The sequence below is a fragment of the Flavobacterium supellecticarium genome, from assembly GCF_004801375.1.
GTDB classification, from domain to species: Bacteria; Bacteroidota; Bacteroidia; order Flavobacteriales; family Flavobacteriaceae; genus Flavobacterium; species Flavobacterium supellecticarium.
The window spans coordinates 230,687-461,372 of sequence record NZ_SSNZ01000001.1 but is presented as its reverse complement, the minus strand read 5'-3'; the positions used below and the strand labels follow the sequence as shown (position 1 = coordinate 461,372).

Here is a 230,686-nt window from a genome sequence, read left to right as displayed (position 1 = left end):
CTCAGCTAATCCTGAGGGTTTTTCTTTTTACATTTACACCAACCTTAAAACAGAACCAATGAAACCTATCGAATTAGATCCGTCTGAGTACGCACCGTATTACCAAACCTATATAAATGCTCTTGATCCGGCTATTGATCTTATAGACGAACTGGAAATAAGCCTTTACAGTACGATTCGGTTTATCCAGGATATTCCTATGGATAAATTCGATTATCGCTATGAAGAAGGGAAGTGGACCATTAAGGAAATTATCCAGCACATTATTGATACGGAACGAATATTTGCTTACCGTGCTTTGCGTTTTTCCCGAAATGACAAAACGGAATTACCCGGATTTGACGAAAATAGTTTTGCCGATGTCGTAAATCCGGTGGCTAATAAACGTCATTTAAAGGATTTATTAACGGAATTGACTATCGTACGGCAAGCTACTATTACTTTATTTAAAAGTTATACTCCTGAAGATTTGTTAAAATCGGGGATCGCTTCTCAAAACCGGATGTCGGTTCGTGCCTTAGGATTCATGATCATCGGGCATCAAAACCATCATGTCCGGGTATATCAGGAACGCTATTTATCATAATAGAAAGAGCCACGCTAAGCGTGGCTCTTTTAGTATTTAGTTGTTGTTATACAATTGTTGTTGGAGGTAATAGGATGCTATCTGGTAGTAGGCGATCGTTTCCTGCGTTAATTCTTTGCGTTCTCCGCTAAGTGGTTGTTGTTCAAAAAATAACGGTAAGGCTTTGCTTCCTTTGGCTACCGGCTGTAATTCAAGGGAAAACTGTTTTACTTTTCGTACCGGTGATAATATGGTTAAAATATTGTCTTTTATAAAACCAAGATCCTGATACGTAGCAATCAAAGCACGTGGATGGTAGCCGCTTTGAAGTACATCCTGTCCAAAGAATTTACTTTTGTAATTAAAGTTAAGGATTCCCATTAAGGTTGGCATCAAGTCAATTTGAGACATTAATATGTTATTCTGACCCGGTGTGATAAAACCTGGTGCATAAATCATTGCCGGGATATGGTATTTATCAAGTGGAAGCTCTGTTTTTCCGGCACTCGAAGCACAATGATCGGCTACAATTACAAAAACAGTATTGTTAAACCAAGGTTGTTTTTGTGCCGCTTCAAAGAATTTACGAAGCGCATAATCGGTATATTTGACACCACCTTCCCGTTGTTTTGAATCGGAAGGAATATCAATTTTGTTGTCAGGATACGTAAAAGGTCTATGGTTACTCACCGTCATAATATGATTGAAAAACGGTTTACCTTCTTTGGCTTCGTCGTTCATAACCTTGATTGCTTTGGTAAACATATCTTCGTCGCAAACACCCCAAATGTTTTGGAAGGTAATTTCTTCAGGTGTAAATGTGGTTTTGTCGACAATATCATAATTGTTTCCGCCAAAAAAGTCCCGCATATTATCAAAATAGGCATCACCTCCATACATATATTTAACGTTATATCCTTTTTCTAAAAATATATGCCCGGTAGAGAATTTATTTTTATTGTCTTTACGTTTTACAACACTTTCACCGGCTGTAGGAGGTAAAGACAAGGTTACGGCTTCCAATCCGCGAACGGTACGGTTTCCGGTAGCGTATAAATTGGTAAAGAAAAGACTTTGCTCTGCCAGTGAATCCAGAAAAGGGGTAATATTTTGTTCGTTACCATAGGCTTTCATAAATTCAGCACTTAGGCTTTCTACAGTAATTAGCACAACATTTTTATGCGTTTCAGGTCCTTTACCGGTTATCTGTCTTTCCATCGTATTTCCGGCTAATTCCGGAATTTGTTTGCGCAGCAAGGCAAATGCCTCATCTTTGGGTACATTCGTATAAAATTTAAAGTAGTCCAGTTCACTGTTTTTAAACGCCAGGAAAAAACGATAGCTACCATTGGCTTCCAGTTCGTTGGCAAAAACATTCTGAGAATCTTCTAGTCGTGCCAATGCCGGTATTGCGGTAATTGAAAGGCCGAATAATACGGCATAACCAATAGTAATGACAATTTTTTCTTTAAAGGTTGGCAGATTGTCCAGATAGTTTCGGGATCTTTTTACCACAAACCAGGTAACCAGTACGGCAACAATTCCGATTCCCGTAAAAAGCGGAACTACCGGATAGGATTCCATAATGTTCCCGATAACGGTGTTGGTATAAACCAGATAATCAACAGCTATAAAATTATAGCGTACACCAAATTCGTTCCAAAAGAAAAACTCACTAACCGTATTCTGTAGAATACAAAGGACAAAAATGAATATCGTAATGGAATATAAGGCCAATCGGATTTTAGAGCGGTATTTGGGTAAAAATAATAGTGCTCCAAACAGTACTGTTTTTAACGCTACAAAACTGATTCCAATTTCGGGAAGCACGCCTCCGTATTCGTTTAAAATCGTATTTCCAAAGCTAACATAAGCCAGCAATGCGACTAATGCACCAAAAATCAGATAGCCCCAAGGCTTGTAAAATTTTGAGTTTGAGAGAAAAACTAGATAAAGCCATAATAGAGATCCTATGATCACAAAAACAAAGAAATCTGAAATAACTCCGATCCCAAATATCTTTACGATCTCAAAAAAGCTAAACTTTGCCTGTGTTATCGGGTGAAAAATCAAGACTATTCTTAAAATAATACTTGCTATAATGTAAAATAACAATAAATTGTAAAAAGGAGTTAGCTTTTTAAGATAGGAAATCATAATATAGTTTTTAGCAAAAATATAAAAAAAGCCGTACGATATTGAATTTTAAAAAAGTTGCACTTAAAATTCCATACTTTTGCACAATAATTCACTATCGGTAATTTTAATGAAATACATCCACTTTATTGTTAACCCTATTTCTGGAAAAGGAAAACACAAGATTGCGAAACAGGATTTGGAACAATTCTTCCCTGTGGAAGATTATAAATTAGTTGTTGAATATTCGGAATATAAAAAGCATGCCATAACGCTCACCCGTGATGCGGTGGCTAAAAAACCGGATATCATCGTGGCTTGTGGTGGCGATGGAACCATTCATGAAGTGGCTTCCGGATTGGTGAATACAGATATTATATTGGGTATTTTACCGGTAGGATCGGGGAATGGCCTTGCTTCTAATCTGAATATCGCGAAAGATTTTAAAAAGGCTGTCGATACGATAAAAAACGGACAACCGTCGGCTATTGATGTCGGAATGGTTAACGGACACTATTTCTTTAGTAATATGGGGATTGGTATCGATGCCAAGATTATCCAGAAATATGAGAGTATGCCTACGCGTAATTTGTCGTCTTATGTCAAGGCTTCACTATTGGCTGCGGCAAATTATAAGCCTCATACGGCCATTGTTGAGTGTAATGGTAAAACGTTCGAAACGAATCCGATGTTGTTTTTTATTTCCAATTCAAACGAAATGGGATACAATATGAGCTTAACGCCAAAAGCAAGTCTTCAGGATGGTTGGTTGGATTTGTTGATTGTTCCAAAACTGAATATTCTCGAGCAAATGTATTTTGGTGCGTTGGTGTTATTAAACAAAACCGAACGTTTTAAAAAAGCCAATCACCAGCTTATAAAAGAAGTCAATGTGGAAATTTCCAATCAGGATACAATAGCAATGCAATTGGATGGCGAGTATTACCAATTCAACGAAAATACGTTTAAAATCAGAATCTTACAAGAGTCGCTTCGCGTGATTGTATAGTTTTAAAAAATAGCGATTGAAAAAAAAATAAAACAAAAGTTTGTTTTTTTGTTTTATTTGTCAATACCTTTGTAAACCAAAAAAAGAGAAATGATTTGCAATCAATTACATCATCATCATTATTCCTCCGCTCAAGCGAAGTTATAATGGTATGTAGCTAACATATATTTTTTTAACCCGTTTGAGTACATCAAACGGGTTTTTCATTTTTACTCCTTCCTTGCTGTACTCAAACTTATTCCTGTTTTTTTATGAGTACATTAAAAATTGCCCTTCAAAAATCGGGCAGACTAAGCGAAGAGAGTCTTAGCTTACTAAAAAAATGTGGTCTTTCCATCGACAGTGGAAATGGTCAGCTAAAAGCAAGGGTCGCAAATTTCCCATTGGAGATTCTTTTTCTGCGAAATTCCGATATTCCACAATACCTTATGGATGGTGTGGCCGATCTTGCGATCATCGGACAAAATCTATTATTCGAAAAAGGATTTCCAATAGAAATAGTAATGCCTTTAGGGTTTTCGAAATGCCGGGTGGCTGTTGCGGTTCCGGAATCGTTTACTTTCAATTCCATTAACGATCTTAACGGATTACGGATTGCGACGTCTTATCCGGAAACAACCAGTCGTTATTTTAAAGCTCAAAATATCGCGATCGAATTGCACCAGATTTCTGGCTCAGTCGAAATAGCACCTAATATTGGTCTGGCGGATGCAATCGTTGATATTGTTTCTTCGGGGAATACACTGGCTAAAAACAATTTAAAAGAAGTAGCTATAATCCTCGAAAGCGAAGCTGTTTTGGCCGTTTCTCCTAAATTAAATCCGGATAATAAAGTCATTATGGATCGTTTTCTGTTTCGATTACAATCGGTTTTAAGAGCTTCTCAATCCAAATACCTGCTGATGAATGTTCCAAATGTTAAAATACAGGAAATAAGCGAGATTCTACCGGCTTTAAAAAGTGCCACGGTTGTTCCGCTAAGTCTCAAAGGGTGGAGTAGTGTTCAAACCGTTATTAGTGATACGGCATTTTGGGATGTTATTGATAAACTTAAAGCCAGTGGCGCTGAGGATATACTGGTTTGTCCAATCGAAAAAATTGCACTATGAAAATAATTAAAAATCCAACACGAAATACCTGGGGAGAACTAACTAAGCGCCCTATACAAAGTTATGAAGCAATCGAAGCTACTGTAAAACTGATTTTCAAGGAAGTTGCTGTAAAAGGGGATGCCGCTATATGTAAATATGCTGACATTTTTGATGGCGTCAGACTGGAAAATCTGAAAGTTACGGAAGCAGAAATACAGGAAGCTGTACAACAGGTTTCAACCGATCTGAAAGCAGCAATTCAGCTTGCAAAAAATAATATTGAACGCTTTCACCTAAGACAAAAAAGCATTCCGATCAGTCTCGAGACCATGCCCGGAGTGATGTGCTGGCTCGAAAAAAAACCAATTCAAAAAGTTGGTTTGTATATTCCGGGCGGAACAGCTCCGTTATTTTCTACTGTTTTGATGTTGGCTATTCCGGCGCAATTGGCCGGTTGCACTGAAATTGTGCTTTGTTCGCCACCCGATCTATCGGGGAAAATTAATCCGGCCATTTTATATGCAGCACATATTTGTGGAGTTACTACGATTATAAAATCCGGAGGGATTCCTGCAATTGCAGGAATGACATTCGGAACGGAAACAATTCCTAAAGTATATAAAATCGTTGGTCCCGGAAATCAGTTTGTAACGGGTGCCAAACAGTTCGCAACGCAATTCGGAACAGCTATAGATATGCCAGCCGGACCATCAGAATTACTCGTTTTTGCCGATACGACTGCAAATGCTTCTTTTGTTGCAGCCGATTTATTAAGTCAGGCGGAACATGGAAAAGACAGTCAGGTGGTTTTGGTTTCCACTAGTGTAAGCTTACTGCAAAAAGTTATCCGGGAAATACCCCGTCAGTTAGCGGGTTTACCCCGACAGGAAATTGTAAAAGAAGCATTACGTAAGGCGCGATTTATTTATATGGAAAGCGAAATCGAAGCACTCGATTTTATAAATGAATATGCTCCGGAGCATTTTATAATCTGTGCTAGCAATGAGGCTTTTTTTATAAGAGGAATTCAAAATGCAGGATCCGTTTTTGTAGGTAATTATTCTCCCGAAAGTGCGGGTGATTATGCTTCCGGAACCAATCATACGTTACCAACCAATGGTTTTGCCCGGAATTATAGCGGAATTACTTTGGATAGTTTTCAGAAAACGATCAGTTTTCAAAAGTTATCACCGGAAGGTATTTTGGCTATTGGTAAAAGTATTGAAGTTATGGCCGCCGCCGAAGGATTGGAAGCACACAAAAATGCCGTTACCATTCGTATAAAAGCATTGCAAAATGAAAAAAGTTGATTTGAATAGATTGGTTCGGAATTCGGTTCTGAAAATGAAACCCTATACGTCGGCACGCGATGAGTTTAATGATGATACGGAAGGGATGATTTTTCTTGATGCTAATGAGAATCCGTTCGGAAATGGTTTAAACCGTTATCCGGATTCGAAACAATGGGCTGTAAAAAAGAAGATCGGAAGTCTAAAAGGTATATCGGAAGATCGGATTACGTTAGGAAACGGAAGCGACGAGATATTGGATCTGATTTTTAGAGTTTTTTGTGATCCGGGAAAAGACAATAGCATTACGCTACCGCCAACGTATGGGATGTATTCGGTATTGGCCAGTTTAAACGGAATTGAAAACAGGGAAGTGCTGTTGAATAGCGATTTTCAGCCGGATGTTTCTCAAATCTTAAAGCAGATTGACGAGCATACAAAACTGATTTTTATTTGTTCGCCGAATAATCCAACCGGAAATCTGTTTTCGGAGGAAGGTATTCGATCACTTTTAAATCGTTTTAACGGAATTGTGGTATTGGACGAAGCCTATATCGATTTTACAACGCAGGAAAGCTGGATCAAAAAAGGAATCGCTTTTGAGAATCTGATCGTGATTCAAACGCTTTCAAAAGCCTATGGAATGGCGGGCGTCCGACTAGGGATGGCTTTTGCTTCACCCGAAATTACAATGCTTTTACATAAAATAAAACCGCCTTATAACATCAGTGCATTAGCACAGGAGAAAGTGGTGCTTTCAGATATGAATATAAAAAATAAAATAGTTATTATTCAAAAGGAAAAAGAAGTTTTAATTAAAGTTTTACTTCAAGTAAATTTCATAACAAAAATATATCCTTCTGATGCTAATTTTGTATTAATCCGTGTCGACGATGCCGACAAAAGATACCGCCAATTATTGGAAAATGGTATCGTAGTTCGGAATAGGAATCAGTATCCATTATGTGACAATTGCTTGCGGATTACAATTGGAACGCCCGACGAAAACAAGACATTACTTGAGGTTATCTCTAAAATTCAAAAAATGGAATTATGAAAAGAATACTTTTTATCGATCGCGACGGAACGTTGGTAAAAGAACCCAACGATTATAAGGTGGATGCCTTCGAAAAGCTGGAATTTTACCCGGAGGTGTTCCGTTATTTGGGAAAAATAGCCTCGGAACTCGATTTCGAATTGGTTATGGTTACTAACCAGGATGGATTAGGAACGGCCGATTATCCCGAATCGGTGTTCAATCCGATACAGGATTTTATACTTAAAAGTTTTAAAAACGAGGCGGTTGTTTTTGATGCAATTTATATCGACCGGAGTTATCCTGAGGCGAATAGTCCGAATCGAAAACCACGAACGGGTATGTTGCAAAAATATCTGAACAACCCGGAATACGATGTAAAGCATTCCTTTGTTATTGGCGACCGTTTTACCGATGTCGAATTGGCTAAAAATCTGGGTTGTAAAGCCGTTTTTATCAATGAAGACGAAAACCTGGGCGCTACGGAACTTTCGTTCGATAAAAACGAATTGTACGATACGATTGCTTTAAAAACCGTTGACTGGAAGGCGATTTATGATTTTTTAAAACTACCACAACGCAAGGCTCTAATAACCCGTAAAACGGAGGAAACCGAGGTGACGGTAAAATTAAACATCGACGGTTCGGGACAAAGTAGCATTACAACCGGAATCCCTTTTTTTGATCATATGTTGAATCAATTAGCGCGCCACGGTCAATTGGATTTGGAAATCAACGCTATTGGCGATTTGGAAGTGGACGAACACCACACGATCGAAGACACGGCAATTACACTCGGAATGGCTTTTGCAGCGGCGTTACCAAACAAACAAGGGATCGAACGCTATGGCTTTACACTTCCAATGGATGATTGTCTGGCGCAGGTGGCGATTGATTTTGGCGGTCGGAATTGGTTGGTATGGGAAGCCGATTTTAAACGGGAATATATAGGACAAATGCCTACGGAGATGTTTTTCCATTTTTTTAAATCGTTTACCGATGAAGCAAGAGTGAACCTAAACATTAAAGCCGACGGTAACAACGAACATCATAAAATCGAAGCTATTTTTAAGGCCTTTGCTAAAGCGATTAAAATGGCCTTAAAACGGGATGCTGATAAAATGATTTTGCCCTCAACAAAAGCGCTTTTATAAAATGGAAATAGCAATTATCGATTATGGCGCCGGAAATGTTCAAAGTGTTTTGTTTGCTTTGGAACGGTTGGGTTATACCGCTAGGGTTACAACCGATGCTAAGAAGATTCAATCGGCCGATAAAGTGATTTTTCCGGGTGTTGGCGAAGCGTCCAGTGCAATGGCGCGGTTAAAAGCCACTGAACTCGATCGGGTTATTCCGAAATTACAACAGCCGGTATTAGGGATTTGTTTGGGAATGCAGTTGTTGTGTAGGCATACGGAAGAGGGAAATACCAGCGGATTGGGGATTTTTGATGCGGATGTGGTTCGTTTTTCAAACCAGGTTAAAATCCCGCAGATCGGATGGAATACGATTACTAATCTTAAATCTGATCTGTTTCGCGGAATCACCGCTGAACCGTATTTGTATTTTGTGCATAGCTATTATGTTCCGTTAATCCCGGAATGCATTGCGACAACCGATTATCAGGCCACTTTTAGCTCGGCCATACAAAAAGAGAATTTTTACGGCGTTCAGTTTCACCCGGAAAAAAGCGGGGAAGTTGGCGCACAAATACTCACTAATTTTTTACGCTTATGAAAATGAGAATTATTCCGGCACTGGATATTATCGACGGAAAATGCGTCCGCTTGTTAAATGGTGATTATCAAAAAGTGACGGTTTATAGCGATGATCCGTTGGAAATGGCCAAACGATTTGAAGCACACGGTATGCAATACCTGCATTTGGTCGATCTGGATGGTGCGAAATCCAACCGAATTATCAATTATAAAATACTGGAAAAAATAGCCGTAAAAACCAATCTCATCATTGATTTTGGCGGCGGAATCAAATCGGACGAAGACTTACATATCGCTTTTAACAGCGGCGCTTCCCAAATTACCGGCGGTAGTATTGCGGTTAAAGACCCGGAGCGTTTTTCCAGATGGATAGGCAACTATGGAAGTGCCAAAATTATTTTGGGTGCCGATGTTAAAGATACTACTGTGGCTATTTCTGGTTGGTTGGAAGACAGCAATTTATCGATCGTTCCGTTTTTAGACGATTACATAAAAAAAGGGATTGAATATGTGATCTGTACCGATATAAAACGCGACGGAACCTTAGAAGGCCCGGCTGTCGGTTTATATTCCGAATTACTACAAACCTTTCCGCAGCTTAAACTGATCGCTTCGGGTGGTATTTCAGCTATTGAAGAACTGTTACAACTCGACGAATTGGGTTGTGATGCGGCTATTATTGGCAAGGCGATTTACGAAAACCAAATATCTTTAAAAGAATTAGAAAAATTAATCGTGTAAAAATGATCACAAAACGAATAATTCCCTGTCTGGATATTCAGAACGGACGAACCGTAAAAGGAGTGCAATTTCAAGGATTGACCGATGCCGGCGATCCGGTGGAACTGGCTTGTAAATATGCTCGCGATGGCGCAGATGAATTGGTTTTTCTGGATATTACAGCAACCGAAAACAAACGAAAAACCTTGTTTACAATGGTTCGTGATGTGGCGGCGGCGATTGATATTCCGTTTACAGTTGGCGGTGGCGTACGATCTGTTGCCGATGTAGAACAGCTTTTACAGTATGGCGCCGATAAGGTTGCGGTAAATTCGGCGGCATTGGAAAACCCGGAATTGATAAGGGATTTGGCCAAACGCTTTGGTTGTCAGTGTATCGTAGCGGCGATAGATGCCAAGCTTGTTGGCGATCGATGGAAAGTTTTCCAAATGGGAGGAAAGCTCGAAACGGAATGGGAACTCCTGGATTGGGCGAAGCAGGTCACCGATAACGGTGCCGGTGAAATGCTTTTTACTGCTATTGATCACGATGGACGAAAACAAGGTTTCGCGAATACGATGTTGGCGGAACTCAATAAATCGGTAAACGTTCCAATAATAGCATCAGGCGGTGCCGGAAAAATAGCCGATTTTGTAGCTGTTTTTAATCGTGGAAAAGCCGATGCAGCATTGGCGGCGAGTGTGTTTCATTACGACACTATTCCGATTCCGGTGCTAAAGCAAGTATTAAAACAACATGATATTCCAATACGAATTGTATAACATATGAAACCAGACTTTTCTAAATCGAAAAACGGCTTGCTTCCGGCCATTATCCAGGATGCAACGACTAAAACCGTCTTAATGCTAGGCTATATGAACGAAAGCACCTATACCGCTACGCTGGAAACCGGAAAAGTGACTTTTTTTAGCCGTAGTCGCCATACAATATGGGTAAAAGGAGAAAAAAGCGGAAACTTTTTAAATCTTGTAAGCCTTACAACCGATTGCGATAACGACACTCTTTTGGTTCGTGTACATCCGGAAGGTCCGGTTTGTCATACAGGAACCGATAGCTGTTGGGGCGAATCCAACCAATCGGATTACGGCTTTTTATCGGAATTGGAGCAAAGTATCCGGAATCGTAAAGCTGAACCACGGGACAATAGCTATATCAGTCAGTTATATTCAAAAGGGATTAATAAAATAGCGCAAAAAGTAGGAGAGGAAGCCGTTGAAATGGTTATTGAAGCCAAAGATTCGGATGCCGACTTGTTTTTAAACGAAAGTGCCGATCTACTTTTTCATTATCTGATTTTATTACAGGCCAAAGGATTTCAGTTACAGGATGTTGTCGAAATTCTTAAAAAAAGGAACACTAAATTGTAAACCGACAATCAAAAAAAGCGTACTTTTAAAAGAAAAAATGATCACGAAAGCGGAACTCGATATTCTTATAGCCTTACAAAAAAACAACAATCGGGAATGGTTTACCGAACATAAAAAAGAATTTCAACAACACGAAAAAAAGGCAAAAGCATTTTTTCAGGAGATCTATGACGAACTGGGAAAACAGGATAGCCTCGAAAAAATGCAGGTTTTCAGAATCTACCGCGACGTTCGTTTTTCGAAAGATAAATCGCCTTATAAAAATCATTTTAGCGTAGGCTTTACCCGTACCAAACCCTTGTTACGTGGCGGCTATTATCTGCATATCGAACCGGGCGCCAGTTTTGTAGGCGGTGGTTTTTGGGATCCGAATGCGGAAGACTTAAACCGAATCCGCAAGGAGTTTGAAATGGATGATGAAGAGATACGAAGTATTATTTCGGATCCGACTTTTAAAGCCTTTTTCGGAACTCTGGAAGGTGAGGAGCTTAAAACCGCGCCAAAAGGATTTGACAAAACACATCCAGCCATTGATCTGATCCGCAAAAAACAATACCTACTTTCCAGAAGTTTTACCGATAAAGAGGTAACAAGCCCCGACTTTAAAAAAGAAGTCCTAGCTAGCTTTCAGGCCATGCGTCCGTTTTTTGATTATATGAGCGAAGTCTTGTCCACCAACTTAAACGGTGAACCTTTGTATTAATCTGGTATGATTTCTGCATCGTATTGATCCGTATAAAAATATAGAATATGAAAAAAATAGGAATTCTAATGCTACTTGCTTTGGTATGCGCCTGTAACAGTACAAAAAACAAGGAAAACACGACAGCAAAGGAAACGGTTTCTGCCAATCCCGATCGGGTTTATTTTAAAGCCATCGGAACGGAACCTTTTTGGGGTGTGGAAATAAGCAACAATACGATTAAATATACCACACCGGAAGATCCCGAAGGAACCCTGTTTCCAGCGACAAAACCGGTTCGTGTAATGGACGCGAATATCAAAACCTACCAAAGCAAATCGAAAGCTGGCGAAATAAAAATTACGATTGCCTACGGAAAATGCTCCGACGGCATGTCGGATATGGATCACGATTATTCCGTAACGGTTGCTTTAAAAAAAGCTGGTGAAGCAGCATTTAAAGACCTTAGCGGTTGCGGCAATTATATTGTAGATTACCGATTACACGATATTTGGGTTTTGGAAGAAATGGAAGGTAAAAAAATAGAAGATTCCGATTTTAACAAACGGCCTTCTATGGAAATTAAAGCTAAGGAAGCGACCTTTGGCGGAGTTGCCGGATGTAATCGTATGTTTGGAAAATTATTTTCAGAACAGGAATTGTTACGCTTTACTAATGTCGGCCTCACCCGAATGGCTTGTGATAAAATGGCAAACGAAGCTAAATTTGTAAAAGCCCTCGAAAGTAGTACGGCTTACGAAATAAAAAATAACAGGTTATATCTGTCAAATCCCGATGGCTTAAAATTGGTATTTAAAAAAGTAGATTAATCGTAATTAATTATTAATAAATAAATTGAGTCTTTATTCTAAATTAACACTTTAAGATAAAGACTCTTTCTTTTTTAATAAAAGAGAATCGGGTTTAACGAATCCTTATGATTTTAATTTCTATTTTTGTGAAAACGCTCCCGTACTATGAAATTATTAATCGTTGAAGACGAGCCCAATCTGCTTTCGGCTTTACGGAAAGGACTTTCCGAAAAAAACCACGACGTAAGTGCAGCATTAGACGGAACAACAGCCCTGGAAATGATTCAGTATACCCAATTCGATGTAATCGTATTGGATGTGATGCTACCCGATATTAACGGAATTGAAATTTGCCGCCGTTTACGCGCTGCCGGAAATTTTGTTCCGATACTTATGCTTACAGCGCTTAGTAGTAGCGATAATATTGTTCACGGATTAAATGCCGGTGCCGACGATTATCTGACGAAACCATTTCAGTTTTCAGAACTCGAAGCCCGGTTGAATGCGTTGGCCCGAAGAGCTGGACAAGATCAGAAACCGGCTGAAAAAATAACTATCGACGATCTTGAGATTGATGTTCGTACCAAAATGGTAAAACGAAACGGGGAAACAATTGTGCTTACAGCAAAAGAGTTTAACCTCCTGTATTATCTGGCCAAAAATTCCGGGATAATCCTTTCCCGAGCTAAAATTCTCGATAATGTCTGGAATATCAATTTTGATATGAATACCAATGTGGTGGATGTTTATATCAATTATTTGCGAAAAAAGATTGATCATCCATACGAACACAAATTAATCCATACCATAAAAGGATTGGGGTATGTTATAAAGGAATAATATGCAGATCAAAAAGAAAATAACCGTTACCTATATTGCACTGTCCGGATTTAGCACTCTTTTGTTATGTACGGTTGTGTTTGTCCTGTTTCGTCAAAACAACCAGTATTATTTTAGAAAGCGACTGGAAGACCGGGCCAAAATTGTTGCATCCATCCATTATCAGCAGGATCCTGTAAAAGCAAAATACTATCAGGAGCTCAAAAACAATGGAATGGAAGAACTTAAAGAGGAAAGGGAATATGTCTTAAAAATAAACAGCGCCAGTTCGTTCGAATACAATACCGAATTGCATTTGCCACCGGAGTTTTATACCTCGGTTATGAAAAATCATTCCGGATGGATAGAAGAAGACGGTGTTTATTATTACGGTCAGGTTTTTAATGAAGCCGGCACCAATTATATGGTAATCATTTCTGCAAAAGATTTGCGCGGTAGCGATAGTACGCTTTTTATTACCCGTATTTTGTTGTTGTGTGGTTTGGGATTTATCATCCTGGCGTATTTTTTTGGCCGTTTTCTGGCTTTGCGGGTCATCAATCCGGTGTCGCGTATCACCAGTGAGGTAAAACGGATCAGCGCCTCTAATTTACATAACCGCTTACCGGAAGTAAACGATTCGGATGAAATTGCCGATCTGACGAAGACGTTTAACGATATGCTGGATCGTTTGGAAACCTCTTTCGAAATCCAGGCCAATTTTATCAATAATGCCTCGCACGAACTCAAAACACCAATTGCTACCATTATGGCCGAAGCCGAGGTAACACTGTTAAAAGACCGGGATACTGAGGAATACACTACAACTTTAAATAATATTCATAAACAGGCATCCCGTTTGAGTAACCTGACCGAGAGTTTGTTAAAACTAACGCAAACGGGATACGACGGTAAAAAACAGGTTCAGGATATTGTTCGTATTGATGATTTGCTATTGGATGTCAAAAGCGATCTCGACAAAATTTATCCAGGTAACCGCGTTAGTATCAATATGAGTGATATTCCGGAAGAAGATTCCTTATTGGTTTTACCCTGTAATAAACCGCTTTTAGAACTTGCTATTGGAAATATCATCACCAACGGTGTCAAATATTCCGATAATGAAGAGGTATTTGTGAATCTTACCGCTAATAAAGAACAATTAAAAATTGTAATCTCAGATATCGGAATCGGAATCCCACCGGAAGATATTCCGTATTTATACGAACCGTTTTTCCGCGGTAAAAAAGCATCCCGTTATGTGGGTTATGGGCTCGGACTTCCACTGGCTATGAAGATTATCCGTATGCATAACGGTGAATTATCCATACAATCGGAAGCCGATAAAGGTACTATAGTAACCATTATTTTTAAGCATTAAGCCAACATTAAAATTTCTAATGTCAATTTTTAGAATATTCTAATTTTAATTTAATTCCCTTCTCATCCCGGTGTAGTTGTTTTGCTGATATAAATCATAAACAATTACACCGATGCATAACATACTTATTCCAACCGCATTTGAAGCCGATACACTTTACGCAGTAAAAACGGCTGTAAAACACGCTGAAACTAAAAATTGTACTATCGTTTTAGTAACGATCAGCGATTTACCGGACACTTTGTTTTCGCCTTTGTCGGCACTTCGCAGTATGTCTCCCGAAATGACGGAAGCACAATATGCACTTGTAGACGAATGCCGTGCTATTGTTAAAGAAACGGCCAATTGTACATTAACCGTACGCCATCAGTTTGGTATTTCGGCTCCTTTATTAAAAAATCTGTTAAACCATCTTGAAATCGGATTGGTTATCCTATCACAACGCTACCGATCGGAAACGAATACATTCCAACGTCATTTTTTAAAATTACTGGGGAATTGTAAAAGTCCGATTTTACATCTGGGACAACATTCGGAAGAGCATCATTTTAATAACGCCTTGTATCTGGAACGTGCTGCCAATGGAATAGGAGTACAGGAATTACAACGAATTGTAAGCGAACGATTTACTTTTAAAATCGTAAGTCAGGCATCGGTATTTGAAGAACGTCCGGAAGAAATCACACCGTTTTTATCGGAAACCATCTCCAAAAACAATATCGATTTATTGGTAGAAACCCGAAAACCGGAAAAAACACGGTTGAAAAAGAATCTGGTGCCACCAATTCATCAAAATCTGGGCCTACCGATACTTTCCTTGCATGAGGAAACCGTCTGATTATTAATCTGAAAAAATAAAAAATATGCTACTAAAAAAAAGAATACCTCTTAAATATGTTTTGGGAAAAATTAAGCTGGAGTTAGCACTGATCTTACTTTATTGTATTGCTTTTGAAGTATTTCATCATACGTTCCTGGCTGTTCCTACCAAAATTCCAATTGCGATACCGTCTATTATCGGTACCATTATCTCGTTATTATTAGCCTTTAAATCGAATCAGGCATACGACAGATGGTGGGAAGCCCGAATTGTATGGGGCGCGATCGTAAACGATTCCCGTTCGTTACTGCGACAGGTAATCGGATTTTATAAAGATCCGGATTTTTCAACTCAGGCAAACGATTTTAAAGAGCGTTTTGCGAAAAGACAGGCCGCCTGGTGTTATAGTTTAAGCCAGTCTTTACGAGGAAAAGATCCTATAAAACTGATTCAGTCGTTGTTAACGGAAGAAGAGCTACGTTTTGTTAAAAAACACAAGCACGTACCGAACGCCATTTTGATGTTACACGTAAAAGAATTGCGTAAGGCAAACGAAGAAGGTAAAATTAATGTTTACCAACAAGTGGAAATTGACAATACCTTAACGCGTTTGTGTGATTCGATGGGGAAATGTGAGCGTATTAAAAATACGATTTTCCCAACGACCTATAGTTTATACATTCGTTTTACGCTATGTCTGTTTATAATCTTATTACCATTTGGGTTAACCGATTTTCTGGGATGGTTCCGTATACCATTAGTAGCTACCATTGGAGCGGCTTTCTTTTTAATCGAAAAGATGGCGATCCATTTACAGGATCCATTCGAAAACCGACCAACGGATACGCCAATGAATCTTATCTCCAGCAATATTGAAAAAAACCTCTTGCAGATGGTTTATGAGTACCGAAACGAATTCGAGTCAGAGGAGCCGAAATCCGTCGATATCTCGCAAATACAGCCGGTTAAGGATACTTACTTCGTGTTGTAATTTAAAAGGACAGTTTTTACTGTCCTTTTTTTATTCCATTAATTCAGGTATTTATATACCTAAATGTATCAATCCGGTTTGTCTTTTTTTCCTTTAAATCATCTTTAAAATTTAATCTAAACTATAAGAAAAATTTTATACTTTGGCGTTGGATAATAAAATTCATTTTTTGAATATAAAAGCTGTTAAAAAATTAAAAAATAGGAGTAACGTAACATTAACCACAGTAATAAAATAATATGGGCTATACATTTTTTTTTGATGATTATTTAGACGATTTATTATTAAAAGCAAAAAAAGAAAAGAAAATTAAAGATTTTAAAACATGGAATCACCTTCCTATGGAAATCGAATTAGAAAGCTTAAATAAATTAGATGCTGTTCATCAAGGAATCAAAGAGTACTACGAAAAAAGAAGTGATGGGTTTGAATTAGAATGGTGGTCTAATAAAGAAAAAAGTCTGGGAGGCAAGATGAATTTAGCAGAAACGGAATATTTATTCGCTGATATGAAAGCATATTATGATGAAGAAATATTGTCTGTACATGGAGAAGACCTTCAATATTTTCAACCTTTTGATTATTGCTCAAATGAAAGTCGGTGTGGTTTTATCATTAGACCGGATAGTATCGAAAAGTCTATGTATTATAAAAGCGTTGACGACTATGAATTAGATTATCTGGATTTAGATTATCATGGTTATACGCAAATGGCAATAGAAGCACGTGTGTTTTATGATTGGCAAGTCGTATTATTATACTATATGAATGGAGTAGGTATTGGTTCGGTAGAAACAGAAACCTTTAAAACTGAGATGCCAAAAATATTCCCGGATTGGACGTGGGAAAATTTCATTGCCAAGTTTGAGAGCTTGCGTCTTTCTAATAAAGAAAAGTAAAACTTTTCAAAAAACTAAAAAGGACCGTGTTATGACGGTCCTTATAATTTATTAATGTAAAGCAAAAAGCTTTCGTTTGTTTACGTTAATCCAGTTCCAATAATTGCACCTGACTTTTCAGGCGCTCGATCAGCACATTCATCATTCTTTTGTTTAAGTTCGAGGAGTTTTTAATGTATTCCTGGTATTCGTCCACTGTAAAAAGGCCGATGATCATTCCTTTTAATGAATTCCGGAATTTGATATCCCGTTGGATAACATTCTCGATATAGGCCATCTTTTTTTCGGGTGTGAGCGAAAAGAAAACATTTTTCTGTTTTACCGCATAATTCAGGAAAACCTGAATGAAAAGTTCGTTTTGCAGTCGTAAGATCGGACGCAGGATTTTGTTTTGAAAAATTTCTTCGGATGAAGATTGATCCGAGATCATTCCCAAGGCTTCGCCTCTGAGATCGATCAAAAAGGTATCGCGATTTTCCATTTTTTATTTTAAAAGATTACAATTAAGTGTATTTAACTGAAAAACAATATGTTATACCTAAAAAAGAAATTGTATGGTAACGATTTAGTAACGATTCTTATTTCACTATGTTTCAATATGATACCACATAACTCATAACAAATATACACATTATCTCGATGTGAGAATCTATTTTAAGATCATTTTTCAAATCATATTTAACTAAATATCTTAGATATTGTGACATCTATAAACTGCACGACTTTTGCTTTCTATTTAGATTTCTTAGGAGTAGTTGATGGTTTCGGTTTCGGCTTCGGTTTCGACTCAGGTTTCGGTTTCGACTCAGGTTTCGGTTTCGGCTCAGGTTTCGGCTTAGGCTCAGGTTTCGGTTTCGACTCAGGTTTCGGCTTAGGCTCAGGTTTCGGCTTCGGCTCAGGTTTCGGTTTCGACTCAGGTTTCGGTTTCGACTCAGGTTTCGGCTTCGGCTCAGGTTTCGGTTTCGACTCAGGTTTCGGTTTCGACTCAGGTTTCGGTTTCGACTCAGGTTTCGGTTTCGACTCAGGTTTCGGTTTCGACTCAGGTTTCGGTTTCGACTCAGGTTTCGGCTTAGGCTCAGGTTTCGGCTTAGGCGGCTGATTACTTCTGCCTTTTCCTGATTTTTCGCCTGTTGTCGAAGGCCATCCTCCGGCAGTACCCTGTCCTTTTTTTCCTGTTTTTTTTGTCATAATGTGCATTTTAAATGATTAATTGAGTTTTACTATTAAATTTTATAAGTAATGTTCAGTGCTTGTATTTAGGTGACGTTTTATTGAATGATTTCGTTAGTTTACAAAAGCTTATTAAAGAATTTTGGGGTTAAGTTTTCAATGTTTAAATAATACTTTTAATTTGTTTTTCACTCTTATAAACCTGACTCTAACATTCCCTTCTGAAAGCCCCATTTTCTTCGCTGTTTCTACGTGTGGAATACCTCGTAAATAGCAAATTAATAATGTTCTTTCAATAGGTTTTAACATTTTAAAGACCTTTATAAATCTTATTGACCTAATTTCCTTTTCATTATGTGGATCGTCAATACCTATCTCTGGGATAAGGACAGGAAAAATAAGCTTAGGCTTTTTTCTTTCTGTTTCTAGGCTTTTTATTGCAGTATTAATTGCAACACTGTACATCCATGTTGAAAATCGGCTTTCACCCCGGAAGCTCTTATACGACTTCCAAAGTTGGAAAATAATGTCTTGTTTAAGATCCTGTTGATCTTGCTTTGTTCTTGCATACGTTTTAATGACTTTAAACAATACGCCTTTGTGTTTTTCTAAATAACCCAGAAAAAGTCCTTCAATAGTCTTTTGCATAAGCCTACAGACATTTTGTGAATTTTATATATTCACATTAATATTCGATTGAAAGGATGGATTTACTGATGTTGTGAGATTGGTAGAAGGGAAGCATCAATCCCTGCGGATATTATATTAAATGCCAAATTACGAAACTCACTTTAATTAAAACCGAGTAGTTATACCTGTTTTTTTGGAATGGTCGTAAATTTTCGGGCGAAGTAATTGATCTGATGTTCTTTGGGATATAGTTTGCGTTGTGGCATATGCTAACCTCCGTTGATATTTTTGATATGGTTTACATTGGAATAATTCGTTGTTGATTAGTATTCGTCGAGACTTTAAAGGGATTTGAAGTAAGCTATGGGATTAAGCGGTTTTCTTTTGCTTCTTTTCTTTGGCGCGTCAAAAGAAAAGAAGTTCCCGACAATCTGGACAACTTTATCCGACTGCGGAAACCTTAAACAGGCTTGTGTTTTTATTGGACTCTTATCGGTTCGGTACGGAAGGAAGCAAGGTTAAGAAAAAATCCCCGATAGGGTGTCATTCCATTTCGGAACATATCCCACAATAAAGAGCCTGCCATATTAACAAGGGTTGAGTTAATGAATAAATCCTGTTTTTCGAGTGCTTCTGCTATGGAACAGCTTGGTATGTCTGTTTCATCCTGTGAATTTAAAATTTCTGCATATTCCTCCGTAACCATTGGAAGATATGATACAGGCTTATACAGTTTCGATTTCGGCTGTTCGATATAGCCCAATGTCGAAAGTATTACCTGTCCCGTTTTTAACGAATTTCCCAAATCCATCCAATATAAGGGCGTGTCCCGTTGGTTTCTTCCTGATGGTAGGTTCTTTAGAATATCTGCAATAACAAATCTTGCATCAGCCGAATCTACACAGGAAATATACAGGTTTGCCCTGCCATGATTAGGCATTGAACGGAGTTTGCCTTTTTCAAAGCGATACGTTATCGCTTTCCAGTCCGTTCCGAAAAATCGGTTTATTCGGTTAATGAGTACTACGGATTTATACAATCCCAGTTCCGATTCTGCGAATAGCTGTCGTCCCTGATTAGCTTCCGTTACTGTATCATCGTCAAAAATATTTAATTGGATGCCTGGGTGTCCTAAAGCTATAAGACTATGATTTATTCGGGCAAGTGCCGTAAGCATCGTATTCCCCGAACCTCCTGCGCCAATGAGATTGACTGTTATCGGGTTCATGGGGTTTAGGAGGTAATTATCCACGTAGTGCATTGCGGTTTGTGTTTTCATTTTATGATGCTTTTTAGGGTTAAACCATTTTTTAAAAGTGCCTTTTTGGGAAACTTTTTCTTTGTATTAACAAGGCTCTGCCAAATCTGAATGAGGTTTCCTTTGGCGGGTTTTGAGTTTAGGAAGTGGCTGAAATAGCTGTTAAAAAAATAGTTCTGCCAATTCTGCATGAAATCTTCCAACGTGTGTCCCAGTTTAATATCAATCTTTACGTTTCCCATGCAAACTTTTCCGCTATTGTCGATGTTTGGGAATGGTGCGTTATATAGTTCCGTAGTGATTTCTATATTTTCCTCAACAACAGCATATACGCTAAGAGTATCTTTTGAAGCCTTCCAAACCATTGCCGGAACAAAAAACTTTCCTTCGGTAATACCGAAATTTTTGGTGAAGAAAAGTTCGGTCTGCATTTCGGGAGTATGCCAAATTACGCGACTGTTATAGTCAGGATCAATATGTAGTACATTGGATGGCATTAAACCTTTTGGTCTTAGATAGTTTCTGTTCATCTGTTCGGATTTATCCAATGCCTTTGCGAGGTTTCCGCATTCCGAAGCTGTTAACGGATGTGCATTAACGGGGTAGCCGTTTTCATCCATATCAAAACTTTCTACATAGACAGCACTTGTTTTTCTTGGTATTCGATAAATTACGAAAGCCTTTACAGGTTTGTAAAGCGAGCCGAAATCATTAGTTATTGTTTTCATTGTTCATTTCAGTTAAAAGGGTGCATAAATCTTCTAAAAAAGGAAACATCAAGGCTTCAAACTGTAAATCAATCTGTTCGATTTCGTTCGTGTCAAAGTGTATGATATAACGGGGTTCTTCTTTCTCTGAGCAGTTACCCAATTCATCATTAATAGATTGCGACATATTGTCAAATAATAAACCTGTGTTATCGGAGATAAAGGAAACGTATTGCTGTCCCGTAATAATGTAATCGTCATCATCTTCCTCGAAAGTTGTAAAATGATCGAACAGTTTTCGCTTGGGATAATTTTGCATCATCTGATAAGCCCTTTCTGCCAATAAAAGGCATTCTCTGTCAAATTGTGAATGCGGGATAAATCTGTCTATGCGTTCACCAAAATTGTCTACATGATAGTAGCTGTAAATCTTTCTCAGCATAACATCTCCTATGTAAAAAGCAGTGTCAATTTCCTGATAGTTCTGTACTACTTCTTCCTCATCATCCCATCCATCCGCAAGCAAATCGACCTGAAATTCGTACCATCTGAAAAGCTCACTTTCTTCCTCCCGATAGTAAGGTATTCCTGCGATGTGGTATAAGTAGCTAAACACAGATAGCAGTAATTCTGCTGCCTTTTTATTCTTTCCGCTCCGTATTAGTCTGTAAACAGGTGCAACGGGTATATAATATAAACGGTATCCTGTACAATATCCAATATCAGCAGTAAGCCTTATTTTTCCATATTCAGATACAGTTATCATCAGGTCAACATCCAGTTGACCTTCTGCACGTTGAACTTTAGTAAAAGTATCCTCGTAAGCCATCAGGATATTATAAGGGTAAGGGAACTTATCCGTATCAATGGTTTGAAATCCATATGTTGATTTTAGAAATTCGAGAGAATCAAAGAAATCCTTTTCCGTAGATTCTTTAGGAGGTAGCTTTTTGCCTACCTCCAGTAAAGGCAAAAAGCGGTGTTTTAAAAAACCATTGGAAGTAACGGTAGCGGAGCCGATTTTGATTTTGTGTTCAGAATTTGGTCGGCATCTTTTATGCCGTCCATTGCATCCACGAACTTTGCTATATTTTGTTGAGTTTTCCATTGCTGATATTTTTTAGTTCCGAGTTTTGGTATTGCATTACGTATCGTTCTCATCCTTTTGTACCGATTTGAGTTAAGAATTTATACTGTATGGTATCGTTTTCGATTTTTGGACCTTCTATTGTAGCTGTTGTCAGGATAGGGTAGGTCTGCGCATAAAAATTCAATACATTTTCGGGTGTGAAATTAGGCGAGGGGTCGGAGAGTTTTATCTCCTGTGATTTATCTTTAAAGATAAATTGGCGTGGAAGTACTTTAGCTGATAACATGATTTTCGGTTTTTGGTGAATTAAATAAATCGGGAGCAAACTGAGCCGATAGGCTTGCTCTACGGTTGTTTATTTCTTCTCTATGCTCAGGGAACTTTTCTACTGATGGCACTTTCATCCACGCCGTTTTGTATTCTCCCTGTGCTTCCAGTTCGTCAACTTCTTTCATTGCCTTTTCGTAAGGGCTAACAATGTCGGTTTTCTCGGCTTTTGTATTCTTCTGTTCCGTACCGATTTTAATCTTATCCCTTTCCTTTACGTAGGCTTCCATATTAGTAAAAAGTTGTGCAGTGTCCTGTATAGGTTTTTGAATGGCTTGGAAAAAGCCGTTATCCAGTTCCTCTGCCGTACCTCTTAAAATTAAAGGAAGTATGTTTTTTTTGACGGTATCACCTGCCTTTTTATTGAAAAAAAGTACCGAAACAACAAGTCTGTTTTCTTTGTCGTGTGCTACTGTAATTGTCCAATCCCCCTCAATCTGAAGGGCGTTAATGGACTGAAAAAATGTATTGCTCATGGCGTTTACTATTTGTTTTTGTTATCAATATTTGTTTTAATTGCAACCAATTTTTCGTATAAATCCTGCCAGTACAATTGTGTAGTATCTACTTTTACGAAGTGTTCATTGTAATGGCTGTATTTTCTGTATGTATCGGCTTGTTTTATAGCTTTCTCTAGGTCAGTTATTTCTAACTCATTTCCTTCTCTGTCTTTAACTGTCATAATTTCTATGTTTTAATTGTTAAATACTTTTTCATTGTGGGTTAAAATGGTAAACCGTCATTACTGTCGATTTCTTCCTGTGGTAGGTTCGGTTGAGCTGATGGGGTTTCGTTTTGTGCTTTTTTAGGAAAAGCCAAAATTTTGAAGTCTGTTACATGAAAGGTCAGTGTTCCTTTTGCTTCACCGTTGTTTGATAGGTAGGTATTAATCCCTACACGTCCAGTTAGTTGCATCAAAGTGCCTTTCTGTAATTTCTTTGCCCTGTTAGGGTTAATCCAATACGAACAGGCGAAGTAGTTCGTAATTTCGACAGGTTCTGTACTGCCTTTAGCTTTGTAGCGATTGTTCTCTGCGATACTGAAGTTTGCTACCTGTTTGTTTGCGGAGGTGGTTTGTACCATTACGTCCGCTGTTAATCTGCCTGTAATTTCCATGATAAGAGATTTTAGTTTATTACTACTTTTTCTTTTCTCCCTTTTTCCATGTTTTTTTTTCCAAAAAAGCTTTTATTCAAAAGAAAAAAACGGAAAAAAAAGAAAGCAAGTGGACAGCGGCTAGGTTCGTTGACGGTGGGCTATAAGTCCAGAAGGGTGGCATTGTGAGCAATGCCATTATGCGCCCAACGTAACGAAAGCCGCTAACTTAGCTTGGCTTTTTAGTCCGTTTCGCATTGAATAAATGTCATTTGAAGAAACTGCTTCCGAGCTTTATTACAGTTTAGCGATGCTTAAATGGCTGCTATGGAGATGATTGGATTTACAAGAATATACTTGTATTCCTGTGTGTTCCAATTGAGCAAAAAGCAATGCGTAATTTTGATTAATCATTACGTAATTATACGTAACGACTTGATTTTCAATAGGGGGAAAAGCCCCATTTTTGTGTTTTGACTTGTTTTGTATGGTGAAATTGGTTTAAGTTTGGTACTCATTTTATTACAAATTATTCACCATGTCTTACTCATTTATGCGCCGGCTTATTAGCCTGGCTATGCTATTGGTTTGCCCGTTTTTCTGCTTTTCCCAGGATATACTTTGGGAAAAGTCGTACGGCGGTAAGCACGCCGAATTTTTAGCAGACGTACTGCCTACACCCGACTACGGGTTTTTATTGGCGGGAAGTTCCTTATCCGAGAAAAACGGTAACAAGGAAATGGCTTCGAGCGGTAATTTCGATTACTGGCTCTGGAAAATGGATGAACACGGTTCCGCCGAATGGCAAAAAAGCTATGGCGGCTCCGGTATGGATTTCTTGCAAAATGTACAACTTACGACCGATGGCGGTTTTATTTTGGCAGGTATTTCAAACTCACCAAAGAGTGATCAAAAAAAACATGATAATCGAGGTCAGGATGATCTTTGGATCATAAAACTGGATGCCAAAGGTAACGAGCAATGGCAAAGCACCATCGGTGGTAGCGGTCAGGAGCAGGTAGCCACGATACGCAGAACCAAAGACGGTGGCTATATTGTTGGCGGATCATCGGCATCGGGTAAATCGGAAGACAAGACCGAAGAAAACTTCGGGAATCTGGATTATTGGGTTATTAAGCTTGCTTCCGATGGAAAAATCGAATGGCAAAAAACCTATGGCGGAAGAAACCTTGATCAGCTAAAAACAGTCGAACAAACCCCGGATGGTGGCTATATCATCGGTGGTTATTCCAATTCCCCGGCTTCGGGCAATAAGCTGAACGATAACATCGGCGCAGGTGATTATTGGATCATCAAAACCGATAAGCAGGGAGCAATCGAATGGCAACGTACCATAGGTGCTGACGGTGACGATCATTTATCGGCACTGATCCAATGTAAAGCAGGTGGTTATCTTTTGGGCGGCAGTTCCAATTCCAATCCGTCACGTGATAAAAGTAAGGCTAACGGTAAAGGAACCGATTTTTGGGTTGTTCGCTTGGATCAGGACGGCCAGACCATCTGGCAGGAAACCTATAATTACGGGAAATTTGACGTACTAACTTCAATTATCGAAAATGACGACCATACCTTTTTGATCGGTGGCTATGCCCACAGTGAGGTTAACGAGGGTAACAAAGATAAAAAGGATATTAATGACTATATCGCCTTAAAGATCAATGACAAGGGAGAAGAACTTTGGAGTAAAACGGTTGGAAGCGACGGTGAAGACATTCTGAGCCGATTAGTAGAAACCCGTGATGGCGGCTACCTTTTAGCTGGAACTTCTAAAGGGAAACCGTCACGAGATAAAAACGGCGGAAATGGTGGTAGCGATTTTTGGGTAGTTAAATTAAAAGACCGCTATAAAAAAGAACTGGACAAGCCAGCTATTGAAGCCTTGCCAAACCCGGCGCAGCAATTTACCAACATTATTGTGGGCTACGATTTCCAAACCGGAATCGCTTCTGTATTCGATTTATCGGGAAGACAACTTCAACAATTTTCAATTGACGGTCGTACCGTACCGGTAGATTTAAGTTCGTATCCGGAAGGGATCTATATTGTGGAAATTCGTACCAACGTGCAATACGATTCGGTAAAAGTGATCAAGGGTATCCAACCTAAATAAAAAACAAACATGAAAAAAATAATACTCTCTTTACTGCTTTTAGGGCTTTATGCGACAACTATGGCTCAGGATGAAGGTAACGGAAAGATCGTTAAGCCCGATGTTACCGTTCCATCGCCACAAGCCTTTGCCTTAACCAAATTTGGTGACATTCCTGTCAATGAATTTTCGGGAATGGTCAATGCTACCATACCGATCTACACGGCAAAGGTCGGAAAACTGGAATTGCCTATAACCCTGAATTATTCCGCCGCGGGTGTTAAGGTCAATCAAACTGCTACTTGGACAGGAATCAACTGGATACTTAATGCAGGTGGGGTTATTTCCCGTACGATCAATGATGCGCCGGATGAATCCATATCGGCAGATAAACGTCTGACAGCAGACATGATCATTCCAAATCAGTTGGTCAATGGCTCTGCTCATAGTTATTTCCTGAACGGGGTATTTGTTGGCGCGCGTAAGCATTATGATTTTAAACCTGACTTATGGAATTTTTCATTCGGAAATTATTCCGGTACGTTTTATCTGGATGCAGACTTTATGCCTAAACTGTCAAAAGTGGACAGTCCGCTAAAAGTCGAAATTGTGGGTAGCGAATCCGATATGCGCCAACGCTTGCGTAATAGTCAGGAGTTCTGTATCACCACGCCTGACGGGATCAAATATTATTTCGGCGGAGAGGGCGCGTGCGAAAGTTCGTTTATGGGTTCACACCGAGATAACCCCTATGCCAATACCGGATTTTACCTGCACAAGATCCAGCACCCGGATTATGGTGTGATCTTATTTGAATACGATACCGATACGGTAACGCACTCGGTGTGGACAAGTCAGGAAGAAAGCGTAACGGTAAAAGTACTGGAAACACGCGAAGATGAATTGTGCAAACGTCCACCGACCAATGAAGGACAACACGCGATCAATAGCAGTGCGACAGTGACCCTAAACGGTAAATGGCTGAAACGGATCTATAGCCCGCACAGTTATCTACAAATCCTATTCAACCGCAGTAACGGTTCCGGTGGGAACTACAAATATGTACTGGATAATGTAGAAGTCAAGGAAGGTAGTACGATGGTGCGCAAGGCTGAATTTACTTACCTGTTTCCACAGACCAAAACGACTTCCGAACGGTTCTTTCTAACGAAAGTAGAATTTGATAAAGACCGTAATTACGGTAGTGGTCACGGACGTAAAAACGAGGAATATATACTGGAATATAATGATCCGCTCGGACTGCCTAACCGTAGAAGTGAAGCAAAGGATTTATTAGGATATTATAACGGTAAGACTGGCAATACGACCGCATTGCCGCAGAACGAAGATTTATTGTTCCATAACTATTACCCGAATCTGGCTGACCGTAGCCCAAGCGCGGCACACATGGCCAAAGGAAGTCTGGTCAAAATTACGTATCCGACCAAAGGATATACCATTTTTGAATACGAGACACCAAAGGCAAAAGCCTATGACAGACAGGGACGTTCCATGCTGATATGGCGTAACAGTCCCGGCAGGGTTCCTGCATCCAAAACCAATACAGCAATACCTTTAGGTGATTTTATTGCGAATCCTGACGGGACATTTGGAACCAGTTCGGCAGTTATTGATGAAGAAATCAAAGTACGGGTTGATCTGATGGCCGATGCCCAGATGGGACATACCGACAGGATTACATTTAGACTTGTAGATCAGACCACGGGGACAGTACAGTCCTTTCTGGTACAGATGCCGGACGGTAATCAGGAGATCGGAACGGGCGAGTTTAATTTTAGCCGTGAGTTTACCGTAAATGTGATCAAGGATCATATCTATACCGTGGAAATGTACAACAATTATTCGGCTCCGGTGATGTATGAAGCCAGCGCTTACTTTTTCCATACGCGTGGGTTTAAGACGGTGGATGAACAAGGTGGACTACGGGTAAAGCGTACCACGGATTTTACGGAGAATGACCAAACGGCATTTAGCAAACGCTTTTATTACACGCAGGCTAAGGACGTATATGTCGATCCGTTTTCACTTCTGACATTCAAAAAGAACGTTGATTATGTGACCGAGCTGTTTCTGACCAAATGCTGTAGTCCGGGCGGTGTTTTAGGTCCCGGATGGATGAGCCGTACCGGAGAGATCAAGTTACGTACCCTGTACTCGTCAAGTGTATTTACCAGTGCTTTTGACCAGAAATACGAGTATGTAACGGTAAGTTATGGTGGTGATAATTTTGAACTGGGCGGAAAACAGAAGCAGTTTGTAAACAAGTCTTCCTCTACCTATCAGGAAATCCACCCGTTTTATGTAAGTCCGTTCCAGAATGAACACGCAATGTACAGAGGGAATCTGCAATATATCTATGAAGGCACATTGCTTTCGGAAATGGAGATTATGAAACGTGGTAATACCCTGTATAAAGTAAGCGAACAGAAATATGAATACGATTATATTCCGTACGGAAACGGTATGACGGGAGTTATAGGCGGTTACGCGCATATGAACTGCGGTTATCCCACTGATGGTGCGGACAATCTGGACATCGCCAAGTTTGAGTTTATGTCCAAAAAGGTAAACCTTATTTCCAAAAGTCAAAAGGAGTTTATTGTACCGATGCCACTGACGATGGATGCTGCATTTGAAGCCAATTATAAACCAGTGACATCCGTAACAGAATACAGCTATGATGGATTACCGGGCTTACCTACAAAAGTAAAGACTACCGTAAGTGAAAACAATAATTTTACCGAGGTACGCAATACCTATGCAGATCAGGCCACAACCTTATCCGGGGTGACCGCAGATCAATTGAGCGCTTATACTAAACTGGTTGAGAAGAACAAAATCAATCATCCTATCGAGGTAAAAACCTATCGCACTGATAACAGCCTTCCGGTTCTGGTAACGACCAACCGAACACTGTATAAAAATTGGGGAACAACGCTTGATCTGATTTTGCCGGAGATGATCCAGCAGTCAAAAGGTAGCCGCCCACTGGAAGACCGTGTGCAGTTCAAAGCCTATGACAACCGCGGAAATCTGACCCTATTAACAATGGATAAAGGTGCAAGAATACGTTATGAATATGACGGGTATGATAACCTAAAAGCCAAGATCGAAAATTACAATGGATCGGATGCAGTACCCGATCAGGCACCGAATATCCCTGTTGATTTTGAGCCGGGTACACCTGCACCTTGTACATTGGGTGCTATTTATCCCGGAGCAACGGTAACGTGGTACTATTACGATACGTTTACGCGTTTACTGCGCCGTACGGTGGATGGAAACTGCCGCAGTACCTACTACGAATACGATGCGCTATTGCGATTAAAACGTATCAAAGACCACGATGGCAATATCATCGAAGAGTATGATACCAATTATAAACTTAACTAAGACAGGCTACACCATGAAAAAAATATTATTTCTCTTATTGTGCTGCCCGATTTTGATGGTGGCGCAGACCAATACGCAAAACTGGTCAAAGAAAACGACGTACCGTGCAGCTAACAGCGGTCGCCCCTTATCGACGGTCACCTATTATGACGGTCTGGGACGTCCGGTACAGCAGAACGTAAACAAGCAATCCGGCAACGGTAAAGACCTGATCACCCATATCGAATACGATCTGGGACGTCAGTTAAAAGAATACCTGCCGTATCCGGCTACAAGCAATGATATGAGCTTCCAGACGGGCGCACAGTCCGCTACGCTGAACTATCCGCAGTACAGCGGTCAGTATCCGTACAGCGAAAAGGTACTGGAAACCTCACCGTCGGCGCGCCTGTTAAAACTTGGCGCACCGGGAGCAGACTGGCAGGTTAACCCGAATGCTGAAATGGATCATACGATAAAAACAGCTTATGAGACGAACATTACCAATGAGGTCAAAAACTATTTTGCGGCAACCACTTGGGATGATGCGAGTGGTGTTTACAATATCCAGTTACAGGATAAAGGTTTTTACAGTGCGAACCAGTTGTACAAAACCATAACTAGAGACGAAAACTGGAAGTCGGGAACCAACAATACCAGTGAAGAATTTACGGATAAAGAAGGTCGAGTGGTATTAAAACGCACCTATAACAATGGGGCGCACGATACTTACTACGTATATGACATCTATGGAAACCAGACCTATGTGATTCCGCCTTTGGTAACGAATCCTGCTAGCCAGTTGGATGATCTATGCTATCAGTATAAATACGACCATCGTAACCGGATGGTGGAGAAAAAACTACCGGGTAAGCAATGGGAATCGATCATATACGATAAACTGGATCGTGTTGTGGCAACAGGGCTGACTTTATCCCCATTTGGTGGTACTGAAAAAGGATATTTGATCAGCAAGTACGATGGCCTTGACCGCGTGGTTTATACCGGATGGTTACAGAGTACAGCACCGAGAATCTCTTTGCAACAACAGTACAATGCGGAGACGACTAATTTTTCGGAAAAACGCTTACGTCCGGGGACTACCATAGATGTAGATAACGTAGCGATAGCCTATACCAATCTGGTAGTACCTACCAGTGGAATAAAATTATTAAGTGTAACCTACTATGATGATTATGGGTATCCGGGAGCTATTGTTCCGCCTGCTTCGATCGAGGGTCAGGATGTCGCAGTTTCCGTTGTCGGACAGGCTACGGGAAATTGGGTTCGCGTGCTGACTTCGGCTTCCGAGACATTGAACGAGCAAACCCAGACCTTTTATGACACTAAGTACCGTGTTATCCGTTCAACTACATTAAATCAGTTGGGTGGTTATACGCGAGTGGATAATAAGCTAGACTTTAACGGAAAAGTCGAGCAGACACAAACCTTCCATAAACTAAATTCTAGCAGTAATGAACTATCCGTTAAAGACAGTTATAGCTACACCGATCAGGATCGATTACTCTTGCATACTCACAGGATAAACGGAGGTGCTGAGCAACTGATCGCAAAGAACACCTATGATGATTTAGGGCGGTTGGTATCCAAGAATGTAGGCGGAACAGATGTTACAGGCGCGATCGGATTACAAAAAGTCGATTACCGTCACAATATCCGCGGATGGCTCACCGACATTAACAACGATGCACCGACTGGAAGCGCAGGTTTTACTTTGGGACAAGGTGATCTTTTTGGATTTAAGATCAATTACAATACGGTAACCGAGAGTGAAAACGGAATCATAAATACCGCACAAAGTAGTGTGAACGGGGACGTAAGACCCTTGTACAACGGGAATATTTCCGAAACGTTCTGGATTTCAGCGAGCGATAACCAATTAAGGAAATACGGCTATAAATACGATGCTTTAAACAGGCTCTTAAAGGCGTTCTATCAAAAACCGATTAGCAATGTGCCCGTACCAAAATCCTATGATGAGGAAATATTCTATGATAAAAACGGAAATATTACAGGTTTAAAAAGGAAAGGAAATCTTGACAGTCCGCTGTTTGCAATTGATATTGACGATCTGAGCTATGTTTACAATGGCAATCAGTTAATGCGGGTCAATGATGCTACCAACAATCCGGAGGGCTTTCAGGATAATCAATACGGAAGTACCGCTAACGATTATGCCTATGATACCTTCGGTAACCTTATTAAAGATGAGAATAAAGGTATTACCGCTGTTAACTACAATCACCTTAATTTACCATCCGAAATAGTTTTTAATGGCGGAGGAAAAATTAATTATATTTACAATGCCGAAGGAGTTAAGGTACAGAAAAGAGTAACCACACCAACAAGCAATGTTTTAACCGATTATCAGCAGGGTTTTCAATATGAAAACCAAACCCTGAAATTCTTTCCGCATTCAGAAGGGTATGTAAATGTAACTGGGACGTTCTTTAACTATGTATTTAATTACGTAGATCATATCGGTAATATCCGAAGTAGTTTTACATGGAATGATAAACAAGGTGCATTACAGATCGTTACGGAAAATCACTTTTATCCATTCGGTCTTCAGCATAAGGCATATAATAATCAATCCTATGTATTTGTTCCTGCTGAAAATGCTCCCGGTTACTATCGGTCAGAACTTGTACAGGAAGGAAGTCGAACACCTGTTAACCCTTACAAGTATAAGTACAATGGTAAAGAATTTCAGGATGAACTAGGGCTGAACTTCTACGATTATGGAGCAAGGAACTATGATGCCGCAATTGGCCGATGGATGAATATTGATCCGCTTGCTGAGAATTCCAGAAGGTGGACTCCGTATAATTATGCCTATAATAATCCTGTATATTTCATTGATCCCGATGGCATGCAAGCTATTGATAATGATGATTGGTATCAAAATCAGAGTAATAGTAATATTGAATGGTTTGACGGAAATGGCGCTAAAGAAGGATATGATTATTTAGGAACTCATACAGATGTAGCAACAGGAGATGGAAATCAGTATAAACTTAATAATGATGGATCCTTCAAAGATGTTGTCAATAATAAAAGTTACGCTAAAGGTGAAAGTTTAGCGATAGGACAAACGGGGTCAGACATTGTTTCTCATTTAAGTTTAAAGGAAAAGGCTCTAAAATTGGCATCAGATATTGTTGCACCAATTTTTGAAACTCCTCAAGATATAATTTTTCCTATGGTAAATCAAGCTAACATTATTTTGAATGAGGGTTTACATGAAGGAGGCGCAAGAAATAGGGATAATGTTTTGTTACCAAATACGTTTGAACTAAATAATTGGAAAATTGAGTCGGGAAGAAGTCATACGTCCACAGGTAGTATGAGTTTTAAGGAAGGGCAAGATGTTCTTAATAATACAGCAGCTCTAATAGCTCTACCAGTAAAAGCTGCTACTAATCCGCTAATTAACACCGCTGTTAAGACAGTAGTCAAGACCGCTATAAAAGAAGGAATGAAATCTTTAGAAAAATAAATAATAATTATGGAAATGATATTGGAAGTCGTAATTGTATTGCTTTTTAGGTATCCAGGCGCATTTATAAGATGGGTGTTTCTTCATAAGCGAAGAACATTTGATTCGTTGTTAAAAGAAGATCCTTATATAAATGCTACATTATCGATAGCAATATTAGGTGGAATTGCACTTTTGATTAGTTATATCCTTAAAAGGTAAATAGAATATGAATAAAATTATGACAATTTTAATTATTCTGGTGCTTTTTGGTTGTACTTCAAAAAGGATAGCCGATGATCACAGTTTGATTTTTAGAAATGATAGTGAAAGGATCTTATTAGTCTTTAAGAACGGTGATCCTTTTTTAAAAGTTGATAATCCTGTTTTGGTTAATGTTTTAACTGAAAACATTAATAAAGAATCTTTGGTTTTTTCTGCGCCGGGGATTAAATTAATTAAGACAGAATCAAATCCAGAGAATCAAATAACCCTTGAGCTAACACCCAAGAAGGAAGATGTGGTTAATAATAAAATTGCGCTAAGAGTTTCTTATAAAAATGCAGAAAAAACAATTTTTCATGTTTTCAATATTCCGATTAAATGAATAAATTAGAATTAAAGGAACTCTTGTTACAAAAAGTTGATGAACAGTTAAGAAACGAAAGTTTCAGGCTTAATAAAAGACTTAGTGAGTTTACGCGCCGTACTAAAGAAGGCTGGCATAAATTTCAATTGATTTTTTTAGATTTTGAGGACTATTGGGAAATCAAAATAGGTTTATTAATTAGAAAAAATGTAATTGAAAATATTTTTCATAAGGGTTCATATTTTGCTCCTGAGTATCATAAATCGACAGCGACGATAGGTATAGATTTGGAGAATTTAATGAATGATGAATACTATCGTTTTCTTCTTAAATCGGAGTCTGATTTGGACTTTGTTGTAAAAGCAGTAAATAAGGCTTTTTATGATATAGCTTTGAAGTTCTTTGAGGAATACGATTCAATAGAAGCAATAGATCGGGCTTTAAATATGGATGTTGGTCAAAGTATATTTTCAGGATATAAGTATGGCGGAAATACAGGAATAATAGCTGCTAAGCTAGTTGGAAATCCATCATATAATTCTTTGGTTGAAAAGTATCGAGTTTTCTATACAGATAATTTTGACGGATTTTATCTTGAAGAATTTAATAATATCGTCAATTCTTTAGTAAAATAGACAGTTTTAAATATCCTGGTGCTTGTTTGTAGTTTTTCATTTTGCATCAGTAACCGCCTAATTAATGGCTAAATAATGTAAACTCCATTTAATTTTTCCTTATGATATTGCAGTATAAATTTATGTACTGCAATATCTCCCTTTATTTTTCGAATTTCCTGTGTCATGGTTAAATTAACCATTGGCTCACTATTGTGTAAACTGAAAGAATTAATGTCTGTTAGCATTTGAGTTTCAGAATCCACATTTGTAAAAAATAAATTATGATGTCCAAGCAGATAAACTTTTTCCATACGGAATCAGATATTAAAGAGTTTTTAGATTTTTTTAGAAGTAATGTGTACAAACTATATCCTCATAAGGTAGATGACCTAAATAAACTAAGAGAAATCAATTTCCCCCACGATAGAAGGATAATAATATTTCGTGATTCGAAAAAATTAGAATACGAGTATATTGAGAAGCAGGGCTATTATCTTTTAAATCCTGAAAACTCAGAAGCAATTGATTTTTTAATCTCTGCGCAGCGTGAAGATGGAAAAAGCATCGAAGCAGGTCGGTTGTATTATACCGAGAAGATCTTTACCAGTCAAAGCCTACTTCACAAAAGCGATGATTTTGTGAAGGCTTCAAACCGTCTTTATACTTTGTTCAAACGACGATTTTTAAAGAAGACAAAATTTAGTAAGGGATGGTACTTGACCCAAAGCATAATTAATTCGTTCGAGCAAGGAGAAGCCGTATGGGAACGAAACAACAATGTAATTCGCTTTCATAGTAAAAATAGTATTTAAAAGCGATTGGTAGCCTAAACAAAAAATATTCAATATGAAGGAATTGATCTATCGATATTCGGAGAGACCGAATGATTTTTTTAAGAGAATCTATATAATGGTTTTATTTGCAAATATCATTTTCGTATTATTCAATATGATACTGCATTTATGTGGTGTCTACCCTGAGAATCTTGATGTAGATATTCATTTTGGTATAGCCGGACTAATTATTACTATTATTATGATGCCGATCTTAGCATTACTTATTTCTGTGATGATATGGCTATACTTCATGGTAGGGATATCGTGTTTAAAAATGATCAGATTTTTTCTATACACCTAATCTTAGTTTCAAGGTATTAGTTTAAATATTTACAATTCGACTATGGTTAAACAACTTAGCCATTAGAAATCTACAGCCTAATTTAACCGAAAAGATTATGTAGTTATTTTGGTACATCCACCTTTTGGTTGGGGTGGATGCTTTGTTTGCTTCCTGAAAGCAGATTTTTTATGGTTGAGAACAGGGCAATTTAGCCCTGTTCTTTTTTAAATATTAATTTTTATGAGTAGAAGAAAACTTATTGAAGCCTCTTGTACGATCCTGCTTATTATGATTTTATTTCTAGTGAGTTGTGCTTTGGTTATTAAAAGCTTACCAAAATTTCTGTTTTAGAAATTACTTCTTGATGATCAGATGAGCAAGAGACGGATCGTTGAGCATTCGATGTATTTCTGCATCAATAATATTCTGGACATCCTGTTTGATCTGCATATAATTACGCTGTATCATATCGGAATTGATCTTTCTGATAACCGGTATTTCTTCGTACGCTTTCTCCTCTCTCTGTATTGCATCAAAATCATTCTGTATTTGACAGTGAAAAGCTTTCAGTTCTATCTTCTGACTGGGTGTATCTGCTACCATTCCGACGAATTCACCGGAACTCAGCGCGGCAATTTTTGAAGCTGGTACAGCGTAGTCTAACTGTTTACTTTTGCTTATGGATGTATCGCCGCTGTTAATAGAAAGACTCTCTCGCTCCTGCATTATTTTTCCGATGCGCTCGGAAAGTTGTTTTGCGCTGTCACCCGTGACCTGACCTGAAATTATATTTCCAACTGTATTGGTTATCACATCAGCTTGTTCTCTGCCATAGTCCTTGCGTAACTGACTTGCATCCTGAATGCCCAGGCATACCGAGATTAAATTTGATCGACCAGTTACGATGGTTGGAATTATGTCTGTTGTGAGGGTAGGGAACTCGTCAAATACCAACATGCTTTTAAGTTTGTTCTTCTGGTTTACAACCTTTAGCATACGGTTAACGTAAAGTGACAACACGGCTCCATAAGTCTGTATCTTTTGTGGGTTGTTCCCCATGCAGATGACCTTTGGATTATCCGGATTGTTCAGGTCAATCGTGAAATCGTTGCCCGATAAAACATAATAAAGTTGTGGAGAAGCCAATCTTGCCAATGCGATTTTTGCACTCGCGATCTGTCCTTCCAACTGTTCCATGACATCATTGAGATAGGCGTTGACAAAAGGATTGATCAACACCTCGATTTCTTTTTCCGTTCGTAAGAGCGTAAATAGGTCGTCATATGGTAGTTGTATTAATTCGATCACGTGGGGAAGTGTGCAGAATAACCCGTCCTGATACCTTCGTAAAAACCAAATAATGGCCGTTACAAAGTTGATGGCACTTTCGACAAAAAATTCCCCGGTTTTTTTCTGCCACTCGCGATTTAATCCGAGCAATATTGTTCTTGCACTTTCAGTAGCATCCGTAATATCGGTCATCCCTAACGGATCGAAAACATTACCTCTATGCGAGCGAGACAGATCATCAAAATTGATGAAAATGCATTCCGATTTACTTTTGTACCTATGCTTATTTTTTAGCCAGTGATTGTAGGCGATGAGCGATAGATCAGGGAATTTAAAATCATAAACAAAAAGTGTATAAGGATCGGGCTTAGCTAAAGCTTGTGTGATAAAGTGTCGGATCACAAATGCCGATTTTCCGGCGCCAGGGGAGCCTGACACAATCGTCGCGCGGACAGGCGATATAATATTTATCCACGAATCCCTAAATTTGTTTTTGAGCCTGTACCGAGCAGGTAAATTAATCGATAGTTCGTTTTCGAGTAGGCGCTCTTCCTGTGGAAATGTCTCAGCCTCCGCATTGAAAATATCATTGTTATTAAAGCTACTTTTAATAATTCGCGAAAGTAAAGTACCTCCGGAAAGAATCAACAAGTAGCCTACTGCCGTTAACATTATATATACCACCGCTGTGGTAGTAATATCTGTGCCTATATAAAGTGAAAAGTAGCTAATAAAATAAATCAGCAGCCCACAAACTATATAGGTGAACGCTATTTTGTGATTTAACTTTTGGTCCTTTTTACCTCGCGCTCCGATCAAAGAAATAATTAAGAAACCTAAAGCGATAAACTTCGGTTTATGAAAATCAGTCAGCAATCCCGTTTTAATGATGTTGCTTAATATTTTATCGGAAAAGGGACTGACTAATTCCCATTTCTTGAACGCCGTGTAGCATGCGTAATAAACGTGTATTACTAATATTACTACACTAATTAACCGTGTCATATCCAGAATTTTCCTCAGCGCCTGTTCATTCTCTCCTGTCTGGTGTGCCATAGCTTTATGATTTTAAAAGTTATTGTTATTATCCCGTCTCCTGCGTTTTCTTCTTTTTTTCTTTCTCCTAAGTTGGTTTGGAATAAAGTCGGATGCATTTTCGATTTCAAATAAGGTGTCAATTAGTCCTTTGTCCTCGGTTATGGAAGTGTCGGATACAGCGTTTGTATCCGGTACTGGTTGCGTAAGTGGAGCTGCATTTCGATCCGTTGGGATTTCTGTTTCCGGCTCTTTTTTACAAATCTGTTCAGTGGCTCGGTTATCTTTTGCAGTACATCGTTCGAGAATAGCTTTTGCACTGTAATTTTTACCGAGGTCACTACCATTAAATACACATTTGGAAGTATGATCTACATAGGTGATACCGTAGAGTCTGCCATCTTCACTTGTTCTTTTGAGGACAGCGATTCCCTGTTTTGACATTAGTTTTATAAACTCATCAATCGAAACACCTGAGTTCGTCAAAATCTTATCCGTAGCGTTCTTTATCCTGCTCTTAAAAGGAGTTCGTTTTTTAGCATTCTCCTGAAATATTTCTTCCAGAAATTTCATGGTGGGTCTGTTATAAAAATCACTTGCTTTAATCGGTACTCCTGTCGGATTACCTGCCTGATCCAATATTCTATACACCATTCCATTTGCTTTAAAGACTCTTGAGTTTTCACTGCCTCTATCGGCTAAAACATTATATTGGTTGAGAACAGCATTAAGTTCTTTTAAGCTGGTAAAGTTGTAATTCGTAAGGATCTGATTTAGTACGTTAGCGATAGCTTTTTTTGACTGTATTTTTCCATAATTCACCTTGCCTAAAGGGATCGGTTCAAGTTTATTATTTTGGTTGTTATTTCTACCTTCAGCTATAACTAATCCATACTTTTCTTCTATAGCTTTACGAGCCGGTTCCGATTTGCGAATCCCTAAATGATGAAGGTCGATTCTCGAAGTGTTGTTCTGGATATTGGTGGTTATGATATGGATGTGTGGATGTCCTGCATCATAGTGTTGATAGACCAAATACGGTTGACTTCCAAAACCGATCCGTTCCATATACTCGTGAGCAATATCCGTCATTTTTTCTTTTGATAAGTTTGTTTCAGATGGGGCAAAATTTAATGAGATGTGTACGCTATTTCGTTTGCAATTTTCATTCAGTTCAGCCTGTTTCAACAAACGGTTAAGCTTCATGGGGAGCGTTAAATTCTCTAGGTCCACAGGGTAATTTCCTTCTCCGATACATTGTGCTACGCCATCCTTAACTTTGTTCTCATTGTAATTGAAAATGCGATGAATGGAATGACCTGTTTTGATTATTGCAACCATCTTTCCGCGTACTTTTGGATCAGGTTTTTTATCTCCTCGATCTTATTAAACAGTGTATGTTTTTCGATATCATGCTGTATGATCCAGGCTTTAAACTCTCCAATGGTTTTAAGCGTATGAAGTTTTTTTACAGCCTGATTGTAGTTGTTACCAATCCTGTTTAGTTCTATGCGTAACGGGATTAGTTCTGCCATTAGATCGTCATTGGATTTGTCTCGATAGGTTTTCACTATCGGTCTTTCGAGTAGTTTGTCGCGCACATATTGGCTTAGTTTTCGACTTGTCGAAGTGCCGAAATGTTTATTTACTGTACGGTATTCTTCCTCTGATAGCCGTACATGCAACCATTTTGTTTTTGCTTGATTTTCCATCTTCACCTATCATTTTTAATCGTTCAAGCTTCATTTTAACGTTATTTTGTCCTGATCTACGAGTTCCGAGTATAAGATCAAAAGAGGCGGTTGTGATACAACCGTTCATCTGGCCGTTTGCAGGAACGTTGCAAACTCCCTAAGAATGCATAAATTATTTGTAGCTTTTAAAAGCAGGGAAGTATCTAAAGGTGGTTATAGCTATTAAGGGCTTAAAAGTTGCTTTGGGGGTAGGGGAATTTAAAATGATTGGGGATGTGGCAATTATAAAAATTAGGTTGAAAATGTAGAAACAGCCGGTGCTGCAATTTCTGTTCAATTCTGATTTAAAATCTTGAGTATTGGGTAAGCTTAAAATCTTGCCTTTGCGAAGTGTTTTACTGAAATTCATAATCCATCTCATTTCGTTCAACAATAATTCAGAAAACAAATTTAATGAGGTTGGGGCATATTATACCAACCTCATTAAATTATGTGGAGGATACATCAAAGTACTATAGTAGAAAGTACTAAATGGATTTTCTACAATTACTATTTAGAAAGATATGCTACGCTAAGGCATAATTGGCAAATCATTTGGAATGGAATTATACTTTTTACTAAATATTTTATATTGTGATTCTGTTAGAAGTAGAGCAGATAAATCGTTTCCCCCATTAACCAAATAAAATCGTTCTTCAACTTTATTTTCTTTAAGAATTTGATTCAATGATTTAAAAAAGTTAGTGCTTGCAGCTTTCCAAAAACTTCCGTCATTTAGTTGCCATTCATTGTAAAGTTGTACTCTTAAATTGTTTATTTTGATTTCATATGTTTTTTCAATTTCTTCCGTTTTTTCGACCGATAAAGAAACATTTCTCTTCGCTAATATTTTCTTTAATTGCGGTACAAAAGAATCAAAATTAAACTCAGCAAGTTCTTCGGCGTCTATTCTTACGAACTTATTTGTGTTTTCGTCATATACATTTAGAGAGTCCATTTTTGTTGTATCGATTGTAGATTCTGTATGTTTAAAAAAGCCTACTTCAATTAGTTTTAGAACAAATTCATTATCTGTCATTTGTGGCTCTTTTACAACAGCAGTTTTAATCGTTTCACTTTCCTTCTTATTCTGACAGGACACTATAATAGTTAATAACAGTAACGGGAAAAGGCATTTCATAGATTTCGATTAAGGTTAAAATTATCTGAATATATTGGTTTCAATAATGAGACATAACGTTGATTTGTGATCAAATCAGAAGCTTCGTCTTTTAGTTCATTTTACTCTTTGACTGAATGTAAAATTCACTTAATTCTTTGCGCCATTCTGTTAGCGTTTGGATTATATCCATTAGCTTACCATTAGGGCTAAGAATCTGCACTGCGTGTGCTAGAGGCGAATTATCGATATTATTCAATTCCGTTATATTAAATGCTGCCAAAAGATTCGCTGTTGAACCATGAAGAGATTCATTTTGGTGCTTGTAGAAATTTGCTGTTGCAATTATTAAACTTATATGGCTTTGTGTCTGATTCTCTTTTAATGATAAATTATAGAAGTTTGAAAGCCTTTCCGTTTTATCCTTTATTTCATTTCCGTAAAAATCGCTTATTGTGTAATTAATATAATTTTGAAAAGCTATAAATGCCAGTCCATAAATAGCCTCACTTTCATCAATAAACCAACCTCCATCATACCAGGAATGCTCGTCCATCTTAGACTCTAAGTAGGTTATTGAATTTTCTAAGCCAGTTATTATAAGTTCCAACGTTTCAAGACGATAATCTGTTAAAGATTGCCAAGGTGTAAATTTACTTTCGGAAGTACTTTGCGATTCATTCATAGTATGATTTTTTGGTTATAAAGCTAAAATATGAATTTTGGTAATACTATTGCCTGTTTAGTTATTTGTTCGATACTTATATTAATTGCTGTAGCAAATAAAGATCTGCATAGATAGGCTTGGATAGATTTTAGAGTTTATAAGTGTTGTAGAGTTAAAAGTACCTCCCCATATTTTGATTAGGATAAATTCGTTTCGGCTCTATAACTTTGTATAAGTTTTTGAGCAGAACAGCTCATTAGAGAAAGTATAGTTTAGGAGGTTAAGATGGGGTTTGGTTATTTTCTTTATTTACTTTTTGGAATGCACTTCATTCCGGATCAACATCATCGTTTTCTTTTCACTTCTTTTATTTCCCAGTTACCACAACACGTTAATCAACCGAAAAGGTCTATTAACAAATTCATAAAAACAAATCGAATGAAAAAGTACATGATGTATTTTGTGCTGGCATTTATGCTGGTGGCAAACGTTGTTCGTGCGCAACGTTTTGAAAAGGGTGAAGTTGCAATCGAAGTCAGGGGAGGTCTGGCAAATGGGTATTTCTTTGGTAAGCAGCAGAACCCGACATTTTTTGGTGGAGTTGCTGCTAATATCTATACCGGAATTGACAGCAAATGGGTGGCGGGAGGCGAGTTCTACCACAAGAAGTATGATTATCAAGACGGTTCTATTAAGCTGGCGCAGTTTACAGGTGAGATCGGCCATTATTTCCCATTGGTTTACGACTGTAAGCAGGATCTTGTGATCTCCGCTGGTTTAAGCGGTATTGCCGGGTATGAACGGATCAATTGGGGAAGACATACTTTATATGACCAAGCTATTCTGTTGAACCAGGACCATTTTATTTTTGGAGGCGCAGCCACATTAGAAGTTGAGTTTTTCCTTTCAGACAAAGTAATCGTTTTCGCGACCGGGCGAGAGCGGATGTTGTTCAAAGCGCTTGATAAATTTAATGGTCAAGTAGGATTAGGTGTAAGGTTTTTGATTAATAGATAGGAGGGTTTGGGTATGAAAAATTTATTTTTAGGATTGGTGGTTTTGATCACGTTAACGATTACGGGATGCGACAAAAATGAGATGCGTATTTACAGACCGGAAGAACCCGTTGTTACCGGGTTCGACTTCAATCTTACGATGGAAGTGGGAACTTCTATTATCGCCAAGTACGGAACGCAGGATTTGAAGTTCCGTATCGTTCCTCTTGGACAGGAACCAAGTACAACGTATAAAGTTAGCTTTATTCAGTTTATGGGTACGGGAACCGTACAGGGTGAAAATGGGGATTTCTTAGGTCAGAATATTGATTATGTACTTAATGATAGAACTTTTAAATTAAAGTACACGTCCCACAGTGATACGGATCATTTTTTTGAGGTTACGGTCAAAGATAACTTCGGACATATCAAAAAGAAGATCGTAAAATTTATGCCGGAGAACGAAGTCGCTCAAGGTAAGTAAAGAAGGGTGCGTTTAGAATAATTATTGTTATAAAATGTCGTCAGTATCTGAGAAGATGCTGACGATTTTTTTAGATCAACAAAATGAATAAGAAAATCAGTCTAAGATTTTTTTTAAGTAAAATAGATCATTATAATTTATTCCAATTTCTATGTGATAATCGATGTATCGCTTTATTGTTGGATAATTAACTACCTCTGATATTTCAAGCTTCATTGATTGAATATCAGATTTGTCCAGTAATTTTTGTCGAACCAGACTACCTACAAAATCAAAATATCGAAGGGTTTTATCAAGCGCCCTTTCCAATGGAACTTCATCAATTGTTTTGTTATTTAATTTTTCTTCAAGAGCTTCAAAACCTCGTCTCTTGTCTACTGCGTATAAAACGTCACGTATTTCGTGATCGTTATATAACTTTTCAAAAATATTGAACATGAAAGAGCGACGTCTTTCTTTGTTAGATATGTAGAACAGATATAGAGCAAAACCTCCTGCAGCTAGTGCACAAACAAATTGTAATAAATCAAACCAATTTTCTAAGTTCATAAAAAGTAGGGTGTTAGGTTACTTACAAATATTGAAAGATTTAATACAATTGTTTAACGTAATACTACCTGTTTATCATATTTATATTGCAAAATTATATATGACTAGATCAGCAGGACCTCCCCATATTTTGAGTAGGTGTCCTACGCATTTTAGCCGTATTTTTGTATAAATGTTTAATGTATAAAAACCGAATGGATATGACGACGAATGATGTAGCGAAGGTGTTTGATACAATTTTAAGTATTCCAGGCATGGGGGAGGTCGTGAAGATCGATTTAAGGATTTCCCGAAAAAATGTATTATTACTGAATCAGGTTATTGAGTTGGGCTTAGAGGCGAAGGAGCAGGATAAAACAGGCTTGCTGAGTACTGTTCCGGAAGACGATTTAAAAGAGCTTAAATCATTATCGGTAGACTGCCTGACCAAAGCAGGACTGACCGACCTCAGTGAGAAGTTAAAGTCATTGGGCGCTAAATGAATCAAAGAAAGGTTGAATTTAACTTCAACCTTTTTTTTGTTCTGAAAATCAGGTGTTTTCACCAGGAACTCTATAAAAGTCGTCCGATCGGTTGGCATTTTTTTTACAATTATGATAATTAAAGGCACTTTGTAATTTCGTAAATTTGCTAGTCAAACAATCAATTAAAATGATAATTTTAAAAAGAACTAATTCAGAGAATAAAGAATTTCAAAGTTTAGTTTTAGAACTTGACAAAGACTTGGCTCTAAAAAATGGCGACACCAATGATTTCTTCGCACAGTATAATAAAATTGACCTCATTGAAAATGTAGTAATTGCATTTAATGACAACTTACCAAGTGGCTGTGGTGCTATGAAATCATACGACAAATCAACAATGGAAATCAAAAGAATGTATGTACCTATTGAAATGCGTGGTCAAGGGGTTGCTATTGCCATTTTAAATGATTTGGAAAAGTGGGCAAAAGAACTAGGCTATAAAAAATGTATTTTAGAAACAGGAGACAAAATGCTTGAAGCAATTGGACTATATAAAAAGAGTAATTACAAGATTATTCAAAATTATGGGCAATATGAAAATGTTGAAAGTAGTATCTGTTTTGAAAAAATATTATAAATGATATTGTTAAAAAGAAATACTGCCAATATAAACAGTTTAAGATATTAATTTGCGAAAGAGGTGAAAAACAACAATAGAAATAAAAAATCCAATGAAAATTAAAAACTTTGAGTTTAAAGCGAAAGTAGAGTCAATTGATAAATATGAAAATTTGCTTTTAAAACTGACCCCTGTAAGCTTTGGAACTGACCATCAAGTGGACACATATTTTAACACCTCCAATGGGCGCCTTAAGCTTAGAGAAATTAAAGGTAAAAATAGTAGCCTTATTGATTATAACAGAGAAAATTTTGCTGGAAGTAAAAAATCAGAAATTATTTTTTATGAGCATCAACAAGATGATTCACTAAAAAAAATCCTGATAAACCAATTTGGAGTGAAAGTAATAGTTGATAAAAAAAGGAAAATTTATGGCATTGGTAATGTAAGATTCCACTTCGACGAAGTCGACAATTTAGGAACTTTCCTAGAAGTTGAAGCAATAGACACAAGCGACAGTTTAAATATTGATGAATTAAAGAAACAATGTGACTTCTATTATGACTATTTCAAGATTGAACTTGACCAAGTTGAAGAATTGTCTTATAGTGATTTAATTCTAAAAAAACAGTAGCGATATTACATGATAGATAACATAAAAATAGTAGATGCCAAAATTTTATCAGACAATTGGTATGTACTTAAAAAAATAACTTACGAGTATACCAAGAAAGATGGCACAAAAGTGACGCAAAGCAGAGAAGCCTACGATAGGGGCAACGGTGCTACGATATTACTATACAGCAGAAATCAAAAAACAGTTATCCTGACAAGGCAGTTTCGTTTACCAACATTTGTAAATGGCAATGAGTCAGGAATGCTAATCGAATCTTGCGCAGGCTTATTGGATAAGGATAATGCCGAAGATTGTATTCGACGTGAAACGGAAGAAGAAACAGGTTATAGGGTTACTGATGTGCGAAAAATCTTTGAGGCTTATATGTCGCCTGGGTCTGTCACCGAAATCCTTTATTTCTTTGTCGCTGAATATTCAAAGGAGATGAAAATAACTGAGGGCGGTGGAGTTGAACAAGAGGAAGAGAACATAGAAGTACTTGAATTGAAAATTGATGAGGCAATGAAAATGATTGAATCAGGAGAGATTAAAGATGGTAAAACAATTATGCTTCTTCAATACATAAAGCTCAATAATATTTTATAATTATGATGATACTTATTGCAGGTCCTTATCGAGGAGGTACCAATGATGATCCCGAATTAATAAAAAAGAATCTGGACAAACTTGAATCCGTTGCCCTACCAATATTCCGTAAAGGACATATTCCTATAATTGGTGAATGGGTAGCACTACCATTGATGCACTTGGCAGGCTCAAAAGAAATTGGTGACAGTATTTGGGATGAAATACAGTATCCAACAGCGCATCGACTTCTTGAAAAGTGTGATGCAGTCCTCAGGCTTGAAGGTGTGTCAAAAGGAGCAGATAACGATGTTAAGATTGCGAAAGAGCGAGGTTTGAAAATTTACTATTGTTTGGAAGATATTCCAGATTTAGTAGAGAGATAAGATCTTCAATAATCAAAATCATTAAACCATGAATTTGTTCGGAATTCATAATGAGCCCTGTTGAAAAAAGGAATGTAATTAAAGTGAATTTGCTTCAATTTTTTGAATAGCTTTTATAAAATTATCTGAATCGTTACCTAAAGATAAGGATAGATCTGCACTCATTTTAGATGATTACGAGGAAAGAATTATTTACTGTATTCACTTGGATTTTTCGTATTCCCATCAATAAATATAAATACTTGTGCATGCTCCTCAGACCCCGTTTGCTCAAATCCATGTGTGATAGCTGATCGCAATATTACGTTACTTGCGAGAGGACCTGGCGGCATCACTTTTTCAGTTAAATCTAAAATACATACAATTGAAGCAGATTTTCCGTTTCCTGAAGCATAAGCCACAGCTTGAGATGAATACTTTTTGATTAAAGTTGCTCGATCTGAAATTGATGTTTCTACCTTTAGTTCTGCAATATGTCCTTTATAGGCAATCTCAACACGTCCACCAGCAACGTGTGACTCTTTAGTTATAGCACCTCCAATCAAAGGATTTGCCGTTAAGTGTTGAATGAGTTTATCCCTGAATTGATCTTCTTTCAATGCCGTTAAATGTTTGTACAGACCGCTTTGAAGACAATAACCTTGAAAATTTGTAATACCATTAAGTAGTGTAATAAAGTCATTTCTATCCTGCATTTCCATTTGTGCTAAGAGAGGATTCGTATAAATCTCAAAAACTTTTTTATCGATAGTTTCAAAGCCCGTTTTGAATAGGTTGTTATTTTGATCCAAAATTTTTGCATTCAATTCATCATAACCAATTATTACAGGTTGCAATTCTTCTTTTTCCGACCCCAATAAATAAGGAACGAGTTTAATTGACAAATTGTCTTCAAAATTGCTTTGACTGTATTTGAATAATAGCGTTCCTTCTACATTATAATCCAATTTTTCATCAAGTATGATGTCGTTGATATTTAGTTCAAATATATCGGATGATGTTGTTGCTGCTAAGAGCTTTAACGTTTTGACGTTTTCAGGGGATTTATTAAATCTTAAAATTCCTTTTATGACATATATTTCTTTTGCTTTTAAAACCTGTGGATTAGCCCATGCCGTATCATGTAAATAAAACTCTAGCGATACTACGATCGTTTCAGGCATTATTTCTACTTGATCATCGTTTTTATGGTAGTTTTTTGGAATATAACTATCAGAATGTAAGTATGCTATGGAAGGATGCTGCAATTCAAGAAATTTATCGATGATAATTTTTAAATCATCGAAATTAGTATAGTTTATTTTATTAAAAAGTGCTTGGAGGTCTTTTACTCCATCATTAAATAATTCCAGATGTGAAAATACATCAAATTCGAAAAGATTAATATTGACCCCAGCAGCAATTCTTTTTGCCTCTGCACCCGTTTTTCCATTTAATACCATTTGACACCACTCGCAAAGAAGGAAAACGGCGTCAACCAACACCTTCTCATTTCTAAAAATAGCTTCTTCTTTTTTGCCTCCTGAGGAAGCTATTAATTCAAGTAACAAATTATCTATTGCTTGTTTTTCACTCTGAATTTTTGGAATAAATCTAATATTAAAATCAGAAAATACTTCACTTATTTTCTGACGCAGCTGTTTCTGAACATCAATGATGTCCGCTTCAAATAATGCTCCCATCGCTTATATTTTAAGAAGAATTCGTTTAAAAATGATCTTTTCCAGCAAGTGCCAATTCTGACAAAAATTTATGGTCGTTAATAATACGAAATAAATAATCTTTAGAAGGTACCTTCTGAACATTTTCAATAATACAATTACATAGATTTAAAACCGCACTATGCAAGCAGAAATAGCCAAAAATGTTTAATACATTGATTACATCATAGTCATATAGATCTATTTCCTCCAAATGATTTTTTAAATACTCCATAATAGCTTCAGATTCTTTAGCTATATCGGAACGTTTTAAATAGTACATTTCACTGTAAAATTTTTTTCGAAAGGAATTTGATATTACCATTTCATGGCGACGTGGAGGATATTTATAGATAAAAGTCAAAGCAGATGCGAGCCATAAATCATTTAAATCATCATTATTCCTCCTTAAATCGTTAAGTAGCCTAATGGAATTTTCAGCCTTATAGAAATCTAAATCGCTACAATCTGGTAGCAAATAATTTGCTACGATGTTTTTTTCGTAAGGAATAAAGTTTTCACTATTAACTTTTCTATTTAAAAATATAGCCTGTTTTAAAATTTTTTGGCAAAATTCATTATTCTTATCCTTTTGTGAATAATGATTAGCAAGCATCATAATCACTTTTCTATATAACTTTTTATGCTCTTCAACTGGTAGCATATTAAGTAAAGGATATGTTAGATTGGACATAGAATGACTAATGCCAACGTACCTACTATCGTATTGGTCCAACAAATAATCAGTTACTTCTTTTGGAATTGAAGAAGGTTTTTTAACTAAAATTTGTCCATATGCATCAATAGCGAACTTCCTAATTACTATATCGTCGTCTTTTATCAATAGTAGCAATAAATCAAATATTGTTTGCGGTATAATAGCAAAATGATTTTTAAGAAGAACAGCTAATAGCTTTAGTGCTTCCATACGCACTGGTAATGCATTGATGTCCAGTAGCCAGTTGTAAGTATCAGGAAGAATTTGTACTAAGCTGATATTCGATTTTATGGAGGAGCGTATAACGGATATTAAATAAATTTTGACATCTACATCTTCTGTCTTTTTAGAGTCAAGATTTCGGATGATCGTTATAATTTCTGCAAAATTTGATGTTTCATCTACTGGAACTAGATTTACTAAAATATCTTTTACATTATTTAGCTTTGTAGAAATTTTAGTTTCTAAATCCATAATGTCATAGACATTCAGGCCAATAAGTGGATTAAAAGTAGTGGTGATCGAGTTTAGATTATTCTTATTCCAATTGAAAGTATTTTTTTCTTTAAGTGCAGCAATTAGAAAACCTAGGAAGACTTTGAATTTGTCACTAAACTTTGTGGGGTATGATCCGGTGAGGTTACGTAATATTGAGAACGGGTTTTCAAAATCATCTTTTATTTCGTTACTAGCTGCAAAGCCAATAATTTTATCAATCAATACACTGCTTTGGACCGGAAATGATTCGCGTAGATCGTCCGTTTCCAAAAAATTATCATAGAATTTTAGAATTTGCACTTTCGCACCTGTAGATAGTGTATTAAACTTGCTTGAAATAGTATTTAAAACCAAATCTATATCTGTGTAACAAAATCTAATTAGAGTTCTGCTAACGGTCCAATCTGAGCCGCCACGACTGTCCTCTTCCTCAACAATATTGTATGTAAGAATCATATTCTCCAGAAAAGGAATGGCAATCGTTTTGTCCAGAATATATAACTGATATAGAATTAAGCATGTATTTTTTCTTATACCAGCATCTTCGTCTTTTAACGAATTGCATACAACTGTTTTAAAGTTTTCTTGCTGACGGGAACTATAGTCTTGAAAATACTTAATTATAAATGGTGAAAAATTTTCGAAAGGATCGTCTTGGCGCGTAAAATTTTCCTTAAAATAGTTATTGATCAATAATGTCACAAACGCTAATTCTTCCTCCTGTTTAAGATTTAAATATTGTGCTAATCTGACAATTGTATTTAAGTTTTGACCTTTTGCAAAAGAGTCCAGGATTCGACTTTTAGTAAAATCGGATAGTTTTGTAGGATCAGCTAGTATAACATTTACGACTGAGTCTGCAATGTCATGTGAAATATCCTCCATATCGAAAAAAAGCACTAAATAATCCAATGAAAGTGAATTGAAAAATGCCGGTTTCAATCTACTTGATTCCTTGATACTTTGAGCAATTTTTAACTGGTTTTGATTGTCACTCAATTTATCCACCAACTTTAAGATTGAAATTTCAGTTGTCTTTGAGAATTTAAACCGGTTTGATATTTTTCCTTTAATTTTCGTTCTTACATTCTCAATTATCTTTTGTTCTTCTTCACGATCCTGATTTAACTTGTCGACATATTTCTTGTATTCTTCCAAGGTTCGACGCCCAAAATTTTTTGGAAAGGTTTCAGTATGAAATTGACAATCCTGACAATTAGCAATTATGAAATCATGTGCGACCCATTCTAAATTCATTGCACTACCACCGTCTGCTTGCGGGCAAGAAACGTGGTTCATTGTGGGCAAGCCCATCTGGCCGATTAAACCGCCGTATTCGGAAACTATTTTTATATGAGAACACCAATGCTTTATATCAGGAGCGATACTTTTACTTCTCCTAGCCATTTCAAGTGATTCATTTAACCTCGTTTCTCCATATAAAGAATTTGCCATTGGGTGTAAGAATTTAAAAAACCAATTAGATAAGCGTAAATTGCTTGATATCTTTGTTGTTGCTGTATCACTAAGATACTCTTAATATCAAACACAGTTACAGATAAAATACAATTTTTTTGAACATCCTTTTCAACTTTTTATGGCTTATTACTCAATTTAGATAAAGAAGAAATGATGAAACGAAAATCGACATCCAAAATGAGTTGGAGCGATATTGGTTTAAAGCTGACCTTTTATCGTCTGAAATTAATAGCTTTTATATAATACCCATTATTACTTTTTACTCAAAGCATATTTTTTGTCTGATTTTATTAAACAAAGTACTAAAGAAGTGATTTTTGCCTTATTTATTTTGTTATTTTTAGCGAAGTAATAATTATTGACCTAAAATTATAATGAATAAAATCGCATTATGTATTGGTGTGGATGTTGTGAAAGGACTTACACCTCTCAATAAAGCTGCTGATAGTGCAAGAAAGTTTTCTGAATGGGCAAAGAAGCAGGAATACGATACAGAGCTATTTATCGATAGTGAGGTGAAGAAGGTAAATCGAAGACAGATACTTGATCGTATGGCAAGTATACTCGATAGTCGGAAATACGAGCAACTCATTATATTCTTTTCAGGACATGGTGTTATGCGTAGTTTAAGAAATGAGGTGTGGCTATTAAGTGATGCTAATTATGATGGTTCGGAAATGGTTGATGTCAGAGGTACCATAGATATGGCTCGCGAAGCTGGGATACCCCATGTTCTTATTATATCCGACGCATGCCGAACATTTACTAAAGGATCGAGTTTTAACTATGGTCAAGGAGATATTTTTCCTATATCTAAGATGGGAAGCAATAGTAGTACCGTAGACGTACTTTATGCGTGCCGGCCGGGAAAACCTGCACTTGAAGTAAAGGAAGAAGAGTGGTACGGAGTGTTTGCTGAAACACTTTTAGACGTATTAGAAGGTAATCAGCCCAAAAGTATCAAAGAAAGTTCGGATGACCCTAAGTACTGGTTTATTTCTGCGTACGAATTAAAAGAAACACTGCCCGATTTGGTTCAAGCTAAGGTCATTGCTATAGGTTCAAAGTTAGATCAGAAACCGGATGTTACTGTGGAATATATAAATCCAAAACCTCCAATTTCTAAATTCAATAAAAAGCCGAATAATGGATTGAAATCAGGAGGAGGTGCACCTCCTCCTCCGCCTAATTTTAATGAGGTTACAGCACTTGAGCAGATGGAACCTGGGAAGATTTCCTTTGAGGGTCTTGTACTCTTACCTGTGGAAAAAGAAGAGACCCAGCAAGAGAAGATTGATAAAATCAGTGAACAAATTAGTAAAGGGGAACCTGTTGATCTAAACTTTAGTTATAATAGGGCGTTAGTCAAACCTTTTAAGCTTGCCGGTAATCGGCAAAACAATTCTATCAGCATAGACTTTCCTTTTCAGAAAAGTGATTATGGATTCACTGTTAAGGGAATTAAAGTAAAGGAAGTATGGGTAGAAGGGGGGAAATGTACGATAAAAGAGAGAATATTTAAAAATAAAATATTTGTAACCGATATCCTGATTCCATCAGATATTGAAAGCAGTAATGGATTATTAGTGCTTGAGAATGGTTGTTCATTGCCCTTAGCGATCTTAAAGGGGTATATTGGAGTTTTGGTTTTTAAGGATGAAAGGTTATTGACAATTAATTATAAACCAGTTCAAAGAAATGAGCATGCGTACCGTACTTATTTGGAAAATATAGATAAAATTGAGGAGGCTCGTAGTTTTGTAGCCTATGCTGCTAACGAAGGATTCGATTATTCTAAAGTCTTTAGCAATGTTTTCAATTCCAAGAATCAATTTGATTTTGATGACGCCGGTAGCTTTTTAAGAATCGGAAAATCCTTGGATCCATCTTTAGCCCTCTACGCTTCGTACGCTTTTAGACAAGAAGGCAAATTTGATAAGATTAAATCCGTACTTACTTATTTACGTTTTGACAATAGCACAATATTATTCGATGTAGCAATGTTGGGGAATGAATTGTATGAACATAATTTAGCATCGCAGTGCCCACTTATGTCCGCAGGTTGGTCATACCAACATTTATTTAAGGATCGTGTTGCATCTGAGTTTATAGATTCATCAAAGTATTTAGATACAGGATTATGGACCATGTTTAAGCCAGAAGGAACTGCTATATTAATGAAAATTATTAACCAACAGATATAATTATGAAGTTAGTATTATTACACGGACGAGCTCAACAAGGAAAAAATCCAAGCGAGCTGAAAAAAAAATGGATTGAAGCTTTACAAGTTGGACTAGCAAAATCAAACATCACTTGGCAACCAAATGATAGTGACGTTATTTTCCCTTATTATGGAGACCTATTAGAACAGCTTAAAAAAACTGAAGGAGAAAATGTAGAAAATGTAATTGAAAAAGGGGAGACCCAAGATGAAGATGACGAGATTTTATTAGAATTATTAGAAGAGATTGCCCAGAATGCTGGCGTTAAACCGAAAGATATTCAAGACGCTAATCAGGAATTAGTTGTAGAAAAGGGATTAGAAAATCATCCACTAATTTTAAAGCTTTTGCGGGCTATAGACAAAAAGTCCTTTTGGAGTGAAAAGGCGTTGGCTGCTTTTACACACGATGTATATTGCTACCTAAAGTATTATGGTGTTAGGAGTAAAATTGATAAGCTTGTTAAAGATGAAATCCCTACCGAAGATTGCGTTTGGGTAGGTCATTCATTAGGATCGGTTGTCAGTTACAATGTTCTTGGTCAACATACACCGAAAAATATAAAGAAGATTATCACTGTTGGTTCACCATTGGGTGTAAAATCTATAAAGAGACATTTAGATGCTCCGCTAAAAATGCCGGGGTCAGTTTTAAATGGTTGGTATAATGGTTACGATAAATTAGATATCGTATCATTGTATCCATTAGAGAAACCGCATTTTGAAATTAATCCTGCAATTGAGAACAATGGGAATATCGATAACTTTACAAGTAATAAGCATGGTATAGAGGGATACCTAAGTGATAAGGATGTTGCATTGAGTATTTACAATGCTCTTATGGATAATTGAAAATGAAATATTTATCCTGCATAACAAAAAGTAGTGATTGACGAGATGATTTGTCAAAATTTTAGTAAAAGTTCGTCCGGAAGTAGAAGAAAACAGCTTGCATCAGCAAGCTGTTTTTAATTTTCAGTAAGCCAGTTAATAACTTTTGTTAACTCTTCAAAAATTATAGTACGGAGGCACAGAAGAATCCTATGTTGCAAGAAATTATATAAATGCTGGTTTAATTTTGAGTATTGTTTCAGAATAAAGAGGAAGCATGACAGTTTAAAAAGTGTTTTTAAGTCATAGATATTCCGATATTTATATATTGTTTATATCAGCCGCCTTTAAGTATAATCACGTAATATTACGTGATGTAAATTACCCAGTTATGCTATTTTTGATGCATATAATTTTTATAATATGGACTTTTATACACAGGCACTTAAATTCGGAAAGGATTTAACGCAATATGCTAATCAAAAAAATATTGATGTGAGCAAATTAGCCATTTCTATCGGTTGTTCAAAAAGCACGCTTCTTAGATTGATGAACAGTGACACATTACCTACTTTGGAAATGATACAGCAAGTCGACATTTTGAAATTAGTAGGGTTTGAAGCTTACAAAAAAATGCCTAAAAGTAAAAGGTATATAGATGGAATTAAGTTTGGAGGGGCTGCTGCTGGAGTTTTTGGAGCTACATCTGTAATTAGTGGTTTAGGAACTACTGCCGGATTATCCGCAGCGGGAATTTCTTCAGGGCTAGCTGCTTTAGGAGGAGTTATCGGAGGGGGGATGGCTTTTGGTATAGCGGTGACAGCTGCAATACCTGTCGCTGCTGCTGCTACTTCTGTTGGTATTTATAAAGGGGTGAAGAAAGGTGTTTCCGTTTATAATGATTATCAAGGGAAATTGGATGATAAGTGGGAATGGAAAAAATAATGTTATTTCAAAATTAACAGGTATAATAATATGAAGATTTATATCGACGAAAGTGGAAATACAGGCCCAATTCAATTCAAAAATTCAACTAGCAATTTTGAAGATCAGCCTTTGTATGTTTTAGCTGGACTAATCTTAGGGCTAGACGCCAAGATAAAGCTTGAAGCATTTGTCAATGAATTAAGAGTTAAGTATAAAATTCAGGGAAATGAACTAAAGGCAAAAAGTCTATACGAAAGTAATTTTAAGTTTTGTGAAGATCTTATCATGTATTTAGTAAAGGAGAAAGTTCCGATTTTTATTGAATTAATGGATAAAATGTATTTTGTAAATCAACATTTAGTAGATTATGTTTTTGTTCCTCATTATTCGTACCCTGTGATCACTGACGAAATTATTTTTATGAAGAGGTTCATAGCATCTAATTTAGATAAGTATATAAACTCGGGCATTTATCAGAGTTTTCTTGATTCAATGACAAATTACAACAACGGTAGTTTAGAGATTTTTTATCAAAGGCTAACTGAGCATTTAGAAAATTCGAAAGGAGAGGTATTTCAATTACTATTAAAGAATGCAAGAGCTACCATCGATGAGTATTATGAATTGAAGCACACCGATGCCGAGAAAGCATTAAAATTTTACTTGCCCATTCCCGATCCCAATCCAAAGGGGCGATTACTCTTTTTGTTACCTAACTTTAATGCGTTTACAAATTTGTTGGCGCGGGCAGAGAAGTTTAATAGTACGGATGAAATTGATATTATCCATGATGAACAAAAGCAATTTGATGTAATATTTGAATCGGCTTTAAAGCAAATGAAGGAAGTTGAAGTTGATGGGTTAATCAAAGGAACACAAATTCAAAATTTGGTTAAGTTTAGAATTCAGACTTCCAAAAAATTAAATTTTGCAGATTCTAAAGAAGTAGTTTCTTTACAGGTAGCAGATCTAATTGCAGGAATAGTAATGAGATATTACTTAGATTTCGTTAACAGAAACGAAAGTAACGTGAAAAAATATCATCAAGTTATGAAAATGCTAGGAAGTACTGCTCAACATTCCGCAACTGGTATAAATTATGTCATACCTGACCAAATGCGCAAGCAGTTTATGCAATTCCTTTATAGCTAAAAAACACTGTCAATTAGAAATTTTTTATAGAAAGTCAACAGGTAGACTGGATAGTCTACCTGTTTTTTGATTACTATTTTTCTGCGTAAGTAATCTCAAAAGAAATTGTACCAGTGGCTACTGGTTTGCCACCATCGGATTTTACCGCTAATGCATTGTTGCAACCTGTGTACTTTGAGTACTCCGTTGTTGGAGGGGCAGGGTAGATAAAATCGATCGGAAGTCTGTTTGAAAAAGATACCGAGCAACTTGCACCAAAGAAGCCTAAGATTTGACTTCCTAATTCATCCAAGTAATCCTCTTGTTTACTTGTCAAAGTAAAGTTTGCTTTAATCCAGGCTTTGAAGTCGGCTTGTACTGCTGCTGCTTCAGCATCCAATGCTGTGTCCGATAATAGGTACAATTCGTCAACTTTGTCTTGGACTCCAGTAGGGGTCATTGGTTGTTTTGTCATAAAAACTTAATTAAATGTAAATAATTTATTGTATTTTAACTCCTTGTTAAAATTCTTTAATTAGATAAGCATGCCGTTACCGACCTACTTAAAGCGTAGTTCCCAACTCGCTATCTCATTTGTTGCCGCACTTTATATTACTTTTCATGGCAGATCTATCAATTTTGGAGAAGCGATTCTTTGCTGGGACTTCTATATTTCCTTAGTTCCGAGCGTTGCTGCTGCGTATGGAATGATTTGGCTGATTCAAACATTTATGATATGGCTCGATGGGATCGTATTATGGACTGATAAGTTTTTACAGCGGTTAGTATTACAGATTGTACTTGGAATTATCCTACCATCTCTTTTTGACCTTTTGCTGTTTTATATACTATTTACCAGTACTGGAAGGGATATAGTTGAAAGCGGTTTTTTGCTTGTGGATTATCCTATTGTAGTCGCATTTGTGATTTTAATGAATATGCTTTTGGTAGTTCTTTTTTACAGGCATTTACATAAACGCGCATTGGAATCGGGTGCATTAACGGTTCCTTTTGAATCTGATAACTTTGATTCCAATGAGGTTCCCGAAAATAAGGATGAACAGGTAGTGTTAGAAATTGAATATTATGGTCGTTCTTATCAATTAGATGTAGTTGAGGACATTATCATGTTTGCAACTGTTAATAAGCAGGTGCGTGTTTTTACTTTGACAAACAAGTCGTATCCGATAAATTTATCGCTTGCATCACTTCGTGAGAAATATACATCTTTAAAGTACTGTCAGATAAGTAGGGGAGTAATTATCAATATGTCATTTGTGACTGCGTACAAGATTGGAGAGAAAAGAGATACTCTGGAACTCGCTTTAGATGAAAATATGCTAAAATTGATTCCCAATTCTACTTACTTAATCGTTACCAAAGATAATATTACAACAATCGAATCTTTTTTCCGAAAATAGCTATGTTGTTTCGGGGGGTAAATTTGCGATTTGGGTAGTAAACATTTGCTTTTTTGGTAGTTAAAGTGTTTGTGTGTAGTATTTTACGATTTTCCGTATTGCGCTATATTGCAATTTGTACTAAGTTTACCATTATCAAAATCAGTTAACTGTTATGTTTTGAAAGTGAGTGTCTTACCACTTTGATTGATCATTAACTCTTTCCGTATGGAAAGTGAAGTAAGGGATCGATAATCTGAATTTATCAATCTCATATTAAGCCCGAATTGTATTTCCAAATTATTACCTACTATGTACGACGTAAGATCCCGTACTGTGTCGTTCAGTGAGCGATACGGTAAAACCATTGTCTTGATTATTTCCTTGCTCGCAATTTTCCTGTTCGTTTATACAGGGTATACGAAAGCGGTCGAATTTGATCGATTTCAAAGTGGTCTAGCCAGGCTTGCTATCTTGCGACCATACAGCACATTTTTAGCAGCATTCATTATTGTCAGCGAGTTTTTGATCGCTGTTATGTTAATGTTTCAAAGAACAATTCTGTGGGGGCTCTACGCTTTCACAGGAATTATCACCGGATTTACGGTATTTATACTGTACTTACTTATTTCCGGAAGTAAACTACCGTGCTATTGTGGCGGAGTGATCGAATCCCTCAATTGGGTGCAACATTCTTGGTTCAATCTTGCCTTTATAATTTTAGGTCTCATTGGGATATACTATGCCGGGGCTACAAAAAATCAGTAACCAATTCTAAATTTTAATACTATGAACAATTTTAAAAAAGTGGCTTTAGGACTAGCTATTTCTGGCCTTGCCGTAGGTTTTTCCGCTTTCAGAACCGCTGAACAGAAAAAAGAATCACTAGCTAATTTTTATTATGTTTTAACTTCTCCGGGTATCTACACCAAAGCTCCTGGATCCTCCATGCCTGACTTAGAGAGATGCGCCAATGAGGTACCACATCCTTGCGTGATTTCATTTGCATCTGACCAAGGAAGTAATCCATTAAATGCTAATAGTCTTCCGGCAACGCCAAACTATCAATCTTCAGAAAAGGGGCTTTGGCAATAACTAACGAATATTCTTTTAGGTTAGCACGGTAACTTAAAGTTACCGTGCTCAATCTTAAATATTATTTTTAATGATTTCATCAATTTTTTTGGCGGCTTCTTCTCCTGTTTCGAAAGGATTTGCGGTAAGTACATTTCCATTTTCATCTATAATTAAGATATTTGGATAACCGTAGTACTGGTAATGTTTTATAAATGGATCTTTCTCACCATTTCCTTTAGTCCAAACATGCAAAACTCCTTTTTCCCCATAAAGTCCCGATTCTATTCCTTTTTTGAATTTAACTTTATCGCGATCAACATTAACACTAAGAAAAGTGACTTTGTCAGAATTCTTATATTTTTTAACCACTGGAGCTAAATTGTGAGATAGAATTGCACAATTCGTACAGCCGTAGTACCAACTATCAATAATTAATAGCTTTCCTTTAAAATCGTCTAGCTTAATATTGTTTCCGTCAATTGTTTCAAATATAAAGGGATAAGCTGCGAAGCCAGACTTTCTTGAATTTACAAATTTTGCAATCGTGAATTTACTACGTTGATCGGTAAGAAATGTGAGCGCATTTTCAGCAAGAGGTAATGATTGATCATCTCGATCTTGCTGAATAAGTAAAGCGGTTATTAGTTTGTCTCTTAATAAACCGGTATAGTTTTTTTCAAAGGAATTATAAGTTGAATGGATTTTTACAGCATTTACAATTGAATTGTTTAAAATCAGTCTGTCGTAATAGAGTTGTGTATAGTATAGTAAATTCTGATATGCCGGACAATTTTTAAGAATTTTCTCGTTGCTTATCGTTGCAGTTTGCTGTTGGAGTATAATGGTTTGTAAATAATTTAGTATGAATTGTTTCTCTTTTTCGTTGGAAGATGGATAAATACTTCCTAAACTCGCAACATAAAGTTTGCTAAAGTTTGACAGTGTATTTACTCTAAGTATTTCAATAGTCATATCATCTGCGATCTTATTTAGTTTTTTAAGAGAATCGATGCAAAGATTTATCCCGTCTTGTATCTTCTTTAATTTCATAGAGGGATAATCTAATTTTCCGTATTTTACAGTATCCTTATGCGATATAAAATTCGCATCACTAGCTATTCTCGCCGCATAGCTTTGATAGTTAAGTTTTTCACTCCCTTTTCCACTAAACAAGACTTTATCATTTCCCTGTATATCCATAAAGATACTATCTCCCGGTTGCATAAGATATAGATCGAGGAGTTGAGAAGTTAAAAATACTGCGCGACAGCGGAAGTATCCATAAGGTTCATTCGCCACTAATCTTACTTCAAATTTACCATTATCTAGGTGGAACGGGTAAACGTCGCCTGCGTTAGAGGCAAGTAAATTATATTCATCATAGAACCAAAAGTCATCGGAGAAACTCCTTGGAGCTTCATTAGAAATGCGACCTTTTATAATGATGTTGGCATTTTGCCCGATGGCAAATTGAAATGCAATAATTTGAATTAGGAATATAATATAGTTTTTCATTATCGTATGTTTTGTTGTAATCCGGAAAAAAGAATTTCATCATCCGGTATTGGCATTGTATAACGTGGAGAGTTTGGTGCCAACGTATAAGTTTTATTATCAACGGTACGCGTTAGCGTAATATTTTCGCCCTCCTTATTTAATCTTCGGAGATCATGCCAGCGAAGTCCTCGCCATACTAGTTCTTTGCGACGCTCGTGTAGAACTTGGTTTAAAGCATTTTGCCAGTTGGTTGCGGTCTTTGGTATAAATGTCATTTCTGGAACTGTCATTTTCGAATCCCAACGGTTTGAAAGCAATATATTTAGTTTGTCCATTGCTTCTAGTGTTTTTTGTTTTCTTGCAAGACACTCCGCTTTTATCAAATACATTTCAGCTGTTGTCAGCCCTGTGAAGTGATAATTTCCAACCCCTTGATAGCCTATTTTTTTTCCATAGAAGCCATTTGCAAGTACTCTAAAGTAGAGTGGTTTTCGAGGGTCGTTAGGCTCATACATATTAATTAGAGTGGGTGAGACGAATGCTTTAGTTCCGGCAGTGTTGATCGTCGTTGTGGCATAGCTTCCGATCTGATTAGCATAGTAAATGATTTCCCCATTTTTGTTAGTGAATGGATTGTTGGCTGTTTTACTGAATGTTTTATAATCGAGTAATACGCTGTAATTATCTAAAGATTTGTCGGCGTAAAGTTCAGCTTGGTCGTAATTTCGATGGTTGTGATAGATTCTTGCAAGCATTGCATAAACTGCATTTCTCCAAGGTCTATTTAGGTTGTTATCCGGCCTTGTGGCAGGCAATAGATCAATACTGGTCATCAGATCATTTATGATCAGATCTACGCATTTCTGTAAAGTAGCGCGTTGTTCGGTATAATCAATATTACCGGAAAGACGAAGTGGAACACCAAGGTCAGTAGTTGCAGAGCTAACATCGTATGGAACGCAAAATGTATTAATTAAGTCATAGTAAGCAAAAGCCCTGTTTACCAATGCCCACCCTTTTGTAAACTTTCCTTCAGGCGTACTGGTTAGGTTATTCTTTTCCAATCCTTCTAAAACCACATTTGCATGAAATATTGCCGAGTACAACGTGTTCCAATCCGTTATGTTTTTATCTCCGTCATAAATGACATCGTTCCATATGTAAGCATTTCTTTCGGTTGCAGTTGCTGTTTGCCAGTTAGCATCGGTAACATACAGGTCATCCGCTCCGATCTGTGCTAGCCCACCAGTTAGATTAAATATGGTAGTATTTTCCAATAATTGCTGAAAAGCGGGAATTGTCGTAGGTTGTTCAATGTCAGCACTTGGTTTCTCATTTAGAAATTCTGTTTTACTACAGCCTACTAGTAAGAAAACTTGAAGTGTGAGAATGATATGTATAGGTACTAATTTTTTCATTTTTGTTGAATTAAATATTAAAAATCAGCTTTTAAACCCAGAGAAAAATTTTTGACAAGTGGGATGCCTGCCGGATAATCGGGGTCTAACTTGTGTTTATTTGCACGCCATATAAAGCCTAAATTATTTGCATAAGCATAGATATTCAATCGCTTTATTAACCCCGTAGTATTAGGAGGAAGATTATACCCCAATCGTATATCCTGTAAACGTATATTATCTGCTTTCTCTACTAAATTCGTTGAGTTTAGATATATACCGTCGCGAAAGAAATTCGATGGATAAATCAGATTTGGGACGCTAGTTTTTAATTCGTCTCCTTGTGATTGCCATCGCAAATCGTAATCGGTATTATTTTGGTATGTTGGGATACTTGAACTATAGATTGCACCATTATTCAATGAGTACCTACGAAAATAATAACCCAATTTGAAATTGATCATAAACGATAGGTCAAATTGTTTGTAGGAAATAGTGTTTCTTAAACTTCCGAAATGTGTTGGAACAGCGGAACCGTTATAGATTAATTCGTCTCTATTTGTTGAATTAGATATTAAACTGTAATTCTTGCTTACTTCGCCATTTAAGTATCCCTGTGGATCACCTTGATTATCCAAGCCTGCGTAATTAAAGCTGAAAATTGAGTAATAGGGATAGCCTTCTAGCGGGTTATTGTAATTGGCTGTGATCACGTCATAGTTAGAGCCATTGAAGGTCATGTATTTTGTAACCTTACTGGTTGTATAGTTATATAAAAGAGTGGTGTACCAAGATACAGCACCATTGAGGTTGATTGAGTTTAGTTGTAGATCGATTCCTTTGGTCATCGTATTCGCCGTATTTCCAGTGTATTGAGTGATTCCTGTTTGTGGTGCAATAGGACTGTTACCGATCAAATCAAGTCCTTCTTTCGCCCAGTAATCAAAACTACCACTGATCCTATTTTTGATTAAGCTAAAATCTAAACCCAGATTTATGTTTTTGATCTTTTCCCAACGTAGTGATGGATTTGGGGGATTTATTATACCACCATAAGGAACAGCATATTTGTTGTTTCCTATAAAACGTGAAGTTAAGAGTGCGGATAAACTATTATTGACATTTCCTGTGTAGCCGTAAGTTGCCCTGATCTTTAGAAGTGGCAGTTCGGGGATGTTATAGAAATCTTCTTTCGAGATTACCCAACCAAGTCCGGCACTCCATAACGGCACTCCTTTTTGATTGGTACTAACGCCAAATATATTTGACTCATCTTTTCGCGCACTAAAAGAAGCTAAATAACGATCGGAATAAGTGTAACCTATATTTGTATAATAGGAAACAAAATTGTTAGTGGTTTCACCGATCATGGAAAAGTTCGGTACCCGATCAGCACCACCTCCAAAAGAATAGGCGTAATCGACATTATAATTTACCTGATTATTAAGGTTTACTTTTGTGTTTTCATCAAATCCATAAAAGCGATCCGATGTTCTTTCCGACTTGGTTGATCGAATCTCTGTTCCCGCAATAGCATTAACCAAGTGGTTACCCCATTTTTGATCGAAATTAAGCTGAACTCGACCATTGTGTGATTTTAATCGGGAGTTGACATAATCCAATATTGCGCCCATTGGAACAGGATAGCTAAGTTGTTTCGTCGATGGATCTACCTGCGAATACGTATTGATCAAATCACGTGTGTAGTATGATTCCTGTTGATTTAACGTATTCTCGTTATAAATGCCGTTTTGAAAGCCATATAATCCAGAAAGCTTTAAGCCTTCGATAATTTTATAGGATGCGGACGCATTAATACGATAATCGGATAGTTTCATTTTACGCGCACCGTAGTTATTCTGAATTTCTTCCAATGGTTTATTACTCCAATCTAAGAAGCCTTTACCTGTCATATCGGTAATAAATGATTCTCTTAACTTGTAGTGTGAATTAATAGGGTTCCCATTTTCATCAGCTATTTGGCTGTAGGGCGTTGGAAGTATTACTGAGCGACCAACCGTATTATTATTTGATGTATAGGTGATATTGGAAAAAAGTTCCAATCGCTTGTTAAGCAAAAGCCAGGTATTGCTCATGTTTAAGGTAAAACGATCAATCTGATCGTTTACTTTTGAGCCCTTATTTTGATCGAATCCGGTTGAAAAGTAGTACTTGTTTGTTGATCCACCACCAGCAATACTCGCCTGATACTGTTGGTTGAACGCTTTTCTATATAGATATTTTGATAGCTGATCCCGGCTATCATAGGTTTTTAATTGGTTAATCCTTGCTAAAGAATCTGCTACTGAAATCGTACCATTTCTACGACCTAAAAAAATATCCACTGCCGGTGTTAGGTAATCGTAACCGTTATTGATCCGGGTGTCAAAAGCGCCCTTATTGAAAAGGAATTGTTCAACTTCCAAGTATTGCTCTGTACTTATCTGTGGGGAATAGTATAAATCCGGTTTAGAAGATACTGTCAGGTTGGACGTTAAAGAGACAGTCGGCTTACTGTCTAAAGCACCTTTCTTTGTTGTGATCACGATTACACCATTACCGCTACGGGAACCCCAAGCCGATGCTGCGGCCGCATCTTTTAGAACTGAAATTGTTTCAATGTCATTAGGATTGATATTTGTTAGATCACCTTCGTATGGAAAATTATCTACGATGATCAACGGTTCAGCATTAGCGAAAAGTGTACTACGGCCGCGCACGGTGATAGGGGAGTTTTTTGGTAAATCCGTAGGTCTGTTTTTATTGAAGATCATACCGCTAACTACGCCTTCAAGCCTGTCAAGGATATTGGGTGTTACAGATCTTTCGATTGTTTTTTGATCGACAAAAGCAAAGGAACCGGTTGCACGTTCCTTTGGGATATTTTGGTATCCCGTAGAAACGGTGACATCGACTACATCAAGCGTTGCAAACGTGCGAGATAGTACAATTGTTCCAATATCAGTGTTACTTTCGACTTCGCGCGATTCGAATCCCATGTAACCGATGATTAGCGTTGCTCTTTCTGGTGCATTGTTAATTAGAAATATTCCGGTTTCATTTGTCGAAGTTTGAATATCTTGATCTTTAACTTTGATGGATGCTCCGGCAAGGGGAGAACCTGTCTCGTCAACGACTCTGCCACGAACCGGATTTTGTTTTTCGCTCGGTTGAGAGTTGTTTTTCGATTTATCAATAGTGATAATCAATTTGCCATTTATGCGATAATCGAATGGCTGCTTTTGAAAGATTACGTTCAGAACTTCCTTTAACGGTTTATTTTTCGCTGTCGCCGTGACCGGAACCGAATTTGCCAAATGTCTGTCGTTGACTGAAAAGGAATAGCCAGTCTGCTTTTCAATTTCATTGATAGCCGTTTTGAATGGTGTTCTGTTGAATTTAAGAGTTACTTCCTGTGCTGATATTAGCTGGCTAATTGCACTGAATAGTATTATCAAAAGATAGGGTAACGGATTGATCCGTTTTTTAATTTTTTTCTGTGCGAAATGATACGACTTGCAGAAATCCTTTAGTGTCGTTTCCTCTGCACTTTTAATAATGGATGTATTCATTATATTTGTGTGTTGGTTAGTTTTTAGAAATTGTTCGAAATCAAATTTTATTTACCCAACAACCGCCCGTCCGATTCGCCAATTGGACGGGCATTTTTAAGTCAGCTGGGAACTAAACATAGAAACTACTTTGGTTGGATGATTACCTCCTTTCCCTTGATCTGGAAGTTTACTCCATATGTCTGACCGATACCATCTAATACAACGGAAAGGTTCTCTTTCCGACTGATACTGATGTATGCTCGCTCAGAATTACTAATATTTTTGTTCATTTTTATATCTATATCATACCATCTTTCTATCTCGGTAAGCACTTCTATTAATGATTTAGACGAACCGCCAAATCGTCCTTTTTTCCACATCGCAAAGTCGTGAAGATCGATGTTCTGCACGTTCAAACTGGTAGAAGTTGCGACTGCATTTTGACCAGGTGTTAGTGTTGCTGATTTTTTGGTAGTGGTATTCTCTACGTGTACTTTACCCGAAAATAGGGTAGTGGCTTCTTTTTCCGTGTAGGATTGTATGTTGAATACGGTTCCCAATACTTGGACATCCTGATTTTTTGTTTCTACATGGAAAGGTTTACTTTTGTCGTGAGCTACTTCAAAATAACCTTCACCATTTAATTTAACTCGTCTTTCTGAACCTGTAAATTTAACCGGGTATTCAAGCGATGACTCGGCATTTAGTGACACCTTTGTTCCGTCCGGTAGAACAATATCATATTGTCCAGCTCGTGGAGTTTTTAATATGGCTGTTTCAACGTTGACGGTAGTTGCCAACGTTGTGCCATCCCCATAGTTTAAGCTCGAATCACCAATTATGATTTCCTGTTTCTGTTCATCGAGATTTATTGTTTTTCCATTAGATAGAATTAAGGTCGCTTTGTTTCCTCCGGGAAGAATGTCTTCCTGGACTATATGCGTGTTGATTTCGTTGATAACGGGTGTCCTTTTGTATCGAATTAAGAACAAGGAGATTACCATAGTCAAGAGTATTGCCGCAGCTACCGATACGATATACTTGAAAGGGATCACTTTTCTCTTCCTACCAAATAATCTCTTTTCGATTTTGCTCTGGATAGTGCCAAGTGTTTCTATACGCTCAGGATCATCTGCAAGTTCGTTGCTCATCAGTTCGGCTGATCTGGATTTTATCAATTCGAGTAGTTCTGTTTCGCTACTCGTTCCGAAATATCGGAACAGCTCTTGTAGCTCGTCTACGGTGCATTGATTTTTTAGGAACCGGTCGTAAACTTCATGTATATCTTTAGGTATTTCCATTGTCCTTTTTATTCTAATATGCTTCTCGAGGAAAAACACACTAATGGAAAATGAAAAAAAATAAAATTTGTTGTTTTTCGACGATTTTTCGACGGTGGGTTTAAAAGAACTTAGTATCTTCAATATTCTAAATTATGTAGCTATGCCTGTATTAATTACGTATGATATTAAAGAGCCGGAATTCGGTTTAAAAAAAGATAAGGAGATAAAAAGAGAAATGCTTGCTCTGGGGTACATTGATCGAATGTTAGTCATGGATGACGGGATGCATTATTTGCCGAAATCGACTTTGGTCAAGAGAGATATAACTCCGCATATCGCCAGGCATGATCTTTTGAAAATCGCGCAAAAATGTGGTGCTACTGTTGAACGTTTATTTGCTACGGAGGTTAGTATGCCCGTGGCGATCACAGGCAAGCCTTTTGATGACGAACGTTAACCTCTCCCTATGAAAATTGATACAAATGAAATCCAATTGTTATCACAGGTTTATGTCCAGGATTTAGCAGAAAAGATTGCCTTCTGTACAGTGAGACCTTTTCAGGAACTATATTTTAATTCTTCGGATTTCAGAACTAAGGAAGTTCTGAAAGAACATATTGCTAAAATCAGCAAGACTAAAAATCCACTTATTTACATCATTGAAGTAAGATCCGAAGATAAATTGCCTTTGTTGATTCGGTCCTTTGAAGATTTTAGAGCGACAAATATAAAGCGGATTAAAAATAAGGATAGGGTAAACCATTCTCGATACAATATGAATTCGTCTACAGTATTGTATGTCGGGAGTTCGACGACCAAATTTGAAACTCGAATGAGACATCACTTTGGTGTCATGGCAAATAGAACATATAGTCTACACCTATGTAAATGGGACTGTGGCTTAGATTATGATCTCAAAATACAGACTTTTGAAGTTGTTTTGACTTCCGGTGAAATGCCAGACAGGTTTGTGGTAGAAGTAATCGAACAGCAGTTTTGGGATAAACTAAAACCGGTATTCGGTAAACGTAGCGGATTGTAAATTTGTATTAGAGTTATTTGGTTTTAATAACGGTTTCTTTAGGAATGAATCCAGCTTTTGATGAAGGGTGATCGTTTGCCCTAATAATCTTGTAAAAATTAGCGTATTCCTTTCCGATGATTATGTCCGTGTGTTCCGGAAGTGAATCTATAATCTTACTCTTCAAATCAGGATTTTTATAAATCTTTGTTTCGATTCAGGTTTGGGCGTTGGGAGCCAAGCGAGTTTTTTTAGGATTGTAATCCGATACTGCCAAGCTGTAAACAAGAAATGCAAACAGCAGTGTTCCAATTATTATAAAAATGGTTTGTTGTTTGTGTTTCATATCTCTGCTTTTTAGTTATTCGTATTCTATCTCGACCATATCTGGGCTTTTGACATAATCGAAGTGATCCTTGTGCAGATATAGGCTTAAAAAGTAGGTAAGGAATGCAAAAACGGCGGAAATCGTAACTCCATCTGGTTGTAGGTAGCTACTGATGTAATAGACGATCAATCCGTAAATTATCGAAAACAGAATGGTGATTATATAGCGCATGAATGCTACACTAAAGAATGTAAGTATAAAGACAATCTCAAAGAGTGGAAATGTAATCAGCAAGAATGTCCAGTGATGATCCATTATTTTCCATAAAAAAAATAGTCAATGCGAATGCAACAAGAGATGTCTCAAAATATATATCCGATTGGTACGTTTTACCAGCCTATAGACTTTGACCATAAGTTGTATTATTTAGGTTGATCTGGGGAGATTCACATCCTAAAAATACGAAAAAAAAAATTAATAAGTTAATTATGAAGGTGTTAATGTTGTATCGCGGGTTTAATTATTCCATAAAAGCACAGCGATAATGCGATTCTCTGATTATCCAGTTTTACCGTTATTTCGTTTCAACAACAGTTTCTTTAAGAATAAATCCTGCGTTTGAGTCAGGATGATCTTTTGCATTAATAATCTTGTAAAAGTTACCGTATTCCTTACCGATCAGAATATCTTTATTTTCGGGAAGTGAATCTATAACCTTACTCTTCAAATCAGGTTTTTTATAAATCTTTGTTCCGATCAAAGTCTGTGCATTGGGAGCAAGTCTAGCTTTTTTCGACTTGTAATCGGATGTGGCCAAGCCATAGACAATAAATGAAAACAGTAGGGTTCCTGCTATTAAAAAGAAAGTACGTAGTTTATTTTCCATAAGTCAATTTTAATTTATTCATATTCAATCTCAACCACATCCGAGTTTTTGATATAATCAAAATGGTCTTTATGCAAGTATAAGCTATAGAAATAGGCGAGAAATGAAAAGACGACGGAAACGGTAACTCCATCTTGTTGTAGCCACCTACCTATAAAATAAACAATCAATCCGTAAATGATCGAAAAGAGAATCGTGATCAGGTAACGCATAAATGCTACTCGAAAGAATGTAAGGATAAATACAATCTCAAAGATTGGAAATGTAAGTAGTAAAAATGTCCAATGATGATCCATTTTTTTCCACAAAAGAATAGTCAATACGAATGCAACAAGAGACGTCTCAAAATAAATAATCCGATTGGTACGTTTTACCAACTTATATATTCTGGCCATAAGCAATACTGTTTAGGTTAATTTGGGAGGATTCGTATTTTAAAAATACAAAAAATAATTTAAAATGCAGATTTATTGAAGTTGTATAATCTCATTTTGTAACAAAAATATCCAAAATTGTTTATTGTTTTACGCAAAATGTATGTTTTGGCTGATTTTTCCTATGTTTATAATCTTTCAAACCAAATTATACTTAATTATGCACTACCTAGAAATTCATACTGTTGATGTCGGGCAGGGTGATTGTCAATTTATCGCTATAAAGAATGCCGCAAACCATCAGATTGTACGGTTGATATTGATTGATGTTGGTAATGCAAGTACGATAGATGTTGTTTTTAATTATTGGGCATCTAATTTTTCTGGAAAGCAAGTTGATTTCTTGTTTATCTCACATTGGGATGCTGATCATTTTGGAGGTGGTGCAAAAGATTATTTTCCTCAAAGTCTTATAAAACTTGCTCTCAAAAGACTATTTGTTGCTCAATGCCCGCTATTTTCTCCTTTAGAAAGTCGTCCCCCTGTTGATACGAAAAATCCAAATGCATTTGTTTTTTGGAATATTAACGTAGGAAATTTATTTTATTTCGATAATAATATATATATCGATTGCTATGCAATTGATAGGGTTGTTATGCCATTTAATGGACAAATTACCATTGGCACAACACCAACGAATAAATCTAGTATTGCATTGTTGATTAGAGATACAGCAGCAAATTTTATTTACTATACTGGAGGGGATCTTAGCCATGTTGAAGAAAAAAAAATGGCTAATGATAAAAGTAAATTTAATTATATTAATTCTTTTAAGCTTAGTCATCATGGATCTGAAACTTCAACTCGGAAACCTTTTTTAGATAGTATAAAAAAGTATGTAGTTACGGGGGGTAAAGTTTGTGTTGAGACTTTCGCTATTTGCTCAAGTGGTTTCAGAAGTCAACATGGCCATCCAAATTTTGAAACTTTGAAAAGACTCAAAACCGCAGAGATAAAAACAATTTTAACAAACCAAAAAGAAGGATATGAACATATAGAAGGGTTTGCTTTCGCGGGTTTTGGATATGGTTATGGTTTTGGGAATATAAGGCAGTGTACACTGGGTCAGCGCTTAGTGTTTGGAGGATGGTTCTATGCAGATCAGATTAAAAATATTTTACCTGTACCTCAAGGTTTAACAGACGGATTTATGTTTTTTTCCTCGAGAGAGATAATATCTGTGGTTCCAATATACTTCGGAACCGCCTCTGTAGGATCTCCAATTGACAATTTTCTAGCTTACTTGCCTAAGAAAACTAAATATAACAAGCTAAGTGATGATGAATGTCAAATACCTGAACTTTTTGTACTAGTGCCAAAAGATACGGTACTGCGTGATGCATTATTAATAAATAAAAGTAATAAGCTTATTCTTGAAGGATCGTTTAATAATATTAAGCTTAATGGTGTTGTGAGTGCTGATGGCGTGGCTGATTTAATGAACACTGATTCGTCCGTAGAAATCGAAATTTTAAAACTTATAGAAGTTATTAATCCTGATGTGCTTAATCTAATTCCCAGCTTTATAATTGAATTGTTGGGAAAACTCTCAATACAGGAGTTTAAGATTACACACGATTTTAAACAAAGGACGCAAACCACTATCTCGGTTGGCACATCAATAGCAAAAGAAATTAGTATTACTGAGAAAATAAAATTTAACGATCCACGGATAGTATTCCAATCAATTTATGCTAAAGCAGGTTCTTTAATGCTTCTTTTCAAAGCGAGTATAATGTCGGAGATGTATATTCGAAAGAAATTATTTAATATCAAGATTGATTTTTCTAGTAATGCAATTTGGGAATTGGAAATCGTTCCTAAAGAGTTGTCACTGTTAGATATAGCCAGTATAATCCCGGGGTTTGATCCTGAAACGTTGAAGAGTTGGGCTAGTACGCTTGGTCTAGAAAATATTGAAATTAATAAAGCTTCAGTAGGAGTAAATTTCGGAAGCCAAAATGATAAATTGGATTCCCTTTCTTTAGGTTTGAACATTAAAATTTTTAGTGAGTACATACTTTCCTTGACTTTAACATATAGGTCGGGGCTAGGAATGACTGTATATGGAGGGATTTTAAAAAGTATAAATGTGTATGACTTTTTAGATAAACTTGGTTTGGAGAAAGAATACTATGGATTTCTTCCGGATGTAAAGATTGAAAAATTAGGATTCTCTGCTGTACCATCAAATAAAACATACTCTATAATTGCAGAAATAGATGCTGAATTCTCATATGATCTAGGGGAATTAAAATGTGCTATAGAATCTTTTACTTTTGAAATAGAAAAAAGCAGAGAGGGGACATTTGTCAAAGCTTCGTTGTATGGCAGTGTAACTAAATCAAATCTTACTGGGAATTCACAAGATGGTGATGAAGAAGTTAACATTCTTGTCACTGGTAGTTATAAAACAGGGAAAGGATTTGTATTTAGTGGTGAGATATGGAATCTTGATTCAAATAAATTTCTTAAACTTTTCGGAATAGAATTACCAAAAGAAATTGTTGCTCCCAAATTTGAACATATTAAAGTCAGTAATAAACCTTTTACTGTGTCATCTACCTTAGATACCGGGTTTACTGTTGAAGTACTAGATAAGTATTTAAGTTTTAGGATTAGCCAGTTTGAATATATCAAAGGTCGGGAGTGGAGTATTAGCGGTAGTATTGATTTCTTTGGTCTACTTACCAGTTTCCGACGTGATAGTAAAGAAATTAGGATTTCTATCAGCAAATTCTCCTTTTCCGATCTTATCCAGATATTCACCGAGAATTCAGACATCACTAAGCATTTTGATTTCGATCTGGAAAAAATGGAAATCATTATTGCGGACGGGAGTTTTAGTTTCATGGTTGGGATTACGAATATTGCTATTGGTGAGGCAATTAAAATTGAGCGCAATAAACTTGAATTCAGTATCAGGAATAAGGAAATCAGCTTTGGAATTGAGACTGGCAACTTACAAATTATAACAAATAACAGGACTTTCTCTACCAAAGGCGGACTAAAGGTCAGTACGAGAAAACTGTCTTTCTATGGTCAATCAAATGATTCATTTAAAGATGTCTTCGGTATTAAGGATTTTAACTTTGGACAGCTTTTTATAAGCATTAACCAGCAATTGCAGCCTCCGGCATTTGCTATAGGTTTTATGGGGAATCTGATGTTTAAGAAGGTATCGGGATCTATTGCTTTGTATATTAGCCCGAACATGCCCAGCGAACAGCTACTTGCAGTTACATTTAGTGGGTTGACGCTATATGATATTACAGAAGGAATAGTGGGCGAACTAAACCCTGGATTGGAAGACATCTTTAAATCGATTGGTATTATCCCAATAGAAATATTACCAGCGGTACTTCCTGAACCCGAAGAAGGAGAGGGAGTGACGGAAGAGGTATATCAATCTATTTTGAACATAGATCCTGACACTGCAAAGTCAGAACTGGTGCTCAAATCCTATAAGGACTATTCTTGGATACAAGATGGGACATATCTGGTAGAGAATGAAGACAAATTTAGGCAATACCAGATTTTTTCGTCTAATAATGACCAGAGATATGCATTATCGAAGTATGTGACATTTTATGGATGTTTAAGTCCATTGGGTGTTGAAATGAATGGAAGGCATTTTGATACCGGTTTTGCATTTTCGGGTAATATTAAGTTTCTTGGAGTCGAGCAATTGGTGAATTTTCACGCCAATCCTAAAGGGGGACTGTTTCTGTATTATGAAATGAAGCAATCCATTAAGATTGGTAATGTATTGAGCTTATCTCGCGTTGATGACAATAGTAAAGGGCCAATTCTTTCGTTATCAACTTACGAACATAACCGACATTTTGTATTGATAGCAAAATTAGATCTGTTTGATGGACTCATGCAATTTGGTGCAAGGATTATTTTTGCCAACAGTCAGTTCTCTTTTATGCTTTACAGTGAAGTTTTTGGCTTCAAATCCGCTATTATGGTAAATAGCAATTGGGAATCACTCGAAAAGGCCAGCTTCGAGATATATTATCAATTTGTAACAAGCGGATTCGGCGATATTACCCAGTACATAGCTAATAAGCTTTACGAAAAGGCTGAGGGAATTAATAGAGCAATAAAAGAAGCGAGGGGGAAATTAGAGGATGCGAGAAGGACTGTATTGGAATATCAGCGGAATATAGATAATGTTTCTCATTCCATCAAGGATAAAATTAGGGAACTAGAAGACCTAAAAAGAGTTGATTATCCATGGTATGAGTCTTACAGGTTTGTTGAACTGGGAATTCGAATAATGGCGGTTGGTGTTGAGATTGGGGTATTGGGGTCGTATAAAGCTGCTCAGATTTTACTTTTGGAAGCCGCATTAGCTGTACTTAAAATTGCGGATGATCTACTTGCAAAAACAGGAAAGTTAAGCAAAGAGGTAATCGAAGGAGTCGCAGATGTTATTGCTACAATTGGAAAAGGTATAGATTGGTTGATTTTAATACATAAACTTGAAGCATCATTGGCAATATCTGATAAGAAAAGATTATTCAATTTTGATTTTGAGTTTCGTCTTGCTGGAATAGAACGAAAAGTGGATTTCAAGCTAGAGCATGAAGGAAAGCTATCTGATATGTTGAAGCAGCAGATAGAGAATTTTTTCAACGATAAGAAGTTGATGTATGGTGACAATTCTAGTTTAGAAATGGAAGATGACATCACTGGAAATTTGGATGACATTTATGGTCAGATCTCTGAAGAAGAAATGAGGGAAATAAGGATTGCTAATTATGATGAACTGGAAAATGAGTTTAAGAAAGCTAGTGATAGGAACCAAAATTATAGAGATATTATTAAACATGAGGATTTATTGTCGTCTGTAAAGTATATATTCCAAGAGTTCGATGTAAACGAAGATAAAGACGAGGGTGATCAAACTTCGAAATACACGAACCAGATGGATCAAAGATCTATAAATTCGATATCGAACGATCTCGGCAAAGTATTGAAAAATCTAAAGAATGAAGAGTTTTTTGATAACGAGGTAAAGGATCAATCTACGAAGGCAATTGATAAACTTAATAAGCTATTGAAGAAAGAGGAAGATGGTAATAGAATCATGTCTAATGAAGAATCGTTGTCATTTAAAAGTATGTTTAAAGAATCAAAACTAAAGATTAGAAGGGTAAAGCAAGAAAAACTAATATCTAAACGAGAAAGGTCTAAGGAGTTAAAGAAAATTACTGCATTGATGGATTTTATGGAAAGTACAGCTCCTCGTGCAAAAGAAAAGGCTACTACTGAAACTACTACAAATGTATTTATGGATTCTATTCAGGAAGAAGATAGACCAAGTATACAGGTAATTAGGGAGATAATTGAGAAGTACAATAAAATAATTAATAGTGAAAAGGTTCACGATTATATGAAGATCAGTTGTTATGTCAACGTAGGTATTGGATACTCTCAATTAGGAGACAGAAGTAATTCGATTAATAATATGAAGGCTGGGCTTGATCTTGCTGCGTTTGTTTTAAGTAAAGAATCTTACGAATACTTAAAAATTAAGGAGCAAATTAAGAATACTTGGAATATAGATTTAGAGTAATGAGCTTAATGAACTACAATTTTTAATGAAAAAATTGTAGTTCATTAAAAATATGATATTTAATATAATTGTGAAGAATTAGAAACTTAAAAAAAAGAGAGATACTAATTGCAAAGAAGTACAGCAATAATTATTGCTATTCGTTCCTTTGATTTAAAGATATAGTCACGTACTATTCCGGTAGCTTGTACCAAGTGATTGCTTACGGTAGATACTGAAATGCCCATTATCTCGGCCACCTGCTGATAACTGTGGCCATCGATACGGCACAACTGAAATACCTGCCGACGTTGTGGTGATAATTGAGACATTGCTTTCTCAAGTAACTCCTGGCTTTCCTTGTAATAAATGCCTTCTTCGGTATGCGAATAGGATTCAACGAAAGTTAACACAACGTGTTCCTGTAGCTTTCTATCTCTTGCAATTTTCCTATAAAGCTGATAAACCTCGTTCTGTGCCACCTTATGTAGCCAGCTCTTTACAGATTGATCGGGATCAATATCTGATCTTTTATTCCATAGGATAATAAATGTGTCCTGTAAGAGTTCCTCAGTTAATTCCTGGGATTGAGTGAGTTTAAACAACATGTTGTAAATACGATTACTGTACTTGTTGTAAAGAGCAGTAAAGGCATTTTGATCTCCATTCTGCAACTTCGGTAGCAGATCCAGTTCTTCAATGGATTGGAGGCGTTTCATGTCAAAATTAGGCTTATAAATATCAAAGTTAGGATTTACATTTTTTAGAATGAAATTTTTTTAAAATAACAATTTGCTGTAAGGATAGAATTTCAGTATTTCTACTGAATACCAGTTTGTCAGTTTCCGTAATTTTATGCGTCAAAGTGAAATTAACTTTGTTGTAGTCGGAGGTGTTGAAAGTAATGCTTTCTTGGCTAAAGTTCATAAATTATTTCTAAAGTTTAAAATTCTAAAAAATGGATATTTCAATATTACATGTTTTCAAAAATACGAATAATGAAGAAGGAATACTTCTTGAAGTATTGGCAGATACGAATTTACATCGTTTCATTATTATGGACAATACTTATCAAAACGGTATAGTTTCGAACAAAGAGAGGCACGTCCACTGGTTCAGTAGCAAAGAAGTTTCTAAGGGAGACGTAGTAGTACTTGTTACAGGTAAGGGTAAAAATGAATCAATAATGAGTGAAGAAGGTGTGTTGGTACATTTCGTTTATTGGAATTTAGACCATGAAATTTGGAATAATGATGGTGATCGCGCTGTGCTTGTTCAGGTTGATGATTTCGACTCAAAATTGGTGAGTGAGTTAAAGTAATACTGTCTTTCAATTGTACCGATTTCGATAAATTGGTCGAAACGATAATAATCAATAGGGATTTGACATTTATGTAGGACGGAAAGAATATTTTGGCATTCAGTGCAAAGGAAAAGATGAATAAACAGATAAGCCGTTTTCAGAAGAAAAAATGAAAAAGAAAACGGATCACAGCAAAGAATATAGCAATTGTTAACAAAGCATTTGGGTCACGCATTGGGACGTGAAAAGGTAAAGATTATTTTTGTTATTAAAATTAAAACTTTGTGAACTTAAATAGATCCGAAAGCAAAAAAGGTGTTATGGGATACTTTAAACTTTACAACTAACAAATCGACTTAAAAAAATGGGAAATAGAAAAAACAGAGTTCTGTTGATTTCTTCGATTACATACGTTTTAATCGGACTATTGGTTTTATTGATAAAAGAAGACCTTTACCATCTCTTTTCTTTTGAACCAAGTATTCTCTTGGTATCTGCCATTACTCTAATGCTTGGTGGAATTTCTATATTCCTTATGCTTTATGTTAGAGGAGCAATTTTTCCAAGCTCCATTATTACTGATGAAAAGTATGAGTACGTAAGTGATAAATCTTCAATTGACGAAAAATTTGAATTACTTAAGACCGAACTTTACTCCAAGGTGGCAGACTTCAAAAATATAGATGAAGTTAAAAAGGAAATTCGAACTTCGATTAATCAGCAAGTATCCAAACTTTCAGAAGAAAAAATAGTGCAACAAATTAGTAGTAAGTTTTCCAACGAACTTTATACGAAGTCGAAGTTAGACCTGATTGAAAATGAACTTGCAAGTATAAAGTTTAGAATTGAAAGAGAAACTGCGAGATTGGCAAGATATGGGTATATCAACTTAATGATTGGTTTCATAACTACTTTTTTGGCTATATTTTTTCTTGGATATTCATTATTGGGAGTTCAAACACAGAATACCACACCGGCAGAATATATCTATCATTTTATGCCTAGACTTTCTTTAAGTGTTTTAATAGAATTATTTTCTTTCTTTTTTTTAAGGTTATATAAAAACAATCTTGAAGACATAAAATATTTTAACAATGAAAGGACGAATATTGAAATGAAGATTGTTGCTATAAAAACTAGTTTATTATATGATGATAGAGAAATGGTAAAGAGCTTAATGTTAGAACTTGCAATGACTGAAAGAAATTTTGTTTTGAAAAAAGGAGAGAGTACTGTCGAAATTGAGAAAAATAGGGCAGATACTAGTAGTAATGATAAGTTGTTAGGAGGAATAATCAAGATACTTGACCGAAAATAATTCTAACAACATTTGAGGTTAATGATATGTTTGAATTGACTCAGACGGAAATTTCCGTATTTTTAGAATTTAATATTAAAATCACGCCAGAACTTCAAGAGACAATATTTTAGCAATATTCATTCACAGCAATCATGGATTATATTTTTCTAGACACCAGTGTTTTCATTAAGGAAAATTCTCTTCATGGAAAGAAAATAAATTCTTTGTTTAACCTAAGCAAAAAAAGTATTTGATATTTTACTTTCTGAAATTCGTGCAAATTAAAAGATCATACAATTATATAAAAAGCATTTATAATGTTCAAGAGAAAAGATTTAGGTAAAGATTTGTCTGTATTTAAAAAAGTGGAATTACTAATGTCAAATATTTGCGCGTTAACCGAAGAAGAATTTCTTTACGAATATGACAAATCCATATCCGAAGTTCTTGGTAAAAGTCAGGATTTTAACTCTCAGCTAAAAAGCTGGCTTAAACTTGATGACTGGCATAAACAGTTTGATGGGATTCACCCTAGTAATTCAACAAATATTGAAATTAGTGGATATTCTAATTATAAGGAACTACTCGAAGAAGCTCATATGTATGCTGATATTGTAGCAAAAAGAGCGTACGAAAATAAACAAGGTCGTCTTCATAGAAGTTCCTCTAGAATTTCCATATTGTTGAGTATTACCGCAGCTGAAGATTTTGCCAATCTTCAATGTTCAAAAGTTCTTGGATGGTCTAAAAAGAAGGTAAGTTCAAAATCACTCATCGATAAATGGAAAGATTTAATTCCTGGATTTGAAACTGAATTTTCAGAATTTAAAAGACATTTAAAAATACGAAATGAATCTATCATTCACTTTAAAAATTCTGAAACACTGGATTTAAAGCATATTATTAATCTTAATCATAAAAACGCCAAGGAATTGGTTGAATTAGTCATTTCAATGATATTGAAATCTAAAAAAAGTATGAGAGATGGATTTGACGTGGTTGATCCAAACAACTACTACAATCATTTTATGCAATATTTAGAAAATGCTGTTGGAATAGCTAAAGAAATTAACAATCGGAAAAATTTAAATGAACACTAACAACAATGAAATTACCTAAACGAGTTCCACAACATATTTCAGAAACAGCTTCTTTTAAGTTATTTTCTTCTAAAATCCCTGACAATTGGATAATTCGAGATATTACAGAGAGAGACTACGGAATTGATTGTTACTTAGAGCTTGTAAATGAAGACAATGAACTAACAGGAGAACTTGCTTTAATTCAACTAAAATCAAGACAATCTATTCCTTGGACAGCCGATGATTATTATACCTTGACGGGAGTTGATATTGCGACTTCTAATTACTGGTATAAATTTGCTGTTCCTGTTTTTATTTTCCTTGCTGATATTGACAATAAGGAACTATACTTTATTTCTGTTGACTACCATATCAAAAGAAACTTTAGTGTTTTTGTAGAACAAAGAACATTCAATTATAAATTCAAAAAAACTAATAGGTTTGAGGGAAAGGACGGCGTGTTTTCTTTTAAATTCATTTTTTACTATGAATATTATAGACAGCAGTTTGAAAATGAGTTGCTATTTTTTCTTTCAAACCTTCAACATTTTCACGACTTCCAGAATGAACATTACAATCAAGATTTTCATTTAGGAATAGAAGATGAAGACTTAATTTATTTTGAGGCTATGCACAGAAATTTTAAATTTCTGTGCACTTATCTGAATATTGATAATCCTATTCCAAAATTGAGTGAACTGAAAAGAAGAAGCCGAGAGAAGTTCAAAGAAGGGTATCATTATGATCTTTACGAACACGACTTAACAGAATGGGTTGGTGAATTTCAAAAGTTAACTTCGGAAATAACAAAGAAGCTAAAGCAATTTTTACAGGGAGAATTACATTATTGGTTGATCGTCAATCCCACAGTATTTAATTATGTAAGCAACATAAGAGAAGATTGACGATTTTCTGAATGGCAAACTGAACACTCGCTAAGTTGCAAAACACTAATGATAATATAATCAAATATAAATATGATATGGAAGATCGCTTTGGACAGCATGGATGGAAAGAATTTAATAGAAATAGAAAAGATATCTTATCTGAGTTAGATAAAATTCTTGAACAAACCGAAAACCGACCTATTCAAGTTGCTCATGGCCTAGGAGTGGAAGCTTATCTTAGAAAATGGTTATCTGAATTTTTACCCAAAAAATATGGAGTAACATCTGGTTATATCATTCCCAATTTATATGGTAATAACTTTAAATTATATCACTATGATATAATTATTTACAATCAGCTTGAAGCTCCAATTTTATGGACAGAAGGGAATTTTGATCAAAGTGAGCAAGGTAAATACAGAGCTATTCCTGCAAAACACGTTGTCGCTGTCTACGAGGTTAAATCAAGATTGACCAAATCGAATATTACTGACGCCTTGAATAAACTAAATCAAACATCTGATTTTAGTTCACAACTTAATCCTTTTTACAGTAGCGGGATAATTTTTATAGACTTAAAGGAAAATGACAACAATAATGAATCAATAATTAAAGAGTTAATAAAAGGCAAGGACATTTTAGGGTTTAGTGGAGGTCTAATACTACGGTATGAAGGAGATCCTACCGCTACGGGGCTAATTAGATTATTTGACATACAACCCGAAAACAATTTTGATATCAACCTTTACAAGCCAATTGCTAAACCAATAGATTCTTTGAATATTTATCTAACTGAAGAGGGAGCTCTTACAATAGCAGAAAAAGGTGCAGGAGTGAAATTAGTGGCAACATCAACTAATAACTTGTCTTTTTCCAAAACTTATGGCATTTATTTCAATGAAGGGACAAAATCAATTCATATTAAATGGTCAAGAAATAATTTTTCAGATTTCTGCATAGAGTTAATAAGTTCACTAGAAGGATTAGTATATAATGACAAAAACAGACCTTCTTTTGGACAAGTATTTGATAATTTAGAAATGAAAAAAGCACCCAGACAGAGCAAAGTGAAGGAAGAAGGAAAACCATTTTTAGTTTTAACACTATATGAAGGTGGAGAACTCGGCAATAAATTGACAATAGATAATGACACGTTAACTTTCGTGGTTTCTATCGAGAACCAGGGAGCTCTGCCTGTAACACTTTCAGATGATTTATTTAAAAGTAAATTTGAGCTACCTGCTGGAGAAACAGCTATTAAAACAGTATCATTAGAATTGCAAACTGATAAAACTGATAAAACGTTTGCTGATCTAATCAAGCAAGACGGAGTAGAACATCTTTACAGAGTAGTATATTATGCTGATGAAATAAAAAAAGACTTTTTATCAATTGAAGCGAATATTAGAATTTATAAAAATGAAGTAACGATTTCTGACTTGTAAAATAAACGTTATCAGGATTTTGTGTAATGCTATAAAACCTTTAAAATGAACTTATCCTTTGATATTAACACAAATCCAACTGTAGATAATCTCAATGAGATAAAAAGTTGGCTATTAGAAGAACATAAAATTAGTAATGAAGGATTTTATTGTAATTGGAATTTAATTGAAAAGAGTTATGAAAATGAAGAGTTATTAATATTTCAAAATGATGATTTAATTATTGGCTTTATTACATGGAGAAATTGTGGAATTTATGCGTCACTTGATATTATGGAGATAAAACCCAATTATAGAAGAAAGGGGTTTGGAAAATTATTTTATGAGAGCGTAGCTGACTACTATCAGAGTATTGGTTTAATAGCTATAAAGCTATTTTGCGCTCCGATTACTTCCGAAAAGTTTTGGAAAAAAATAGGCTTTATTAAATTCCCAAACCGAGGGTATTCAGAACCTGACTTGACCTACTTTATCTCCTTAATAGATATTAATACACCAGGCGAAAATGATTATGGAAATAAACTTGAATTATGGAATTTGGAACCATATAAAATAAAAAATCAAAAGCCTAAGTGGATTTGGAAAATTGAAAATGAGAATTTAGAATTTCTGAAACCAATTCTTCATCCTTGCAATGGAAATTGGAATTTACGATTGACAATGAATAATGTAATAATAAAAGAAAGTAAGGTGAAATATTTTTCTGATGCAAACAATGAAATTGAATACGGTCCTTTTCTTTACATTACAAAATTAAACTAAGTTATCACGTATAATACTAGTTTTGTGCCATAGCTCGCTTTATCCTCCTGAAAATATAAGCCAATCTTTACGATTTAGTAACACATATTTCTTTATTTAGCAGCTTGTGTTCGAATCTGCGTGGCGTTAGCTTTTAGCTTAGGACAATAGTGCCACAAAAAACTTTTAAAAACAGATCTCCATAATGAAAAAAATATTTTTTGCATCAATGATGCTCTTGACAGTAATCTCAGTTTCTGCTCAAAGTGGGGCTGACACAGCAACTCAAAATATCTCGACGGATAGCAATGTTGAGTATAGGCTGTTCTCCACAAAAAATATGAATATTTTTATTAAACTGAATACGAAAAATGGTCAGATGTGGCTCGTGCAATGGTCTACTAAAGGTAATGAGTCAGAAGTTGCGTTATCCTTGGTGTCACGCGTTCCAAAAGAAGAGGAGAAGAATGGGAGATTTTTTCTCTATCCAACAACAAATATATATAATTTCATTCTGCTGGACCAAATTGACGGACGTGTATGGCAAGTTCAATGGTCAGTGGAACCTAAAGACAGAATGGTAGTACCCATATTATAAAGGAAATTTGAATACTGTTCCTTTTATTAAATTTAAGATAATGTGAATTACGTTTGTAAATCGTCAATTATCTTTTTCAGCTCTTTAAGATATTTACCGTAGACTATACGGCAATACAAATTTATAAGGATTAAAAATAAGACTGTGGTAAATGTTAGTATTAAGATTATTGTTACTAGCTTGTCAAGCGATATTATAAATTGAAAAAGCTTTTGATCATAATACTTGTCCAGAAACGTTATTAAGAGTGCTAAAAGGGCGTATGGAACAATAAAAAAGCTGAATGATTTATATCTTTCTATAAATATCTGCAATGCTATATAAACTTCCGATAATGTTTGACTGGATGAGAGATGTAAAACATTCAGACTTCTGTAGAAATTTCTAAAAGAAAAAAGATAGTAGCATGCAGATGCGAATATCATGGCATAAATAATAAAATATATATTCTTCAATACAGCCGAAAATGAAAACAGTAACGGGAAAAATGCTAAAAAAATAACACCCAATATCTGCGCAATTATCTCGCGGTACAAAGTCTTTTGTAACCTTCTCAATGGGTGATTTGATGATTTGGAGAATTGTATTTCTATTTCATCCTGTTCCGACTTCCAGTTATTTTTAAAATCGTCAAAATTCATAACCTTGCTTTTTAATGATTTCCTTAGTTTTTTCTTTAATCCTGTTTAGTTTTACTCTAGCGTTCACTTCACTTATACCAAGCTGTTCTCCTATCTCTTTATGAGGAAGTCCTTCTAAATGATAAAAGATTAATGCCTTTTCGACTGGTGTAAGTTTGTAAATTGCATCATAGAATATTTTAGTCTGTAATTCTTTAATATCGGTATCGTTTTCTTCAACAATTTCGGGTAATTTTTCGTAGAAGTGAATGATTGATTCCTTTTTTTGCTGCTGAAGATATGTTAGTGCTGTATTTACAGCTACTCTATACATCCAAGTGGAAAAGGAACTTTCCCCCCGAAAAGATGGAAAAGACTTCCATAGCTGATAAATGATCTCCTGTTTTAAATCTTTTCTGTCTTCTTCATAATCAAAATAAATACGACTCACGCGGATGATAATTCCGGAATGTCGTTTTAAACGTTGTAGAAAAGCATCTTCGTCTGATTTCTTAAAAAACACGTTAGTTTTCTAATTGGATTTTGAACTAAAAACTATAACTCAATAATGCAAATAAAAAATGGGAATCCAATGGTTATTTATAAAAAATAGCAGAGTCAGGAAATATCTCATCCAAATATGTTGGTTTCAGGTTTGGTATGTGAAATTTTGTTTTCTTGCATTTATAGCAGTCATTTAACTTGGAGACAGATTAGATAAAATTTTTGATTTTCTGCATAAAAATATTTTTTTTTTGTAACGAAACTCAATATTTCCGTACCTACTTAGGAATTATGTAAATAAATTATTGTTAACGGTTTGTCTAATTAATCTACCTGTGAATTATGCAAAATAGTTATCCATTAGAGTCTATTGATTTATTGGCAACGATAACATTAAATCCGAATGTCGAGGATTTGCGTACTTTTAGTCTTGAACAGTATGAGGATATTGTGAAGTATCTCCGAGAGGAGCGTTCTCGACTTCAATCGGTGATAAAAAGACAGGTATTTGCTACGAATAGTACGAAGGAGGTAGAAGCAATAATACGGAAGTATTATTCAGCAACAATTAACATTATTGATACGGTATTTGCTAATAAATCTAAGTTACCAGACGGGAATCCTGAATTACATAAAATTTATGAAGATTTGCTCCATGTTCTCGGCGATCTTCTGGCATTTATTGAAAACCGGTTTGCTAAGTTTTTAAGCCAAGAAGAAAAAGTCGCACTAACATATCTATTTATTTCTAAGCAGCGGTTAAAGCAAAAATTAGAACATTTTCAGATGCGTATTGATTTTAATCAGCTTCCTTACAAGGCTCCATACCAACTGTTGATTAAGCGTCTAAACCGTTTTACTCGCCTGAAGGAGTTTGATTTCGAAATAACATTTAGAACTTTGTTTTATAAGCGTGAACTTGTTAAAGGCTTAGAATCTATGGAGATCGATAATAACCAGCTTTCAGAGGTGATTTTTACCCAGATTGACAAACTGCTTATTTACCTGAATTATAATAGTAAATCCTATATTGACGAACTGACCCTGAGATTGTATGATCAGATCAGTTCTTTCGAAAGTTCAAAGAAGAAGGTAGAACGACTTTGCTACTTTAGAAAAACGTTCCGACAACTGCATAGAAAGCCAGGCTTTATTTTAAACCCGAATTACCATGATCTTGACGTGGTAATTGAAAAATGGTTTGAAGAGGAAATTAGCTATTGGGAGAAGCAAATCTCCTTTGGGATGGATTTAGAGGATACATTAGACGCTGCAAAGAAAAAGGATTCGGAGTCAATGCAAAAAATTTTATGCAGTCTATCCGCAGATCAGGTTGCTTTAATTCTTCGGGGTGCTGATGAAGCGCGAATATTTGTTGCAAATTCCATAACGGAAGTTTTTCGAACGGTAGTACCTTACCTTTCGACACCACATAGAAAGGATCTATCCTATGAATCCATGCGAACGAAATCCTATGTTGCGGAAGACCGCGATAAGCAGTTAGCCATCGAAGCACTACATAAAATTGCTAAACGAATAGAAAGTTATTGATCGTAAAGAAAATTTAGCAACAGTAATTTAGCCAGTCAGAATACACAAATTCTGACTTTTTTATTTCTAAAATTCTTCATTTATCGTTGTTAACCACTGATTTTTCATAGGGTAGCAAAGGTAGCAGTATAGGTAGCAGGTAAATTCGTACTTGTTGTGCCTTGATCATCTTTGCAACTTTGCTTCAGCTTAAAAGGAAAACCCGGTAGGAGATCTGGGTTAAATGTTGAACTAAAAACAATGATGTTATGCTTAATCAATTTACTTGGATCGACTATTTTATCGGAATCTGTGTTGCCATGGTAATTTACTACCTCTGGTTGGCGATAAAATATTTTAGAAACGACATTACCCATGTCATTCTGTCAAAATCAGATGAACGCTTTGGTTCTGATCTATTTGAAGATGAGTACCAGGATGTGACAGAGGTAAAGTCAACTTCGGCTATGCAGGAAGGAACTGCTATTCTGAATACACTGGACAATGACTTTGAGGAGATCGAATTTCTCATCCAGAAACTTAAAAAGGTTATTGCTGATACGTCAAAGTCTAAGCCAGTAAAGGCTGAATTCAAAGAATATCTACGATTGGTCTTAAAAGAGTACCCTTCAGTCAAGGATTCCGCTTTACGCGAGTCTGTGAATGAATTGATTGTCGCGGAGACTGAAAAATATGGAATCGTCATACTGAGCAGGGAAGAGGTTGATGTGCTGTGGTAGAACGTGAGGTTGACGGTTCCTAACGAAGTTGGCTGTCCTATTCGTCTCGGTGCGGTATGGTAAGTGTGATGGATTTGCGGGTAGTGTAATAGCGCAGCCACTTCGTTTTTCTTATGTAAAAATTAAACTTCGAGTGAAATGGAAAAGTGTGAATGGATAACGAAGAATAAAATTCGTTCAGGGTTGGTATTAGCCCTACTCATTGTGAGCGTATCGTCAGTATATGCTCAGGACGGAATCGCCGGAATAAATGCTGCCAATCAGCAGGTGCGGAGCTACTTTGCCGCCGGCACGAACTTAATGTATGCAGTTGGCGCCTTGTTAGGGCTTATCGGTGCTGTCAAGGTGTACCAGAAATGGAATTCAGGTGATCAGGATACGGGCAAAGTTGCTGCTGCATGGTTTGGAAGTTGTGTTTTTTTAGTCGTGGTAGCGACTGTCATCCAAAGTTTTTTTGGGGTTTAATCAAGATCATATGTTTACCATTCTTAAAGAAAAATTGTGGGCATATATCATTGAACACAATCCGGAACTTATGTTCGACTTGCAAGAGAACTATTCCGTTGGTTCTTATCTGGATGAACAGATCAAATCGGTTATGCCGCTGGTAGATGAACTTTTAGAAGGCGGGCAACCGGATTACATCGTGCAAGAACGATGTATGGCAGAGCTTACTGCTGCGTTGAAGCCATCGAAGTTTTTGTATATCAAAAGCGTCATCGAGGAGGAATTTCCAGATGATTTTGATCGTCTGAAGGAAGAAGGAACATTGACCTATGAGGTTATCAATCTTCTGCAAATCTGTACGGAAACATTCAATCAATTTGATTTTTCGGTAGAAACAGAAGACAACAGGCATCTACGGTATGCCATTATAGCGGAAGTTCATAATTATCTTTTGTAGAAGTTGTTTGGTTAAGTGAGAGCGGTAAAGTGCGGGGGAAATGGCTTACAATGTTGGACAAAAATTAGCAGATAATATCAATGCTATACGGATAGCTTTATCTTGGGATGGCGCTACGTCTTTGTCCGATGGTGAGCTGCAATTACTTCGGAAGTATGCTGGATTCGGTGGGATTAAGGTCATACTGTATCCGCCAACAAATGTTGAAGAATGGCGGAGTCTCGGTGCAACGGATAGTGATCTTAAACACTTTGACAGTATTTGCGACTTACATCAGTTGTTATTAAATAGTTTGGATAGTCTAGTTTATAAACAGACTGTAAGTTCGTTAAAGGAAAGCACATTGACAGCTTTCTATACACCCGAAGTCGTACCCCGTACTTTATTTGAAATTCTAAAGAATTATGATGTCCCTATCCAGCGGTTATATGAACCGTCTGCGGGAAGTGGGGTATTTATCGAAGAAGCTATCCGAGCATATCCGGATATGCAGCATATCACCGCCGTGGAGAAGGACCTGCTCACGGGGCGTATTCTATCCGCAATTAACCATCATAATTTAATAAAAACCGATACCCATATCATCGGATTGGAAGAAACTTCGAACGATGAAAACGGAAGTTATGATCTGGTTGTAAGTAATATTCCATTCGGTAATTTTCTTGTTTACGATCCCGAATTTAAGGACAAGGAATTAACTGGTCGTATTCATAATTATTTTTTTGCAAAGGGTCTTAATAAACTTAAAGAAGGCGGAGTAATGGCTTACATTACGACCGATGCTTTTTTAAATAGCCCATCCAATGCTCAGATACGAAGATACCTGTTTGATAGGGCGGATTTTGTTTCTTTGGCAGTGATGCCGGATAATCTAATGAAAGATTCCGGAAATACGCAAGCTCCCAGTCATCTACTCATTGTACAGAAGAACAGTCAAAAGGAAGGTCTTGCCATGCATGAGCAGGAATTGATTGCGAGTGAAAAGGTAAAAGGTCTCTTGGGAGACTATTACCAGAATACGTACATCAGTGAACATATTGATAGAATTGTTATCGGCGATGAGGTGGTTGACGGACTTAATCAGTACGGAAAACCGTCTAAAAGCATCTGGTTAACGGGTGGGGATATCAACATGATCGCTTCACCGCTAAAAGAAATTCTTAAAAGTGGTTTTGAACATAATTATACCAAGAAAGCAGTCGAAGTTCCGTCTGTTCAGGTAGATATTTCTGATGTCGGCAAACTGAACCTTACCTATCTGGCAATGCCGGAAAATGCGCAAAGTAATTTCTCAGGACAAATAGGACTATTTGATTCGGTTGAATACCTGGATCGGGCGGCAGCCTATCTGTCGGAAAAAGATCTGAAAATTGTAGATAAGCAATCTGCAAGAATCATAACTACGATACGGACAACGGATAAGCCTTCGCACGAATGTATTGTGGCAATTGCTGCAAAGGGAATAAAAAACAATCAATACCGATATAAATTGTATTCCAATTTAAAAGAAGTTGATTACCTGTCGTCGGACTGGCTTAAAGCTAAAGACTTCGGATCGGAAATCGGGCGTGCGTCCAATTTTTTATCGGGCTATGCGCACACTTTTACATACGAAGGCGACCCGTCATTAGAAAACCGTTTCAGTTTACTCCTGCAAAAAGCTACTCACTTTTATCGTTTGCAGCCTTTCTATAAAGATGGTACCCTGGTTTTGAATAATGGAGAAGTGGGGTTACTGGAGCAGGTAGATATTGACCATGACCGTGCGCTTTTCAAGAATCTGGATCTCACAAGGAATCTTTCGCTATATAAGCATTACATAACATTAAGGGATTCTTACATTACGCTTTCTGAACAGGAGAAATATAATCCTGAAGAGGCAAGCGATCTGCGGGATAAGCTCAATAATTCCTATGAGTCGTTTGTCGAGAAATATGGTCAATTGAATAGACTGGCGAATAAAAAACTAATCTTGGAAGATCGGGCATTTGGTCTGACCGTTTTGTCATCGTTGGAACGACGGGAAGCCGAGCAATTTGTCAAAGCGGATGTTTTAACAAAATCGGCTAAAAAAATAAAGGAAGCGCTCCGAACAGATGATCCTATCGTTGCTTTATCGCATAGCCTTAATGATCTGGGACGGGTAGATATAGCTTTTATTAGTTCGGCAATGGGCGTAAGCCCTAATGAAGCTGTTGAATTGCTCGGAGATAGAATTCTGCTTAATCCGGACGGTGATACCTGGGAAACGGCTGATCTTTACCTAAGTGGTAATGTGGTGGAGAAAATGGTGAAGGCAGAAGCTGCTATTGACCGTAGTGCGGGTAATTTACAATATCAGCGTAGTTATGATGCAATTGTTGCGATCCAGCCCGAACGTATTCCATTTGAACTACTGGATTTTAACATGGGAGAGCGGTGGATACCACAGAAATACTACAGCCGCTTCGGAACAGAATTTTTCGATAGCGATACAAAAGTTCGCTATTTCCCGTCACTGGACAGTTTCAAAGTTTCCGTTAGCCATAACATTAAAGTGGATCGGGAATACGCGATTGTCAATGATAGAGGTAGTAAAGTGTATGGCTATACATTATTTGAGCATGCACTGGAAAACACTGCTCCGTTCTTTACATACGAAGTAGAGAAGGACGGTAAAAAAATCCGTGTTCCCGACAATGAACTGATCCAGTTGGCACATCAGAAGATAGAGGTGATGCGGAATGGCTTTGTTAGCTGGATGATGGCATTACCCGAAGTGGATAAAAGAGAAATCGAAAAGCTATACAACGATACTTATAATTGTTATGTGCTGCGTGAGTACGATGGGAGTCACCTTACATTTCCGGGCTTAGATAAAAAAGGACTGGGTATCGAAGATCTCTATGTATCTCAAAAAAATGCCATCTGGCGTATCATCCAAAATCGCGGGGCGTTGATCGACCACGAAGTGGGATTGGGCAAAACACTGACAATGATAGTTGCAGGTATGGAAATGAAAAGGTTTGGCATTATCCAAAAGCCTATCATACTTGCGCTAAAGGCTAACGTGGGTGATATTGCCGACACTTATAAAAAGGCTTATCCATCAGGTAAATTGTTGTTTCCAAGTGAAAAGGACTTTGAACCACGGAACCGAGTTAGGTTATTGCACGAAATAAAAAATAATGATTGGGACTGTGTGATATTGACGCACGATCAATTCGGGAAGATACCGCAGTCTCCCGAAATTCAGCAACAGATCTTTAATGTGGAACTCGAAAATGTCGAGCGGGATCTGGATACAGCCCAGAAGGAAGGAGGGGATATTTCAAAGAAAGTGCTCAAAGGTCTTGAGATCCGAAAAAAGAACCTTATCGGAAAATTGAGAGCCGTACGGTTTAATATTGAGAAAAAGAAAGACAGCGGCATCACCTTCAATGATATGGGACTTGACCATATGTTTGTGGATGAAAGCCATAAGTTTAAGAATCTAACCTTTACTACTCGGCATAGTCGTGTGGCGGGGCTGGGTAATGTGGAAGGGAGTCAAAAAGCGCTTAATATGTTGTTTGCCGTAAGAACTTTACAATTACGGTACAATGCAGATATCTGTGTGACTTTCCTGACGGGTACACCAATTTCAAATAGTCTAACGGAGGAGTACCTGATCTTTAAATATTTTATACCGCGCGAAATGGAGCGCCTCGGGATTGAAAACTTTGATGGATGGGCCGCTGTGTATGCAAAAAAATCTACAGATTTTGAGTTCTCGGTTACGAATGAGATTATCGCAAAGGAGCGGTTCCGGCATTTTATTAAAGTCCCTGAACTTGCTTTGTTGTACAATCTGATTACGGACTACAAGACAGCAAAACACATTAGCCTTGATAAGCCGGAACTAGATGAAAAACTGATCAATATTAAACCGACACCCGAACAGCAGGTGTTTATTGAAAATTTAATAGAGTTTGCTAAAACAGGGGATGGCGTATTGATCGGAAGAGGACAGTTAAGTCAGGCCGAGGATAAAGCGCGTATGTTGATTGCAACCAACTACGCTAAGAAAATGTCGGCCGATATGCGGTTAATTAATGAGATAGTTTATTGCGACCATCCCGAAAATAAGATCAATTACATAGCCCGCCAGGTTGTTGCCGAGTATCACGACAGTACACCATTTAAAGGTACACAGATTGTATTCTCAGATATTGGTACGCCCAAGTCTGATCAATTCAATCTTTATGACGAGTTGAAAACCAAGCTTGTCAGGGACTTTGACATACCTGAGCATGAAGTGACGTTCATTCACGATAATAACTGGGTGGGTTGGAAGCGTTCGAATCTGTTCAAAAAAATGAACGATGGGGAGATTCGTATTCTCATTGGTAGCACGGAAAAAGCCGGTACAGGGCTTAATGTGCAACAGCGGGTCATTGCCATGCACCATGTTGATATACCGTGGACTCCCAAAGACTTAGAGCAACGAAACGGCCGAGGAAGCAGGCAAGGAAACTGGGCGGCGAAGCAGTATCGTGATAACAAAGTGAGGACCTATTACTATGCCGTAGAACAGAGTCTGGACAACTATAAGTTTAACTTATTAAAGAATAAGCAGACCTTCATTTCTCAGATGAAGAACTGCGAGCTAAACGTAAGAACGATCGACGAAGGCGCTTTGGATGAACAGTCCGGGATGAATTTTGCGGAGTATATCGCAATCCTGTCCGGAGATACCTCATTACTTGAAAAGACGAAGCTACAAAAGAAAATAGCTGTTTTGGAAAGCTTGAAAGCGAGTCATTTTCGTGAAGCTTTTGTGAATAAGAATCTTTTGCAATCGACTATCCATGAACTGGAAAAAGATACTGCCACTTATAGTCGGTTAAAAGAAGACTATTTGGTTTATGAAAAAAACTTGTATTACGAAAATGACGGTACAAAGGCTAATCCTGTAAAACTGATCGGTTGCCCATCTACGCAACCGGATCTAATAGGTAGACATCTTCTTGATCTATTCAAAAATTGGAAACCCAAAGAGGGAGAAACAGAGCAGAAAATTGGTACGCTTTATGGTTTTGATCTTTATATCCGTAGGATTAACGAGACACATGAGTATAACGGAAAAATTGCCTACGGTTACAGTCATAATCTTTATGTTCAAAGGAATGACGGCATAAAATATACCTCGAATCAAGGATTTCCTAATGCAAATAATGAAAAGCTTGCGGCGCGCTATTTCCTAAATGCGCTGGAACGAATTGACGGATTACTGTACACATATGATCGACAAATAAGGGAGCATTCCGCTAATATTCCAAGATTAGAGGAATTGTGTTCCCTGGGTTTTTCACAGGAAGAGGAATTACAGGCGCTTAGAATCGAATTGAGTAGTCTTGAGCGGGAAATATCGCTCAAAATCAAAGAAAATAGATTAAACGAAGGTGAGATGGTCGAAGAGACAGCTGTCATTGGACCAAACGAACAGCATCAGGCTGAAAAAGGGGAGACACTGGAACCGGTGGTAATACAGGCTTCGCGTCAGAGAAACAGTGGTATGAGAATATAAAATTACAATATGTCAAATAGTGTTTACAAAATAAATAAAGGGATTAACCAGAGCATCGAATTTAAGGGCTTAAAGGCACAATATATCTGGTATTTGGGCGGCGGCGTTGTGGGATTACTGATACTGTATTCAGTAATGTATATCATAGGTTTACCCACCGTTGTTTGTCTGATCCTAATCGGAGGATGTGGCACATTGCTGGTTATGAAAATATACAAGATGAGCCATAAGTACGGAGAGCATGGTTTGATGAAAGCGCTTGCGCGAAAGCAGGTGCCCAAAGTTGTGAAATGTAATAGCAGAAATGTTTTTCAGGCATTTGGCAAGGAAAGGAAAAAGTGAAGTTTAATCTAATACAAGGATAGGAGGTGGAGCGTGAGAGAAGAAGAACGTTGTTTTATTGGAGAACATATGTATCGTATTGATACGACATTTGAGGAGCTGATTCAGGTTGGTAATCCGGATAATATCATATCAATCGATGACATGGTAGAATATGACAATTACTATGCGGTAAAGATTGATCCTAAAACGGGGCTTCTTGTTGAAAATGAAAATACAAAGATGCCATCCGTTAAGATTCCTAAGATATGTTTTGAAGAGGGCTATGGCGAAGGATCTGCTTATGCTGAAAATTTTAATAAAAAGCTGGGCAAAAGCTATGGCGTAAAATTGCTTGATAAGCAGGCATTGGTGGAACTTGAAAATATGCCTATGCCGTGCACGATCCGGGAACTCCCAACTATTGAGAAAAATGGCTTTCAGTATGAGATTGATGTTTCATTACGTGAGATACGGAAAAAAGATGAACCGCTTGTATTTATTGATCTTAATGGACTCGAACCCTACAAGGGAAAATACGGTTTTTTTATCGACGAAAATGGGAAAATAATTGATACGGATGATAAAAAGGCAACCTTGGTCAAAATTAAACACCTGGTTAAACAGGTTCCCGAAGAAGTTTCCAGAGTCTATGGTATTCCGGTAGAAAAGCTACCTAAAAAGGATTGGAAAATCCGGTCTAACCCAGACTATGTGGAAGAAAGAATTAAGGGAGGAAAGCTACCTGTTATCCGGATTGTTGATGAAGATTACTATGTGGATACCCGGTTAAGGGAATTGAGATCGTCCAACAAGTTCTGGAAAAAAATAGAATTGAAAGATACGGGTGGTCGCGGTAATGATGAATACGATAACAAGTTTGTCTTTCTCTATGATTATCTGAACAGAAAGATAATACCGGACAATGGGGATTTAAAGGAACTTCCTAAGCATTCTGTAATGATTGTTATTCCCGATATCGAAACACTAGATCCTATAGGTGAGGGACGTGAAATCTATGGCGATCCTTATTATCTGCTTGATAGGTATCCTTATCAGCCAAAGACGGAAGCTCGGATTATCCCGATAGAAAAGACACCCTATTCAAGACTGGTCAAGAATAATAATCCAGTGATAGCGCAAAAAGATCAGCTTGATAAAAATGCAGCTTTGAAAACCACGCGAAATAAGGGACAGAGCTACTAAGGTTGATCAATACAGGAATTTAAGGAAATGATAGCGAGCGTTTCGTTCTATTAGTGGAAGTTTAGTGCGGGAGGAAAAATGAAATTAAGTGATGAGCAAGAGAGACTTTATCAATTACGAAGAAAGGGCGTTCTGCCTGAAATTGAATTACCGGGTCAGGTATATGTTGTGGATTGGCGGGAGCGCGTTTTGCGCGCTAAAGATTGTATCGATGTAGCGCCGCTTGTCTTATCGGAGCGAAAGCGAAACTTTTATGCAGACATCTATTTTTTTTACTATAACACAGTCGAAAAGAAGTTTGTTGATCTGGATATGAAGCTGACGATGCTTCCCAAAGACGTTATGATCGTAAAAATACCCGGTGGATTGCAGCTTGACCCTGTTGGTGTAGCAAGAGAATATGGAATCGATGAAAAGAAGTTCGTAAAAGACAATCCGATGTCGGAACGAATTGTAGCAGAAGCAATTCCGTTAACGATGACCAACCTAATTACGATTGCTGAACGAAACCGTGTAAAGGAACTACTTGCTGAAATTGAATCTGAGGTAGAGGCACAGATTGACGCCGAAGAGAAGTCGATGCGTGAAGCTACAGCTAAAGCCGAAAATAACCCCTCACAAAAGGATGATAGCCAAAAAAAAATTAAGAAAGAACCGAAAAGGGGACGACGGGGGCGTAGAAAGTAAGAGATTGTTTGGATATGGATAGGAATTTTTAGCGATGGGAGAATACGTAAAGTATCGAGGACAGGATGTAAAGATTGGGACCTGCGAGAGTTTATACTATGTTAGTTACGATAAATATGTGGATTACGAGCGGGAAAAAAACAGTATTCGTGAGCGAACATTTACACCTATCTACCTTCAGGTAGAACAAGGTTTTTTGTTCCGATTCCCTTTTCCGGATGAAGACCGATTGCAATTTGGCCGCATTATCGACCCGCATGACAGAACAGTTGATATTGTTATTAATAAATCGGTCCGGGACAAAATTTTTGGAGCGTGTGATAGACAGGGTGAATCTAAAATAGGAATTGCTATGCAAAAGCCTGTACATAGGCGGTCGGACGGGCAATTCTGTTTGGCGCTTGTTTTTAAGGACCAATTAACGGGAGAACTTTACCGGATTGAAGAACCATTTGAGGCAAAGCTTATTGCCAGTCAGATTGTTCGACATCATATTCTGAACGAGACGGATCAAGATAGAAAGAAGTTTTATAGGGAGATTGCTTGCCGGATGCTTAAAGGTTATCGTGCGGGATTGCAGATCGGACAATATAGAGATTTACACTCCGCAGAAAATCAAAAGATCAATCAAGAAGTTAGAGACGGGAGTGAGATAGAGTTGAGACAACGCAAAAAGGGAAAAAGCATTTGAGGTAGATTAAGGTGTGGAACGGGGAGAAATCCCCAAATGGGAGAAAGTGCGATGGAGAAGTGGATAGATGATATTATGCCGATCATGGGCATTGAGCATGATTGTATATTAAGCAAACAGGGAGACATGACAATTGGGTTTCGGGTAGAACTACCGGAAATTTTCACATTGTCAAATAATGAATATGAAGCGTTTCACCAAATCTGGATAAAGGCAATCAAGGTACTTCCAAAGTTTACTGTATTGTATAAGCAGGATTGGTTTTTAGACACCAAATATAAACCGGATTTTACGGCAGATGATATCAGTTTTTTATCGAGAAGCAGTGATCGTTTCTTTAACGAACGTCCGTTTCTGGATCATAGTTGTTACATCTTTCTGACAAAGAAACCAAAAGATAGAAAAGTAGGTAATTCGATGTTTTCGAATCTGATCCGAAAGACGATAGTTCCCGACGAAAACCTGAATATAAATCATCTACAGGATTTTGTTGATTCCTGCGGTCAGTTCAAACATATTTTAGAAGAAAGTGGCTTTGTCAAGTTAAGACGCCTTACAGAATCAGATTTCAGAAGCGGTAAAAGAAATGTCGGACTAATTGAACGGTATTGCAATCTTACATCGGATAGGGAATCCATCTTTATTAAAGACATTGGTTTTAGTGATGGTATCCGTGTCGGAGGACAAACCGCACAGCTCTTTACACTTGCAGATGCCGCCGATCTTCCCTCTTTATGTGGTAGCCGGATAAACTATGATAAATACTCCACCGACCGAACAAAGTTCAGTATCGGATTTGCCAGTACATTGGGGCAATTACTTCCATGCAACCATGTATATAGCCAGTACATCTTTATCGAAGATTCAGCGAAAACATTGCAAAAGCTGGAAAGTAAGCGTTTGCGGTTACAGTCACTGTCGGCTTATAGCCGGGAAAACAGTATTGCCAGGGATGCTACCAATGATTTTTTAAATGAAGCCATCAGTCAGCAACGGCTACCCGTAAAAGCACACTTTAATGTATTGGTATGGAGTGATGAGAAGGAAGAATTGAAAGAACTGAAAAATAAAGTTTCTTCGGCTCTTGCACAGATGGATGCTGTTGTTAAACAGGAGACCGTTGGGGCACCACAGATATATTGGGCGGGAATTCCCGGCAATGCTGCCGACTTCCCCATGAATGATACGTTCGACACTTTCGCGGAACAAGCTACCTGTTTTCTGAACCTCGAAACTGGTTACCGCTCTTCGATCAGCCCGATGGGAATAAGGCTAGGAGATAGGCTGACCGGAAAGCCTGTTCATGTTGACATTTCAGATGAGCCGATGAAGATGGGTATATGCACCAACCGCAACAAGTTTATTCTCGGTCCTTCCGGTAGCGGCAAGTCTTTCTTTACAAATCATATGGTGCGTAGTTACTATGAACAGGGGACGCATATTGTATTGGTTGATGTTGGTCACTCTTACAAAGGTCTGTGTGATATGGTTAAGGGGTACTACTTCACATACAGTGAAGAAAATCCAATCCGGTTTAATCCATTCTACATCGGTGAAGGAGATAGCCTGGATACAGAGAAAAAAGAAAGTATCAAGACTTTGTTACTTGCATTATGGAAAAAAGACGACGAAGAATTTAAACGATCGGAGTACGTGGCTATGTCCAATGCCATTGGCGGATATTATGCCTATCTGGAAAGTAATACAGATGTATTTCCCTGTTTTAATACCTTTTATGATTTTCTGCGTGAACATTACGTCGGAGTGTTAACCGATGATAAAGTAAAGGAAAAGGATTTTGATGTTAACAATTTTCTGTATGTACTCCGACCGTACTATAAAGGCGGAGAATTTGATTACCTATTAAATGCTACCGAAAACCTGAATCTCCTTCAAGAGCGATTTATCGTTTTTGAGTTGGATAACATTAAAGATCATCCTATTCTTTTTCCGACTGTCACCATTATAATAATGGAGGTATTCATCAACAAAATGCGAAAAATGAAAGGGATTCGCAAAATGATCCTGATTGAAGAGGCTTGGAAAGCCTTAATGAAAGAGGGGTTCGCGGAGTATATTAAATACCTGTTTAAAACAGTTCGAAAATTCTTCGGTGAAGCTATCGTCGTGACGCAAGAAGTCGAAGATATCATTTCTTCCCCTGTGGTAAAACAGGCAATTATTAATAACTCCGATTGTAAAATTCTACTTGATCAATCTAAATACCAGAACAAGTTTGACCAGATCCAGGAACTGTTAGGCTTGACCGAGAAAGAAAAGGCGCAGGTGCTATCCGTTAATAAGGCGAACGATCCCTTGAAAAAGTATAAAGAGGTTTTTATCTCTCTTGGTGGCGTCCTATCCAAAGTTTATCGTACCGAGGTTAGTCTGGAGGAGTATCTGGTATATACGACCGAACAGACGGAGAAGGTCAAGCTAATGCAGTATGCCGACAAGTTTGGAGGGGATCTGGTTAAAGGTATTAAAGCAATGGCGGATGATTTAAGGAGTGAAATTTAAAATTATGCGTATGAGAAAGTATATAAAAATGTTGATCATCAGCTTAATGATGGCAACGGTGATGGTTCCGGTACAACCGGTACAGGGAGCAACGGCGGCGTTGGGTATTTTTAGTTTAGTTACTTCTGCGATCAATAAAGCTATTAAAGCCATTGATCTTAAAATCCAGCGTGCGCAGAACAAAGTTATCTGGTTGCAAAATGCACAGAAGACATTAGAAAACACATTAACAAAGCTAAAGCTGAAGGAGATCGGAGAATGGACGGATAAACAGAAAAAGCAATATGAAAGCTATTATGAAGAACTGACCAAAGTAAAAAGTATCATCAGCTATTATCAGCGGATCAGGGATGTCGTAGAAAAGCAAGGTTTGATGGTACAGGAATACGGGCGGCTCTGGAATCTGTTAAGACAGGATGCCAATTTTACAGCAGATGAATTGGACTATATGGAGGACGTGAACTCCGGCATACTTGGCGAGAGCTTACAGAACATTGATCATATCAGTTTGATCGTACAGTCCTTTACCACAAAAATGAGTGATGCAAAAAGATTGGAGCTTATCAACGAAGCTTCCAATCAGATCGATAAAAGTTATAATCGTTTACGCCAGTTTAATAACCAAAATATTCTGTTGAGTGTACAGCGGTCAAAATCACTATCTGAGATCGAAAGTGTAAAAAGATATTACGGAATTCAACAATAGGACTATTATGGAAAGGATCGAAAAGGCATTGAAAAATTTGGTCGATGAACTTGAAGGAAAGGGTTATGATACTAAAGCATTTCAAACCAATGCTTGTTACAGTGAAACTCTTGAGAAAAGTGTGAAACAGTATTTGTATGATTCTCTGTTAGGTCTGGAAGATGGGCTAAAGGAGGAGCTTAGGTTAGCTACCTATCTCAAGTTTGAAGGAGACGACAAAGAAAGTATATGCGGTTGCATGTTTGTGAAGTATGAACCCGGTATAATTGGAAAATTTGAGATATATGGGATGAACTTAGTTTATCGAAATGCGGGTATTTGGATAAGAAATGTTGAGCTAAAGAATCTTACTACAGCAACGTTACCCACTTGTGAAGAAGTTATTCAGAAAGTTGAAAATCCTAGAAATATAAAAAGTAAAAGATTCAAATTTTAAGTATGAAAAGGAATTTAATCATGTTGATTGCGCTTTTACTCACTTGGAGTGGCTTAAAAGCACAGACCTGGGATGAATGGTTTAACCAAAAGTCAACCCAAACGAAGTATCTACTTCAACAGATCGCGGCACTGCAGGTTTATATCAAATACACAAAAGATGGTTACAACATAGCAAAGAAAGGTTTAAAAACAGTCGGTGACCTATCCAAAGGAGAATTTGATATTCACGGTGACTATTTCGAGTCTTTAAAACTGGTAAACCCCAAAATTAGGACGCACCCGAAGGTCTCTACTATAATGCAGTTGCAAAGACGGATCATTAACCGATATAACATATCAAGAGGCGAATTACTTTTCAATGATGTGCTATCGGATGAAGAAAAAAGGAGTATAAATGAGGTGTATTCCCGACTTATTACTGATTGTGAAAAAACGCTCGATGAACTTATAAGCGTAATAACAGATCACAAACTGGAAATGAAAGATGAGGAACGTATTGAACGTATCGACAAGATACATCAGGATATGCAGGAGAAATTTATGTTCTGCGAAAGTTTCTCCGCGGAAAATAAGCTGCTCGCCATTGCCCGGCTAAAGGAGAAAAGGGAAGTAGAGCGTAGTCGGATTCAACAAGGTTTAAACAGATAGCTATGAAAAAAGTATTAGTAGTGTTATTCCTGATCAGCATCGGGATAACCAGAACACAGGGACAGGTTCAAGAAAGTATGCAGTTGGCATTAAATATTGAAAAACTTGCTCAATTCAAGCAGATTTTAAGCAACATGAAAAAGGGCTATGAAGCCTTGTCAGGAGGATATAATACGATAAAGGGAATCTCTCAGGGTAATTTCAAACTGCATCAAGCTTTTCTTGATGGCTTAATGCAGGTAAGCCCGACCGTAAGAAACTATAGAAAGGTCGGGGAGATCGTCAGTTATCAAGTAACATTGGTTAATGAGTATCGCGGCGCATATGAACGGTTCCGAAACGATCAAAATTTTACGGCTAACGAAATTGAGTATTTGGCTACCGTCTACAACAATCTTTTAAAAGAAAGTATAATGAATCTTGATGAGCTGACCAACGTCATCACTTCCGGTAAGATGAGGATGAGTGATGACGAACGATTAAAGGCGATAGATGGGATTTACAATGAAATGGAACAAAAAATCCTGTTTTTACGCCATTTCAATAATAAGACGGGTGTATTGGCGCTGCAACGTGCAAAAGAACGTAAAGATGCACAGACCATAGCAAGGATTTACGGAATTAATCACTAGGGAAATGAAAAGAGATAAAGTAAGTATATCTATACTGTTGTTGAACCTGTTGGTTCCTTTATTCAGTACTGCTCAGAATCTCGAAGATGATATGCACTCGCTTCATGGAGTTTTGGACCAGCTTTATGACGAAATGATGCCCATGTGTAGCCAGCTTATCGGTGTAGGGCAGGGGTTAGCAGGATTCGGCGCATTGTTTTATATCGCCGTACGTGTGTGGAGACATCTTGCCAACGCGGAACCGATAGACTTTTACCCGTTATTCAGACCGTTTGTCCTGGGGTTCTGTATCGCTATTTTTCCGTCCGTGTTAGGGTTGATCAATGGCGTTATGAAACCCACTGTGACAGCAACAACAGCAATGGTCGAAGGATCAAACAAGAGCATTGCATCCTTGCTTCTGGAAAAAGAAAGAGCAATTAAAGAAACGAATGCTTGGCAGATGTATGTAGGAGAGACCGGTGTAGGAGATCGTGATCTGTGGTATAAATATACCAAGCAGGGAAATGGAAATGGAGGTAGTGAGGGTATGTGGTCGCGTATAGGGAATGACTTAAAGTTTGCAATGGATAAAGCTTCGTATAATTTCAGGAATTCAGTTAAGGAATGGATGAGTGAAGTTTTGCGGATCATATTCGAAGCAGCTGCATTGTGTATCAATACACTGCGTACGTTCCAATTGGTCGTACTGGCTATTCTGGGACCATTGGTTTTTGGTTTAGCAGTATTTGACGGTTTTCAACACACCCTTACCGCCTGGTTAGCCCGATACATTAATATCTTTCTTTGGTTGCCTGTGGCTAATATCTTCGGCTCCATTATCGGAAAGATTCAGGAAAATATGTTGCAGATCGACCTCAGTCAGATCCAACAACAAGGCGATACCTTTTTCAGCCGTACCGATATGGGCTACTTAATTTTTATGATAATAGGAATTGTAGGTTATTTCACCGTTCCTTCCGTGGCAAATTACATTGTTCACGCGGGGGGTAGTGCGCTGGGTCAAAAGGTTACTTCTGTCTTTGGTAGTTCTGCTACCACTGCATTGAATAAAACGGATATGGTTGCAGATTCTTTAGGGGATGAAGCCAATAAGATGAAAAATGATCTAAGCTCGTATAAAGCATCTTCACCATATTTCGGTAATAAAGGGAATGATTACATGGGGAATAAAATTAAAGGCAATTCTTAACGGGAGGGATTATGTTTAAGAAGATGAAAAATATCGATACCGCCTTCCGTCACGTGCGCAGTTTTACAATTTTCATGGTGGTTGCCTGTACACTGATAAGCTGTTTTGCCATTTTTAAAAGTGTTAATCTAGTAAGTCAGATGCAGGAAAAGATCTATATACTGGCAAACGGAAAGGCGTTGGAAGCATTTGCTTCCGAACGGAAAGACAATATTCCGGTAGAAGCCAGAGATCACGTAAAGACATTTCATGCACTGTTCTTTACCCTTGACCCCGACGATAAAGCTATACAAGCCAGTATCACAAAAGCGCTCTATCTCGCGGATGGAACAGCGAAGCGTATTTATGATGATTTAAAAGAGACTGGATATTATTCCTCTCTCATATCTGGTAATGTTAATCAGACGATCAGTGTGGATAGCGTGGTTGTCGATATAAATGATTATCCCTATCGCTTCCGGTGTTACGCAAGGCAGAATATTGTTAGACCAACCAGTATAACCTCACGTAATCTGATTACAGAGGGTTCACTGCGAAATGTCGGCAGGAGTGACAATAATCCGCATGGATTTCTGATCGAACGCTGGAATACGATTGAGAATAGGGATTTGAAAACGGAAAACAGGCGATAAGATGGGGATATTAAAAAAACGAAAAAGTAAAGCGTCTCCAAAAGCAGGATTTGAAGGATTAAAAATGGGCGTGGAGTATGTTAGAAGTTACTGGGTAAAATGGATGAATGCCAAGACCGCTTCCTTTTCAAAATCAAACTGGATCGTGTTGTTGTCAGTGTTGGTTCTGGGAGGTTCTCTCTATAACGGGCTTGTTATTTTTAAAGCTTTTGAACCTTCCGATAAAAGCACCTTCAAGATCCAGAAGATAAAACCGCCTGATCATTTTTCAGAAACGGGAGAGCCGGATATCCGTATAAAAAGGGATAGTCTAACTATGGATAGGGATGAAAATGAATTTAATAAAAAAAGTGAATTATGGAAAAACAAGTAAAAACAGCAAAAGAAATTAAGCAGCGTAAATTCCTGCTTATGTTGCCCATTCTTGTGTTACCATTTCTGACTGCTTTCTTTTGGGCGTTAGGCGGAGGTCGGGATGGTGAAGTAACAAAGGGTGAAGATGCTAAACAAGCGGGACTAAACAGTATGCTACCAGATGCAAATCTTAAAGAGGATAGGGTACTGGATAAAATGGGGTATTACGATCAGGCTCATCAGGATTCTGCGAAGTTTGAGGAATTGATGAAAAACGATCCAAACTATCAAATGTATCAAGACGAAATAGCCGGGGCACCTTATGACTATTTTGGTAATCCTCAAAATTATAGTGGGTTGAATAGATCGCTTAATGGTCGGGGTAATTTCAATAATCCGAATGAAGAAAGTATCTACCGGAAACTTGCAGAATTAAATTATGAAGTCAATCGACCTACGACATCTGGAAATGATGTTTCTGGCATGACTACATATCGAAGTTCACCAGTATCGGGCTATTCGGGGGTAAACAGTAGCGATATTGATCGGTTGGAACAGATGATGGGTATGATGGGGCAATCAACAGGAGAGGATCAGGAAATTACCCAATTGAACGGTATGTTGGAAAAAATACTTGATATACAGCATCCCGATCGGGTGCAGGACAAATTAAAGCAGAAGTCGCAACAAAAAAAAGGACGGGTTTATCCTGTTAGTAAGGTTACGAGTGGTAGTAATATTAGTTTGCTTCAATCAGGACGAACTGTAAGATCGGGAGAAAATGGGTTTTATTCGTTAGATCGCTCCTTAAATGATTCTGTTGACCAGAATGCTATTCCGGCTGTGATCCATGATAACCAGGTACTTGTTAACGGTTCCACTGTAAAGCTAAGGTTGACCGAAGATGTAGAGATAAACGGTGTAGTAATACCAAAAGGGAATTTTCTTTTCGGTATAGCTTCGCTAAACGGAGAACGTCTTGGTATCAGCATCGAAAATATCCGTTATGGTAATTCTATTTACCCTGTTGAGCTAACGGTATTTGATATCGATGGGCTGGATGGAATATATATTCCGGGCGCAATATCCCGTGATGTGGCCAAAGAATCCGCGGACCGTTCGATGCAGACTTTAGGGCTGACCTCATTGGACCCTTCGATCGGAATGCAGGCCGCAGGTGTTGGAATCGAAGCTGTAAAGAGCCTTATGAGTAAAAAAGTCAAGCTGATTAAAGTTATGGTTAAAGCTGGTTATCAGGTGCTACTGCGTGACGAAAAGCAAAAACAAAGTCTAACAAACTAAAAATAATTTAAAATTCCATAAAGATGAAAAAGAGAAGTGCGGAAATGATAATGGGATTAATCCTGTTCATTTCAGGAGTTGTAGGTGCGTTTGCTCAAAACGGAATGTCTTTAAAGACTAACGAAGCCGTGCCGCATCGTATCGAGGTCGGCTATTTTAAGACAAGTAATATTGTGTTCCCTCATGCCATTGTTAGTGTGGATCGGGGTAGTAAAGATTTATTGGTTCAAAAAGCCGCTGGTGTAGAAAATATTTTACAGGTCAAAGCAGGAAAGGAAGGTTTTTCGGAAACGAACCTAAGTGTCGTACTTGCCGATGGGAAACTATGTTCTTTCATTGTAGCCTATGCAAAAGATCCGAATGTGCTTAATTTCTCCTTAATGAGTACGAGCAAGAGCAACACGGTATATCTGACACCGGAATCGATCAATGAGTCCGAAGTGAAAAAATATGCCGACTATGCGCTGTACACAAAGCACGGTCGAAGCGGTGTAAAAAGCGAGAGTAATAGTATTATGCTTGATCTCAATGGGATTTTTATTCATCAGGATATTATGTATTTCAAGGCGAAAATTGAGAATCGTTCAAATATTGGTTATGATATTGATCAGTTCCGGCTGTTTATCCGGGATCAGAAAAAAGCTAAACGTACAGCTTCTCAGGAAGTAGAGATTGAGCCGGTATATGTACATAACCAAGTTGACAAAATAAAAGCTCGCTCCATTCAGATTATGATTTTCGCTGTCCCCAAATTTACAATTCCTGACAAAAAGTATCTTAATATCCAATTAATGGAAAAAAATGGTGGGCGCCACTTGGAGTTAGCGGTAAAGAATAAAAGCATCATTAATGCTATCCCTTTGAAATAGCTTGGTCAGTTTTGATCAATAGAGAAAAATAGAATGAAAATTTATTTAGAAAGTTTAGAAAGTGTTCGGGATGAGCTGAAGGGGTTGTTAAGTAATAAATTCTACTATATCGGTGAGTCAGCATTTCCGATTTCCACTATCCGGAAATTGGAAGTTTTAAAAAACGAATGGGATTGTCTTCAGTATGGATATGATAACCAATCGGATATTGCCGAAGAATCTTTACATGCATGGAGTGTCAAGAGCTTGTGCAGTCTGATTGAAACTGCACTCGAACAGCCAGATTTGGCTCCGGCGGTAGATGGTGTGGTAGATATTGCTGCACTAGATTATAAGCTTTTTCTAAACGAAACACTATATGTAAAACAAGAAAAGGAAACTATGAATATGAGTAATTTAGAATATCTACAGGAGCAAGTTAAGTTCACCGGGTTCGGTGATGAGCTTACAGATAAAATAGCAAAAGAGGTTGAAAATACGCCCGAAAAATTTGCCATTCCCTATGATAAAGAGTTTGGAAAAGACTCCGTATCAGTCAATTTGAATTTCAGTAAAAGCAAAGAAAGTGATATGTATTTCTTTAATTCTTATGAGGTCAACCTTCAAAAGCAAAAAGAGGAAAAAAGTACCAATCAGACTTTTTACATCAACAAGAAGAATAATATAACGCTTAAAGAAGCCTATAATCTACTTTCGGGCAGATCGGTTTATAAAAAGCTCTCGACAAAAGACGGTAATGCGTATAGTGCCTGGATTGAACTTGATTTTAAACAGACAGATAACTCCGGGAATTTCAAACTCAAACAGTTTAACGATAATTATGGGTATGATCTGGAATCCGCGCTAGGTAGATTTCCGATTAAAGAACTTGAAATTGATGAGCTTAAAGCTAACTTATTGTCTTCGTTGAAAAGAGGTAATGTTGCTGTTGCTACGTTTAAAAAAGGGGACTCAGAAGTGGAAAGGTTCATAACCGCAAATCCACAATTTAAAAACATAAATGTATATGATGTCGGTGGTAAGAAAGTTGGAGCTAACCGATCCACTGGACAGGCTCAAAGCAATACAGAAGGAGAAGCAGTCCAAACAGGTGCGGGAGAGCGGGAAGATACAAAAGCGGAAACTTCGGTTGGACAAAGCGAAAGTAGCCCAGCTCCGGAAACTGTGGAGTCTACAAACAAAGTAGTTCCGGAAGGAACAACGATTAATGACATAAATGTTGTAGAACCAGAATCGCAAGGCGTTACGAATGATTCCATAAACAATCATGTGGATGCAAGTAAGGAGGTGGGAGATACAGGTAAAAATGCTAAAGAATCGGCAAAATCTCACGCTGAAAAGCAATCGCAGGCAGCAGAGATAGAGGCGCCCGATGTGCCTGAGCAAAAAAAGAGAAGGGGCAAGTCAAAATCTATTTAAGAAGGTAAGAGGAGGGTGAAGTCATGGAAAACCAACTAGGAGCAAACAGGGTCGAAGCTGCGATTGCAGAATGGAACAAACGAGAAGACAGATATAGTAGCATTTTCTCAACAAATATGGGAAGTAATAAAACGTTGTTGCGGGAGAAACTACGTTACTTTGACCGTGTGGCCGCTACTTATACAGGCACAAAAAATCTCGATGAGAAGTTTGCGCTGCGTTTAATGAAAGATGAGCGTAGAAGAATCGAAAAGCAATTGTATTCCAGCCGGATTCTCCGTTTGTTTCGGCGTTGGGTTGTGGTTCCTTTAAGACAACAGGTTCGTAGAAAGGAAGGTACCCGGGATCTGACGGTACAAAAGGCTCGTTTGTTGGATCAAATCAATCAGTTAGGATTTAAAATGCCCATTGAAAAAATTGATAGTCATCTTAAAAATGGCAGTCCTCAGTTCAACATTGAACTTAGTACCTATGTGAATGAGAACGAAAGATTAGATCATAAACTAAAATTTGAGAAAGATAATACGGGTCAGTATCAATTTGAAGGACACCGAACTGCTTTAATAAATAATAAGAAGCCAGCAGAAATACGGGAACATTTTTTTTCTGTTGACACCTCAAAAAATATTAGAGAATCGGAAGCTTATCATCTATTGTCCGGTAGAGCAATCAAAAAGGGTGATAGTTGGTTGCAATTAGATCTAAATGATGTGAATACTAAGGGAGAGTACCGGGTTAAGGAGTTTGGTAATATGTATGGTTACGACCTTGATAAGGCATTAAATGAGCTACCGATTAAGGATGGATTGAATTACACGGAAAGGGAGGATATCAAAGCCGCCTTAAAGCGAGGTGGTATACAGGAAGTTTCTTTTCTTAAAGACGGAAATGAAAAGCGTTTCTACATTGAAGCAAACCCACAGTTTAGAACATTGAATATCTATGATGAACATTCAAAAAAAATAACACTGAACTCATTGAAGGAAGGAGATGTTTCTGAAGCCCTAAAAACGGCAAAGAAGGTGGATATGCAGCAAGATAATAAGTTGCAAAACACAAAAAGGCGTAACGGCATGAAATTAAATTAGGTAGTGACATGGAAAATAATAAGCTCTTATCAGATTTTTTTGCAGCTATTTCTAAAGATGCTAGGATTAGTTCAACTCATATCGGTGTCTTTGCTGCTCTATTGGAGTACCGTAATCGCTGTGGACTTTTAAATCCCATCCGGGTTTATAGTTATGAGATTATGGAGTTAGCCAAAATTTCGGCTTCAACGACATATCATCGATGTGTAAGAGATCTTCATAAGTTCGGGTATATTGATTATGTAGCATCGTTTAATAGTGCGGTTGGAAGTCAGATATATTTTCAGGTTATAAGAGATTAGAAGCTACCCGTTATTTTAACCTTAGATTGGAAGAAACTGGAATAGAATGAGGTCAGATTAAAATAAAGGAAAAATGGAATTAACGGTTTTGGATGTTCAGGTAGTCAATACGCTGATTAGGGAGTTAAAGGAAGTTGGAGAATTAGTCCGTGAAATCACGGAACCTTACCGGGCTCTGCAACAAAAAAGTAAGTGGCTGGATCAACAGGAAGTATGCCAGCTACTGGGAATAAGTAAAAGAACGGTACAAACCTACCGTGCAAAAGGACTTCTCAAGAATACGCGTATCAACCGAAAAAACTTCTTTCGGATGGCGGATATTGAAAGGTTAATGCAGTCGGATACCGCATCAAAAAAGGGAAGGCTATGAAAAATATCGGAAACTCTAACGACGATGTGATTGCACTAATGGAGTTATTGGTACGCATCAAAAATGAATTGCTGTTTATCCGGGAAAATTTTCATCCCCTGTTAAGGGGCGAAATCTACCTGACAGGAGACCAGGTGTGCGCCATGCTACATATTAGCAGACGTACGCTGCAACAGTACCGAGACGATGGCCTGATCCCGTTTATCAAACTGGAAAGGAAGATCCTATTCCGCGAAACAGACATAGTAAAGGTACTGGAAGAAAACTATAAGAGGTGATTTCTTTTGGCAGTTGGTTGAGCTTTTTTAGAGCTTCACCCGTGCCTACTTTTACGGTAAAATAGTAAGCCCATTGGCACAGGCCAATGGGCTACTATCATTTATAGTCAGTGATTTAGATTTTATTTTCCCAAGTCTGCTTTTTTAACTCAAACCAATCGGTTAGATCTCCTTCGTAATTAATCGCTCCGTTTCTATGATTGGCTTCATAAGTTGATTATTTACGGATTTAAAATCTAATTTTCGATTTCAATTCATAAATATAGTTAATAATAAAGCACATCCCATTAAATACATAAATTCATTGCAACACATTAGCTGAATTTTAAAGGGTAGGTACAAATGCGCGTTCCATTGTCTCAAATCTGTGCGCTACCTGTTGCATATCCTTTCCAACCTTTTCGTTAAGAACTTTTGCGTAAATCTGTGTCGTAGCAATGTTCTTGTGCCCCATCATTTTACTCAGACTTTCTAGCGGAACCCCCTCACTCAAAAACAGTGTTCCGAAGGTGTGTCGGGCTAAATGGAATGTGATTTTTTTCCCCCTTAAACAAGGGATTCCCTCGGATAGTGCTTTTAAGAAATGATTACAGGTTTTATTACATGGTACAGGAAATAACTTGCCGTTTCTGCTCAATCCGGTATATTTTTCTATGATCATTTTCGGCATAGGCAGTAGCATCACGTTTGAGGATGTTGTAGTCTTCTTTCTACGTATGATAATCCATTTATTGCCATCAAAGAACTCTTGGATGTGACTGTATTCTAAACGCTTTATATCTGAATAACTCAGCCCTGTGAAGCAACTGAACAAAAATAAATCTTTAATCAGTATATGGCGACGTTTTACACATTTGTAACCTATTATTTCTTCCAGTTCGTTGCGCAAAAGATAGCCACGATCTTTATCCTCTTTTGTATTTTTATACTCGGAAAAAGGATTAAAGATAAGGTACTTTCTGCTGATTGCCAGACGACATACTGTTGTAAAAGCGATCATGTATAACCAGACACTGTTTTGTTGCAGACTTCTCTCGTTGCGAAGGTAGTAATCAAATTCCTGTACCAGATCACAGCTAATATCGTTAAATCCTAAATCAGAACAACCGTACTTTTTTCTTGCAAAGGATCTAAGATGCCGCAGCAGTATTTCGTATTTGTGTAAAGTATGAGCATTTCTGATCCCGTTAGCTACTTTTTTCTTAAAATCAGCATTGTATTGGTCAAAGAATTTGAAAAAGGTCATTTCGCCTTCGCTAAGCCCCAGATAGGCGTTTTTGAGTTTCTCACTGGTCAGCATACTCGATTCCTTTAATAGTTTCGCATGGCACTGCTCCAGATTCAGACGAATACTATCGAGTTCAGCATTGAGGCACTGAGCTTGTTTACTTTTCCCAGAAATCCTACCAAACTTTAAATCCCAATTGGACGGTGAAATATCCAGTTTTGCACTGAAAGCTGACTGCTTTCCATTGACAGTAACACGGCACATTACCGGTACTGTTCCATCTTTTTTTGGTGCATTTTTTTTAAGGTAGAATAGCACCTTAAACGTTGATCTTTTTGTCTTTTCCATAACTCCCTACACTTAGTGTTAAAATTAAAACTTTGTGAGTTGGGAATCAAGATGAAACATAACGCAATACACTGAAAAACAATCAATTGCAAAATCGTTACCAAAATCTGAATAGGTAACGATTTAGTAACTAAACTAACGCTTTTTATTGCTTTTTACCGCTTCTAACTTCGCTACCAAAAAATGAAAAAAGACTGTAAACACCTTATTTACAAGCGCTTTTAACTATCTTGCTCTTTGAGGTACATTTAGTGCTGCTTTATTTTAAAGTTATAAAAAAACCGCTGTAGGATTACAGCGGTTCTTTATAAGTTATGAATAAGATATTGTTAATTACTTGATCTTAAAAGTAACTCTTCTTACCAGTTGTCGTGCAGCTTTCGAATCTTTTGCAACCGAACTATCCACACCGTTTCCGATAATGTTTAATCGGGAGGCATCAATTCCGGCTTTAACCAAAGTATTTTTTACGTTTTCAGCACGTTTCTGAGATAAGTTTTTGTTATAATTGGTATCTCCGATTTCGTCAGCATAACCTACTACATCTGCTTTTGCATCTGGATGTGCTTTTAGATATTTCACTAAGAAATCCATTCCGCTAACCGAATTTGATGACGGTTGCGACTGGTTAAAGTCAAAATACACATTTACATATCCTTGGTTGATCATTTCTTTTAACGTTTCACCGTTTAAAGACGATCCTTTGCTGCTTGCACCATAGTTGCGCTCTAAATAGCTTTCTAATTCATCCGGTATTCCGTTGTTATTTCTGTCAACAGCACGTCCTTTAGTATCAACAGCTACACCTGGAATAGTATTGGCTTCCGCATCCAGATAATCCGGCACACCGTCTTTGTCTGAATCGTTCATTAAGGTTTCCAAATCACCAATTCGTTTTTCCAATTCTTCTATTCGATCCACTTTTTCTTCTGCATAATACCAATCGGCATGTCTTTCGTTCTTACCTAAATAAATAGATAAACCAACCGTAGCATTGTATAGTGTTCCATTAAAACCTCTGTCTTCAGGAGCTATAGCGCCATCAAAAGTATAGGTTTGACGAACGTTGTTGATCATCGAGAAATCGGCGTTTAAAGCAACACGCTCCGATAATTTAATTTGTCCGGTAAGACCAATAATATGGTTTAGCATATTGTCAACTCCATCAAAGCGATCGTTTTTCATAAAAGCGTATCCGATACCGGTATGTGCCTGAACGTTTAAGCGTTGTGTCCACTCTTCAAAATTAAGCACCCGTCCCAAATTGACCACACCTTGTAAAGTTGTTCTATAATACTGTCCGTCGAAAGGAGCACTTTTAGAATCATTGTCAAACTGATCGTAACCTAAATCGACTTTCAAACCGAATTTGGTGTTAAACATATAACGTACACCTAAATCAGCATGGAAAAGGTTGTAATCTTTTGCATAATAACCGCTTGTAAATGGGGCAGTAGGCTTGCTGATTCCTCCGTTGATGTCGATTGACCATTTGTTAAAGACTGGTTTTTCCTGAGCCGTAGCTGTTCCGAAAGCCAATACCGTTACAAATAAGGGGAGCATAATTCTTTTCATATTCACTTTAGTTTTTTTTAAATTCCAACAGTATACTGTGGGCTATTTGTATTGATTTGGACAAAGATAATGAGAATCGGACGTGACTAGCATAACAATTTATTAACTTTGCCTTTAGAATTGAGGCTTCCGGCTTGTTTATGTTTAAAGAAAGGTTCGATTTCCTATAAACTTTTTCACAGGAGTGAACTAAATTTGCATATTTATAACAAAAAAATACTGAAAATTTCGAGATACATAATTCGTACTTTATGAGAAAATCTAACATTTTTTTAACAGTTGATGCGGTCATTGTCAAAAAAACACAGTCTGATTATAGCATTCTTTTAATTAAACGGGCAAACGAGCCCTTTAAAAATGACTGGGCTTTACCCGGAGGTTTTGTCGATCAGGATGAAGACTTAATGGATGCCGCTATACGAGAACTTTTTGAAGAAACTACTATCAAAACCGATCATTTGGAGCAAATCGGAGCCTTTGGAAAGCCATTTCGTGACCCTAGAAGTCATACGGTTTCAGTTGCTTATTTTGGAATGGTACCGGAAAATACTGTTGCGATTGCGGCCGATGATGCCAAAGAAGCCGCATGGTTTCCAATAAAAGAGCTTCCCAAATTAGCATTTGACCATCAAGAAATAGTAACTTTGGCACTGCAAAAATTTATATCATGATTTATCAGACAAGAAAATGGGTTAAACCAGAGGACCTGAATGCAAATGGGACACTTTTCGGAGGAAAACTGTTATCCTGGATTGACGAGGAAGCGGCACTATTTGCAATTATTCAATTGAAAAACAACAAAATCGTTACCAAATTTATGTCGGAAATCAACTTTATGAGTTCCGCCAGACAAGGGGATATTATCGAAATTGGGATTGATTTGGTAAAATTCGGTCGGACTTCAATCATTATGAAGTGTGAAGTTCGTAATGTAATGACCAAAGATGTTATCATTACTGTTGACGCCATTACAATGGTAAATCTTGACAGTTTTGGTCGTCCGGCATCGCATGGCAAAACAGAAGTAGAAATTATCTAATAGCATATAAATTCCGGCAGTGTCTTGGGTACTGTCGGAATACACTTTCTCTACCCAATGATTTTTGAGCGTAGTTTTTTTAGAATTAGGATAGTGTAATAGACTATAAAAAGGGTGAGGGCAATCACAATTCCATTGATCACAAGGTAATTTAAAAAAAAGTCAATTGTTTTATAGAAATAAAACAGGTTGATTAACACCAAATATTCCAATAAAACGACCGGTACCGCATAAAATAGAAGCTTTTGCTCTTTTGAAATGGTGTTTTTTTTGATGATTAGATCAAAAAATACCAGACACAAACTCAGATTTGAAAAAACGAATACCACTTTTATATCCGGATATCGGAAATCATTGGCATTCAAATCCGAAAAGCCAACTATACTTATCAGAAATGATACAATCAATAAGACTATGTAAACGGATTTCTTCATTTTAATCCTGATACTGTTATAATTACTAAATATACATTTTATTTAGTTGTTAAAACAATACTTTTCATTTTATCTTATTTACATCTCATTTTTACTAATTTTAAGCACATTTTGAACCTAAAAAAGGGATGCATAGCACCCCTTGTCATTTATATTTTATCGCATTATTCTTCCGAATAGTCTTTACGATTGCTATTCGATGGCAATTCAAAAATTTCCAGATCGAAATAATTTACTGAAGCAATAATATGATCGAAGATATCGGCCATGATATGTTCGTAATTAATCCAGCGCTTGTCCGATACAAAGGCATAAATTTCAATTGGAATCCCTTTATCGGTAGGTTGTAAATGCCGAACCATCAGATTCATTTCTTTATTAATTCCGGCATGACTTTCCAGATAACTGGTGAGGTATTTCCGGAATAACCCCAGATTGGTCAGATTCCGACCGTTAATGGCCAATTCTTTATTGATACCATTATTCGTATTGAATTTTTCGATATCCGATTGACGGTGCTCAATATAAGACGTAATTAGTTGAATCTTCTTAAAATGATCAATCTCACTCGGATGAATAAACCGGACACTGTTTTCTTTGATCAGAATATGTCGCTTAATACGCCTCCCATTCGAATTTTGCATCCCACGCCAGTTTCGGAACGAATCCGAAATCAAGCTATAGGTCGGCACGGTAGTCGTGGTATTATCGAAGTTTTTTACTTTAACCGTCGCCAGGTTGATTTCAATTACATCACCATCGGCACCAAATTTATCGATAGTAATCCAGTCGCCAATTCGAACGGTATCGTTAACCGTAACCTGTATACTGGCTACCAATCCTAAAATCGTATCCTTAAAAATCAAGATGATAATCGCCGAAATGGCCCCGAAAGTCCCCAAAAGGGTTTTAAAATTCGTATCAAACAAGATCAAAACCAAATAGGTGATGGCATACACCCAAAGAATGATCATGATCACCTGCGTATAACTATCGATTGGTTTGTCGCTAAATTTGGGCTTCTCCTTTAAATAATCCTTTAAGGAATTAAAAATACTTCGGATAATCCATAACGACAGGAAAACCATGTAGACTTTGACACTTTTTCCAAAAAAGCTTTCCCAGTATACAAAATTTTTCAGGATTACCGGAACGACTTTACTGATAAAGTAGAGTGGGACCAGATGGGCCACATATTTAGCCGTTTTATTGGCCACCAGGAAATCGTCGAAACTCGATTTGGTTTTTTCGGCTACGATCGCCAATATAATAATGAGTATTTTTTTAAATATATAATCTAAAATATAAGCGATTGCAATCAGGATAACAATGTTGATCGCCAGGTTCAGATACGAAGCCCAGGTATCACTGAAATCCATGTTTTTCAGAATTTTATATGCCCAATTAAAGATTTTCATATTTTAAATTTACAGAATTTTTTTCTCAACATAAAACGTCCCAAACGGAATTACCGAAGCGACACAAACAATAAGGTATTTTTTTAGCGACCAGTTTTCTTCCATTTTTAGCATACTCGCCAAAACGATATAACCGATAAACAATAATCCGTGAGCCATTCCAACCATACGAACCATTTCCGGTTTGTCGTACATATATTTTAGAGGCATGGCTACAAATAGTAGGAGTAGGAGGGAAATACCTTCCAAAAAGGCGATGATTTTAAAGAAACGCAACATTATTTTAGTATTAAATAGTTGATAATGAGTTCTAAAAAAACCGGGAGTAACTCCGGGTTTTGTTGCGCCAAATGTATAACAGAAAAGCAGAAAATTCGTTAATTATTCACTAAAAGATATAAAAAAACTGTACTATTTTGAGTACAGTTTTTATCGTATGTAAAATTGGATTCTATTTTTAAAAAGCCAAAAATGCTTTGTTGTATTCTCTTAAGTCAGAGATATTGTTTTTATTTTTCAGATCCGAAAATAATGAAATCAAATATTCCAGGCTTTCAATATCGGTTTCTTCCGGGCGTACGATTTCCGATTCGTTTTCTTCTGAATCTTCTAGTGGCTCATCGTCCGGAATCGCAATTAAAAATGCGTTGTTTTCTTCAATATGTTCGTACGTTAAACGTATTGCTTTAACCAGAACAGGATTTTGCTCTTCTAAAGCTAATTCGCGTAATTTTTTTAAATCTCCAATTAATGTCTCGGCATCAAATCCGGTTTTGAACAGGTCAAGTTGGATTTTATTGATTAATTTTTGTGCAGTTGGATTTTCCACAGTACTATCAGTTGAATTTTAGGTTGCATTTTTTATAGGTATGCAAAAATAAGGTTTTATATTTTTTTTACTAACAAAATCTGATATTTTTTCTGTCTTTTCTAAGGAATGATTATAAAGGCGACATATAAGGGATAAAAGAAAAAGCTTGTAAGACCTATCTGTTAACTTGTTTATTTCTTATAAATTGTCAATAAACAATTTTAAAATTTACTATCTATTTCTATATCTCTAACAAGCCCGTTTAGTAAGCCTTCAAAAGCTTCATTCGGAGTTTTTCCTCCAGATATATTATAAACTAGGTTCCTTACATTGAATCTACAATATGTACCTTTTCTAGGATTATAAAGTCCAGCATATGACCAAGTAGTTTGTTCACTGACTTGTTTCAAAGCTAAATATATGAGTAGCTGCTTTAGATCACTCGATTGAAAATTTCGGTTTACTGTTTTTATTTCATATAACGTATCACCAATTGAAATATCAGCAACAAGGTCTGGGATGAAGCTATAACCCTTTAATTTTGGTTTAAATATAATATTATTATCTCCAACCTTTCGGATAAATTCTAATATGTTTTTAGAAATAAGAACTATACCTTCTAGTTCATCTTTAGATAGAGTTAAGTCTTCTTTTTTGAAATTCCCAGATTTCCAAATGCTTTTTGCGGTACTTGCTATAAGTTTCTCTTTGTTGGAAGTATTTGATAAATATTCTGAGGGCGTACAGCTTTCTGATTTTGCAATATTAGAAAGATTGAACGCAGATTCGGAAACAAGGTCATATCTAACATTATCATTTGTAGGAACAGGTTTAGAGTTAATGCTCTCTAGCTGAGTAGCATTAAATACCCTTATATAGCCAGACGTTAGAAGTGGAAAATTCTGTTTCCAAATTACTGTAAATTTTTCAGCTATTTCTCTTTCACTTATCATACAAGAATATTTTTATTTGCTTGTATTCTATCTGAAAACCAATCCCTAATTAGAATTTCTTCTTTACTAAAAGATTTTTTATTGTGGTTTCTCCAATGTTTTCCTTCGTCTCCTAAAAAATATGATGCATAAATCATAGCACGTCTTTCCCAGTTTGTAAGAGCGGTAAAATTGTTTTTTATATCGACGATCCAATAATGACAACCCCAATTTGACATTGCAATTATTATTTGCCTTTTTAAAAAATGATTAGTCTCTGTTTCAAATAATTTGATAAATAGGGTTTCTTTTACAGCAGAATGACGAATTGATAAAATTTGAACCATATAAGTAACATTCATTTCTATCTTTGTCAAGAAGCTTTGATTTTTAAATAAGTCAATCAATGAATTATCGACAATGTTTTTCCCTTCATCACTTAATTCCATATAAATACTTCTAACAGAGCGCATAATAGAAGTAAGAACAGGAGACAAAGTAACAAGGTTACTATGGTCTAATAATATTTTTACTGCTTGAACTTGACTTTCAGGATTTAATACTTTTATTGAGTTAATCGCCTGTTTAGTAACTGTTTGGTCAATACGAGTTTTATTAACCTCCTTAGACAGTATACTTATAATATCAATTTCCTTAATTGCTTCTTTTAAATATTCATAATCTTCAACTGCTGTTGCAGAATAAGGGTCAAATCTAATAGATATATTCAGTAATTTTTGTTCTTCTTCTGGATTTGCATCGTTTGGCTGAGGGTCTAAAAATTTATGAATATCTATGAATTCCTCAGAAGTCATTATTTTTGTTTTATCCTTTTGAAGTCCAAGTTGGTCATTTGAAAGCTTCTCTGAAAGAAAAATTAAAGTTTTATATGCTTCAGATTCATCTTTACAAAAGATAGTATAGTCATCTGCATATCTACAAAACTTTATATCTCGGGATTTTAAATTAAAGTCAGAATGATTTAGCGCAAGCTCAGCAAGTATTCTTGATGCAGGACCACCAACGGGAAGCCCATAAGAAATTGTTCCAGTGAAAGCACTTAGCAGTTTCATTAAATTTGTTGTAACTGAATTAGTTGTGTCAATGCGCTTTAATTCATTTTCTAATTTGTGATGATTGATTCTTGGATAAAAATTAGAAATGTCCGTTTGTAATACATATTTGTACTCTTTTGCATTCTCAATACATTGTTTTTTATAGTCAATCCAAGTTGTATTCTTAAATAATGAACCAGAAGCTTCATCCCATTCGAAACGATACGAATAGATATTCTTGTCTTCCTCTTTAATTCTCTTTTTTTCAATATCTTCTGCTATCGAAATAACTAACCCAAGAAAATAAGCATTCCAAAAAGGTTCAATAAGAGTTGCTTGTCTAAAACCATAGTACCCAACCTGACTTAATTTGACTAATGTAAGTACTGGAGACGAACTTATAGCATCATAAATATTTGCATGATAAGATTCTAGAATTGCTAAAGTTTCATTCTGCTTTTCTTCAAACAAATGCCTTTCAAAAGGAAAAGGGAAAATATCTGTATCTCCATGTCGAGCAATATTAACCAATGCTTTTCTGAAGTTTTCTTTCATATGTTTATAATTTGAATGAGTTATGTTTATTTCTTTCCAATCAACCTCTCCAATTTCTCAATCATTTCCTGTTGTTGCTGAAGCATACGTTCGTAAAGTTCTACCATTTTGTCAAGAGGATTGAAAGAAGGCTGATAATTAAATACTGCCGGATTAGTCATTGTGGCATTATCATTATTATTGATTGTATTAGAAATAACATTAATCGCTTGCTCCACATCAAAACTTTCAATAGCCTGAGTCGGAACATTTAGAATTTTGGCGACTTGTTCTAAAACCTGTTTTTCAACAGTTTCGGTTTGTTCGAGTAGTGATATTTTTTTCTGATTCCAGTTGTCGCCCAGTTCAAAAGCCAATGCTTCCTGTTTGATGCCCAGCATTTCGCGGAAACGTTTAATGTTACGTCTCTGGTGTATTCTCTTGTTTGGTGTATTGATATGTGTCATAGTCTCAAATATACTATTTTTGTTAAAATAATGCGCTGTATAGCGGAAAATCTTATTCCTAAATTATCCGTTTTACCCATAAAACATCCCTGATATCAATTGAATATCCTAGCGGAAGAGTTTTATAAAAACAAATAAGTGGATGCAATTGTAAATGCCTACGAAATAGAAAACTTTTACATTATGTAAAATAGAAAACATTAGAGGAGTAATAAACAATCAAAAGTATACCGGATGGCTTTTATATTTAACAATGGTAAATGCTAAAAAGAATCTGAGCGGATTAATAAAGATCCAATTGGTAGGATTCTTTAGCTTAAAGAATAATGATTCCGTGCCGGAATGCGCACATCAAAATTAAAATTTAAAAATCTGATGCAATTCAAATCGTACAATTCCAGATATATAGGATCAAAAAAATAGTTGCACAATTTTGAACGAAAATTTAAGCCCTGATTATAGTTTATAAATAGCGTAAAAAACAAAAACCGAAAATTTTTTCAGAATACGAGATTTTTTGCCACAAAGTAAAGTTGAAAAGTAAACCATTGTAGCATTCTAAATCAATCAAACTCATATGGAATATAGAATTCTCTTTAAATACAGGAAAAGATTCAAACCAAGTGCTTACGTCCTTAATTCTCTTTGTTTATATTTGAACTATAATATACATTATGTAAAATAAAAAAATATTATTATTTCATTGTGGACAAAAAACGCCTTAATTATAAAAAAGACTCTTTTCCATTTTGCTCCCGATTTCGTATTAACTTAATTCATCTATTCACAATTATAAAATATCAGGCTTGAGGTGCAACCATCAATAATGCTCTATACCAACGGAATAAAGAATTGACAACAAAAGAATTAGGTCTAAATGTATTTGTTCCTTATATCCATGCCAAACTAATGTTGATCGATCCATTATCTGACGATCCTATAATCATTAGCGGTTCGGCTAATTATGGATCTTTAAATATTGCTTTTTACTGCTGATCTGCTCCTCCAATCTGAATCCAAATAGTACCTGTGTATAGAACTGTAACACTGCTTCTTGCTTTTACAGTATTTTTATAAACACCGCTACTACTAGCGTTAATTCCGATCCAGGAATCGGGAAGATAACTTAAATTATTAAAAACTAGTGTAGTATTGGGTGTACCATCATACCGGATGATATAGGTTTTTCCAATTGGATTTGTGGTCGGGAAAGTAATACTACCAACGGTAACAGTGGTTACAAAGATAACTTCATCGTCTGGTTCAACAGTATTATCCGATGACGCATTGATTATTCGAATCGCTTTTATCGAAGCATCACTTTTGATCATCATTTTTTGCCAACTATTCCGGTTATTGTCAAAATAATAATAACCCGGAAAATTTATATTTTTTCTTTGTCCTGAAGTATTACCTCCGGTACTATCTGTAATATAAATAATCGTACCATCCTGATCGGATTGGTATAAGGCATCACCTTTTAAAGTTAGTTGATCAAGTGTTAGTCTTGGTGCGAGCAACCCATCAATATCCATAATTCCTAATTTACCAACGATGTCTAAACTACTTTTTGGTACAACTGTATTGACTCCTACTTGAGAGAAAAAAGGAATACTGCTTAAATAGCATAAAATAAGTAATGTCGTTTTCATGAGGATAGCGCGTGATTTAGTGATTAATCCTGATTCATATATATCGACTTAAAATTACTTTTGCTTTCTCTATTTCGAATCTTTGACGATCTTTTTTTACAGTATTATGACCTCATTATCCTTTAAAGTTTTCATCACAAATATTCTTGCTACAATAATTTTTCTGTTTTTTTAATACTTTGATATACTAATTTATAAATTTCTTATTTTATTGTTTTTGTACTCATAATTCTATTTTTTCAATTAAAAACAACTGTTTTAATCAATGAATTAAATTTAAAAATGTATTTTTATGACAAATGACTAAATAACACCCTTAAAAATTAAAACTAATGAAAAAAAAACTACTCTATGTCGCAGCCAGTTTCTGTCTGTTTGCGTCATCTTATGGTCAGAGTTCATTGTGGACAAAAGTCAGCCCCGAACGGCTACGAATGTATGAAAAAGTGGAACGAGCCTCGCAACCTCAGAATTTCCAATTGTTTTCACTTGACCTACCAGCATTAAAAGCAAAATTGGAAATGGCTCCGATGCGTTCCAATGCACCTTCGGCGCTAGTCCTCTCCTTCCCTGCTCCAAATGGTAAAATAGAGAATTATCAAATCTATGAATCTCCGGTTATGGAAGCAGAATTGGCCGCAAAATATCCGGGAATCAAATCGTATATCGGTAAAGGGATTGACGATCCTACTGCAACCATCAATTTCAGTTTAACACTTTTCGGATTACACACCATGACATTATCCGGTAAAACAGGAACGTCTTATATCGATCCGTATACCAAAGATTTGAATAACTACATTATATATAGCAAAAAAGATTTACAACCAAACCGCGCTTTTTCTTGTATGGTTCAGGACGATCATGAAGCAGTTTCCGGAAGATTGATCAACAGTCCTGAGACGGCAATGGCCAGCGATGGCAAATACCGCGTGTACCGTTTGGCTATGGCTTGTACAATCGAATATGCCGCTTACCATGTAAATGCTGCTGGTTTAAGTGGCGGGACAACGGCTCAGAAAAAAGCAGCAGTTTTAGCCGCTATGAACGTAACGATGACGCGTGTAAATGGTCTTTATGAAAGAGACATGTCCCTTCATATGAATATCGTTGCTAATAATGATTTGATCATCTATATTGACAGTGATAATTTTACCAATTCACCACAAATGATCAACGAAATTCAGCCAATTGTTGATGCTGCTATCGGCGCGGCTAACTACGATATCGGTCACGGAGTTTGTACTACCGATTCGGGTATTGCACAATTAAACTCGCCCTGTTCGGCAAATAAAGCCAGAGGAATCACCGGTCAGCCAAACCCGGTTGGAGATCCGTTTGATATCGATTATGTGGCACACGAAATGGGGCACCAATACGGAGCTACCCATACGCAAAATAATGCATGTAACCGTACCGATGCTACTGCTGTAGAACCGGGAAGTGCCAGTACGATTATGGGATATGCCGGAATCTGTGCTCCTAACGTACAGGAACATTCCGACGCGCATTTTCATACAGTAAGTATTGCTCAGATGCAAACATTTGTAAACGCCGGTGGAAACTGTGCCGTAACAACCAACAACGGTAATGCCGCTCCTGTGGTGAATGCCGGTGCGAATTATACCATTCCTTATGGAACTGCTTTTATTTTAAAAGGAAGTGCAACCGATACTGCCGGGGAATCGCTTACGTACTGTTGGGAACAAACCAATAATCAGGTATCAACACAACCGCCAACTGCTACAGCTACTACAGGACCAAATTTCCGATCGTTACCACCATCAACATCGCCAAACCGCTATATGCCGCGTTTCGAAGATGTTTTAGCCGGAAATCTTACCCCAACATGGGAAGTTGTTCCGAATGTTGCCCGTACGATGAATTTTGCCTTAACCGTTCGCGATAACCGCGCTCCTAATGGAGGTCAGACCGGACGTGGCGATATGACCGTAACGTTTGCCAATACAGGACCATTCCGTATTACATCGCCTGCAACGGCTAACGTTTCCTGGGAACGAGGTTCTTCACAAACCGTTACCTGGGATGTAGCCGGTACAACCGCAAACGGAATCAATACCGCAAATGTGAACATTAAAATATCAATGGATAACGGTGCTACTTTTACGACATTGGTGGCTAATACCCCTAACGATGGATCGGAAGTAATCACTGTTCCGAATACTGCAGCGCCTTATTGTCGTATTATGGTAGAAGCGGTTGGAAATATTTTCTACGCTTTGTCTAAAAATATTGCTGTTGGTTATACGATTACAAACTCTTGTGAAACGTTTACAAACAATACGGTTAGCGCTATTCCGGACGGACCAAATCCAAACACGTCTACAGCAGGTCCAACATTAACGTCAAACCTGAATATTACGGCCGCACAAACCCTTACAGATGTAAATGTAAACGTAAATGTTACACACCAATGGATCCGTGACTTGATCACCCGATTAAAACACCCTGACGGAACGGAAGTAATTTTAGCAAGCCGTATTTGTAATGATCAGGATGGTTTTAATATCAATTTTAATGATGGCTCTCCAAGTATTGTTTGTGCGGCTCCTATCACCACTGGAACTTTTGCACCAAACCAACCGTTGGCCGCTTTAAATGGTAAGCCATCAAACGGTAACTGGCAATTATTGATCAACGATTATTTCCAGGGCGATACCGGGAATTTAAATTCATGGTCGGTAGAAGTATGTTATCAGACGGCTCTTTTGGGTACGGAAAGTTTTGGTTTACAGGATTTCGCCATTTTCCCGAATCCAAACAACGGTAACTTTACGATTTCGTTTAAATCGGCTTCTGCAAATGAGATCAAAGTAAACGTACACGATATCCGTGGAAGAGAAATCTTTAACCAGTCGTTCCAGAATACCGGTTTATTTAACCAAAATCTGGAATTACGCAACGCTCAAACCGGAATCTATCTGGTAACCGTTCAGGATGGTGAACGTAAAGAAGTTCAGAAAATCGTAATTAAATAATTTTAAAAACAAACCCGACAGGTTTTTAAAACCCGGTCGGGTTTCACTATCAAAGCAGGCTGTCTATAATGGACAGCCTGTTTAGTTTTATATAGTATTCAACTACAAATCTTTTCTTAATCGTATCCCTAACAAAATGCCACTAATCAGGGTCGGAAAAAATCCAAATAAAAAAATTAAAAACAATGGTTTGGCAAAATAATCAAATAGCTCGTCTTTTAAACAATATTCATTCCCATTTGGAAGGCCTTCCTGAATAAACCCTACTGTAGCACCCAATAGGGTTCCCAAAAACAGAACACCAAAAATGGAAAGAATTCCATGTGCAACAGTATATTTATTCCTTTTGAATTTATACAGATTTTGACCTATAACATAGCCTGTAGCATATAATCCCGTAATTCCGATTAAAAAATTAAGTGAAAAATCGATAAAAAATTCTAGTAATGAAGTAAAATCAAAATCAATTAAAATCAGCATAATCAAAATGGCGATTATCAGATTTATAGTAATGACTCTAAAAATATATTTTGTTTCGTGTTTCAAAATTTCCATACCTAAGCTCCCTGAGCATTGATTATTTCTTTTTCAGGTATTTTTCCCGTAAATCGATTCCGTCTTCAATATATTCTTCGTTTGGGTTTTCCAATATGTATTCTTTTTGTGCCACTCTAAAAATAGAATCAATAAATTTTTCACCGAATTTTCTACTTATTTCCCGATGCATTTCGAATTCATAACAATACGGCTCAAAACCTGTAATTTTTACATATCTTCTTAATTGTTCTTGCGTTTCAATTCCGTAATGGCTTAATATTCTGGCCATTTTATCCAATTCCAGCGGATGAAAATCAAAATAAATTAGTTTCCCATTTTTAATATCCCGAATGGCGCGCGCTTTTTGATTGATACAAAAGGTATCAATAACCGTAACATCCAGATTTTTGTTTTTACGCCACATCTCAGTATATACATCTTCGTTATAGACGATTCGTTTTCCTTTTTCATCATAATTTTTTACTTCTTCAACCTTGCTTTCTTTATTTTGTTGATTGCAGGAGGTTATAAGGAAAATCAAAAGAAGTAGGCCTATCAATTTATACTTTAAAAAATGTTTTACCATTTGATGGTTCGTTTTATATAATGTTTCTTTTAAATACGTGAGCACAAGGAAAATAAATCCGGTAAAATTATTGTTTTAAGGCTTTATCCAACTCTTTTTTAAACCGTTCCGGCTCATCGACCCAGATATTATGTCCCGCTAATGGTATCAATTTAAAATTAATCTTAGGATATTCTTTGATTAGTCCCTTATATACTTCTCCGTTAAAATCCAGAAAATCATACTGTCCAAAAATAATGGTCGTTTTTGCATTATCATGAAGAGACTTTCTGTAATCGTATTTCCAGTCAACAGTTTCAACCATAACAGATGCGTCTTCTTTATAATAATGAAAACCACCGCGCATTAGTTTGTAGCGATCTATCTTGTAGATATTAGACATTGCAAAAACCATTCGGTTAAAATCCGACCTTTCCCTGTCGCTGGTTAACTGTCTTTTGGAGGCTATATACTTTTTATAAATAGGTACGTTTTTAACTTCCGGCCTTGTACTCAGGAATTTAATCTGTTCCTGCGACCGTTTTGAAAATACACTTCCGATACTATCCGATTGTGGAAGTATCGCGCCAATTAAAACCAGATTTGAGACCTTCTCGGGATGTTGTTTTACATATTCCATCGCGACCAATGTTCCCATGGAATGCGCCATAATTTTAACTTTTTTTCCACCAAGTTGTTTGATAAGTAAATCCAGATCGCCTACATTTTTTTGAAAGGTTAATTTTTCTTTTGGTGCAGGCGAAAGTAAAGAACCACGCTGATCATACAATACAAAATGGTATTTGGTTTCCAGCCCTTTGATTGCGTCGAGCATATAATCGTGATTGGCACCAAATCCTCCGTGAATCACCACAACAGTATCTTTTCCGGTACCGGTTTCACGTACATAAATATCCTGATTGTAAGCATCGAGGCTATCGGGCGTTCGTAAATACCATTCCGTATATTCTGTGCTTTGACCGAAGGATTTAGTAGCTAATCCCATAATAGAAAGGAATGCAAAGCGTAATAGTGGTGTTCTTATTTGTTTCATAATCGTTTTGTTAATTTTTTATTCTGGTGTATCGTACTTTTATTTACTTCAAACTAATCTTTAAATCAAACGTTTTTTTGATCGTTAGTAAGGCTTCGGCATTCCCTTTGGCATCGTCAACAGGATGATGGGTGTGCTTGGTGACCCGTAAATGTTTAAAATTCTGAAACATATCTTTTACCACGCCTTTATACAAACTTCCCAGATTTTGCGAACTATGTCCAAACGGATTTTTTTCCAGGAAATGATGAAAATACCAACAGATAAACATCCAGTCAAAACCGTTATTATCGCTGATAAAAACCGCTTGTCCTTTGGAATGTTCTTTAATCCAGTTGGCAAAATCCTGCATGACTTTCTGAGGTGCGTCAAAACTTAAGGTTTCTTCCCGACTAAATCCGGAAACGGCTAAGGCTTCGGGAACCCATTTTTCGGAAATCGGTTGTAACTGACCATAAAAGGTTTTATCCAAATGCTCATCCACAAGAACAGCTCCAAATGAAATCATGGAATAATCCCCGGGAATAGGCCCGTCGGATTCTATGTCTACCATTATATAACTCATCTTTTTTACTTTTTAATCTTCCGGATATAAATCTTCCTTGTTTAAATAATCCTGAAATTCCAGCTCGGTATATAGAATTTTATGATCCGGTTTTTTAGTATAGTTACCATACGCTGGTACGTATTTATCGCCCTCGATTACCTGCCAATTCATTTGTTTGTGTTTTAAATACCATCTTTTTTCTTCGTTTTCATCTTTACCATCCTGCGTTTTCCATTGTTTGTGATAGGCCGACCAGGATAGGCTTTCGCAGCATTCGCATCGATCGAAGTAAACCGCTTTATAACCGCAGATTTCACAAAATTCCGGGTTTTCGAAATTTTTGATGTAGTTGTAGTCCAGTCCCGGAAAGCCTTTAGGGATATGATTCAAAAAAGAACCAAAACCTGTAACGTAATTTGCTATATATATCGTACCGGTAGGCCAGCCTGAGGGTTCTATATATGGTTTTTTTAATTCAATTTTTAAAAAACGATGTTTATCGCTATAATCTAAATCCTTGTCGAACAAAGCCTTTTTTATATTATTCCATTCATAAAATTTGTCATTATGTATAAAACCATTTTTCTGGATCGTAACTTCACCGCGGTTTTCTACATAGTGCTCCTGACACGCCACATAGTCCCAACCGGAATTATACCGGATTTCTCCTTTTTTACCACAGGTTTCGCAAACTTTTTCAGATTTGTATTCGTATTCCTCCAGAATAGTCTGAATGGGATCTTCATATTGGCATTGCGTGTAAAAACGCAACGATGCATATTTTTCTTTAATGCAGGAAACGCTCCTATTCCATCCCTGTTGGTCTAATTCCTGTAGCATTTCAATTAGTAACGGATGCCATCCCTGTCGGATTTGCAATTGGATTCCGTTTAAATCGGCCAGCTTTCTTAAATCATATGAGTTTAGTTGATCATTAATGATAAAATCGTCCAGATTGGTACATTCTTTATTTACAAATTCGGCATCTTTATAGAAGTCGACTTCCGGTTTTTTTACCTGAGACAGGTTGTCGAGCGCATAGTGTTCGATCGTTGCACCGTTGGCTTTTGCGATTCGTTCCTGAATGCTGTCGATAAGATCCTGATGATCGTTTTTCTTTTTGAATTGGAAAGGGTTCCCTTTTACTATATAAATAATCAATACAAAAGAAATAAAGAGTCCGAGTATAATGGCTGTAGTAATGGTCATTTGATTTTAATTTTTGATAGGGCTAAGTGATTATACCCAACCCGGTCCGTTTTTATGCAAACAGGGTTCGGCAATTTTTCCTAAATCGTTGTATTCCATAGGTGGTTCGTCATTTTCGGACAGTTGGTACATCTTATAAAAAGCTTGAAAATAGTCGGGATTTAATTCGGAATAAGCCGTCCCTTCTTCCAGCAATCGCATTCGGCCTTTTTCTATCGCCTGCCAAAAAAGGATTTGATTTTTGGGCGTTAAACTGCGTATATCCAAATATCGGTTTGTCCAGTTATTTAGTCTTGCATTGTAAAAACCATAACCGCAATCGCTTTCCAATTCTTCATTTTCTATAGGTATTTGTAACTCCAGCCATTGGGCTAATGGGATACCATCCGGAATATATTGTAATTCGTTAATGGCAATTTTAAGAATAGAATCATAGCCGGTCCAGCGTCTCGAAAAACACCTGCCATCTTTATAAATTATAAAACAACTTGCCATTTCTTTTTGCTATAAAGTTAAAAAAAATACATGCTGCGATAACTCCAGACATGCTACTAGTGTTGTAATTATAAGTACCCCTATCATAATCCTGTTGTCGATACCATAGACTGCACGCATATTCTTGTTACACAACATTATTATTATCGTTAAAAAAAACAGCGATAGCAAAACATAAGCGATCATTACCAGTGTAGCCGGACCGTCTTTAAACAGCATCGATACAGACGTTTCCATAATTATAATGCTAATGAAAGTACCCATATTTAAAACAGCTGCATGTGTTGCATACAAGGCTAAGAGAAACCAACCAAGTGGCTTGTTGATATAGAACAAGACGATTCCTGACGGAAGAACCACTAACGATAGCAACCATAAAACGGTTTCGAGATCCCATTTGGACATTATATAGGAGAATACAACAAGCGGTTCGCTCCATTCATTATATGATTTTAAAACAAAAATCCCGATAAAAAACAGGGATACAATTTTTATGTTGTTCCTTACGATTGGCGACTCTTTTTGCATGGAAATGGTAGTGTTGAACAGTTTTTTTGAATGTCTTTCACGTTGCTTTCTGTTTTACTTTTTTATATTTAGTCTACAAAATACGGATAGCTTACTCGTAAAAAGGATTGGAGTATCATTTATCTTTATTAAAATATATTTTATTCCATATAATCCGGATTGTTAAAGGTTAGCTTTTGAGGTTTTAAGACTTCCTTAAATTTTCCTTCCCGGGTATCTATTTTCCAGATTCGGTAAACTTTTGTAATCACGGGTTTTCCATTTTCTTCATAATCGGCTACATAACTCTCTCTTTCATCATATTCACCATTATCCGGAAGGTTTAGGTAAACCATAGAAAACCTTCTTTTCTTATTTTTCCCGGTTCCATTTATTTCGTCAACTATTACATAGGGTCTGTTTTGTGTTTCGGGAGCATCCAGAAATTGTTCTAATACGACTTTGCTTTTTCCATTCCAGCATTGTTCTATATTTTTACTAAATATAGCTACAGCATAGCGATCGGTTTCCAAATCGTTTTCGACTAACGTACCACTGCATTCAAATATAGGATACGCTTCTATTTCTTTCCCTTCTTTATCGATAAAAGAAGTGTCAAGTATGCTTTTTTCTTCTTTTGACGTTATAGTAGCAGTTTCTTTTTTAATACTGTCGGTAACGTTTGTTGCTGTTTTCGGTTCGGATTGTCCGTTTTCTTTGGTATTACAACTGAAAACAAAAAATAGAATTAAGCCCGTTAATCGTAAATAGTGTTTCATTTTTTTTAAATTATGTTTTTTTACGGTAGGTTCCGTTTTTTTTGCCACAGCTTGTTTTTTACCTTCAGTTCCGATAGTCGAATTAAGAGTGTGCTCTTTTTCTTCTGTTTTGGAATGACAAGCTGTTAAAGCTATTGTAATTGTTAGATATAATATTCGTTTTTTTAGTGTCATTAGGATAAAACAAACTGTTTGGAAGTTTATAATCTTTAATTATCAGATTCGAATAGTGTTGGTGTTTTTTATTTAAGTAGTAATGGTTCGATTACCATAAATAAAATTGTTTTTTTCTTAAATACATTTTTGTCCGGTTCTTAACAGCCTTTACTATAACTCCAGATGTTTGGTTCTCCGTTATCATCGATAATTTTTAGCCAGCCTTCAGTTTGTTCCACTGTGTTTTCCGACTCACTTAACTCGGTATTACAGGGATGTTCTTTATATTTTATGACGTTTGCCTTACACCATTGTCCAAAAACTTTTTCGGAAAGTTTAATTTCCAACAGATCACCTCGGATCGTACGGATCACTTCGCTGTTACTGTTGGGTTCTTTCCGCAATTTTAAACCGGGTTCGTTGGCATAATATCCTAAAACAGTAGTGCGCTCTTTTAACAGATGTTCCATCCAGCTAACCGTTTTAAATCCTTTACGGTTTATTTCGTCCATTTGTAACCAATAGCTTTTCCGACTGTCGAAAACACGCACATAACCTGTTACCATATCGTTATAATTAATTGCAAACAGGTCATAACCGATTTCTTTATATTCTTCAGTATCAATTAACTGTTTCCTATTTTCGGAAATAAAATAGAGCCCATATGGTGATTGATCATCGTCTTTATTGATCTCACGCTTTAGTATTCCAATAGCTTTGCCACCGGGTTTGTCATACACTGTAAAACCCGATTCGGGCGATAGTACACAACAATATTGTTCCGATTCCCGTAAACTGTCAACAACTGGTAAAATAAGTCCGGCCTCTTGCGTTTTTTTAACTGGTGTTGCGGCTCTTGTATCAACTGCTTTTGCTGTCTTTGTTTCTTTTTTTTCATTTGAGCTATTGCAGCCTATCAGGAATAAAAAAGAGATTACCACTAAATGGTTTATTTTCATAGAATTAATAAGCGATTATGCCTTGTATTTAATTATATTTTTTTTATTGTTTTGATCTTATGGTTTGCTAACGTTATTGGATTATCATTTCTTCTTATTCCCGCTCCATTCTGAAATACTTCTCAGAAAAAACATATTCGACGTTATTCGTATAGCTATTTACCCATTCCGGATAATAATATTCGGCATAAAGAATATTATTTTTGATTTTGTATTTGGCAAATGGTTTTCCGATTTGCGGTACCTTTTTTAATCCGAACGTTTCGCTTGTCCGATTATTGAAATTACAATCCATATCGTCACTCCAAATCATGATAAACTCGGTATCGCTTATCTTTTTTATCGGATAGTTGTACCGGCATTGTTCGTGGTATACAATTCGCATCGAAGTGCTGCCAATATAAAGGTTTACAATCCCACCAGCCCACGACCCTCTAAAATCTTCGGGTTCTTTTTCCTTAGTATCCTTAGTTGCTAACCGGATTTCGGTCATCATCCATTTATTTTTTTCCTTCTTTAAAAATACTGTCGATAACAGTTGTTTGTCATTTCCACTTATATCATAGGCAATATAAATAGCAACCGAAGCAGTTGTATCGTTAATTTTCGTTACATTCTGAGTCCAGAATTTAGCGGCCGGATCCTCGCTGCCGAGCCAGTTCATTGTATATAAGTACGAACAGTAATGACCAGGATCGTATACTTGAACATTTTGATATTCTTCATATTCGAAGTTTTCAATAAACTCTGCACAGTTCTGAAGTCGGTCTCTCTCGCTTCGGATAAATTGTTCTGAAATAGTTCCTAAATTGCGAAGGGTTTTAAAATATGATATGGTATCCATAACGCAATAGCCATTTTTTCCTTTTACAATTTCGCAATTCGGAAAATCATTTTTAAAATACCAGTCGTAAAAAGAACGACCGCTTTGTTCAATAGCTTTTAATTCTGCTTCTGTGGTGATATCCGTTACTGCGGTATCGTTATTTTCTGTTGTTTTGGAAGTACAGCGTATCAGTGTTACGGTTACAATCAAAAGTAAAATCAGTTTTTTCATTCGAATTTGGTCAAGAAATAATAATAGTTATTTGTGCTTTTATATTCATAAAATGGTAAATCAAAACGCTATAAATAATCGTAAAATTTAAAGTTTATTCTTTTGCAAAAAACCTAATAACTCCGGATAGAAATCGCGAATCGTTTTAAATGAGTTTCTATTGGTCGAATAGGTTTCCATAAAATAATATAAGGGTATGGCTAATTTAAAATGGCGCGCCTGATTTTCTATTTCTTTTAAACCGGCTTCTTTCCCAAATTTTTGCGCGAGTATTTTTGCGGTACAAACGCGTACAAGTAGCTCTTCCGATTCGTTTTTCCATTCCGATTCTTTAAGCGTTTCACCTTTGGTAGTTGTTAAAAACAGACTTCGGATGGCAAACAATTCCGTATCATATTTTTGTATAAAGCTTCCTAAAAACAGATGACTTATTTCGTGGACAACTACGTTTAAATAGGGTGTAAATTGTACCGGACTGTTATCGGTTAAATTTTTAGCGGTATCGTTCAGATAGGCCAATCGGAACATTCTTTTTCCTTTAAATAAAGGATCTACCGAAGGAATAGCGTTGTTTCCTAAATTATTTAATAAATCCAGATAGATTATAAATTTCCCATCGGTCGACTGTCCGTAAAAGTTGTTGATTTCTTTTAAAATTGCAGAGGATTGAACGGAATCGTTCACTGTTTTACAAACAGACTGATATTGTTTTTGATGCTCTTTGATAAACTTTTTGACGTTACATTCTTTATAAAATGTATTAAAATGCTGCAAAAACACATCATTTGAAGTACTCTTTATATACTTTACTTCCGGTTTTATTTTTACAGTAAACGGATACGTATCGGATAAAAACAAACCCATCGAAGCCATATCGTAACCATCCCAGGATTCTAAATTCCGATACCAGTTTAAGGATGCATGGTTTTTATACGGTTCAAAATAGGTTTTAACATCTTTATAATAAGTCGAAGGTGTAGGTTTTACATCTAATGTATCGGCAGTTGCCAGCGTATAAAAAATACTTAACGCTTCCATCCTATCGTCAATCGTAACGACAAGATTCTGTTGTGCATAAAGGGTGTTAAACAGGAATATAAAAATCCCAATTAAGTTGTATTTTATTTTCATTCAAGTAGTTAACAATTGATTAGTATCTGATATTGAAGTAGGCTCCAGTATCAATTTTAATGGTATATAACTAGTTTCCTTTTAGAAAAAACGTATTTATAAACGTTTTTATTTCCCGTCAATCAGTTGAAACGCTTTTTCCAGCAAACGGTCTTCTTTGTTTCGGATACTTTCTAATGTTGGTCGAATAATCACATCAGGTTTTATCCCGATACGCTGCGTTTCGGTTCCATCGGGATAATAAATTCCCAATCCGGAAAAATAAAGAGCATTGCCATCGGTTAATTTTATCGAAACCATATTGCCATCTGCACCGGCTGTTTGACTTCCGACAAAAATGACATTTGGTACCTTTTTAAAAATCATCGCCCACAATTCGGCCGCGCTTTGGGTGTACTCGTTGATTAAAACCACCACCTGACCTGTATAAGCCTCCGGATTTTCTTTCCCGATGTATTTATATTCTTTAGTAATGATATAATCAACAAAACAAAATTTCCCCGGTTGTTCAAAATCAGGTTGTGTTTTAATGCCGATAAACTGTGGTTTTGTAAAGAGATGATCAAATACTTTTAGCAAAGAACCATCATCATTATAACCTCGCAAATCGAACACAATTCCTTTAGTATTCTGAAGGGAACGCATCAGACTGTCGATTTCTTTTCCGCGTAAGGACGAAAATTCGACATAAGCCTTATTATCCAATCGAAAAACAGGATTTAATCGACTTTTCGCATTATTCCAAATCAGATATTCATAATTCTTACCATTATAAGTCAGATGATAATTCGGAATCCCCTCTTGGTCCCATTCTTCTTTAAAGTTTCGGGACATTCGTTCTAAAGTCGTTTTAAATGATTTTCCGCTTTCAGTAACACCTTCAATCGTAACACTAGGCTCATTTCCGCTAAACAAATAATTATAGGCATCCCGTATTTGTACCGATACATTCGACGCCGGGTAATATTTTGATTTTTCAGCTATGATTTTTTGAACTGATTTCCCGTTGATTTTGGTAATCAAATCCCCTATCTGAATAGTCGCTTTTTGCGTTTTCTTTTCGTCTTTTATCGCCGTAATTAACACACCTTTATCCACAATCTGAAACGTAAAAGGCGCGCTAAGTTTTCCAAAAACATCATATTGGTGGGTGTTTTTTAAGCTGGTATGCGTATCCTGGATTTCCGCTGTCAGTTGGGTAATCGCCCATTTATAGTCTTGTTCGGTTTTGATGTTTTTAAAAATCGGAACGTATTTTTTCAGCACGGCATCCCAATGGTGATCCAATAGATATTTATACGGATAAAAATAGGCAATCGCATTCCATACCCGAAACAGTTCCAACAGTTTAACATTCGTTGAAAAACCGTCATATACTTTTTCACTCTGACTGTCAAGTCGGATGCTTTTTAAGGTCGGATTACTATAATAGCTTCCAATATTTTTTGGTTGGTTGATCAACTGTAACAATCTGGTTTTGTTGGTAGTACTAAGCTTTGCTTTTTCAATCCATTTGATATCAAAATTCCGAAGCGTAATACTGTCACAGATTGCTTTTTGAGGCGTAAGCGTTTCAAATGCCGCTTTATCGGCTATTTCCAACCATTCGGTGATCATCTGATCTTCGGTACGTTTGGATTTGTTTTCAAAAGTAGTAATCAGGGTTTTATCCCAATCGACTTTCCCTTGTGAAACCGCCGGATGGTAATATTTAATCACCCCCCAGACTTTTACCAACGTAACCAATTGATCATCGGAAATTACGGTGGATTGTGCGAAGAGTTGAGACGTTATAAATAGGAAAAGGATGATGCTATTTTTCATATTCCGATTTGTTATATAATAGTCCAACCTTTTTTAAGAAAGGTAAGTTTCCCGTTTTCTATAAACGTTTTGATATCTGTTTTTTCGGTTGCCTGCTCGCTCGTGATCTCTAATAAATAAACGGTTGGATTGCTGACATTCTTATTGAATAACCAAAATTTAAATCGTTTTACTTTAGGTGAAGTGCTTAAAAATTTTAATTCTTCCAAACTACTGATAAAGGAAATTTCGTCTCCTATAATTTGCGGATAAAGTAACCCTTTTAAAAAAATTGGTTTTAAGCTACGATTGATGTTATCTAAAACAATTACTTTATCGTCGAATTTAAACGTGTTAAAGTCGATTTCGGTTATTTTACCGCTAAATTCGGGATAACTTTGAGCACTATAGTGGTCTTTAAAAAAGACTTCCGCCCAATATTTTTCTTGTTCACCTTGGTTCGCAAAAACTTTTTTTTCTGTTTGCGAATCATTTTGGGCATTTGTTGTTACTACAAAAAGTAACGATGTCAGTAGTAATAGTAGGCGTTTCATCGAATGATAATATGCTGTTTTTTGTAGTAAATATAAAGTTTTTCTTTCAGAAAGACACTATCCCAAAAAGTGTGTAAGTTAAAAAATAACAGGGTTTGACTTTTTATTTAAAGTTGAACCCTTTTTTCAAATATGGTTAAGAACTGATTGAGGATTAATCCCCAATTATGGATTGGCATAGTCCATTTTTTGGTTGCTTCTCTTAAAGCCAAATATACGGATTTTAAAACGGCTTCATCCGTAGGGAATGACAATTTGTTTTTGGTATATTTTCTAATTTTTCCATTAAGATTTTCAATTAGATTTGTGGTGTAAATGATTTTTCTGATTTCAATCGGGAAGTCAAAAAAGACGGTAAGTTCCTCCCAGTTTTCTTGCCATGATTTAACCGCATAAGGATATTTATGATTCCATTTGCTGGCAAAATCTTCCAAAGCTCCTTTTGCAGCTTGTTTGGTTGGCGCATCATAAATCTGTTTCATATCTTTAGAAAACTCCTTTTTATCTTTCCAGACTACATAACGGGCTGAGTTCCGGATTTGATGTACAACACAGATTTGTGTTTGCGATTCCGGAATACGTTTTTAATGGTTTGTGTAAAGCCATTGAGGTTATCAGTTGCAGTAATGAGAATATCTTCCACACCTCGGGCTTTTAAATCCGTTAATACTCCCAACCAAAAACTGGCACTTTCATTCTTGCCTAACCACATACCAAGAACTTCCTTTTTACCGTCTCTGTTTAGGCCTACAGCCAGATAAATGGTCTTGTTGATGACCATAGAGCTTTCACGAACTTTAAATACGATACCATCCATCCAAACTATTAAATAAACAGGCTCTAATGGACGGTTTTGCCAAGCAACAATGTCATTGGATACCGATTCTGTAATCCTTGATATAGTAGAGGTAGATACCTCAAAATTGTATACTTCCCTTATCTGCTCTTCAATATCGCTAACACTCATTCCTTTGGCATAAAGCGATATGATGACATTTTCCAATCCGTCAGCCATACTTTGCCTTTTAGGGATTATCATGGGATTGAAAGAAGCTTCTCTGTCTCTGGGAACCTGAAGTTCTGATTCTCCAAATGAGGTTTTAACCTTTTTGTTGGAATAACCGTTCCTAGAATTGGATGTCGTTGATTTTTCGTGTTTATCGTAACCTAAATGAGCATCTAACTCACCATTCAAGATGGCTTCTAAACCACGTTTTTGTAGTTGGGCAAGAAAACCATTTAAGTCTTCACCTGTTTTGAACTGTTTTAAAAACTCTTCTGATAATAACTCTTCTTTTTTCATAAGACTGTGTAACATTTAAAATTAAACAAAAAAATAATGGGGTTTTAAAACCCCATTATTTTTTATACTTACACAGTTAGTGAGACACTACCTTCAGAAAAGCATCCTGATAACACATTCACAAATCAAAGATGTCAAAAATCGAATTATTCGTTTTATCATGGGATCACATTATTTACTTCTTGTTTTTTAAACGTTGCCAGTGTCCCGTATTTGGTGTTATTGGCAGCTTTCATTTCGTAGGTTTTATTAGGCGTTTTGATTACAATTTTGGTATCATAAATCGTATATTCCGTATTATGATTTACGAATTTTAAACTGTTTTCGGCTTTTGAATACGTAAATGTATCGTGGTAAAGCAATTCTATCTTATTATTGACATCGGTAAAGACATAGTACAAAAGGGTTCCGGAGTTGAGAATTTTCATCTTTTTTTTATTTTCAAATTCAAATGAAAGTAAAACCTTGTCGTAGGTTCGTTCTTCATCAAGTACCTGGTATTTTGTTTGTAGCATCTTGCCATTCGTCCATTTTTGTTCCGTATAATCCCATAGGATTCCCGAAGGATCCATCCCCTCTTCTATAATTTTGATCGGATAGGGTTTGTTGTTTCGGACTTTAAATTCGGAGAATTGATGCCAACAACAACCACTTTTGGTCATCGTGCTAATTCTTTTTTCTTTGGAATCGATCTGAAACATGCCGCAATATTCCTGCGCCAGTCTTGTAAAATCGGCGTTGTATTGAAACCCGGCAGTTGTAGCCAGGTAAATTTTAAAAGACGGTCCATGGTAACAACTAAATTGCCCATCCATAATGGCAAAGTCTTTTACGCCGTCGAAATTATAATCCTCGTATAAAATCTGACTTTGTTCGCCATAGGGTAATTCCTTGATGTTCGCTAAAACTTTTCCGTTATGAAGACTAAACGTCAGCTCTTCCGATTTTACTTTGATCAGTTGCTTATTCGTTTTTTGATCATAAATCGCAATCCAACCCGGAGAAAAAACTTCGGAAGTATCGGCGATAAACATTTTACCGTAGTATTGTTTTGAAAAATTATCAACTTTAAAAGTGGTTTGGGAAAAGAGCGACCCCGTGAATAACAGGAACAGTATACTATACAAGGGTTTCATGTTATAGGTTCTATTCAAAAACGTTTTCTATTTTCTTTGAAAATTGATAAATCATTACTGGAGTATTTTGTTTATCCTATTTATTATCCAACTAATTATTCGTTTCTATTTTGTTTACTTTTTTTAGTGTCTTTTAAAACCTTTTTTTCATCACTATCTAGTTTCCGTTGAAGCTTTTTAACATCCTCAGCTGGCGGTAAATCTTCAGGAATTATCCCCCTATTTGTAAGCATATTTCTTACCGCTAAGTTATTATCAATATGTTCTTTTTCAATTTTGGATTGGCCTTTCAAATCTTTATTCTGAACATTCAGTCCTGTCATTTCTGCAGCTAAATCTTTCGCTTTTATACTAATCGTTGGCAAAAAATCGGCAACGGGTCGATTACCCGGTACTCCCATTTTCTTTTTTAACATTTGAGTATTCAGATGAAATAGCGCCTGATCTCCTTTACTTCTGATAATTGCAAATCCCTGGCTATCAACACCTCTTTCATATAAAACTCCCGAGAGTTGCTTTTCTGTCTGACTTAGTTTTTCCCGCGCTTTAACACGTTCAAATTCTAAAAGTCGTTGTTCAACAAGCTCTGCTCTTCTAGTTTGTACCGCAAAATAATTCTGAGCAAATGAAATTTCTTCTTTTCGACTATCGCCATTTTGCGCAATTAGGTAGCAAGCATAACGTGTCAGTAGAATATCATCTATCTCTTTTTCAGCACCTTTTGGCATCGCTATCGTTTTCCTGACGTCAGGAAAATGATATGCTATTTGTTCACCAACATTTTTGCAGGCATCTTTTGCTTTAATAATTACTTTTTCAAAATTTTCCCATTTACTATAGCCTAACAGTACTTGTAAATCTCTGGCACTCCAACATTCAACACCTTCAAGCTCTGCTGCAGCATCTTCAAATTTAAGGAATAAGTCTTGTATTTCTTCTGATTTCATATCTATTTGGAACTTATTAAACTTATAAAATTTGGATTAAAAACTATCAAAATACAGAAAAATGCATCAAAACCTTTTTTAAGTGTTAAAAATAGAGATTTTTTGTTACAATATTACTTCGTTAAGTCGAGGTCGTGTATTTGCATGTTAACCGAAAGAGCTATCAACATAAGGTTGTCAATAGCTCTTGGATTGTATTATTCGGTTGGTCTGATGATTAACAAATTGGACATCGAAGTAACCGTTACCCGTTCTCCCATTTGAAAACCTAGTTCCCGTAACCAATCGCCACAAAGTTTGATTTCCGGAACGTCTTTATGACTGTATTTGTTAACCCTTCTTTTCGGTTGAATTTTCAGGCTACGCACTTCGGGTCTCCTGATAGCTTTTGTTTTTTTGTTAGATTGCATGCATAGTGGAATATTAAGTTATATTCGTCTATTGTTTCGCATCAAACAAGGTAGAAAATGTTTAATAAATAAGATCGCTTTTTGGTGTGGCATAAGTGGACAACGTTTGGGCTTTATTGCTAGCTTTTAGACACTTTTTAACCAACAACATAGATGCCTATCCAATTTTTTGGAAACCCTTTTTCTTGCCATACTTTTTCAAATTTCTTTCTTCCCCAAATATCAGTCTTCACATAGAAAACAGCATAAAATATTTTATAGGTACTATTGTCCGAATAGCCATGAACATCAACAAAGATTTGATCAATAGTTTCTTTAAGCTTTTGTTCACTTTCAGCGTATTTATATTCGATGGCACAATTAAGATATGGAATTAATATATCAGGTTTATATTCTTTTGCTATTTTATTAAATGTCGTTGTGGGATAGTTTGCCTCTGGAAAAATAGATTTACACACAATCTTTATTACATTATAAACTTCAGTTTCTGTTTTAGGATTTCTATTTAAATCATTTATAATCATGGCAGAATTATTTAAAATAGTCTCAAGGTAAATAATTCCTGTTCTTTTCAATAAATATTCAATTTCATTTTCTCCATAATACTCAAAAACATTCAAAAAATCTTCAATTTCGATTAAGAGTAAACTTAATATTTCTCCTGTGTGAGCACTCTTAGCTCCTTTCAAAATCGAATGATCATTTACATAAAATAATTCTAAACTTTCTTTAAATTGATGTAAATATTCTAACATCCTTTGATTTTCTAAGAAAAAACAAATTTGCTTATAAAGCTTTTTTGCTCCCCATGCAAAATCAAATTTAAGCATGGCAATAATTTCTATTTCTGCATATCCAATATTCTTTTCTTTTTGATACTTAAGTAAATCTTCTCGACTATGAATTTTCAAGAAAATACTTTTTAGTTCAACTATACTTTCTTTGATTTTGTGTTTTATATAAGTTTCGTTTTCCAAAATGTTAGCTATTAATATTCTTTGAATTAAAATAGGATTAATTTATTATTAAACATAAAGCTTTTTTTGTTACACAACAAATTCTCTAAATTTCTAACATGATATTATTAGAACCGAATCACTTCAACTCATTCATAATTTCTATCGCTTTCATTATTTCCGGAAGTTTATATCGAAAAGCCGGTCCGGAAACGCATAACACCGCCACTACTCTATTGTTTTGGTAATACGGAATCGCGGCGCAGTTTAAATCGGGTTCGTATTCTTCCAAATCTAAGGCATAGCCGTTTTTTAAAATTTCGCTTAATTCCGCTTGTAATTTCTTTTGTACCGGTTCGTCCAGATTTTTAAGCAGCGTATTTTGTAGGTGTTCCGAGTGTGCCATAAACACTTTCCCGATTGCCGTTCGGGTCATTTCGTAGTCTTTGTTGAGTTCCAACGAGATTTTAACCGATCGGTCGGGTTCCGAAATCAATTCGTGTCGAAAATAGGTTCCCATTTGTACGGACAAATACGAGGTTTCATTCGTCAGTTCGGTGATTTTTTCCAAAGTGGGTCGTAGCGTATTTTTTAAAACCGATACCGATACCGGCGGCGGATAAATACATTGCATTTTGGTCGTGACCCGATACCGCGGACTCAGTTCGTCCTGTTCCACATAACCCAGTTCTTTTAGGGTATTTAGAAAATTGTGTACCGTGGTGTTCTGTAATTCCAGGGCGCTGGCGATGTCGTTTAGGCGTACCAGGTTTCCGTTTTGCGTGATATATTCCAATATATCAAAAGCTCTTTTTACCGACTGTATCATAAAATTCAATAATGATGAACAAACTCGCTTTTTAAATTTAAATTAACCTTAAAGTTTCAAAATTAGCGGATTTTTGCATCCGAAACAACTAAATTTTTATATGCAAAAAGGACTTATTGCCCTGGCTATCGGGGCTTTTACCATTGGAATGACGGAATTTGTAATGATGGGGATCCTCCCCGATCTGGCGGCTTCGCTTAAAATTTCGATTCCGGAAGCCGGTCATTTTATCTCCGCTTATGCGTTGGGTGTCGTGGTTGGCGCTCCGTTTTTAACCGTGATGCTTCAAAATAAACCGCCCAAAACCGCTTTAATTGTATTGGCGGCGTGGATTATGGTTTTTAACAGCTTATCGGCCGTAGCAAACGATTATTGGTCCTTGTTGATTTTGCGTTTCTTATCCGGTTTACCACACGGAACCTTTTTCGGAATCGGTGCTGTTGTAGCCGGAAAATTGGCCAAAGAAGGAAAAACAGCTCAGGCGATTGCGGTGATGTTTTCAGGACTGACGATTGCCAATGTGGTTGGTGTTCCGTTGGGAACGTATATCGGGCATTATATCGACTGGCGGATTACGTTTTGTATCGTCGGGGTAATCGGATTGCTAACGATTGTGAGTATTATTTATTGGCTTCCGAAATTCGAATCCAATGAGAATTCGAGTTTTAAAAAGGATTTGGCTATTTTTAAACGTGTCGATTTATGGTTGGTATTGGCGATTGCGATTATCGGTACGGGTGGATTCTTTAGCTGGTATAGCTATATTGCACCTTTGTTTACCGAAGTGTCTAAATTCGATGCCGGTGCAGTGACGTATTTGATGGTTGTGGCCGGATTGGGAATGACCTTCGGGAATTTCCTGGGTGGAAAATTATCGGATACGTATTCGCCGCTTATGGCTACGATCGGTTTATTAATTGGAATGTGTATCGTTTTGATGTTGCTTACCTTTGTAGCCGATAATCAGATCACGGTAACGGTTATGACGTTTGTGATTGGCGCGGTGGCTTTTGCGATCGTAGCCCCGGTTCAGATCATGATGATGCAATCGGCAAAAGGAGCCGAAATATTAGGATCGTCGATTAGCCCGGCTGCGATGAATGCCGGAAATGCATTAGGGGCTTATCTGGCCGGTATTCCGCTAACGATGGGCTATGGTTATACCTCGCCGGATTGGGTCGGTTTTGCGCTGGCTTTTGTCGGGATTTTAATCGCGCTGGCGTTATTTTTCCACCGAAAACAAAAAGAAACTACTTTAATTACATGTAAAGCATAACAATATGGAACAATTAAACGGAAAAACGGCTCTGATTACCGGAGCGGGAAAAGGATTAGGAAAAGCAGTAGCTTTCGCATTGGCCGCCGAAGGTGTTCATCTGGCGTTAGTATCGCGAACCGAATCGGATTTAGCGGAACTAAAAACGACTATTCAGAAGGAATACCCTAACATTAACATTGAGTTTGAAACAGCGGATGTGGCCGATTTTAATTCGGTGACGGATGCGGTTTCGAAATTAAAAGCTAAAATCGGTACTATTGATATTCTGATTAATAATGCGGGTATCGGGAAATTCGCGAAGTTTATGGATTATGAAGTAAGCGAATGGGAAAACATTATTAAGGTGAACCTTTTGGGGGCTTATTATGTGATCCGTGCCGTATTACCGGAAATGTTGGAACGTCAGACGGGTGATATTATTAACGTGGCTTCCAGTGCCGGTCAGCGTGGTTCTGCGTTGACAAGCGCTTATAGTGCGTCAAAATTCGGATTAAACGGTTTGTCGGAAGCGTTGATGCAAGAGGTTCGTAAATCCAATATCCGGGTGTTTACAATGAATCCAAGTACGATTGCAACCGATTTATCGGTAAGTCTAAACCTGACGGACGGTAATCCGGAAAGTGTATTACAGCCGGAAGATTTCGCGGAAGTATTGGTTTCACAATTAAAATTAAACCGTAGGGCTTTTGTAAAAGACGTAAGCCTTTGGTCAACAAATCCATAGTAAATCCTACTATACCATAACCTACGCTTTTTAAAAATCCTGTAATTCGTTACAGGATTTTTTTTAATCCGCTAACAGTAAAAGTGGTTTATATAAAAGAATTTAATAAACTCTAAATCAACACATAAAACTACGCGGGGTAATATTTCTTTTTCAACCATAAACTAACCTTTACCAATGTGATCAATACCGGAACTTCCACCAAAGGACCAATAACCCCGACAAATGCCTGTGGCGAATGAATACCAAAAACCGCTATGGCTATAGCAATGGCCAGTTCGAAGTTGTTTCCCGCGGCAGTAAAAGCTATCGAAGCATTTTGGCTATAAGGAACCTTTAAACTTTTACTCAGGAAAAAGCTTACCATAAACATCAATACAAAGTACACGATTAACGGTAGGGCTATTTTAATGACATCGGCTGGTAATTCCAGTATTTTGGCTCCGTTTAGGCTAAACATAACAACAATAGTGAACAGTAAGGCATATAAGGTTATTGGTGCGATTTGGGGAATAAATTTCCGGTTATACCATTGGATTCCTTTAAACTTGATCAACCAATATCGGCTTAGATAACCTGTTACAAACGGTATACCCAAATACAACAAAACACTCTGCATCACATCGTCTATCGCTACGGTTACAGTAAAGTGTGCTAATCCCAATTTTTCAGGTAATACATTGATAAACAACCAAACGAAGAAACCATACGTCAGTATCTGAAAAATGCTATTTAAAGCGACCAGTAAAGCGGCATATTCCCTGTTTCCCTTGGCCAGGTCGTTCCATACCAGTACCATAGCGATGCATCGGGCCAATCCGATTAATATCAAACCGCTCCTATATTCGGGTTCGTCTGCCAGAAATAAAAGGGCTATTACAAACATTAACAGCGGTCCTACAATCCAATTGAGTAATACTGATACACCCATTACTTTTCTGTTTTTAAAAGCCAAGGGCAATAATGAGTAATCCACTCTTGCTAATGGTGGATACAACATTAACAATAAGCCGATAGCAAGCGGAATATTGGTGGTTCCTACGGATAATCTGCTGATAACATTCGGTATGGCCGGAAAAAAATGTCCTAAACCTATTCCTACGGCCATTGCCAGAAAGATTAATACCGTAAGGTTACGGTCGGCAAATTTTAATTTAGTTTGCATCACTATCCTTTTTTATCATGGAAAAAACATAAAACATTTCTGTTGCAATCTGTAAACTACGGCTGGCATATACGGTCGACTGTTCGGGTGTGGAATCCGAAAGTTTAGGATCTTCATACGTAATCGCAATTCGTTTTTCCGCTCCGGCTATAAACGGGCAACCGCCATCCGCTTCCGAACAGGTCATAATGGCTCCAAATCCCGCTATCGGATTGTACAAATGGTTGTATTTTTTGGAAAAACCAATTACCGGAAATGCCGTATCGCTATATTGTATAGCATATACTGGATTGTTTTCTTCCGAAAGTCTTATGGTGTTCAATCCCTGTTCCGATAAGGTTTCGATTACTTTTGGAAATACAGCAGTTGCTTCGGTTCCACCCGAATAACAGTACACATCGGAAATACCATACCGGAAAGCAGCGACTTGCGCCCATACCTGTGAAAAAATACTTCTCCGCGAATTATGGGTGCAGATAAAGATGAGGTTAATAGCCTGTTTATCGGTTACTTTTTGCTGTATATAGTCGATTAAAGGTTGTAAAACGGTTTTGCGTTCCCGACTAATGGATTGTTCCGGTTCCAAAAGTCGGATGGTATCAGATAGTATTGGATAGCGATTCATAATTTTCTAATTGCATCCGGAATCCGACGAACAGCAGGCTTTTTTCTGTGTATTTTGATCATCATGCAAACCGCAAGCATCAGCTGCCAGACAAGCGGTCTGTTTGTTTTTTAAGATAAAATGCCTACCGTCAAAATCCAGATCATATTTTCCGATGGTTTCCGATTGGTATTCCACTTCGATAGACGTATCCGCAATACCCAGTTTGTCTTCGGATAACTGAATGATATACAACAATTTTGCGGGTTTTAACCGGTGTTCATAATCATCAGCATCCCATAACTGAAAATTAACAACGCTTTCATTACGGATCGTTCCGCCACAATCTATAAAGTGTCGGGTTATCTTTCCTACTTCAGTAACATGAAAATGTTCCGGTACAAAAGTGCCGTTCTCAAGCTGGAACACCACTGTATCCAGTCCCGGTAAAATGTTTTTGATTTCTGATAGTTTCATAATATGTGATTTATAATAAAATATTTAAAATGTAATATCGCAATATAACGATAATAAAAAATAAAAAAATGCTTAACAGCATTTATCTACCCTCACATCCTGATTAAAGAAATATGCTAATTCCCCTTTGATTGATTCCCAGACTTTTTCATCAATACAATAGCAAACCGATTTTCCTTCGATAGTACCTTTTATAATTCCTATATTTTTTAATTCCTTTAAATGCTGTGAAATCGTAGCCTGTGCCAAACCTAATTCGGATACCAAATCATTGCAAATACAGGCTTTCTGATTGATGATATGGTTGAGGATCGCAATTCGGGCCGGATGTCCTAAAACTTTAAAGATGGAAGCCAATCGGTTTTGGTTATCGGTAAATATTTCTGTTTTGGTTATCCCCATGGTGCGCTGTTTTATAATCGCAATATTACGATATTAAATTGAAATCACAATGATTTTTTTACCCTATTACCCTAAAATCTGAATATTGCGCTTTACCTTTACATCTCTTTTCAAAACACATCTTTTAAAATGCACTTTTTAATTTTTAGTATACTTTGCAGCGTATCCGTCGGAATCCTTTTTAAAATAGCCAGGCGCTATGCGGTTTCGTTTCAGCAAATGATCAATTATAATTATGTCGTAGCCATTATTTTATGTTATCTGGCGTATCAACCCGATATCCATATGGTTACTTCCAATGCACCATGGTCGTTATACAGTTTATTAGCGCTATTATTGCCTACGGTTTTTCTGGTTTTGGCTGCTTCGGTTCGTCACATCGGAATTGTAAAAACGGATATCGCACAGCGTTTTTCACTGATCATTTCAATTCTGGCGGCTTTTTTCGTTTTTAACGAATCGATTAGTCCGGTAAAATGGATTGGTCTGGCTATTGGTTTTACAGCCATTTTTCTGGTTTTATACCGAAATGAAACGACTTCCGGCGAAAAAAATAATGGGTGGTATCCGATAATCGTGTTATTAGGTTTCGGAATTATTGACGTTTGTTTTAAACTAATCGCCGCTTCTACTGAAATTCCGTATACAACGTCGCTGTTTGTGGTTTTCTGCGGTGCCTTGGTGGTTTCAACGGCGATTACGTTGTATACCCTTTTGGTAAAAAAAGAAAAAACAAACGGGAAAAGTCTGTTGTTTGGTTTGGCTTTAGGAATCCTTAATTTTGGAAATATATTGTTTTATCTAAAAGCACATAAAGCCTTACACGACAACCCTTCGACGGTTTTTGCTTCTATGAATTTCGGTGTAATCCTGTTGGGAACACTTGCTGGAACGCTATTATTTAAAGAAAAAATCAGCCGACTGAATGCTATTGGGATTTTCCTGGCTTTTCTGGCGATTATCGTAATTACGGCTTCACAATTGTATGCACTTTAACGCTATTTTATATTTTGAAGTTCTATAAAATTTAGTATTTTTAAGAATTAATTCCCGATCATGAAAAACCCCATTGCAGAAAGAATAGCGGATTTTTTAAAACATTATCCCCCTTTTACCAGTTTAACGTACCAGGAATTAGTCGCTATTTCCGAACATATCAGTGTTAAATATCTGGAAAAACACCAGATCCTTTTTAAAGTGGGTGATGCGACCCATAGCGATTTTTATGTGGTTGCCAACGGTGCCATCGGATTATCCGTTATTTCCGATGCGGAAGAGTTCCTGATCGACAAATGCGACGAGGGCGATATTCTGGGATTGCGTCCGTTTTTTGCTAAAAACAATTACCTGATGACGGCAAAAGCCCGCGAGGAAAGTATCGTTTATGCGATTCCAATAGCGGTTTTTCAGCCGTATGTAGCCAATAATACAAATGTGCAGAATTTCCTGTTGGAGAGTTTTGCTTCCAATACGCGTAATCCATATGATAAGGATCACCGCGGAAAGTTAATCTCGGAAAATATTATTTTCGACGAACAAAGTGCTACAGATATCCAGTATTTCCAGCCTATTAAATATACCAAAAACCCGATTACAGCCAGTTCCAGCGATATTATCAAACATATTGCGCAAACGATGTCGAACAGTCGGATTGGAAGTGTCATCATTCACGATAATCAGTTGCCAATTGGAATTATAACCGATAAGGATTTGCGTTCCAAAATTGCCACCGGATTGTTTTCAATCGATACGACGGCCGATAAAATCATGTCGTCTCCGGTCATTACCGTACCGGAAAACATTTCGATTGCCGAAGCACAAATGATGATGCTAAAACACAACGTAGGTCATTTATGTGTGACCCGCGACGGAACGGAAAAAAGTCCGGCCACTGGTATTATTACCGAACACGATATTGTGGCGGCACAAGCCAACAATCCGGGAATTTTATTAAAATTAACCCGTCGGGCCACGCGTTCGAAAGAATTAAAAGCCGTTCGGGATAAACTGACTGATCTGATTCAGAATTCAATTGATAAAAATATTCCGATTACACATATTACCAGTGTCGCGGCCGAAATCAATATTGCCCTGACAAAACGAGCAATCGATCTGGCCATTGAAAAAATGGAGACACCACCTCCTACCCGTTTTGCCTGGTTTAACCTCGGAAGTCAGGGACGAAAAGAACAGTTGTTACTGACCGATGTCGATAATATTCTGATTTTCGAAGACGTGGAAGCCGAACGCTATGACGATGTAAAACAATACTTTTTACAATTGGCCGATAAGGTTATCGAAACTTTGGAAAAAATCGGTTACGAACCATGTCCACAAGGGCTTATGGCTAACAATGAACTTTGGTGTAAATCACTAACAGACTGGATTAAACAATACAATACCTGGATTAATACTCCAGGTGAAAAAGGAATTAATCTCAGCACCATTTTCTTTGATTACGATCTGATTTATGGCGATGTTTCTTTTGAAAATTCCCTAACGGAAAGTATTTTTAACAGCACCGATAACAACCAGTTATTCTATGCTTTTTTAGGAACCAATGCCATAAAAAAACCCGCTCCATTGGGGTTTTTCCGTCAATTTTTACTGGAACAGGACGAAGAGCACAAAGACGCTTTTGATATTAAAAACAGAGCCATCATGCCACTGGTCGACGCGGCACGTGTGTTAACCATTAGTCGCGGCATCAAAGGAATCACCAATACGTATCAACGTTTTAAAAAACTAGCGGATATGGAAGAACAAAATTCCGATTTGTATCTGGAATGTGCTGAAGCCTTTAATACGTTAACCTGGTTCCGAACCGACGAAGGCTTGCAAAACAATTCCAACGGTGGTTATATCAACATGCAGGAACTTTCGAAAGTGGATAAAGTAAAACTTAAAAACTGCTTTCAACCGATAAACGACATACAGGATTTGATTAAAAACCGCTTTCAATTGACCTATTTCACATAATATTATGGTATTAGACTGGCTTACAGGAAAAGACATCCCGCAATTTTGGAAACAATATTTGGCCCATTTTGACAAAGAAGAACAAAACGGACCGAAACGCTATATTGTTTTTGATACCGAAACGACCGGTTTGGACTGGAAAGACGATGTTATTCTTTCTATTGGTGCGATTTCGGTGATCAATGATGAAATAAAAGTAGGCGATTTTTTTGAAGCTTTCTTAAAACAGGATGTCTTTAATCCGGAAAATGCTATCCTGACCGGAATTTTAAAAGAAGGTAAAGAAGAAAAGATTATCGAAGCCGAAGCGATTATCCGTTTTCTTGATTTTATAAAAGATGCGATTCTTGTTGGTCATAACATTAATTTTGATGTCGAAATGATCAATCAGGCGCTGAAACGTTTGAATCTTGGTAAACTTAAAAATGTTATGTTGGATGTCGATGTGATGTATCAGAAATTTAAAAATCTTCCGGAAGACAAACACCATAATCTGGATGAACTATGCGACATCTTTAAAATCAAAAAAAGCGATCGCCATACCGCTTCCGGCGATGCCTATATTATAGCCTTGTTGTTTTTAAAACTAAAACGAAAATTAAAACTATAATCGGATTTTCAAATGATTTCTCATTAAACTAAAAAAGCAACCTATTAAATTAGGTTGCTTTTTTTAGTTCTGATCGAATTTATATTACAAGCGTTCGTTTTTAATTTAGATTAAAAATTTTATTTTTCCGGAATAGAATTATGTTTTTTGGTAATGATCTCTAATCTCCCAGTAGTTACGGATGTAATATTCTGATATTTTTACGTTCACTTTTGGATTATTCTTATCCTTCAACATAAAATATTTATTTGGCATTGCATACTGAGAAAAACTTTCCTTTTCTTCTGAACAGATCACATCTTCTTTTCGGATAGTGATCCTTTTAAAAAAGAAAATTACAAATTGAACATATTCATCCGTTATTTCTAGTCTTGTAAAAAGATTAGAAATAAAATAGGGCACTAAAAAACAGGATATAAATAGGCTGATGCTTATTAAATAATCTAATAATAGGCTATTTATTACAGTTGGAGATAGAAATCGCCCATTAATAATCATTTCATAATCATATTTTATTGTGAAAAGTAGTAATAATAAATACCAGATAATCGGTATAATAATCCTGTAACTATATTTTGATTTTAACATGGTAATTAATTATTATTTTGAGAATCGTATATTGCTATTCCAACAGAAATCCCCGTTGCTATAAGCCCTATAGGACCAGGAATAAATCCAGCTGCGCCTAAAAGAGTTAATCCTAAATTTGTCCAGTCTTCATTCGTAATTTCGCCATCCGAAAAAGCAACTATAGTACTAACTCCCTGTAAAACGGTACCAACTGCGGCAACTTTTCCCAAAGGTCCTTTTAAAATATATTTAGCCTCAGTCGTCAGTTCTCCACCTAAAGAGCTAACCAATTTTTCAACTGCTACGGCATTTAATCCCTTAATACCATTAACTAAGCCTAGAGCATCCATTTTTTGTTTTAACAAACTGTTATTGTATTGACTAAAAAAAAGCTGACTTTGTATAACAAAGGGCGGTAAACCTCCTTCAGTACTTCCATTTCCTGATCCAGAATTTGTAGATCCATTTATTGAAATCGCTCCAGTAGGACAAATGTCAACACATTCCCAACAACTATGGCAAATGATGTGATTAATAGCAATGTTAGCTCCAATATAAAGATATTCTTGTTCCCAACCTCCAGAAATATATTTTCTTCCTACTTTAATTGCATTAACATCACAAGCTGGTTCACATAATGTACATTCAGTGCATAAATCACTATTAACTTTTATAAATTGACTCATTCTATCCTATTACAGTGTATATTTTATTATGTTTCCCCTTTTATTCAACACACTTTCTTCCCAAATACATTCAAGTTCATGTTTAGTAGCATTAGAAATTTTTACTTCAGCTGGTCTATTGTACTCAATCAAGGAAAGTGTTTCAGTATATTTCTTAATACTAAGATTAGGATTATTCATCATATTCAGAGTAATATATTTTGTATTCATAATATGACCTATAATTAGTAAGCTCTGTACTGTTTCCGTATTCTTAAAGTATATTTTTTCATTTCTTTTCTGTTCATTACTATTACGAATTATAAAAATTTTATTTTTTTTTATAATTTTTTTAAATGCCACCGACTTTTCTTTATCATCATATTGTATAGTCTCATCGCTAGAGCAGGACGTTATGACACTACCAATACCGACTAAGAATGAGCTCAAAACTGTTTTCTTAATAAATTTTCTTCTATTCATTATATAGATTATCAGTTACAAAAATATAACATTTATAAAGCTTAAAGAATGTAAAAAACTATTTAAGGTGTTTTTTTATCACATTTTTCAACATTTAACTATTATCAAAGTAATTGATAATAGTTATAAGAATTTTATTATTATTATTTTTATAAAGCACTACTATATAAATAATAAAGAGCCATAAAGGCTCTTTAAATAAGTTATATCCTAAAATTAAATTACTCTGTTGTTTAACAGAATATAATTACAAGCGTTCGTTTTTAATTTCTTCTACAATTTCCGGATTCAATAGCGTAGTGATATCACCAAAGTTTGAGAAATCGCCTTCGGCTATCTTACGCAAAATACGGCGCATGATTTTTCCGGAACGGGTTTTTGGTAATCCCGATACAAATTGGATTTTATCCAGTTTGGCAATGGGTCCGATATGACTCGCTACGTGTTCGTTGATCTCTTTTCGCAGGTTATCACGATCACGGTACTCTCCAATTTCTTTTAAGATAATAAAACCATACAAAGCATTTCCTTTGATATCGTGCGGGAAACCTACAATGGCCGATTCAGCCACTGCCGGGTGTTCGTTAATCGCATCTTCAATTGGCGCGGTTCCTAAGTTATGACCGGAAACAATCACCACATCGTCTACCCGACCGGTGATTCGATAATATCCTACTTCATCACGTAAAGCACCATCTCCGGTAAAATATTTACCCGGGAAAGCCGAGAAATACGTTTCTTTATAACGCTGATGATCCCCCCAAATTGTACGGGCAATCGACGGCCATGGGAATTTAACACACAAGCTACCTACAACCTGATTCCCTTCGATTTCATTGCGTTTTTCGTCCATTAATACCGGCTGAATCCCCGGTAATGGTAAGGTCGCATAGGTCGGCTTGGTTGGTGTGACAAATGGAACCGGAGAAATCATAATACCACCGGTTTCGGTTTGCCACCAGGTATCGACAATCGGACATTTTTTCTTTCCAACATGATCATTATACCAGTGCCATGCCTCTTCATTGATCGGTTCTCCAACGGATCCGATTACTTTTAAAGAAGATAAATCGTGTTTATCTACCCATACGGTACTTTCTTTAGCCAACGAACGAATGGCTGTCGGTGCCGTATAAAACTGACTCACTTTATGTTTGTCGATCACTTCCCAAAAACGTCCGAAATCCGGGTACGATGGTACACCTTCAAAAATGACTGTCGTCGCGCCGTTTAGAAGTGGACCGTATAAAATATAGGAATGTCCGGTTATCCAGCCAATATCGGCCGTACACCAGTAAATATCGTTTTCTTCGTAATTGAATATGTTTTTAAACGTATAAGCCGTATACACCATATAACCCGCCGTAGTATGCAACATTCCTTTCGGTTTTCCGGTCGATCCGGAGGTATACAGGATAAATAATGGATCTTCCGCATCCATAATTTCGGCTACATTATTCGGAATCGCCTCATCCAGTAAAGGTTGCAACCATAAATCGCGACCCTCTTTCATTTTTACTTCCGTGTTGGTTCTTTTGGCAACCAACACACTGGTAACCGTTGGACATTTTTCAAGGGCTTCATCTACAATCGATTTCAGATCGATGGTTTTGTTACCTCTATACGCACCGTCGGAAGTGATGACCATTTTACAACCACAGTCGATAACACGGGAGGCAATTGCCGAAGCTGAAAATCCGGCGAAAACAACCGAATGAATCGCTCCAATCCGTGCACAGGCCAATACAGCCACGGCCAGTTCCGGAATCATCGGTAGATAAATACACACCCGGTCCCCTTTTTTAATACCTTGTTCGCGCAATACATTGGCCATTTTGGCTACGCGATCGTACAATTCGTTATAGGTAATATATTGCGCCGGTTCTTTCGGATCGTTCGGCTCAAAAATAATCGCATTTTTATTCCCTCTTTTGGCCAAATGACGGTCAATACAGTTTTTAGTAATGTTGACTTTTGCATTGGTAAACCATTTAATATCGGCTTCGGCCATATCAAACTCCATTACTTTGTCCCAGGTCTGGTACCATGTAAAATTTTCTTCGGCTATTTTTCCCCAGAATTTACGTGGCTCCCGGATCGATTTTTTATAGTGTTTGAAGTATTCTTCTAAGTTGTTTATTTTATAATAACTCATAGTGTGTTTATTTTTTCATATTCTATTTAAATACACCGATGCCATAGCTTGTAAAAGCTTCGGTTACTTCACCGATGATGGTTTCATCATCGATGGTAGATGGGATTTGGTATTTCTCACCGTCTACAATACTTCGCAGTAATTTGCGAAGGATTTTACCGGAACGGGTTTTTGGCAAACGCTGCACAACGATCACATTTCGCAACGAAGCGACCGCGCCTATTTTTTCGCGAACAAGCTGAACAACTTCATATTCCAGTTGAAAATGCTCGGTTGTATCGCCCGATTTAATAACGGCCAATGCCAATGGAATCTGCCCTTTTAAGGCATCGTTAATTCCTATAACGGCACATTCGGCCACGGCATTGTGTGACGCTACAATTTCTTCCATTTCAGCAGTCGAAAGGCGGTGTCCCGCAACATTGATCACATCATCTACCCGACCGGTTATGTAAATATAACCTTCGTTGTCTTTATAACCACCGTCACCCGAAAAATAATAGCCCGGGAAACGGTTTAAATACCCGGCTTTAAAGCGGTTTTCGTCTTCCCAAAGACCCAACATGGTTCCCGGTGGCAAAGGTAGTTTTATTACCACATATCCTTCTTCGTTTGGTGGTAATTCTTTCCCGTTTTCGTCAAAAATAACGATTTCGTAACCGGTAACGGGTTTCCCGGCCGATCCGGGTTTTACCGGTAGGTATTCGACTCCCATCATATTGGCAATCATCGGCCATCCGGATTCCGTCTGCCACCAATGATCAATAACTGGAACCGGTACGTGTTGCCGGTACCATTCCAGTGTAGCCACATCACAACGTTCGCCGGCTAAAAATTGTATTTTCAGATGACTTAAGTCGTATTTTTTGATAAAGCTGCCGTCCGGATCTTCTTTTTTTATCGCGCGAATGGCCGTTGGCGCGGTAAACATAATGCGCACTTTGTGTTCGGCAATGATACGCCAATAGGTACTCGCATCCGGTGTTTTAATCGGTTTTCCTTCGAAGATTATGGTTGTATTTCGGTTTAACAATGGCCCGTATAAAATATAACTATGTCCTACCGCCCAGCCCATATCGGATGCCGCCCAAAATGTTTCGCCTTCCGGAATGTCGTATACGTATTGCATTGTAAATTTAAGTACTGTAGCATAACCTCCTGTATCTCTTACGATTCCCTTTGGTTTTCCAGTAGTGCCGGAAGTATACAGTATATAAAGCGGATGAGTAGCTGCTACCGGAACACAAGGTACTTCTTCGGATTGTAAAACTAATTTTTCATAGTCGACATCATAGTCCTGAAACGGTATTTTGGCTCCTAATTTCCGATTAAAGATGATCACTTTTTCCGGTTTATGTGCTGCCATTTCAATCGCTTCGTCAACCAGTGGTTTGTAAGCGATCAGTCGGTCGATTTCAATTCCCGATGAGGCCGTAATAATGGCTTTGGGTTTGGAATCGTCAATTCGGATGGCGAGTTCGTGTGGCGCAAAGCCACCAAAAACCATCGAATGCGTCACGCCTATTCGGGCACAGGCCAGCATTGCAAAAGCCACCTGCGGAATCATGGGCATATAAATAACTGCCGTATCGCCTTTGGTTAATCCTAAAGCGGTTAATCCGCCGGCGAGTTTTGCGACTTCGGATTTTACTTCGTGAAACGTATATTTTCGTATCGTTTGGGTTACGGGTGAATCGTAGATAAAGGCTATCTGGTCGCCATAACCATCTTCAATATGTTTGTCGATCGTTAGATAGCAAATATTCAGCTCTCCATCGGCAAACCATAGCGGATAACCGTTTTTGTCCTCAGACAGTATCGTTTGTGGCCGCTTATACCATTTCAGTACATCGGCCTGTTCTTTCCAAAAGCCTTCGGGATCGTCCAGACTTCGTTGGTAAAATTCATTATAATTCATGGTAAGTGGTTGTTTTAGTCCGTTAGCAATTCGTTGGTTTGCTCGACCAGTTTCTTGACCGAAAAGGGCTTGGTCATATATAAATCGGCGCCTAATGAAAGACCTCTTTCAATATCTTTTTCCTTGTTTTTCGCCGACAGAAATATGACTTTGCAATGTTGTAAACGCTCGTCTTTTTTAATTTGTTCGAGCGTCGCATAACCGTCGACCATCGGCATCATGACGTCGAGTATAATGATATCGGGCTGCTGAACTTTTAAGATTTCCAGCGCTTCCTGTCCGTCACGGGCAATAAATACCTCGTAATTGTTCTTTTTGAAGGTGTACTCCAACGACATGACGATATTCGGTTCGTCGTCAACAATTAAAATTTTCCGCATCTTATTCATTTTCTGTGCTATTGTATTGGGGCAATGTAAAATGGAAAACGGCTCCGTTTTCTTTATTTTCAGCCCATATTTTCCCTTTATGGTGTTCGATGATCTGTTTGCAAATCGCCAATCCGAGTCCACTTCCAACCGGTTTTTTGATGTTCTGGTTGGTCGACTGGTAAAATTTGTCAAAAATCGCATCCAGATCTTCCGGATTGATTCCTTTCCCATTGTCGTGGATGCTGGTTTGCAAATACGCTCCGGTTTCCATTACCGTTATCGAAATCTGACCGTTTGTTTCGGGGCAGAATTTCACGGCGTTCGAAACCAGATTTGTAATCACCTGAATAATCCGTTCTTCGTCATACCAGGCTTCCGTTACAGTTTCGGTTACAAAATGTACTACTATCTTTTTATTGCGAATCAGTTGTTGTAACGGTTCCAAAGCGGTAACTATTGTATGATCCAGACTGTTTTTTGCGCCATGAATCTGTTGCTTTCCGGTTTCGAATTTTTCGAGGTCTAAAATTTTATTGATCAACCTATTTAAACGATCGGATTCCGAAATGATGTTTCTTAAAAACTGCTTCCGTAATTCTTCCGGGATATCGTCATCGTCGTATAAAATCTCACTCGATGCTTTTATCGCGGTAATCGGTGTGCGCAATTCGTGGGTTACCGTATCGAGGAATTCATCTTTTTGGGCATCCTTTTCCAGCAGTTGTTCGTTAGCCTTTTGCAACTGAGCGGTTATTTGCTGTAATTCGTTGGAAGTTTCCGTTAGTTTTTTATTGATAATGATGTTTTCGCGGGATTCTTCCAGAATATGCAATACTTCCTGCAATGATACTTTTTCTTCTTTTACCACGCTTGAAATCAATATCCGGGCCGAAGCGGTTCCTATATGACCGGTGAGCAGGTTTTCGGCAAACTTGATCAATCGAGCGTCGGCCTGCTCCTGATTTTTGTCGACATTGTATTTTAGATTAAAAATCGTCAGGGCTCGTTTGGTACGTTCTTCTCCCAAAAAACGTTTGAGCACTTTTTCGATATCGCGAGTATAAGCCGTTCCTTTCCAGACAAAAGCGTTTTCGTGCATCGTACTGTATTTGTCGATATCGATAAACATTTCGGCATAATTGCGCTCGCGGTAGTTTCCTTTAAAGCTCACGGAAACCGCCAGATAAATGATCGTATTAAACAGTAAACTCCAGAAAAGTGCCTGCGGAATCGGTGCCAGATAATCCAGTCCGAATAACTGGAACGGTTTTAACAATTCGATTCCGGCCAGACCTTCGGATATAAAGGTACTACTACTGTTGGTAATCCCGATTCCATACGGAATCAGAAGGGTATAAACGCAGACTAAAAATCCGATCAGCATTCCGGAAATAGCGCCCAAACGGGATCCGCGACGCCATAATAGCGCCCCAAAAAAAGCCGGAGCCAATTGCGCCATAATCACAAAGGAAACCAATCCAATCGAAAACAGGTTGTAATCCAATACGTAAAAACGATAGATCAGATACGCAACAATGATCAATAGAAAAATACAAATTTTACGGATGTTTACGATCCGTTTGCTGTTTTTATCCTGAGTCTCACTTTGCAGCGTCCCCAGAAATCCGTAAGGAATTAAAAGATTGTTACTCAGCATGATCGATAATCCGATCGAAGCGACCACAATCATCGATATCGAAGCCGAAAAACCACCCAGAAATACCAAAACGGTTATTGTCGTATTATTAAAATATTGCGGAATTAACAGTGAATAGGTATCTGCGTTGGCTGTAGCTCCCGAAAACAGAATATTTCCGCCCCAAGCAATCGGATATACAAAAATATTAAACAGTAACAAATACAGTGGAAACAACCAGATGGCCGTTTTAATATGACTTTCCCGATTGTTTTCGACGACTGCCATCTGAAACTGACGCGGTAACAGAAACATTGCAAACAGCGACAACAGACATAAAAAGAACCAATTGAGTGCCTGCGGTAGCCCTCCAATCGTGTTCTTTTCGCGGAATCCTTCGATCAGGCTGGCTTTGGCATAAATATCTTCGAAACCGTCAAATACAAAATAAGTTACGTATACGCCTACCAGAATAAAGAAAAACAGTTTTAAAACCGATTCCATCGCAACGGCGGTTACGATTCCTTTTCTTTTTTCGGAGGCATCTACATAACGGGTTCCATAATAGGAGGCAAAAAGGGCAAGCGCAATAGCCACATAGGTTGTGGTATCGTTAAATACATTCGAACTGATCGAGGTTTGGGTTACGATTCTAAAGGTTTCGGCAATGGCTTTTAACTGTAAGGCGATATACGGAATGATTCCGATCACGCTGATAAAAGTCACCAACGCGCCCAAAAAACGGCTGTTTCCGTAGCGCAGGGAAATAAAATCGGCCAGACTGGAAATTTTGTTCACCCGCGAGATACGGATAATCTTACGCAGAATGACAATCCACGCCGGAATAATGATTACCGGTCCTAAGTATACCGTGAGGTAGCTCAGTCCCGAATGAGCCGCTACTCCAATACTGCCATAATACGTCCAGGCCGAGCAATATACAGCCAGCGAAAAAGCATAGACATACGGATTGTTGGTCCATTTACTGTTGGCTTTTTTTTCGGCCCAATGGGCTACAAAAAATAAGATCCCCAGATAAAACAACAATATGATCAGTAAACTATAACTACTCATAATATCGTTTTACCACTAAAAATGAAACCACTATTGAAAATATCCATATAGAAAAAAAGTAGCCGTAAATTACCGGGATTCCCAAAATGGCATCGGCGTGATCGAAAAGAAGCACCAATGGCAAATTAAAAGCCAGTAATAAGGCTAGAGATAAGATAACTAATTTTTGTTCGTGCCGTTTTTTCATGTGTTCTACAAAACCAAAGGACCCCGGAGTTCCAAAGAATTCCGGAGTACCCATAATAACCAGGTAGTTATAGGTTAATCTTCACTATCATATTCTCCGATAAGGGCATAATAGCCAAAGGTTCCCAAACCTAATACGATTAAGGGCGTCAGGATAAACAGAATGATGATTCCAAAAACCAAATCGTCCTGTTTGCCGGTCACAAACTTTGGTAAGCCGAATATAAAGATACAAAAATAGGCTGCGGCTACAGCTAATAATAGCCAAACAATTCCGAGTATTCTTTTTATGTTGTTCATAAATATGCCTTTTAGTCGTTACTATTGTTTTTGTTGTTAATATAAAACATCCCTATCATAAAGCTGATCGCCGCAATGATAATCGGATACCACAATCCTTCCAGATAAAAGGTTGGATTGCCGTTGTCTTTTGCTACCGTTACCAGATAGGTCGAAATCGCCGGTAACAATCCTCCGAAAATTCCGTTTCCGACATGATACGGTAATGACATTGAGGTATATCGGATTTTTACCGGGAACATTTCTACTAAGAAAGCTGCAATCGGACCGTAAACCATCGTTACAAAAATCACCTGAATAAATACCAGAAAGATCAGCATCCATCGGTCGGATGAATTAATTGTCACGGTTGTTTTTAGGTCAGTTTTGGCTTTTCCGTCCACGATAATCGGCTTACCATCTTCCAAATGAACGGTTTTGATTTGCGTCCATCGGGTTCCGTCAGTAAATTCTTTGGTCGTTGTATAAACGGAATCAATCGTTTGATGTACATTTTCTTTGGTTATTGCCACAATTTTTGTTTTTTCGGCCATTTCCGTTTTTAAAGTCACATCGGTAGTTTCGTACATCGCTTTGTAAATCGGTCGGTATAAAAAGATCGCCATTAGCATTCCGGCCATCATAATACTTTTGCGCCCTACTTTATCACTCAGCCATCCGAAGACTACAAAGAACGGCGTTCCAACCAATAGTGCGATTCCTAATAAGGTATCCACCTGCGTGGAATCGACACTCATTACAGTTTTTAGGAAATTCATTGCATAAAACTGACCGGTATACCAAACCACTCCTTGTCCCATCGCGGCTCCGAATAAGGCTAGTAATACAAATTTAAGGTTATAACGGTTTCCGAAACTTTCTTTTAACGGATTCGCACTGGTTTTTCCTTCGGCTTTCGCTTTGGCAAATACCGGCGATTCGTGCATGTTTTTACGGATCAGATACGACACCAATACCATCAGGATCGATACCCAAAACGGTACACGCCATCCCCATTCGTCAAATGCCGATTCTGATAAAGTTGTTTTGGTTAACAAAATCACCATCAGCGATACAAACAATCCTGCCGTAGCCGTCGTCTGAATCCACGAGGTCCAATACCCACGTTGTCCAACCGGTGCGTGCTCGGCGACATAAGTGGCCGCTCCGCCATATTCGCCACCCAATGCCAATCCTTGTAATAAACGAAGGACTAACACTAATAACGGCGCCATAAATCCTATGGTTTCATAACTCGGAATACATCCGATTAAAAACGTGGCACCTCCCATTAATAACAGGGTTACCATAAACGTATATTTACGTCCGATCATATCACCCAGACGACCAAAAAACAAGGCGCCAAACGGACGAACGACAAATCCTGCGGCAAAAGTTGCCAATGTCGATAAAAAGGCGGCCGTTGGGTTATCGGCCGGGAAGAATTTGGTAGAAATCACTACCGCCAAACTTCCGAAAATATAAAAATCATACCATTCGATCAGTGTTCCTACAGAAGAAGCGGTGATTACGCTCCAGATTCCTTTTGTTGATTTATTACTCATAAATGTGGTTCAGTGTTGGTTATAGATAAATTTGCAGTTGTACCAGGAAATCCCCTCTCATCCCGTCGATATTGTCTTTGGCAATATAAACCGGTCGTGTAGAATACTGTGTGGTGATTTTAGCATGGTGCCCGTCCAGAAAGAAATTGGCACCGATGTCAAACTGCGAACTGGATTTTTCGAGTGCTTCGAATTTTTTATACGTATACGCTCCGAAAGGCTGAATGCGAACAACCGGTTTTTCGGCTTTACACGGTAATAAAAATCCGGCTTGCGTATACCAGATGGTTCCGGTTCCGATCATCGGTTGGGTGTTCCCTGCTCCGGCCAAAGCTCTGTCGCCGGTAAAAGACGGATCGGCAGCACCCACATTCATAATTCCGATATTGCGAAGGTAGTTGGGACCAAAATCGTAATCGTATAAAACGGAATAAGCTGTTAGCGCCATTTTCTTTTCTTTAGCACCTAATGGTAAATCCAAAAAGGCATCGGCGGAAAATAATTTCATATCGTGTTTTTGAACCACACCATTGACAGAAGTTCTGGTCGCGTCCGGAGCGGTATAAAATCCGGCGCCAAGGTTAAAGACTTTTTTGGTTCCAAGGTAAGAACCGACTTTATACGGTAGTAAATTCGATTCCTGTTCTAAAAACTGATATTCGAAATAACCAGCTTTCGACCAACGGGTGTTTCCGCTATTGTCTACGGCTACCGCATTATCGGCATTGGTAACATCTACCGGAGCGGTGTTGGTGGCGAATGGTTTATTGATGCTCATACGGTATTCAAATTTTCCGTATTTCCCTTTGGCAAATAAGCCAACCTGACGTGCAAACTGATCGGCATTATCGATTAAAGGCCAGTTAAAAATCGGAGCATCAATGGTTAGGAAATTTAAAGTTGAGGCCATCGTCATACGGGACAATCCCATATAGTAATGCAATCCGCCTCCAAGTGATAAACTGAATTTTTTACCCGCCTCCGGTAAAACGACTGCGTATTCGTTCCAGGCATCATGAAAAAACATCCCCGGCTTTTTGGTCGATCCAGTCGGACTGGTAAAGGTTTGATTGTTAATTCCGAAGTGCGTTACAATCATATAACGTTTGGAAATTTGAGCGTACGCCAGCATTCGTAAACGCCGGTTACCGATATCGGTATTGGTAGTCGCCGGTTCGTCGGCAATCATTGTTCCGGGATTCATTTCGGAAGAGCGAAACCAGATTTGATTCCAGGCGATAAAACGCATGTATTTGGAACCGTCTTCATTGAAATTTACTTTTAATCCCGAACCGTAATCCGTCGAACCCTGAGAATAACCTTCTGCTGCGAAAAAGAGCAATCCGGCTAGTAAAATGATTCGTTTCATAAAGTACTGTAATTTGGTTGTTTTTTTGTTTTTTGCTTCACCAAATTCTAAAAATGAAACGGAAGGAAAAATTTTGTATATATATTTTTGTAAAATACTATAGTTAATCTTTAAAACGCTCCCATTTTATCAGCATAAACTTGTCGCCCAACTCTGTTATGATCATCCCTGCTCCGGATAATTGATCTTTATTTTTCAGGTATTCGACGAGTTCCAAATGGCTAAAAATCTTATAGGTTGGATGATAATCGCCCTGTGTTAGTCTTTTTATGCGAAATTCTTTTACCCAATTACTTACGGTAACGTGGGAAACCCCTAAAATACGCTCGATTTCACGATAACTCAGCCCTTCGAGATAGAGCTGTAATGCTTTGGTTACGTAGTAATCGTCTATCTTTTTGCCCAATTTGTTAACGGTAAAATAATAGTTGCATTTTTTACATAAGTATCTTTGTTTCTGATTGATAACGCCGCTTTTTACAATAGCATTGGTTTTGCACTTCGGACAAGCTAAAATCTCCATATATACTAATTTTGCATAAATATAGTATTTTAGCAAATATATACCTAACAATAATTCATTTTTTTAAATTAAAAATTACATTATACACATATTTAAACAACTATATTTACATTAAAAATAATAAATATTGCTTTTCTAAAAATATACAACCTATACTTATAATGAAATACCTGTTTGTATTCGCCTTTCTATTCTCATTCTTTTTTGGCCATTGTCAGGAAAAAAATAAACTTTCGGAAGCTGTAAAAACCGAAATTTCCGCCGACTCGATTGAAAGGGCTTTTTTGGATGAAAAACTATTCTACACCACCGTTATCCGATTGCATCCCAACAATGCTGCTTTTATTTTTATTGATAATGATTATGTGACACAAAGCATTAAAGATGTTTCCGTCAAAAAACTATACGAAACCAGCGAATACTTGTCTCCCGAAAACCGGGAAGCTTTTTATCAAAAAATTAGCAATGCCCTTCCAAAAGAAGATATTCGTGTTTTTGATCGGATTTGGAGTGTAAAGGAAGTGCGGCAGCAAATTGGCGGCGATGGTGGCTTGCACACTTTGGTAACCTGGATTACCCAAAAACCAACTGCAAAAGATCCCTACTATTATATTGAAGTACGCCGATTGTATCTCGAACGACTTGGAACTTGTATCCCAATTGGCTATATTAAAATGCACAGCAAAACCAATGACCTTTTGGTGATGGATACCGAAGGCGAATACCTTCCGATAGCCAAATGGCGCAAAATCAAATAGTTTCACAAAGTAGTATCCGTTTGTGATAGAAAGCCTTTAAAAATGCAAGATCAGCAAAGATTATAATATAAAAATACAGAGTACTTATTTTTATTTTGATAAAAATATCAATTATAAAAAAAAAGGCTTAATTTGCGATAAAACAAACAACACTATGCATTTTGATCCGTCTGTATTGGACCAATCGGCAGTATACAAACTACTAACCGGTACAGTAATTCCCCGTCCTATTGGATGGATTTCCTCGATTAGCAAAGAAGGTGCTGTAAATCTGGCGCCATTTTCATTTTTTAATGCGGTTGGCGAAGATCCGCCTCATGTAATGTTTTCTACCGTTCGCCCAAATAACACCAATAAAGACACTTTAAATAATGTGCTGGAAACCGGCGAATTTGTGGTCAATTTGGTTACGGAAGATCTCGTTGAAAAAATGAATCTGACTTCGGCCAGCGTTCCACCCGATCAAAACGAATTCGAATTGGCACAACTCACACCTGCTCCATCACTTGTTGTAAAAGCACCACGGGTTTTAGAAAGTCCGGTGGCGATGGAATGCAAAGTCGTACATCACTATTCGCTGGAAGATCATCAACACGGTGGCGCGACAATCTTGATTGGAAGAGTGGTTATGTTTCATATCGACGAAGCCATATTATCTGATAATTACCGAATCAACATGGACGTTTACCGACCTGTGGCGCGTTTGGCAGGATCAAATTATTCAAAATTAGGAGAGATTTTCTCCATTAAAAGAGCTTAAAATGAAGATTACAGTTATTGGTGGCGGACCCGGTGGTTTATACTTCTCAATCCTTACCAAAAAAGCATTACCGCATTGCCAGATTGACTTATACGAACGCAATAAAGCAGACGATAGTTTCGGTTTTGGCGTCGTTTTTTCCGATGAAACTTTAAGTGAATTCCTTACCAAGGATCCCAAATCATACGAATTAATACGCAGTCGTTTTGCGTATTGGGACGATCTGGACGTTGCCCGCGATGGTGAGGTCGTTCGAATTACCGGAAACGGTTTTTGCGGTTGTTCCCGAAAAACGTTATTGGAACTATTACAGCAACGTTGCCGCGAAGAAGGCGTTAACCTGCATTTCGAGTCCAATCTCACCGATCTTTCCCAATTTAGCGATAGCGACTATATTGTAGTTTCCGACGGTATTAACAGTATTTTCCGCGATCAGATGCCGGAAGCATTCGGTACGCAAAAGGTACTCAAAAACAATCGCTTTGTATGGATGGGTTCTACGCGACCACTGGATGCTTTTACGTATTTTTTCCGAACCACACCTTATGGAACGTTTGTAGCACACACCTATCAATATGAAGCCGGTCGTAGTACCTGGATTTTTGAATGCTCGGACGAAACCTGGCAAAAAGCCGGTTTTTCGGAAACCGATGAAGCCGACACTATTCTAAAACTGGAAAATCTATTTAAGGAGGAACTAGATGGTCATACACTGATCTCCAATCGTTCACATTGGCGACAGTTTCCGGCGATTACCAATTCCAATTGGCATAAAGACAATATTGTTTTACTAGGCGATGCCAAAGCAACCGCGCACTATTCTATTGGTTCAGGGACAAAACTGGCCATGGAATGTGCTATTGCGCTTTCGGAAGCCGTTAGCAATCATCAAACCGACACCAAAGCAGCATTTGATCAATACGAAAAAGTACGCCGTAACCGTGTCGAAATGATCCAATATGCCGCAAATGTGTCACTCGATTGGTTCGAACATATGGACCGCCATAACCAACACGATTTTATGCAGTTTGCTTTTGGTGTGATGACACGATCCAAAAAAGTAACCTTCGAAAATATGGCGTTACGCGATAGTAGTTTTACACAAAAAGTTTTATCCGAATTCAATACCAAACATCAAAATAAACCGGAAACTCCGGCCGCATTTACGTCGTTTCAATTACGGGACATGATCGTAAAAAACCGAATCGTAATGAGTCCGATGGGACAATATTCTGCTGAAAACGGTTTGGTTTCCGATTGGCATTTTATACATTACGGAGCTCGTGCCACAGGTGGCATTGGTTTGATTTTAACCGAAATGACAGCTATTTCCGAAACCGGACGTATCACTTTAGGTTGTCCGGGTATTTATACTAAAGAACAGGTCGTTAACTGGAAAAAAATAACTGATTTTATTCATCAGAATTCCAATTCCAGGATAGGCATTCAACTGGGACATTCCGGACGAAAAGGTGCCATTAAAAAACCGTGGGAAGGAACACAGGAACCCATTGAAAATCCATGGAACTTATTATCCGCTTCGGCAATTGCTTATAACGAAAAAATGGCCGTTCCAAAAGAAATGGATCTCCACGATATGGAGCAAATCCTAAACAAATTTGTACAGGCTACCAAAAATGCCGACGAAGCCGGTTTTGACATGATCGAGCTACAAGCGCATCACGGTTTTCTGTTAGCCTCTTTCCTTTCGCCGTTAACCAACATGCGTCAGGATAGTTTTGGCGGTAGTATCGAAAACCGTTTAAAATTTCCATTATTGGTATTTACCGCAATGCGTGCTGCGTTCCCGAAACACAAACCGATGTCGGTGCGTATTTCGGCATCCGACTGGGCCGAAAACGGGCTTACAGAAGCAGACAGTATTCTAATTGCTCAGGCTTTTAAAAATGCCGGTGCCGATATCATCAACGTTTCAACGGGAAATACGGTAGCCAATCAACAACCGGTTATGGGGAGAATGTGGCAAACACCTTTTTCCGATACAATTCGCAACACCGTTTCGATTCCTACCATTACCACTGGTTATATTCAGGATATTGATCAAATCAATACCATCCTGCTAAATGGACGTGCCGATTTGGTAGCATTGGGACGACCGTTGTTACTCGATGCGAATTTTGTTCGAAATGCACAGGCCTACGAGCAGTTTCAAACGGATGATATCCCAAAACAATACCGTATGGGGATTTCGCATTTATATCCGTTAAAAGGCTCGGAACGCAAAGCCACCGAGGGTATGAAAAAATTACTGAAACCGGAAAGCCATAAAAATGCCTGATACAACACCAACTGTTTAACTATCCCAAAAATGAATCATTACCACGATAATTTCGCTCATAATAGTCTTCCGGCTACAAAATTACAGCCGGAATACCTTTTTGATCATCCGGATTTTGAGTTCCCCGAAAACCTGAATTGCGTTGCACCTTTACTGGATATCCATATTAAGGAAGGCCGCGGCAATCAAATCGCAATCCGTACGTTCGATTCGGTTTGGACCTATCAGGATTTATACGACAAAGCCAATCAGATTGCCAATTACCTGATCGACGATACCGGTTTTGTTTCCGGAAACCGGGTTTTAATCCGTTCTGCCAACAATCCGATGTTTGTAGCGTGCTGGTTTGCCATATTAAAAGCCGGTGGTATCGTAGTCGCTACAATGCCTTTATTACGGGAAAAAGAATTGTCGGTAATGATCGAAAGTGCGCAGATTAGTCATACTTTTTGCGATTACCGTTTAGGAGATGAAATGGACCTGGTATCGGAACCCGCCTTACAAAAAGTAATCTATTTTGACGGTTCAGAACAAAGTGAACAGGAGCTTGAAAAGGCAATAGCTGGAAAAGCAACACATTTTGAGAACTATCCTACCCGATCGGATTCGGTGTCTTTAATCGGGTTTACTTCCGGAACAACCGGAAAACCGAAAATGACCGCTCATTTCCATCGGGATGTGATTCTGATTTGCGAAGCTTTTCCAAAATACTCTTTACAACCAAAACCGGATGATGTTTTCACCGGAAGTCCGCCGTTAGGGTTTACCTTTGGTTTGGGCGGTTTGGTTTTGTTTCCATTCTATTATGGTGCGTCGACTTTTTTAATTGAAAAACCAAGCCCGGAACTACTACTACAGGCGATACAGGAATACAAAATCACGGTTTGTTTTACCGCTCCTACCGCCTGGCGTATTTTGACCACAAAAGTTAAAGATTACGATATTTCTTCGTTACGAAAGTGTATTTCTGCCGGAGAAACATTACCTTTAAAGGTCTGGGAAGACTGGTATAATGCTACCGGACTGAAAATCATCGACGGAATCGGAGCGACCGAAATGCTGCATATTTTTATTTCGTCTAACGAAGACAATATGAAAAAAGGCGCTACCGGTGTACCGATTCATGGCTATGAAGCCAAAATCGTGGACAAAAAAGGAAATGAAGTACCAACTAACGAACCCGGAAGGCTTGCCGTTCGCGGGATTACCGGTTGCCGTTATTTAAACCGCACCGACAAACAAAAAGAATATGTACAAAACGGCTGGAATATAACGGGAGATATCTTCCGAAAAGATGAAGAGGGTTATTTCTGGTTTGTAGCCCGTGGAGACGATATGATCATTTCGTCAGGCTATAATATTGCAGCCATCGAAGTAGAAAATGTATTGCTCACCCATCCGGAAATTGCCGAGTGTGCCGTAGTTGGATTACCCGACGAAGAACGCGGCATGTTGGTCTGTTCCTATATTGTATTAAAAGACAAAACCAAAGCGGGTCCTGATTTGGGTAAAGCCATTCAAAACTGGTTTAAAGAAGTGGCAGCGCCCTATAAATATCCAAGGGAAGTTCGTTTTATGGACAATCTGCCTAAAACAGAAACCGGCAAAATACAGCGTTATAAACTAAAACAGTAATACTATGAGAAAAGCATTTGTAGTTTTTAGCATAACCGTTTTATCCATCACGGCTATACTGATTTACGTCAATTGGAAATTCAGTTTTTTACTTTTGATTTTTATCCCGTTGGTGTTAATGGGACTGCACGATATGTACCAGTCCAAACAAAGCATCAAACGCAACTTTCCATTATTGGGACGTATGCGGTATCTTTTGGAATCTATCGGACCCGAAATGCGGCAGTATTTTATCGAAACCGATACCGAAGGAAAACCTTTTAACCGACTACAACGCAGCTTGGTGTACCAACGCAGTAAAAAAGAAACCGATTCGATGCCATTCGGAACGCAATTAAACGTATACGAACCGGGCTACAAATGGATCAACCATAGTATCAAAGCCATTCCTTTTTCGGAAGTGGACTCCAATCCGAAAATTAAAATCGGATCCTCCCAATGTGAAAAACCCTATATGGCGAGTCTTTTTAATATCAGTGCGATGAGTTACGGATCGCTGAGTAAAAATGCGATTCTGGCTTTAAATTCCGGCGCCAAACAAGGCGGTTTCTACCATAACACCGGCGAAGGTGGTCTTTCGCCCTATCATCTTGAAAACGGAGGCGATATCGTATGGAACATCGGTACCGGTTATTTTAGTTGTCGTGATAATGAAGGACGATTTTCGTACGACGAGTTTGTCAAAAGAGCCACATTGGACAATGTAAAAATGATTGAAATAAAATTCTCGCAAGGCGCGAAACCCGGGCATGGCGGAATTTTACCCAAACAAAAAGTCACCGACGAAATCGCAGCGATCCGATTGGTTCAAAAAGGACAGGATATTATCTCTCCTCCCAGACATTCGGCTTTTAGCACACCTTTGGAATTAATGGATTTTATCAAACTCCTGCGAAAAGGTTCCGGTGGAAAACCAATCGGTATGAAAATCTGTATTGGTAACAAATCGGAGTTTTTGTCCATTTGTAAAGCCATGGTACAAACGCAAACCTATTTCGATTTTATAACCGTAGACGGTGGCGAAGGTGGTACCGGTGCCGCACCTCAGGAATATTCCGACCACGTGGGAATGCCATTACGCGAAGCACTCGCCTTTGTTTACGATAGCTTAAACGGTTTTGGTATCAAAAATGAAATTAAAATCATCGCCAGTGGTAAGGTTATTACCGGCTTTGACATTATAAAATGTCTTTCTATCGGTGCCGATGTCTGCAATTCGGCACGTGGGATGATGTTTGCACTCGGTTGTATTCAGGCATTGGAATGCCATGCGAATACGTGTCCGACCGGTGTGGCCACTCAGGATCCAAAACTGGTAAAAGGATTGGTTCCGGAAGAAAAAAGTATACGGGTCGCCCGTTTTCAGCACGAAACGGTAAAAAGTGCGATGGAATTAATGGCCTCTGCCGGAATTGAACACCCGGACGACGTAGATCGTACTGTGATCAGCGCCCGTGTGAGCGGAACCAAAATCGAAACCTATTACGAAATGTACCCTGAAATTGAAAAAGGTTGTTTACTGAATGAGAATACCCTTCCAACCGCCTTTCAGTTTTTCTGGAAAAAGGCAACCGCCGAAAGTTTTTAACCCCCTATTATCCAAAAAATGAATCACATCTTTATAAAAACCGAAAAAGTACGCTTTCAACATGTCGATTATGCCGGCATTGTTTTTTACCCCCGTTTTCTCGAAATGCTCAACTGTCTTGTGGAAGACTGGTTTGAAGAAGCCTTAGGTCGTCCTTTTTCGAAAATGCATGAAACCAACGGTATCCCAACCGTCGATTTAAAAGTACAGTTTAAAAAAGCCGCCCGATTAGGCGAAACACTCACTAAGAAATTATGGGTCAAACATCTCGGTGGCGCTTCCATCCTATGCGGTTTCCGGTTTGAAGACGAAGCCGGAGCAACCTGTCTGGAAGGCGAAGTTACCCTGGTCAATGTCGCTTTTAATCCAAACCGGGACGGAATTAAAGCCGAGGCTTTTAACGACGATATGAAACACAAAATAAACCAATACCTACTGGTTACGCTGTAACCATTAAACCTTAAAACTAAAATGGAATTTTCAAAGTTTAAAGCGGCAACCGTTCAAACGGCACCGGTTTTTCTAAATGTAGAAAAAACGGTCGATAAAGCCATTTCGATTATCCGGGAAGCCGCCGCCAACGGTGCGGAATTAATCGCTTTTCCGGAAGTATTCGTCGCCGGTTATCCGTACTGGAACTGGATTATGACTCCGGTACAGGGAAGCAAATGGTACGAAAGACTCTATAAAAATTCCGTTGCGGCAGACGATCCGGAGATCAAACGAATCGAACAGGCGGCTCGGGAAAACAACATCCATGTGGCAATCGGTATTAACGAACGTGGTACGAGTTACGGTGAAATATACAATACCAATCTTATCATAGACAATACCGGTCAGTTGATTGGTAAACACCGAAAATTGGTGCCTACATGGGCCGAAAAACTAACCTGGACTTCCGGTGACGGTTCCTCTTTAAAAGTATACCCGACCAAAGTCGGTCCAATTGGAACGCTGGCTTGTGGCGAAAACACCAATACATTAGCGCGGTTTACGCTACTATCGCAAGGCGAACTCATCCATATTGCGAATTACATTTCGCTACCGGTTGCGCCACCCGATTACAATATGGCCGAAGCGATCAAAATTCGCGCAGCGGCACATTCCTTCGAAGGAAAACTATTTACAATAGTGTCCTGTTCGACCATTTCACAGGAAATCATGGACATTTTAAAAGAAGATGTTCCCGATGCCGAAACCCTGTTAACCCGCAAAAACTCTGCTTTTTCCGGTTTTATTGGCCCGAATGGCGCGCTGATTGGCGAACCGATTATAGACGATGAAGGGATTGTTTATGCTGAAATCGACTTAGAAAAATGCATTCAGCCCAAACAAATGCACGACATTTTGGGACATTATAACCGTTTTGATATTTTCGATTTACGCGTAAACACCGCTCCTACCCGAAAAATCACCTTTATTAATTCACACGAAGCGTTTAACGCAAAATAACCATGGAAGATCAATTTAATGATGACGTTATCGGGCGAGCTCGGGTAAAAGACACCCCGGAACTCGAAGCCTATTATAAAGAACTGGAAGCACTTGGCGCCGGTGCCTTATGGACCGTAGCCAATGATATCGAACCCTGGGAACCGCGAACCTCTTCCGTTCCGATGCTTTGGAAATACGAAAATCTGCGCGAACTGGTCTTAAAATCATCCGAACTCGTAACCCCCGAACAAGCCGGACGTCGTGTGGTCTATCTGGTAAATGACAAACGCAAAGACGTAAGTGCGGCCGTAGGATGGCTGTACACCGGAATACAAGTCACCCGTCCCGGAGAAAGCACTTCGGCACACCGACACAAAGCATCGGCACTTCGTTTTATTATGGAAGGCTCCGGTGGTTATACCATAGTTGACGGTAATAAAATCATGCTGGAAGTCAACGATTTTGTGATCACTCCAAATTCCACCTGGCACGAACACGGTGTGGAGGAAAACGGAAAAACCTGTATCTGGCAGGACGGATTGGATATTCCGCTAGTAAATGCTTTAGAAGCCAACGACTATGCCGTTTTTGACGGTAAGCAGCCACTCGACGCACCCCTAAATTATTCCCCGTTAACCTATGGCGGAGCAGGAATGATTCCGGCCGATACCGTTTGGGATAAACCCTATTCACCCCTTTTTAAATATTCGTGGACATCGGTTTATCCGGCCTTACTGGAAGCCGCAAAAGTCAACGAAGGATCACCTTACGACGGAATCATCATGGACTACACCAATCCACTCACCGGTGGACCGGTTATGCAAACCATGGGGGCGTCCATACAATTGTTACGCGCCGGCGAACACACCAAAGCCCATAAACACACCGGATCGATCATCTACCAATGCGCCAAAGGCAAGGGTTATTCCATTATTGGTGGAAAACGATACGACTGGAAAGAACGGGATATCTTTTGTGTACCCTCATGGGTTTACCACGAACATGTAAATCTTTCCGAAACCGAAGACGCCTGCTTATTTTCGTTTAACGATCTTCCAGTGATCAAATCATTAGGACTCTATCAGGAACAAGCCTACCCCGATAATAACGGATACCAAATAGTAAATAATTTATAAATGAAACTCGCTACCTACAGAATTAACCATACTACTCCCCGTTTGGGAGTTGTTCAGGACAACCATATGATTGACCTGGAAGATGTTGCCAAAATCAAACAAGAAACCTTGCCGTTAACCATGCTCGACTTGATCGATGCCGGATTGGATGAGGTACAACGCATTCAGCAATTAATCGACAGTTTAACGGACGAAGAAAAAAGCAATTGCTACTACCCCTTATCGAATGTAACGTTTTTGGCTCCGATTCCAAAGCCACGTAAAAACATCTTCGGAATTGGTCTTAATTATACCGAACACGTGGCCGAAAGCGCCCGTACGCTGGACACTTCAAATGAATTACCACAACAACCGGTTATCTTTTCAAAGCCACCAACGGCCGTTATCGGAACCGATGAGTATATCATCCACAATCCGAAATTAACACAGCAATTGGACTGGGAAGTGGAATTAGCGGTGATCATCGGAAAAAAAGGCAAATACGTTCCCAAAGAAGAAGCCTTGGATCATGTTTTCGGTTATACGGTGATCAACGATATCAGTGCGCGGGATTGTCGTCGATCCGGACAATGGATCGTTTCGAAAGGTCAGGACACCTTTGCACCAATGGGACCGGTTTTAGTCACCAAAGATGAAATTCCGGATCCGCATAATCTAAACCTTTCCTTAACCCTAAATGGCGTTGAAAAACAAAGCTCGAATACCAAATTTATGCTCTTCAACATTAACGATCTGATTGAAGATTTAAGTACGGTTTTCACCCTCGAACCGGGCGATATTATTGCCACCGGAACACCGGCTGGTGTAGGCGCCGGAAGAGCACCTCAGGAATGGATGTGGGATGGTGACGTTGTTAAAGCAACAGTTGAAAATATTGGAACTATAACAAACACTATCAAAGAATTAAATTAAAAAACAAGAATCTTTTTATATAATGAAAAAATACAGAATCGGCCAGATTGTACCCAGTTCCAACGTAACGATGGAAACCGAAATTCCGGCTATTTTCCATTCTCGTGAAACCCTCTTACCGGAGCGTTTCACTTTCCATTCCAGTCGGATGCGAATGAAAAAAGTAACCAAAGAAGAATTGGAAGCCATGGACGCCATGAGTCTGAAATGCGCTCAGGAATTATCCGACGCCCATGTCGACGTAATGGGCTATGCCTGTTTGGTTGCGATTATGAGCATGGGTCGTGGGTACCACTGTGTTTCGGAAGTAAACCTACATCAGGAAACCGTACAAAACAACTTCCCTACGCCAATTGTCACCAGTGCCGGAGCTTTGATCAACGGATTAAAAGTACTCGGTGCCAAAAAAGTCGCCATAATCACTCCCTATATGCGACCGCTAACCGATATGGTGGTGGATTATATCGAACATCAAGGCTTTGAAGTGGTCGATTCCATTGCATTGGAAATACCAGACAATCTTGAAGTTGCGGCTCAGGATCCGATGAATCTTTTGGAAATATACAAAAGACTTAATCTGAACGGTGTAGATGTTATCGTTGCTTCGGCCTGTGTACAAATGCCTTCACTCGAAGCTATTGATCAAATTCAAAAAGAAACCGGAATTCCGGTTACTTCGGCGGCCGTTTGTACCACCTACGAGATGATGAAAAAATTAGGTCTGGAAGCCAAAGCAGCAATCGGAGGCGAATTACTCAGCGGGAAATACTAATATCCTCAATAACATTTCGTTAAAATCCTGTATAAAATACAGGATTTTTTTATTTGTTATAGCATCATCCCGTAATCAATGCATCCAAAATGAGTACATTTTGCTCCACTATCCTTTTTATTCTAATTTACATTCCCAATCCTAGTCCGAAAAAAAACAGTTTTATTCAATTTATGTCATTATATTTTATCTTTTTCCCTACATATTGACATAAAGACAAATAATCACAAATCGAATAACTACTTAAATTAAAATAAAACTGTTAATTTTTTTTAAATAATAGCAGTTCAATATAAACATTTAAAAACTTTTTAACAAAAAACAATTTTAGTCTTAAAAAAAGTGAGAAAAAATTAATTCTCACATAATGAGAACAATTTAATTCTCAAAACATTCTCTTTATAGTATTTTTGTACTAATATTGTTATGCCAAATAATTACGATTTTTAACAAAATACCGATCTGTGTAATTATAACAGTAGTTTTTTAAGTGATCAATGACTAATAAGCCATTACGTACATTTCTATTAGTGCTGTTGTCTTCTCAGTTTGCTTTTGCCCAAACAGAAGAGATGACCCGAAAAGAGATTTCTAAAATGATCGCTAAGGCAAGCAATCATATGTTAAATCTGGAATGTGAAAAATCGCTTATCGCCGCCAAAAACGCTCTCAACGAAGCCTACCAGATTAACGATAAAGTACTGATTGCTAAAGCTTATAACATTATCGGGCTTAACCATGAGGAATTTTCCGATTTTAAAAAAGCAGTGCAGTATTATGAAAAAGGACTTCGCTACGCCAATCAAACCAATAACGATACCATAAAAGACTGGCTGCACAACAATCTGGCCAGCGCTTACTGTTACCATAAACTCGATTTTGAAAAAGGAATCGAACATTATAAAATCGGACTCTATTATTCCGAAAAATTAAAGGATAGCACCGAAATCATCTATACGCGGTTGAATATCGCCAGTGCCTATTTCGAAATCAAAAAATACGAAGAAGGATTCAAGTACCTGGTCGGACTGGAAAAACAGATCCAGAAAGGCAACGCATTGGAAGCCCAGATATCCCTTAATTCGTTGTTAGGCTCCTATTACACCCATTCCAACAATTTTGTAAAAGCAGAAGCTTTTTACAAAACCGCGCTGGAGCTTTGCAAAAAAAACAAGGTGGAATTCCTGCAAACCAATGCCTGTGATCTCTACAAAGAGTTTTCTCAGTATTATTTTAAGATCAAAGATTTTGAAAATGCCTATTTTTATCTTGAAAAGTATACGGCTACAAAAGAGCAGATTTATAACGAAGAGCGCATCAACGAAGTAAAAAAAGCCGGTAGTCAGATTGAACTGGACGAATACAAAAGACTTGTGTCGCAAATTGAAAGCGAAAAACAACTTCAAGCCAGAAGTTTACAGCAATCGCGCATTATTGTGGTGTTGTTTATCATTACGCTTATCTTTCTGTTGTTATTTCTCTTTTCGTTATACAAGAATAATGAAATCCGTAAAAAGATCAACAACGAGCTTAAAATTGCCAATAAACAATTAAAAGAAGCCAAAGATCAGGCTGAAGAGGTTTCCCAACTCAAATCGCAGTTTATTTCCACTATTAGTCATGAATTGCGTACACCACTCTATGGCGTGGTGGGAATCACCGATATTATTACCGATGAGCACAAAGAGCTTTCGGAAAGTTCCTATCTGAAATCCTTAAAATTTTCAGCCAAATATTTATTGTCGTTGGTAAACGATATTTTACAGGTGTATAAGATTGATGAAAATAAAATCAAACTGGAAAATTCGGCTTTTAACATTATCGAGGACTTACATCTGGTAACCGACAGTTTGATGTTTCTGGCTGAAAAAAACAAAAACCGATTGCTACTTGAAGTAGACGAAGATATCCCCCCCCTATTGATTGGCGATCGGGTGCGTTTGTCTCAGATTTTTATGAACCTGATCGGAAATGCGCTTAAATTCACGCATAAAGGCCGTGTTAAAATCACCGCGCAAATTGAAAAAATTGAAGGTACGATTTATTATATCAAATTTGAAGTAATCGATAATGGGATTGGTATAGCCGAAGAAGATCAGGAAAAGGTTTTTGAAAAATTTGTCCAGATCGAACGCAAAGAAGACGACTATCAGGGAACCGGTCTCGGACTTCCAATTGTAAAACAACTGGTTACCCTTTTTAACGGGGAAATCAGCATTAAAAGTAAAGAAAACGTTGGAACGACGATGACGGTTGTTATTGGCTTTGATTCGGATCCGAAGCAAATCAAATATTATACCGACAATCTCGAAGTGGAATACGCTTTGGAACAAAACTACCGCGTATTGGTTGTCGAGGATAATAAGATCAATCAGATTGTGACCAAAAAAATCCTGGACGACAATAATTTCCCGAATGTCATTGTCGATAACGGTTTCAACGCTCTGGATCTTTTGCAAAAAGAAACCTTCGATGTGGTATTAATGGACATAAATATGCCGGCTATCAACGGTTTTGAAACCACCAAACGTATCCGTGAACTGGGAATCACCATTCCGGTTATTGCGCTAACCGCTTTCGATAAACAGGAAATTTCCGAACAAGTATATGCTGCGGATATGAACGGCATCATCATCAAGCCATTTGAACCCAAGCAACTGTGCAAAATGATTGTGCAGCTATGCGGAACAAATACATAACACTTTATTCCGGGCTTTATTTTTTAGAATCGTATAACTTTCCTACTTTTACTATTCTTATCTGACAGCCGCCATCAAATGATTAAAATTCTGCTACTGGAAGACGACTTAGTACTCTCAAAAGAAATCAGTGACTTTTTAAAAACAAAGGACATTGCATGTGATTGCGTATTCGACGGAGAAGTCTTTTTCCGCCAATTGCGCTCCGGACAATACAACATTTACCTACTGGATATTAACGTACCAAAAATCAACGGACTGGATGTATGCAGTCAGATTCGGGAAACCGATCAGACGACACCTATCCTGATGATCAGCGCTTATGGCGATCTGAACGACAAAATGGATGCGTTCCAATTGGGCGCCGACGATTATCTGGTAAAACCGTTTCATCTGGAAGAACTACTGATTCGGGTTTTGGCCCTGTTACGACGTAGTACTACACCGCAAAACGAAGAAAAAGTAATCGTAATTGACGACCTTGAAATTGCCCCCACTTCGATGACTGTAAAACGAGCCGGTACTGTTGTGGAACTGACACAAAAGGAATACCAGTTGTTGTTATTACTGGCCAAAGCCAAAGGTCGGACGCTTTCCAAACAAACCATCTCAGAGCAGATTTGGGACTCTCATTTTGACACCAACCTGAATACTATTGAGGTATATATCAATTTCCTTCGAAAAAAAATCGATAAAAACCACGAGAATAAACTCATTCATACCCGACCGGGTTTTGGGTATTATCTAAAAGACGAATAAGATGACGTTAAAGAGACGTATCGCCGTGAATGTCAGTATTGCGTTTTCCGTAATCTACGGGATATCGGCTATATTTATCTATATCTCATTTTCGACCTTCCGGAAAGAAGAATTTATGGAGCGTCTCGAAGAAAAAGCCTTAACTACTACTAAACTATTACTTGAAGTAAAAGATGTAGATAATCAGATTTTAAAGCTTATCGATCAAAATACAATTAATAAGCTTTACAATGAAAAAACACTGATTTTTGACAGCAATTACAAACTGATTTATAGCAGTATCGACGACGCTTCTGTAAAATGGGATGTCAATTTTCTGCAAAAAATAAAAAAGCACAAAAGGGTTTATACGATCGAAAAAGAGAAAGATGTATTAGGTGTTTTTCACATTTATAACAATACCGATTATTATATCATTATTGCCGCCGAAGACAAATCCGGGATGAGTAAACTGGAATTTTTATACCAGATTCTGATCCTATCGTTTTTTATCGGGACCACACTGGTATGGGTTACCACGTATTTTCTGATTCGAAAATCATTGGAGCCACTTGATAATTTCCAAAAGATCATCACCAGTATTTCGATTAACAAATTAAATACGCAAATCATCGAATCGTCTAAATCAGATGAGATCAATTTGCTTTCCAAAGCCTTTAATCAGATGCTATTGCGTATCGAACGCTCCTATCTGGCGCAAAAAGAGTTTACGTCGAATGCTTCTCATGAATTGCGTACACCCATTAGTCGGCTGACCTTACAGCTGGAAAATCTGATACAACAAGGCGGTCATAACGAGAATACACTGAATTATCTGAACAATATGAGCAAGGATGTCAATCAGATATCCGATTTGATCAACTCGTTATTACTACTGGCACAAATCAATGCGTCCAATTTTGGCGTCAATTTCCAACAAGTGCGCATTGACGAAATCATTTTTCAGGTTTATGAAAAAACGATTAAAAACTTCCCGGACTTTCAAATGAACTTTGAAATCGAAAATACCGAATCTGATCTGGAAATCAAAGGGATAACCTCATTATTAGAGATCGTTTTTGCCAATCTTTTTAAAAATGCTTATCTTTATTCGTACGACCGTAAAGTAAATGTGATCATTGAAGACAATCCAACGGGGAATATTCAGATTCGATTGATCAATAAAGGAGAGAAACTTTCCCCAGAAGAAGAAAAGAAAATTTTCAACTCGTTTGTTCGTGGTACCAAAAATCAAAAAATTCAAGGTTCCGGTTTGGGGCTTCGTATCGCCAAACGTATTCTTGATTTGCATAAAGCAAAATTAGCTTATGCCTATGAAGATGCTTCCGAACAACACGAATTCACGCTTACTTTCCCGGTTTAAAACACCTTTTTCCGATTCATCTATACCTTTTTAAGCTTTTTTTAAGGTCGGCTTTAAGGCTGTTTTAAGGTTACTGCCCACATCTTTGTAACAAATTAAACTCATTATAGATGAAAGTAGCTCCTTTTGTACTATCACTGCTGTTTTTCCAATTGGCCTTTTCACAAAAAAGCATTACGCTAAAAGACTGTGAAGATGCTATGCAGAAAAACAACTTCCAGTTACTGGCCGAACAATACAACATTACCGCGGCACAGGCAGCTGTTATCCAAGCCCGAATTTGGGATCACCCTAATATGTCATTAGCGCTTAACGCCTTAAACCCGGAAGACAAACGGTATTTCGACGTGGGCAAAAACGGACAAAAAGCCGTTGCTATAGATCAGTTGATTCATATTGGCGGTAAAAAACGTAACGAGATCAAACTCGCAAAATCCAATGTGGCACTGGCCGAATTACAATTTGAAGAATTAATGCAGGATCTGAAACACGAACTGCGGCAAAGCTTTTATGCCGTTTTTTTCGATCAGAAGAAAATTGCCAGTATCGAATCGCAAACAGCACAAATCCAAAGCCTTCTGGAATCCTACGAAGTACAGGCCGATAAAGGTAATGTTCCTTTAAAAGATGTGGTGCGCCTACAATCCTTATTACTAAATCTTAAAAACGATCGCATTGCCATCCAAAAAGACATTACCGAAAACAAACAAAAATTAAATATTCTGACCGGTATTGACGAAGAACTAACGCCATCGGCCGATGAAAGTGAACTAATGCTAACTTTCAATAGTCCGAAATATGCCGAAAGTGAATTGTTTAACATCGCTAAGGAGAAAAATCCGGAATACCTGAGTGTTCTAAAACAGGTTGAAAACCAGGAATTGGCTGTAAAACTTCAAAAATCATTATCGGTTCCGGATGTCACAGCCGGTCTGGCCTACGATCAGGTGGGTGGTGCCTTTAAAAATGAGGTAAACTTTACCCTGGGAATTCCATTACCATTATGGAATCGAAATAAAGGAAATATTAAAATTGCCGAAGCCGAATTGGGTCAGTCGAAAGTCAATAAAGATCAAAAAACGCTCGAATTAAAAACACAGGTAAACAGCTCGCTTTCGATCTGGAAGGAACAGAAAAAAGAATATACGTCCCTGTCGAAATCCATAAACGAAAATCTCGACCTGGTTTACAAAGGCGTATTAATGAACTTTCAGCGTCGTAATATTTCCCTGTTGGAATTTACCGATTTTATGGAAAGCTATAACCAAAGTACGCTTCAGTTAAACGAAATGCGCAAACAACTCATCCTGTCCGGAGAACAAATCAATCATATCACCAATTCAACTATCTTCTAATATGAAATATCCAATAATAACCTGTCTGTCGCTACTGGCCTTAATTTCGTGTCAGGACAAAGAAAAAAAAGCGGAAATAAAAGAAACTTTTGTGCTGAGCAATAAAATGCTGCAAACGACCAAAACCGCTCCGGTGATTTTAGAACCGCTTCGCAACGAACTGAATTATTACGGAAAAATCACAACCGACAACAACAAGACCATTGAGGTATTCCCCGTTGTTGGTGGTAGCGTAGCTAAAGTATATGTTGAATTGGGCGATTACGTTAAAAAAGGGCAATTGCTGGCAACCATCCGAAGTACGGAAGTAGCCGATTTTGAAAAAGAACTGGACGATGCCAAAAACGATGTGATCGTAGCCAAAAACAACCTTAAAGTGGCTCAGGAATTATTCGAAGGAAAATTAAATGCCGAACGCGATGTACTGGAAGCCAAAAGCAACTACGATAAGGCCAAATCGCAATTACAACGTATTCAGGAAACCTATAAAATTTACAACATCAAATCGGGCGCTATTTATGAAGTACGTTCTCCGTTGAGTGGTTTTATCATCCAGAAAGACATCAACGAAAACATGTTGCTGCGTAACGACCGAAGCGACAATATTTTCGATATCGCCGAGATCAACGATGTTTGGGCTATCGCCAATGTCACCGAAACGGATATCAACCAGATCAAACTGGGCGAAAATGCCGCCGTAACCACGTTAAGTTACCCGGATAAGGTTTTTAACGGAAAAGTGGATAAGATCTTTAATATCATCGATCCGGATACCAAAGCCATGAAAGTGTTGATCAAACTTAATAACCCAGAGTATGTTTTAAAACCGGAAATGCGTGCTTCGATCAAAATATCCTATGTGGAAAGTGAAAAGAAAATGTTGGCCGTTCCGGCTTCGGCAGTGATTTTCGACAAAAGCAAAAATTTTGTGATCGTCTATAAAGACCGTAACAATATCGAAGCCCGACAAGTGGAAGTCTTCCGTCAGGTTGGTGAAACGGCTTATATTTCAAGCGGAATCAACGAAGGAGAAAAAGTAATGACACAAAATCAGTTGTTAGTGTACGGCGCCCTAAATGAATAGTTATGAATAAATTTATCCGAAATATTATTGCTTTTTCCCTCAAGAATAAAGCATTTACGTTTTTCTGGGTCGGTATTCTCGCCATTTCCGGGTTTGTCGCCTTTAAAAACATGCCCATCGAGGCCTTTCCCGATGTAACGAATACACAGATCATTATTGTGACCGAATGGAACGGTCGAAGTGCCGAAGAAATTGAACGTTTTGTAACGACTCCTATCGAGATTGCGATGAATTCCGTTCAGAAAAAGACGAGCGTTCGAAGTATTACCATGTTTGGTCTTTCGGTGATCAAAATTATTTTCGAAGATGATGTCGACGACTTTTTTGCCCGTCAGCAGGTCAATAACCAGCTGCGAACCGTTTCGTTACCCGATGGTGTCGATCCGGATGTGCAGCCGCCTTATGGCCCAACCGGGGAAGTATTCCGTTATGTCTTAAAAAGTAAAGATCGGGATACCCGCGACCTCCTAACCTATCAAAACTGGGTAATCGATCGCCAGTTACGTGCCGTTCCGGGTGTAGCCGATATCGTAGCCTTTGGTGGACAGGAAAAAACCTATGAAATTAGTGTCGATCCGGGACGTTTGTCCAAATATAATATTACGCCGTTGGAAGTATTCGACGCTGTAAATAAAAGTAACCTGAACGTTGGTGGCGACGTGATCGAAAAGAACGGCCAGGCTTACGTGGTTCGTGGTGTAGGATTACTGAGTTCGATTGAAGACATTCAGAATATCATCGTAGCCGATGCCGGCGGTAATCCGGTTTTGGTAAAGAACCTGGCCGATGTGGCCGAAAGCTCTTACCCGCGTGTAGGTCAGGTCGGACTGGATAAAAACAGTGATGTTGTAGAAGGTATTATCGTAATGCGAAAAGGAGAAAATCCAAAAGAGGTATTAACCAGTATCAAAGAAAAGATCAACGAGATCAACGAAACGGTATTACCAAAAGACATCAAAATGGTAACGTTTTACGATCGTGACGATCTGATGAACTTTACGACCGCTACGGTAATGCACAACCTGTTTGAAGGAATCATTTTCGTAACCGTGATCGTATTCCTCTTTATGGCCGACTGGCGAACGACGTTAACCGTAGCCATCATTATCCCGCTATCGCTCCTTTTTGCCTTCCTGTGTTTGAAGTTAAAAGGAATGAGTGCCAACCTACTGTCACTCGGTGCGGTCGATTTCGGGATCATCATTGACGGGGCCGTCGTAATGGTCGAAGGTATCTTTGTGACACTCGATCACCTCGCCCATAAAAAAGGAATGAAAGCCTATAATAAACTGGCTATCGGTAGTGTGATTAAAAAAACCGGTACAGAAATGGGGAAAGCGATTTTCTTCTCCAAATTGATCATTATCACCGCCTTGATTCCGATTTTCTCCTTCCAGAAAGTTGAAGGTAAAATGTTTGCTCCGTTAGCGTATACACTTGGATTCGCATTATTAGGCGCGCTTATTTTTACCCTGACACTGGTTCCGGTATTGTCGCACATCTTATTAAATAAAAACGTAAAAGAAAAGAACAATCCGTTTGTAAATTTCTGGAATCGGATTGTAGAAAAATCGTTTAATTTCACGTTCAAACACAAACAAAAAACCCTTTTTGTCTCCATTGCCTTTATGGTCATTACCTTTATTTCGGCGAAATTCTTAGGAACCGAATTCCTGCCGCAGTTAAACGAAGGCGCCTTATGGGTAACTGCCGAAATGCCAATTAGTACTTCCCTACCGGAAAGTAACAAAATCTCGGCCGAAATCCGAACCATACTGGGAAGTTTCCCGGAAGTGGAACAGGTACTTTCGCAAACCGGGCGTAGTAATGACGGAACGGATCCAAATGGTTTCGGTTTCGCGCAATTCCAGGTGGATTTATATCCTAAAAAAGAATGGAAACGTAATATCAGTCAGGAAGAGCTGATTGATCAAATGGATACCAAATTAAAACAGATTCAAGGGATTACCTATAATTATTCCCAACCGGTTATCGATAACGTAGCCGAAGCCGTTGCCGGATTTAAGGCATCCAATGCCGTAAAAATTTATGGTGAAGATCTGAATAAACTGGATGAACTGGCAGCAAAAGTACTCGCTCAAATTAAAGATATCGACGGAATTAAAGACGTTGGAATCCTTCGAAACGTAGGACAACCGGAAGTGAGCGTAATCCTGGATCGTGGTAAAATGGCCGCTTATGGCGTTACCCTTGCCGATGCGCAAGCTGTATTGGAAATGGCTTTTGGTGGAAAAACCGCTACTCAGAAATACGAAGGTGAAAAGAAATTTGACGTTCGGGTTCGTTATACCAAAGAATATCGAAAAGACGAAAAAGACTTGGGAGAACTTAAGGTTCCTACAATCGACGGGGTTAAAATTCCGCTTAAAGAAATTGCCGTTGTAAAAAAGATTACCGGTCCAGCGTTTATTTACCGTGATAATACCAAGCGTTTTATCGCTGTTAAATTCTCGGTCCGCGATCGTGACCTGGGTAGTACTATTGCCGATGCACAAGCGATTGTCAATAAAAACGTGGAACTTCCAAACGGTTACCATTTCGGTTGGACCGGTGAATTTGAAAATCAGGTTCGTGCCACACAACGTTTGAGTCAGGTAGTACCTATTAGTTTGATCGGAATCTTTGTGTTACTATTTATTATGTTCGGAAATATAAAAGATTCCCTACTCGTATTAGCGAACGTTCCGTTTGCCGTGATTGGTGGTATTATTGCCTTACACCTTACCGGAATTAATTTTGGTATTTCGGCCGGAGTTGGCTTTATCGCATTGTTCGGAATCTGTATTCAGAACGGCGTAATCCTGATATCCGAATTCCATAAGAACCTTAAGGAAAAAATGGATCTCAACACGTCGATCATGGAAGCGGTAAAAATCAGAACCCGTCCGGTAGTGATGACCGCCTTAATGGCTTCTATCGGATTATTACCGGCAGCAACATCAACCGGAATTGGTTCGGAATCGCAAAAACCGCTGGCCATTGTGATCATCGGTGGATTGATGACCGCTACCGTACTGACGTTATTGGTATTCCCGATTATATTTTGGGTATTTAACCGTAAAAAACATCAGCCAATAGACTGATTGTAAATAGCTTTTTATTTTTTATTTGTTATTTTGGTTATTTGGGAGAAGCCTCGTTATTGTAACGAGGTTTTTCTTTTTTAACCCTTTGCTGCGGCTCAAAAAAATGATTTAACGGACCATTCCCCTTTCCTATCGCAACATCGGCACCTTCTGCTATTGCCCGATGTACATACTGTTGCGCCAGACTAACGGCGTCGGATAAATTTTCTCCTAGCGCCAGATAACCCGCAATAGCAGCCGACAAAGTACAACCGGAACCATGCATGTTGTTTGTCATAATTTTTTCGGAAGTATAGGTGACTATTACACCTTGTCGATCCCATAAAAGGGAAGTCAGCTCATTGGTAGGCAAATGCCCGCCTTTTAGTAATAAATGCCGGCAACCTTTCTGCATGATCATCGCTCCTGCCCGATACATTTCCGCGACATTAGTAATTGCATTTCCGGTTAAAACAGCCGCCTCATCCAGATTGGGCGTGATCAATGTTGCCAATGGAAAAAGCTCCGATACAATTTTGTCGATTGTCGCAGGTTCGATCAGGCGATGCCCACTGGTTGCGACCATTACCGGATCGAAAACCACCGGAATATCCGGATATTGTTGAAGTATAGCCGCAATAACGGCTACGAGTTCCTGTGTATGCACCATTCCAATTTTGATTGCATCCGGACGAATGTCTTCCAGTATCGTTTGCAATTGTAAGGCTACAATTTCAGGCGGAATACTGTGAATGGCTTTTACACCACCTGTATTTTGTACCGGTAATGCTGTTAACACAGAGGTTGGATAACATCCCAGAGCGTTAATTGTATTCGTGTCGCCTTGTATTCCGGCACCACCGCTTCCATCGAATCCGGCTATGGTTAAGACTACCGGATAGGTATATTTTTTTTTCATGCTATTTACTATTGCGTACCACTCCGATTGTTCGGGCGGTTTTAATGGATACTAAAACGGCAATAGTTGTCCCGATTAAGACAAATAAAAAGAAGCTAAACTTTTCCCTACGCCGGTGTTAACCGGATCAGGTTCAAAGGGACTCTCTCAATTCTTTTCAGAATACCCCTAAAGCCGTGGTAAATGTAGTGTAAAACTACGCAAATATACTCAAAATGAGTATTAATCATTTTTCTGTCTTTTACTACCACAAAAATGTTTTAATTTTAAGAAACTGTCATGTCCCTATATACTTCCTCACTTTTACCTTGTATTTCAAAATGCAGGTATAGCCTACCCCAAATACCAATAGAAATCTTTTAAAATAAGCTAATAATGAGTAAACACAAGCAAAATCCAAGTTTAGAGACTTTTAAAAAAATGGCTCTTAATACACAAAGCGATGTCGTTTTAAAACATATAAATGGCGGTTTGGAAAATTTATGGGATTGCCATGGTATTTGGGGAAAGGTTGGAAAAACTGCCCGGGAATGGGGCGAATTTTTAGACAAACATCCTAAGTTGTAAACTCCATTCAAGGTTTAAAACAGTATGTCTTTATACATTCTATAATCTTAAAACAATATGATTACATTAAAATATTTTGTTTGGTTTGGTTTGTTTTATTTCCTTCAAAAGAATTTAACGTCTCAAACGATATAAAAGATAAAATAAATGGCATACTGATTTTACTTCTTTTAAACTTTGTTTTTTTGCTATTTAGTTCCCTCTTAATAGAATTCTTGTTGCCAAATGTTTACTCGGCTTATACATGTGAAGATGGTTTTAAATGGCTCTTTTTATTTCCTGCAATTATTGCTCCAGTACGGGAAGAAATTCTCTTTCGGCTTTGGTTAAAATATAGTCGCATTAATTTATCCTTCTTTTTGGGTATGCTAACATCCGTTCTAATACTACTAATTTTATCTGAAATCTTATTCGATAATTGGATTCCAAACACGTTGGCTATTTTATCAGGAGTTACGGTTTTCATTTGCTCTTTTGTATTCTTAAAAAAATACGATCCTTTTTTTGACTATTTTTTTAAAAGACATTTGAGATTATTTGTTATTTTCAGTGTGATCTCCTTTGGTTATCTGCACTTACTAAACTTTAAAATAACCCGGGAAATTCTTTTTTTCAGTCCGTTATTATTGCTTCCTTATTTTATGGCCGGCTTTATTTTTAGTTATATCCGGTTATACTTCGGTTTTATTTATAGTGTAATGGCACATATAGTAATGAACTTGCTGGGAACCTCAATCTTATTATTATTTCGATAATGCAATAATCATACGCAGTCATGAACAATTCTATCTATAAAATAATCAAACCATTATTAATTGAGAATTCCTATGAGCTCATCAATTCGGTAAAAATATTGCTCTTTAAAGAAAATCAATCCATTTTTGATTTGATCGATTTTAATGATGAAGCAATATACTGCGATCCTTTTATATTTATGTATGTCAAAAACAGGGAGCAAGTTTTAGAGAATATCATTATTGGCTATGCAAAAAATAACATGGAAATTGAGATCACTACTGATGAATTTGGTAGAATTTATATTCCAAATGTTGGCTGGCTACATACTTCTTATAAGAAAACTCGTTTAAAATTACATGGAAAAGAGCTAAAACTATCAAAAAATGATCGCCTGATTCATTTTAAACACGAACCGATTTACCATATTGAAAACACTAAAATAGAGTTATTGAAATATAATCTTGCTTCGCTAAAACCTTTTTACTGTGATTCCGAAGGAATACCTTTAGATGTTGAAATCCATGAAATATCTAAACGCCACATTGAAAATATAACAAAAGAATATAATCTGATTAAAACAAACGTCCCGACGCAATTTGAATTAATTGAAGAGTATGCTCCAAAATGTGTCATTTTTAATATTGATTCTTATAAAAGAAATTCATTTGCAACATTCGCAGCGAACGGTATTTGCTTTTTTAATGCCTATCAGGATGACTACAATGAAGTCTTTTTTATTGATGATATTGCACATCAATCTGGTCATGTCATTTTTAATACCTTAACATATGACATTACTAAATTTTTAAAAATAAGTAGTACTACCATTCTTGAAACCATAAACTTACCCAGTGGTATTCCTGTTGAAAAAAGGAGTGTGCATATAGTTTTTCATGCACTATACACCTATTATACCACTTTTATATGTCTTGATGCTTGTATAAGTAATAATGCTTTCGAAAAGAAACAACAACATGAAGCGATCGGAAGAATCGCTTTTTATCTAAATAAATGTTATAACGATTTACTGTTGATTGATAATCCCATTAGCTCCGAAATAAAATCGAATCTGATATTTACCAAAATTGGTTTGAAAATTTACAAGGAAATCAAAAATAAATGGTCAGAAATCTTTTATAAGTGGCATAGCAAAATAGTAACTTTTGATATGACTAATCAACCCTACAATTTTACGTATTCAAAATTTTTAGAATTAAATCCATTAACAAGCGAATGACAAAAAATCATAATACATTTATTTTTCTCAATTCTTTTCAGAATACCCCCTAAAGCCATGATAAATGTAGTCTAAATATTTTACACCTGACAGGTTTTAGAAACCTGTCAGGTGTTGCAGTTCAAAATTTTAAAAACTATAACTTATAAAAAGATGGTATCCCGTTTCTTTTTTTCGGGGAACTGAATAACTGAAATCGAGTTTGATACTTTTTAATTTATCTTTTATAGTAATCGTTTTAGTAATATGATTTATAAAGTATTCATTTCCATCTTCATTTGTATCGGTTTTAATATAACGCGCCAATTCTTCATATTGCTTTGAAAGTCTATTGTATTCATACTGTAAATCCTCTAGTGTTTGAAATTTTAAATTTTGAACAACCTGATATATCCCATATTTGATCTTACCATCTCTTTGAATAATCTTAATTTCTCCAGCTACGATTTTGGATTTTACGGCTTTGTTTTCCGTAAATTCCGTAAGAAATATTGTTTCTTTATCCTGAAAATCAGGAATGTCTCTTACAAATTTTTCAAACTTCAAGTTGGAACTTTCTATCATTTTATCGGGTACTAATTCTAACTTCAAATCCAGAAACAATTTGCTTAATTCTTTATTGATATTGTCCTGTGCGTGTACAAACGAATGACACACGACTATTAAAATGACGGCTATTATTTTTTTCATATGGTTTACTGCCTTATTCGTAAAAGTCAGGTAAATTATTTGATCAAATTAAAAACGAAATTATTTTTTATTCGTTCGGGCTACTATTTTGATCTGATTCGTACCTTTTTCGATACCAATCTTTACCGGTTTTTGTTCGCGGTAACTACGGGTAAGCCCGTCCAAAAGTTGCGTAAAGTTTTTCTCCTTTTCAGACAAATAGAAAACCTGCGCACTAATGCCAAGTGCCACTCTGATATCGGCTTGCTCCGAATCTTTATCCAGATCCGACACTACAATAGGATCGTACCAAATAAGTTCCGGATTGACTTTCGAACAAGACAGATTGACCAGTAGTAAAAGTATAAAAATGTAGTTTCTCATTTTGAAAAATTTAAAAAGAGACCTTCAAAAATAATGCCTTTTATTAAATATTTCTCAACATGAAGAAAAAATAAGCAATTCGGTTTTACAAAGATTCTGTTTTATGAATTTCCATAATGAAACTAAAACAAATTTCTCTTCTTTTACCATAATAAACTCTAAAACATTATGAAAGTAACAACAAAAGAGCATTTTTTTTATCGGGATCTTACTGTATCCTTAACATAGTCAAGATATATTGTTGGTGACAAAACCTATGCGTTACACAACATTTCTTCTGTAACCATCAGCAAAATAAAAGAAAGCCGCTTTAACGCTCGGGTAGTAATAATAACGGGGGTAATTGCTTTTTTTATACCGAATGATTTTCAGATAATGATAGGCGGACTTTTACTTGCAATAGGAATTATATGGCATATCAATATTAGAGCTTCATTTACTGTTCGTATCAGTACTAATTCCGGCGAAACAGATAGTATTATTTCGAGCGATGAAGATTATATCAAAAAAATCGTTTCTGCTTTAAATCAAGCGATTATCAACAGAGGATAACCATTAAGCGAATATCATCAAGAAAAAATTACATGTTACATGGCTTTTTCTTGATAAATCATTAAACAACTGTTCATCATAATAGTTGGTTGAACAAAATATATTACATTAAAAATACCTAAAGAAAAAACAAATTCAACAAACAAAATACATCCGAAATTAATAAAGCTGTTCTATAGCGCCTTCTTTAAAAAAAACATTGGCTTCAAAAAATATTTTATCGATTTCTCTGTTAAATGATTTGTACTCCGGATCCTGAGAATACTCCGCGTTATTAAGGGCTATAAAACGGACCACACCACCATCGACATCTTTATAAAAATCGAAAACCTTGAATTTTTCGAACGTATATTGAAATAATAACTGATTATCAACTTGTTTTGAAAAGCTATTGCCATATTTCGTTTTTATATCTGCCGTAGTCAAGCCTTTATAATAAAATCCCAGGATATTGGAAAAAGTCGGTTGAAACGTATACATAAACAGCATTTGCTCTGTTGGCTTTTGCGTCATCCTATACCGTAGCAGTCGCTTCATTTCCGGATTTTTAAAAAAGATATATTCCGGTTCAATCTTATTGAAAACATAGTCGGCATAGGTATAAAAATCAAGTTGCTGTCGGCCTTTATCAAAAGACAATACAAACTTATTGTATTGATAAGGTTTGTCGGTTTCTACTTTTTGTTGTCCATCTAAGTAATAATAATTGGCACATCCTGTAAACAGGAATAAAAATGCCAGCGGTACCATTTTTATTAATTTTTTCATTCTTATGATCAAGCAGGTTATAAACCGTAAAACTACCGAATTAAATCGGTAAGTAATTATTTTTATTTCCCAAAACAGAGAAATAAAAACCGTGATCGTTTACTTTTTTCTAGCGGGCCTTACTTTTGTTATAATTATCCGTCCGGATTCGTACACTACCTGGACATGTCCTCCTATTTTAAAGCCAATTCGCTCCACCCAGCGACCACAAAGTCGGATAAGTGGTAAATTGACATGTTTCTGATAGCGACGCTTGAAATATTGCGGATAAATTTTTAAAATACGGGCATTTTGATTTTCGGTTGTCTTGGTTATCTTTTTCATGGCTTTTATATTTACTATTGAACTACAAAGCACCGAAAAGACCAATAGATAATCTACTCCCCTTCCGGGTAAAAAACGAGACACAAACCGTATCGAACAGCTATAGAGATTATCTTGTCGTTTTACAGTAATTATTAACCTACTAAATATATACGCCATGACTACCACTACATCTGGAAAAGTACATCAGGGACGCAATGTAAAACGCTTCCGCGAAGTACAAGGAATAAAACAGGAAGCGCTCGCCTATGAAATTGGTGAAGACTGGAACCAACAAAAAATTTCATTGCTGGAGCAAAAAGAAACCATCGATAAAGTTCTATTAGAAAAACTCGCCACGGCTTTAAAAGTACCCGTCGAAGCGATCGAAAATTTTGACGAAGATATGACCATGAATATTATATCGAATACTTTTAATAGTAGCGATACTTCTACAATTAACACTAACGGGCATGCTGCAAACCACGATGGCGATGCAAACGGAAGCTATCATCATTGTTCTTTTAATCCGATAGACAAACTGGTCGAATCGTATGAAGAAAACAAAAAACTCTACGAACGCCTACTCGAAACCGAAAAAGAAAAAGTGGCTTTACTTGAAAAGTTGCTCGAAAATAAATAACTTTATACGGCATAATTTTTAGCTAAAACGAATAGGATGAATACTGTAACTGAAAAAATCACTACCAATACAAGAGTTATAAAAAGCCTTTTAGTTAAGTATTCCGACACCTTCAAAGCTTTTAAAGAACTGATCAACAATTCAATACAGGCTAATGCAAAGAATATTAAGATTACTGTTGCCTATGATGATTCCGTGATGGTTAAGTCCGGTATCGAAAAAATTACGATTGAAGATGATGGTCATGGTGTTCCCTATTCGGAATTCAAAAAACGAATTCTGCAAATAGCAACCGATGTAAAAGAAAAAGGTCAGGGAATCGGACGATTTGGTTCTTTTCAGATCGGTGAATTAATGAAAATTGAAACGGTAGCTTTCGATCCGGCAAACCAACAGTTTAGTAAAACATCTTTTGGAATCGATACAATCGATCTGAAAGATATTGAACTGGAGAAAACCGATGTCAAAGTTGATTATCAATATTTAGATAAAAAAAATGCTTCCTCTTATTATAAAGTTTAAATAGAGAATTTACATCATAATGGTCCCAACAATACTCCTAAAAAAAACTTACTCGTAGAAGCTTTTAAGGAAGATAAATTTCCACAAGTCATTTTTGAACATTATCCCTATGAAGTTTTTAATGAAACTATAAATTTTTATGTAAACGGAAAAAAACTAAATAAAAAAGATTTCGTTAAAGGAAAACCGTATCGACAAAAAGTAGACTATACAAATAGAAAAGGTGAAAACTACCTCTTAAACTTCCATTTTTATAACGTTAGTACTTCTTTAAATAAGGTTAAGATTTTCCTACAAACTGAAAATGCCGGAATAAAATCGGTTGCACATGAATTTACTTTTTCATCCGATTGGTACACTCCTGAATTAGGAACCTGGTTTATTTACATCGATTCCAATTTATTTGATAACGATTTATTTCGGAATTTAGATTTAGACTTATTGGGCGAAGAAGAAATTAAAAATCTGAAAAATCAGATAAAAGATACCATCAATACATTTTTTAAGACCCGAAATAAACGGTTTGAAAAATTTGTAGCCACTTTAGAAAACGATAAATACTATCCTTATAAAGAAAAAAAACCAACAACCGATTCGCATGAAATTGTTTTTAAAAAGATAGCCTATTTAATTGAAGATAAGCACAAGATTCTTGAAAAAGATGATTCAATCAGAACTTTTATATTTCCGCTATTGGATAAGGCAATTAGCGATGGTAATATCGAATACATTTTTAGTAAAATTCTTGATCTATCGGACGAAAACCTTACTAAATTTCACGGTCTACTACAAAAAACCGATTTAGAAAATGTAATCCATTTTGCCAGTCAGGTTTCGGATAAATTGGAATTTTTAAATTTTCTTAATGAACTTATTTACGGAGCTATTGCAAAACATTTAAAAGAGCGGAGTCAGTTACATAAGATTGTTGAAAATGAATTATGGCTGTTTGGTGAGAATTACAACGGAACACCTCATTTATGGTCGGACAAAAAAATAGGTGCTATTTTAGAAAAACTCACCACTGAGTATTTGCATTATGAACCAACTCTAAAGGATGAAAATACGATAGAAGAGACTGAAGGGCTTAATAACATTACCGACTTATTTTTTATGAATGAGAAAATAAACGATAATGGCGAACGAGAAATTATGGTCGTTGAATTGAAATCTCCAAAATGTGCTATCGGAAAAAAAGAACTCAATCAAATTGACAGCTATGCTTTTACTATCGAAGAATATCCTTCATTACCATCAGAAAAGGTAAAATATAAACTCTGTTTAGTTTCTTCGAGGTTAACTAAATTTGCCAAATCGCAAGTCAAATCCAGAAGAGAAAGTTATCCAAACCATCCTTTCTTATTCGACAGAAAAACCGAAAAAAACATTGAAGTTTATGTTATGGAATGGTCTGAAATAATTGAACTGAACAAAAGAAAACTTACCTATTTATCCAACCAATTAGAAATAAAAGATAAATCTGTTAAAGATAAATTTGAACAGGAATATGCCACTTTAATCGATCAAAAAATCAATACACAGTTACGACTCATAAAATAAATTGGTTCATCAAAGAATTGAAGCCGCTCTTGGAGTGGCTTTTTGTTTTGCTTTTCACACCTGGCAGGTTTCCAAAACAATCTGGTGTTGCATTATAATACAATTTGCTTTATTTCCTTATGGATTTACGTAAGTGGTACTGGTTTAATTTTTCTTCTTTTACAAATGTAAAATCATTAAAACTTTAAAACATGGATATTACTATAACATTGACAGATGAAGAATTAACGAGTCTAGATAAAAATTTAATTAAAGAATGCTTAGGACTAAACACAGACTCCGATTTAAATGAAGGCTTAGCATCATTAGCAAAAGCATCATTTATGGAGTATGTAAAAATGTTTAAAGAAAAAGGTCTTCCAACAAGAGCTGATTAAATACAACAGGAAAGATTATTTTTTCTTCTTATTTATTACTTTAAAAACCGACTACCTAGTGAAAATGAATTGTCTTCTATATTTCAACTAACACAATCACAAAGTAAAACTTTGTTAAGAAATACAAAGTCTCGTTACAGAACTAAGATCTTCAGTTATATTAACAATACTTTATTAGACATCTTAAATTCTGCAACTCAAGCTAAAACAAATGATCCATATCAGTTCATCTGTACTTCTCCTACAATAATTGAGGAATTAAACTTGATCATTAGTCAGAAAGGGCCAACTTACGAACCAATACAAAAAATAAGAGGATTAGCCAGTAAGTATAGTTGTTCAATTGATACATATGAATTATTACAAAGAGAACTATCTTAATTATGGTAGATTTACTTTCAGCTATTAGTGTATATTTAGTTTTTCTTACTTTTCTTTTTAATTCGATTGAAAAAGAAATACAGAAATCTTTAGACTTAATAAAACCAGAAAAAGAGCAACAAAAGAAATTAAAACAGTACAAAAAAGAAGTAAGGGAAATACTCTTTATAAAGTCATTGCCCATTTCTATCATTTATATTGTTTCATTTTACGTTCTACTTCCTATAACAATAAATATTCTTAAAGAAAGTAGCTTTAATATTATTGATTTTGATGTACTAAATACATTTTTTTTATTTATTGAAGTTGGCTTGTTTGGACTAAGTCTTTATGCTATATCAAAAACATATAAACTTTGTATGAAGTTATATAAGTAATAAGCCACACCTGACAGGTTTTGAAAACCTGTCAGGTGTATATATCTTTCACTCCTTACTTTTTTCCTTCTTCCCACCAGGAAACAAATCAAAAAGTATAATCACCATCATCCCTAAGATCTGAATCGTAGTAGTGGTTAATAAAGTGATCAATACAGAATCACTGAGTTTATAGGTTGCTGTATTGCCTGTAAGTAGTAACATAACCGCCAAAAGCCAAAATGTGATTAGTATTGTAAAAACTTTGGCTAGGATATTTCGTAAGTCGGTCGTTTCGTCATACCGCCTCTTTATAGCGTTAAATAAGGTATTGTTTTCATTTTCGGCTCGGGTAGTATCCAATTCAAGGGGAAACCGGGTCATACTAAAATTATAAATACCCATTATTCGAGCAGCTTCTTATAATACTCTTTAATTAAAGGATCCGGAATTATTAGATTTTCTCCTTTCGGATAGGTTTCAGACCAGGGGGTTCCGTCTTTATGGGTAAGGGCACTCAGATATATGCCATCTTTTTGCCCGTATATTTCCCAAACTTTATCCAAAAAGCGAGCATCTTCATCGGTGATTACTTCAGTTGTATGGCAATTGACAGGCTCTTTGACAAAACTTTTACCATGGTGCTTTAAATTATCATATAAAGAAGGAAAAACCGGGCCATAACGCCATGCCTGTGGTTTTTCGGTCACTAATGGTTCTTTATACTCGAAGGTTTCCAAATACCATCCATAAGAAATATAGACTAGTTTTATCAATTTTAACGGTGTCAATTCTCCGGTAGTGGCATATTTTTTAATAAAGTAGTTGGCAATGGTTGTGGCACTATAACTCATGGCGATTGTATTTAAAGGTTTTATGGCTAATAAAATTATAGTACCTAATTTACGTTTTTTTCAAAGTTTTTACAATTCATTTCCCATATCTACTCACTTTTGTCCTTGCTTGACGTTGCTATACCTGACACGTATTGGAAACCTGTCAGGTGTAGTGGAAATACAACAAAAAAGCCTCCAATTGGAGGCTTTTTAGATTAATTATCTTCTATTTTTCGACGTTTTCTTTCGTTTTTCAGTAAGGTTAACTCCCGACTGGTTTGTCCGGCTACCGAAGTATTTTCTTCCGCACGACGAATCAGGTAGGGCATCACGTCACGAACCGGACCGAATGGTAAATATTTCGATACGTTAAAATCGTTTGCTGCCAGATTATAACTGATATTGTCGCTCATTCCGTATAGCTGACCAAAGAATACACGGGAATCGTGTTTCGGAATATGATGTTCTTCCATTAGCTGCATTAAACGGTATGAACTGTTTTCGTTATGCGTACCGGCAAAAATCGCCATCATGTCAATGTTTTCAATCATATATTGGATCGCACTGTCATAATTGATATCCGTAGCCTCTTTTGATTCACAAATGGGTGATTTATATCCTTTTTCCTCGGCACGTTTGTTTTCTTTCTCCATATAAGCACCGCGGACAATCTTCATTCCAATATGAAATCCTTCGGCTTTTGCTTCTGCGTGTAGTTTTTTCAGGTAATCCAGACGATCCCAACGATACATTTGTAACGTATTATAGATAATCGCTTTTTCTTTGTTGTATTTACGCATCATATCGGCAACCAACGCATCGGCAGCATCCTGCATCCAACTTTCCTCACCGTCAATCAATAAGGCCACATCTTTTTCGTAGGCCGTACGACAAACTTTTTCAAAACGCGCTACTACTCTATCCCATTCGGATTGCTCTTCCGGTGTTAGCTGTTTTTTCTCTCCTAATTTTTCATACAGGAAAAAACGTCCCAATCCGGTTGGTTTAAATACCGCAAACGGAATTGCTTCACGTTCTTTAGCAAATTCAATGGTTTTTAAGGTCATTTCCAAGGCCGCATCAAACTGTGCTTCGTCCTCTTTTCCTTCTACGGAATAATCCAATACAGAAGTCACGCCTTTGGTAAACATTTTGTCCACTACTTTCAGACAGTCATCTTCACTTACACCACCACAAAAATGATCAAATACCGTAGCCCGGATTAATCCTTCTACCGGTAAATGGGCCTTTAGAGCAAAATTAGTCACCGCGGTTCCTATTTTTACCAAAGGTTCATTGTCAATCATTTTAAAAAGAAAATAAGCTCGGTCAAGCTCCGTGTCGCTTTTTAGTGCAAAAGCAACCTGTGTGTTGTTAAATATTTTTTCCATTGTCGTTTGAAAATCTATGTGCAAATATAGCCACAGTTTAAGAATATATCATAAAAAATGACGATTTTTGCCATTGAATTATCAACTTTTCAAGCGATGCAAACAATCCAGGCCAACGGTTATTCCATCTATTTTAACGAAAACTGCTATACATTTTTAAGTGAAACGCTTTATAAGGAAGCGTATTCGAAAATTTTTATCGTAGTCGACAGTGAAACAGCAAATTACTGTATGCCGGATTTTTTAGCCAATCTTGCTACCGAAATCCCGATTGAGATCATCGAATTCGAAGCCGGAGAGGTCTATAAAAACATCGAAACCTGTACCCATATCTGGCAGGCGCTAACCGAATTGGGTGCCGATCGGAAGAGTATCATTATTAATGTAGGCGGTGGCGTGGTGACCGATTTGGGCGGATTTGTCGCTAGTACCTATAAAAGAGGAATCGATTTTATTAATGTACCGACTACCCTATTGGCGATGGTCGATGCTTCTGTGGGTGGTAAAAACGGTGTTGACCTTGGAAATCTTAAAAATCAGGTGGGTGTGATTCAGAATCCGATCGCGGTTCTAATCGATACGCATTATCTGGAAACCTTACCGCAAAGTCAGATGCGTTCCGGACTGGCTGAAATGCTTAAACACGGGTTGATTCAGGATCGTGCCTATTGGACCAAATTCGGGGATCTCTCCAGTCTGGATACCGACGATTTAAATGAATTAATTCATCAATCGGTGATTATTAAAAATAATGTGGTTACGCAGGATCCGACAGAAAAAGGATTGCGCAAAGCCTTGAATTTCGGACATACCTTAGGACACGCAATCGAAAGTTATTTTCTTGAAAATGAAAACAAGGAAACACTCCTTCACGGTGAAGCTATTGCTATTGGAATGATACTGGAAAGCTATTTGTCACTCGAAAAAGAGTTGTTGACCGAAAATGAATACCAGGAAATAAAAAGTGTCATTGCCGATATTTATCCAGCGGTTCCTTTTACCGAAAAGGACATCGAAAATTGTATCGATTTGCTGATTCACGACAAGAAAAATGAATTCGGAAAAGTGAAGTTTGCACTTTTAAACGGAATCGGTGCCGTAAAAATCGACGAAGAGATCGAAAATGACCTGATTTATAAGGCTTTTGACGATTATAAAAACTAAGATTTTTTTAATAAAAATTGTTTTTAAAAACGAGCTATTATTTTTTACATTTGTCGCGATGAAAAATAGTCAGAATCCTCATATCCCCAATAGCGGAAACACCCGGAAAAACAGATCCTTGTCCAAAATGCAACGGATTATTTTTTCTATTAAAAGTGTCCGTAATTTTGACATTTTCCTTTTTACCAATCCGCTGCATGAAAAACTGCAGATTATGTACGCTAATATTAGAGTTTGAAAAGTGCGTTATACTAAGGAATCTTTTTTTAAAGAATTTATTATTATAACCTAAAAAGCACTTATTAAAATGAACACAAAATATTACGACCTGATCAACCAGACTTTCTATTTTCCTCAGGAGGAATTTACATTAAATAAAGACAACCTTCAGTTTCACAATATCGATTTGATGAAATTGGTTGAACAATACGGTACGCCGTTAAAGTTTACGTATTTGCCACAGATTTCCAACAACATTAATAAAGCCAAAGGATGGTTCCGTAAGGCTATGGAAAAACACAAATACGAAGGGAAATATTACTATTGCTATTGCACCAAAAGTTCACACTTCGAATTTGTGATGAACGAGGCTTTTAAAAACAATATTCATATCGAAACGTCTTCGGCTTTCGACGTGAATATCGTGGAAAACCTAATGACACAAGGTAAAATCAACAAAAACACCTATGTTGTTTGTAACGGTTTTAAACGTGAACAATATATTGATAATATTGCAAAACTGATCAACAACGGTCATTCGAAAACGATTCCGGTAATCGACAATTATGAAGAATTGGATTTATTACAGGAAAAAATCGAAGGTAAGTTTAAAATCGGTATCCGTATTGCGGCTGAGGAAGAACCAAAATTCGAGTTCTATACCTCTCGTTTGGGAATCGGTTATAAAAACATCGTTCCGTTTTACAGAAAGCAAATTCAGGAAAACAAGAATGTGGAACTAAAAATGTTGCACTTCTTTATCAACACCGGTATCCGCGATACGGCCTACTACTGGAATGAGCTTTTAAAATGTATGAAAGTATACATCGCATTAAAAAAAGAATGCCCTACTTTAGACAGTCTTAATATTGGCGGTGGTTTCCCTATTAAAAATTCTTTGGCTTTCGAATACGATTATGAATATATGATCAGCGAAATCCTAAACCAAATCAAAATTGCATGTGACGATGCCGATGTTCCGGTACCGCATATTTTTACCGAGTTTGGTTCGTTTACCGTTGGAGAATCCGGAGGTGCAATCTACCAAGTGTTATATCAGAAACAACAAAATGACCGTGAAAAATGGAACATGATCGATTCGTCTTTCATTACCACTTTACCGGATACCTGGGCAATTAACAAGCGTTTTGTTATGATGGCCGTGAACCGTTGGAACGATACCTACGAACGGGTATTATTAGGTGGATTAACCTGTGACAGCGACGATTATTACAATTCTGAACAACATATGAACGCGGTTTACCTTCCGAAATACAACAAAGAAAAACCATTGTATATCGGTTTCTTTAATACCGGAGCGTATCAGGAAACGATTGGTGGTTTCGGAGGTCTACACCACTGTCTGATTCCACAACCGAAACATATCCTGATCGACCGGGATGAAAATGGCATTGTAGCTACCGAAGTATTTTCGGAACAACAAACTGCCGATGAGGTATTGAAGATTTTAGGGTACGAGAAAAAAGAAAAATAAATTCAGTATGTTTGACTTTTCTACAAAAGCAGACATTAACTTTAAATAATTAAGAAATGAGTAAAGGACCAATCAGTCAGTTTATTGAAAAGTATTATTTACATTTCAACTCTGCGACGGTAGTTGATGCGGCCAAAGCCTACGAAGCGCAACTACAGAACGGTGCAAAAATGATGGTGACATTAGCCGGAGCTATGAGTACAGCAGAATTAGGAAAGATTTTTGCTGAAATGATCCGTCAAGATAAAGTACAAATCATCTCCTGTACAGGAGCCAACCTGGAAGAGGATATCATGAACCTTGTAGCACACTCACACTACGAGCGTGTTCCAAACTACCGTGATTTAACACCTCAGGAGGAATGGGATTTATTGGAAAGAGGTCTGAACCGTGTAACGGATACTTGTATTCCGGAGCACGAAGCTTTCCGTCGTTTACAAAAACATATCCACAAAATCTGGAAAGATGCAGAAGATGCCGGAGAACGTTATTTCCCGCACGAATTCATGTATAAAATGCTACTTTCAGGATGTTTGGAAGAATATTACGAAATCGACTTAAAAGACAGCTGGATGTATGCTGCGGCAGAAAAAAACCTACCAATTGTTGTTCCGGGATGGGAAGACAGTACCATGGGTAATATCTTCGCTTCCTACGTAATTAAAGGCGAATTAAAAGCGACGACCATGAAATCGGGTATCGAATACATGACGTTCCTTGCCGACTGGTATACAAAAAACAGCGACAAAGGTGTTGGTTTCTTCCAAATTGGTGGTGGTATTGCCGGTGACTTCCCTATTTGTGTGGTTCCGATGTTGTACCAGGATATGGAAATGCACGATGTACCTTTCTGGAGTTACTTCTGTCAGATCTCCGATTCAACTACAAGTTACGGTTCGTATTCCGGAGCAGTTCCAAATGAAAAAATCACTTGGGGTAAATTAGATATAAATACACCAAAATTTGTAATCGAATCGGATGCAACTATCGTGGCACCGCTTATTTTTGCTTACTTATTGGATATGTAATTTTTAATGTTTGCCCTAAAAAAAACAGGATTTTTTATTTGAAAATACGATTTAGGATATTACATTTGAAACAACAACAAGCATTAAAAAACAACGAATGAAAAGAGTAATTGTAGATTACGCTAAATTAACAAATGAAATCTTAACGCTCCTAGTTGAGAAATTTCCAGACGGATACGATGATTCTGATGTTATCCGTTTTAAAAATGCTAAGAATGAAACAGTTGAAGCAGTTGAAGTACGAACTGAAGATACAATCTACTTAGTAAAAGTAAGTACTAAACTTGCTGACAGAATTGAAAATTTCGACGATGATGAAGATGATATCGCAGCAGAAGATACATTAGACATCAAAGGACTTGACATCGAAGATGGCGAGGATGACGACGCTAAAAAGTCGAAACCATCCAAACCTAAAAAATCTCAAGATGACGGAGATGAGGATGATGAAGATGATGAGGACTACGATGACGAGGACGATGATGAAGATCGCGATTATGACGAGGACGACGAAGAAGACGATGATGAAGAGTAAACCTTTCGGATTACAAACAAAAACCCATATAAAAAATCCTGATTTAGAAAAATCAGGATTTTTTTATTGTAAATCAAATCATAATTGAAAAATGGGATTAGCACTACAACACTACTCTGGTTTATAATAAGCAATGGCTATCCTTCTTCGTTTTACAGATCGATGCTATTTAAACAGGAAATAGAATATAGAAATTGATTCAGCAAAGTTTGCCAAAGGTAAAACGGATCTTATAACAGTCCGTTGTATTTCCGAACAAACCATTCTACCGCAAGACTTACTATTAAAATGATCAATAAACCTTTCCAATCGATTAAAGGCGATTGTGTAATTACGGCTTTTTGTACCGGAACATAATTCGGATTTTCGGATAAGACTTTGATTAAAGCATCCACCTGATTCGGATAATAGGCTTTACCGTTCGTATTCGCAGCCAATTGTGTCAATCGCGCTACATCCGGGTTTACGAATTGTTTTTCGATTTCAAAATCCAATACTTCAAAGTTGCCGCTATACGATGTTTTGGATTGGTTTTCTTTTACTACAAATCCATACTGACCTGCTTCAAGTCCGTCGAGGTTTACTTTGTATTCGCCATTCCCTTTTAGGAAGTCGTAATTTTTAACCGCATTGGTCTTTTTATTTTTTAATTGAATAGTAAGACGGGCATTTTCGTCGAATTCGTAGTTTTTATTAAAGTATTGTGCTGTAATTTCGATGGTTTCACCGGAATTATAAAAGCTTTCATGTTGGACAACCAACGATTTTTTTAAGGCATTTGAAGCCAGAAATTGTATTGTTTTATCGATAAAAATATCGAATTGTTCAAACGATTTGGTTTTCAGATGACTTTCGACACGCCATTTCCAGATGTTTTCACCAAAAAGATAGGCATTTCGTTTCGCGCCGTTTTCAGTAAAAACCAATAGCGGATTTCCGGATACAATGTTGCGGATTCGGGATTGCAATAAAACATTCGCATTACCGGTAAGGGTTATCGTACCAAATGGATTTTGCAACGGTGGCATTTGTTCAAAACCAATATTATCCAAAGCAAAGGCATTAAACTGCGGATTAAAATCGGCTGAGAAATCTTCTTTCTGACTACCCATTCTAAATTGAACTGCCGATTGCGATTGGTTTAACAGATTAAAATCCGTTTGCAAACCGGTGATCGTCCAGGTATTTAATTGCAAGTTTTTATTTAATTCCAACAGCTTTTTAAAATCCGCATTTGGTTGATACAAAACCAAAACATTGTAATCATTTAATGAATTGATTTCGTTTGGATTAACGATAGTTACTTTACGTTGTTGATTCGATTCGATTGCACGCTTTAACGCTCCTAAATCGGGATGATTTAAAGACGAAACCAATGCAATTTCCGACCGTTGATCGATAACTTCTACCGCAAAATTCTTGGTATTGTTGTATTTGTTTTTTTCGTTTTCGGCCGACATAATAACAGCTTTGTACGTCTGCACACCTACTTTATCAGCGTTAAGCAAAACCGAAATTACCTGCGCTTTTTTAGACGGACCAAAAGTTACATTTTGTTTATATACCGTTCCATTACCTTGCTGAATACTAAAAACGGCATTGACATTTTTGGTTCCGCTATATTGTAAAAAGACTTCAACCGGGAATTTATTTTTTAAAAATGCATATTTATTCACATTCAACTGGTTGATTTTCAAATCCAGGAATGTTGTTGTATCACCTAATACTAACGGAAAAACGGTTGTATTTTGCTGAAAACTATACACATAATCATTTCCAATCGTCTGATTCCCATCGGTCAGCACTACTACCGGATAATTCTGATTGCGGTAAAATTGCTTTAAATTTTGAGCTACCAGATCAATATGTGTTTGTTTTCCTTTAAAATCGGGTTGTTTTCCGGCTGAAAAATCGGCATCGAAAGTATACAATTGCACATCGTATTTCTCTTTTAAAGCACTGTTCTCTGCTATTTTTTCGGATAGTGATTTGGCCAGATCGCCCTGTTTTAGCTCGTGAATCGATTGGGAATTATCGACAATTACCGGCAAAGGTGTTTTTACATCCTGATAGGTTTTTCGGGAAATAACCGGATTGATCAGTAATATAAAAATGGTCAATAACGTCAGAAAACGTAAAAAAGCCAGAAACAGGTGTATTTTCGACCTGTTCCCGGCTTTGTATAAATATTGGTAAAACGCTAAACCAAAAGCAACACTAATAGCTAATATCAGCAATACAATTGTAGATGTTGTCATTATATATATTCGCTATTAAACTTTTAATTTTTAAGGTTTTACATTATTTCAATTAATAATTATGTCAACATACCTCCGTCAACATTTAACACCTGGCCGGTTACATAAGCACTCATGTCAGACGATAAGAAAACGCAAGCATTGGCTACATCTTCCGGAGTTCCACCTCTTTTTAACGGAATGTTTTCTCTCCATCCTTTTACAACGTCTTCGTTTAATTTGGCTGTCATTTCTGTTTCGATGAATCCCGGTGCGATTACGTTACAACGGATATTTCTGGAACCTAATTCCAAGGCTACCGATTTTGAGAAACCGATTACACCTGCTTTAGAAGCCGCGTAGTTAGTTTGTCCAGCATTTCCTTTTACTCCAACCACCGAACTCATATTGATAATAGAACCCGCACGGTTTTTTAGCATAATCTTCTGAACCGCTTTCGTCATGTTGAAAACCGATTTTAAGTTTACATCGATTACGCTGTCGAAATCCTCTTCCGAAATACGCATTAAAAGGTTGTCTTTTGTAATTCCCGCGTTATTGATCAGAATATCAACATTTCCGAATTCTGTAATTACATCATCTACTAATTTCTGAGCTTCATTAAAATCGGCTGCATTCGACTGGTATCCTTTTGCTTTTACACCCAAAGCCATTAATTCGTTTTCTAAAGCTTTTGCTGCTTCGGCAGAAGCACTATAGGTAAAAGCTACATTAGCACCTTGTTTTGCAAATACTTCGGCTATTCCTCTTCCGATTCCTCTACTCGCTCCTGTGATGATTGCGGTTTTTCCTTCCAGTAATTTCATATTACGATTAAGTTTGTTTATTTGAAATAAGTAACAAATATAACAATTCGGTTTTTAATCTGTCTGTAATACCGCTAAACTTTAAAGAATTTATTGGTTAATCGATCCCAATAACGGCTATAGATCGCTATAAGTGTAAACAAAAACAGAAAGACGACATACCAGGTATTTCCGATCAGATCGAAAAAGCCAAGTTTTCCACCGGCAAAGTTCAGTAATAACAGTACCTGAGCGCCATATGGCAGAATCCCTTGTACCACACAGGAGAAGATATCGAGTATGGTCGCCGTTTTACGCGGACTCAGATGGTATTCGTCGTTGATTTCTTTGGCAATACTTCCTGTAATCACTATCGATACCGTATTATTCGCAATGGCTAGGTTTACAAAACTCACCAACGCACCGATACCCAGTTGTGCCGATCGTTTATTTTTTACTCTCGCTTTGACCGTCTTTAGTACGTAGTTGATCCCTCCCGCCTGTTCGACAAGCGCGGCCAATCCGCCGGTTAACATCGACAACAGGAAAATGTCGGTCATACTGGTAAATCCTTCGTAGACAATTTTTGTAAAATCCAATACCGCAAAGTCATTCCCCGCTAATCCAATGATTCCCGCTACCACAATACCGGTTAGCAGTGTTACAAAAACGTTTATCCCTACTACTGCCAAAACAATTACGAGTATATAAGGCAACAGATTGATCCATTCGTACGTTCCTTTTTCGATCACTACTGATGTCGCTTCGCTGTTAAAACCAAAAAATAACAATAGTAAAACGGTGATCAACGCCGCCGGTAAAGCGATAAACAAATTGACTTTGAATTTATCTTTCATTTCACAACCTAACGATTGGGTGGCTGCAATGGTTGTATCGGAAATAATCGACAGGTTATCCCCCAACATCGCCCCGCCTAACAACGATCCGCCAATTAATGGTAAAGAAGCACCACTTTTATCAGCCAGATTAACCGCTATAGGTCCTAATGCCACTATCGCACCGACCGAAGTTCCGGTTGCTGTAGACAAAAAGGACGCAATCAGGAAAATACCCAACGGAAAATATTCCGAATTAATATGATTGATTCCCAGATTCACAACCGAATCGACACCACCCATAGCCTTCGTCACACTGGCAAAAGCCCCGGCCAATAGGTAAATAAGACACATAGTCATGATTTTACTGTCGCCACATCCTTTGATCAGTGTGTCGACTTTATCGGAAACAGAGGGTTTAAATAACAGAAAGGCTGCAATAATTCCGGTTAACACCGCTACCGGAGACGGAAAAGCGTAAAAATCGTCCAGCAGTATTCCGGCTCCTAAAAAAGTAAAAATAAATACGAATAACGGCAGTAAGGCTAACGCGCCGTTTTTTGTTTTGTTTTTTTTCATCATCGATTGCTTAGAAATTAAATAAGCTCACGAGACAAGCAAAACTGAACCAGAAAATAGTGTATGAAAAAATAACAACATTTTTTCCAACAGAATTGGCTTATCGTTTTAGCACCTTGCTTGTTGTTGCAGGTTGCTATCTCTTATGAGATTCGTGATAACTGATGCAAATATAAAAGCTTTTTTGCTCAATTATCACTTAATACGCTTTTTTATTAAAAATAAACCATGTAAGAACAATTATTCAACATTTGACAGTACCTTACTTCTTTTTATACATGTCTTACACTATTATTGTTTTTTTCCGTATCAATCGATAGCGAACAAAAACCAAAATACTGGCAAATCTGTAGTGCAATATTCGGAACCGAGAGTGCTTTAAGGGTTTCTTTTATTATTTTCAGAAGTTTTTCAATTTCCGTACGTGTGCCTCCAAAAAAATCTTCGATTCCTTTGATAAATTCAGAAGCCAAAATCAAAGCTGGTATATCTGCAATATCGATGAACCCGGTGTAGGACAATAAGGTATAAAGCAGTATCATTACTGCTACTTTACAAATCAAGCATTTATTAAATAGAGGTCGGAATTTTCGAATATTCTCGTTAAAAACTGCAACGAAATCATCATTAAACCGAACTCTTTTTAAAATCTTTATGTTAAAATTATTCATCAAAGAGGCGTACGGATTTTCAAAAAAAGAATCCCTGTTTTCAGCGTGATCTAAACTGATTTCCAGTTTTTTCATTTCCTCTCGTAGGTTTTCGATTTCGTCGTTCGAAAAAGGCTGAAATGCGTATTGTTGTCCTTCCATATTGTTATTTTTAGTTCTGTTATCTTTATTTGTAATATAAATATAGACAATTTGTGCTATCTTAATTTTGTTATCAAAAATAATTACCTGATTTACAACACCATAATCACTTTAAAAATAAAACCTCTTACCCTTTCTATTTTAATATCTTTGATAACATTCTTTTTATGATGATAACACAATTGTTTCCTATATGAATGCTATCGAAACTTTATATACTTTATTATTAGAAAACAAGCTTTGGGAAACCGAAACGATTTTTAAACGAAATGCTTACCTGATAACCGAAGGCAGTCTGGATTCGACTGTTTTCTTTATTGTTGAAGGTAGCGTCCGGGTGTTTACCGTTGACACGGAAGAAGAAAATACCATCCGGTTTGGTTATAAAAATTCGTTTGTTACGGCCATTGATAGCTTTTTCACGGACAAACCTACACAGTTTTATATTCAGGCACTGAAAAAATGCACCGTTCGAACCATCTCAAAAAGAAGTCTGCTGAATTTTATAGAAAGCGATCTAACGCATTTAAAATTATGGAATACAATACTCGGTCAGCTGATACTCCAACAAATGGAACGGGAAAGAGATCTGCTAATGGCTTCGCCTGTCGATCGGTATAAAAGTGTTTTAAAACGAAGTCCGCAGGTTTTTCAGGAAATTCCGGATAAATACATCGCCTCCTATCTTCGTATGACAGCCGAAACTTTATCGCGCATTAAAAAGTCTTGATTTGTATCAATTTTTATTCGTCCGTCATATCCGAATTTTGTATAAATATTTAAACGATGGAAACAAAGCAACTACTGGACGAATTAACCACAATAACCAAAAGTAATATTGAAATTGCGAATTCTTTTAAAACTAATAATCCGAAAACACTTAACTGGCGGCAATCGGAAAAAAGCTGGAGTATTTTGGAATGTCTTGAACATCTGAATCGTTATGGTGATTTTTATCTGCCGGAACTAAATCGTTGTATTGCAAAAGCCCGTTATAAAAAGCCGCGATTGTTTTATAAAACCGGAGTTTTAGGCGGTTATTTTGCCCGAATGATGAAAGCGGAAAGTCAGTCAAAAATAAAATCATTAAAAAGTTATAATCCTATTGGAAGTCAACTGGATCAAGGTGTTCTGGATGTTTTTATTACGCAACAGGAAACGTTATTGCTTATTCTTGATCAGGCACAGCAAGTTGATCTGATCAAAAACAAAACTGCTACTAGCCTGAGCAGGCTTATTCGTTTGCAATTGGGCGATACCCTATCGTTTCTAATTTATCATAACGAACGTCATATCAAACAGGCTTCGAATGTTTTAAAACAGTATTCAACAAATATTTAATGATCCAATATATAACACCTGACAGGTTTTCGAAACCTGTCAGGTGTAGCAAATAGCGATAAAAAAAGGGCCGTCTAAACAGACAGCCCTACATTTTTATAGTAACCGGGAATTAACCCAATACTTCTTTTACTTTTTTACCGATTTCAGCCGGAGAATCTACTACGTGGATTCCGTTTTCTCTCATGATACGTTTTTTAGCTTCCGCAGTATCATCAGCACCACCAACAATCGCACCAGCGTGACCCATTGTTCTTCCTTTCGGAGCGGTTTCACCAGCGATAAATCCGATTACTGGTTTACGGTTTCCGTCAGCTTTGATCCAACGTGCTGCATCCGCTTCTAATTGTCCACCAATCTCTCCGATCATGATGATACATTCTGTTTCCGGATCGTTCATTAATAATTCTACCGCTTCTTTCGTTGTAGTTCCGATGATCGGGTCACCACCAATTCCGATAGCTGTAGTAATTCCTAAACCTTGTTTTACAACCTGATCAGCTGCTTCGTATGTTAAGGTTCCTGATTTAGAAACGATACCTACAGTTCCTTTTTTGAAAACGAAACCTGGCATGATACCAACTTTAGCTTCACCCGGAGTGATTACACCCGGACAGTTAGGTCCAACTAAACGACAGTCTCTGTGTTTAATATAATCATAAGCTTTAATCATATCGGCTACCGGAATACCTTCTGTAATCGTGATGATCACTTTGATACCCGCATCCGCAGCTTCCATAATTGCATCAGCAGCAAAAGCTGGCGGAACGAAAATGATAGTTGTATCAGCACCTGCCTGATCAACAGCGTCTTTTACCGTGTTGAAAACCGGACGGTCCAAATGGGTTGTTCCTCCTTTACCCGGAGTAACTCCACCTACAACGTTACTACCATATTCAATCATTTGCGTAGCATGGAAAGTTCCTTCGCTACCTGTAAATCCTTGAACAATTATTTTAGAATCTTTATTTACTAAAACACTCATGATATTTTTTTTATATTATTTTTAAAAACTGTGTTGCAAAAATAGGGTTTTGAACGTAATCGAAGAAAGTTTTTTCAAACTTTTATCGGCTAATTTTTATTTTTTTCGCCTAGTTCAACTGGCTCATCTGGTAAACCTTATAGAGCTTATCGTCTTTTAGTTCACAGATCACCATAAAATGCGCTAAAACCATCTCTTCGTTTGGATTTTCAATTGGTGCCACATAATGGGTATACTGTAGCGATACCTTATCATTGTCTTCCAAAATATGGTTGATTTCGATTCTTGATGCGATATACGATTTACTCAGTTCTGTTGCCAGTTCCAGTAAATCCTGCTTGTCCAGTTGTAAAAAGCCTTTGGAACTATGCCAGTTAAAAATGATTTCATCGTGTAGAAACTCGTCCATTAAACTTCTGTTTAACGGTCCATTTGACAGATAAAATTCTTTAACCCGCTCCTTATTCATTTTTATTGATTTGTGTTAGAATTTGCGGAATCTTTTTCACATAAGCAAGCTGTTTTAGTTTTTCCCTTGACTCTTCGGCCGGATAACCAAAATAAACTTTACCACCTTCCAGTGATTTCGAAACTCCGGACTGTGCCAGAACAACCGCTTTTTCACCTATGGTAATACCACTGGTAGTTCCCACTTGTCCCCAAAGTGTTACTTCATCTTCAATGATCACACATCCGGCAATTCCGGTTTGTGCCGCGATAAGACATTTTTTACCAATTACCGTATCGTGTCCGATATGTACCTGATTGTCTATTTTAGCGCCTTCGCGAATGGTTGTATCACCGGTAACACCTCTATCGATGGTACACAAAGCTCCGATACCAACGTTATTTTCGATGACCACACGACCACAGGAAACCAACTGATCAAATCCTTCCGGACGTTTTTTATAATAAAACGCATCCGCTCCCAAAATACTACCGGCATGGATAATCACATTATCACCGATTACCGTATCATCGTACAAGGTAACATTAGGATGAATCAGGCAGTTTTTACCAATCACCACATTATTTCCGATAAAACAGTTCGGTTGAATTACGGTACCTTCGCCAATAACAGCAGTATCCGAAATAGCAACTCCTGTTGCTTTAAACGGTTTAAAGTGACGTGATAATTTATTAAAATCGCGGAACGGATCGTCCGACAATAAAAGGGCTTTCCCTTCAGGACATTCCACTTCTTTATTAATCAGAACTATTGTTGCAGCCGATTGTAATGCTTTGTCGTAATATTTCGGGTGATCCACAAAAACAATGTCACCCGGTTCAACCACGTGAATCTCATTCATTCCCATTACCGGGAATTCGGCATCACCAATAAATTTACAATCAATTATCGCAGCGATTTCACGTAAAGAATAGGTTCTTGTAAATTTCATACTATAGTAAGATAAAATTGGGCAATATAAAATTGCCCAATAAAAATATAAATAAAATTATTCTTTTACCCGTTCCATATAAGAACCGGTAGCCGTATCGATTTTAATTTTATCCCCTTCGTTAATAAACAAAGGAACGTTAATCGAAGCTCCTGTTTCTACTTTTGCCGGTTTGGTAGCATTGGTAGCGGTATTTCCTTTAACTCCCGGTTCTGCATAGGTTACTTCCAATACTACAGATGCCGGCATATCTACTGATAATGGTGCTTCCGTTTCGGCATTGATCTGAACCATTACATTTTCTCCTTCTTTTAATAAATCCGGAGCATCAAGGATGTTTTTATTTAAAGCAATCTGCTCATACGTTTCCACATTCATAAAGTGAAAATCTTCTCCTTCCGCGTATAAAAACTGGAATTTATGTGTTTCTACCCGAACTACATCAATTTTGTGCCCTGCCGAAAAAGTATTATCCAATACTTTACCATTGGTTACACTTTTTAATTTTGTTCTTACAAATGCAGGTCCTTTTCCTGGTTTTACGTGTAAAAATTCTACAATTTTATAAATATCGTTGTTGAATTTGATACATAATCCGTTTCTAATATCAGCCGTACTCGCCATTTTTTATTTTGTTTGTTTATTTAAAAATCTATTTGCTTACTTATTAATATATACCGGTATACCCTTTCATTACTCCTCTTGAGGAGTTACGAATGAATAAAATGATTTCATCGCGCTCCGGAGTAGCTTCCATTTCGGCTTCAATAATGCTTAAAGCCTGAGTGGTATTATAATTTTTCTGGTATAAAATTCTGTAAATATCCTGAATTTCTCTGATTTTTTCAGTAGAAAAACCTCTTCTTCGCAATCCCACTGAGTTGATTCCCACATAGGATAATGGTTCTTTTGCAGCCTTTGTAAATGGTGGAACGTCTTTACGTAAAAGTGACCCTCCGGAAATCATGGCATGTTCACCGATATTGATAAACTGGTGAACTGCTGAAAGTCCGCCGATGATGGCAAAATCGCCAACCGTTACGTGACCTCCCAAAAGTACGCCATTTACAATTATTACATTGTCTCCGATATGACAATCGTGCGCAATATGCGCCGTAGCCATAATAAGACAGTTTTTACCTATTTTAGTAACACCGGATGCTATTGTTCCACGGTTTACCGTAACACATTCCCGAACCGTGGTATTGTCTCCGATAATAGCCAAAGAATCTTCACCTCCGAATTTTAAATCCTGAGGAACTGCCGAAATAACGGCTCCCGGGAAAATATTACAGTTTTTCCCAATACGGGCACCTTCCATAATCGTCACATTGGAACCAATCCAGGTTCCCTCCCCGATTTCAACATTATTATGGATCGTTGTAAAAGGTTCAATCACCACATTTTTCGCAATCTTTGCGCCCGGGTGTACGTATGCTAAGGGTTGATTCATACTTTGCTTGTTTAATTCTTTTTCACGATTTGTGCCATCAATTCGGCTTCGGTGACTAATTTTCCGTTGGAGTAAGCACTGGCCTGCATATGACAAATTCCTCTGCGAATTGGTGATAACAGGTCTAACTTGAATACCAGTGTATCGCCCGGTAATACTTTATTTTTAAATTTCACATTGTCAATTTTCATAAAGTAAGTCAGGTAATTTTCCGGATCCGGAACCGAACTTAAAATAAGGATTCCTCCGGTTTGTGCCATCGCTTCCACGATTAAAACACCCGGCATAACCGGCGCTCCCGGGAAGTGCCCCACGAAGAAATCTTCGTTCATCGTTACATTTTTCAAACCAACCACATGCGAATCGGACATTTCCAGAATTCGGTCTACCAACAAAAATGGTGGACGGTGTGGCAACATAGACATAATTTTGGTTACATCCATTAACGGTTCTTTGTGAAGATCATATACCGGAACCTGATTGCGTTGTTCTGTTTTAATAATTTTCGACATTTTTTTCGCAAATTGTGTGTTTACATAGTGTCCCGGTTTATTTGCGATTACTTTCCCTTTGATTCGGGTTCCGATTAAAGCCAGATCGCCAACCACATCCAATAGCTTGTGACGGGCGGCTTCATTCGGGTAATGTAACGTCAGGTTATCTAAAATTCCGTTTGGTTTTACAGAAATTTTTTCTTTTCCGAATGCTACTTTTAAACGCTCCATTGTTTCCTGCGATATTTCTTTATCTACATAAACAATAGCATTGTTCAGGTCGCCTCCTTTTATCAATCCGTGTTCCAACAAACTTTCCAGTTCGTGTAGGAAACTAAATGTTCTACAATCTGCGATTTCGGTTTTAAATTCACCGATCGATTTCATGGTAGCATTTTGCGTTCCCAATACTTTGGTTCCGAAATCAACCATAGTGGTTACCTGATATTCGTCGGCCGGCATCACGATAATCTCGCTACCCGTTGCTTCGTCGGTATAGGAAATCACTTCTTTTACCACATAAACATTTCGTTCGGCATTTTGTTCTTCAACACCGGCTTTTTCGATTGCTTCAACAAAATATTTTGATGACCCGTCCATAATTGGTGGCTCTGAGGCATTTAATTCAATAATAACATTATCAATATCACATCCTACTAATGCGGCCAGTACGTGTTCGGACGTTTGGATTTTAACGCCTTTCTTTTCAAGGTTGGTCCCTCTTTGCGTATTTACAACATAGTTGGCATCCGCTTCAATAATCGGTTGTCCTTCCAAGTCTACCCGTATAAAGGTGTAACCATTATTCACAGGAGCCGGTTTAAAGGTCATGGTTACTTCCTGACCTGTATGGAGCCCTACTCCTTTTAATGAGATTTCGTTTTTAATGGTTGTTTGCTTAACCATGGCTTAAATTTTGGTTTTATTTTGTTGCTATTTTTTTCGTTTTAAATCTTCAATATCTTTTACGATTTTCGGCAGGTTTTTAAAAACCACATAAGATTTGCTGAAATCGCCGTAATTAAACGCCGGACTTCCCTGTATGGTTTCAAAATCTTTTACACTTCGGGATACTCCGGACTGCGCCTGTATCTTAACATTGTTTCCAATCGTGATATGACCTACGATACCTACTTGTCCGCCGATCATACAATTTTTACCGATTTTAGTCGATCCGGCTACTCCGGTTTGCGATGCAATTACGGTATTCTCACCGATCTCCACATTATGCGCAATTTGTATCTGATTGTCCAGTTTTACCCCTTTACGGATAACCGTCGATCCTAACGTGGCACGGTCAATCGTCGTACAAGCCCCAATATCGACATTGTCTTCGATGATCACATTACCAATTTGCGGCACTTTATTATAGACTCCTTCTTCGTTTGGTGCAAAACCAAAACCATCGGAACCAATAATTGAACCCGAATGGATCACACATTTTTTACCGATTTCGGTTTCGGAATAGACGCGTACACCGGCAAATAATATGGTATCATCACCTATTATTACATTGTCGCCCACAAAACTATTCGGATAAATTTTTACATTATTTCCGATTTTCACATTGGCACCGATATAACAAAAACTTCCCAAATACAGATTTTCCCCATACGTTACATTATCAGAAATAACCGAAGGCTGTTCGATTCCGGACTTCATCAGTTTTACCTGATTGTAATATTCCAGTAATTTGGAAAAGGATTTATAGGCATCTTCTACTTTAATAAGTGTCGTTGTAAGCTCCTGTTCCGGTTCGAAAGTAGCATTAACGATTGTAATCGTCGCCTGTGTGGTATATATATAATTAAGGTATTTCGGATTGGCTAAAAAAGTTAACGATCCCTCCGTACCTTCTTCTATTTTTGCTAATTTATAGACTTCGGCCGCGGGATTCCCAACAACTACTCCTTCTAAAATACCTGCAATTTGTTCAGCTGTAAATTTCATCCCGACAAAAATATAAAATTTAATTTAATCTAAACTTCCTAAAAGTACTTTTGGAAAACAGATATAGTATTTGGTAACCGGTTTGGACAGGGCTTTCAGATTCATTTGGTCGGATGCTTCCACAACATCTTCTACCGTTCGGTCTTTTTTCAGGATCCGAATCGGCTCCCCAGCTTTATTATAGGCCTGATTTTTAATTTTTCCTCTAAAAACAAAATACTCTGCTTCTTTTTCACTCATCGGATGTATCAGCAACCATCTCTTTTTTAGCACTTCCACTTCCGAATTTTCTACTTTTTCCGACACCATACGAATCTTAAGCAAATCGCGATTGATAATCATTTTACTTAAGGAAGCCAACACGAAATCATCGTGAAACTGCCATGTCTTAATCGCACTCATAATGTCAAAGTCATCTAATTGGGCGAATTTGTCCAGTATATCGTTATCAAAATCCTCTAATGTCACCTTGTGTGTCATAAAAAATTGTAATGGTTTGCTACATTCCGGAACCTGTCCTTTTTGTGCCAGTTCTTTGGCCCGCTTTAATATTTTAGTTAGCGTTAATTCTGCCACCACACTGGTTTTATGTAAATACGCCTGCCAATACATCAGTCGACGTGCACCTAAAAATTTTTCTACCGAATAAATTCCTTTCTCTTCGATAACCAACAGATCGTTTTCTACATTCATCATCTGAATCAGACGTTCGGAATTAATATTTCCTTCGGCTACGCCACTATAAAAGCTATCCCGTTTCAGGTAATCCAAACGATCCATGTCCAGCTGACTCGAGATAAGCTGCAACATAAACTTCCGGTGATAATCACCTTTAAATACCTGAATCGCCAAACTGAGCTTTCCTTCAAATTCTTCATTGAGACGGTTCATAAACAGCATGGAAATCTCCTCATGATGCACATCTTCCACAATACTGTGTTCCATCGCATGCGAAAAAGGACCGTGACCAATATCGTGTAATAAAATGGCAATATACAAAGCCGTTTCTTCCTCATCCGAAATAACAACACCTTTAAAACGCAATACCTGAACTGCTTTTTGCATGATATGCATACACCCCAAAGCATGATGAAAACGGGTATGATGCGCTCCGGGATAAACCAGATACGACATCCCCATTTGCGAAATACGTCGCAAACGTTGAAAATAAGGATGCTGAATCAGGTCGTAAATTAAGGTATTTGGAATGGTTATAAAACCATATATAGGATCATTCAGAATTTTAAGCTTATTGATTTGGCTCACCGTATAATTGAATTAGATTAACAAATATAAAATAAAAAACAGAAAATTATTTTCAATTTCAATCATATTTCGTCTTACCGCTGTTATACATCCAAAATTAGCTGCACGAATATTTTTATAAAACACTCATTTTGCGAATAAAAAAGTAGAATTACCTATTTTTTAAATCCGTTTTTTACCTAAATTAGTAGTACTAAATCACATAGTTATACGCAAAATGCGATTTATTAGAATTTCAAGATCCATTATCAACTTCTAATTTTTGCCTAATATGAGATTATCCCTTCTTTTTATCGTAGCTTTATCTTGTGTTTCTGTATTTGCTCAGGTCGGCATCGGTACTACAACTCCAAAATCGAGTCTGGATATTTCCATCGCAAACAGTCTAACTCCTACAAATACCGATGGAATTTTAGTCCCCAGAGTCAATAATTTTCCAGCTTCAAATCCCAGTGCTACCGGTTTATTGATTTATCTGGACGATACCGATAATAACGATCCGCAACCCGACGGTTTTTATTTTTGGAATAAAACACGATGGAATTATGTTTCCGGATGGAATTATTATGGCAACGAAGGGACTTCCCCTTCTACCGCTGCCATCGGAGTAGCCGCAAATGGCGATTATATCGGTACAAAAGACAATACCGATTTTGTAGTTGGAACCAACGGTCTGGAACGACTTCGCATTACGGCTGCCGGAAATATTGCCATTGGAAAAACCAATCCTACCAAACGTCTCGAGATTAATGCCAATAACGATTATGTGAAATTTGAAAATCTCGCTACCAAAACAACCTCTACTAAAACTTTTTTTATGGTGCGTGACACAAATAACGAGGTCGGTTTATCGGAAGTCGAAAATGTAGCCGGTCAATTAATACGTATCGGACTGAATACAGCGGCTTATGACACTACCGAAAAAGCCATCCGTTTTAAAGATAATAACGACGCTACCGAAATGGGCGGCAACAATTTTATCAATACCGTAACCGGAAGCTCCTTTACCGAAGGAGGCAATCAGCCAAGCGATAAGGATTTTATCAATTTACCTCCTGGAACTTATAAAATAACACTAAAAGCTTCCTATACCAATGGCAGTAGCGGCTTATTAAGTCTTTCGACCACCAATAATATCATCTTTCGTTTTTATGTAAACGGTACGGAATACTCCCGTCAGTATTCCAATTTTAACGCTACCGGACTTTTAAGCTTAGGGATTGCAGCCGACTTAGTAAAAAACGATTGTATTTTTACTGACTTTCTTACCCTGACAGCCGCATCTACTCCGCTTTATTTTTCGGTTCAAAACGATGGATCCGTACCTTATACAATTACCGGAAAATCCGGCAGTGGTTATCGTTCCATTATTCTTGTCGAACGTTTGCGTTAGCACTTTCCTCCCATATCTACCTGCCATTTCTTTATGATAAACCTTAAAGGAATGGCATTATTTTTCCTATTTTTCTTATAAAAAATAACGTCTTGCGATTTTTAGTAAATAATTGTGAAAATTATGTTCCCAGAAACCAAAAAAGTAATTATTTTTGTTCTGTTGTAAAAATTACGGAAAAACCGTAATTCAAATTCAAAATTATTTATATACGTAAATTAATTTCATTTTACAGCGCAGTTAAAAAAAGAACACCTTATTGTAAAAAAAACAATTTTCCTTACAATCATGGCATATTTTTTGACAAAATAGTTTAGGAACAGTTAATGAATTGATAATTATATTAGAACCTGAAAATGCAAGAGGGAAACATACAAACCGCGAAAAGTATCTTAACGCGTGTTAAAAAGGTCTTTAAAATAAAAACAGATGCACAATTAGCCGAATTACTGAATATTAAGCCGAACACCATCTCTAGTTGGAAGAAGCGAAATACACTCGACTATGAATCCATCATCGCGCAATGTAACAAAGCTAACATTGATCTGAACGAGATTTTCCTTGGAAATGAGAACTTCAACTTTAAGAAAAAAACAACACCAATTATTACGAAAGAGATGCTTTTTCAATATACTACCGGTGATTTAAATCTTGAAAGAAGCGATATTCCAACTATTAATATCCCATTTTTGCAACAAAAACGTTCGATGGTATTTCAGGTGAATACTTCCGAAATGGAACCGGATATTAAAGAAAATACTTTTGTAATCTGCGAAGAAGCCAGCGCCAACGATATTGCCAGCAATTCGTACGCGGTTTTGATCAGCAAAGAAAAAGGATTGTATATGTCTAAAGTTTTACAAAATGAAACTGACGAATCGCAATTAACACTTATATCACGAAAAGAGTCGATCTTTTCTGCTAAAAATGAGATCAAGAAAGACAAAATAGATGAGATTTGGAAAATAAAAGGTGTTCTTGATATCTTTAATTAAAAGGAGTCCACTGTAGAACTGCCCCAAATAGTGTCTAACTTTTTGAGGGCAGCTCTATAGTGCTCTTTTTTTACTACTTATCCAGCCAATCTCATTTTAAGGTCAGCTAGTCAAGTCTTTTATCTTTTTTTCTTTGCCGGAGCGGCACTTGCCGAAACGTTGTTTACATATTTTTTATCCGTTGGATTATAAGTCATACGGCTTTCCTGTGATTTGTTTTTTAGAATCACATCCCCTTCTCCGGTTAGTGTAAACTCAAAACCTTCTCTTCTCATTCGCTCCTGTGTTTCGGATGCATTTTGTCCTTTATCCAGAAATACGATTTCCTTAATTTTTGTCGTGGTTTGCACATTACTCAATATTTGTGTTTTGGTAGCCGGTTCCCATATTTCCGAATAGGTACTCAACGCCTCTTCGTTTTTGGTTTTGGTTTCGGTAACGTTTTTTTCGGTCCACGTAATACAACATAGCGGCGTGTCTTTTGCTTTAAAGGCTGTGATCTTACAGTCGGTAGGCAACGCTTTGTCGATCGCTTTTACCAGTAAAGTATCTTTTTTAGCTCCTTTTTCATTTCGGAAAACATAAAAAGTCTGTTGGTTTTTATTCTTGATCAATTCTGCGGTAAGATCATCTGCTTTTGCCAATACGGTTGTCTGACTTTTTGCAGCCGGTGCCTTTCCTCCTGCTTTTTTCTTCTGACTGTACATACCAACTGTAAACAGCAACGATACAGCCAAAATAACATATTGTTTCATAATGGGGTGATTTGGTTGAATATAGGCAATGTACAAAAAAAACAGTTACGAATGATTCCGAATATTTTTACAACATTTTTTTTGATTTTATATCATTTTATAAAGAACACAACAGTCACAACTCTCGTTAACACCGCTACAACTGACAGGTTTAAAAACCCGTCAGAAGCTTGCAGTGCTTAGGGAAACCCCACTTTATGAAAACTACTATTTTTTCAATTGTTTGAGTACTATTGTAATTTTAATTCGATATCGTACAACATACATTCATAAACATTCCTTAGTGCAATTTTCTACAGATGTTTAGAATTAATCCTGTTTTTAGGAGCACTATTCTCCTGAATTAACTGATCCAATCGGGCGATCATTTCGTCCTTCTCCCTTAACATCCGCTCGTACAACACTATTTTTTCCTGATGCAATTGCCTGATCTCCTCTATCGGATTGGTCGTAAACGGACTTGAATTTAAGTCTCCATTACCTCCTACACAACCATCGTTTTTTTCAATATTAAATGTATTGGTAATAATATGTATTGCCATATCGTCGTCAAGATTTTCGATAGCTGCTACAGGTATTTTAAATATTGCGGCTACCTGTTCCAGTATATCGGTATCAATAGTTTCTTTTTGCTCCAGTAAGGATACTCTTTTTTGGTTCCACTCTTCACCAAGGTCATAAGCCAAGCCTTCTTGTTTGATCCCTAACATTTCCCGAAAACGTTTGATATTCCTTCCCTGGTGTATTTTTTTATCAGATGTATCGAAATGTGACATAACAATATTGATTTTAGTGAATTGGCATATAGCAATTTACACTAAAAAACACGTTTTTATTCCCATTCAAAACGGACAATAAAGCCACTAATAGGCCAATACTGCTTGAGTACACCTGACAGGTTTTGTAGCACTAAAATGTTATCGTGCTGAAAAACCTATCAGATCTCAGGAGCTAATGTAATTAAAAACAGAACGCTGCGATAGGACAAAAACGGACAATATGATCAACTAAATAGCTAACAATGAAATACTTACAAAAAATTCCCTATAGCAACGAATTTATGCTCTTTTACCCTTTTTTTTGCAATTATAACGTTACAAAAAAGAATATAACATATTGATAATCAAAATTTTTATCATTTAAAAAGGACAACAATAAGACAATATCAGACATTGCTGGAAAAAGTCGGTTTTTTATACGATTTTAACACAAAACAGGTCGTAAAATGTCCACTCTTAGCCTCTACATCCGACAGGTTTTGGAAACCTGTCAGGTATAGAAGAAAAAAAAGGACCGTTTAATAACGGCCCTCTATTCTATTTTGATTTAAAAATCTTATTTGCTTAAAAACGCTAACACATTTTTTTCGATGCGCGCGTCGATATTCGAAATGTCGGCTTTTACAAACGATTCGCCTAAAATGTTTTCGTATAATTCGATATAACGATCAGAAACGGTTGCAATATATTCGTCGGTCATTTCCGGAATCTGTTGTCCGTCTTTCCCTTGAAAACCATTCGCGATTAACCATTGGCGTACAAATTCTTTCGACAATTGTTTTTGCGCTTCGTTGTTATCCTGACGCTCCTGATAGCCATCAGCATAGAAATAACGGGACGAATCCGGTGTGTGGATTTCGTCGATCAAAACGATTTTTCCGTCTTTTGTTTTTCCAAATTCATATTTGGTATCTACCAAAATCAACCCTTTGCTGGCCGCGATCTCGGTTCCTCTCTGGAATAAAGCGCGGGTGTATTTTTCTAAAACAAGATAATCTTCTTCCGAAACAATTCCTTTTGCCAGGATATCTTCACGTGATATGTCTTCGTCATGTTCCCCATTGTCTGCTTTAGTCGATGGTGTGATGATCGGTTCCGGGAATTTGTCGTTTTCTTTTAAACCTTCCGCAAGTGCTACACCACAAAGCATACGCTTTCCTAAAGCATATTCGCGTGCCGCATGTCCGGATAGATAGCCTCTGATAACCATTTCTACTTTAAATGGATCACATAAATGTCCTACGGCAACATTGGGATCTGGAGTCGCGATTAACCAGTTCGGCACGATATCGGCCGTTAACTGCATGAATTTCGTTGCAATCTGGTTAAGAATCTGACCTTTGTAAGGAATTCCTTTTGGCATTACGACATCAAAAGCCGATAGGCGGTCGGTAGCCACCATTACCAATAGTTCGTCATTGATATTGTACACTTCCCGTACTTTACCGCGGTATACGGATTTCTGACCCGGGAAGTTGAAATTAGTTGTTGTGATTGTGTTCATAGAACGCTTGTAGTTAGTTGTTATAAAGGTGCAAAAGTAATTAAAAACCCTACTGCTACCAAAAAAAACCACCCTTTCGTAAAGGCTGGTTGGTATAAATTTTAATCGTGATTTTCAATACTCACATAGCAGCAATGGTTTTCTTAACCACCCAGAGGTAAACCATATCTTTTCCGTCCAGATATAAAATACCACCGCCTTCCGTCTTTTAAAATCAATAAGACTTCTTTTAGTCCGGAAATGGTTCGTTTGAATTTTAATGTTTTGACCTCTATCTGCTAAAATTAGTGTACTTCAATTAATAATAATCATCAGAATTTTAAGAATTTTCTTAGGTTAGCAACAATTAATATTTTATTTTAGCGTCTTAATCATAACATTAACACCATTTTAAATTATGAAAAAAATTAGCATTTTAATTTTAGCAAGTGCACTGACCCTGACATCTTGTAAAAAAGAACAAACTGAGGAACAACCAAAAGAAACCACCACTAACATCGTAAGACCAGAGCCAAAAACAACTGTATCGGGTACTTCTTTTATAGATGAAAGTGAGAATACTTATGATAAGCAATTTCAAACAGGAAGTCATACAAAAGAAAAATATACTATAGTAAGTTATACTACAAATGCTAAATTCGCTGAAACAGATATCGAACATCGTGCGCCAACTGCAGACGAACAATTATTAGCGGTAAACATTGGCCTTGAGAGTCTTCTTTGTGATGGAAGGTTTTCTGGGATGAATACAAGTTTTTCTATTCATATAGATGATAAAGCAGAAGAAATACAAAAGTTTACTTCTTTTAAACCCGAATTTTACAAAGCAAATCCTAACGCTGTAAGTGTTGATACAAGCAATAGTCTGGTTTTGAAAAAAGGAGAGAAAACTGAAAGAGTATTTTATTTCGTAATCCCTAAAGATGCAGATCTATCTAAAGCTTATTTAACCCTGTACAGAGGAAGTGATATGGAAGAACTTAAGGTACCATTAAACCCGTAATTTTTGAAAACGTATTTATGTGAATAATTATGTACGAAATTAAGTCTTCACTATAAGATTGCACAGGATAAGATGAAAATTTTATCCTGTTTTTTTTACCTGAATTTTGAGTTTATTTTAAATACATAGTATTTGACAAACATAAAGATATTCGCGAAATGTAAATAAAAAAGCCCTCCCATTATCAGGAGAGCTAATTTTTTAATCAAGCCGGTTTAAGCCGGTATGTAATCCTTTAAATTTTAATCGTGATTTTCGATACTCTTATAGGCATCAATGATTTTCTTAACCAGTCGGTGGCGCACAATATCCTTATCGTCCAGATATAAAATACCAACTCCTTCTACGTCTTTTAAAATCAATAAGGCTTCTTTAAGTCCGGAAATGGTTCGTCGCGGCAAATCGACCTGACCCGGATCTCCGGTAATAATAAACTTGGCATTACGTCCCATACGCGTCAGGAACATTTTCATTTGCGAATGCGTCGTATTTTGGGCTTCATCCAGAATAACAAAGGCATTGTCCAACGTACGGCCACGCATAAATGCCAATGGTGCAATCTGGATAACTCCTTTCAGGAGATAATCTTCCAGCGTTTGCGGAGGCAACATATCGCGCAAGGCGTCGTATAACGGTTGCATATACGGGTCCAGTTTTTCTTTCATATCGCCCGGAAGGAAGCCTAAATTCTCGCCGGCTTCTACTGCAGGACGGGTTAAGATAATCCGCTTTACCTGCTTTTCTTTCAATGCTTTAACTGCTAATGCAACTCCGGTATAGGTTTTCCCGGTTCCGGCTGGTCCTACTGCAAAAACCATATCGTTTTTCATCGTGAAATCGACCAGTTTTTGCTGATTGGGTGTTAAGGCTTTGATCAGTTTTCCTCCAATACCGTGTACCAGAATCTTATCGTGATCGGCCATTTTTTGTTCGTCCTGACTGTTGGTCTGTACAATGCGTTCGATCACATTATCGTCGATAGAATTATACCGCGAAAAATGATTCATCAATCTATGGAACCGCACTTCAAACTCATCCAAAATTTCCTTTTCTCCGTAGGCTTTCAACAGCGTGCCACGGGCTACAATTTTTAATTTTGGGTATAATTTTTTAATTATCTCAAGATGAGCATCCTGAGCTCCCCAGAATTCTTTAGGGGTGATGTCTGTCAATTCGATGGTTCTTTCGTTCAAAAGCAACGGGATTTAATTAAAAAAATAAGTTAGCTTTGCATATCTCAAATCTAGCAATTTTTAAAGAAAGTTCCCTTAATAGTTATAAACAAAATGATGTCAATAATTACGCTTACTACCGACTTCGGGCTGAAGGACCACTTTGTGGGTTCGCTGAAGGGTAAGATTATTACGGAACATCCTGATGTGCAAATTATTGACATTTCGCACAATATCGATTTGTTTAACATCTCGGAAGCCAGCTATATTATCAATGCGGCCTACAGTAGCTTTCCGAAAGGAACCGTGCACCTGATCGGAGTCGATTCGGAGCGTACGTTCGAAAACAAGCATATTGCCATGCAATGGAACGATCATTATTTTATCTGTGCCGATAATGGTATTTTGAGTATCCTAACGCAGAAAATCGTACCACAAAAGATTGTAGAGATCAACATACACGATCGTTTAGCAGATAATGCAACCGATATGGATGTTTTTGTAAAAGTAGCCTGTCATTTGGCAAAAGGCGGTGTGATGAACGTCATCGGTCGGGAAATTAACAGCATCAAAGAAATCAGCGAACTTCAGGCAACTGTTACCACCGATTATAATGCGATTAACGGTGCCGTAGTTTATATTGATCATTTTGGTAACTGTGTTACGAATATTTCCCGAAAATTGATTCAGGAAACCGCACGCGGGCGCAATTTTGAGATCCGTTTCGGAACCAAGACCATTAAAAGCATCCACCAGAACTATTCCGACTTTAAAGTATCCGAGAAATTTGTTTTAAAAGACTACGAAGGCGAAAAGCTGGCGCTGTTTAACGAAGCTGATTTTCTCGAAATTGCCATCTACAAAAGTAACCCGTCTACAGTGGGTTCGGCGACCTCTTTATTGGGGCTGAAATTCCGCGATCGGGTGACTGTAATTTTCAAATCTTAAATTCCAAAAATTAATTCATAATTCCTTATGTTTGTACGCATCGTAAAAATGAGTTTCCATGAAGATAAAATTGAAGCTTTTTTAACGAATTTTCATGAAGTAAAGCAAAATATACGCAACTTCCCCGGTAATCGCTTTTTGGAGCTTTATCAGGACAAAAACAACCCATCGGTTTTCTTTACCTATAGTTATTGGGAAACGGAAGCCGATTTGGAAAACTACCGGAAATCGGAGCTTTTTATCGAAGTTTGGGCGTATACAAAGCAATTTTTTAATGCCAAACCCGAAGCCTGGAGCGTGGATAAACTGGTGAGTCTGGAATAAAATAAAACGTACAAAAAATAAATGAAAGCCTTATTATTAAGAGAGATCAAATCCTTTTTCGGTTCGCCGATAGGTTATTTGGTTATCGCTATTTTTCTATTGTTAAACGGCCTGTTCCTTTGGGTATTTGAAGGTGACTTTAATATTCTGAAAAGCGGTTTTGCCGATTTAAGTCCCTTTTTCACCCTATCCCCGTGGATTCTTATTTTCCTGATTCCGGCCGTTACCATGCGTAGTTTTTCGGATGAAAAAAAGCAAGGTACCATCGAATTGATGCTAACCAAACCGTTAAGTATCCGGGAAATTGTAAACGGTAAGTTTCTGGGTGCTTTTTTACTAATTGTAATTGCGATTATCCCAACGATCATTTATGTTGTGGTACTTTCTAAATTTGGAAACCCGGAAGGGAATATCGATATGGGAAGTACTTTAGGTTCCTATTTTGGTTTGTTGTTCCTGATCGCGTCCTATACGGCCATTGGAATCTTTACGTCTACCCTATCGGATAATCAGATTGTAGCGTTTATTATTGCCGTTTTCCTTTGTTTTGTTTTCTATTTCGGTTTCGAAGGAATGTCCGGTTTTATGGGCTCTTTCGGAAATACGGTAGCCAGCTTTGGAATGGATTACCATTTTAAAAGTATGAGCCGTGGTGTGATCGATACCCGCGATATTATCTATTTTATCAGTGTTACCGTACTATTCTTGTCGGCAACGGTTTATAAACTTAAATCTTTAAAATGGTAATGAAAGCGCAGCAAAAGAAAAACCTAAAACAATTCGGGATTACCCTACTTGCTCTGATTGCGGTAAACGTTATCGGGAGCTATTTTTTCAAACGTTTCGACTTAACGCAGGACAAACGCTATACGCTATCCGAAACTTCTTTAGAGATCATTAAAAGCATCGACAGTCCATTGTATATTGATGTATTTCTGGACGGACAGTTTCCGGGAGAATTCAAACGCTTACAAGCCGAAACCAAACAGCTTTTAGAAGAATACAAAGCCTATAATTCCAATATCATTTTCCAGTTTGTAAATCCGTTGGAAAAAGAAGAAGAACGGGAAGCAACCATGAAAATGTTATACCAACGCGGACTGACTCCTATCAGCATTACGGTAGACGATCGTGGTAAACAATCGCAGGAAGTAGTTTTTCCCTGGGCTATTGCGACCTATAATGACAAAAGCACTAAAATACAGTTGCTTAAAAACATGATGGGTGCAAGTACCGAAGAAAAAGTAGTGAGTTCGGTACAACATTTGGAATATGCCTTTGCCGATGCCTTTAATAAGATCTCAAAAAGCAAGGAAAAGAAAATCGCGATCATCAAAGGAAACGGAGAATTACACGAATTACAGATTGCCGATTTCCTAAAAACCATTCGCGAGAGTTATTATATCGGACCTTTTACATTGGATTCTGTAGCGAAAAACCCGGTAAAAACAGCCGCAGCGCTTAAAAAATATGATCTGGCCATTATTGCCAAACCCAGTGAGAAATTTAACGAGGAAGAAAAACAGGTATTAGATCAGTTTATCGTTAACGGTGGAAAAACATTATGGTTGGTCGATGCGGTTCAGGCCGAAATGGACAGTCTGTATAACGACAGTGGATCGATTCTGGCCTTTCCAAGAGATCTGAACCTAAACGATATGTTCTTTAAATACGGATTCCGAATCAACCCGGCTTTGGTAAAAGACGAACAGGCAGCACCGATAAAACTGGCATCCGGCGAACGCGGAAGTGCGACACAATACGAACAATATTTCTGGAAATATTCGCCATTTATCTATCCGCAATCGCAAAACCCGATTGTAAAGAACATCGAAGGGGTGCGTTTTGAATTTGCCAACCCTATTGACACGTTAAAAAATGGAATTAAGAAAACGATTTTGATGGAATCGTCGCAATATTCGAAGAGTATCGGTACGCCAGTTGAAGTTAGCCTGAATATGGTTACCGAAGAAACCGGACCAAAAGACTATGTCGGAGGTGGTCGTATACCGGTATCGGTGTTGTTGGAAGGAAAATTCCAGTCGATGTACGACAACCGTGTACTTCCGTTTAAAGACAGTACGTATAAAACTACCGGAAAAGCCGGAAAAATGATTGTGATTTCCGATGGCGACATTATTAAAAACCAACTGGATCAGGCTTTTCAGCCTATGGAACTGGGTTATGACAAGTGGACGAACAACCTGTATGGCAATAAAGAATTCCTTTTAAACTGTGTGAATTATTTGCTGGACGATACCGGACTTATTAACATTAGAAGTAAAGATGTCGATTTGCCGTTACTGGACAAACAAAAAGTGTACGACAACTACACGATCACCCAGATTCTAACTGTCGGATTACCAATAGTTGTACTGGCCTTATTTGGACTATTGTTCACTTTCCTGAGAAAAAGAAAATATTCCCGCTAGTTGTTAATAAAAAATGTTTTTTCATTAGACAGATTACGATATATTTGTGAAATGTAAAATGTAATACCAATTTTACAAACCTAAAAAAGAAAGATGATGAAGTTTATTGTATCCAGTTCATATTTATTAAAACAATTACAGGTTTTAGGTAGTGTTATCAACAGTAGCAATACCTTACCTATTTTAGATAATTTCTTATTTGAATTAGACAATAACCAACTTAGAGTATCGGCATCCGATTTGGAGACAACCATGTCGGCCACATTGGAAATCGATTCTACCAGTCAGGGAAGCGTAGCCGTTCCGGCCAAACTTTTACTTGAAATTTTAAAAACATTCCCGGAACAACCGCTAACCTTTACCGTTGAAGACAACAATACGGTAGAGATCAGTTCGAACTCCGGTAAATATGCGCTAGCCTACGCTCCGGGTGATGAATTCCCGAAAGCAGTAGTTCTGGAAGAACCTTCTTCGACTTTGGTTCCGGCAGAAGTATTGGCAACAGCAGTAAGTAAAACCATTTTCGCAGCCGGTAACGACGATTTACGTCCGGTAATGTCGGGAGTATTCTTCCAGTTTTCACCGGAAGGATTAATCTTTGTAGCTACTGATGCGCATAAATTGGTAAAATATGCCCGAACCGATGTAAAAGCATCGCAAGTGGCCGATTTTATCATGCCTAAAAAACCATTAAATATTTTAAAAGGTATTTTGGCGGCTTCGGATGCAGAAGTAAAAATTGAATACAACGATTCGAATGCGACGTTCTCATTTGACAATTATATTTTAACCTGTCGCTTAATTGATGGAAAATATCCGAATTATGAAGCGGTTATCCCGAAAGAGAATCCGAATAAATTATTAATGAACCGTACCCAGTTTTTAAGCTCTGTACGCCGTGTGGCGATTTTTGCCAATAAAACCACACACCAGATCCGATTAAAAATTGCCGGAGCGGAATTAAACATCTCTGCTGAGGATATCGATTACTCAAACAAAGCAGAAGAAAGATTGACCTGTGATTATCAGGGCGACGATATGCAAATCGGGTTCAATTCCCGTTTCCTAACCGAAATGTTGACGAACTTGCAATCGGACGAAATTATGCTGGAAATGTCTTTACCAAACCGTGCCGGGATTTTAACTCCGGTAGACGGACTGGATGAAGGCGAAACCGTAACCATGCTGGTCATGCCGGTAATGTTAAACAGCTAATCTTACGCTATAACCAACCCTTTATAACCAAAAGACCGCAAGACCTAATCGGATTGCGGTTTTTTATTTGATCAAGGTTTGTTATAATACGAAAATTTTAAACTAAATTCATCACACCTGACAGGTTTTAAAAACCTGTCAGGTGTGGACATAAAAATAACAACACCATGAAAATTCACAACTCATTATTCATTTTGCTGGTTCTATTTTTAAATAGTTGCGACCAAAAGCAAAAAAAGGTAGATAGACCCGATCCAAAAACGCCACAACAGGTTTCTCATTTAAAAGAAGAAGAACTCATGTTGCAAAAAATGTATCAAAAAATTGTAGCCTATCACTCCGATGGCAATGATATCCCAGTTGATTCTTTAGAAACGGTGAACGAAAAATTTCAAACGGCCTTTTTAAACAGTCTGACAAAAAATCCGGAGTCCATTCGCTATCCTTTTGATTCTTTAAAAAAGGAAAATATCGATATTGTGATCAGTAGTGATTCCTTATTTAAAATTTACAGCTGGAATACCTGGGAAGGCGGTACCATGCTGGACTTTATGAATTTGTTCCAATACCAATCCGGGACAAAAGTAAAAGCAAAATTATCGGAAGAAACAAATCCCGAAAACGATGATTATATTCCGTTTTATTCGGAGCTGTTCACGCTAAAAAACGGTACAAAAACGTATTATTTAGCGGTTAGCAATGGAGTTTATTCCTCCAAAGATGTGAGTCAGTCGATCGAAGTCTTTAGCATTGAAAATGGGGAATTAAAAAAAGAAACCAAACTGTTTAAAACAAAAGAAGGTTTTGTAAAAGAATTACGCATTGACTTTGACTTTTTTAGTGTGGTTGACCGACCGGAACGACCGTTGAAATTAATCAAATACGATGATCAGAAAAAACGGATTTATCTTCCGGTAGTAGCCAATGACGGAAGTGTAACAAAGGATTTTACCGTTTATACTTTTACCGGACAGTATTTTGAAGTAAAATAGTATACTAATAATATGGAAATTGAATTACAAAGACAATTGAAATCGGCAATACGGGCCGAAAAAGACAGTAACGTAGTTATTAAAATGCTCGATGACTATCCAACCGAAATTAATTTGGTTGACGGAACACCATTAAACCATGCTGTAAGTCGTAACAGAATCGAAATCATTAACTACCTGATTCAGAGAAATGCAAATGTCAATGCCCTGTATGACAAAAATTATTCGCCTCTGATGTCGGCCATTGATGGAAAAAATTTAGAGACCGCTACACTATTATTGAAAAACGGAGCTGATATCCACCTAAAAGATAAATACGGTAATGATGCGCTTTGGAAAGCCGTTAACACAAACGATCTGGAATTTATAAAACTGATAATTGAAGCCGGAGCCAATCCGTTTATTGGCGACAATCCCGAAAATTACAGCGCCTACGATTCGGCTAAAGATATGGGAGCCGATGAAATTGTTGCCTATTTCGACAGTTTGAAATAATTGTATTTTACACCTGACCCGTTTTAAAAACGGGTCAGGTGTAGCACATAGAAAATCATCCCCCATAAATATAAAATAAAAGCCCCGATGAGTTTATCATCGGGGCTTTTTCTATATCTTGATTTGGTAGTGTCTCACTTACACACTTTTTGGGATAGTGTCTTTAAAACAAAAAAACGCCAACAGAGATGTTGGTGTTTTCTTTTGTGGGTTGTAAGGTGTTGTAGCCGACGAACATCTTATTTATATTTTAATTATGTTATCCGTTTATTCCAAGGCAAACCTTCTTATAAAACGAATATGTTTCTTAATGTTACCGATTTCTTCCTGCATAAAATGTGGCAGTTTTTCTTCTAATAAAGAAGAAAGTTCTTTTCTTTCACTTTGAGTGCTTTTAAATGATTCATCAATAGAACCGAGAAACGATGAAAACATGGCCGTATCTTCTGCGGTTCCCAGAAAAACGTCCAGCGGTTCGATAAGCTTTTTATATTTTCCCAGACAAAGTGCCAGGACAAACAATATAACTTCTAGATCTTTTTCCTTAATTGCGCTTTCCCTGCTGATATAATCATGGGACTTGACTATACGATAAATATTTACAAACCGTTTGATCAGCCTTGGACTGCTACCTAATATTACAGCTATCTGCTCAATATTTGCTATTTCAATTTCGGAAAAATTTAATGCTTTAAATACAATCTGATCTGAAATACCCGAAGAATTTATAATAACAGGCGCCTGTTGCTGACTACTTTCATTTTGATTCATCGCCTGAATTTCCGTATTCTCTGTCACAGCTGGCTGTTCCGTTTGAGAAACCGTCGGGGTTGCAAGTGTCTGTACCTGAACAAGTCCTCTAAGCATACTTTTTATATTAGTAGTGTCTGCCATTCTTAAATGAAAAGGTATCTGAAAAATCTTTTCAAGGTAACTTCCGGGATCTATATTCTGATACTCTTTATCATTGCTTCCAAACTGTCTCTTGTATTTAGATACTAAGGCATTCTTCACCCAGACAGGATCAACTCCAACAACAATAATAAACAGAGGAAACGCCATTAAGAGATTCACGGCCTCAAGAACTTCTACCACTCTGTCTTCCGGACATCTGTCTAAATCATCTATATAAAGTACGATACGCTCTAAAGGCCGGTTAAATAATTCACTGAACTTTTTACCGTCTTCGGTATCAGAAATTTCCTGATTGTGACCGGTAAACAAGTCACTTAGTATTTCAAAATCTTTACGTATTGTTGAAACCAAACCTAAGTGCTTTTTATAGTCTTCACTTTGGCATCTCTTCTCTATGAATTCATATAATGCTTCTGTTGACAAAGCATTACCGATCTTAAACTCCACTGTTGATTTTACAATTTCTACCTTACTAATCTGGCTGGTTACAGCTTCAAGCTCATTCTTTTTATTTTCGATTTCAACCGTAAGCGCCTTTTCCTGCTGGTTAAATTCAAATAGGGCATTGTCTCTGCGCATGACATAATCCTCTTTAATCTTCCACATTTTGGCAAAAAAGGGCTTTGCACTACGATAAAATTTAACGGCATTGACATAAAATCCTCCAATATATGTAACCGCAAGCCAGAAACCGGGACCCGGAATAAAACTGTGAGAATCGATATAATCCTTTAAAAACCATAACAGAACAGGAACGCCGATAAATAGTGCAACAGTAATCGTAAACCATATTCTATTCACTTTTGCAGTTTGCGCTGTAGTGAAAAGCTTAACTGTCCCGGGAACAGAACGCAACTTTTTGTACATTTGCTCAGGTTTTGACCAATATTCCTCAGGAACAATTTTTTTGAAATCATCGATACTTTCAACTACACTTTTGTTCTCTGAAAGTGCGTTCTCGATTTTATCCTTTACTTTAAATTCATTATCTACACTTTCTAATACTTGTTTGAGTGACCTTTTTCGAAGTTCCTCTATCTTTTTATCTAATTCTGTTTTTGTTGTAATTTTTTTTGTTTCCAGCTCCTTAAGCTGATTTTCTATTTCGCTCTTCTGTCCTTCAAGCCCTGACAATTCCTGTTTGGTAACAGAAAGATCTTTTGTAAGTCGTTTTTCAATTTCATTTATATGATTTTTTGCATCACTGTCATTCGTTATATAATAATGAAGTCCTTCAAAAATCCTTGTTGTGATACTTGCCCATAAATTAGCATCCATATACGACCAAGCATTGAAATGGACATGTATAATTCCTTCACAGAAATAGCCATTATCCGAATCCGATAACTTTTCAATTTGTGTCCTCAGTTTCTTCATAAAAAAACTTTTACCAGAACCCCAACGCCCCAACAATGCCGTGGCTAGGGGTGGCTGAAAGCTCTTTGCAGCCAAAAGCAAAGCAAAGGCATTTACATCGGGCATAATATCCAGATAATCCTCTCCCGAATCCGCGTCGCTCGCCAATCCTGCTATATGCGTCGAATCCGTTACTTCCTCAGGCGCTAGAAATTCAAGAAGCACTTTTATACTATCTGCATTAATATGGCTTAGGATCGTTGCAACGTCTACGATAGAAGGCTCTGCAATTGTAGTACGATAATATCCGAGATCTTCTATATCAATTTTAAAATCTCTTAGTAACCACTCCACGGCCACACGCATTCCGTTGTTAAAATTTCCTTTGACAATTCCAAATCCCTTAAATCTTAAAAAATTTCTACCATCTCTGGTTGAATAAGTCGATTTGTGGATTACTATGTCTCCTCCTTTTATCCTATTAATAATATGGCTGTACTTTTCATCGTATCCACTTTCCCATATTCCCTCACTATAAAAACGTTCTGCCTGATCATTGCCATCCCAAGATGAACCTACTAAAAAAACGCTGAGTCCTTCGGACTTGATTAACTCCATCACCTTACTAGTCGTATCATGATTTCTTTCGGAGGACAATTCATCGTAAAACTCTTTTGCTTTCTCATCATCCGGAAGTGCCACTACTAAATTAAGTTCCTGTCCTGAATTTATATCTTTTAACTCATTAAAAACACTTAAAATAAGTTCCCAACTTTCCTGATATGTAAGTCCGCCAACTCCTGTTCCCATGAGTGGTAACCATGCTCTACCATTTTCGAAAACATTGAGATTATTTTTTATAGCTTTCAACAGATTTTCTCTAAGCAATACCTTAGTATCTCTCCTTTGGGCAACTGTAACAACAAAAAGTATCCTCTTTTCATTTAACTGAAAAAGATCGTAGCCTTTTTTAAGATCCAGCTGTTTCAGTATTTTCTGATCATAGCCATATTCATTTAAGACAAAAGTGTTCAGAGCTCCTGGGATACCTATTTCATCTATGGAGACAATTGCCAGTGAAGCCTCTGTCGGTGGAACATTAAAAGCAATCTGATACGAAATTTTCATAGTACTAAAGAAAAGAGTGGTTGGTCGTTAATATAAAATGTAACACAATTGTGATAAATAGTTTAGAATACTGAAATTTGATCATTTTACAGTTTCCAATTCGAAAAGGGATTAAAGGTCCGAAAAGTTATGGTACTGAAAATCGACTTAACGTACATAATGACCTGCGTCGCCCTTGGAAAATATAGTAAATTGATTCTCTTTAAAGGTGATCATTACGAAGCTCCCGAAAATTGCCGGAATTGTTTAATCAAACCGTTTTGATTTTTTTTGATCAAAAAACGCCAATAGAAATGTTGTCGTTTCAGTGTAGACAAACAATCACGAGAATATAGTACTAGTCAATTTGCTTATTATAAACTAAGTCATTGAAATACGTTACAAAATCTTTTTCCTTCGAGAAGTTTGGCAAATTATATTTTTTAGGATAAACAGTAGGTTGCATTAAATAGGCATTATAATACAAGAAACCAATTTTTGTCGAAAGACTATTTAATTCAATAAATTCCAATTTTTTAGTGTGATTAATTTCAGCTATTACTATCGGAATCTCCCTTAACAAATTAAAATATGCCAGTTGTGTAATATTGGAATAAATCAAATGATTTTCACTAGATTCTAATGCTTTCAATATTTTTTCTAAAACCAATTTGTCAGCTTTTAGATTTTCAATTGTAATTGTTTTTAAATTTTTAATTTGTAAGGAATGAAATATTAAATAAATGCTTTTGAGACTCTCAATTCCTCTTGAAAAATTAAAAAAAAGATTTCTTTTTTCTTCACCAAATTTAGCCTTTGCCATTTTCCAATTTTTATACGATAAAAAAAAGGAAAGGCTTGCAATAAGCAATGAAATTGCTGAGATAACTAACGACAAATTTTCTTTAAATAATTGAGCTATCATATTACGTAAATTAAAGTTTATTTCATTTTACCAACTCCCATAACGATTATAAATCGAATTACCTTTTTATTATTTTGTTTATCGACTTTATATACTCTGACAAAATAATACTATTGGAAATGAAAGAACGTAATTTATAGATAATAAAGCAATACGTGTTTTTACCTAATTTAATCATTATCAAAATATTAAAAACAGGGAAAGTGTGCTTTTCTACTATATTAGATATTTTGAATGATTATAAAAAAATATTTAATACGGTAAATGAAGTAATGCCGATAGCGCGGATTTGTAATCCGCGCTTACTAAGAAAGCCAGAATACTATAAACCAGCTGAACTAATCGAAAAAGGTATAAAAATCAAAAAATCCAACATAAATGTTGGAGTTTCCTTTGTGGGCGATGAGGGGTTCGAACCCCCGACCCCCTCGGTGTAAACGAGGTGCTCTGAACCAGCTGAGCTAATCGCCCTTATGCTTTCGTAATCCGCAATTATATTCCTGATTACGGGTGCAAATATAGGCAAGATATCCGGTTTCACAAGGCTTTTCCCAAAAAAAATATTCTTTTTTATTCGATTCACTTTTGCTCAATCTATATTAATCCTGACGTTAACCCTAATATACTTATTACCAGTATCTTCTGTTTAGGTTTCGAAAATGCTTCCTTTAAAAAAACAGAAAAGGCAGCTAATTACGCGCAAAATTATATAACGGTTAAAAACAAATTATTCAAAAGTAGCAGTATAATCGACCAGACCATCTAAAAACGCGGTAAAAGATGCTGCTATTTTTGTCAACTCGACTTCCGAATAATAAACAAAAATACTTCCATATTCCTTTTTATCTAGGGACATTGCCAAATAACCGGCTTCTATATAACCGATACTAAGATAATTTTCCGGTAAATAATCTTGCTTTTCTACTAGTGGCGCACCATATTTTATAGACTTAAAACGGAAAAGAAGGATACCATCGTCTGGTTCTCCAAAATAAAGATAATAACTAAAAGGAGAGCCTCCATTATATTGTAGCATATGAACCCGATAATCTTCAGGTAACGTTACCCCTGTTTCTTCTTCAAACTCATTTAATTCTTCTACTGTGATACGTTCATTTTCTATTCTAAAATCAATCATTTTATTCGGAAGTCAATTCTAATT

218 protein-coding genes, 1 tRNA gene, 1 pseudogene and 2 riboswitches (1 of these 222 only partly in view) are annotated in these 230,686 nt (G+C 37.2%); of the genes and pseudogenes, 120 read left to right on the top strand and 100 right to left on the bottom strand.

The genetic code is table 11. The features are described from left to right. The first annotated feature begins 58 nt into the window (after nucleotides 1-58). On the top strand, nucleotides 59-586 hold the full coding sequence (locus E6C50_RS02270; RefSeq protein WP_136401577.1) for a DinB family protein: 528 nt from the start codon (nucleotides 59-61) through the stop codon (nucleotides 584-586). A gap of 36 nt (nucleotides 587-622) precedes the next feature. Here the strand turns inward: E6C50_RS02270 and E6C50_RS02265 are convergent, their stop codons facing one another. Beyond that, nucleotides 623-2,722: an LTA synthase family protein gene (locus tag E6C50_RS02265; protein WP_136401576.1), complete on the bottom strand. Its 2,100-nt coding sequence runs from the start codon at nucleotides 2,720-2,722 to the stop codon at nucleotides 623-625. Nucleotides 2,723-2,801: 79 nt separating this feature from the next. On the opposite strand from E6C50_RS02265, the gene E6C50_RS02260 reads away from it, so the two are divergent. From E6C50_RS02260 to E6C50_RS02185, 16 genes are all read left to right on the top strand, one after another. Next, nucleotides 2,802-3,710: a diacylglycerol/lipid kinase family protein gene (locus E6C50_RS02260; RefSeq protein WP_230978936.1), complete on the top strand. Its 909-nt coding sequence runs from the start codon at nucleotides 2,802-2,804 to the stop codon at nucleotides 3,708-3,710. 251 nt (nucleotides 3,711-3,961) lie between these two features. Then, nucleotides 3,962-4,819 (top strand): ATP phosphoribosyltransferase, encoded by an 858-nt coding sequence (gene hisG / locus E6C50_RS02255; protein WP_136401575.1) that lies wholly within the window; start codon nucleotides 3,962-3,964, stop codon nucleotides 4,817-4,819. Beyond that, nucleotides 4,816-6,111 (top strand): histidinol dehydrogenase, encoded by a 1,296-nt coding sequence (gene hisD / locus E6C50_RS02250; protein WP_136401574.1) that lies wholly within the window; start codon nucleotides 4,816-4,818, stop codon nucleotides 6,109-6,111. The genes hisG and hisD overlap by 4 nt, the downstream gene beginning before the upstream one ends. After that, the gene (gene hisC / locus E6C50_RS02245; protein WP_136401573.1) at nucleotides 6,098-7,147 is read left to right on the top strand and encodes a histidinol-phosphate transaminase; all 1,050 of its coding nucleotides are present in this window, start codon (nucleotides 6,098-6,100) and stop codon (nucleotides 7,145-7,147) included. Before hisD ends, hisC begins: the two co-directional genes overlap by 14 nt. After that, a complete protein-coding gene (gene hisB, locus E6C50_RS02240) occupies nucleotides 7,144-8,280 on the top strand; it encodes a bifunctional histidinol-phosphatase/imidazoleglycerol-phosphate dehydratase HisB (RefSeq protein ID WP_136401572.1) in 1,137 nt (378 codons plus the stop codon). Before hisC ends, hisB begins: the two co-directional genes overlap by 4 nt. A 1-nt stretch (nucleotide 8,281) precedes the next feature. Further along, nucleotides 8,282-8,863 (top strand): imidazole glycerol phosphate synthase subunit HisH, encoded by a 582-nt coding sequence (gene hisH, locus E6C50_RS02235; protein WP_136401571.1) that lies wholly within the window; start codon nucleotides 8,282-8,284, stop codon nucleotides 8,861-8,863. A gap of 2 nt (nucleotides 8,864-8,865) precedes the next feature. After that, a complete protein-coding gene (gene hisA, locus E6C50_RS02230) occupies nucleotides 8,866-9,585 on the top strand; it encodes a 1-(5-phosphoribosyl)-5-[(5-phosphoribosylamino)methylideneamino]imidazole-4-carboxamide isomerase (protein WP_136402056.1) in 720 nt (239 codons plus the stop codon). A 2-nt stretch (nucleotides 9,586-9,587) separates the two neighbouring features. Then, on the top strand, nucleotides 9,588-10,346 hold the full coding sequence (gene hisF / locus E6C50_RS02225; protein WP_136401570.1) for an imidazole glycerol phosphate synthase subunit HisF: 759 nt from the start codon (nucleotides 9,588-9,590) through the stop codon (nucleotides 10,344-10,346). A 3-nt stretch (nucleotides 10,347-10,349) separates the two neighbouring features. After that, complete coding sequence (gene hisIE / locus E6C50_RS02220; RefSeq protein WP_136401569.1) at nucleotides 10,350-10,952, top strand: bifunctional phosphoribosyl-AMP cyclohydrolase/phosphoribosyl-ATP diphosphatase HisIE; 603 nt, start codon at nucleotides 10,350-10,352, stop codon at nucleotides 10,950-10,952. A gap of 37 nt (nucleotides 10,953-10,989) precedes the next feature. Continuing rightward, on the top strand, nucleotides 10,990-11,655 hold the full coding sequence (locus E6C50_RS02215) for a DUF2461 domain-containing protein (RefSeq protein ID WP_136401568.1): 666 nt from the start codon (nucleotides 10,990-10,992) through the stop codon (nucleotides 11,653-11,655). A gap of 47 nt (nucleotides 11,656-11,702) precedes the next feature. Beyond that, a complete protein-coding gene (locus tag E6C50_RS02210) occupies nucleotides 11,703-12,464 on the top strand; it encodes an META domain-containing protein (protein ID WP_136401567.1) in 762 nt (253 codons plus the stop codon). 147 nt (nucleotides 12,465-12,611) lie between these two features. Then, entirely contained in the window at nucleotides 12,612-13,286 is a 675-nt protein-coding gene (locus E6C50_RS02205; RefSeq protein WP_136401566.1) for a response regulator transcription factor, read from the top strand. 1 nt (nucleotide 13,287) lies between these two features. After that, nucleotides 13,288-14,646 carry a sensor histidine kinase gene (locus E6C50_RS02200; protein ID WP_136401565.1) on the top strand — a complete coding sequence of 453 codons (1,359 nt, stop codon included), beginning with the start codon at nucleotides 13,288-13,290 and terminating at the stop codon, nucleotides 14,644-14,646. Nucleotides 14,647-14,758: 112 nt separating this feature from the next. Beyond that, nucleotides 14,759-15,484 (top strand): universal stress protein, encoded by a 726-nt coding sequence (locus tag E6C50_RS02195; protein ID WP_136401564.1) that lies wholly within the window; start codon nucleotides 14,759-14,761, stop codon nucleotides 15,482-15,484. Between the two features lie 25 nt (nucleotides 15,485-15,509). Next, a complete protein-coding gene (locus E6C50_RS02190; protein WP_136401563.1) occupies nucleotides 15,510-16,457 on the top strand; it encodes a bestrophin family protein in 948 nt (315 codons plus the stop codon). Between the two features lie 239 nt (nucleotides 16,458-16,696). Beyond that, the gene (locus tag E6C50_RS02185; RefSeq protein WP_136401562.1) at nucleotides 16,697-17,356 is read left to right on the top strand and encodes a hypothetical protein; all 660 of its coding nucleotides are present in this window, start codon (nucleotides 16,697-16,699) and stop codon (nucleotides 17,354-17,356) included. 85 nt (nucleotides 17,357-17,441) lie between these two features. Here the strand turns inward: E6C50_RS02185 and E6C50_RS02180 are convergent, their stop codons facing one another. Beyond that, nucleotides 17,442-17,837: a glyoxalase gene (locus E6C50_RS02180; RefSeq protein WP_136401561.1), complete on the bottom strand. Its 396-nt coding sequence runs from the start codon at nucleotides 17,835-17,837 to the stop codon at nucleotides 17,442-17,444. Nucleotides 17,838-18,056: 219 nt separating this feature from the next. Between E6C50_RS02180 and E6C50_RS17580 the strand changes: the two genes are divergently transcribed. Further along, nucleotides 18,057-18,455 carry a hypothetical protein gene (locus tag E6C50_RS17580; RefSeq protein WP_168732727.1) on the top strand — a complete coding sequence of 133 codons (399 nt, stop codon included), beginning with the start codon at nucleotides 18,057-18,059 and terminating at the stop codon, nucleotides 18,453-18,455. A 227-nt stretch (nucleotides 18,456-18,682) separates the two neighbouring features. Here the strand turns inward: E6C50_RS17580 and E6C50_RS02170 are convergent, their stop codons facing one another. The 8 genes from E6C50_RS02170 to E6C50_RS02135 all read right to left on the bottom strand — a co-directional run bounded on the left by E6C50_RS02170 (nucleotide 18,683) and on the right by E6C50_RS02135 (nucleotide 23,654). After that, on the bottom strand, nucleotides 18,683-19,174 hold the full coding sequence (locus tag E6C50_RS02170) for an RNA polymerase sigma factor (protein ID WP_136401560.1): 492 nt from the start codon (nucleotides 19,172-19,174) through the stop codon (nucleotides 18,683-18,685). A 460-nt stretch (nucleotides 19,175-19,634) separates the two neighbouring features. Then, nucleotides 19,635-20,435 (bottom strand): PRTRC system ThiF family protein, encoded by an 801-nt coding sequence (locus E6C50_RS02165; RefSeq protein ID WP_136401559.1) that lies wholly within the window; start codon nucleotides 20,433-20,435, stop codon nucleotides 19,635-19,637. Next, on the bottom strand, nucleotides 20,432-21,142 hold the full coding sequence (locus tag E6C50_RS02160; RefSeq protein ID WP_136401558.1) for a PRTRC system protein B: 711 nt from the start codon (nucleotides 21,140-21,142) through the stop codon (nucleotides 20,432-20,434). The genes E6C50_RS02165 and E6C50_RS02160 overlap by 4 nt, the downstream gene beginning before the upstream one ends. Then, a complete protein-coding gene (locus E6C50_RS02155) occupies nucleotides 21,126-22,229 on the bottom strand; it encodes a hypothetical protein (RefSeq protein ID WP_136401557.1) in 1,104 nt (367 codons plus the stop codon). The genes E6C50_RS02160 and E6C50_RS02155 overlap by 17 nt, the downstream gene beginning before the upstream one ends. Before the next feature lie 49 nt (nucleotides 22,230-22,278). After that, nucleotides 22,279-22,497 carry a PRTRC system protein C gene (locus tag E6C50_RS02150; RefSeq protein WP_136401556.1) on the bottom strand — a complete coding sequence of 73 codons (219 nt, stop codon included), beginning with the start codon at nucleotides 22,495-22,497 and terminating at the stop codon, nucleotides 22,279-22,281. Beyond that, complete coding sequence (locus tag E6C50_RS02145; RefSeq protein ID WP_136401555.1) at nucleotides 22,484-23,014, bottom strand: PRTRC system protein E; 531 nt, start codon at nucleotides 23,012-23,014, stop codon at nucleotides 22,484-22,486. Before E6C50_RS02145 ends, E6C50_RS02150 begins: the two co-directional genes overlap by 14 nt. Nucleotides 23,015-23,022: 8 nt before the next feature. After that, the gene (locus E6C50_RS02140) at nucleotides 23,023-23,220 is read right to left on the bottom strand and encodes a hypothetical protein (RefSeq protein WP_211089513.1); all 198 of its coding nucleotides are present in this window, start codon (nucleotides 23,218-23,220) and stop codon (nucleotides 23,023-23,025) included. A 41-nt stretch (nucleotides 23,221-23,261) separates the two neighbouring features. After that, nucleotides 23,262-23,654 carry a single-stranded DNA-binding protein gene (locus E6C50_RS02135; RefSeq protein WP_136401553.1) on the bottom strand — a complete coding sequence of 131 codons (393 nt, stop codon included), beginning with the start codon at nucleotides 23,652-23,654 and terminating at the stop codon, nucleotides 23,262-23,264. Between the two features lie 517 nt (nucleotides 23,655-24,171). Between E6C50_RS02135 and E6C50_RS02130 the strand changes: the two genes are divergently transcribed. The 6 genes from E6C50_RS02130 to E6C50_RS02105 all read left to right on the top strand — a co-directional run bounded on the left by E6C50_RS02130 (nucleotide 24,172) and on the right by E6C50_RS02105 (nucleotide 34,653). After that, nucleotides 24,172-25,764 carry a T9SS type A sorting domain-containing protein gene (locus tag E6C50_RS02130; protein WP_230978935.1) on the top strand — a complete coding sequence of 531 codons (1,593 nt, stop codon included), beginning with the start codon at nucleotides 24,172-24,174 and terminating at the stop codon, nucleotides 25,762-25,764. A gap of 9 nt (nucleotides 25,765-25,773) precedes the next feature. After that, nucleotides 25,774-29,157 carry an RHS repeat domain-containing protein gene (locus E6C50_RS02125; RefSeq protein WP_136401552.1) on the top strand — a complete coding sequence of 1,128 codons (3,384 nt, stop codon included), beginning with the start codon at nucleotides 25,774-25,776 and terminating at the stop codon, nucleotides 29,155-29,157. A gap of 13 nt (nucleotides 29,158-29,170) precedes the next feature. Beyond that, nucleotides 29,171-32,656: a DUF6443 domain-containing protein gene (locus E6C50_RS02120; RefSeq protein WP_168732726.1), complete on the top strand. Its 3,486-nt coding sequence runs from the start codon at nucleotides 29,171-29,173 to the stop codon at nucleotides 32,654-32,656. A gap of 208 nt (nucleotides 32,657-32,864) precedes the next feature. After that, complete coding sequence (locus E6C50_RS02115; protein ID WP_136401550.1) at nucleotides 32,865-33,242, top strand: hypothetical protein; 378 nt, start codon at nucleotides 32,865-32,867, stop codon at nucleotides 33,240-33,242. Continuing rightward, complete coding sequence (locus E6C50_RS02110) at nucleotides 33,239-33,859, top strand: hypothetical protein (protein ID WP_136401549.1); 621 nt, start codon at nucleotides 33,239-33,241, stop codon at nucleotides 33,857-33,859. The genes E6C50_RS02115 and E6C50_RS02110 overlap by 4 nt, the downstream gene beginning before the upstream one ends. A gap of 263 nt (nucleotides 33,860-34,122) precedes the next feature. Next, nucleotides 34,123-34,653 (top strand): hypothetical protein, encoded by a 531-nt coding sequence (locus E6C50_RS02105; RefSeq protein ID WP_136401548.1) that lies wholly within the window; start codon nucleotides 34,123-34,125, stop codon nucleotides 34,651-34,653. A 661-nt stretch (nucleotides 34,654-35,314) separates the two neighbouring features. On the opposite strand, the gene mobC is transcribed toward E6C50_RS02105, so the two are convergent. The 5 genes from mobC to E6C50_RS02080 form a co-directional block, all read right to left on the bottom strand. Then, complete coding sequence (gene mobC / locus E6C50_RS02100; RefSeq protein ID WP_136401547.1) at nucleotides 35,315-37,306, bottom strand: conjugal transfer protein MobC; 1,992 nt, start codon at nucleotides 37,304-37,306, stop codon at nucleotides 35,315-35,317. 12 nt (nucleotides 37,307-37,318) lie between these two features. After that, nucleotides 37,319-38,626: a relaxase/mobilization nuclease domain-containing protein gene (locus tag E6C50_RS02095; protein ID WP_136401546.1), complete on the bottom strand. Its 1,308-nt coding sequence runs from the start codon at nucleotides 38,624-38,626 to the stop codon at nucleotides 37,319-37,321. Next, entirely contained in the window at nucleotides 38,614-38,997 is a 384-nt protein-coding gene (locus E6C50_RS02090) for a plasmid mobilization protein (protein ID WP_136401545.1), read from the bottom strand. The genes E6C50_RS02095 and E6C50_RS02090 overlap by 13 nt, the downstream gene beginning before the upstream one ends. A gap of 553 nt (nucleotides 38,998-39,550) precedes the next feature. Then, nucleotides 39,551-40,159, bottom strand: a complete 609-nt coding sequence (locus E6C50_RS02085) for a hypothetical protein (RefSeq protein ID WP_136401544.1) — start codon at nucleotides 40,157-40,159, stop codon at nucleotides 39,551-39,553. Nucleotides 40,160-40,250: 91 nt separating this feature from the next. Beyond that, nucleotides 40,251-40,823, bottom strand: a complete 573-nt coding sequence (locus E6C50_RS02080; RefSeq protein WP_136401543.1) for a hypothetical protein — start codon at nucleotides 40,821-40,823, stop codon at nucleotides 40,251-40,253. 420 nt (nucleotides 40,824-41,243) lie between these two features. Between E6C50_RS02080 and E6C50_RS02075 the strand changes: the two genes are divergently transcribed. Both E6C50_RS02075 and E6C50_RS02070 read left to right on the top strand, forming a co-directional pair. Next, nucleotides 41,244-41,822, top strand: a complete 579-nt coding sequence (locus tag E6C50_RS02075) for a conjugal transfer protein TraO (RefSeq protein WP_168732724.1) — start codon at nucleotides 41,244-41,246, stop codon at nucleotides 41,820-41,822. A 12-nt stretch (nucleotides 41,823-41,834) separates the two neighbouring features. Then, nucleotides 41,835-42,284, top strand: coding sequence for a TraQ conjugal transfer family protein (locus E6C50_RS02070; protein WP_136401541.1), 450 nt, complete (start codon nucleotides 41,835-41,837; stop codon nucleotides 42,282-42,284). A 96-nt stretch (nucleotides 42,285-42,380) separates the two neighbouring features. On the opposite strand, the gene E6C50_RS02065 is transcribed toward E6C50_RS02070, so the two are convergent. Next, nucleotides 42,381-42,833: a DUF4760 domain-containing protein gene (locus tag E6C50_RS02065; RefSeq protein ID WP_136401540.1), complete on the bottom strand. Its 453-nt coding sequence runs from the start codon at nucleotides 42,831-42,833 to the stop codon at nucleotides 42,381-42,383. 254 nt (nucleotides 42,834-43,087) lie between these two features. Here E6C50_RS02065 and E6C50_RS02060 point away from each other — a divergent pair, with 254 nt between their 5' ends. From E6C50_RS02060 to E6C50_RS02040, 5 genes are all read left to right on the top strand, one after another. After that, nucleotides 43,088-43,315, top strand: coding sequence for a hypothetical protein (locus tag E6C50_RS02060; protein WP_230978934.1), 228 nt, complete (start codon nucleotides 43,088-43,090; stop codon nucleotides 43,313-43,315). A gap of 169 nt (nucleotides 43,316-43,484) precedes the next feature. Then, the gene (locus tag E6C50_RS02055) at nucleotides 43,485-43,934 is read left to right on the top strand and encodes a GNAT family N-acetyltransferase (protein ID WP_136401539.1); all 450 of its coding nucleotides are present in this window, start codon (nucleotides 43,485-43,487) and stop codon (nucleotides 43,932-43,934) included. Nucleotides 43,935-44,028: 94 nt separating this feature from the next. Continuing rightward, entirely contained in the window at nucleotides 44,029-44,550 is a 522-nt protein-coding gene (locus E6C50_RS02050) for a class IV adenylate cyclase (RefSeq protein WP_136401538.1), read from the top strand. A gap of 9 nt (nucleotides 44,551-44,559) precedes the next feature. Beyond that, nucleotides 44,560-45,138 carry a GDP-mannose pyrophosphatase NudK gene (nudK, locus tag E6C50_RS02045; RefSeq protein WP_136401537.1) on the top strand — a complete coding sequence of 193 codons (579 nt, stop codon included), beginning with the start codon at nucleotides 44,560-44,562 and terminating at the stop codon, nucleotides 45,136-45,138. 2 nt (nucleotides 45,139-45,140) lie between these two features. After that, entirely contained in the window at nucleotides 45,141-45,503 is a 363-nt protein-coding gene (locus E6C50_RS02040; RefSeq protein ID WP_136401536.1) for a DUF4406 domain-containing protein, read from the top strand. A 188-nt stretch (nucleotides 45,504-45,691) separates the two neighbouring features. Here E6C50_RS02040 and E6C50_RS02035 read toward each other — a convergent pair whose 3' ends face one another. Then, nucleotides 45,692-47,185 (bottom strand): hypothetical protein, encoded by a 1,494-nt coding sequence (locus E6C50_RS02035; RefSeq protein ID WP_136401535.1) that lies wholly within the window; start codon nucleotides 47,183-47,185, stop codon nucleotides 45,692-45,694. A gap of 25 nt (nucleotides 47,186-47,210) precedes the next feature. Continuing rightward, nucleotides 47,211-49,874 carry a hypothetical protein gene (locus tag E6C50_RS02030; RefSeq protein ID WP_136401534.1) on the bottom strand — a complete coding sequence of 888 codons (2,664 nt, stop codon included), beginning with the start codon at nucleotides 49,872-49,874 and terminating at the stop codon, nucleotides 47,211-47,213. A 398-nt stretch (nucleotides 49,875-50,272) separates the two neighbouring features. On the opposite strand from E6C50_RS02030, the gene E6C50_RS02025 reads away from it, so the two are divergent. From E6C50_RS02025 to E6C50_RS02010, 4 genes are all read left to right on the top strand, one after another. Further along, nucleotides 50,273-52,102, top strand: a complete 1,830-nt coding sequence (locus tag E6C50_RS02025) for a caspase family protein (protein WP_136401533.1) — start codon at nucleotides 50,273-50,275, stop codon at nucleotides 52,100-52,102. A gap of 2 nt (nucleotides 52,103-52,104) precedes the next feature. Then, on the top strand, nucleotides 52,105-52,974 hold the full coding sequence (locus E6C50_RS02020) for a hypothetical protein (protein WP_136401532.1): 870 nt from the start codon (nucleotides 52,105-52,107) through the stop codon (nucleotides 52,972-52,974). Nucleotides 52,975-53,376: 402 nt separating this feature from the next. Next, nucleotides 53,377-53,898, top strand: a complete 522-nt coding sequence (locus tag E6C50_RS17835) for a hypothetical protein (protein WP_211089512.1) — start codon at nucleotides 53,377-53,379, stop codon at nucleotides 53,896-53,898. A 30-nt stretch (nucleotides 53,899-53,928) separates the two neighbouring features. Further along, nucleotides 53,929-55,032 (top strand): DUF3800 domain-containing protein, encoded by a 1,104-nt coding sequence (locus E6C50_RS02010; RefSeq protein WP_136401531.1) that lies wholly within the window; start codon nucleotides 53,929-53,931, stop codon nucleotides 55,030-55,032. 73 nt (nucleotides 55,033-55,105) lie between these two features. Here E6C50_RS02010 and E6C50_RS02005 read toward each other — a convergent pair whose 3' ends face one another. Beyond that, nucleotides 55,106-55,486: a hypothetical protein gene (locus tag E6C50_RS02005; RefSeq protein ID WP_136401530.1), complete on the bottom strand. Its 381-nt coding sequence runs from the start codon at nucleotides 55,484-55,486 to the stop codon at nucleotides 55,106-55,108. 70 nt (nucleotides 55,487-55,556) lie between these two features. On the opposite strand from E6C50_RS02005, the gene E6C50_RS02000 reads away from it, so the two are divergent. From E6C50_RS02000 to E6C50_RS01990, 3 genes are all read left to right on the top strand, one after another. Further along, nucleotides 55,557-56,432, top strand: a complete 876-nt coding sequence (locus E6C50_RS02000) for a LytTR family DNA-binding domain-containing protein (RefSeq protein WP_136401529.1) — start codon at nucleotides 55,557-55,559, stop codon at nucleotides 56,430-56,432. Nucleotides 56,433-56,723: 291 nt separating this feature from the next. Beyond that, complete coding sequence (locus E6C50_RS01995) at nucleotides 56,724-57,179, top strand: MauE/DoxX family redox-associated membrane protein (protein WP_136401528.1); 456 nt, start codon at nucleotides 56,724-56,726, stop codon at nucleotides 57,177-57,179. A gap of 21 nt (nucleotides 57,180-57,200) precedes the next feature. Further along, entirely contained in the window at nucleotides 57,201-57,506 is a 306-nt protein-coding gene (locus E6C50_RS01990; RefSeq protein WP_136401527.1) for a hypothetical protein, read from the top strand. 54 nt (nucleotides 57,507-57,560) lie between these two features. Here E6C50_RS01990 and E6C50_RS01985 read toward each other — a convergent pair whose 3' ends face one another. The 4 genes from E6C50_RS01985 to E6C50_RS01970 all read right to left on the bottom strand — a co-directional run bounded on the left by E6C50_RS01985 (nucleotide 57,561) and on the right by E6C50_RS01970 (nucleotide 64,991). After that, nucleotides 57,561-59,003 carry a TlpA family protein disulfide reductase gene (locus E6C50_RS01985; protein ID WP_136401526.1) on the bottom strand — a complete coding sequence of 481 codons (1,443 nt, stop codon included), beginning with the start codon at nucleotides 59,001-59,003 and terminating at the stop codon, nucleotides 57,561-57,563. Continuing rightward, complete coding sequence (locus E6C50_RS01980) at nucleotides 59,003-60,403, bottom strand: RagB/SusD family nutrient uptake outer membrane protein (RefSeq protein ID WP_136401525.1); 1,401 nt, start codon at nucleotides 60,401-60,403, stop codon at nucleotides 59,003-59,005. The genes E6C50_RS01985 and E6C50_RS01980 overlap by 1 nt, the downstream gene beginning before the upstream one ends. A gap of 17 nt (nucleotides 60,404-60,420) precedes the next feature. Next, on the bottom strand, nucleotides 60,421-63,954 hold the full coding sequence (locus E6C50_RS01975) for a SusC/RagA family TonB-linked outer membrane protein (RefSeq protein WP_136401524.1): 3,534 nt from the start codon (nucleotides 63,952-63,954) through the stop codon (nucleotides 60,421-60,423). A 125-nt stretch (nucleotides 63,955-64,079) separates the two neighbouring features. After that, on the bottom strand, nucleotides 64,080-64,991 hold the full coding sequence (locus E6C50_RS01970) for a FecR family protein (protein WP_168732723.1): 912 nt from the start codon (nucleotides 64,989-64,991) through the stop codon (nucleotides 64,080-64,082). A 388-nt stretch (nucleotides 64,992-65,379) separates the two neighbouring features. Between E6C50_RS01970 and E6C50_RS01965 the strand changes: the two genes are divergently transcribed. Then, on the top strand, nucleotides 65,380-65,676 hold the full coding sequence (locus tag E6C50_RS01965; RefSeq protein WP_136401522.1) for a hypothetical protein: 297 nt from the start codon (nucleotides 65,380-65,382) through the stop codon (nucleotides 65,674-65,676). A gap of 9 nt (nucleotides 65,677-65,685) precedes the next feature. Then, a complete protein-coding gene (locus E6C50_RS01960) occupies nucleotides 65,686-66,261 on the top strand; it encodes a hypothetical protein (RefSeq protein ID WP_136401521.1) in 576 nt (191 codons plus the stop codon). 196 nt (nucleotides 66,262-66,457) lie between these two features. Here the strand turns inward: E6C50_RS01960 and E6C50_RS18015 are convergent, their stop codons facing one another. From E6C50_RS18015 to E6C50_RS01945, 4 genes are all read right to left on the bottom strand, one after another. Continuing rightward, nucleotides 66,458-66,586 carry a hypothetical protein gene (locus E6C50_RS18015; protein WP_262712794.1) on the bottom strand — a complete coding sequence of 43 codons (129 nt, stop codon included), beginning with the start codon at nucleotides 66,584-66,586 and terminating at the stop codon, nucleotides 66,458-66,460. Nucleotides 66,587-66,601: 15 nt separating this feature from the next. Then, complete coding sequence (locus E6C50_RS01955) at nucleotides 66,602-66,883, bottom strand: hypothetical protein (protein WP_136401520.1); 282 nt, start codon at nucleotides 66,881-66,883, stop codon at nucleotides 66,602-66,604. Nucleotides 66,884-67,142: 259 nt separating this feature from the next. Next, entirely contained in the window at nucleotides 67,143-67,454 is a 312-nt protein-coding gene (locus E6C50_RS01950) for an SH3 domain-containing protein (protein ID WP_136401519.1), read from the bottom strand. A gap of 14 nt (nucleotides 67,455-67,468) precedes the next feature. After that, nucleotides 67,469-67,849, bottom strand: coding sequence for a hypothetical protein (locus tag E6C50_RS01945; protein ID WP_136401518.1), 381 nt, complete (start codon nucleotides 67,847-67,849; stop codon nucleotides 67,469-67,471). A gap of 199 nt (nucleotides 67,850-68,048) precedes the next feature. Between E6C50_RS01945 and E6C50_RS01940 the strand changes: the two genes are divergently transcribed. After that, entirely contained in the window at nucleotides 68,049-73,475 is a 5,427-nt protein-coding gene (locus E6C50_RS01940) for a ComEC/Rec2 family competence protein (RefSeq protein ID WP_136401517.1), read from the top strand. A gap of 104 nt (nucleotides 73,476-73,579) precedes the next feature. On the opposite strand, the gene E6C50_RS01935 is transcribed toward E6C50_RS01940, so the two are convergent. After that, entirely contained in the window at nucleotides 73,580-74,173 is a 594-nt protein-coding gene (locus E6C50_RS01935) for an RNA polymerase sigma factor (RefSeq protein ID WP_136401516.1), read from the bottom strand. Nucleotides 74,174-74,412: 239 nt separating this feature from the next. Between E6C50_RS01935 and E6C50_RS01930 the strand changes: the two genes are divergently transcribed. The 7 genes from E6C50_RS01930 (at nucleotide 74,413) to E6C50_RS01900 (ending at nucleotide 80,810) form a co-directional block, all read left to right on the top strand. Further along, on the top strand, nucleotides 74,413-74,775 hold the full coding sequence (locus E6C50_RS01930; RefSeq protein WP_136401515.1) for a hypothetical protein: 363 nt from the start codon (nucleotides 74,413-74,415) through the stop codon (nucleotides 74,773-74,775). A 346-nt stretch (nucleotides 74,776-75,121) separates the two neighbouring features. Then, the gene (locus E6C50_RS01925; protein ID WP_136401514.1) at nucleotides 75,122-76,075 is read left to right on the top strand and encodes a hypothetical protein; all 954 of its coding nucleotides are present in this window, start codon (nucleotides 75,122-75,124) and stop codon (nucleotides 76,073-76,075) included. Nucleotides 76,076-76,374: 299 nt separating this feature from the next. Beyond that, on the top strand, nucleotides 76,375-77,157 hold the full coding sequence (locus tag E6C50_RS01920; RefSeq protein WP_136401513.1) for a hypothetical protein: 783 nt from the start codon (nucleotides 76,375-76,377) through the stop codon (nucleotides 77,155-77,157). 5 nt (nucleotides 77,158-77,162) lie between these two features. Beyond that, nucleotides 77,163-78,044, top strand: a complete 882-nt coding sequence (locus E6C50_RS01915) for a DUF4365 domain-containing protein (protein ID WP_136401512.1) — start codon at nucleotides 77,163-77,165, stop codon at nucleotides 78,042-78,044. Nucleotides 78,045-78,121: 77 nt separating this feature from the next. Next, complete coding sequence (locus E6C50_RS01910) at nucleotides 78,122-79,471, top strand: DUF6602 domain-containing protein (RefSeq protein ID WP_136401511.1); 1,350 nt, start codon at nucleotides 78,122-78,124, stop codon at nucleotides 79,469-79,471. A 45-nt stretch (nucleotides 79,472-79,516) separates the two neighbouring features. Next, complete coding sequence (locus tag E6C50_RS01905) at nucleotides 79,517-80,233, top strand: GNAT family N-acetyltransferase (protein WP_136401510.1); 717 nt, start codon at nucleotides 79,517-79,519, stop codon at nucleotides 80,231-80,233. 184 nt (nucleotides 80,234-80,417) lie between these two features. Further along, nucleotides 80,418-80,810, top strand: coding sequence for a hypothetical protein (locus tag E6C50_RS01900; protein WP_211089511.1), 393 nt, complete (start codon nucleotides 80,418-80,420; stop codon nucleotides 80,808-80,810). Between the two features lie 630 nt (nucleotides 80,811-81,440). Here the strand turns inward: E6C50_RS01900 and E6C50_RS01895 are convergent. Then, entirely contained in the window at nucleotides 81,441-81,953 is a 513-nt protein-coding gene (locus E6C50_RS01895; RefSeq protein ID WP_136401509.1) for an RNA polymerase sigma factor, read from the bottom strand. 323 nt (nucleotides 81,954-82,276) lie between these two features. Between E6C50_RS01895 and E6C50_RS01890 the strand changes: the two genes are divergently transcribed. The 23 genes from E6C50_RS01890 to E6C50_RS01775 all read left to right on the top strand — a co-directional run bounded on the left by E6C50_RS01890 (nucleotide 82,277) and on the right by E6C50_RS01775 (nucleotide 106,311). Beyond that, nucleotides 82,277-83,485 carry a hypothetical protein gene (locus E6C50_RS01890; protein ID WP_136401508.1) on the top strand — a complete coding sequence of 403 codons (1,209 nt, stop codon included), beginning with the start codon at nucleotides 82,277-82,279 and terminating at the stop codon, nucleotides 83,483-83,485. A gap of 248 nt (nucleotides 83,486-83,733) precedes the next feature. Beyond that, nucleotides 83,734-84,204: a hypothetical protein gene (locus E6C50_RS01885; RefSeq protein ID WP_136401507.1), complete on the top strand. Its 471-nt coding sequence runs from the start codon at nucleotides 83,734-83,736 to the stop codon at nucleotides 84,202-84,204. 138 nt (nucleotides 84,205-84,342) lie between these two features. Then, nucleotides 84,343-84,669: a DUF4134 domain-containing protein gene (locus E6C50_RS01880; RefSeq protein WP_136401506.1), complete on the top strand. Its 327-nt coding sequence runs from the start codon at nucleotides 84,343-84,345 to the stop codon at nucleotides 84,667-84,669. Nucleotides 84,670-84,679: 10 nt separating this feature from the next. Further along, complete coding sequence (locus tag E6C50_RS01875; RefSeq protein ID WP_136401505.1) at nucleotides 84,680-85,108, top strand: hypothetical protein; 429 nt, start codon at nucleotides 84,680-84,682, stop codon at nucleotides 85,106-85,108. Nucleotides 85,109-85,148: 40 nt separating this feature from the next. Continuing rightward, the gene (locus E6C50_RS01870) at nucleotides 85,149-90,656 is read left to right on the top strand and encodes an Eco57I restriction-modification methylase domain-containing protein (protein ID WP_136401504.1); all 5,508 of its coding nucleotides are present in this window, start codon (nucleotides 85,149-85,151) and stop codon (nucleotides 90,654-90,656) included. Between the two features lie 9 nt (nucleotides 90,657-90,665). Then, nucleotides 90,666-90,998, top strand: coding sequence for a DUF4133 domain-containing protein (locus E6C50_RS01865; RefSeq protein WP_136401503.1), 333 nt, complete (start codon nucleotides 90,666-90,668; stop codon nucleotides 90,996-90,998). Between the two features lie 33 nt (nucleotides 90,999-91,031). Then, nucleotides 91,032-92,183: a hypothetical protein gene (locus tag E6C50_RS01860; RefSeq protein ID WP_136401502.1), complete on the top strand. Its 1,152-nt coding sequence runs from the start codon at nucleotides 91,032-91,034 to the stop codon at nucleotides 92,181-92,183. A 78-nt stretch (nucleotides 92,184-92,261) separates the two neighbouring features. Further along, a complete protein-coding gene (locus E6C50_RS01855) occupies nucleotides 92,262-92,870 on the top strand; it encodes a hypothetical protein (protein WP_136401501.1) in 609 nt (202 codons plus the stop codon). Between the two features lie 118 nt (nucleotides 92,871-92,988). Next, nucleotides 92,989-93,561, top strand: a complete 573-nt coding sequence (locus E6C50_RS01850; RefSeq protein WP_168732722.1) for a hypothetical protein — start codon at nucleotides 92,989-92,991, stop codon at nucleotides 93,559-93,561. A 36-nt stretch (nucleotides 93,562-93,597) separates the two neighbouring features. Continuing rightward, entirely contained in the window at nucleotides 93,598-96,081 is a 2,484-nt protein-coding gene (locus E6C50_RS01845; RefSeq protein ID WP_394346661.1) for a TraG family conjugative transposon ATPase, read from the top strand. A 4-nt stretch (nucleotides 96,082-96,085) separates the two neighbouring features. After that, nucleotides 96,086-96,787, top strand: coding sequence for a conjugal transfer protein TraI (locus E6C50_RS01840; protein ID WP_136401498.1), 702 nt, complete (start codon nucleotides 96,086-96,088; stop codon nucleotides 96,785-96,787). A 7-nt stretch (nucleotides 96,788-96,794) separates the two neighbouring features. Then, complete coding sequence (locus tag E6C50_RS01835) at nucleotides 96,795-97,223, top strand: hypothetical protein (protein WP_136401497.1); 429 nt, start codon at nucleotides 96,795-96,797, stop codon at nucleotides 97,221-97,223. A gap of 2 nt (nucleotides 97,224-97,225) precedes the next feature. Continuing rightward, nucleotides 97,226-97,873: a hypothetical protein gene (locus E6C50_RS01830; RefSeq protein ID WP_230978933.1), complete on the top strand. Its 648-nt coding sequence runs from the start codon at nucleotides 97,226-97,228 to the stop codon at nucleotides 97,871-97,873. 2 nt (nucleotides 97,874-97,875) lie between these two features. Continuing rightward, nucleotides 97,876-98,505: a TerB family tellurite resistance protein gene (locus tag E6C50_RS01825; RefSeq protein ID WP_136401496.1), complete on the top strand. Its 630-nt coding sequence runs from the start codon at nucleotides 97,876-97,878 to the stop codon at nucleotides 98,503-98,505. Nucleotides 98,506-98,509: 4 nt separating this feature from the next. Beyond that, entirely contained in the window at nucleotides 98,510-99,697 is a 1,188-nt protein-coding gene (gene traJ, locus E6C50_RS01820) for a conjugative transposon protein TraJ (RefSeq protein WP_136401495.1), read from the top strand. An 11-nt stretch (nucleotides 99,698-99,708) separates the two neighbouring features. Continuing rightward, entirely contained in the window at nucleotides 99,709-100,329 is a 621-nt protein-coding gene (gene traK / locus E6C50_RS01815; RefSeq protein WP_136401494.1) for a conjugative transposon protein TraK, read from the top strand. 1 nt (nucleotide 100,330) lies between these two features. Beyond that, nucleotides 100,331-100,702 carry a hypothetical protein gene (locus E6C50_RS01810; RefSeq protein WP_136401493.1) on the top strand — a complete coding sequence of 124 codons (372 nt, stop codon included), beginning with the start codon at nucleotides 100,331-100,333 and terminating at the stop codon, nucleotides 100,700-100,702. After that, nucleotides 100,687-101,985 (top strand): conjugative transposon protein TraM, encoded by a 1,299-nt coding sequence (gene traM / locus E6C50_RS01805; protein ID WP_136401492.1) that lies wholly within the window; start codon nucleotides 100,687-100,689, stop codon nucleotides 101,983-101,985. The genes E6C50_RS01810 and traM overlap by 16 nt, the downstream gene beginning before the upstream one ends. A 23-nt stretch (nucleotides 101,986-102,008) precedes the next feature. Next, nucleotides 102,009-102,854, top strand: a complete 846-nt coding sequence (gene traN / locus E6C50_RS01800; RefSeq protein WP_136401491.1) for a conjugative transposon protein TraN — start codon at nucleotides 102,009-102,011, stop codon at nucleotides 102,852-102,854. A 33-nt stretch (nucleotides 102,855-102,887) separates the two neighbouring features. Further along, nucleotides 102,888-104,273 (top strand): hypothetical protein, encoded by a 1,386-nt coding sequence (locus E6C50_RS01795; protein ID WP_136401490.1) that lies wholly within the window; start codon nucleotides 102,888-102,890, stop codon nucleotides 104,271-104,273. A 23-nt stretch (nucleotides 104,274-104,296) separates the two neighbouring features. Then, nucleotides 104,297-105,361, top strand: a complete 1,065-nt coding sequence (locus tag E6C50_RS01790; RefSeq protein WP_136401489.1) for a hypothetical protein — start codon at nucleotides 104,297-104,299, stop codon at nucleotides 105,359-105,361. Between the two features lie 375 nt (nucleotides 105,362-105,736). Then, a complete protein-coding gene (locus E6C50_RS01780) occupies nucleotides 105,737-106,033 on the top strand; it encodes a helix-turn-helix domain-containing protein (RefSeq protein WP_136401487.1) in 297 nt (98 codons plus the stop codon). Further along, the gene (locus tag E6C50_RS01775; RefSeq protein WP_136401486.1) at nucleotides 106,030-106,311 is read left to right on the top strand and encodes a helix-turn-helix domain-containing protein; all 282 of its coding nucleotides are present in this window, start codon (nucleotides 106,030-106,032) and stop codon (nucleotides 106,309-106,311) included. The genes E6C50_RS01780 and E6C50_RS01775 overlap by 4 nt, the downstream gene beginning before the upstream one ends. Before the next feature lie 325 nt (nucleotides 106,312-106,636). Here the strand turns inward: E6C50_RS01775 and E6C50_RS01770 are convergent, their stop codons facing one another. Both E6C50_RS01770 and E6C50_RS01765 read right to left on the bottom strand, forming a co-directional pair. After that, nucleotides 106,637-107,887 carry a site-specific integrase gene (locus E6C50_RS01770; RefSeq protein ID WP_136401485.1) on the bottom strand — a complete coding sequence of 417 codons (1,251 nt, stop codon included), beginning with the start codon at nucleotides 107,885-107,887 and terminating at the stop codon, nucleotides 106,637-106,639. A gap of 333 nt (nucleotides 107,888-108,220) precedes the next feature. Continuing rightward, nucleotides 108,221-109,462 carry an OmpA family protein gene (locus E6C50_RS01765; RefSeq protein WP_136401484.1) on the bottom strand — a complete coding sequence of 414 codons (1,242 nt, stop codon included), beginning with the start codon at nucleotides 109,460-109,462 and terminating at the stop codon, nucleotides 108,221-108,223. Nucleotides 109,463-109,713: 251 nt separating this feature from the next. Between E6C50_RS01765 and E6C50_RS01760 the strand changes: the two genes are divergently transcribed. Together E6C50_RS01760 and E6C50_RS01755 are read left to right on the top strand one after the other, a co-directional pair. Further along, a complete protein-coding gene (locus tag E6C50_RS01760) occupies nucleotides 109,714-110,133 on the top strand; it encodes an NUDIX domain-containing protein (protein ID WP_136401483.1) in 420 nt (139 codons plus the stop codon). Then, nucleotides 110,130-110,501 carry an acyl-CoA thioesterase gene (locus tag E6C50_RS01755; RefSeq protein WP_136401482.1) on the top strand — a complete coding sequence of 124 codons (372 nt, stop codon included), beginning with the start codon at nucleotides 110,130-110,132 and terminating at the stop codon, nucleotides 110,499-110,501. The genes E6C50_RS01760 and E6C50_RS01755 overlap by 4 nt, the downstream gene beginning before the upstream one ends. Before the next feature lie 598 nt (nucleotides 110,502-111,099). Here the strand turns inward: E6C50_RS01755 and E6C50_RS01750 are convergent. The 7 genes from E6C50_RS01750 to E6C50_RS01720 form a co-directional block, all read right to left on the bottom strand. Further along, nucleotides 111,100-112,353 carry a mechanosensitive ion channel family protein gene (locus E6C50_RS01750; protein ID WP_136401481.1) on the bottom strand — a complete coding sequence of 418 codons (1,254 nt, stop codon included), beginning with the start codon at nucleotides 112,351-112,353 and terminating at the stop codon, nucleotides 111,100-111,102. A gap of 9 nt (nucleotides 112,354-112,362) precedes the next feature. Further along, nucleotides 112,363-112,632, bottom strand: a complete 270-nt coding sequence (locus tag E6C50_RS01745; protein WP_136401480.1) for a DUF3817 domain-containing protein — start codon at nucleotides 112,630-112,632, stop codon at nucleotides 112,363-112,365. Nucleotides 112,633-112,810: 178 nt separating this feature from the next. Further along, complete coding sequence (locus E6C50_RS01740; RefSeq protein WP_136401479.1) at nucleotides 112,811-113,182, bottom strand: hypothetical protein; 372 nt, start codon at nucleotides 113,180-113,182, stop codon at nucleotides 112,811-112,813. A gap of 203 nt (nucleotides 113,183-113,385) precedes the next feature. Then, entirely contained in the window at nucleotides 113,386-114,117 is a 732-nt protein-coding gene (locus tag E6C50_RS01735) for a hypothetical protein (RefSeq protein WP_136401478.1), read from the bottom strand. Beyond that, complete coding sequence (locus E6C50_RS01730; RefSeq protein WP_211089510.1) at nucleotides 114,114-115,706, bottom strand: RNA-directed DNA polymerase; 1,593 nt, start codon at nucleotides 115,704-115,706, stop codon at nucleotides 114,114-114,116. The genes E6C50_RS01735 and E6C50_RS01730 overlap by 4 nt, the downstream gene beginning before the upstream one ends. A 26-nt stretch (nucleotides 115,707-115,732) precedes the next feature. Further along, on the bottom strand, nucleotides 115,733-116,152 hold the full coding sequence (locus tag E6C50_RS01725) for a helix-turn-helix domain-containing protein (RefSeq protein ID WP_136401477.1): 420 nt from the start codon (nucleotides 116,150-116,152) through the stop codon (nucleotides 115,733-115,735). A 986-nt stretch (nucleotides 116,153-117,138) separates the two neighbouring features. Continuing rightward, the gene (locus E6C50_RS01720; RefSeq protein WP_136401476.1) at nucleotides 117,139-117,804 is read right to left on the bottom strand and encodes a hypothetical protein; all 666 of its coding nucleotides are present in this window, start codon (nucleotides 117,802-117,804) and stop codon (nucleotides 117,139-117,141) included. Nucleotides 117,805-118,136: 332 nt separating this feature from the next. Between E6C50_RS01720 and E6C50_RS01715 the strand changes: the two genes are divergently transcribed. Then, entirely contained in the window at nucleotides 118,137-120,803 is a 2,667-nt protein-coding gene (locus E6C50_RS01715) for a T9SS type A sorting domain-containing protein (RefSeq protein ID WP_136401475.1), read from the top strand. A 102-nt stretch (nucleotides 120,804-120,905) separates the two neighbouring features. On the opposite strand, the gene E6C50_RS01710 is transcribed toward E6C50_RS01715, so the two are convergent. From E6C50_RS01710 to E6C50_RS01620, 19 genes and pseudogenes are all read right to left on the bottom strand, one after another. After that, the gene (locus E6C50_RS01710) at nucleotides 120,906-121,349 is read right to left on the bottom strand and encodes a hypothetical protein (protein WP_136401474.1); all 444 of its coding nucleotides are present in this window, start codon (nucleotides 121,347-121,349) and stop codon (nucleotides 120,906-120,908) included. Between the two features lie 31 nt (nucleotides 121,350-121,380). Then, nucleotides 121,381-121,926, bottom strand: coding sequence for a hypothetical protein (locus E6C50_RS01705; RefSeq protein ID WP_136401473.1), 546 nt, complete (start codon nucleotides 121,924-121,926; stop codon nucleotides 121,381-121,383). A gap of 67 nt (nucleotides 121,927-121,993) precedes the next feature. Continuing rightward, nucleotides 121,994-122,959, bottom strand: coding sequence for an alpha/beta fold hydrolase (locus tag E6C50_RS01700; protein WP_136401472.1), 966 nt, complete (start codon nucleotides 122,957-122,959; stop codon nucleotides 121,994-121,996). Between the two features lie 43 nt (nucleotides 122,960-123,002). Continuing rightward, nucleotides 123,003-123,524: a 3'-5' exoribonuclease domain-containing protein gene (locus tag E6C50_RS01695; RefSeq protein ID WP_136401471.1), complete on the bottom strand. Its 522-nt coding sequence runs from the start codon at nucleotides 123,522-123,524 to the stop codon at nucleotides 123,003-123,005. Nucleotides 123,525-123,536: 12 nt separating this feature from the next. Continuing rightward, the gene (locus E6C50_RS01690; protein WP_136401470.1) at nucleotides 123,537-124,715 is read right to left on the bottom strand and encodes a hypothetical protein; all 1,179 of its coding nucleotides are present in this window, start codon (nucleotides 124,713-124,715) and stop codon (nucleotides 123,537-123,539) included. Nucleotides 124,716-124,745: 30 nt separating this feature from the next. Further along, the gene (locus E6C50_RS01685) at nucleotides 124,746-125,210 is read right to left on the bottom strand and encodes a hypothetical protein (protein ID WP_136401469.1); all 465 of its coding nucleotides are present in this window, start codon (nucleotides 125,208-125,210) and stop codon (nucleotides 124,746-124,748) included. 9 nt (nucleotides 125,211-125,219) lie between these two features. Next, nucleotides 125,220-125,738, bottom strand: a complete 519-nt coding sequence (locus E6C50_RS01680) for a hypothetical protein (RefSeq protein ID WP_136401468.1) — start codon at nucleotides 125,736-125,738, stop codon at nucleotides 125,220-125,222. Nucleotides 125,739-125,878: 140 nt separating this feature from the next. Next, on the bottom strand, nucleotides 125,879-126,496 hold the full coding sequence (locus E6C50_RS01675) for a hypothetical protein (RefSeq protein ID WP_136401467.1): 618 nt from the start codon (nucleotides 126,494-126,496) through the stop codon (nucleotides 125,879-125,881). Nucleotides 126,497-126,810: 314 nt separating this feature from the next. Next, complete coding sequence (locus E6C50_RS01670) at nucleotides 126,811-127,611, bottom strand: hypothetical protein (protein WP_136401466.1); 801 nt, start codon at nucleotides 127,609-127,611, stop codon at nucleotides 126,811-126,813. Between the two features lie 94 nt (nucleotides 127,612-127,705). Further along, nucleotides 127,706-128,668, bottom strand: coding sequence for a hypothetical protein (locus E6C50_RS01665; RefSeq protein WP_136401465.1), 963 nt, complete (start codon nucleotides 128,666-128,668; stop codon nucleotides 127,706-127,708). Nucleotides 128,669-128,755: 87 nt separating this feature from the next. Beyond that, a complete protein-coding gene (locus tag E6C50_RS01660; protein WP_136401464.1) occupies nucleotides 128,756-129,799 on the bottom strand; it encodes a DUF4932 domain-containing protein in 1,044 nt (347 codons plus the stop codon). 108 nt (nucleotides 129,800-129,907) lie between these two features. Beyond that, the gene (locus E6C50_RS01655; RefSeq protein WP_136401463.1) at nucleotides 129,908-131,623 is read right to left on the bottom strand and encodes a S41 family peptidase; all 1,716 of its coding nucleotides are present in this window, start codon (nucleotides 131,621-131,623) and stop codon (nucleotides 129,908-129,910) included. Between the two features lie 11 nt (nucleotides 131,624-131,634). After that, the gene (locus tag E6C50_RS01650; protein ID WP_136401462.1) at nucleotides 131,635-132,156 is read right to left on the bottom strand and encodes a hypothetical protein; all 522 of its coding nucleotides are present in this window, start codon (nucleotides 132,154-132,156) and stop codon (nucleotides 131,635-131,637) included. 107 nt (nucleotides 132,157-132,263) lie between these two features. Then, a pseudogene (locus E6C50_RS01645) lies at nucleotides 132,264-133,459 on the bottom strand (IS256 family transposase). A gap of 158 nt (nucleotides 133,460-133,617) precedes the next feature. Beyond that, nucleotides 133,618-134,613 carry an XAC2610-related protein gene (locus tag E6C50_RS01640; RefSeq protein WP_136401461.1) on the bottom strand — a complete coding sequence of 332 codons (996 nt, stop codon included), beginning with the start codon at nucleotides 134,611-134,613 and terminating at the stop codon, nucleotides 133,618-133,620. 77 nt (nucleotides 134,614-134,690) lie between these two features. Beyond that, complete coding sequence (dinD, locus tag E6C50_RS01635) at nucleotides 134,691-135,542, bottom strand: DNA damage-inducible protein D (RefSeq protein WP_136401460.1); 852 nt, start codon at nucleotides 135,540-135,542, stop codon at nucleotides 134,691-134,693. 197 nt (nucleotides 135,543-135,739) lie between these two features. Then, entirely contained in the window at nucleotides 135,740-135,952 is a 213-nt protein-coding gene (locus tag E6C50_RS01630) for a SymE family type I addiction module toxin (protein ID WP_136401459.1), read from the bottom strand. A 137-nt stretch (nucleotides 135,953-136,089) separates the two neighbouring features. Beyond that, nucleotides 136,090-136,929 (bottom strand): PD-(D/E)XK nuclease domain-containing protein, encoded by an 840-nt coding sequence (locus E6C50_RS01625; RefSeq protein WP_136401458.1) that lies wholly within the window; start codon nucleotides 136,927-136,929, stop codon nucleotides 136,090-136,092. A gap of 118 nt (nucleotides 136,930-137,047) precedes the next feature. Next, on the bottom strand, nucleotides 137,048-137,737 hold the full coding sequence (locus E6C50_RS01620; RefSeq protein WP_136401457.1) for an IclR family transcriptional regulator: 690 nt from the start codon (nucleotides 137,735-137,737) through the stop codon (nucleotides 137,048-137,050). Between the two features lie 100 nt (nucleotides 137,738-137,837). Here E6C50_RS01620 and E6C50_RS01615 point away from each other — a divergent pair, with 100 nt between their 5' ends. Next, nucleotides 137,838-139,013, top strand: a complete 1,176-nt coding sequence (locus E6C50_RS01615; RefSeq protein ID WP_136401456.1) for an MFS transporter — start codon at nucleotides 137,838-137,840, stop codon at nucleotides 139,011-139,013. 4 nt (nucleotides 139,014-139,017) lie between these two features. Further along, nucleotides 139,018-139,740, top strand: a complete 723-nt coding sequence (locus E6C50_RS01610) for a 3-ketoacyl-ACP reductase (RefSeq protein ID WP_136401455.1) — start codon at nucleotides 139,018-139,020, stop codon at nucleotides 139,738-139,740. A gap of 130 nt (nucleotides 139,741-139,870) precedes the next feature. Here E6C50_RS01610 and arsB read toward each other — a convergent pair whose 3' ends face one another. The 4 genes from arsB to E6C50_RS01590 form a co-directional block, all read right to left on the bottom strand. Continuing rightward, nucleotides 139,871-140,905, bottom strand: a complete 1,035-nt coding sequence (gene arsB / locus E6C50_RS01605) for an ACR3 family arsenite efflux transporter (protein ID WP_136401454.1) — start codon at nucleotides 140,903-140,905, stop codon at nucleotides 139,871-139,873. Next, the gene (locus E6C50_RS01600) at nucleotides 140,895-141,530 is read right to left on the bottom strand and encodes a low molecular weight phosphatase family protein (protein WP_136401453.1); all 636 of its coding nucleotides are present in this window, start codon (nucleotides 141,528-141,530) and stop codon (nucleotides 140,895-140,897) included. The genes arsB and E6C50_RS01600 overlap by 11 nt, the downstream gene beginning before the upstream one ends. A 6-nt stretch (nucleotides 141,531-141,536) precedes the next feature. Next, entirely contained in the window at nucleotides 141,537-141,986 is a 450-nt protein-coding gene (locus E6C50_RS01595; protein WP_136401452.1) for a DUF6428 family protein, read from the bottom strand. Between the two features lie 72 nt (nucleotides 141,987-142,058). Then, entirely contained in the window at nucleotides 142,059-142,388 is a 330-nt protein-coding gene (locus tag E6C50_RS01590; RefSeq protein WP_136401451.1) for an ArsR/SmtB family transcription factor, read from the bottom strand. A gap of 129 nt (nucleotides 142,389-142,517) precedes the next feature. On the opposite strand from E6C50_RS01590, the gene E6C50_RS01585 reads away from it, so the two are divergent. From E6C50_RS01585 to E6C50_RS01575, 3 genes are read left to right on the top strand one after another with little or no spacing between them, the layout of a single operon-like run. Beyond that, complete coding sequence (locus tag E6C50_RS01585) at nucleotides 142,518-143,384, top strand: EamA family transporter (protein ID WP_136401450.1); 867 nt, start codon at nucleotides 142,518-142,520, stop codon at nucleotides 143,382-143,384. A 60-nt stretch (nucleotides 143,385-143,444) separates the two neighbouring features. Then, entirely contained in the window at nucleotides 143,445-145,367 is a 1,923-nt protein-coding gene (locus tag E6C50_RS01580) for a DUF294 nucleotidyltransferase-like domain-containing protein (RefSeq protein WP_136401449.1), read from the top strand. A 4-nt stretch (nucleotides 145,368-145,371) separates the two neighbouring features. After that, nucleotides 145,372-145,977, top strand: coding sequence for a 3'-5' exonuclease (locus E6C50_RS01575; protein ID WP_136401448.1), 606 nt, complete (start codon nucleotides 145,372-145,374; stop codon nucleotides 145,975-145,977). Between the two features lie 593 nt (nucleotides 145,978-146,570). Here the strand turns inward: E6C50_RS01575 and E6C50_RS01570 are convergent. From E6C50_RS01570 to E6C50_RS01520, 10 genes are all read right to left on the bottom strand, one after another. Beyond that, the gene (locus E6C50_RS01570) at nucleotides 146,571-147,233 is read right to left on the bottom strand and encodes an ATP-binding protein (protein ID WP_136401447.1); all 663 of its coding nucleotides are present in this window, start codon (nucleotides 147,231-147,233) and stop codon (nucleotides 146,571-146,573) included. Between the two features lie 9 nt (nucleotides 147,234-147,242). Next, nucleotides 147,243-147,695, bottom strand: coding sequence for a hypothetical protein (locus E6C50_RS01565; protein ID WP_136401446.1), 453 nt, complete (start codon nucleotides 147,693-147,695; stop codon nucleotides 147,243-147,245). Nucleotides 147,696-147,942: 247 nt separating this feature from the next. Continuing rightward, complete coding sequence (gene acs, locus E6C50_RS01560) at nucleotides 147,943-149,850, bottom strand: acetate--CoA ligase (RefSeq protein WP_136401445.1); 1,908 nt, start codon at nucleotides 149,848-149,850, stop codon at nucleotides 147,943-147,945. Between the two features lie 22 nt (nucleotides 149,851-149,872). Further along, on the bottom strand, nucleotides 149,873-151,768 hold the full coding sequence (locus E6C50_RS01555) for an acetate--CoA ligase (protein ID WP_136401444.1): 1,896 nt from the start codon (nucleotides 151,766-151,768) through the stop codon (nucleotides 149,873-149,875). 14 nt (nucleotides 151,769-151,782) lie between these two features. Beyond that, nucleotides 151,783-152,148, bottom strand: coding sequence for a response regulator transcription factor (locus E6C50_RS01550; protein ID WP_136401443.1), 366 nt, complete (start codon nucleotides 152,146-152,148; stop codon nucleotides 151,783-151,785). Between the two features lies 1 nt (nucleotide 152,149). Then, the gene (locus E6C50_RS01545; protein WP_136401442.1) at nucleotides 152,150-154,849 is read right to left on the bottom strand and encodes an ATP-binding protein; all 2,700 of its coding nucleotides are present in this window, start codon (nucleotides 154,847-154,849) and stop codon (nucleotides 152,150-152,152) included. A gap of 261 nt (nucleotides 154,850-155,110) precedes the next feature. After that, nucleotides 155,111-155,335: a DUF6814 family protein gene (locus tag E6C50_RS01535; RefSeq protein WP_136401441.1), complete on the bottom strand. Its 225-nt coding sequence runs from the start codon at nucleotides 155,333-155,335 to the stop codon at nucleotides 155,111-155,113. Between the two features lie 11 nt (nucleotides 155,336-155,346). Continuing rightward, complete coding sequence (locus E6C50_RS01530) at nucleotides 155,347-156,879, bottom strand: MFS transporter (RefSeq protein WP_136401440.1); 1,533 nt, start codon at nucleotides 156,877-156,879, stop codon at nucleotides 155,347-155,349. A 19-nt stretch (nucleotides 156,880-156,898) separates the two neighbouring features. Next, nucleotides 156,899-158,248: a porin gene (locus tag E6C50_RS01525; RefSeq protein WP_136401439.1), complete on the bottom strand. Its 1,350-nt coding sequence runs from the start codon at nucleotides 158,246-158,248 to the stop codon at nucleotides 156,899-156,901. A gap of 103 nt (nucleotides 158,249-158,351) precedes the next feature. Continuing rightward, complete coding sequence (locus tag E6C50_RS01520; RefSeq protein ID WP_136401438.1) at nucleotides 158,352-158,771, bottom strand: IS1/IS1595 family N-terminal zinc-binding domain-containing protein; 420 nt, start codon at nucleotides 158,769-158,771, stop codon at nucleotides 158,352-158,354. A 161-nt stretch (nucleotides 158,772-158,932) separates the two neighbouring features. On the opposite strand from E6C50_RS01520, the gene E6C50_RS01515 reads away from it, so the two are divergent. The 16 genes from E6C50_RS01515 (at nucleotide 158,933) to E6C50_RS01440 (ending at nucleotide 180,429) form a co-directional block, all read left to right on the top strand. Continuing rightward, nucleotides 158,933-159,529 carry a hypothetical protein gene (locus E6C50_RS01515; protein ID WP_136401437.1) on the top strand — a complete coding sequence of 199 codons (597 nt, stop codon included), beginning with the start codon at nucleotides 158,933-158,935 and terminating at the stop codon, nucleotides 159,527-159,529. A gap of 154 nt (nucleotides 159,530-159,683) precedes the next feature. Then, nucleotides 159,684-160,289: a flavin reductase family protein gene (locus E6C50_RS01510; protein WP_136401436.1), complete on the top strand. Its 606-nt coding sequence runs from the start codon at nucleotides 159,684-159,686 to the stop codon at nucleotides 160,287-160,289. Between the two features lies 1 nt (nucleotide 160,290). Beyond that, the gene (locus E6C50_RS01505; protein ID WP_136401435.1) at nucleotides 160,291-162,588 is read left to right on the top strand and encodes an oxidoreductase; all 2,298 of its coding nucleotides are present in this window, start codon (nucleotides 160,291-160,293) and stop codon (nucleotides 162,586-162,588) included. Nucleotides 162,589-162,618: 30 nt separating this feature from the next. Then, entirely contained in the window at nucleotides 162,619-164,223 is a 1,605-nt protein-coding gene (locus E6C50_RS01500; RefSeq protein ID WP_136401434.1) for an AMP-binding protein, read from the top strand. A 4-nt stretch (nucleotides 164,224-164,227) separates the two neighbouring features. Further along, the gene (locus tag E6C50_RS01495) at nucleotides 164,228-165,811 is read left to right on the top strand and encodes an FMN-binding glutamate synthase family protein (RefSeq protein WP_136401433.1); all 1,584 of its coding nucleotides are present in this window, start codon (nucleotides 164,228-164,230) and stop codon (nucleotides 165,809-165,811) included. A gap of 18 nt (nucleotides 165,812-165,829) precedes the next feature. Continuing rightward, nucleotides 165,830-166,261 (top strand): acyl-CoA thioesterase, encoded by a 432-nt coding sequence (locus tag E6C50_RS01490; RefSeq protein WP_136401432.1) that lies wholly within the window; start codon nucleotides 165,830-165,832, stop codon nucleotides 166,259-166,261. A gap of 21 nt (nucleotides 166,262-166,282) precedes the next feature. Beyond that, nucleotides 166,283-167,263: a carbon-nitrogen hydrolase family protein gene (locus E6C50_RS01485; protein WP_136401431.1), complete on the top strand. Its 981-nt coding sequence runs from the start codon at nucleotides 166,283-166,285 to the stop codon at nucleotides 167,261-167,263. 2 nt (nucleotides 167,264-167,265) lie between these two features. Then, on the top strand, nucleotides 167,266-168,381 hold the full coding sequence (locus tag E6C50_RS01480) for a cupin domain-containing protein (RefSeq protein ID WP_136401430.1): 1,116 nt from the start codon (nucleotides 167,266-167,268) through the stop codon (nucleotides 168,379-168,381). Beyond that, nucleotides 168,382-169,293: a fumarylacetoacetate hydrolase family protein gene (locus E6C50_RS01475; RefSeq protein WP_136401429.1), complete on the top strand. Its 912-nt coding sequence runs from the start codon at nucleotides 168,382-168,384 to the stop codon at nucleotides 169,291-169,293. It abuts the gene before it with no gap. A gap of 22 nt (nucleotides 169,294-169,315) precedes the next feature. Beyond that, the gene (locus E6C50_RS01470; protein ID WP_136401428.1) at nucleotides 169,316-170,065 is read left to right on the top strand and encodes a maleate cis-trans isomerase family protein; all 750 of its coding nucleotides are present in this window, start codon (nucleotides 169,316-169,318) and stop codon (nucleotides 170,063-170,065) included. Nucleotides 170,066-170,562: 497 nt separating this feature from the next. After that, nucleotides 170,563-172,764, top strand: a complete 2,202-nt coding sequence (locus E6C50_RS01465; protein WP_136401427.1) for a tetratricopeptide repeat-containing hybrid sensor histidine kinase/response regulator — start codon at nucleotides 170,563-170,565, stop codon at nucleotides 172,762-172,764. Nucleotides 172,765-172,842: 78 nt separating this feature from the next. Beyond that, a complete protein-coding gene (locus E6C50_RS01460; protein ID WP_230978932.1) occupies nucleotides 172,843-173,523 on the top strand; it encodes a response regulator transcription factor in 681 nt (226 codons plus the stop codon). A 1-nt stretch (nucleotide 173,524) separates the two neighbouring features. Then, nucleotides 173,525-174,886: a HAMP domain-containing sensor histidine kinase gene (locus tag E6C50_RS01455; RefSeq protein ID WP_136401426.1), complete on the top strand. Its 1,362-nt coding sequence runs from the start codon at nucleotides 173,525-173,527 to the stop codon at nucleotides 174,884-174,886. Between the two features lie 110 nt (nucleotides 174,887-174,996). After that, a complete protein-coding gene (locus E6C50_RS01450) occupies nucleotides 174,997-176,241 on the top strand; it encodes a TolC family protein (protein ID WP_136401425.1) in 1,245 nt (414 codons plus the stop codon). A 1-nt stretch (nucleotide 176,242) separates the two neighbouring features. Next, the gene (locus E6C50_RS01445; protein ID WP_136401424.1) at nucleotides 176,243-177,325 is read left to right on the top strand and encodes an efflux RND transporter periplasmic adaptor subunit; all 1,083 of its coding nucleotides are present in this window, start codon (nucleotides 176,243-176,245) and stop codon (nucleotides 177,323-177,325) included. A 2-nt stretch (nucleotides 177,326-177,327) separates the two neighbouring features. Next, nucleotides 177,328-180,429 (top strand): efflux RND transporter permease subunit, encoded by a 3,102-nt coding sequence (locus tag E6C50_RS01440; RefSeq protein ID WP_136401423.1) that lies wholly within the window; start codon nucleotides 177,328-177,330, stop codon nucleotides 180,427-180,429. A 37-nt stretch (nucleotides 180,430-180,466) separates the two neighbouring features. On the opposite strand, the gene thiD is transcribed toward E6C50_RS01440, so the two are convergent. Next, on the bottom strand, nucleotides 180,467-181,330 hold the full coding sequence (gene thiD, locus E6C50_RS01435; RefSeq protein ID WP_136401422.1) for a bifunctional hydroxymethylpyrimidine kinase/phosphomethylpyrimidine kinase: 864 nt from the start codon (nucleotides 181,328-181,330) through the stop codon (nucleotides 180,467-180,469). Between the two features lie 87 nt (nucleotides 181,331-181,417). Continuing rightward, nucleotides 181,418-181,510, bottom strand: a riboswitch (TPP riboswitch). A 195-nt stretch (nucleotides 181,511-181,705) separates the two neighbouring features. Between thiD and E6C50_RS01430 the strand changes: the two genes are divergently transcribed. From E6C50_RS01430 to E6C50_RS01420, 3 genes are all read left to right on the top strand, one after another. After that, nucleotides 181,706-181,897, top strand: a complete 192-nt coding sequence (locus tag E6C50_RS01430) for a hypothetical protein (RefSeq protein WP_136401421.1) — start codon at nucleotides 181,706-181,708, stop codon at nucleotides 181,895-181,897. An 80-nt stretch (nucleotides 181,898-181,977) separates the two neighbouring features. Next, the gene (locus tag E6C50_RS18060) at nucleotides 181,978-182,652 is read left to right on the top strand and encodes a CPBP family glutamic-type intramembrane protease (protein ID WP_168732720.1); all 675 of its coding nucleotides are present in this window, start codon (nucleotides 181,978-181,980) and stop codon (nucleotides 182,650-182,652) included. Nucleotides 182,653-182,672: 20 nt separating this feature from the next. Beyond that, nucleotides 182,673-183,872 (top strand): hypothetical protein, encoded by a 1,200-nt coding sequence (locus tag E6C50_RS01420; RefSeq protein ID WP_136401420.1) that lies wholly within the window; start codon nucleotides 182,673-182,675, stop codon nucleotides 183,870-183,872. A gap of 129 nt (nucleotides 183,873-184,001) precedes the next feature. Here the strand turns inward: E6C50_RS01420 and E6C50_RS01415 are convergent, their stop codons facing one another. Continuing rightward, nucleotides 184,002-184,562: a hypothetical protein gene (locus E6C50_RS01415; protein WP_136401419.1), complete on the bottom strand. Its 561-nt coding sequence runs from the start codon at nucleotides 184,560-184,562 to the stop codon at nucleotides 184,002-184,004. 60 nt (nucleotides 184,563-184,622) lie between these two features. Beyond that, on the bottom strand, nucleotides 184,623-184,925 hold the full coding sequence (locus E6C50_RS01410; protein ID WP_136401418.1) for a hypothetical protein: 303 nt from the start codon (nucleotides 184,923-184,925) through the stop codon (nucleotides 184,623-184,625). 237 nt (nucleotides 184,926-185,162) lie between these two features. Here E6C50_RS01410 and E6C50_RS18055 point away from each other — a divergent pair, with 237 nt between their 5' ends. Further along, nucleotides 185,163-185,477: a DUF6232 family protein gene (locus E6C50_RS18055; protein WP_394346673.1), complete on the top strand. Its 315-nt coding sequence runs from the start codon at nucleotides 185,163-185,165 to the stop codon at nucleotides 185,475-185,477. 159 nt (nucleotides 185,478-185,636) lie between these two features. On the opposite strand, the gene E6C50_RS01405 is transcribed toward E6C50_RS18055, so the two are convergent. Together E6C50_RS01405 and E6C50_RS17575 are read right to left on the bottom strand one after the other, a co-directional pair. Then, the gene (locus E6C50_RS01405; RefSeq protein ID WP_136401417.1) at nucleotides 185,637-186,245 is read right to left on the bottom strand and encodes a hypothetical protein; all 609 of its coding nucleotides are present in this window, start codon (nucleotides 186,243-186,245) and stop codon (nucleotides 185,637-185,639) included. Nucleotides 186,246-186,344: 99 nt separating this feature from the next. Beyond that, nucleotides 186,345-186,569, bottom strand: a complete 225-nt coding sequence (locus tag E6C50_RS17575; RefSeq protein ID WP_168732719.1) for a SymE family type I addiction module toxin — start codon at nucleotides 186,567-186,569, stop codon at nucleotides 186,345-186,347. Between the two features lie 157 nt (nucleotides 186,570-186,726). Here E6C50_RS17575 and E6C50_RS01395 point away from each other — a divergent pair, with 157 nt between their 5' ends. The 5 genes from E6C50_RS01395 (at nucleotide 186,727) to E6C50_RS01375 (ending at nucleotide 190,408) form a co-directional block, all read left to right on the top strand. Continuing rightward, a complete protein-coding gene (locus E6C50_RS01395) occupies nucleotides 186,727-187,191 on the top strand; it encodes a helix-turn-helix domain-containing protein (protein WP_136401415.1) in 465 nt (154 codons plus the stop codon). A 36-nt stretch (nucleotides 187,192-187,227) separates the two neighbouring features. Then, on the top strand, nucleotides 187,228-187,713 hold the full coding sequence (locus E6C50_RS01390; protein ID WP_136401414.1) for an ATP-binding protein: 486 nt from the start codon (nucleotides 187,228-187,230) through the stop codon (nucleotides 187,711-187,713). Nucleotides 187,714-188,154: 441 nt separating this feature from the next. Beyond that, the gene (locus E6C50_RS01385; protein ID WP_136401413.1) at nucleotides 188,155-189,273 is read left to right on the top strand and encodes a hypothetical protein; all 1,119 of its coding nucleotides are present in this window, start codon (nucleotides 188,155-188,157) and stop codon (nucleotides 189,271-189,273) included. Between the two features lie 191 nt (nucleotides 189,274-189,464). Further along, nucleotides 189,465-189,650 (top strand): hypothetical protein, encoded by a 186-nt coding sequence (locus E6C50_RS01380; protein WP_136401412.1) that lies wholly within the window; start codon nucleotides 189,465-189,467, stop codon nucleotides 189,648-189,650. Between the two features lie 383 nt (nucleotides 189,651-190,033). Next, a complete protein-coding gene (locus E6C50_RS01375) occupies nucleotides 190,034-190,408 on the top strand; it encodes a hypothetical protein (protein ID WP_136401411.1) in 375 nt (124 codons plus the stop codon). A gap of 48 nt (nucleotides 190,409-190,456) precedes the next feature. On the opposite strand, the gene E6C50_RS01370 is transcribed toward E6C50_RS01375, so the two are convergent. The 3 genes from E6C50_RS01370 to E6C50_RS01360 all read right to left on the bottom strand — a co-directional run bounded on the left by E6C50_RS01370 (nucleotide 190,457) and on the right by E6C50_RS01360 (nucleotide 192,614). Next, nucleotides 190,457-190,771: a hypothetical protein gene (locus tag E6C50_RS01370; protein ID WP_136401410.1), complete on the bottom strand. Its 315-nt coding sequence runs from the start codon at nucleotides 190,769-190,771 to the stop codon at nucleotides 190,457-190,459. A 20-nt stretch (nucleotides 190,772-190,791) separates the two neighbouring features. Beyond that, nucleotides 190,792-191,241, bottom strand: a complete 450-nt coding sequence (locus E6C50_RS01365; protein ID WP_136401409.1) for a Panacea domain-containing protein — start codon at nucleotides 191,239-191,241, stop codon at nucleotides 190,792-190,794. Nucleotides 191,242-191,438: 197 nt separating this feature from the next. Beyond that, nucleotides 191,439-192,614, bottom strand: coding sequence for a proline dehydrogenase family protein (locus tag E6C50_RS01360; RefSeq protein WP_136401408.1), 1,176 nt, complete (start codon nucleotides 192,612-192,614; stop codon nucleotides 191,439-191,441). 96 nt (nucleotides 192,615-192,710) lie between these two features. On the opposite strand from E6C50_RS01360, the gene aroB reads away from it, so the two are divergent. The 4 genes from aroB (at nucleotide 192,711) to E6C50_RS01340 (ending at nucleotide 197,055) form a co-directional block, all read left to right on the top strand. Beyond that, a complete protein-coding gene (gene aroB / locus E6C50_RS01355) occupies nucleotides 192,711-193,778 on the top strand; it encodes a 3-dehydroquinate synthase (RefSeq protein ID WP_136402047.1) in 1,068 nt (355 codons plus the stop codon). 307 nt (nucleotides 193,779-194,085) lie between these two features. Beyond that, complete coding sequence (locus tag E6C50_RS01350) at nucleotides 194,086-195,492, top strand: arginine decarboxylase (protein ID WP_136401407.1); 1,407 nt, start codon at nucleotides 194,086-194,088, stop codon at nucleotides 195,490-195,492. Between the two features lie 56 nt (nucleotides 195,493-195,548). Continuing rightward, nucleotides 195,549-196,520: a deoxyhypusine synthase family protein gene (locus E6C50_RS01345; RefSeq protein WP_136401406.1), complete on the top strand. Its 972-nt coding sequence runs from the start codon at nucleotides 195,549-195,551 to the stop codon at nucleotides 196,518-196,520. Nucleotides 196,521-196,617: 97 nt separating this feature from the next. Continuing rightward, nucleotides 196,618-197,055 (top strand): DNA primase, encoded by a 438-nt coding sequence (locus E6C50_RS01340; protein WP_136401405.1) that lies wholly within the window; start codon nucleotides 196,618-196,620, stop codon nucleotides 197,053-197,055. A gap of 230 nt (nucleotides 197,056-197,285) precedes the next feature. Here E6C50_RS01340 and E6C50_RS01335 read toward each other — a convergent pair whose 3' ends face one another. The 4 genes from E6C50_RS01335 to E6C50_RS01320 all read right to left on the bottom strand — a co-directional run bounded on the left by E6C50_RS01335 (nucleotide 197,286) and on the right by E6C50_RS01320 (nucleotide 202,325). After that, complete coding sequence (locus E6C50_RS01335; protein WP_136401404.1) at nucleotides 197,286-199,313, bottom strand: hypothetical protein; 2,028 nt, start codon at nucleotides 199,311-199,313, stop codon at nucleotides 197,286-197,288. Nucleotides 199,314-199,372: 59 nt separating this feature from the next. Continuing rightward, the gene (gene fabG / locus E6C50_RS01330; RefSeq protein ID WP_136401403.1) at nucleotides 199,373-200,119 is read right to left on the bottom strand and encodes a 3-oxoacyl-[acyl-carrier-protein] reductase; all 747 of its coding nucleotides are present in this window, start codon (nucleotides 200,117-200,119) and stop codon (nucleotides 199,373-199,375) included. A gap of 74 nt (nucleotides 200,120-200,193) precedes the next feature. Further along, a complete protein-coding gene (locus tag E6C50_RS01325) occupies nucleotides 200,194-201,513 on the bottom strand; it encodes a Na+/H+ antiporter NhaC family protein (RefSeq protein WP_136402046.1) in 1,320 nt (439 codons plus the stop codon). Nucleotides 201,514-201,583: 70 nt separating this feature from the next. Beyond that, nucleotides 201,584-201,679: riboswitch (SAM-I-IV-variant riboswitch) on the bottom strand. Nucleotides 201,680-201,785: 106 nt separating this feature from the next. Next, nucleotides 201,786-202,325, bottom strand: coding sequence for a hypothetical protein (locus E6C50_RS01320; RefSeq protein WP_136401402.1), 540 nt, complete (start codon nucleotides 202,323-202,325; stop codon nucleotides 201,786-201,788). 193 nt (nucleotides 202,326-202,518) lie between these two features. Between E6C50_RS01320 and E6C50_RS01315 the strand changes: the two genes are divergently transcribed. Beyond that, nucleotides 202,519-203,055 carry a Crp/Fnr family transcriptional regulator gene (locus tag E6C50_RS01315; RefSeq protein WP_136401401.1) on the top strand — a complete coding sequence of 179 codons (537 nt, stop codon included), beginning with the start codon at nucleotides 202,519-202,521 and terminating at the stop codon, nucleotides 203,053-203,055. A gap of 56 nt (nucleotides 203,056-203,111) precedes the next feature. Beyond that, nucleotides 203,112-203,666, top strand: a complete 555-nt coding sequence (locus E6C50_RS01310) for a DinB family protein (RefSeq protein ID WP_136401400.1) — start codon at nucleotides 203,112-203,114, stop codon at nucleotides 203,664-203,666. 112 nt (nucleotides 203,667-203,778) lie between these two features. Here the strand turns inward: E6C50_RS01310 and sucD are convergent, their stop codons facing one another. From sucD to E6C50_RS01270, 8 genes are all read right to left on the bottom strand, one after another. Beyond that, nucleotides 203,779-204,651 carry a succinate--CoA ligase subunit alpha gene (gene sucD / locus E6C50_RS01305; RefSeq protein ID WP_136401399.1) on the bottom strand — a complete coding sequence of 291 codons (873 nt, stop codon included), beginning with the start codon at nucleotides 204,649-204,651 and terminating at the stop codon, nucleotides 203,779-203,781. 109 nt (nucleotides 204,652-204,760) lie between these two features. After that, the gene (locus tag E6C50_RS01300) at nucleotides 204,761-205,120 is read right to left on the bottom strand and encodes a nuclear transport factor 2 family protein (protein WP_136401398.1); all 360 of its coding nucleotides are present in this window, start codon (nucleotides 205,118-205,120) and stop codon (nucleotides 204,761-204,763) included. Next, nucleotides 205,113-206,051, bottom strand: coding sequence for a UDP-3-O-(3-hydroxymyristoyl)glucosamine N-acyltransferase (locus tag E6C50_RS01295; protein WP_136401397.1), 939 nt, complete (start codon nucleotides 206,049-206,051; stop codon nucleotides 205,113-205,115). Before E6C50_RS01295 ends, E6C50_RS01300 begins: the two co-directional genes overlap by 8 nt. Nucleotides 206,052-206,108: 57 nt before the next feature. After that, nucleotides 206,109-206,675 carry an elongation factor P gene (efp, locus tag E6C50_RS01290; protein WP_136401396.1) on the bottom strand — a complete coding sequence of 189 codons (567 nt, stop codon included), beginning with the start codon at nucleotides 206,673-206,675 and terminating at the stop codon, nucleotides 206,109-206,111. Between the two features lie 43 nt (nucleotides 206,676-206,718). Beyond that, nucleotides 206,719-207,504: an acyl-ACP--UDP-N-acetylglucosamine O-acyltransferase gene (gene lpxA, locus E6C50_RS01285; RefSeq protein ID WP_136401395.1), complete on the bottom strand. Its 786-nt coding sequence runs from the start codon at nucleotides 207,502-207,504 to the stop codon at nucleotides 206,719-206,721. 11 nt (nucleotides 207,505-207,515) lie between these two features. Continuing rightward, on the bottom strand, nucleotides 207,516-208,904 hold the full coding sequence (locus E6C50_RS01280) for a bifunctional UDP-3-O-[3-hydroxymyristoyl] N-acetylglucosamine deacetylase/3-hydroxyacyl-ACP dehydratase (protein WP_136401394.1): 1,389 nt from the start codon (nucleotides 208,902-208,904) through the stop codon (nucleotides 207,516-207,518). Nucleotides 208,905-208,931: 27 nt separating this feature from the next. Next, on the bottom strand, nucleotides 208,932-209,948 hold the full coding sequence (gene lpxD / locus E6C50_RS01275) for a UDP-3-O-(3-hydroxymyristoyl)glucosamine N-acyltransferase (RefSeq protein WP_136401393.1): 1,017 nt from the start codon (nucleotides 209,946-209,948) through the stop codon (nucleotides 208,932-208,934). A gap of 24 nt (nucleotides 209,949-209,972) precedes the next feature. Then, entirely contained in the window at nucleotides 209,973-211,214 is a 1,242-nt protein-coding gene (locus tag E6C50_RS01270; protein WP_136401392.1) for an HD domain-containing protein, read from the bottom strand. Between the two features lie 271 nt (nucleotides 211,215-211,485). Between E6C50_RS01270 and E6C50_RS01265 the strand changes: the two genes are divergently transcribed. Then, the gene (locus E6C50_RS01265) at nucleotides 211,486-212,607 is read left to right on the top strand and encodes a hypothetical protein (RefSeq protein ID WP_136401391.1); all 1,122 of its coding nucleotides are present in this window, start codon (nucleotides 211,486-211,488) and stop codon (nucleotides 212,605-212,607) included. Between the two features lie 356 nt (nucleotides 212,608-212,963). Then, on the top strand, nucleotides 212,964-213,602 hold the full coding sequence (locus E6C50_RS01260) for a helix-turn-helix domain-containing protein (RefSeq protein WP_136401390.1): 639 nt from the start codon (nucleotides 212,964-212,966) through the stop codon (nucleotides 213,600-213,602). Nucleotides 213,603-213,721: 119 nt separating this feature from the next. Here E6C50_RS01260 and E6C50_RS01255 read toward each other — a convergent pair whose 3' ends face one another. The 3 genes from E6C50_RS01255 to E6C50_RS01245 form a co-directional block, all read right to left on the bottom strand. Beyond that, nucleotides 213,722-214,357, bottom strand: a complete 636-nt coding sequence (locus E6C50_RS01255; RefSeq protein ID WP_136401389.1) for a hypothetical protein — start codon at nucleotides 214,355-214,357, stop codon at nucleotides 213,722-213,724. 293 nt (nucleotides 214,358-214,650) lie between these two features. Next, a complete protein-coding gene (locus E6C50_RS01250; protein ID WP_136401388.1) occupies nucleotides 214,651-215,133 on the bottom strand; it encodes a helix-turn-helix domain-containing protein in 483 nt (160 codons plus the stop codon). 559 nt (nucleotides 215,134-215,692) lie between these two features. After that, entirely contained in the window at nucleotides 215,693-216,640 is a 948-nt protein-coding gene (locus tag E6C50_RS01245) for a phosphoribosylaminoimidazolesuccinocarboxamide synthase (protein WP_136401387.1), read from the bottom strand. 397 nt (nucleotides 216,641-217,037) lie between these two features. On the opposite strand from E6C50_RS01245, the gene E6C50_RS01240 reads away from it, so the two are divergent. After that, nucleotides 217,038-217,643: a hypothetical protein gene (locus E6C50_RS01240; RefSeq protein WP_136401386.1), complete on the top strand. Its 606-nt coding sequence runs from the start codon at nucleotides 217,038-217,040 to the stop codon at nucleotides 217,641-217,643. A 242-nt stretch (nucleotides 217,644-217,885) separates the two neighbouring features. On the opposite strand, the gene E6C50_RS01235 is transcribed toward E6C50_RS01240, so the two are convergent. After that, nucleotides 217,886-218,836 (bottom strand): PhoH family protein, encoded by a 951-nt coding sequence (locus E6C50_RS01235; protein WP_136401385.1) that lies wholly within the window; start codon nucleotides 218,834-218,836, stop codon nucleotides 217,886-217,888. 96 nt (nucleotides 218,837-218,932) lie between these two features. Here E6C50_RS01235 and E6C50_RS01230 point away from each other — a divergent pair, with 96 nt between their 5' ends. The 7 genes from E6C50_RS01230 (at nucleotide 218,933) to E6C50_RS01200 (ending at nucleotide 225,221) form a co-directional block, all read left to right on the top strand. Continuing rightward, the gene (locus E6C50_RS01230) at nucleotides 218,933-219,763 is read left to right on the top strand and encodes an SAM hydrolase/SAM-dependent halogenase family protein (RefSeq protein ID WP_136402045.1); all 831 of its coding nucleotides are present in this window, start codon (nucleotides 218,933-218,935) and stop codon (nucleotides 219,761-219,763) included. A 27-nt stretch (nucleotides 219,764-219,790) separates the two neighbouring features. After that, a complete protein-coding gene (locus tag E6C50_RS01225) occupies nucleotides 219,791-220,087 on the top strand; it encodes a putative quinol monooxygenase (protein ID WP_136401384.1) in 297 nt (98 codons plus the stop codon). Nucleotides 220,088-220,108: 21 nt separating this feature from the next. Further along, entirely contained in the window at nucleotides 220,109-220,834 is a 726-nt protein-coding gene (gene gldF, locus E6C50_RS01220; RefSeq protein WP_136401383.1) for a gliding motility-associated ABC transporter permease subunit GldF, read from the top strand. Beyond that, nucleotides 220,834-222,519: a gliding motility-associated ABC transporter substrate-binding protein GldG gene (gldG, locus tag E6C50_RS01215; RefSeq protein ID WP_136401382.1), complete on the top strand. Its 1,686-nt coding sequence runs from the start codon at nucleotides 220,834-220,836 to the stop codon at nucleotides 222,517-222,519. The genes gldF and gldG overlap by 1 nt, the downstream gene beginning before the upstream one ends. A 96-nt stretch (nucleotides 222,520-222,615) precedes the next feature. After that, on the top strand, nucleotides 222,616-223,734 hold the full coding sequence (gene dnaN / locus E6C50_RS01210; RefSeq protein WP_136402044.1) for a DNA polymerase III subunit beta: 1,119 nt from the start codon (nucleotides 222,616-222,618) through the stop codon (nucleotides 223,732-223,734). A gap of 167 nt (nucleotides 223,735-223,901) precedes the next feature. Further along, a complete protein-coding gene (locus E6C50_RS01205) occupies nucleotides 223,902-224,726 on the top strand; it encodes a hypothetical protein (RefSeq protein WP_136401381.1) in 825 nt (274 codons plus the stop codon). A 12-nt stretch (nucleotides 224,727-224,738) separates the two neighbouring features. Beyond that, nucleotides 224,739-225,221: an ankyrin repeat domain-containing protein gene (locus E6C50_RS01200; protein ID WP_136401380.1), complete on the top strand. Its 483-nt coding sequence runs from the start codon at nucleotides 224,739-224,741 to the stop codon at nucleotides 225,219-225,221. A gap of 267 nt (nucleotides 225,222-225,488) precedes the next feature. Here E6C50_RS01200 and E6C50_RS01195 read toward each other — a convergent pair whose 3' ends face one another. The 5 genes from E6C50_RS01195 to E6C50_RS01175 form a co-directional block, all read right to left on the bottom strand. After that, nucleotides 225,489-228,620: a P-loop NTPase fold protein gene (locus tag E6C50_RS01195; protein ID WP_136401379.1), complete on the bottom strand. Its 3,132-nt coding sequence runs from the start codon at nucleotides 228,618-228,620 to the stop codon at nucleotides 225,489-225,491. Nucleotides 228,621-228,957: 337 nt separating this feature from the next. Beyond that, nucleotides 228,958-229,524, bottom strand: coding sequence for a hypothetical protein (locus tag E6C50_RS01190; protein ID WP_136401378.1), 567 nt, complete (start codon nucleotides 229,522-229,524; stop codon nucleotides 228,958-228,960). A 396-nt stretch (nucleotides 229,525-229,920) separates the two neighbouring features. Next, nucleotides 229,921-229,995 (bottom strand) — tRNA-Val (locus tag E6C50_RS01185). Between the two features lie 256 nt (nucleotides 229,996-230,251). Then, nucleotides 230,252-230,662, bottom strand: coding sequence for an SMI1/KNR4 family protein (locus tag E6C50_RS01180; protein WP_136401377.1), 411 nt, complete (start codon nucleotides 230,660-230,662; stop codon nucleotides 230,252-230,254). Between the two features lies 1 nt (nucleotide 230,663). Further along, nucleotides 230,664-230,686, bottom strand: partial view of a winged helix-turn-helix transcriptional regulator gene (locus E6C50_RS01175; protein ID WP_394346660.1) — the end only. 292 nt of this gene lie beyond the right edge of the window; only the last 23 of its 315 coding nucleotides appear in the window; its start codon lies off the right edge, out of view; it ends in the stop codon at nucleotides 230,664-230,666.

Coding starts and splice junctions, on each gene's coding strand:
- E6C50_RS18015 (WP_262712794.1), bottom strand. CDS start 66,586: ATGAAACACAAACAACAAACCATTTTTATAATAATTGGAACACTGCTG.
- E6C50_RS02000 (WP_136401529.1), top strand. CDS start 55,557: ATGCCGTTACCGACCTACTTAAAGCGTAGTTCCCAACTCGCTATCTCA.
- E6C50_RS02135 (WP_136401553.1), bottom strand. CDS start 23,654: ATGGAAATTACAGGCAGATTAACAGCGGACGTAATGGTACAAACCACC.
- E6C50_RS01890 (WP_136401508.1), top strand. CDS start 82,277: ATGCAAAATAGTTATCCATTAGAGTCTATTGATTTATTGGCAACGATA.
- E6C50_RS01375 (WP_136401411.1), top strand. CDS start 190,034: ATGGTAGATTTACTTTCAGCTATTAGTGTATATTTAGTTTTTCTTACT.
- E6C50_RS02265 (WP_136401576.1), bottom strand. CDS start 2,722: ATGATTTCCTATCTTAAAAAGCTAACTCCTTTTTACAATTTATTGTTA.
- E6C50_RS01670 (WP_136401466.1), bottom strand. CDS start 127,611: ATGAAAATAAACCATTTAGTGGTAATCTCTTTTTTATTCCTGATAGGC.
- traM (WP_136401492.1), top strand. CDS start 100,687: ATGGAAAAACAAGTAAAAACAGCAAAAGAAATTAAGCAGCGTAAATTC.
- E6C50_RS01770 (WP_136401485.1), bottom strand. CDS start 107,887: ATGGAAAAGACAAAAAGATCAACGTTTAAGGTGCTATTCTACCTTAAA.
- E6C50_RS01450 (WP_136401425.1), top strand. CDS start 174,997: ATGAAAGTAGCTCCTTTTGTACTATCACTGCTGTTTTTCCAATTGGCC.
- E6C50_RS01945 (WP_136401518.1), bottom strand. CDS start 67,849: ATGGCCAGAATATATAAGTTGGTAAAACGTACCAATCGGATTATTTAT.
- E6C50_RS02145 (WP_136401555.1), bottom strand. CDS start 23,014: ATGAGCAATACATTTTTTCAGTCCATTAACGCCCTTCAGATTGAGGGG.
- E6C50_RS01750 (WP_136401481.1), bottom strand. CDS start 112,353: ATGAAAATCTTTAATTGGGCATATAAAATTCTGAAAAACATGGATTTC.
- lpxA (WP_136401395.1), bottom strand. CDS start 207,504: ATGAATCAACCCTTAGCATACGTACACCCGGGCGCAAAGATTGCGAAA.
- E6C50_RS01200 (WP_136401380.1), top strand. CDS start 224,739: ATGGAAATTGAATTACAAAGACAATTGAAATCGGCAATACGGGCCGAA.
- E6C50_RS02125 (WP_136401552.1), top strand. CDS start 25,774: ATGAAAAAAATAATACTCTCTTTACTGCTTTTAGGGCTTTATGCGACA.
- E6C50_RS01965 (WP_136401522.1), top strand. CDS start 65,380: ATGCCTGTATTAATTACGTATGATATTAAAGAGCCGGAATTCGGTTTA.
- E6C50_RS01500 (WP_136401434.1), top strand. CDS start 162,619: ATGAATCATTACCACGATAATTTCGCTCATAATAGTCTTCCGGCTACA.
- E6C50_RS01985 (WP_136401526.1), bottom strand. CDS start 59,003: ATGAAAAACTATATTATATTCCTAATTCAAATTATTGCATTTCAATTT.
- E6C50_RS01230 (WP_136402045.1), top strand. CDS start 218,933: ATGTCAATAATTACGCTTACTACCGACTTCGGGCTGAAGGACCACTTT.
- E6C50_RS02090 (WP_136401545.1), bottom strand. CDS start 38,997: ATGGAAAATCAAGCAAAAACAAAATGGTTGCATGTACGGCTATCAGAG.
- gldG (WP_136401382.1), top strand. CDS start 220,834: ATGAAAGCGCAGCAAAAGAAAAACCTAAAACAATTCGGGATTACCCTA.
- E6C50_RS01250 (WP_136401388.1), bottom strand. CDS start 215,133: ATGTCACATTTCGATACATCTGATAAAAAAATACACCAGGGAAGGAAT.
- E6C50_RS02110 (WP_136401549.1), top strand. CDS start 33,239: ATGAATAAATTAGAATTAAAGGAACTCTTGTTACAAAAAGTTGATGAA.
- E6C50_RS01590 (WP_136401451.1), bottom strand. CDS start 142,388: ATGGGGATAACCAAAACAGAAATATTTACCGATAACCAAAACCGATTG.
- E6C50_RS02020 (WP_136401532.1), top strand. CDS start 52,105: ATGAAGTTAGTATTATTACACGGACGAGCTCAACAAGGAAAAAATCCA.
- E6C50_RS01810 (WP_136401493.1), top strand. CDS start 100,331: ATGGGGATATTAAAAAAACGAAAAAGTAAAGCGTCTCCAAAAGCAGGA.
- hisH (WP_136401571.1), top strand. CDS start 8,282: ATGGAAATAGCAATTATCGATTATGGCGCCGGAAATGTTCAAAGTGTT.
- E6C50_RS02075 (WP_168732724.1), top strand. CDS start 41,244: ATGAAAAAGTACATGATGTATTTTGTGCTGGCATTTATGCTGGTGGCA.
- E6C50_RS01920 (WP_136401513.1), top strand. CDS start 76,375: ATGTTCAAGAGAAAAGATTTAGGTAAAGATTTGTCTGTATTTAAAAAA.
- E6C50_RS01510 (WP_136401436.1), top strand. CDS start 159,684: ATGCATTTTGATCCGTCTGTATTGGACCAATCGGCAGTATACAAACTA.
- E6C50_RS01730 (WP_211089510.1), bottom strand. CDS start 115,706: ATGAAAGAAAACTTCAGAAAAGCATTGGTTAATATTGCTCGACATGGA.
- E6C50_RS01555 (WP_136401444.1), bottom strand. CDS start 151,768: ATGAATTATAATGAATTTTACCAACGAAGTCTGGACGATCCCGAAGGC.
- E6C50_RS01990 (WP_136401527.1), top strand. CDS start 57,201: ATGAACAATTTTAAAAAAGTGGCTTTAGGACTAGCTATTTCTGGCCTT.
- E6C50_RS01930 (WP_136401515.1), top strand. CDS start 74,413: ATGGATATTTCAATATTACATGTTTTCAAAAATACGAATAATGAAGAA.
- E6C50_RS01690 (WP_136401470.1), bottom strand. CDS start 124,715: ATGACCATTACTACAGCCATTATACTCGGACTCTTTATTTCTTTTGTA.
- E6C50_RS01650 (WP_136401462.1), bottom strand. CDS start 132,156: ATGAAACGCCTACTATTACTACTGACATCGTTACTTTTTGTAGTAACA.
- E6C50_RS01630 (WP_136401459.1), bottom strand. CDS start 135,952: ATGCAATCTAACAAAAAAACAAAAGCTATCAGGAGACCCGAAGTGCGT.
- E6C50_RS01615 (WP_136401456.1), top strand. CDS start 137,838: ATGCAAAAAGGACTTATTGCCCTGGCTATCGGGGCTTTTACCATTGGA.
- E6C50_RS01420 (WP_136401420.1), top strand. CDS start 182,673: ATGAACAATTCTATCTATAAAATAATCAAACCATTATTAATTGAGAAT.
- E6C50_RS02150 (WP_136401556.1), bottom strand. CDS start 22,497: ATGTTATCAGCTAAAGTACTTCCACGCCAATTTATCTTTAAAGATAAA.
- E6C50_RS01735 (WP_136401478.1), bottom strand. CDS start 114,117: ATGATAAGTGAAAGAGAAATAGCTGAAAAATTTACAGTAATTTGGAAA.
- E6C50_RS01715 (WP_136401475.1), top strand. CDS start 118,137: ATGAAAAAAAAACTACTCTATGTCGCAGCCAGTTTCTGTCTGTTTGCG.
- E6C50_RS01535 (WP_136401441.1), bottom strand. CDS start 155,335: ATGAACAACATAAAAAGAATACTCGGAATTGTTTGGCTATTATTAGCT.
- E6C50_RS17835 (WP_211089512.1), top strand. CDS start 53,377: ATGGACTTTTATACACAGGCACTTAAATTCGGAAAGGATTTAACGCAA.
- E6C50_RS01405 (WP_136401417.1), bottom strand. CDS start 186,245: ATGAAAAAATTAATAAAAATGGTACCGCTGGCATTTTTATTCCTGTTT.
- E6C50_RS01855 (WP_136401501.1), top strand. CDS start 92,262: ATGAAATTAAGTGATGAGCAAGAGAGACTTTATCAATTACGAAGAAAG.
- E6C50_RS01745 (WP_136401480.1), bottom strand. CDS start 112,632: ATGTTGCGTTTCTTTAAAATCATCGCCTTTTTGGAAGGTATTTCCCTC.
- E6C50_RS02030 (WP_136401534.1), bottom strand. CDS start 49,874: ATGGCAAATTCTTTATATGGAGAAACGAGGTTAAATGAATCACTTGAA.
- E6C50_RS01870 (WP_136401504.1), top strand. CDS start 85,149: ATGGCTTACAATGTTGGACAAAAATTAGCAGATAATATCAATGCTATA.
- E6C50_RS01575 (WP_136401448.1), top strand. CDS start 145,372: ATGGTATTAGACTGGCTTACAGGAAAAGACATCCCGCAATTTTGGAAA.
- E6C50_RS01325 (WP_136402046.1), bottom strand. CDS start 201,513: ATGAAAAAAAACAAAACAAAAAACGGCGCGTTAGCCTTACTGCCGTTA.
- E6C50_RS02050 (WP_136401538.1), top strand. CDS start 44,029: ATGAAAATTAAAAACTTTGAGTTTAAAGCGAAAGTAGAGTCAATTGAT.
- E6C50_RS01190 (WP_136401378.1), bottom strand. CDS start 229,524: ATGATAGCTCAATTATTTAAAGAAAATTTGTCGTTAGTTATCTCAGCA.
- E6C50_RS01455 (WP_136401426.1), top strand. CDS start 173,525: ATGACGTTAAAGAGACGTATCGCCGTGAATGTCAGTATTGCGTTTTCC.
- E6C50_RS01700 (WP_136401472.1), bottom strand. CDS start 122,959: ATGAAACAAATAAGAACACCACTATTACGCTTTGCATTCCTTTCTATT.
- E6C50_RS02080 (WP_136401543.1), bottom strand. CDS start 40,823: ATGAATGAATCGCAAAGTACTTCCGAAAGTAAATTTACACCTTGGCAA.
- E6C50_RS02185 (WP_136401562.1), top strand. CDS start 16,697: ATGGGCTATACATTTTTTTTTGATGATTATTTAGACGATTTATTATTA.
- acs (WP_136401445.1), bottom strand. CDS start 149,850: ATGAGTTATTATAAAATAAACAACTTAGAAGAATACTTCAAACACTAT.
- hisF (WP_136401570.1), top strand. CDS start 9,588: ATGATCACAAAACGAATAATTCCCTGTCTGGATATTCAGAACGGACGA.
- E6C50_RS02095 (WP_136401546.1), bottom strand. CDS start 38,626: ATGGTTGCAATAATCAAAACAGGTCATTCCATTCATCGCATTTTCAAT.
- E6C50_RS02195 (WP_136401564.1), top strand. CDS start 14,759: ATGCATAACATACTTATTCCAACCGCATTTGAAGCCGATACACTTTAC.
- dnaN (WP_136402044.1), top strand. CDS start 222,616: ATGAAGTTTATTGTATCCAGTTCATATTTATTAAAACAATTACAGGTT.
- lpxD (WP_136401393.1), bottom strand. CDS start 209,948: ATGAAATTTACAGCTGAACAAATTGCAGGTATTTTAGAAGGAGTAGTT.
- E6C50_RS01315 (WP_136401401.1), top strand. CDS start 202,519: ATGAATGCTATCGAAACTTTATATACTTTATTATTAGAAAACAAGCTT.
- E6C50_RS01600 (WP_136401453.1), bottom strand. CDS start 141,530: ATGAATCGCTATCCAATACTATCTGATACCATCCGACTTTTGGAACCG.
- E6C50_RS01760 (WP_136401483.1), top strand. CDS start 109,714: ATGAGAAAATCTAACATTTTTTTAACAGTTGATGCGGTCATTGTCAAA.
- E6C50_RS01565 (WP_136401446.1), bottom strand. CDS start 147,695: ATGAATAGAAGAAAATTTATTAAGAAAACAGTTTTGAGCTCATTCTTA.
- E6C50_RS02055 (WP_136401539.1), top strand. CDS start 43,485: ATGATAATTTTAAAAAGAACTAATTCAGAGAATAAAGAATTTCAAAGT.
- E6C50_RS02180 (WP_136401561.1), bottom strand. CDS start 17,837: ATGGAAAATCGCGATACCTTTTTGATCGATCTCAGAGGCGAAGCCTTG.
- fabG (WP_136401403.1), bottom strand. CDS start 200,119: ATGAAATTACTGGAAGGAAAAACCGCAATCATCACAGGAGCGAGTAGA.
- E6C50_RS01505 (WP_136401435.1), top strand. CDS start 160,291: ATGAAGATTACAGTTATTGGTGGCGGACCCGGTGGTTTATACTTCTCA.
- E6C50_RS02105 (WP_136401548.1), top strand. CDS start 34,123: ATGATGTCCAAGCAGATAAACTTTTTCCATACGGAATCAGATATTAAA.
- dinD (WP_136401460.1), bottom strand. CDS start 135,542: ATGAAATCAGAAGAAATACAAGACTTATTCCTTAAATTTGAAGATGCT.
- E6C50_RS02040 (WP_136401536.1), top strand. CDS start 45,141: ATGATGATACTTATTGCAGGTCCTTATCGAGGAGGTACCAATGATGAT.
- E6C50_RS01865 (WP_136401503.1), top strand. CDS start 90,666: ATGTCAAATAGTGTTTACAAAATAAATAAAGGGATTAACCAGAGCATC.
- E6C50_RS01780 (WP_136401487.1), top strand. CDS start 105,737: ATGGAATTAACGGTTTTGGATGTTCAGGTAGTCAATACGCTGATTAGG.
- hisB (WP_136401572.1), top strand. CDS start 7,144: ATGAAAAGAATACTTTTTATCGATCGCGACGGAACGTTGGTAAAAGAA.
- E6C50_RS01725 (WP_136401477.1), bottom strand. CDS start 116,152: ATGACACATATCAATACACCAAACAAGAGAATACACCAGAGACGTAAC.
- E6C50_RS01390 (WP_136401414.1), top strand. CDS start 187,228: ATGAATACTGTAACTGAAAAAATCACTACCAATACAAGAGTTATAAAA.
- E6C50_RS01830 (WP_230978933.1), top strand. CDS start 97,226: ATGAAAAGGAATTTAATCATGTTGATTGCGCTTTTACTCACTTGGAGT.
- E6C50_RS01225 (WP_136401384.1), top strand. CDS start 219,791: ATGTTTGTACGCATCGTAAAAATGAGTTTCCATGAAGATAAAATTGAA.
- E6C50_RS01260 (WP_136401390.1), top strand. CDS start 212,964: ATGCAAGAGGGAAACATACAAACCGCGAAAAGTATCTTAACGCGTGTT.
- E6C50_RS01975 (WP_136401524.1), bottom strand. CDS start 63,954: ATGAATACATCCATTATTAAAAGTGCAGAGGAAACGACACTAAAGGAT.
- E6C50_RS01960 (WP_136401521.1), top strand. CDS start 65,686: ATGAAAATTGATACAAATGAAATCCAATTGTTATCACAGGTTTATGTC.
- E6C50_RS01475 (WP_136401429.1), top strand. CDS start 168,382: ATGAAACTCGCTACCTACAGAATTAACCATACTACTCCCCGTTTGGGA.
- E6C50_RS01950 (WP_136401519.1), bottom strand. CDS start 67,454: ATGGAAAATAAACTACGTACTTTCTTTTTAATAGCAGGAACCCTACTG.
- E6C50_RS02190 (WP_136401563.1), top strand. CDS start 15,510: ATGCTACTAAAAAAAAGAATACCTCTTAAATATGTTTTGGGAAAAATT.
- thiD (WP_136401422.1), bottom strand. CDS start 181,330: ATGAAAAAAAAATATACCTATCCGGTAGTCTTAACCATAGCCGGATTC.
- E6C50_RS01570 (WP_136401447.1), bottom strand. CDS start 147,233: ATGAGTCAATTTATAAAAGTTAATAGTGATTTATGCACTGAATGTACA.
- hisIE (WP_136401569.1), top strand. CDS start 10,350: ATGAAACCAGACTTTTCTAAATCGAAAAACGGCTTGCTTCCGGCCATT.
- E6C50_RS01685 (WP_136401469.1), bottom strand. CDS start 125,210: ATGGCAAGTTGTTTTATAATTTATAAAGATGGCAGGTGTTTTTCGAGA.
- E6C50_RS01545 (WP_136401442.1), bottom strand. CDS start 154,849: ATGAGTAGTTATAGTTTACTGATCATATTGTTGTTTTATCTGGGGATC.
- E6C50_RS01765 (WP_136401484.1), bottom strand. CDS start 109,462: ATGAAAAGAATTATGCTCCCCTTATTTGTAACGGTATTGGCTTTCGGA.
- E6C50_RS01925 (WP_136401514.1), top strand. CDS start 75,122: ATGGGAAATAGAAAAAACAGAGTTCTGTTGATTTCTTCGATTACATAC.
- gldF (WP_136401383.1), top strand. CDS start 220,109: ATGAAAGCCTTATTATTAAGAGAGATCAAATCCTTTTTCGGTTCGCCG.
- E6C50_RS01335 (WP_136401404.1), bottom strand. CDS start 199,313: ATGACAACATCTACAATTGTATTGCTGATATTAGCTATTAGTGTTGCT.
- E6C50_RS01380 (WP_136401412.1), top strand. CDS start 189,465: ATGGATATTACTATAACATTGACAGATGAAGAATTAACGAGTCTAGAT.
- E6C50_RS01490 (WP_136401432.1), top strand. CDS start 165,830: ATGAATCACATCTTTATAAAAACCGAAAAAGTACGCTTTCAACATGTC.
- hisA (WP_136402056.1), top strand. CDS start 8,866: ATGAGAATTATTCCGGCACTGGATATTATCGACGGAAAATGCGTCCGC.
- hisD (WP_136401574.1), top strand. CDS start 4,816: ATGAAAATAATTAAAAATCCAACACGAAATACCTGGGGAGAACTAACT.
- E6C50_RS01720 (WP_136401476.1), bottom strand. CDS start 117,804: ATGAAAACGACATTACTTATTTTATGCTATTTAAGCAGTATTCCTTTT.
- E6C50_RS01660 (WP_136401464.1), bottom strand. CDS start 129,799: ATGAAAATAAAATACAACTTAATTGGGATTTTTATATTCCTGTTTAAC.
- E6C50_RS01255 (WP_136401389.1), bottom strand. CDS start 214,357: ATGAAACAATATGTTATTTTGGCTGTATCGTTGCTGTTTACAGTTGGT.
- aroB (WP_136402047.1), top strand. CDS start 192,711: ATGCAAACAATCCAGGCCAACGGTTATTCCATCTATTTTAACGAAAAC.
- E6C50_RS02170 (WP_136401560.1), bottom strand. CDS start 19,174: ATGCAAAAGACTATTGAAGGACTTTTTCTGGGTTATTTAGAAAAACAC.
- E6C50_RS01655 (WP_136401463.1), bottom strand. CDS start 131,623: ATGAAAAATAGCATCATCCTTTTCCTATTTATAACGTCTCAACTCTTC.
- E6C50_RS01300 (WP_136401398.1), bottom strand. CDS start 205,120: ATGAATAAGGAGCGGGTTAAAGAATTTTATCTGTCAAATGGACCGTTA.
- E6C50_RS02140 (WP_211089513.1), bottom strand. CDS start 23,220: ATGACAGTTAAAGACAGAGAAGGAAATGAGTTAGAAATAACTGACCTA.
- E6C50_RS01940 (WP_136401517.1), top strand. CDS start 68,049: ATGCACTACCTAGAAATTCATACTGTTGATGTCGGGCAGGGTGATTGT.
- traN (WP_136401491.1), top strand. CDS start 102,009: ATGAAAAAGAGAAGTGCGGAAATGATAATGGGATTAATCCTGTTCATT.
- E6C50_RS02215 (WP_136401568.1), top strand. CDS start 10,990: ATGATCACGAAAGCGGAACTCGATATTCTTATAGCCTTACAAAAAAAC.
- E6C50_RS01280 (WP_136401394.1), bottom strand. CDS start 208,904: ATGGTTAAGCAAACAACCATTAAAAACGAAATCTCATTAAAAGGAGTA.
- E6C50_RS01180 (WP_136401377.1), bottom strand. CDS start 230,662: ATGATTGATTTTAGAATAGAAAATGAACGTATCACAGTAGAAGAATTA.
- E6C50_RS01755 (WP_136401482.1), top strand. CDS start 110,130: ATGATTTATCAGACAAGAAAATGGGTTAAACCAGAGGACCTGAATGCA.
- E6C50_RS01620 (WP_136401457.1), bottom strand. CDS start 137,737: ATGATACAGTCGGTAAAAAGAGCTTTTGATATATTGGAATATATCACG.
- E6C50_RS01360 (WP_136401408.1), bottom strand. CDS start 192,614: ATGGAAAAAATATTTAACAACACACAGGTTGCTTTTGCACTAAAAAGC.
- E6C50_RS01695 (WP_136401471.1), bottom strand. CDS start 123,524: ATGAGTTATATAATGGTAGACATAGAATCCGACGGGCCTATTCCCGGG.
- E6C50_RS01915 (WP_136401512.1), top strand. CDS start 77,163: ATGAAATTACCTAAACGAGTTCCACAACATATTTCAGAAACAGCTTCT.
- E6C50_RS01440 (WP_136401423.1), top strand. CDS start 177,328: ATGAATAAATTTATCCGAAATATTATTGCTTTTTCCCTCAAGAATAAA.
- E6C50_RS01705 (WP_136401473.1), bottom strand. CDS start 121,926: ATGGTAAAACATTTTTTAAAGTATAAATTGATAGGCCTACTTCTTTTG.
- E6C50_RS02120 (WP_168732726.1), top strand. CDS start 29,171: ATGAAAAAAATATTATTTCTCTTATTGTGCTGCCCGATTTTGATGGTG.
- E6C50_RS01470 (WP_136401428.1), top strand. CDS start 169,316: ATGAAAAAATACAGAATCGGCCAGATTGTACCCAGTTCCAACGTAACG.
- E6C50_RS01370 (WP_136401410.1), bottom strand. CDS start 190,771: ATGACCCGGTTTCCCCTTGAATTGGATACTACCCGAGCCGAAAATGAA.
- E6C50_RS01610 (WP_136401455.1), top strand. CDS start 139,018: ATGGAACAATTAAACGGAAAAACGGCTCTGATTACCGGAGCGGGAAAA.
- E6C50_RS01415 (WP_136401419.1), bottom strand. CDS start 184,562: ATGAAAAAAATAATAGCCGTCATTTTAATAGTCGTGTGTCATTCGTTT.
- E6C50_RS02205 (WP_136401566.1), top strand. CDS start 12,612: ATGAAATTATTAATCGTTGAAGACGAGCCCAATCTGCTTTCGGCTTTA.
- E6C50_RS02065 (WP_136401540.1), bottom strand. CDS start 42,833: ATGAACTTAGAAAATTGGTTTGATTTATTACAATTTGTTTGTGCACTA.
- E6C50_RS01340 (WP_136401405.1), top strand. CDS start 196,618: ATGAAAAGAGTAATTGTAGATTACGCTAAATTAACAAATGAAATCTTA.
- E6C50_RS01955 (WP_136401520.1), bottom strand. CDS start 66,883: ATGGATCATCACTGGACATTCTTGCTGATTACATTTCCACTCTTTGAG.
- nudK (WP_136401537.1), top strand. CDS start 44,560: ATGATAGATAACATAAAAATAGTAGATGCCAAAATTTTATCAGACAAT.
- E6C50_RS01480 (WP_136401430.1), top strand. CDS start 167,266: ATGGAAGATCAATTTAATGATGACGTTATCGGGCGAGCTCGGGTAAAA.
- E6C50_RS01845 (WP_394346661.1), top strand. CDS start 93,598: ATGGGAGAAAGTGCGATGGAGAAGTGGATAGATGATATTATGCCGATC.
- E6C50_RS01775 (WP_136401486.1), top strand. CDS start 106,030: ATGAAAAATATCGGAAACTCTAACGACGATGTGATTGCACTAATGGAG.
- E6C50_RS01530 (WP_136401440.1), bottom strand. CDS start 156,879: ATGAGTAATAAATCAACAAAAGGAATCTGGAGCGTAATCACCGCTTCT.
- E6C50_RS01525 (WP_136401439.1), bottom strand. CDS start 158,248: ATGAAACGAATCATTTTACTAGCCGGATTGCTCTTTTTCGCAGCAGAA.
- E6C50_RS01880 (WP_136401506.1), top strand. CDS start 84,343: ATGGAAAAGTGTGAATGGATAACGAAGAATAAAATTCGTTCAGGGTTG.
- traJ (WP_136401495.1), top strand. CDS start 98,510: ATGAAAAGAGATAAAGTAAGTATATCTATACTGTTGTTGAACCTGTTG.
- E6C50_RS01580 (WP_136401449.1), top strand. CDS start 143,445: ATGAAAAACCCCATTGCAGAAAGAATAGCGGATTTTTTAAAACATTAT.
- E6C50_RS01595 (WP_136401452.1), bottom strand. CDS start 141,986: ATGAAACTATCAGAAATCAAAAACATTTTACCGGGACTGGATACAGTG.
- E6C50_RS01265 (WP_136401391.1), top strand. CDS start 211,486: ATGAGATTATCCCTTCTTTTTATCGTAGCTTTATCTTGTGTTTCTGTA.
- E6C50_RS01460 (WP_230978932.1), top strand. CDS start 172,843: ATGATTAAAATTCTGCTACTGGAAGACGACTTAGTACTCTCAAAAGAA.
- E6C50_RS01995 (WP_136401528.1), top strand. CDS start 56,724: ATGTACGACGTAAGATCCCGTACTGTGTCGTTCAGTGAGCGATACGGT.
- E6C50_RS01365 (WP_136401409.1), bottom strand. CDS start 191,241: ATGAGTTATAGTGCCACAACCATTGCCAACTACTTTATTAAAAAATAT.
- E6C50_RS01825 (WP_136401496.1), top strand. CDS start 97,876: ATGAAAAAAGTATTAGTAGTGTTATTCCTGATCAGCATCGGGATAACC.
- E6C50_RS01350 (WP_136401407.1), top strand. CDS start 194,086: ATGAACACAAAATATTACGACCTGATCAACCAGACTTTCTATTTTCCT.
- E6C50_RS01485 (WP_136401431.1), top strand. CDS start 166,283: ATGGAATTTTCAAAGTTTAAAGCGGCAACCGTTCAAACGGCACCGGTT.
- E6C50_RS01665 (WP_136401465.1), bottom strand. CDS start 128,668: ATGAAAAAACTGATTTTACTTTTGATTGTAACCGTAACACTGATACGC.
- E6C50_RS02270 (WP_136401577.1), top strand. CDS start 59: ATGAAACCTATCGAATTAGATCCGTCTGAGTACGCACCGTATTACCAA.
- E6C50_RS01675 (WP_136401467.1), bottom strand. CDS start 126,496: ATGAAACACTATTTACGATTAACGGGCTTAATTCTATTTTTTGTTTTC.
- mobC (WP_136401547.1), bottom strand. CDS start 37,306: ATGGCACACCAGACAGGAGAGAATGAACAGGCGCTGAGGAAAATTCTG.
- E6C50_RS01905 (WP_136401510.1), top strand. CDS start 79,517: ATGAACTTATCCTTTGATATTAACACAAATCCAACTGTAGATAATCTC.
- E6C50_RS17575 (WP_168732719.1), bottom strand. CDS start 186,569: ATGAAAAAGATAACCAAGACAACCGAAAATCAAAATGCCCGTATTTTA.
- E6C50_RS01495 (WP_136401433.1), top strand. CDS start 164,228: ATGAGAAAAGCATTTGTAGTTTTTAGCATAACCGTTTTATCCATCACG.
- E6C50_RS01245 (WP_136401387.1), bottom strand. CDS start 216,640: ATGAACACAATCACAACAACTAATTTCAACTTCCCGGGTCAGAAATCC.
- E6C50_RS01395 (WP_136401415.1), top strand. CDS start 186,727: ATGACTACCACTACATCTGGAAAAGTACATCAGGGACGCAATGTAAAA.
- E6C50_RS01885 (WP_136401507.1), top strand. CDS start 83,734: ATGCTTAATCAATTTACTTGGATCGACTATTTTATCGGAATCTGTGTT.
- E6C50_RS01790 (WP_136401489.1), top strand. CDS start 104,297: ATGGAAAACCAACTAGGAGCAAACAGGGTCGAAGCTGCGATTGCAGAA.
- E6C50_RS01295 (WP_136401397.1), bottom strand. CDS start 206,051: ATGAAATTTACAAGAACCTATTCTTTACGTGAAATCGCTGCGATAATT.
- E6C50_RS02160 (WP_136401558.1), bottom strand. CDS start 21,142: ATGAAAACAATAACTAATGATTTCGGCTCGCTTTACAAACCTGTAAAG.
- E6C50_RS01465 (WP_136401427.1), top strand. CDS start 170,563: ATGACTAATAAGCCATTACGTACATTTCTATTAGTGCTGTTGTCTTCT.
- E6C50_RS02060 (WP_230978934.1), top strand. CDS start 43,088: ATGGGGGAGGTCGTGAAGATCGATTTAAGGATTTCCCGAAAAAATGTA.
- E6C50_RS01875 (WP_136401505.1), top strand. CDS start 84,680: ATGTTTACCATTCTTAAAGAAAAATTGTGGGCATATATCATTGAACAC.
- E6C50_RS02115 (WP_136401550.1), top strand. CDS start 32,865: ATGAATAAAATTATGACAATTTTAATTATTCTGGTGCTTTTTGGTTGT.
- E6C50_RS02005 (WP_136401530.1), bottom strand. CDS start 55,486: ATGACAAAACAACCAATGACCCCTACTGGAGTCCAAGACAAAGTTGAC.
- E6C50_RS01205 (WP_136401381.1), top strand. CDS start 223,902: ATGAAAATTCACAACTCATTATTCATTTTGCTGGTTCTATTTTTAAAT.
- E6C50_RS01980 (WP_136401525.1), bottom strand. CDS start 60,403: ATGAAAAAATTAGTACCTATACATATCATTCTCACACTTCAAGTTTTC.
- E6C50_RS02085 (WP_136401544.1), bottom strand. CDS start 40,159: ATGAAATGCCTTTTCCCGTTACTGTTATTAACTATTATAGTGTCCTGT.
- E6C50_RS02130 (WP_230978935.1), top strand. CDS start 24,172: ATGTCTTACTCATTTATGCGCCGGCTTATTAGCCTGGCTATGCTATTG.
- E6C50_RS02165 (WP_136401559.1), bottom strand. CDS start 20,435: ATGAAAACACAAACCGCAATGCACTACGTGGATAATTACCTCCTAAAC.
- E6C50_RS02010 (WP_136401531.1), top strand. CDS start 53,929: ATGAAGATTTATATCGACGAAAGTGGAAATACAGGCCCAATTCAATTC.
- E6C50_RS01410 (WP_136401418.1), bottom strand. CDS start 184,925: ATGAGAAACTACATTTTTATACTTTTACTACTGGTCAATCTGTCTTGT.
- E6C50_RS02210 (WP_136401567.1), top strand. CDS start 11,703: ATGAAAAAAATAGGAATTCTAATGCTACTTGCTTTGGTATGCGCCTGT.
- E6C50_RS01320 (WP_136401402.1), bottom strand. CDS start 202,325: ATGGAAGGACAACAATACGCATTTCAGCCTTTTTCGAACGACGAAATC.
- E6C50_RS01445 (WP_136401424.1), top strand. CDS start 176,243: ATGAAATATCCAATAATAACCTGTCTGTCGCTACTGGCCTTAATTTCG.
- E6C50_RS01515 (WP_136401437.1), top strand. CDS start 158,933: ATGAAATACCTGTTTGTATTCGCCTTTCTATTCTCATTCTTTTTTGGC.
- E6C50_RS02035 (WP_136401535.1), bottom strand. CDS start 47,185: ATGGGAGCATTATTTGAAGCGGACATCATTGATGTTCAGAAACAGCTG.
- hisG (WP_136401575.1), top strand. CDS start 3,962: ATGAGTACATTAAAAATTGCCCTTCAAAAATCGGGCAGACTAAGCGAA.
- E6C50_RS01240 (WP_136401386.1), top strand. CDS start 217,038: ATGAAAAAAATTAGCATTTTAATTTTAGCAAGTGCACTGACCCTGACA.
- E6C50_RS01935 (WP_136401516.1), bottom strand. CDS start 74,173: ATGAAACGCCTCCAATCCATTGAAGAACTGGATCTGCTACCGAAGTTG.
- sucD (WP_136401399.1), bottom strand. CDS start 204,651: ATGAGTGTTTTAGTAAATAAAGATTCTAAAATAATTGTTCAAGGATTT.
- E6C50_RS01900 (WP_211089511.1), top strand. CDS start 80,418: ATGAAAAAAATATTTTTTGCATCAATGATGCTCTTGACAGTAATCTCA.
- E6C50_RS01910 (WP_136401511.1), top strand. CDS start 78,122: ATGGAAGATCGCTTTGGACAGCATGGATGGAAAGAATTTAATAGAAAT.
- traK (WP_136401494.1), top strand. CDS start 99,709: ATGTTTAAGAAGATGAAAAATATCGATACCGCCTTCCGTCACGTGCGC.
- arsB (WP_136401454.1), bottom strand. CDS start 140,905: ATGCAAACTAAATTAAAATTTGCCGACCGTAACCTTACGGTATTAATC.
- E6C50_RS01795 (WP_136401490.1), top strand. CDS start 102,888: ATGAAAATTTATTTAGAAAGTTTAGAAAGTGTTCGGGATGAGCTGAAG.
- E6C50_RS02070 (WP_136401541.1), top strand. CDS start 41,835: ATGAAAAATTTATTTTTAGGATTGGTGGTTTTGATCACGTTAACGATT.
- E6C50_RS01550 (WP_136401443.1), bottom strand. CDS start 152,148: ATGCGGAAAATTTTAATTGTTGACGACGAACCGAATATCGTCATGTCG.
- E6C50_RS02025 (WP_136401533.1), top strand. CDS start 50,273: ATGAATAAAATCGCATTATGTATTGGTGTGGATGTTGTGAAAGGACTT.
- E6C50_RS01195 (WP_136401379.1), bottom strand. CDS start 228,620: ATGAAAATTTCGTATCAGATTGCTTTTAATGTTCCACCGACAGAGGCT.
- E6C50_RS01430 (WP_136401421.1), top strand. CDS start 181,706: ATGAGTAAACACAAGCAAAATCCAAGTTTAGAGACTTTTAAAAAAATG.
- E6C50_RS02200 (WP_136401565.1), top strand. CDS start 13,288: ATGCAGATCAAAAAGAAAATAACCGTTACCTATATTGCACTGTCCGGA.
- E6C50_RS01680 (WP_136401468.1), bottom strand. CDS start 125,738: ATGCAAAAAGAGTCGCCAATCGTAAGGAACAACATAAAAATTGTATCC.
- E6C50_RS02155 (WP_136401557.1), bottom strand. CDS start 22,229: ATGGAAAACTCAACAAAATATAGCAAAGTTCGTGGATGCAATGGACGG.
- E6C50_RS01840 (WP_136401498.1), top strand. CDS start 96,086: ATGCGTATGAGAAAGTATATAAAAATGTTGATCATCAGCTTAATGATG.
- E6C50_RS01345 (WP_136401406.1), top strand. CDS start 195,549: ATGAGTAAAGGACCAATCAGTCAGTTTATTGAAAAGTATTATTTACAT.
- efp (WP_136401396.1), bottom strand. CDS start 206,675: ATGGCGAGTACGGCTGATATTAGAAACGGATTATGTATCAAATTCAAC.
- E6C50_RS01310 (WP_136401400.1), top strand. CDS start 203,112: ATGGAAACAAAGCAACTACTGGACGAATTAACCACAATAACCAAAAGT.
- hisC (WP_136401573.1), top strand. CDS start 6,098: ATGAAAAAAGTTGATTTGAATAGATTGGTTCGGAATTCGGTTCTGAAA.
- E6C50_RS01520 (WP_136401438.1), bottom strand. CDS start 158,771: ATGGAGATTTTAGCTTGTCCGAAGTGCAAAACCAATGCTATTGTAAAA.
- E6C50_RS01835 (WP_136401497.1), top strand. CDS start 96,795: ATGGAAAGGATCGAAAAGGCATTGAAAAATTTGGTCGATGAACTTGAA.
- E6C50_RS01585 (WP_136401450.1), top strand. CDS start 142,518: ATGCACTTTTTAATTTTTAGTATACTTTGCAGCGTATCCGTCGGAATC.